At 56.1% G+C, this 230,098-nt stretch carries 198 protein-coding genes, 2 tRNA genes, 2 other RNA genes, 1 pseudogene and 1 riboswitch (2 of these 204 only partly in view); of the genes and pseudogenes, 124 read left to right on the forward strand and 79 right to left on the reverse strand.

Going from position 1 to position 230,098, the window contains the following annotated elements:
• The 3 genes from metF to PUV47_RS10215 form a co-directional block, all read left to right on the forward strand.
• Window positions 1-883 carry the 3' portion of a methylenetetrahydrofolate reductase [NAD(P)H] gene (gene metF, locus PUV47_RS10205; RefSeq protein WP_274218455.1) on the forward strand. 47 nt of this gene lie to the left of the window's left edge, so 883 of the gene's 930 nt are visible here — the last part of the coding sequence; its start codon lies beyond the left edge, outside the window; it ends in the stop codon at window positions 881-883.
• Window positions 884-913: 30 nt separating this feature from the next.
• Complete coding sequence (gene metH, locus PUV47_RS10210; RefSeq protein ID WP_274218456.1) at window positions 914-4,660, forward strand: methionine synthase; 3,747 nt, start codon at window positions 914-916, stop codon at window positions 4,658-4,660.
• A gap of 192 nt (window positions 4,661-4,852) precedes the next feature.
• Window positions 4,853-5,449 carry an FMN-dependent NADH-azoreductase gene (locus tag PUV47_RS10215; protein WP_274218457.1) on the forward strand — a complete coding sequence of 199 codons (597 nt, stop codon included), beginning with the start codon at window positions 4,853-4,855 and terminating at the stop codon, window positions 5,447-5,449.
• A gap of 598 nt (window positions 5,450-6,047) precedes the next feature.
• On the opposite strand, the gene PUV47_RS10220 is transcribed toward PUV47_RS10215, so the two are convergent.
• A complete protein-coding gene (locus PUV47_RS10220) occupies window positions 6,048-6,530 on the reverse strand; it encodes a BA14K family protein (protein WP_274218458.1) in 483 nt (160 codons plus the stop codon).
• A 258-nt stretch (window positions 6,531-6,788) separates the two neighbouring features.
• Between PUV47_RS10220 and PUV47_RS10225 the strand changes: the two genes are divergently transcribed.
• The gene (locus PUV47_RS10225; RefSeq protein ID WP_274218459.1) at window positions 6,789-7,544 is read left to right on the forward strand and encodes a HugZ family protein; all 756 of its coding nucleotides are present in this window, start codon (window positions 6,789-6,791) and stop codon (window positions 7,542-7,544) included.
• Window positions 7,545-7,565: 21 nt separating this feature from the next.
• Here the strand turns inward: PUV47_RS10225 and PUV47_RS10230 are convergent, their stop codons facing one another.
• Together PUV47_RS10230 and PUV47_RS10235 are read right to left on the reverse strand one after the other, a co-directional pair.
• Window positions 7,566-8,222: a glutathione S-transferase gene (locus tag PUV47_RS10230; protein WP_274218460.1), complete on the reverse strand. Its 657-nt coding sequence runs from the start codon at window positions 8,220-8,222 to the stop codon at window positions 7,566-7,568.
• Between the two features lie 31 nt (window positions 8,223-8,253).
• Window positions 8,254-8,835 (reverse strand): thioesterase family protein, encoded by a 582-nt coding sequence (locus PUV47_RS10235; RefSeq protein ID WP_274218461.1) that lies wholly within the window; start codon window positions 8,833-8,835, stop codon window positions 8,254-8,256.
• A gap of 279 nt (window positions 8,836-9,114) precedes the next feature.
• On the opposite strand from PUV47_RS10235, the gene PUV47_RS10240 reads away from it, so the two are divergent.
• Both PUV47_RS10240 and PUV47_RS10245 read left to right on the forward strand, forming a co-directional pair.
• The gene (locus PUV47_RS10240; RefSeq protein WP_274218462.1) at window positions 9,115-10,233 is read left to right on the forward strand and encodes an endonuclease/exonuclease/phosphatase; all 1,119 of its coding nucleotides are present in this window, start codon (window positions 9,115-9,117) and stop codon (window positions 10,231-10,233) included.
• A 161-nt stretch (window positions 10,234-10,394) separates the two neighbouring features.
• Window positions 10,395-11,372 (forward strand): calcium/sodium antiporter, encoded by a 978-nt coding sequence (locus PUV47_RS10245; RefSeq protein WP_274218463.1) that lies wholly within the window; start codon window positions 10,395-10,397, stop codon window positions 11,370-11,372.
• A gap of 304 nt (window positions 11,373-11,676) precedes the next feature.
• Here PUV47_RS10245 and PUV47_RS10250 read toward each other — a convergent pair whose 3' ends face one another.
• Window positions 11,677-15,276, reverse strand: coding sequence for a hydantoinase B/oxoprolinase family protein (locus PUV47_RS10250; protein WP_274218464.1), 3,600 nt, complete (start codon window positions 15,274-15,276; stop codon window positions 11,677-11,679).
• Between the two features lie 455 nt (window positions 15,277-15,731).
• Between PUV47_RS10250 and PUV47_RS10255 the strand changes: the two genes are divergently transcribed.
• The 4 genes from PUV47_RS10255 (at window position 15,732) to PUV47_RS10270 (ending at window position 19,213) form a co-directional block, all read left to right on the forward strand.
• A complete protein-coding gene (locus PUV47_RS10255; RefSeq protein ID WP_274218465.1) occupies window positions 15,732-16,730 on the forward strand; it encodes a TRAP transporter substrate-binding protein in 999 nt (332 codons plus the stop codon).
• 67 nt (window positions 16,731-16,797) lie between these two features.
• Window positions 16,798-17,355, forward strand: coding sequence for a TRAP transporter small permease (locus PUV47_RS10260; RefSeq protein WP_274218466.1), 558 nt, complete (start codon window positions 16,798-16,800; stop codon window positions 17,353-17,355).
• Window positions 17,355-18,659 (forward strand): TRAP transporter large permease, encoded by a 1,305-nt coding sequence (locus PUV47_RS10265; protein ID WP_274218467.1) that lies wholly within the window; start codon window positions 17,355-17,357, stop codon window positions 18,657-18,659. Before PUV47_RS10260 ends, PUV47_RS10265 begins: the two co-directional genes overlap by 1 nt.
• A gap of 17 nt (window positions 18,660-18,676) precedes the next feature.
• Window positions 18,677-19,213: a winged helix DNA-binding protein gene (locus PUV47_RS10270; RefSeq protein WP_274218468.1), complete on the forward strand. Its 537-nt coding sequence runs from the start codon at window positions 18,677-18,679 to the stop codon at window positions 19,211-19,213.
• A gap of 5 nt (window positions 19,214-19,218) precedes the next feature.
• On the opposite strand, the gene PUV47_RS10275 is transcribed toward PUV47_RS10270, so the two are convergent.
• A complete protein-coding gene (locus tag PUV47_RS10275) occupies window positions 19,219-21,315 on the reverse strand; it encodes a putative bifunctional diguanylate cyclase/phosphodiesterase (protein WP_274218469.1) in 2,097 nt (698 codons plus the stop codon).
• A 258-nt stretch (window positions 21,316-21,573) separates the two neighbouring features.
• Between PUV47_RS10275 and PUV47_RS10280 the strand changes: the two genes are divergently transcribed.
• The 3 genes from PUV47_RS10280 (at window position 21,574) to PUV47_RS10290 (ending at window position 23,787) form a co-directional block, all read left to right on the forward strand.
• Window positions 21,574-22,266, forward strand: coding sequence for a J domain-containing protein (locus tag PUV47_RS10280; RefSeq protein WP_274218470.1), 693 nt, complete (start codon window positions 21,574-21,576; stop codon window positions 22,264-22,266).
• A complete protein-coding gene (locus PUV47_RS10285) occupies window positions 22,263-23,018 on the forward strand; it encodes an N-acetylmuramoyl-L-alanine amidase (RefSeq protein ID WP_274218471.1) in 756 nt (251 codons plus the stop codon). Before PUV47_RS10280 ends, PUV47_RS10285 begins: the two co-directional genes overlap by 4 nt.
• Window positions 23,019-23,292: 274 nt before the next feature.
• Window positions 23,293-23,787, forward strand: coding sequence for a lytic transglycosylase domain-containing protein (locus PUV47_RS10290; RefSeq protein ID WP_274218472.1), 495 nt, complete (start codon window positions 23,293-23,295; stop codon window positions 23,785-23,787).
• Window positions 23,788-23,933: 146 nt separating this feature from the next.
• Here PUV47_RS10290 and PUV47_RS10295 read toward each other — a convergent pair whose 3' ends face one another.
• Window positions 23,934-24,551, reverse strand: a complete 618-nt coding sequence (locus tag PUV47_RS10295; RefSeq protein ID WP_274218473.1) for a pyridoxamine 5'-phosphate oxidase family protein — start codon at window positions 24,549-24,551, stop codon at window positions 23,934-23,936.
• A 364-nt stretch (window positions 24,552-24,915) separates the two neighbouring features.
• Between PUV47_RS10295 and PUV47_RS10300 the strand changes: the two genes are divergently transcribed.
• The 25 genes from PUV47_RS10300 (at window position 24,916) to PUV47_RS10420 (ending at window position 58,622) form a co-directional block, all read left to right on the forward strand.
• Window positions 24,916-26,355 (forward strand): PLP-dependent aminotransferase family protein, encoded by a 1,440-nt coding sequence (locus tag PUV47_RS10300; RefSeq protein WP_274218474.1) that lies wholly within the window; start codon window positions 24,916-24,918, stop codon window positions 26,353-26,355.
• 50 nt (window positions 26,356-26,405) lie between these two features.
• Window positions 26,406-26,798: RNase P RNA component class A (gene rnpB / locus PUV47_RS10305), an RNA gene on the forward strand.
• A 92-nt stretch (window positions 26,799-26,890) separates the two neighbouring features.
• On the forward strand, window positions 26,891-27,712 hold the full coding sequence (locus PUV47_RS10310) for a sugar phosphate isomerase/epimerase family protein (protein WP_274218475.1): 822 nt from the start codon (window positions 26,891-26,893) through the stop codon (window positions 27,710-27,712).
• A gap of 425 nt (window positions 27,713-28,137) precedes the next feature.
• Window positions 28,138-28,608 carry a division/cell wall cluster transcriptional repressor MraZ gene (locus tag PUV47_RS10315; protein ID WP_274218476.1) on the forward strand — a complete coding sequence of 157 codons (471 nt, stop codon included), beginning with the start codon at window positions 28,138-28,140 and terminating at the stop codon, window positions 28,606-28,608.
• Window positions 28,605-29,642 carry a 16S rRNA (cytosine(1402)-N(4))-methyltransferase RsmH gene (rsmH, locus tag PUV47_RS10320; RefSeq protein ID WP_274218477.1) on the forward strand — a complete coding sequence of 346 codons (1,038 nt, stop codon included), beginning with the start codon at window positions 28,605-28,607 and terminating at the stop codon, window positions 29,640-29,642. The genes PUV47_RS10315 and rsmH overlap by 4 nt, the downstream gene beginning before the upstream one ends.
• Before the next feature lie 4 nt (window positions 29,643-29,646).
• Window positions 29,647-30,000: a cell division protein FtsL gene (ftsL, locus tag PUV47_RS10325; RefSeq protein ID WP_274218478.1), complete on the forward strand. Its 354-nt coding sequence runs from the start codon at window positions 29,647-29,649 to the stop codon at window positions 29,998-30,000.
• Window positions 30,001-30,007: 7 nt separating this feature from the next.
• Complete coding sequence (locus PUV47_RS10330) at window positions 30,008-31,714, forward strand: peptidoglycan D,D-transpeptidase FtsI family protein (RefSeq protein WP_274218479.1); 1,707 nt, start codon at window positions 30,008-30,010, stop codon at window positions 31,712-31,714.
• 85 nt (window positions 31,715-31,799) lie between these two features.
• A complete protein-coding gene (locus PUV47_RS10335) occupies window positions 31,800-35,174 on the forward strand; it encodes a UDP-N-acetylmuramoylalanyl-D-glutamyl-2,6-diaminopimelate--D-alanyl-D-alanine ligase (protein ID WP_274218480.1) in 3,375 nt (1,124 codons plus the stop codon).
• A gap of 9 nt (window positions 35,175-35,183) precedes the next feature.
• Window positions 35,184-36,269, forward strand: a complete 1,086-nt coding sequence (gene mraY, locus PUV47_RS10340) for a phospho-N-acetylmuramoyl-pentapeptide-transferase (protein WP_274218481.1) — start codon at window positions 35,184-35,186, stop codon at window positions 36,267-36,269.
• Between the two features lie 11 nt (window positions 36,270-36,280).
• A complete protein-coding gene (gene murD / locus PUV47_RS10345; RefSeq protein ID WP_274218482.1) occupies window positions 36,281-37,687 on the forward strand; it encodes a UDP-N-acetylmuramoyl-L-alanine--D-glutamate ligase in 1,407 nt (468 codons plus the stop codon).
• Window positions 37,687-38,844 (forward strand): putative lipid II flippase FtsW, encoded by a 1,158-nt coding sequence (ftsW, locus tag PUV47_RS10350; RefSeq protein WP_274218483.1) that lies wholly within the window; start codon window positions 37,687-37,689, stop codon window positions 38,842-38,844. Before murD ends, ftsW begins: the two co-directional genes overlap by 1 nt.
• Before the next feature lie 27 nt (window positions 38,845-38,871).
• Window positions 38,872-39,996, forward strand: coding sequence for an undecaprenyldiphospho-muramoylpentapeptide beta-N-acetylglucosaminyltransferase (gene murG / locus PUV47_RS10355; RefSeq protein ID WP_274218484.1), 1,125 nt, complete (start codon window positions 38,872-38,874; stop codon window positions 39,994-39,996).
• Entirely contained in the window at window positions 39,993-41,414 is a 1,422-nt protein-coding gene (murC, locus tag PUV47_RS10360) for a UDP-N-acetylmuramate--L-alanine ligase (RefSeq protein WP_274218485.1), read from the forward strand. Before murG ends, murC begins: the two co-directional genes overlap by 4 nt.
• Entirely contained in the window at window positions 41,414-42,370 is a 957-nt protein-coding gene (gene murB, locus PUV47_RS10365) for a UDP-N-acetylmuramate dehydrogenase (protein ID WP_425313752.1), read from the forward strand. Before murC ends, murB begins: the two co-directional genes overlap by 1 nt.
• Before the next feature lie 40 nt (window positions 42,371-42,410).
• Complete coding sequence (locus PUV47_RS10370; protein ID WP_274218487.1) at window positions 42,411-43,334, forward strand: D-alanine--D-alanine ligase; 924 nt, start codon at window positions 42,411-42,413, stop codon at window positions 43,332-43,334.
• A 119-nt stretch (window positions 43,335-43,453) separates the two neighbouring features.
• On the forward strand, window positions 43,454-44,236 hold the full coding sequence (locus tag PUV47_RS10375) for a cell division protein FtsQ/DivIB (protein ID WP_274218488.1): 783 nt from the start codon (window positions 43,454-43,456) through the stop codon (window positions 44,234-44,236).
• The gene (gene ftsA, locus PUV47_RS10380) at window positions 44,233-45,555 is read left to right on the forward strand and encodes a cell division protein FtsA (RefSeq protein WP_274218489.1); all 1,323 of its coding nucleotides are present in this window, start codon (window positions 44,233-44,235) and stop codon (window positions 45,553-45,555) included. The genes PUV47_RS10375 and ftsA overlap by 4 nt, the downstream gene beginning before the upstream one ends.
• Window positions 45,556-45,660: 105 nt before the next feature.
• Window positions 45,661-47,397 carry a cell division protein FtsZ gene (gene ftsZ, locus PUV47_RS10385; protein ID WP_274218490.1) on the forward strand — a complete coding sequence of 579 codons (1,737 nt, stop codon included), beginning with the start codon at window positions 45,661-45,663 and terminating at the stop codon, window positions 47,395-47,397.
• 251 nt (window positions 47,398-47,648) lie between these two features.
• Window positions 47,649-48,605: a UDP-3-O-acyl-N-acetylglucosamine deacetylase gene (lpxC, locus tag PUV47_RS10390; RefSeq protein ID WP_413697812.1), complete on the forward strand. Its 957-nt coding sequence runs from the start codon at window positions 47,649-47,651 to the stop codon at window positions 48,603-48,605.
• A 156-nt stretch (window positions 48,606-48,761) separates the two neighbouring features.
• Window positions 48,762-49,628, forward strand: coding sequence for an outer membrane protein assembly factor BamD (locus PUV47_RS10395; protein WP_274218884.1), 867 nt, complete (start codon window positions 48,762-48,764; stop codon window positions 49,626-49,628).
• A gap of 32 nt (window positions 49,629-49,660) precedes the next feature.
• On the forward strand, window positions 49,661-51,331 hold the full coding sequence (recN, locus tag PUV47_RS10400) for a DNA repair protein RecN (protein ID WP_274218492.1): 1,671 nt from the start codon (window positions 49,661-49,663) through the stop codon (window positions 51,329-51,331).
• 169 nt (window positions 51,332-51,500) lie between these two features.
• Window positions 51,501-52,718: a glycosyltransferase family 87 protein gene (locus PUV47_RS10405; RefSeq protein ID WP_274218493.1), complete on the forward strand. Its 1,218-nt coding sequence runs from the start codon at window positions 51,501-51,503 to the stop codon at window positions 52,716-52,718.
• 105 nt (window positions 52,719-52,823) lie between these two features.
• Complete coding sequence (gene ligA / locus PUV47_RS10410) at window positions 52,824-55,004, forward strand: NAD-dependent DNA ligase LigA (RefSeq protein ID WP_274218494.1); 2,181 nt, start codon at window positions 52,824-52,826, stop codon at window positions 55,002-55,004.
• A gap of 173 nt (window positions 55,005-55,177) precedes the next feature.
• Window positions 55,178-57,613 (forward strand): ATP-dependent helicase, encoded by a 2,436-nt coding sequence (locus tag PUV47_RS10415; protein ID WP_274218495.1) that lies wholly within the window; start codon window positions 55,178-55,180, stop codon window positions 57,611-57,613.
• A 106-nt stretch (window positions 57,614-57,719) separates the two neighbouring features.
• Window positions 57,720-58,622 (forward strand): 50S ribosomal protein L11 methyltransferase, encoded by a 903-nt coding sequence (locus tag PUV47_RS10420; RefSeq protein WP_274218496.1) that lies wholly within the window; start codon window positions 57,720-57,722, stop codon window positions 58,620-58,622.
• Window positions 58,623-59,014: 392 nt separating this feature from the next.
• Here PUV47_RS10420 and PUV47_RS10425 read toward each other — a convergent pair whose 3' ends face one another.
• Window positions 59,015-59,194 carry a hypothetical protein gene (locus PUV47_RS10425; protein ID WP_274218497.1) on the reverse strand — a complete coding sequence of 60 codons (180 nt, stop codon included), beginning with the start codon at window positions 59,192-59,194 and terminating at the stop codon, window positions 59,015-59,017.
• A 302-nt stretch (window positions 59,195-59,496) separates the two neighbouring features.
• Here PUV47_RS10425 and PUV47_RS10430 point away from each other — a divergent pair, with 302 nt between their 5' ends.
• Together PUV47_RS10430 and PUV47_RS10435 are read left to right on the forward strand one after the other, a co-directional pair.
• The gene (locus tag PUV47_RS10430) at window positions 59,497-61,314 is read left to right on the forward strand and encodes an aminopeptidase P family protein (protein WP_274218498.1); all 1,818 of its coding nucleotides are present in this window, start codon (window positions 59,497-59,499) and stop codon (window positions 61,312-61,314) included.
• A gap of 83 nt (window positions 61,315-61,397) precedes the next feature.
• A complete protein-coding gene (locus PUV47_RS10435) occupies window positions 61,398-62,432 on the forward strand; it encodes a phytanoyl-CoA dioxygenase family protein (RefSeq protein ID WP_274218499.1) in 1,035 nt (344 codons plus the stop codon).
• 23 nt (window positions 62,433-62,455) lie between these two features.
• On the opposite strand, the gene PUV47_RS10440 is transcribed toward PUV47_RS10435, so the two are convergent.
• Both PUV47_RS10440 and PUV47_RS10445 read right to left on the reverse strand, forming a co-directional pair.
• Entirely contained in the window at window positions 62,456-62,770 is a 315-nt protein-coding gene (locus PUV47_RS10440) for an AzlD family protein (RefSeq protein ID WP_274218500.1), read from the reverse strand.
• The gene (locus tag PUV47_RS10445) at window positions 62,767-63,516 is read right to left on the reverse strand and encodes an AzlC family ABC transporter permease (RefSeq protein ID WP_274218501.1); all 750 of its coding nucleotides are present in this window, start codon (window positions 63,514-63,516) and stop codon (window positions 62,767-62,769) included. Before PUV47_RS10445 ends, PUV47_RS10440 begins: the two co-directional genes overlap by 4 nt.
• A 483-nt stretch (window positions 63,517-63,999) precedes the next feature.
• On the opposite strand from PUV47_RS10445, the gene PUV47_RS10450 reads away from it, so the two are divergent.
• From PUV47_RS10450 to PUV47_RS10460, 3 genes are all read left to right on the forward strand, one after another.
• Window positions 64,000-65,814, forward strand: a complete 1,815-nt coding sequence (locus tag PUV47_RS10450) for a chloride channel protein (protein ID WP_274218502.1) — start codon at window positions 64,000-64,002, stop codon at window positions 65,812-65,814.
• A 191-nt stretch (window positions 65,815-66,005) separates the two neighbouring features.
• Entirely contained in the window at window positions 66,006-67,424 is a 1,419-nt protein-coding gene (locus tag PUV47_RS10455) for an FAD-binding oxidoreductase (protein ID WP_274218503.1), read from the forward strand.
• A 163-nt stretch (window positions 67,425-67,587) separates the two neighbouring features.
• A complete protein-coding gene (locus PUV47_RS10460) occupies window positions 67,588-71,619 on the forward strand; it encodes an AsmA family protein (RefSeq protein WP_274218504.1) in 4,032 nt (1,343 codons plus the stop codon).
• Here PUV47_RS10460 and PUV47_RS10465 read toward each other — a convergent pair.
• The 4 genes from PUV47_RS10465 to ssrA form a co-directional block, all read right to left on the reverse strand.
• On the reverse strand, window positions 71,612-71,836 hold the full coding sequence (locus PUV47_RS10465; protein WP_274218505.1) for a ribbon-helix-helix domain-containing protein: 225 nt from the start codon (window positions 71,834-71,836) through the stop codon (window positions 71,612-71,614). The two genes, PUV47_RS10460 and PUV47_RS10465, sit on opposite strands and share 8 nt — an antisense overlap.
• A 3-nt stretch (window positions 71,837-71,839) precedes the next feature.
• Window positions 71,840-72,046 carry a DUF4169 family protein gene (locus PUV47_RS10470; RefSeq protein WP_274218506.1) on the reverse strand — a complete coding sequence of 69 codons (207 nt, stop codon included), beginning with the start codon at window positions 72,044-72,046 and terminating at the stop codon, window positions 71,840-71,842.
• A gap of 42 nt (window positions 72,047-72,088) precedes the next feature.
• Complete coding sequence (locus PUV47_RS10475) at window positions 72,089-72,688, reverse strand: SspB family protein (protein ID WP_274218507.1); 600 nt, start codon at window positions 72,686-72,688, stop codon at window positions 72,089-72,091.
• A 129-nt stretch (window positions 72,689-72,817) separates the two neighbouring features.
• Window positions 72,818-73,174: a transfer-messenger RNA gene (ssrA, locus tag PUV47_RS10480) on the reverse strand.
• A 153-nt stretch (window positions 73,175-73,327) separates the two neighbouring features.
• Here ssrA and PUV47_RS10485 point away from each other — a divergent pair.
• The 9 genes from PUV47_RS10485 (at window position 73,328) to PUV47_RS10525 (ending at window position 81,051) form a co-directional block, all read left to right on the forward strand.
• Window positions 73,328-74,122 (forward strand): thymidylate synthase, encoded by a 795-nt coding sequence (locus tag PUV47_RS10485; RefSeq protein WP_274218508.1) that lies wholly within the window; start codon window positions 73,328-73,330, stop codon window positions 74,120-74,122.
• A 31-nt stretch (window positions 74,123-74,153) separates the two neighbouring features.
• Window positions 74,154-74,978, forward strand: a complete 825-nt coding sequence (locus tag PUV47_RS10490; protein ID WP_274218509.1) for a 3-deoxy-manno-octulosonate cytidylyltransferase family protein — start codon at window positions 74,154-74,156, stop codon at window positions 74,976-74,978.
• Window positions 74,975-75,586: a histidine phosphatase family protein gene (locus PUV47_RS10495; RefSeq protein ID WP_274218510.1), complete on the forward strand. Its 612-nt coding sequence runs from the start codon at window positions 74,975-74,977 to the stop codon at window positions 75,584-75,586. The genes PUV47_RS10490 and PUV47_RS10495 overlap by 4 nt, the downstream gene beginning before the upstream one ends.
• Window positions 75,587-75,649: 63 nt before the next feature.
• Window positions 75,650-76,162, forward strand: coding sequence for a dihydrofolate reductase (locus PUV47_RS10500; RefSeq protein WP_274218511.1), 513 nt, complete (start codon window positions 75,650-75,652; stop codon window positions 76,160-76,162).
• 45 nt (window positions 76,163-76,207) lie between these two features.
• Window positions 76,208-76,690: a GNAT family N-acetyltransferase gene (locus PUV47_RS10505; protein WP_274218512.1), complete on the forward strand. Its 483-nt coding sequence runs from the start codon at window positions 76,208-76,210 to the stop codon at window positions 76,688-76,690.
• Window positions 76,691-77,133: 443 nt separating this feature from the next.
• Window positions 77,134-78,315 carry an FtsH protease activity modulator HflK gene (hflK, locus tag PUV47_RS10510; protein ID WP_274218513.1) on the forward strand — a complete coding sequence of 394 codons (1,182 nt, stop codon included), beginning with the start codon at window positions 77,134-77,136 and terminating at the stop codon, window positions 78,313-78,315.
• Complete coding sequence (gene hflC / locus PUV47_RS10515) at window positions 78,315-79,229, forward strand: protease modulator HflC (protein ID WP_274218514.1); 915 nt, start codon at window positions 78,315-78,317, stop codon at window positions 79,227-79,229. The genes hflK and hflC overlap by 1 nt, the downstream gene beginning before the upstream one ends.
• Window positions 79,226-79,417, forward strand: a complete 192-nt coding sequence (locus PUV47_RS10520; RefSeq protein WP_274218515.1) for a DUF2065 domain-containing protein — start codon at window positions 79,226-79,228, stop codon at window positions 79,415-79,417. The genes hflC and PUV47_RS10520 overlap by 4 nt, the downstream gene beginning before the upstream one ends.
• Window positions 79,418-79,569: 152 nt before the next feature.
• Window positions 79,570-81,051: a Do family serine endopeptidase gene (locus tag PUV47_RS10525; protein ID WP_274218516.1), complete on the forward strand. Its 1,482-nt coding sequence runs from the start codon at window positions 79,570-79,572 to the stop codon at window positions 81,049-81,051.
• A gap of 47 nt (window positions 81,052-81,098) precedes the next feature.
• Here PUV47_RS10525 and serB read toward each other — a convergent pair whose 3' ends face one another.
• Window positions 81,099-81,992, reverse strand: coding sequence for a phosphoserine phosphatase SerB (gene serB, locus PUV47_RS10530; protein WP_274218517.1), 894 nt, complete (start codon window positions 81,990-81,992; stop codon window positions 81,099-81,101).
• Between serB and miaA the strand changes: the two genes are divergently transcribed.
• Both miaA and PUV47_RS10540 read left to right on the forward strand, forming a co-directional pair.
• Window positions 81,970-82,959 (forward strand): tRNA (adenosine(37)-N6)-dimethylallyltransferase MiaA, encoded by a 990-nt coding sequence (miaA, locus tag PUV47_RS10535; RefSeq protein ID WP_274218518.1) that lies wholly within the window; start codon window positions 81,970-81,972, stop codon window positions 82,957-82,959. The two genes, serB and miaA, sit on opposite strands and share 23 nt — an antisense overlap.
• Window positions 82,960-83,399: 440 nt before the next feature.
• Entirely contained in the window at window positions 83,400-83,936 is a 537-nt protein-coding gene (locus PUV47_RS10540; RefSeq protein ID WP_274218519.1) for a GNAT family N-acetyltransferase, read from the forward strand.
• A 91-nt stretch (window positions 83,937-84,027) separates the two neighbouring features.
• Here PUV47_RS10540 and PUV47_RS10545 read toward each other — a convergent pair whose 3' ends face one another.
• The 3 genes from PUV47_RS10545 to PUV47_RS10555 form a co-directional block, all read right to left on the reverse strand.
• A complete protein-coding gene (locus PUV47_RS10545) occupies window positions 84,028-85,584 on the reverse strand; it encodes a 2-isopropylmalate synthase (RefSeq protein WP_274218520.1) in 1,557 nt (518 codons plus the stop codon).
• A 446-nt stretch (window positions 85,585-86,030) separates the two neighbouring features.
• The gene (locus PUV47_RS10550; RefSeq protein ID WP_274218521.1) at window positions 86,031-86,942 is read right to left on the reverse strand and encodes a PhzF family phenazine biosynthesis protein; all 912 of its coding nucleotides are present in this window, start codon (window positions 86,940-86,942) and stop codon (window positions 86,031-86,033) included.
• Between the two features lie 86 nt (window positions 86,943-87,028).
• Entirely contained in the window at window positions 87,029-88,192 is a 1,164-nt protein-coding gene (locus PUV47_RS10555; RefSeq protein WP_274218522.1) for a GNAT family N-acetyltransferase, read from the reverse strand.
• A 287-nt stretch (window positions 88,193-88,479) separates the two neighbouring features.
• On the opposite strand from PUV47_RS10555, the gene PUV47_RS10560 reads away from it, so the two are divergent.
• The gene (locus PUV47_RS10560) at window positions 88,480-89,946 is read left to right on the forward strand and encodes a tetratricopeptide repeat protein (RefSeq protein WP_274218523.1); all 1,467 of its coding nucleotides are present in this window, start codon (window positions 88,480-88,482) and stop codon (window positions 89,944-89,946) included.
• Between the two features lie 65 nt (window positions 89,947-90,011).
• Here PUV47_RS10560 and PUV47_RS10565 read toward each other — a convergent pair whose 3' ends face one another.
• From PUV47_RS10565 to PUV47_RS10580, 4 genes are all read right to left on the reverse strand, one after another.
• Complete coding sequence (locus PUV47_RS10565; protein ID WP_274218524.1) at window positions 90,012-92,000, reverse strand: alkyl/aryl-sulfatase; 1,989 nt, start codon at window positions 91,998-92,000, stop codon at window positions 90,012-90,014.
• 115 nt (window positions 92,001-92,115) lie between these two features.
• Window positions 92,116-92,541: a GNAT family N-acetyltransferase gene (locus PUV47_RS10570; RefSeq protein ID WP_274218525.1), complete on the reverse strand. Its 426-nt coding sequence runs from the start codon at window positions 92,539-92,541 to the stop codon at window positions 92,116-92,118.
• A 167-nt stretch (window positions 92,542-92,708) separates the two neighbouring features.
• Window positions 92,709-93,791, reverse strand: a complete 1,083-nt coding sequence (ilvC, locus tag PUV47_RS10575) for a ketol-acid reductoisomerase (protein WP_337994500.1) — start codon at window positions 93,789-93,791, stop codon at window positions 92,709-92,711.
• The gene (locus PUV47_RS10580; RefSeq protein ID WP_274218527.1) at window positions 93,772-94,413 is read right to left on the reverse strand and encodes a TetR/AcrR family transcriptional regulator; all 642 of its coding nucleotides are present in this window, start codon (window positions 94,411-94,413) and stop codon (window positions 93,772-93,774) included. The genes ilvC and PUV47_RS10580 overlap by 20 nt, the downstream gene beginning before the upstream one ends.
• A gap of 354 nt (window positions 94,414-94,767) precedes the next feature.
• Between PUV47_RS10580 and PUV47_RS10585 the strand changes: the two genes are divergently transcribed.
• Window positions 94,768-96,300 (forward strand): triacylglycerol lipase, encoded by a 1,533-nt coding sequence (locus PUV47_RS10585; protein WP_274218528.1) that lies wholly within the window; start codon window positions 94,768-94,770, stop codon window positions 96,298-96,300.
• 59 nt (window positions 96,301-96,359) lie between these two features.
• On the opposite strand, the gene PUV47_RS10590 is transcribed toward PUV47_RS10585, so the two are convergent.
• From PUV47_RS10590 to PUV47_RS10610, 5 genes are all read right to left on the reverse strand, one after another.
• Window positions 96,360-97,991 carry a BCCT family transporter gene (locus PUV47_RS10590; protein WP_274218529.1) on the reverse strand — a complete coding sequence of 544 codons (1,632 nt, stop codon included), beginning with the start codon at window positions 97,989-97,991 and terminating at the stop codon, window positions 96,360-96,362.
• A gap of 14 nt (window positions 97,992-98,005) precedes the next feature.
• Window positions 98,006-98,419: a universal stress protein gene (locus PUV47_RS10595; protein WP_274218530.1), complete on the reverse strand. Its 414-nt coding sequence runs from the start codon at window positions 98,417-98,419 to the stop codon at window positions 98,006-98,008.
• 250 nt (window positions 98,420-98,669) lie between these two features.
• On the reverse strand, window positions 98,670-99,422 hold the full coding sequence (locus PUV47_RS10600; RefSeq protein WP_274218531.1) for a pyridoxine 5'-phosphate synthase: 753 nt from the start codon (window positions 99,420-99,422) through the stop codon (window positions 98,670-98,672).
• A gap of 86 nt (window positions 99,423-99,508) precedes the next feature.
• The gene (gene ilvN / locus PUV47_RS10605) at window positions 99,509-100,096 is read right to left on the reverse strand and encodes an acetolactate synthase small subunit (RefSeq protein ID WP_274218532.1); all 588 of its coding nucleotides are present in this window, start codon (window positions 100,094-100,096) and stop codon (window positions 99,509-99,511) included.
• Window positions 100,097-100,114: 18 nt separating this feature from the next.
• The gene (locus tag PUV47_RS10610; protein WP_274218533.1) at window positions 100,115-101,884 is read right to left on the reverse strand and encodes an acetolactate synthase 3 large subunit; all 1,770 of its coding nucleotides are present in this window, start codon (window positions 101,882-101,884) and stop codon (window positions 100,115-100,117) included.
• A gap of 561 nt (window positions 101,885-102,445) precedes the next feature.
• Here PUV47_RS10610 and PUV47_RS10615 point away from each other — a divergent pair.
• The 11 genes from PUV47_RS10615 to PUV47_RS10665 all read left to right on the forward strand — a co-directional run bounded on the left by PUV47_RS10615 (window position 102,446) and on the right by PUV47_RS10665 (window position 108,075).
• Window positions 102,446-102,521 (forward strand) — tRNA-Lys (locus PUV47_RS10615).
• Between the two features lie 61 nt (window positions 102,522-102,582).
• Window positions 102,583-102,658 (forward strand) — tRNA-Lys (locus PUV47_RS10620).
• Window positions 102,659-103,264: 606 nt separating this feature from the next.
• Complete coding sequence (locus PUV47_RS10625; RefSeq protein ID WP_274218534.1) at window positions 103,265-103,780, forward strand: RNA polymerase sigma factor; 516 nt, start codon at window positions 103,265-103,267, stop codon at window positions 103,778-103,780.
• An 86-nt stretch (window positions 103,781-103,866) separates the two neighbouring features.
• Window positions 103,867-104,094 (forward strand): RebB family R body protein, encoded by a 228-nt coding sequence (locus PUV47_RS10630; protein WP_274218535.1) that lies wholly within the window; start codon window positions 103,867-103,869, stop codon window positions 104,092-104,094.
• Between the two features lie 28 nt (window positions 104,095-104,122).
• Complete coding sequence (locus tag PUV47_RS10635) at window positions 104,123-105,049, forward strand: hypothetical protein (protein ID WP_274218536.1); 927 nt, start codon at window positions 104,123-104,125, stop codon at window positions 105,047-105,049.
• 26 nt (window positions 105,050-105,075) lie between these two features.
• The gene (locus tag PUV47_RS10640) at window positions 105,076-105,273 is read left to right on the forward strand and encodes a hypothetical protein (RefSeq protein WP_274218537.1); all 198 of its coding nucleotides are present in this window, start codon (window positions 105,076-105,078) and stop codon (window positions 105,271-105,273) included.
• Between the two features lie 32 nt (window positions 105,274-105,305).
• Window positions 105,306-105,701 carry a hypothetical protein gene (locus PUV47_RS10645; protein ID WP_274218538.1) on the forward strand — a complete coding sequence of 132 codons (396 nt, stop codon included), beginning with the start codon at window positions 105,306-105,308 and terminating at the stop codon, window positions 105,699-105,701.
• Window positions 105,640-106,278 carry a hypothetical protein gene (locus PUV47_RS10650; protein ID WP_274218539.1) on the forward strand — a complete coding sequence of 213 codons (639 nt, stop codon included), beginning with the start codon at window positions 105,640-105,642 and terminating at the stop codon, window positions 106,276-106,278. The genes PUV47_RS10645 and PUV47_RS10650 overlap by 62 nt, the downstream gene beginning before the upstream one ends.
• Before the next feature lie 133 nt (window positions 106,279-106,411).
• Window positions 106,412-106,705 (forward strand): RebB family R body protein, encoded by a 294-nt coding sequence (locus PUV47_RS10655; protein WP_425313762.1) that lies wholly within the window; start codon window positions 106,412-106,414, stop codon window positions 106,703-106,705.
• Between the two features lie 118 nt (window positions 106,706-106,823).
• Complete coding sequence (locus tag PUV47_RS10660; RefSeq protein WP_274218541.1) at window positions 106,824-107,156, forward strand: RebB family R body protein; 333 nt, start codon at window positions 106,824-106,826, stop codon at window positions 107,154-107,156.
• A 133-nt stretch (window positions 107,157-107,289) separates the two neighbouring features.
• Complete coding sequence (locus PUV47_RS10665) at window positions 107,290-108,075, forward strand: rhodanese-related sulfurtransferase (protein WP_274218542.1); 786 nt, start codon at window positions 107,290-107,292, stop codon at window positions 108,073-108,075.
• A 40-nt stretch (window positions 108,076-108,115) separates the two neighbouring features.
• On the opposite strand, the gene PUV47_RS10670 is transcribed toward PUV47_RS10665, so the two are convergent.
• Together PUV47_RS10670 and PUV47_RS10675 are read right to left on the reverse strand one after the other, a co-directional pair.
• Window positions 108,116-108,991, reverse strand: coding sequence for an SMP-30/gluconolactonase/LRE family protein (locus PUV47_RS10670; protein WP_274218543.1), 876 nt, complete (start codon window positions 108,989-108,991; stop codon window positions 108,116-108,118).
• 124 nt (window positions 108,992-109,115) lie between these two features.
• A complete protein-coding gene (locus tag PUV47_RS10675) occupies window positions 109,116-109,580 on the reverse strand; it encodes an Lrp/AsnC family transcriptional regulator (RefSeq protein WP_274218544.1) in 465 nt (154 codons plus the stop codon).
• A 161-nt stretch (window positions 109,581-109,741) separates the two neighbouring features.
• Between PUV47_RS10675 and ald the strand changes: the two genes are divergently transcribed.
• Window positions 109,742-110,857, forward strand: coding sequence for an alanine dehydrogenase (gene ald, locus PUV47_RS10680; RefSeq protein ID WP_274218545.1), 1,116 nt, complete (start codon window positions 109,742-109,744; stop codon window positions 110,855-110,857).
• Between the two features lie 70 nt (window positions 110,858-110,927).
• Here ald and PUV47_RS10685 read toward each other — a convergent pair whose 3' ends face one another.
• The 5 genes from PUV47_RS10685 to zwf form a co-directional block, all read right to left on the reverse strand.
• A complete protein-coding gene (locus tag PUV47_RS10685; RefSeq protein WP_274218546.1) occupies window positions 110,928-111,191 on the reverse strand; it encodes a glycine zipper domain-containing protein in 264 nt (87 codons plus the stop codon).
• A gap of 189 nt (window positions 111,192-111,380) precedes the next feature.
• Window positions 111,381-111,650 (reverse strand): YMGG-like glycine zipper-containing protein, encoded by a 270-nt coding sequence (locus PUV47_RS10690; RefSeq protein ID WP_274218547.1) that lies wholly within the window; start codon window positions 111,648-111,650, stop codon window positions 111,381-111,383.
• A gap of 110 nt (window positions 111,651-111,760) precedes the next feature.
• Window positions 111,761-113,404, reverse strand: a complete 1,644-nt coding sequence (gene pgi, locus PUV47_RS10695; RefSeq protein ID WP_274218548.1) for a glucose-6-phosphate isomerase — start codon at window positions 113,402-113,404, stop codon at window positions 111,761-111,763.
• A 210-nt stretch (window positions 113,405-113,614) separates the two neighbouring features.
• Window positions 113,615-114,247 (reverse strand): bifunctional 4-hydroxy-2-oxoglutarate aldolase/2-dehydro-3-deoxy-phosphogluconate aldolase, encoded by a 633-nt coding sequence (eda, locus tag PUV47_RS10700; RefSeq protein ID WP_274218549.1) that lies wholly within the window; start codon window positions 114,245-114,247, stop codon window positions 113,615-113,617.
• Window positions 114,248-114,611: 364 nt separating this feature from the next.
• Entirely contained in the window at window positions 114,612-116,078 is a 1,467-nt protein-coding gene (zwf, locus tag PUV47_RS10705; RefSeq protein ID WP_274218550.1) for a glucose-6-phosphate dehydrogenase, read from the reverse strand.
• Between the two features lie 377 nt (window positions 116,079-116,455).
• On the opposite strand from zwf, the gene ade reads away from it, so the two are divergent.
• Window positions 116,456-118,168, forward strand: coding sequence for an adenine deaminase (gene ade / locus PUV47_RS10710; protein WP_274218551.1), 1,713 nt, complete (start codon window positions 116,456-116,458; stop codon window positions 118,166-118,168).
• Window positions 118,169-118,436: 268 nt separating this feature from the next.
• The gene (locus PUV47_RS10715) at window positions 118,437-120,098 is read left to right on the forward strand and encodes a long-chain-fatty-acid--CoA ligase (RefSeq protein WP_274218552.1); all 1,662 of its coding nucleotides are present in this window, start codon (window positions 118,437-118,439) and stop codon (window positions 120,096-120,098) included.
• A gap of 60 nt (window positions 120,099-120,158) precedes the next feature.
• Here the strand turns inward: PUV47_RS10715 and PUV47_RS10720 are convergent, their stop codons facing one another.
• Entirely contained in the window at window positions 120,159-121,133 is a 975-nt protein-coding gene (locus tag PUV47_RS10720; protein WP_274218553.1) for a DMT family transporter, read from the reverse strand.
• Between the two features lie 279 nt (window positions 121,134-121,412).
• Between PUV47_RS10720 and PUV47_RS10725 the strand changes: the two genes are divergently transcribed.
• Together PUV47_RS10725 and PUV47_RS10730 are read left to right on the forward strand one after the other, a co-directional pair.
• The gene (locus tag PUV47_RS10725; RefSeq protein ID WP_274218554.1) at window positions 121,413-123,716 is read left to right on the forward strand and encodes a xanthine dehydrogenase family protein molybdopterin-binding subunit; all 2,304 of its coding nucleotides are present in this window, start codon (window positions 121,413-121,415) and stop codon (window positions 123,714-123,716) included.
• 246 nt (window positions 123,717-123,962) lie between these two features.
• Window positions 123,963-124,991 (forward strand): DMT family transporter, encoded by a 1,029-nt coding sequence (locus PUV47_RS10730; protein ID WP_274218555.1) that lies wholly within the window; start codon window positions 123,963-123,965, stop codon window positions 124,989-124,991.
• Between the two features lie 31 nt (window positions 124,992-125,022).
• Here the strand turns inward: PUV47_RS10730 and PUV47_RS10735 are convergent, their stop codons facing one another.
• Complete coding sequence (locus tag PUV47_RS10735; protein WP_274218556.1) at window positions 125,023-125,259, reverse strand: Lrp/AsnC ligand binding domain-containing protein; 237 nt, start codon at window positions 125,257-125,259, stop codon at window positions 125,023-125,025.
• 172 nt (window positions 125,260-125,431) lie between these two features.
• Window positions 125,432-125,531: riboswitch (TPP riboswitch) on the forward strand.
• A 39-nt stretch (window positions 125,532-125,570) separates the two neighbouring features.
• On the opposite strand from PUV47_RS10735, the gene PUV47_RS10740 reads away from it, so the two are divergent.
• The 4 genes from PUV47_RS10740 to PUV47_RS10755 all read left to right on the forward strand — a co-directional run bounded on the left by PUV47_RS10740 (window position 125,571) and on the right by PUV47_RS10755 (window position 129,710).
• Window positions 125,571-126,326 carry a hydroxyethylthiazole kinase gene (locus PUV47_RS10740; protein ID WP_274218557.1) on the forward strand — a complete coding sequence of 252 codons (756 nt, stop codon included), beginning with the start codon at window positions 125,571-125,573 and terminating at the stop codon, window positions 126,324-126,326.
• A gap of 8 nt (window positions 126,327-126,334) precedes the next feature.
• A complete protein-coding gene (gene thiD, locus PUV47_RS10745; RefSeq protein WP_274218558.1) occupies window positions 126,335-127,132 on the forward strand; it encodes a bifunctional hydroxymethylpyrimidine kinase/phosphomethylpyrimidine kinase in 798 nt (265 codons plus the stop codon).
• 12 nt (window positions 127,133-127,144) lie between these two features.
• Window positions 127,145-128,257, forward strand: coding sequence for a TRAP transporter substrate-binding protein (locus tag PUV47_RS10750; RefSeq protein ID WP_274218559.1), 1,113 nt, complete (start codon window positions 127,145-127,147; stop codon window positions 128,255-128,257).
• Window positions 128,258-128,429: 172 nt separating this feature from the next.
• Complete coding sequence (locus PUV47_RS10755; protein ID WP_274218560.1) at window positions 128,430-129,710, forward strand: OmpP1/FadL family transporter; 1,281 nt, start codon at window positions 128,430-128,432, stop codon at window positions 129,708-129,710.
• Between the two features lie 72 nt (window positions 129,711-129,782).
• On the opposite strand, the gene PUV47_RS10760 is transcribed toward PUV47_RS10755, so the two are convergent.
• Window positions 129,783-130,562 (reverse strand): SDR family oxidoreductase, encoded by a 780-nt coding sequence (locus tag PUV47_RS10760; RefSeq protein ID WP_274218561.1) that lies wholly within the window; start codon window positions 130,560-130,562, stop codon window positions 129,783-129,785.
• 263 nt (window positions 130,563-130,825) lie between these two features.
• Here PUV47_RS10760 and PUV47_RS10765 point away from each other — a divergent pair, with 263 nt between their 5' ends.
• The 3 genes from PUV47_RS10765 to PUV47_RS10775 are packed head-to-tail and all read left to right on the forward strand — an operon-like array spanning window position 130,826 to window position 133,725.
• The gene (locus PUV47_RS10765) at window positions 130,826-131,632 is read left to right on the forward strand and encodes a UDP-2,3-diacylglucosamine diphosphatase (RefSeq protein WP_274218562.1); all 807 of its coding nucleotides are present in this window, start codon (window positions 130,826-130,828) and stop codon (window positions 131,630-131,632) included.
• A complete protein-coding gene (locus PUV47_RS10770; protein ID WP_274218563.1) occupies window positions 131,629-132,696 on the forward strand; it encodes a glycosyltransferase family 4 protein in 1,068 nt (355 codons plus the stop codon). Before PUV47_RS10765 ends, PUV47_RS10770 begins: the two co-directional genes overlap by 4 nt.
• A gap of 39 nt (window positions 132,697-132,735) precedes the next feature.
• Window positions 132,736-133,725, forward strand: coding sequence for a threonine ammonia-lyase (locus PUV47_RS10775; protein WP_274218564.1), 990 nt, complete (start codon window positions 132,736-132,738; stop codon window positions 133,723-133,725).
• A 19-nt stretch (window positions 133,726-133,744) separates the two neighbouring features.
• On the opposite strand, the gene PUV47_RS10780 is transcribed toward PUV47_RS10775, so the two are convergent.
• Window positions 133,745-134,809, reverse strand: coding sequence for a protein phosphatase CheZ (locus PUV47_RS10780; RefSeq protein WP_274218565.1), 1,065 nt, complete (start codon window positions 134,807-134,809; stop codon window positions 133,745-133,747).
• Window positions 134,810-135,006: 197 nt separating this feature from the next.
• On the opposite strand from PUV47_RS10780, the gene PUV47_RS10785 reads away from it, so the two are divergent.
• A complete protein-coding gene (locus PUV47_RS10785; protein WP_274218566.1) occupies window positions 135,007-136,206 on the forward strand; it encodes an MFS transporter in 1,200 nt (399 codons plus the stop codon).
• A gap of 26 nt (window positions 136,207-136,232) precedes the next feature.
• On the opposite strand, the gene dgcA is transcribed toward PUV47_RS10785, so the two are convergent.
• Complete coding sequence (gene dgcA / locus PUV47_RS10790) at window positions 136,233-137,216, reverse strand: N-acetyl-D-Glu racemase DgcA (RefSeq protein ID WP_274218567.1); 984 nt, start codon at window positions 137,214-137,216, stop codon at window positions 136,233-136,235.
• Window positions 137,213-138,226, reverse strand: coding sequence for an N-acetyltransferase DgcN (dgcN, locus tag PUV47_RS10795; RefSeq protein ID WP_274218568.1), 1,014 nt, complete (start codon window positions 138,224-138,226; stop codon window positions 137,213-137,215). Before dgcN ends, dgcA begins: the two co-directional genes overlap by 4 nt.
• Window positions 138,227-138,337: 111 nt before the next feature.
• Between dgcN and PUV47_RS10800 the strand changes: the two genes are divergently transcribed.
• From PUV47_RS10800 to PUV47_RS10815, 4 genes are all read left to right on the forward strand, one after another.
• Window positions 138,338-139,486: an ABC transporter permease gene (locus PUV47_RS10800; protein WP_274218569.1), complete on the forward strand. Its 1,149-nt coding sequence runs from the start codon at window positions 138,338-138,340 to the stop codon at window positions 139,484-139,486.
• Between the two features lie 19 nt (window positions 139,487-139,505).
• Window positions 139,506-140,318, forward strand: coding sequence for an ABC transporter ATP-binding protein (locus PUV47_RS10805; protein ID WP_274218570.1), 813 nt, complete (start codon window positions 139,506-139,508; stop codon window positions 140,316-140,318).
• A gap of 9 nt (window positions 140,319-140,327) precedes the next feature.
• The gene (locus PUV47_RS10810) at window positions 140,328-141,977 is read left to right on the forward strand and encodes an MlaD family protein (protein WP_274218571.1); all 1,650 of its coding nucleotides are present in this window, start codon (window positions 140,328-140,330) and stop codon (window positions 141,975-141,977) included.
• A gap of 81 nt (window positions 141,978-142,058) precedes the next feature.
• Window positions 142,059-142,652 carry an ABC-type transport auxiliary lipoprotein family protein gene (locus tag PUV47_RS10815; protein WP_274218572.1) on the forward strand — a complete coding sequence of 198 codons (594 nt, stop codon included), beginning with the start codon at window positions 142,059-142,061 and terminating at the stop codon, window positions 142,650-142,652.
• A gap of 203 nt (window positions 142,653-142,855) precedes the next feature.
• On the opposite strand, the gene PUV47_RS10820 is transcribed toward PUV47_RS10815, so the two are convergent.
• Window positions 142,856-149,557 carry a hypothetical protein gene (locus PUV47_RS10820; RefSeq protein WP_274218573.1) on the reverse strand — a complete coding sequence of 2,234 codons (6,702 nt, stop codon included), beginning with the start codon at window positions 149,555-149,557 and terminating at the stop codon, window positions 142,856-142,858.
• An 874-nt stretch (window positions 149,558-150,431) separates the two neighbouring features.
• Between PUV47_RS10820 and PUV47_RS10825 the strand changes: the two genes are divergently transcribed.
• Both PUV47_RS10825 and PUV47_RS10830 read left to right on the forward strand, forming a co-directional pair.
• Entirely contained in the window at window positions 150,432-150,755 is a 324-nt protein-coding gene (locus tag PUV47_RS10825) for an Hpt domain-containing protein (RefSeq protein ID WP_274218574.1), read from the forward strand.
• Window positions 150,756-150,888: 133 nt separating this feature from the next.
• Window positions 150,889-151,209, forward strand: coding sequence for a 2Fe-2S iron-sulfur cluster-binding protein (locus tag PUV47_RS10830; protein ID WP_274218576.1), 321 nt, complete (start codon window positions 150,889-150,891; stop codon window positions 151,207-151,209).
• Between the two features lie 66 nt (window positions 151,210-151,275).
• Here the strand turns inward: PUV47_RS10830 and PUV47_RS10835 are convergent, their stop codons facing one another.
• Complete coding sequence (locus PUV47_RS10835) at window positions 151,276-152,499, reverse strand: MFS transporter (RefSeq protein WP_274218577.1); 1,224 nt, start codon at window positions 152,497-152,499, stop codon at window positions 151,276-151,278.
• 101 nt (window positions 152,500-152,600) lie between these two features.
• Between PUV47_RS10835 and PUV47_RS10840 the strand changes: the two genes are divergently transcribed.
• Window positions 152,601-153,386: an AraC family transcriptional regulator gene (locus PUV47_RS10840; protein ID WP_274218578.1), complete on the forward strand. Its 786-nt coding sequence runs from the start codon at window positions 152,601-152,603 to the stop codon at window positions 153,384-153,386.
• Here the strand turns inward: PUV47_RS10840 and PUV47_RS10845 are convergent, their stop codons facing one another.
• From PUV47_RS10845 to PUV47_RS10865, 5 genes are all read right to left on the reverse strand, one after another.
• Window positions 153,387-154,973 carry a DUF3011 domain-containing protein gene (locus tag PUV47_RS10845; protein ID WP_274218579.1) on the reverse strand — a complete coding sequence of 529 codons (1,587 nt, stop codon included), beginning with the start codon at window positions 154,971-154,973 and terminating at the stop codon, window positions 153,387-153,389.
• Window positions 154,974-155,094: 121 nt separating this feature from the next.
• On the reverse strand, window positions 155,095-156,270 hold the full coding sequence (locus tag PUV47_RS10850; RefSeq protein ID WP_274218580.1) for a vWA domain-containing protein: 1,176 nt from the start codon (window positions 156,268-156,270) through the stop codon (window positions 155,095-155,097).
• Between the two features lie 84 nt (window positions 156,271-156,354).
• Window positions 156,355-157,410 carry a YcjF family protein gene (locus PUV47_RS10855; RefSeq protein WP_274218581.1) on the reverse strand — a complete coding sequence of 352 codons (1,056 nt, stop codon included), beginning with the start codon at window positions 157,408-157,410 and terminating at the stop codon, window positions 156,355-156,357.
• Window positions 157,407-158,891: a YcjX family protein gene (locus PUV47_RS10860; protein WP_425313753.1), complete on the reverse strand. Its 1,485-nt coding sequence runs from the start codon at window positions 158,889-158,891 to the stop codon at window positions 157,407-157,409. The genes PUV47_RS10855 and PUV47_RS10860 overlap by 4 nt, the downstream gene beginning before the upstream one ends.
• 60 nt (window positions 158,892-158,951) lie before the next feature.
• Window positions 158,952-159,479, reverse strand: coding sequence for a SixA phosphatase family protein (locus PUV47_RS10865; protein WP_274218583.1), 528 nt, complete (start codon window positions 159,477-159,479; stop codon window positions 158,952-158,954).
• A gap of 285 nt (window positions 159,480-159,764) precedes the next feature.
• On the opposite strand from PUV47_RS10865, the gene PUV47_RS10870 reads away from it, so the two are divergent.
• The gene (locus PUV47_RS10870; protein WP_274218584.1) at window positions 159,765-161,069 is read left to right on the forward strand and encodes an NAD(P)/FAD-dependent oxidoreductase; all 1,305 of its coding nucleotides are present in this window, start codon (window positions 159,765-159,767) and stop codon (window positions 161,067-161,069) included.
• Here the strand turns inward: PUV47_RS10870 and PUV47_RS10875 are convergent.
• Entirely contained in the window at window positions 161,066-161,653 is a 588-nt protein-coding gene (locus PUV47_RS10875) for a hypothetical protein (RefSeq protein ID WP_274218585.1), read from the reverse strand. The two genes, PUV47_RS10870 and PUV47_RS10875, sit on opposite strands and share 4 nt — an antisense overlap.
• Window positions 161,654-161,659: 6 nt before the next feature.
• Window positions 161,660-162,499: an AAA family ATPase gene (locus PUV47_RS10880; protein WP_274218586.1), complete on the reverse strand. Its 840-nt coding sequence runs from the start codon at window positions 162,497-162,499 to the stop codon at window positions 161,660-161,662.
• A gap of 305 nt (window positions 162,500-162,804) precedes the next feature.
• On the opposite strand from PUV47_RS10880, the gene PUV47_RS10885 reads away from it, so the two are divergent.
• Genes PUV47_RS10885 through PUV47_RS10895 form a run of 3 tightly spaced genes read left to right on the forward strand, consistent with a single transcriptional unit; the run spans window position 162,805 to window position 167,936 of the window.
• Window positions 162,805-164,475, forward strand: a complete 1,671-nt coding sequence (locus tag PUV47_RS10885; protein WP_274218587.1) for a flagellar hook protein FlgE — start codon at window positions 162,805-162,807, stop codon at window positions 164,473-164,475.
• A 58-nt stretch (window positions 164,476-164,533) separates the two neighbouring features.
• Window positions 164,534-166,399 carry a flagellar hook-associated protein FlgK gene (gene flgK / locus PUV47_RS10890; protein WP_274218588.1) on the forward strand — a complete coding sequence of 622 codons (1,866 nt, stop codon included), beginning with the start codon at window positions 164,534-164,536 and terminating at the stop codon, window positions 166,397-166,399.
• A 1-nt stretch (window position 166,400) separates the two neighbouring features.
• Window positions 166,401-167,936: a hypothetical protein gene (locus PUV47_RS10895; protein WP_274218589.1), complete on the forward strand. Its 1,536-nt coding sequence runs from the start codon at window positions 166,401-166,403 to the stop codon at window positions 167,934-167,936.
• Between the two features lie 101 nt (window positions 167,937-168,037).
• Here the strand turns inward: PUV47_RS10895 and flaF are convergent, their stop codons facing one another.
• Both flaF and flbT read right to left on the reverse strand, forming a co-directional pair.
• A complete protein-coding gene (gene flaF / locus PUV47_RS10900) occupies window positions 168,038-168,427 on the reverse strand; it encodes a flagellar biosynthesis regulator FlaF (protein WP_274218590.1) in 390 nt (129 codons plus the stop codon).
• A complete protein-coding gene (gene flbT / locus PUV47_RS10905) occupies window positions 168,393-168,803 on the reverse strand; it encodes a flagellar biosynthesis repressor FlbT (RefSeq protein WP_274218591.1) in 411 nt (136 codons plus the stop codon). Before flbT ends, flaF begins: the two co-directional genes overlap by 35 nt.
• Window positions 168,804-169,159: 356 nt before the next feature.
• Between flbT and PUV47_RS10910 the strand changes: the two genes are divergently transcribed.
• Window positions 169,160-170,323 carry a flagellin gene (locus PUV47_RS10910; RefSeq protein WP_274218592.1) on the forward strand — a complete coding sequence of 388 codons (1,164 nt, stop codon included), beginning with the start codon at window positions 169,160-169,162 and terminating at the stop codon, window positions 170,321-170,323.
• Window positions 170,324-170,676: 353 nt separating this feature from the next.
• Window positions 170,677-171,840: a flagellin gene (locus tag PUV47_RS10915; protein ID WP_274218593.1), complete on the forward strand. Its 1,164-nt coding sequence runs from the start codon at window positions 170,677-170,679 to the stop codon at window positions 171,838-171,840.
• Window positions 171,841-171,968: 128 nt separating this feature from the next.
• Here PUV47_RS10915 and PUV47_RS10920 read toward each other — a convergent pair whose 3' ends face one another.
• From PUV47_RS10920 to PUV47_RS10935, 4 genes are all read right to left on the reverse strand, one after another.
• Window positions 171,969-172,517 (reverse strand): hypothetical protein, encoded by a 549-nt coding sequence (locus PUV47_RS10920; protein ID WP_274218594.1) that lies wholly within the window; start codon window positions 172,515-172,517, stop codon window positions 171,969-171,971.
• Window positions 172,518-172,647: 130 nt separating this feature from the next.
• Window positions 172,648-173,136 carry a hypothetical protein gene (locus PUV47_RS10925; protein ID WP_274218595.1) on the reverse strand — a complete coding sequence of 163 codons (489 nt, stop codon included), beginning with the start codon at window positions 173,134-173,136 and terminating at the stop codon, window positions 172,648-172,650.
• Entirely contained in the window at window positions 173,137-173,439 is a 303-nt protein-coding gene (locus PUV47_RS10930; RefSeq protein WP_274218596.1) for a rod-binding protein, read from the reverse strand.
• Window positions 173,439-174,533 (reverse strand): flagellar basal body P-ring protein FlgI, encoded by a 1,095-nt coding sequence (locus tag PUV47_RS10935; protein WP_274218597.1) that lies wholly within the window; start codon window positions 174,531-174,533, stop codon window positions 173,439-173,441. The genes PUV47_RS10930 and PUV47_RS10935 overlap by 1 nt, the downstream gene beginning before the upstream one ends.
• Window positions 174,534-174,791: 258 nt before the next feature.
• On the opposite strand from PUV47_RS10935, the gene PUV47_RS10940 reads away from it, so the two are divergent.
• The gene (locus PUV47_RS10940; protein ID WP_274218598.1) at window positions 174,792-175,229 is read left to right on the forward strand and encodes a flagellar assembly protein FliX; all 438 of its coding nucleotides are present in this window, start codon (window positions 174,792-174,794) and stop codon (window positions 175,227-175,229) included.
• Between the two features lie 161 nt (window positions 175,230-175,390).
• The gene (gene dksA / locus PUV47_RS10945) at window positions 175,391-175,807 is read left to right on the forward strand and encodes an RNA polymerase-binding protein DksA (RefSeq protein WP_274218599.1); all 417 of its coding nucleotides are present in this window, start codon (window positions 175,391-175,393) and stop codon (window positions 175,805-175,807) included.
• A 226-nt stretch (window positions 175,808-176,033) separates the two neighbouring features.
• Here dksA and flgH read toward each other — a convergent pair whose 3' ends face one another.
• The 4 genes from flgH to flgF are packed head-to-tail and all read right to left on the reverse strand — an operon-like array spanning window position 176,034 to window position 179,294.
• Entirely contained in the window at window positions 176,034-176,777 is a 744-nt protein-coding gene (gene flgH / locus PUV47_RS10950; protein WP_274218600.1) for a flagellar basal body L-ring protein FlgH, read from the reverse strand.
• The gene (gene flgA, locus PUV47_RS10955) at window positions 176,774-177,742 is read right to left on the reverse strand and encodes a flagellar basal body P-ring formation chaperone FlgA (RefSeq protein ID WP_274218601.1); all 969 of its coding nucleotides are present in this window, start codon (window positions 177,740-177,742) and stop codon (window positions 176,774-176,776) included. Before flgA ends, flgH begins: the two co-directional genes overlap by 4 nt.
• Window positions 177,743-177,753: 11 nt before the next feature.
• A complete protein-coding gene (gene flgG / locus PUV47_RS10960; RefSeq protein ID WP_274218602.1) occupies window positions 177,754-178,536 on the reverse strand; it encodes a flagellar basal-body rod protein FlgG in 783 nt (260 codons plus the stop codon).
• A gap of 23 nt (window positions 178,537-178,559) precedes the next feature.
• Complete coding sequence (gene flgF / locus PUV47_RS10965; RefSeq protein WP_274218603.1) at window positions 178,560-179,294, reverse strand: flagellar basal-body rod protein FlgF; 735 nt, start codon at window positions 179,292-179,294, stop codon at window positions 178,560-178,562.
• 289 nt (window positions 179,295-179,583) lie between these two features.
• Here flgF and PUV47_RS10970 point away from each other — a divergent pair, with 289 nt between their 5' ends.
• The 5 genes from PUV47_RS10970 to PUV47_RS10990 are packed head-to-tail and all read left to right on the forward strand — an operon-like array spanning window position 179,584 to window position 187,014.
• Window positions 179,584-180,081 carry a flagellar basal body-associated FliL family protein gene (locus PUV47_RS10970; protein ID WP_274218604.1) on the forward strand — a complete coding sequence of 166 codons (498 nt, stop codon included), beginning with the start codon at window positions 179,584-179,586 and terminating at the stop codon, window positions 180,079-180,081.
• 12 nt (window positions 180,082-180,093) lie between these two features.
• Window positions 180,094-181,329, forward strand: a complete 1,236-nt coding sequence (gene fliM / locus PUV47_RS10975) for a flagellar motor switch protein FliM (protein ID WP_274218605.1) — start codon at window positions 180,094-180,096, stop codon at window positions 181,327-181,329.
• A gap of 14 nt (window positions 181,330-181,343) precedes the next feature.
• Window positions 181,344-181,931, forward strand: a complete 588-nt coding sequence (locus tag PUV47_RS10980) for a DUF6468 domain-containing protein (RefSeq protein ID WP_274218606.1) — start codon at window positions 181,344-181,346, stop codon at window positions 181,929-181,931.
• A 5-nt stretch (window positions 181,932-181,936) separates the two neighbouring features.
• Window positions 181,937-182,584, forward strand: a complete 648-nt coding sequence (locus PUV47_RS10985; RefSeq protein WP_274218607.1) for a MotE family protein — start codon at window positions 181,937-181,939, stop codon at window positions 182,582-182,584.
• Between the two features lie 47 nt (window positions 182,585-182,631).
• Window positions 182,632-187,014, forward strand: coding sequence for a hypothetical protein (locus PUV47_RS10990; RefSeq protein WP_274218608.1), 4,383 nt, complete (start codon window positions 182,632-182,634; stop codon window positions 187,012-187,014).
• A gap of 93 nt (window positions 187,015-187,107) precedes the next feature.
• On the opposite strand, the gene fliP is transcribed toward PUV47_RS10990, so the two are convergent.
• On the reverse strand, window positions 187,108-187,845 hold the full coding sequence (fliP, locus tag PUV47_RS10995; protein ID WP_413697813.1) for a flagellar type III secretion system pore protein FliP: 738 nt from the start codon (window positions 187,843-187,845) through the stop codon (window positions 187,108-187,110).
• Between the two features lie 19 nt (window positions 187,846-187,864).
• Window positions 187,865-189,529: a flagellar biosynthetic protein FliO gene (locus tag PUV47_RS11000; RefSeq protein ID WP_274218609.1), complete on the reverse strand. Its 1,665-nt coding sequence runs from the start codon at window positions 189,527-189,529 to the stop codon at window positions 187,865-187,867.
• Between the two features lie 393 nt (window positions 189,530-189,922).
• Here PUV47_RS11000 and flgB point away from each other — a divergent pair, with 393 nt between their 5' ends.
• The 8 genes from flgB to PUV47_RS11040 all read left to right on the forward strand — a co-directional run bounded on the left by flgB (window position 189,923) and on the right by PUV47_RS11040 (window position 196,914).
• Complete coding sequence (gene flgB / locus PUV47_RS11005) at window positions 189,923-190,324, forward strand: flagellar basal body rod protein FlgB (protein ID WP_274218610.1); 402 nt, start codon at window positions 189,923-189,925, stop codon at window positions 190,322-190,324.
• Between the two features lie 50 nt (window positions 190,325-190,374).
• Entirely contained in the window at window positions 190,375-190,785 is a 411-nt protein-coding gene (gene flgC, locus PUV47_RS11010) for a flagellar basal body rod protein FlgC (RefSeq protein ID WP_274218611.1), read from the forward strand.
• Between the two features lie 33 nt (window positions 190,786-190,818).
• Window positions 190,819-191,133, forward strand: coding sequence for a flagellar hook-basal body complex protein FliE (locus tag PUV47_RS11015; protein WP_274218612.1), 315 nt, complete (start codon window positions 190,819-190,821; stop codon window positions 191,131-191,133).
• An 18-nt stretch (window positions 191,134-191,151) separates the two neighbouring features.
• Window positions 191,152-191,418 (forward strand): flagellar biosynthesis protein FliQ, encoded by a 267-nt coding sequence (gene fliQ / locus PUV47_RS11020; protein WP_274218613.1) that lies wholly within the window; start codon window positions 191,152-191,154, stop codon window positions 191,416-191,418.
• Between the two features lie 22 nt (window positions 191,419-191,440).
• Window positions 191,441-192,214 carry a flagellar biosynthetic protein FliR gene (fliR, locus tag PUV47_RS11025; protein ID WP_274218614.1) on the forward strand — a complete coding sequence of 258 codons (774 nt, stop codon included), beginning with the start codon at window positions 191,441-191,443 and terminating at the stop codon, window positions 192,212-192,214.
• Window positions 192,215-192,222: 8 nt separating this feature from the next.
• Window positions 192,223-193,299, forward strand: a complete 1,077-nt coding sequence (flhB, locus tag PUV47_RS11030) for a flagellar biosynthesis protein FlhB (RefSeq protein ID WP_274218615.1) — start codon at window positions 192,223-192,225, stop codon at window positions 193,297-193,299.
• 94 nt (window positions 193,300-193,393) lie between these two features.
• Complete coding sequence (gene cckA / locus PUV47_RS11035; protein ID WP_274218616.1) at window positions 193,394-195,937, forward strand: cell cycle histidine kinase CckA; 2,544 nt, start codon at window positions 193,394-193,396, stop codon at window positions 195,935-195,937.
• An 89-nt stretch (window positions 195,938-196,026) separates the two neighbouring features.
• Complete coding sequence (locus PUV47_RS11040) at window positions 196,027-196,914, forward strand: ORF6N domain-containing protein (protein WP_274218617.1); 888 nt, start codon at window positions 196,027-196,029, stop codon at window positions 196,912-196,914.
• An 87-nt stretch (window positions 196,915-197,001) separates the two neighbouring features.
• On the opposite strand, the gene PUV47_RS11045 is transcribed toward PUV47_RS11040, so the two are convergent.
• The 3 genes from PUV47_RS11045 to PUV47_RS11055 all read right to left on the reverse strand — a co-directional run bounded on the left by PUV47_RS11045 (window position 197,002) and on the right by PUV47_RS11055 (window position 199,608).
• A complete protein-coding gene (locus PUV47_RS11045) occupies window positions 197,002-197,472 on the reverse strand; it encodes a hypothetical protein (protein WP_274218618.1) in 471 nt (156 codons plus the stop codon).
• A 255-nt stretch (window positions 197,473-197,727) separates the two neighbouring features.
• Complete coding sequence (locus PUV47_RS11050) at window positions 197,728-198,654, reverse strand: pseudouridine-5'-phosphate glycosidase (protein ID WP_274218619.1); 927 nt, start codon at window positions 198,652-198,654, stop codon at window positions 197,728-197,730.
• Between the two features lie 33 nt (window positions 198,655-198,687).
• Complete coding sequence (locus PUV47_RS11055; protein WP_274218620.1) at window positions 198,688-199,608, reverse strand: carbohydrate kinase family protein; 921 nt, start codon at window positions 199,606-199,608, stop codon at window positions 198,688-198,690.
• 262 nt (window positions 199,609-199,870) lie between these two features.
• Between PUV47_RS11055 and recA the strand changes: the two genes are divergently transcribed.
• The 4 genes and pseudogenes from recA (at window position 199,871) to PUV47_RS19895 (ending at window position 205,271) form a co-directional block, all read left to right on the forward strand.
• Complete coding sequence (gene recA / locus PUV47_RS11060; RefSeq protein ID WP_274218621.1) at window positions 199,871-200,938, forward strand: recombinase RecA; 1,068 nt, start codon at window positions 199,871-199,873, stop codon at window positions 200,936-200,938.
• Window positions 200,939-201,322: 384 nt separating this feature from the next.
• On the forward strand, window positions 201,323-203,980 hold the full coding sequence (gene alaS, locus PUV47_RS11065) for an alanine--tRNA ligase (protein ID WP_274218622.1): 2,658 nt from the start codon (window positions 201,323-201,325) through the stop codon (window positions 203,978-203,980).
• A gap of 241 nt (window positions 203,981-204,221) precedes the next feature.
• Window positions 204,222-204,776 (forward strand): annotated as a pseudogene (locus PUV47_RS19890) (ion transporter); the annotation flags it as partial.
• 111 nt (window positions 204,777-204,887) lie between these two features.
• Window positions 204,888-205,271 (forward strand): cyclic nucleotide-binding domain-containing protein, encoded by a 384-nt coding sequence (locus PUV47_RS19895; RefSeq protein ID WP_425313763.1) that lies wholly within the window; start codon window positions 204,888-204,890, stop codon window positions 205,269-205,271.
• Window positions 205,272-205,287: 16 nt separating this feature from the next.
• Here the strand turns inward: PUV47_RS19895 and PUV47_RS11075 are convergent, their stop codons facing one another.
• From PUV47_RS11075 to PUV47_RS11085, 3 genes are all read right to left on the reverse strand, one after another.
• On the reverse strand, window positions 205,288-206,262 hold the full coding sequence (locus tag PUV47_RS11075; protein ID WP_274218624.1) for a glycerophosphodiester phosphodiesterase family protein: 975 nt from the start codon (window positions 206,260-206,262) through the stop codon (window positions 205,288-205,290).
• A gap of 161 nt (window positions 206,263-206,423) precedes the next feature.
• Window positions 206,424-207,641: an NADP-dependent isocitrate dehydrogenase gene (locus PUV47_RS11080; RefSeq protein WP_274218625.1), complete on the reverse strand. Its 1,218-nt coding sequence runs from the start codon at window positions 207,639-207,641 to the stop codon at window positions 206,424-206,426.
• 313 nt (window positions 207,642-207,954) lie between these two features.
• The gene (locus tag PUV47_RS11085; RefSeq protein WP_274218626.1) at window positions 207,955-208,542 is read right to left on the reverse strand and encodes an HdeD family acid-resistance protein; all 588 of its coding nucleotides are present in this window, start codon (window positions 208,540-208,542) and stop codon (window positions 207,955-207,957) included.
• Window positions 208,543-208,808: 266 nt separating this feature from the next.
• Between PUV47_RS11085 and PUV47_RS11090 the strand changes: the two genes are divergently transcribed.
• The 3 genes from PUV47_RS11090 (at window position 208,809) to PUV47_RS11100 (ending at window position 212,022) form a co-directional block, all read left to right on the forward strand.
• Entirely contained in the window at window positions 208,809-209,582 is a 774-nt protein-coding gene (locus PUV47_RS11090) for an RNA methyltransferase (RefSeq protein WP_274218627.1), read from the forward strand.
• On the forward strand, window positions 209,575-210,378 hold the full coding sequence (gene murI / locus PUV47_RS11095) for a glutamate racemase (protein WP_274218628.1): 804 nt from the start codon (window positions 209,575-209,577) through the stop codon (window positions 210,376-210,378). Before PUV47_RS11090 ends, murI begins: the two co-directional genes overlap by 8 nt.
• 195 nt (window positions 210,379-210,573) lie before the next feature.
• Window positions 210,574-212,022: an alanine/glycine:cation symporter family protein gene (locus PUV47_RS11100; protein WP_425313755.1), complete on the forward strand. Its 1,449-nt coding sequence runs from the start codon at window positions 210,574-210,576 to the stop codon at window positions 212,020-212,022.
• 47 nt (window positions 212,023-212,069) lie between these two features.
• Here PUV47_RS11100 and PUV47_RS11105 read toward each other — a convergent pair whose 3' ends face one another.
• Window positions 212,070-212,708: a lysoplasmalogenase family protein gene (locus tag PUV47_RS11105; protein WP_274218630.1), complete on the reverse strand. Its 639-nt coding sequence runs from the start codon at window positions 212,706-212,708 to the stop codon at window positions 212,070-212,072.
• 197 nt (window positions 212,709-212,905) lie between these two features.
• Between PUV47_RS11105 and PUV47_RS11110 the strand changes: the two genes are divergently transcribed.
• The 4 genes from PUV47_RS11110 (at window position 212,906) to PUV47_RS11125 (ending at window position 216,612) form a co-directional block, all read left to right on the forward strand.
• On the forward strand, window positions 212,906-213,688 hold the full coding sequence (locus PUV47_RS11110) for an FkbM family methyltransferase (protein ID WP_274218631.1): 783 nt from the start codon (window positions 212,906-212,908) through the stop codon (window positions 213,686-213,688).
• A 300-nt stretch (window positions 213,689-213,988) separates the two neighbouring features.
• Window positions 213,989-214,606 carry a 30S ribosomal protein S4 gene (gene rpsD / locus PUV47_RS11115; RefSeq protein ID WP_274218632.1) on the forward strand — a complete coding sequence of 206 codons (618 nt, stop codon included), beginning with the start codon at window positions 213,989-213,991 and terminating at the stop codon, window positions 214,604-214,606.
• A 176-nt stretch (window positions 214,607-214,782) separates the two neighbouring features.
• Window positions 214,783-215,757, forward strand: a complete 975-nt coding sequence (ttcA, locus tag PUV47_RS11120; protein WP_274218633.1) for a tRNA 2-thiocytidine(32) synthetase TtcA — start codon at window positions 214,783-214,785, stop codon at window positions 215,755-215,757.
• 126 nt (window positions 215,758-215,883) lie between these two features.
• Window positions 215,884-216,612 carry a pentapeptide repeat-containing protein gene (locus PUV47_RS11125; protein ID WP_274218634.1) on the forward strand — a complete coding sequence of 243 codons (729 nt, stop codon included), beginning with the start codon at window positions 215,884-215,886 and terminating at the stop codon, window positions 216,610-216,612.
• 21 nt (window positions 216,613-216,633) lie between these two features.
• Here the strand turns inward: PUV47_RS11125 and PUV47_RS11130 are convergent, their stop codons facing one another.
• From PUV47_RS11130 to PUV47_RS11150, 5 genes are all read right to left on the reverse strand, one after another.
• A complete protein-coding gene (locus tag PUV47_RS11130; RefSeq protein ID WP_274218635.1) occupies window positions 216,634-216,912 on the reverse strand; it encodes a hypothetical protein in 279 nt (92 codons plus the stop codon).
• Window positions 216,913-217,104: 192 nt separating this feature from the next.
• Window positions 217,105-217,440: a Grx4 family monothiol glutaredoxin gene (gene grxD, locus PUV47_RS11135; RefSeq protein WP_274218636.1), complete on the reverse strand. Its 336-nt coding sequence runs from the start codon at window positions 217,438-217,440 to the stop codon at window positions 217,105-217,107.
• Between the two features lie 126 nt (window positions 217,441-217,566).
• The gene (locus tag PUV47_RS11140) at window positions 217,567-217,800 is read right to left on the reverse strand and encodes a BolA family protein (protein WP_274218637.1); all 234 of its coding nucleotides are present in this window, start codon (window positions 217,798-217,800) and stop codon (window positions 217,567-217,569) included.
• Window positions 217,801-217,879: 79 nt separating this feature from the next.
• On the reverse strand, window positions 217,880-220,081 hold the full coding sequence (gene purL / locus PUV47_RS11145) for a phosphoribosylformylglycinamidine synthase subunit PurL (protein ID WP_425313756.1): 2,202 nt from the start codon (window positions 220,079-220,081) through the stop codon (window positions 217,880-217,882).
• Window positions 220,082-220,590: 509 nt separating this feature from the next.
• Window positions 220,591-221,130: a peroxiredoxin-like family protein gene (locus tag PUV47_RS11150; protein WP_274218639.1), complete on the reverse strand. Its 540-nt coding sequence runs from the start codon at window positions 221,128-221,130 to the stop codon at window positions 220,591-220,593.
• A 102-nt stretch (window positions 221,131-221,232) separates the two neighbouring features.
• On the opposite strand from PUV47_RS11150, the gene PUV47_RS11155 reads away from it, so the two are divergent.
• Window positions 221,233-222,039: a helix-turn-helix domain-containing protein gene (locus tag PUV47_RS11155; protein WP_274218640.1), complete on the forward strand. Its 807-nt coding sequence runs from the start codon at window positions 221,233-221,235 to the stop codon at window positions 222,037-222,039.
• Between the two features lie 41 nt (window positions 222,040-222,080).
• The gene (chrA, locus tag PUV47_RS11160; protein ID WP_274218641.1) at window positions 222,081-223,319 is read left to right on the forward strand and encodes a chromate efflux transporter; all 1,239 of its coding nucleotides are present in this window, start codon (window positions 222,081-222,083) and stop codon (window positions 223,317-223,319) included.
• A 72-nt stretch (window positions 223,320-223,391) separates the two neighbouring features.
• Here the strand turns inward: chrA and purQ are convergent, their stop codons facing one another.
• From purQ to purC, 4 genes are all read right to left on the reverse strand, one after another.
• The gene (purQ, locus tag PUV47_RS11165) at window positions 223,392-224,066 is read right to left on the reverse strand and encodes a phosphoribosylformylglycinamidine synthase subunit PurQ (protein WP_274218642.1); all 675 of its coding nucleotides are present in this window, start codon (window positions 224,064-224,066) and stop codon (window positions 223,392-223,394) included.
• Between the two features lie 26 nt (window positions 224,067-224,092).
• Window positions 224,093-224,221: a phosphoribosylformylglycinamidine synthase-associated small membrane protein gene (locus tag PUV47_RS11170; protein WP_274218643.1), complete on the reverse strand. Its 129-nt coding sequence runs from the start codon at window positions 224,219-224,221 to the stop codon at window positions 224,093-224,095.
• A gap of 15 nt (window positions 224,222-224,236) precedes the next feature.
• On the reverse strand, window positions 224,237-224,476 hold the full coding sequence (gene purS, locus PUV47_RS11175; RefSeq protein WP_274218644.1) for a phosphoribosylformylglycinamidine synthase subunit PurS: 240 nt from the start codon (window positions 224,474-224,476) through the stop codon (window positions 224,237-224,239).
• Window positions 224,477-224,653: 177 nt separating this feature from the next.
• Window positions 224,654-225,418, reverse strand: a complete 765-nt coding sequence (gene purC, locus PUV47_RS11180; RefSeq protein WP_274218645.1) for a phosphoribosylaminoimidazolesuccinocarboxamide synthase — start codon at window positions 225,416-225,418, stop codon at window positions 224,654-224,656.
• A 344-nt stretch (window positions 225,419-225,762) separates the two neighbouring features.
• Here purC and PUV47_RS11185 point away from each other — a divergent pair, with 344 nt between their 5' ends.
• Together PUV47_RS11185 and PUV47_RS11190 are read left to right on the forward strand one after the other, a co-directional pair.
• Window positions 225,763-226,086, forward strand: a complete 324-nt coding sequence (locus PUV47_RS11185; protein ID WP_274218646.1) for a DUF1476 domain-containing protein — start codon at window positions 225,763-225,765, stop codon at window positions 226,084-226,086.
• 124 nt (window positions 226,087-226,210) lie between these two features.
• The gene (locus tag PUV47_RS11190; protein ID WP_274218647.1) at window positions 226,211-227,014 is read left to right on the forward strand and encodes an HpcH/HpaI aldolase family protein; all 804 of its coding nucleotides are present in this window, start codon (window positions 226,211-226,213) and stop codon (window positions 227,012-227,014) included.
• 108 nt (window positions 227,015-227,122) lie between these two features.
• Here PUV47_RS11190 and rpe read toward each other — a convergent pair whose 3' ends face one another.
• The 3 genes from rpe to PUV47_RS11205 all read right to left on the reverse strand — a co-directional run bounded on the left by rpe (window position 227,123) and on the right by PUV47_RS11205 (window position 229,444).
• Entirely contained in the window at window positions 227,123-227,800 is a 678-nt protein-coding gene (rpe, locus tag PUV47_RS11195) for a ribulose-phosphate 3-epimerase (protein ID WP_274218648.1), read from the reverse strand.
• 58 nt (window positions 227,801-227,858) lie between these two features.
• Window positions 227,859-228,845 carry a sodium:proton symporter gene (locus PUV47_RS11200; RefSeq protein ID WP_274218649.1) on the reverse strand — a complete coding sequence of 329 codons (987 nt, stop codon included), beginning with the start codon at window positions 228,843-228,845 and terminating at the stop codon, window positions 227,859-227,861.
• 119 nt (window positions 228,846-228,964) lie between these two features.
• Entirely contained in the window at window positions 228,965-229,444 is a 480-nt protein-coding gene (locus tag PUV47_RS11205) for an Lrp/AsnC family transcriptional regulator (RefSeq protein WP_274218650.1), read from the reverse strand.
• Window positions 229,445-229,611: 167 nt separating this feature from the next.
• Here PUV47_RS11205 and PUV47_RS11210 point away from each other — a divergent pair, with 167 nt between their 5' ends.
• Window positions 229,612-230,098, forward strand: the beginning of a protein-coding gene (locus PUV47_RS11210) for an indolepyruvate ferredoxin oxidoreductase family protein (RefSeq protein WP_274218651.1). 2,999 nt of this gene lie beyond the right edge of the window; only the first 487 of its 3,486 coding nucleotides appear in the window; it begins with the start codon at window positions 229,612-229,614; the stop codon falls past the right edge of the window.

The following is a 230,098-nucleotide window of genomic DNA, read 5'->3' on the forward strand; positions in this document are numbered from 1 at the left end:
AGATATCGCCGTATCCTTTGAGTTTTTTCCGCCTAAATCGGAAAAGATGGAGCAGACTCTCTGGAACTCCATTGAGCGTCTTGCCCCTTTGCAGCCTGACTTTGTCTCGGTGACCTATGGTGCTGGCGGCTCTACCCGTGAGCGCACGCACTCCACTGTTGAGCGGCTTGTGCAAGAGACCAACCTGAAACCGGCAGCGCACCTGACTTGCGTGGACGCCACCAAGGCAGACGTGGATGAGGTCATCCGCGCCTATTGGGATGCGGGTGTGCGCCACATCGTGGCCTTGCGCGGGGACCCGGCAGCAGGTGTGGGTGAGAAGTATGTGCCCCATCCTGAAGGGTATCAGAACACGGCTGATCTGGTCGCCAGCATCAAGCGCATCGGTGATTTTGAAGTCTCGGTTTCGGCTTATCCGGAACGACATCCGGAAAGTCCCAGCTGGGAGGTGGAGATGGATGTCTTGAAAGCCAAAGTGGATGCGGGTGCCACGCGCGCCATGACCCAATTCTTCTTCAACAACGACGATTACCTTCGGTATGTAGACCGTGTGCGTGCAGCAGGTATCGACATTCCAATCGTGCCGGGCATTGTGCCGGTGACGAGCTTCAAGGGTATTTCCGGCTTTGCATCCAAGACAGGTGCGTCTGTTCCGCAATGGCTGGCCCGCCGCTTTGAGGGCTTGGATGATGATCCCAAGACCCGAGAGCTGGTGGCGGCGGCTGTAGCTGCCGAGCAGGTGCTTGATTTGGTCGATCATGGTGTTAGTGAGTTCCACTTCTACACCATGAACAAGGCAGATCTTGTCTACGCCATTTGCCATATGCTGGGTTTGCGTGATGCAACCCAATCGTCCCAATCTACTGCGTTTGCCGCGGCCTGATATTACGAAGAAACCAGAAAAGCAGATAGAATGAGCATTTCCGCCAGTCCCAAAAAATCCGATGTGTTCAAGACACTGAGTGACGCTGCCAAAGAACGTATTCTGGTTCTTGATGGCGCGATGGGAACCATGATTCAGGCCTTGAAGCTGGATGAAGACGGCTATCGCGGGGAACGGTTCAAGCAGTGGCACATGCCGCTGCAGGGGAACAACGACATGTTGGTCCTCACCCAGCCGGATGCCATCCGCAAGATTCACTTCCAGTACCTGGAAGCTGGTGCGGACATTGTTGAAACCAACACGTTTTCCTCCACCAGCATCGCGCAGGCCGACTACGGCATGGAAGAGTTCGTTTATGAACTCAACAAAGAAGGGGCGCGGCTTGCAAAAGAAGCTTGCGAGCAGATGCTGGCCATTGACCCTTCTCGCCCGCGCTTCGTCGCAGGCGGCCTTGGTCCGACCAACCGGACGGCCTCGATCTCGCCAGACGTGAACAACCCTGGTTTTCGTGGGGTGACCTTCGATGAGCTGCGTATTGCCTATGCGGAGGCGGTGCGCGGCCTGATGGATGGCGGCTGCGATCTCATTCTTGTCGAGACGATCTTCGACACATTGAACGCCAAGGCGGCGCTGTTTGCCATCGATGAGGTCTTTGAAGAGAAGGGCGTGGCGCTGCCTGTGATGGTGTCCGGAACAATCACCGACCTTTCCGGACGTACACTCTCTGGTCAGACCCCGGAAGCATTCTGGAACTCCATTCGTCACGCCCGTCCGTTTACCGTGGGCTTGAACTGTGCGCTGGGCGCCAAGGAGATGCGCGCTCACGTGAGTGAAATCTCCCGTGTTGCGGACACTCTGGTGTGCGCCTACCCGAACGCGGGCCTGCCGAACGAGTTTGGCGAGTATGATGAAAGCCCGGAATACATGGCGAGCTTGCTCAAGGAGTGGGCTGAATCCGGCTTGATCAACGTGGTGGGGGGGTGCTGCGGGACCACACCTGCGCACATCAATGCGGTGTATGAGGCGGTGAAGGACATTGCCCCGCGCACAGTGCCGGAAGTTGATCGCTTGATGCGCCTCTCGGGCCTCGAGCCCTTCACGCTGACCAAGGAAGTGAACTTCGTCAACGTAGGTGAGCGCACCAACGTGACCGGTTCAGCCCGGTTCCGCAAGCTCATCAAGAATGGGGATTACGCGACCGCTTTGGATGTTGCGCGCAGCCAGGTGGAAAACGGCGCGCAGATCATCGACATCAATATGGATGAAGGCCTGCTCGATAGTGAGGAGGCGATGGTTACCTTCCTCAACCTGCTGGCGGCGGAACCGGATATCGCCCGCGTGCCGATCATGATCGACAGCTCCAAGTGGACCGTGATTGAGGCGGGCTTGAAATGTGTTCAGGGCAAGCCGGTGGTGAACTCCATCTCCCTCAAAGAGGGGGAAGAAGCCTTCCTTGAACATGCCCAGTTGGTCCGGCGTTACGGTGCGGCTGTGGTGATCATGGCCTTTGATGAGACCGGGCAGGCCGATACCTTTGAGCGAAAGATCGAGATTTGTAAGCGCAGCTATGACACGCTCGTAGAGAAGCTGGACTTCCCGCCGGAAGACATCATCTTTGACCCGAACATCTTTGCGGTTGCCACAGGTATTGAGGAGCACAACAACTACGGCAACGACTTTATCAACGCGACCAAATGGATCTCTGAGAACCTGCCGCACGCGCACATCTCTGGCGGCGTGTCCAACCTGTCTTTCTCGTTCCGCGGCAATGAGCCTGTCCGTGAGGCCATGCACTCCGTGTTCCTGTACCACGCCATTCAGGTTGGTATGGACATGGGCATTGTGAACGCTGGTCAGCTGGCTGTTTACGACAACCTGCCGGGGCAGCTGCGTGAACTCTGCGAAGATGTGGTGTTGAACCGCCGCGACGATTCCACGGATCGCCTGCTGGAAGTGGCCGACACGTTCAAAGGCAGTGGCGGCAAGAAGCGCGAAGTCGACCTGACTTGGCGTGAAGGCCCCGTGGAAAAGCGGCTCGAGCACTCGTTGGTTCACGGCATCACCGATTACATTGTCGAAGACACCGAGGAAGCGCGGTTGAATGCCAAGCGCCCACTGCACGTGATTGAAGGTCCGTTGATGGACGGCATGAACGTTGTGGGTGATCTGTTCGGCGCGGGCAAGATGTTCCTGCCGCAGGTGGTGAAATCCGCCCGTGTGATGAAGGCCGCTGTTGCCCATCTTATGCCGTTCCTTGAAGAGGAAAAGCGGCTGCTTGGCCTCGATGAGAAATCGGCCAATGGCAAAATTCTCATGGCAACTGTGAAGGGCGATGTGCATGACATCGGCAAAAATATCGTCGGTGTGGTGCTGCAGTGTAACAACTTCGAAGTGATCGACCTAGGTGTGATGGTGCCGACCTCAAAGATCATCGAGAAGGCCAAGGAGCATAAGGTGGACATTATCGGTTTGTCCGGCCTGATCACGCCTTCCTTGGATGAGATGTGCCATGTGGCCAGCGAAATGGAGCGTGAAGGCCTTGATATGCCGTTGCTTATTGGCGGCGCGACCACGTCGCGTGTTCATACGGCGGTGAAGATCCATCCAAATTACAATCGCGGTCAGGCGATCTATGTGACTGATGCAGGCCGTGCCGTTGGTGTGGCCTCGCGCCTGATGGCAGAGGGACAGCGGGATCCATATTACACGGAGATCCGCGAAGAGTATGAGAAGATCGCCGATGGACATGCGCGCTCGCGGAACCAGAAGGCGCGCACCACGCTGGCTGAAGCTCAGGCAAACGCCTACAAGCCGACTTTTGAAAACCACCGTCCGGTGAAGCCGTCGTTCCTTGGCACCAAGACCATCGAGAACTTCCCACTGGAAGAACTGGTCCCGTACATCGACTGGACGCCATTCTTCATGACATGGGAGATCAAGGGCACCTATCCCTCGGTCTTGACTGATGATCGATACGGTCCGGCGGCCCAGGCGCTCTACAACGATGCTCAGGAGATGCTCAAGGAGATCGTGGAGAAAAAGCTGTTGCAGGCCAATGGTGTGGTAGGTTTTTGGCCGTGCAGCCGTGAGGGTGACGATATCATCGTCTATGAAGACGAGAGCCGCGAGAAGGAGCTGTCACGCTTCTTCACCATCCGCCAGCAGATGTCTCGGACCAGCTCCGACCGCAAGAATTTGGCGCTTGCCGACTTCATCGCGCCGGCCGAGCTGGGTATCGACGATTATATTGGCGGGTTTGCGGTGACCTCTGGCCACGGCGAAGAAAAGCTGGCCGAGTATTACGCCTCACAAGGGGACGACTACAACAAGATCCTCAGCCAAGCGCTGGCGGACCGCCTTGCCGAAGCTTTCGCCGAGAAGATGCACCAGATGGTGCGGACCGAGTTCTGGGGCTACGCTCCTGATGAGGCGCTGAGCAATGAAGAGCTGATTGGCGAGAAGTATGATGGCATTCGTCCTGCGCCGGGCTATCCTGCTCAACCAGACCACACCGAGAAGGAGACGCTGTTCAAGCTGCTCGATGCCACGAACCAAACCGGGATCACGCTGACTGAGAGCTTTGCCATGTGGCCGGGCTCTGCGGTGTCGGGCCTCTATTTTTCCCATCCGGAGAGCCATTATTTTGGTGTTGGCAAGATCGAAGAGGATCAGGTAGTCGACTATGCGCGGCGCAAAGGCTGGGATCTGGAAACCGCCGAGCGCTGGCTTGCGCCGATCCTGAACTACATTCCAGCACGGCGAGAAGCCGCAGAATAGCGCCGTTTTTGGCCTCATATTCAACAGCATCAAGAGGGTGGTCCTGCGGGGCCGCCCTCTTTGTTTGTCTAGCAACTTTTACTCAGTTGCTGAATGCACTGTTCACAATAACTGCTCTAATCATTCTGAAATTTGTGCGTATGTTAACTCTCGAAACGAACAAGGGACGCCTTGGACAGGCGAGAGAAAACAATGGCTGACACACTGAAAATCCTCTCTGTAGAGTCTTCTGCACAGACTGCTGGTTCTGTTACTCGCAAGCTTTCCAAGCAGTTGATCGAAACTCTTTCCGGGAAAAATGGCGGTGCTGAAGTAGTGGTGCGTGACTTGAACCAACCACTCGAGTTCATCGACGAAACATGGGTAGGGGCGAACTACACGGCTCCCGAGCAGCGCTCTGAAGAGCAAAAGGCCCGTTTGGCGCTTTCCGACAAGCTGGTAGCTGAGTTGCAGGCTGCTGATGTGATTGTCATCGGCTCCCCAATCTACAACTTCTCGGTTCCTGCCACGCTCAAGGCATGGATCGATCTGGTTGCCCGCGCTGGCGTGACCTTCCGCTACACAGAAGCTGGCCCAGAAGGCCTCTTGAAAGGCAAGAAGGCATACGTTCTGGTCGCCTCTGGTGGTGTGCCATTGGGCTCTGGCTTTGATTACAACAGCCCTTACATCCGCCAGTTCCTTGGCTTCATCGGCATCACAGATGTTGAGTTCATTGCGGCGGACGGTCTGATGACCAAGGGTGATGAGGCTGTCTCTGCGGCTGAAGCAGCTATCAAGGCTGTTGCCTAAGCCGCTCTGGCACAAAGCAAACAAAAAAAGGCGGTCCCAAGTGGGCCGCCTTTTTTGTTTCAAACGAGTGCCTCAGGCTATGAAGCCTTGAGCATTTACAAGGGCTTTACTCGATCACACAATTCCCAGGATGATGGCTCCCAGAAACAGGAAAGTGAGAGAAATAGCGGCGATGTTGATGCTCTGACTGACGCTCACGTTTTTGCCTCCCATCGGCTGTTTGTCCGTGAACTCTATGTGACAATGCGGAGAGGGCAAAGCAAAAATATTACAGGTGAGACTAAAAAAGCAGAAAACTGTGCCGTAGCCCGACGAAACAAACCGGTGAGATTGGATTGTTTTAATTCTAAACAGCGGTGCGAAATCGCCATTAATCAAAAGGTTAGTGGGCTTTCGTCTAGCTCGATTTCTCAAGGTTGACCGAAGAATGCGGCAGGGTGTCGCAATTTTGCAAATTTGAAAGCGCTCCCTGAATTATCTCAGGGGAATTTTTACGTTTTGTGAAGAATCGGGGATACGGGACTGCAGGTTTATTGAATGCAAAAAGGCCCCGCCGGGGGAGTGCGGGGCAAGTTTGCAGAAGGTCAGGAACTGAAGCTTACTGGCAGAAGCGGGTTGCCCCTGAGTAAGCTGTAAAGGTACCGGTGCTGGGGTTGAAGCTGCGGTACTTGGATGCGCAATAGGAATACCATTCGGAAGTCCAAGGCTGCGGGCGATAAGTGTGCACCGGTGCGCGGTATACTGGCTGTGGTGGATGATATGCCGGCGGAGGTGCAACATGGCGGGGCTGGTTGGCGGCCCCTGCGATGATTGCGCCTGCGGCCAGACCAATCACGCCAATGGCCAGTGCTTCACCGCCGCTAATGCCCTTGCGCTTGTGATGGTGGTGGTGATGGTGCACGTGCTTGCGGCCATGATGGCGACCGTAGTGACGGCCGTGGTGACGACCACCAACCTTGATGATTTCTTCCTGATAGGTGCTCTTGTAAACGGTACGCTGATACTGCCCTGCTTGAGCTATAGTTGGTACCATCAGGCTGCCTGCCAATACGATGGAAAGGATGCGACCTGCGATTTTCATTGGGCTCTCCGTTCAAACCGAACTCGTTTCTGTTGAGACCCAATTAATCAAAGTGCCGCTTAACCATCCCTGAGAGGGGCGTTCATATTCCATTCATGTTTGATGTGAGGTCTAAAGACAAATTATTTCAATGGGTTAATTCAGATGTATTGCTGATCTTTTTTGTTAATGCGGTCAGAATCATGAAGATTGGCTTGCTGCTTTATATATGAGTATTGTATTCGGGTTTATCTGCTGGGGACGGGGAGTCAAAGCGCCATGACGAAAAAGACTGAGGTAATCCGCGAGACCGATGATGAAGCCCGGCGGTTGGCGCAAACGCTGGTGCGCACTGCCCGGTTTGGTGCGCTTTCCTTGTTGGACAAGGCCTCTGGTGCTCCGGGGATAAGTCGCGTTGGCGTCTGCGCAGATGTAGGCGGTGCGCCTTACATTCTGACCTCCACCTTGTCCGCTCACACGCAGAACCTTTCTGCCAATCCGGTGGGGGCATTACTGCTTGGCGAACCGGGCAAGGGCGATCCATTGGCCCATCCGCGCATCAGTGTGTCCGGGAGCTTTGCCCAAGTGGATCGTGGCAGCGAGCTGCATCATTTGCTGCGGGCGCGCTACCTTTTGCGGCACCCCAAAGCCGAGCTGTATGTGGACTTCGCTGATTTTGCATTCTTTTGCATGAAAGTCGAAGGTTCTGCGCTGAATGGTGGTTTTGGAAAGGCGTATGAGCTGGGTGCGGAGGATCTTCTGGAGGACACCACCATCCTGGAGGGTTTTGGCGAGCAGGATGCCGCTGCAACCCGCCACATGAACGAGGACCATCGGGATGCGGTGGGTCTTTATGCCACTCGGCTCTGCGGGCAGGCGGAAGGGCCATGGCGACTTGCCGGCATCGACCCTTCCGGCATGGATCTGGCGCTTGGCGAGCGTGTGGTCCGATATTGGTTTGATGAGCCGCTTTCAGCTGATGAGGTAAAATCAACCCTGATCACGCTGGTGCAAAAGGCGCGGGCCACAGAGTGAGCGCGGCCCGGCATCCGGTCCTCAACCGGCGGGGAAGTAGGTGATCGGGTCCTCAGGCTTCCATGGCTTCCACTTGGTGCCGAAGACCTGTGCAAATTCCGGGGTGCCCATGCGATCTTCCAGCCACTGTTGCACCCGCTTGGGGGCGGAGATGGTGAACCGCTCCTTGTCAGCGTTGCAGAACTGGCGCACGAACGGGAACAAGGCTTGATCGGCCAGCGCTGGTCTGCCGCCAAACAGGTAGCTGCTTGCTTCCAGCCGCTGTTCCAGCTTGCCAAGCTCCTGAATGGCAGCGGCATAATGAGTGTCTGGATCTGCGCCTTCATAGCGGGTTGCATATTTGTAGCGGTCCAGGTGGTGCTTGAACGGGCCGTCCATCTCCACAATCAGGGCCAGCATTTCGTCCAGCGCCCCTTCCTCCGGCGTCAACCAGCCCTGCGGGTCGTTGCGGCGCAGCGCCCACAGCATGATGTCGAGGCTTTCCTCGATCACCGTGCCGTCTGCCAGTTGTATGACGGGTACAGTTCCTTTTGGCGAAATCTCCAACATGTGGGCAGGTTTGTCCCGCAGAACGATTTCGCGCAGCTGGCAGGTGGTGTTGCTGGCAACCAGCGCCAAACGGGCGCGCATGGCATAAGGGCAGCGGCGGAAAGAATAAAGAAGGGGCTCGCTCGGCATCACTCAGATTGGCTTTTGGATGCGGCGCTGATTACGCCGCTTTCATGGGTTCGGTGGCTTCCTGTCTGTCATAGGTACGTAATTCACCTTCCGCATTCAAGAAGGCTTCAATGTGGGGCTGCAAGCTTGGGGATTGTTCGTTCATGCCGATTTCCTCCATGAGCTGCGCCATGGGCACAAACTTGCGGGCGTCGCGGTCGTAAAGACCGACGCGCACCAAAGCACTAGCCGCCAGAATGCCTTTCTTGGGGCCGCTGCGGAACCGAAACCGCTGCTCGATGACGCTGGTTTCCTCATTCCAGTACACGATGCGGCTTTCCAGCGTGAATGGCTCGAACAGCCGGATTTCCTTGCGAAACCTGATCTTGGCCCCTGAGACCACTGGCATCCACTTGTGACGCATGACCGCTTTCCAAAGGCCGGTACGCACCATGAGGTCGAGGCGGCCCAGATCCATGAAGGTGAGGTACTGGCCGTTGTTGAGATGCACATTGGTGTCGATGTCTGACAGGTGAACGCGGTAGTTCAGGGTGGAAAGGTCCGTGCCGGACTTCAACCGCGGACGAAACGGCGTGAGGAGGAAGAAGAGGACGAGGCGAAACCAGAGGCGCATGGCGATACTTTATTTTTCAAAGTTCTAGGGAGGATTGATCCGCATTTGTGGCATGCACACACCGCTTTCACAAGCGGCCTCTTGGTCTGAGTTTCTGCCGAGTGTGGTGGCAGGCTGGTTGTGCCGCGCCGTTGCGCCCTGCCAGACAAAGGCCTGGGTTGTTGCGCTTTGAGCTGCGCGTGCCGCCCGCCGAGCTCCCTGAAATTTTGAGGGCAGGGATGTCAGGGAAGCGTCATTTGCTGGTCCTAGTGTAAGGCTAGATGGCAGATGGGGGGAGTGATGCAAAGCTTCAAACTGACCAGCTGGAACATTGAGAATGCCGACAAGTTGTTAGACGCGGTTGTTTCCGAAGACGAAAGTGTCAAGCGAAAAGCCTTGGTGCGGCTTGACGCGATCCGCGAAGAGATCGCGGAAATTGATGCGGATGTGCTGCAAATCTGCGAGGGGCCAAATGGCGAAGCGCGGGCACACGCGTTTTTTGACAAGGTGGCGCCGGACTATACGCTGGTGGTGCGGGGAACAGAAGATGCCAACGCCTACGGCATGAAGGGGGCTGAAGGCCCCTTTGGGCGGCAGTGGATCTGGTTCCTGATCAAGCAGGGCACGCCCATCTCCGGCCGTTTGCTGCATATTGATGCTTGGCAACAAATGACTGAGGCCAACTCTGGCGGTGCGCATAAAGAGGGCAAATGGGCCATCTCCTATCCGCGTCTTGTAGAGGATGAACTGCACTTCGACGTTGAGAACCAGCACAGCTACTGGCGCCACCCACAGGTGCTGCTCTTGGAGGTTGATGGTCACTTTTGCGAGGTGATCGGTCTGCACCTGAAGAGCAAGCACACCGGCACGGCCATTGAAGGGGATGTGAATGACGCCGCCTTCTTTGAAGATCGCCCCAAGCTGGTAGCAGAGCTGATCAAGGACCGCACCAAGATCTCCACCGAGTGCGCTGATGTACGCCACTACATTGAGCAGCGTTTTGAGGCGGATGCGAGTGCCCCCATCATCATTACCGGGGACCTGAACGATGGACCGGGCAAGGAGCGGATCGAGCAGCGCTTCATGTATCACGACCTGTTGGGCGCCCTGCAGGGCGATGTGTTTTTCGCCCGGCGTTTCTTGAACCATGCCTTGTTCGATGTGGAAGAGGACGAGCGCTGGTCAGTCCATTTTCAAGACAAGCTCGACCCTGGTCGGAACCCACATATCTTGCTGGACCACATTCTCTTCACGCAGAGCTTTACCGGCAATCCGAGGGTGGTGCCCTTCGCCTTCAAGGCCAAGCGTGGGGGCGGCAAGGTGGAGCACGAGGTCCATCACCGGGTGACCGGACAGCGGCCCAAATATGCCATGACAAGCGACCATCGCCCGATCTCCATGGTGTTTGAACGCCGATAGCGGTGCTTTTTGTGCCTGCGCCCGATGTGCTTCGGGCGTTCCGTAAATTTTTTAGATGGCACAATTATTCGGTGATCTCTTGTAAGCGCCTGAGTCCTTCCCCATGTTCGCTGCGGTCTTAACATCAAGCGCAAGAGGCGCTTTTAAAAAGTCTTCGCAAAATGGTTATTCTACAACTGGTCGGGGGGCTGGTGCTGCTGCTTGTGGGCGGTGAAGCACTGGTGCGCGGCAGTGTGGCTGTGGCCACCCGCCTTGGCGTTTCAAAACTCTTCATTGGCCTGACGCTTGTGGGCTTTGGCACCTCCATGCCGGAACTGGTCGCCAGCCTTCAGGGCGCGTTTGCCGGCTACCCCGGTGTTGCTGTTGGCAACATCGTGGGCAGCAACATCACCAATGTGCTGCTCATTTTGGGCACGTCTGCGCTCATCATGCCCATGGTGGTCAACAGGGAAGCGTTCCGCCGCGACGGGGCTGTTCTGGCGTTTGCCAGTCTTGTCTTGCTGGCTGTTGTGCTGAGTGGCTCCTTGTCTCGCCTTGCGGGTTTGGTGCTTGTTGGTCTGTTGCTGGCCTATACGATCTGCAGTTTCTGGGTGGAGCGGCGGGCGAAAACAGCCGCCAGCGCGGTGCATGAAGCTGAGGCGGACGAGCTGTCCGAGCCGCAGCTTTCTGTTGGCTGGGGCGCGGTTCTTTTCTTCGCTGGCGTAGGCGGCATTGTCTTTGGGGCGGATATGCTGGTCTCCTCCAGTGTGGATGTGGCAAAGCGCATTGGTGTTTCGGATGCGGTGATCGGCCTGACGTTGGTCGCCATTGGCACCTCCTTGCCGGAACTGGTGACATCGATTGTTGCGGCTGTGCGCGGACACGGCGATGTCGCCTTTGGCAACGTGATTGGCAGCAACATTTTCAATATCTTTGGCATTGGCGGGGTTACGGCGCTGGTCGTTCCAATTCCTGTGCCTGCAGAGATTGCCGGGCTCGATATCTGGGTGATGGTGGGCACCGTTGGGCTCATGGCGGTGGCCTGCATAACCGGGTGGCGGGTGAGCCGCCGGGAAGGTCTGTTCTTCCTTGCCTGTTACGGGGGCTACTTGGCGTTGCAATTGACGCCGGGCCTGCGTGCGGCTTTGGGCCTCGCCTGATAGTGTAGGGGGCGGCGGCCGGAGGGTCATGATTGGAGTATGCCTCCGCTTTCACCTAGCGAACCGATGGAGGTCATCCCGCACTTGATGCGGGATCCGGATGGGCTGTTCGTTCGGTCGCAAGGGATAATGGCTCTGGGCTCGCAATTGCTCGTGCTTTTTGCGCTGGATCCCGGATCTGCGTTTCGCTGTGCGCTCTACTTGTCCGGGATGACGGCATAGAGGATGATGGCAGAGAGGATGATGGTGGAGGGGAATGCCCGGAGTGTCTCCGGGCATTCATGTCCTGTCGAGCCGATGGTTGCTAGGCCTTGCCCCAGCCGCCGCTGGTTGGGGTGATGACCGTGACGGCTTCGCCTGCTTCCAGCACTGTTTGGTCACAGCCCTTCAGCGTTTCGACGGTGCCGTTCAGGCGGCGGACTTGTGTGCTGCCAATCTGACCATTCTCGCCGCCTTCCATGCCTTTCGGCTCGATCGTGCGGTGCGAGGAGAGGATGGCGCAGTCCATCTTGTCCAGGAAGCGGATGGTGCGTTTGGTGCCATCGCCTGCATGCCACTTGCCCTTGCCGCCGGACCCTTTGCGGATGTGGAAGTCTTCCAGCAGCACCGGATAGCGGAACTCCAGAACTTCCGGATCCGTCAGGCGGGAGTTGGTCATGTGGACATGAACACCATCCGTACCGTTGAAGCCGGGACCTGCCGGGGAGCCTGAACACAGGGTCTCATAGTACTGATAGGTCTCGTTGCCGAAGGTTAGGTTGTTCATGGAGCCTTGGGAGTTGGCCATGGCGCCAAGAGCGGCAAACAGCGCGTTGGTCACGTGCTGGGAGGTCTCCACGTTGCCTGCGACAACGGCAGCGGGATAAACCGGCCGCAGCATGCAGCCTTCCGGCAGGATGATTTTGATGGGGCGCAGGCACCCTGCGTTCATGGGGATGTGACCTTCCACCATGACGCGGAAGCAATAAAGCACGGCGGCGCGGGTCACCGGTTCGGGCGCGTTGAAGTTGTTCTCCTTCATGGCGCTGGTGCCGGTAAAGTCGACGGTGGCTTGACGCTTTTCCTTGTCGACGGTGATCTTGACCTTGATGATTGCGCCCTGATCGGTCGGGTACTCGTAGGCGCTGTCTGACAGGGCCTCGATGACGCGGCGCACGCTTTCTTCGGCGTTGTCCTGAACGTGGCCCATATAGGCCTGAACGGTTTCAAGACCGAAGTGGGTGGTCATCTTGCGCAGCTCTTGAACGCCCTTCTCGTTGGCGGCGATCTGTGCCTTCAGGTCCGCCACGTTCTGGTGCACGTTGCGCACCGGATAAGGGTGTTCGGTCAAGAGCTTAACGAGCGCGTCTTCCCGGAACGTGCCTTGATCGACCAGCTTGAAGTTGTCGATGAGGACGCCCTCTTCATCCACCTTGGTGGCAAGCGGGGTCATGGAGCCGGGGGCGGAGCCGCCCACATCAGCATGGTGACCACGGGAGGCAGCCCAGAACAGAATCTCCTTGCCTTTCTCATCAAAGACTGGGGAGACCACGGTGATGTCCGGCAAGTGGGTGCCGCCATTATAGGGCGCGTTGAGGGCGAACACGTCACCCGGTTTGATCTGGCCGTTGTTGAGCTTGATCACGGCCTCGACTGAGCGGTCCATGGAGCCAAGGTGTACGGGCATGTGCGGGGCGTTGGCCACAAGCGCGCCGTTTTGGTCGAAGACGGCGCAGGAGAAATCCAGTCGCTCCTTGATGTTGACGGAGTAAGCGGTGTTTTGCAGGGTCACGCCCATCTGCTCGGCGATGGACATGAAGAGGTTGTTGAACACCTCCAGCATGACCGGATCGGCGGTGGTGCCGATGGCTTCCGCCTGGCGCAGCGGAACAACGCGGGTGAGGATGATGTGATCCTTGGCGTTGATGGCAGCTTGCCAGCCCGGCTCCACCACCACAGTGGCGTGGGGTTCCATGATCAGCGCCGGTCCGGAAATGGTCATGCCGGGCAGGAGAGCGTCGCGTTTGTAAACATTGGCCGCCTGCCAATCGCCATCGGAGAAGAAGCGGGTTGCCTCTGAAGGTTCAGGAGAGTTGGAGGCAAGGGTGAGGTCCGGTTCGGTGAGGCCCGCGCCGCCGCCGACGGCCTCTACTTCCAGTGCCTCAACGACGATGCCCTTGTTCTCATAGGCAAAGCCGAACTGCTTTTTGTGCGCTTCGGTGAACTCGGCAATCATGCCATCGCGGTCGCCATCCAGCATGGCTACAGGCAAGGGGGTGTCGGTGCCATCGTAGCGCAGGTGGACACGTGGCAGCAGGGTGATTGCATCGGCGGCAACGCCTTGTCCTTCCACCTCGGCGCGCGCGTCTGCGGCAAGGTCGTCTTTGAGCGCGGTGAGAGCGGCAAGCTGGTCGGTTTCAAGGGGCTTGACGACCGCCTTCTGACGGGTGGCACGAATGTCGGCAAGGCCCATGCCGTAAGCGGACAGAATGCCGGAAAGGGGGTGAACGATCACCGTCTTCATGCCAAGGCTGTCGGCGACAAGGCAGGCGGCCTGACCGCCCGCGCCGCCAAAGCAGGTGAGGGCGTACTCGGTGACGTCATAGCCACGCTGAACGGAGATCTTCTTGATGGCGTTGGCCATGTTCTCAACGGCGATCTTCTGGAAGCCTTCGGCTACCTGTTCGGCTGAAAGGCCATTGTCGATCTCCTCGGCAAGGGCGGCAAAGGCGGCGCGAACCGCGTCTTCATCGAGCGCTTCGTTCTGATCGGGACCGAAGATCTTCGGGAAATAGGAGGCCTTGAGCTTGCCGGTCATGACGTTGGCGTCGGTGACGGTCAGCGGGCCGCCGCGTCGGTAGCACTTGGGGCCGGGGTTGGCACCAGCCGAATCCGGGCCGACCTGAAAGCGTCCATCCTTGTAGTGAAGAATGGAACCGCCGCCTGCGGCCACCGTGTGGATCATCATCATGGGCGCGCGCATGCGCACACCGGCCACTTCGGTTTCAAAGGCGCGTTCGTATTCCCCGTCGAAGTGGGAGACGTCGGTGGACGTTCCGCCCATGTCAAAGCCGATGACCTTTTCAAAGCCCGCCATTCGGGAGGTTTCCACCGCGCCTACAACACCGCCAGCCGGGCCGGAGAGAATGGCGTCCTTGCCCTGAAACAAGGAAGCGTCGGTGAGCCCGCCGGAGGACTGCATGAACATGAGGCGGCAGTCCGAGTTTTGGATGTCCAGCTCGCCTGCGACCTGCTCCACATAGCGGCGCAGAATTGGCGAGAGATAAGCGTCCACCACGGTGGTGTCGCCGCGGCCCACCAGTTTCATCAGCGGGGAGACTTCGTGCGAAACGGAGATTTGCGGAAAGCCGACCTTCCTGGCGATTTCAGCAAACTGCTTCTCGTGCTCGGGGAATGCATAGGAATGCATGAGAACGATGGCGATGGAACGAATGCCGTCGTCGAACGCGGCGCGCAGGTCTTTTTCGACCGCGGCAAGGTCTGGCGCAACTTCAACGGTGCCATCGGCGCGCACACGCTCTGCTGCCTCGATCACCTGATCGTAGAGGAGTTCCGGCTTGATGATTTCCTTGGCGAAAATGTCCGGGCGGGCCTGATAGCCGATTTCCAACGCATCGCGGAAACCTTGGGAGATGAGCAGCAGCGTGCGGTCGCCTTTGCGCTCAAGCAGCGCGTTGGTGGCAACCGTGGTGCCCATTTTCACGGTTGCAATGTTTTCTGAAGGAATGCGCTCGTTCTTGCCGATGCCCATGAGGTCGCGAATGCCCTGAATGGCGGCGTCCTTGTAGGCCTCCGGATTTTCAGAGAGGACCTTGTGGGCCTGTAGTGTGCCGTCGGGCTTGCGCGCAACGATATCGGTAAAGGTGCCGCCACGGTCTATCCAGAAATCCCATTTGGCTGTCATGATCATCCCTCTGTCTATTTGGCTGCCGCGTTGAGCGGGCGGGTATGTATTTTCCGCAATGCTGACATTTTATCGATAAATTGTCGATGACTTTTTCGCGTTTTTTTGCGATCTGGCGAATTTCCGGCCTCAGGCCCTGTTGATTAGATGTGCTCGAAAATGACCAGAATGGAAGGATTTTTCTGATTCTTGGCAATTATCAGTATGACTGGTGCATTTGGTTTTGCAAAAGTTTCAAACAGGGGGTGGCGCCGGGAACTGGTATATCTAACAGTAGCTTGGCGGCTCATTTTAGCAGGCTAATCAATATTGATATTGATAATTTGTCGATAAATTGTTGCCGTATGTGTTTTTCCGGTCTACGCTGATCCGTAATTGCACTTGCATGAGAAGCCTGAAGACTGGTCCACAGGTGCAATGATTGGGGAAAATGCCGCTTCCAAGAGGAGAACATCATGCCGCACACCCGCTCGATCACCAAGGCTGGATTCCATCTGGCCGCTGTTGCTGCACTCGGCCTTATGGGGCTGACTTCGGCTTCCGCGCAAACCAAATGGGAAATGCCGACGCCGTATGGAGACAGCAACTTCCACACGCAGAACATTGCGGCGTTTGCAGATGAGGTTGCCGCAAAGACCGATGGGTCTTTGACGATCCAGATCCATTCTGCCGGGTCATTGTTCAAACATCCGGAAATCAAGAATGCCGTGCGAAAGGGGCTGGCCCCGATCGGTGAGGTGCTGGTTTCGCGTCTCTCCAACGAAGATGCCGTGTTTGGCGTGGATTCCGTCCCGTTCCTCGCGCCCTCCTATGATCAGGCGTGGGAGCTCTATCAGGCCTCCCGCTCTGCCATGGAAGAAAAGCTGGAAGAGCAGGGGCTTCAGCTGCTGTTTTCCGTGCCGTGGCCCCCGCAAGGCATCTTTGCCAAAACCGAGATCAGTGAGGGTGCTGACCTCAAAGGCCTGAAGTTCCGTGCCTACAATGCGGCGACCGAACGCATGGCGCAGCTGGCGGGTGCTGTACCAACTCAGGTGGAAGTGCCGGACATTCCAACCGCTTTCTCAACTGGCCGCGTTGAGGCGATGATCACATCCCCATCAACGGGTGCCAACTCGAAGGCCTGGGACTTCCTGAGCCACTATCACGATACGCAGGCCTGGTTGCCGAAGAACATGGTGATCGTAAGCCAGCGCGCGTTTGACCGTCTGAGCGAAGCAGAACAGGTTGCGGTGCTGGAAGCGGCTGCGGCAGCAGAACAGCGCGGCTGGGAAGCCTCCAAGCAGGAAACAGCAGCCAAGACCGCAATCTTGCAGGATAACGGCATCACCGTTGTTGCGCCAAGTGAACAGCTCCTTAGTGATCTGGCCGTGATTGGAGAAACCATGACGGCTGAGTGGAAAGAGCAAGCCGGAGATGCCGGCGCGGCCATTCTGGACGCCTACAAAAATCAATAGGAAATGGCGCACCGAGCTTTTGGTTCGGTGCTTCCTTCTTCAGCATCTTGTCCGCTAGGGGGAACCGATGCGAAAGGCATTAAACGCGCTTTATCAGGCGTCAACGATCCTTGCTGCCTGCTGTTTGGTGGGGATTGCAACACTTGTCGTTCTTCAGGTCGGCGGACGGCTGATTGATGGAGGACGGTCGCTCATCGGGCTTGAGCCTCTTGGGTTGCTGGTGCCCTCTCTGGCCGAAATCGCAGGCTTCATGTTGGTGGGCGCATCGTTTCTGGCGCTTGCGGGCACACTGCGCCGCGGCGACCACATTCGGGTGTCGATCTTGATTCAGGCGGTGCCAGCGAAAGTCGGGCGGTTTCTCGATGTGTGGGCACTGCTCGTTGGGTTTTGCCTTGCAACCTATTTTGCATGGCATGCAGGGCTGCTGGCCTATGACAGCTATGTCTATGACGAGGTGTCGTTCGGCATCATTCCCATTCCACTGGTTTATCCGCAAGCCGTGATGACATTTGGCATCGGCGTTCTTGCCATCGCGTTTCTGGATGATCTGGTGACCATGCTTTCCGGTGATGCGCCGAGCTTTGAGGCTGGCCATGCTGACGACATTGTAGAGGGGACGGAGTAATGGATCTTTCGTTCGTCGCGCTCTTTCTTGGCCTTGGTATGCTGGCCGCCCTTGCAACCGGGGTTTGGGTTGCTGCCTCCCTGTTTGGCGTTGCTTTGGTCACCATGATGGTACTCGTTTCTGTACCGGCAGGCACCGTGATGGCGACCACCGTGTGGGGGGCTGCCAATTCATGGGATCTGACCGCGCTGCCCATGTTCATCTGGATGGGGGAGATCCTGTTCCGGTCGCGGTTGTCTGAGGACATGTTTGCCGGGCTGTCGCCGTGGATGCGCAATCTTCCGGGGCGGCTGTTGCACGTCAACATTCTTGGGTGCGGTATCTTTGCCGCTGTATCTGGTTCTTCAGCTGCCACAACGGCGACCATCGGACGGATGTCTCTGCCGGAGCTGAGAGAGCGCGGCTATGATGAGCGCATTGCCATTGGGACGCTTGCCGGATCCGGAACGCTTGGCTTGCTGATCCCGCCCTCCATTATCCTGATCGTGTATGGGGCGGCGACGGAGCAGTCCATCGCCCGCCTGTTCATGGCCGGGGTGTTGCCTGGTGCCATGCTCTGCCTCTTGTTTATGGGATATGTGGCTTTCTGGGCCTTCATGAACCGGGACAAGATGCCTGAAAAAGAGGAGCCGGTGCCGCTTGGCGCGCGCCTGATGGCAACGCGCCGCCTGCTTCCGGTGGTTGGGCTGATCGTCGGTGTGATCGGTTCCATTTATGCTGGCCTTGCTTCGCCGACCGAAGCTGCGGCAATCGGGGTGGTCTTGTCTCTGCTCCTGTCTTGGGCGTCTGGCACATTGAACCGGGAGAGCTTCACCAAAGCCTTGCTTGGAGCTACCCGCACTTCGTGCATGATTGCCTTCATTTTGGCGGGAGCGGCGTTCCTGACCGTGGCCATGGGTTACACCGGCATTCCTCGGGAGCTGGCGGGCTGGATCGGCGGCATGGAGCTGTCACCTTATGTGCTGCTGATTGCGCTCACTCTGTTCTTCGTTGTGCTTGGATGTTTTCTTGACGGGATTTCCGTTGTGGTTCTGACCACTTCCGTGATCCTGCCCATGGTTGAAAACGCCGGGTTGGACCTGATCTGGTTTGGCATCTACCTGGTGCTAGTGGTGGAAATGAGCCAGATTACACCGCCAGTGGGCTTTAATCTGTTCGTGCTTCAGGGCATGACGGGGCACAACATTTTCAAAGTTGCGCGGATGGCCCTGCCGTTCTTCATGCTGATGATTCTGGCAGTCTTCCTGATTGTTGCGTTTCCCGGGCTGGCACTTTGGCTGCCGGAAACCATGCTAAGCAACTGATGCAGAGGACCTGAACAATGACCGACACGCCTCGGAACCCGCTGGATAAATCTGTCGGCCCAGTCGTGTCGGCTGCCCATCTGGCCTCTGGCGAGATGCCCGCTCTCTCCGAGATCGAGTTTGCCGTGACCATGATGGTGCATGCCTATCAGCGTTGGATGGTGCGTTGTATGGCGGCCGCTGGTGTCGAGGGAATGTCGGCTCTGGATGTATTAATTCTGCATAGTGTTAATCACCGGGGGCGTTCAAAGTCCATGGCCGATCTTTGCCTGGTGCTGAACATTGAAGACACGCACACTGTCGCGTACGCCCTGAAAAAGCTGCAAAAGGCCGGCCTCATTGCCACCGGAAAGCGCGGCAAGGAAAAGACGGCGACCATCACCGAAAAAGGTGAGGAGATTTGCCAGCATTATAAGGAGCTGCGTGAAGCGTTGCTCATCAAGCCGATGAAAGAGCTGGGGCTGGATGAGGCGGAGTTGTCGCGTCTGGCAGCGACCTTGCGCTCTGTTTCCGGGCACTATGATCAGGCGGCGCGCTCTGCAACCGCCATGTAGGTTTTCTAGGAACTGACCGGATGCTCGTGGCTTGAGAACGCGTTGTCCATGCGTCCCTCGCTGACGTTTTGAAGGCACTTGACGGCTGCGTATGGATTTTCCGGATCAATGACCCTGGGCTTGCCAAACAGGAACCCTTGAACCAGATCGCACCCGGCGGCCCGAAGGATCTTGCGCTGGGTGTCGTTCTCCACGCCCTCGGCGGTAATCAGCACATCAAGAGAGCGGCCCAAGCCAATGATGGAGGCGACGATGGCGTCTGTGTGGGCATCCTGACCGAGGTTGGTAATGAAGCTGCGGTCGATCTTGATCTTGTTGAACGGAAACTTGGATAGATAGCTCAGGGATGAATAGCCGGTGCCAAAGTCATCCATGGCGATGGAAACGCCCATGTCGCTGATCCGTTTCAAGGATGCGACCACGTTTGAAGTGTCCTTCATGAGAAGGCTTTCCGTGATTTCGATTTCCAAACGCCTTGGGGGCAGACCGGCATCGCGCAGTGCGCTCTCGATCTTGTTTTCAATTTCGCCCGTGCGGAACTGGGAGGGAGAGAAGTTGACGGCCACCTTGAGGCTGGAATCGACCCAGCTGGCGGCGTCCTTGCACGCCTTGCGCAAGATGTATTCCCCCAACTCCTCGATGAGGCCGGTTTCTTCTGCCAGCGGGATAAAGACATCTGGGGAGATCCAGCCCCGATCCTCATGTTGCCAGCGCAGCAGAGCCTCAAAGCCCTTCAGCTTCTTGTCGGAGAGGCTGACCTGCGCCTGATACTGAACCGAGAAGTTGTCGCAGGCCAGAGCCTTGCGCATCTCTGCTTCGAGCGCCTTACGGTACTGAAGCTCCTCATCCATGCTGGGGTGATACCAGGTATAGCCGTTACGCCCACCGGTCTTGGTGCGGTACAGGGCAAGGTCAGCACAATGAAGCAGCCGTGAACTGCGCCATGCCGCGTCGGAAGACTTGGCAATGCCCATGGAAAGCGAGATTTCCAAGTTCTTGCCGTCTACGTGGCAGGGTGCCTTCACGGCGGATACAAGGCGTTCAGTCAGCACTTCCACTTGCTTTTGGGAGGGGACTTCCTCGAGAAGGACTGCAAACTCATCGCCGGAAATACGGGCGACCAGATGATCATCAAACACAAGGCGGAGGCGGTCTGCGATCACCTGAAGGAACAGGTCTCCGGCGGCGTGGCCGTGGGTGTCGTTGATCTCTTTGAACTTGTCCACGTCGACAGCTATCACATAGACTTCGGCAAGCGTGACGTTGGACTTGCGCAGGGCCTTGGTCAGCTCTTCATTAAATACGGCGCGGTTTGGCAGGTGCGTCAGCGGATCGTTGTGGGCCAGAAAGCGAATGGTCTTGGTGGTTTGCCAGCGCTCTTTCAAAGAACGCCACAGGAAGGCGACGGCGGAAACGGCGAAAATCAGAACGATCAGGAAACCGCAGGCAGTTGCCGCGGCTACGGCCCGCACCACGGTTCGGTGGGTCACGGTGGGCTCTGCTTTCAAGACAAAACTGTAAAGCACATCGTCGTTATGGCTGTAGGGCACAATCGCAGTGAACTCTGGTGTGCCGAACGTAAAAACCTCGAAGTTTCCAGCGAAGCTGATGAGGCCGGTGTCCTGCGCAGCGTGCCATGCCTGCTTGAGCGCGTCGTCTTTCAAAAGCTCAATGGCAGATTTCTGCGGCATTTGTGCCGGGAAGACCGACAGGACTTCGCCCTGATTGCTGACGCCGAGCAGCCAATGCACGGGGAACACCGAGGAAAGCTCGTCCGCCAGCAGCGGGGCCGTGGTGGCGTCCATTACGTGGTCATTGTTCAGCAAGCGCTCATGCCAGGACATTGTCTGGTCTTGGGTGCCCCGCAAACCGATTCCGGAAACCTCCTGTTGAGGTTGTATCATGACATTTCGGGGCAGGATCAGTTCTTCGTTCTCTTCGATCTTGGTAATCAGGCGGTCGACGTTTTCTTGCGCCTCGGACCGGAAGGAGAAGTAAAGTACCGTTTTGTTAACTATAAAAAAGGCCGCTGCGAGAACTAGAAAGCCAATAAGAATGCAAAGAACATAATTGATGCGCTTGAATTGCGGCGACGCTTCCAAGAGAGACTCCATTTACGCGAGAGTCGAGGGTGGTTAACCCAGCCCTTTTCTATAGGTCTTCCCTTATAATTTCCCAATTATGAATAAATGGTAGTAATTGACATTGTGTCTATTCACATTTTCTGAAAATGCTAGTGTGTTCAGTGCAAATGCTGGCGGGTGCCCGTGAAGGCTGTCTCCTGTAATTCTCAGGGGAAATGATGTCGAGGTGAGAGAGGGCGCCTCGAAACCGCAATTAAGATAGCTTAAGGTTCTTTTATGGATATCTGGAGCCGCCTATCGGCCATTGTGGTCGCCCTGCAGGAAAGCAGTGCTCAACTTGCTGAGCGCTTGCAGCAACTCATCAAGAACACGGGTGAGGCGCGCAGGTCCGTTGCCTTTACTGCGGCCATGATTGCGCTTTCGGCCAAGATGGCCAAGGCTGACGGCGTGGTGACCACGGATGAGATCCTCGCATTTTATGAACTCTTCGAAATTCCCGAAGGAGAAGAGCGGAACGTGGCCCGGCTGTTCTCGCTGGCGCAGCAGGACGTGGCTGGCTACGACCTTTATGCGGAAAAGCTGTATCAGCTGCTCGCCGATGATCCGCAAACCTGTGTGGATGTGCTGGACGGCCTGTTTTACATTGCCAAGGCTGATGGTGTGATCCACGAGGCGGAACTGAGCTATCTGGAAAAAGTAGCTTCCATCTTCCGTTTGGAGCCGGTGAGTTTCAGCCGCATCAAGGCACGGCATATGCGCGGTCACTATGACCCTTACATGGTGCTGGGTGTAGATCCGGAAATCAGCGACCTTGATCTGCAGAAGGTTTATCGGCAGGAAGTGCGTGAGACCCATCCTGACCGGTTGATCGGGCGGGGCGTTCCAGAAGAATTTGTTCGTATCGCCAATGAGCGGCTTGCGGCCCTGAATGCGGCCTATGCGCAGGTACGAGCGGAAAGAGGCCTATGAGCGTGAAACCTGAGTGCGGTGTGCCCGCACAGCTGAAACCTTCTCCCAATCACAATGAACGTGCAATGCCGGTGGACATGCTGGTGCTGCACTACACCGGGATGCCCGACCATGACGAGGCGCTGGCCCGGCTTTGTGATCCGCGTAGTGAGGTTTCCGCTCACTATGTGGTGATGGAAGACGGCAGCATCTATCAGTGTGTGCCAGAGGGCCGCCGGGCATGGCATGCCGGGAAGGCCTGGTGGAAGGGGGAGACTGACATCAACTCCTGCAGCATTGGCATCGAGATTGCCAATGTCGGCCATGATGGTGGTCTGCCGGAGTATCCGGAAGCGCAGATCGAGGCGGTCATTGCACTCTGCAAGGACATCCTGAGCCGTCACGACATTCCTCCGGCGCGGGTGCTGGGGCATTCAGATGTGGCGCCAGACCGAAAGATGGATCCGGGCGAGAAGTTCCCTTGGGAACGCCTTTACAATGAGGGCATCGGGCATTTTGTAGCTGAGAAAATGCAGCCGCAGAGTTCCGGCTTCTTCCAGCGGGGGGATGAAGGTGCGCCCATTGAAGCGATCCAGGCTCTTCTCGGACTTTATGGCTATCATATCCGCCAGTCCGGCGTGTTTGACCAAAAGACCTATCAGGCTGTGGTCGCGTTCCAGAGGCACTTCCGTCCGAGCAGTGTTGATGGGGTTGCAGACCCGGAAACCATCGCGTTGCTGCATAGCCTCCTAAGGGGTTTGCCTAGTCTTTAATGCGGGGCGCTTACCCAGGGTTACGTGAGCGTTATGTGAAATAGGCCCCTTGCCAAGGTTAATATGACGTAAGGTAAGGTGCTTATGGTTTCACAGTTTCAGCCAAATTGAGGCGGGGTTGCCGCCTCTTTGCCTCATATTCCACAAATGCGGGCTAATTTGTCACTTAAGTGACATAAAACTTGAAATAGTTTGTGAATTCCCGTGCCCGATTTTGGTCCCATCCGGCAATCATAACCGCCCTCGCTCAAAACAACTTTGCCAGGACAGACAAATGAAACTTATGAAACGCGCTCGGGCCGCGGTACTTCCTCTTTGTGCGATTGCAATTCTTGCGGGTAATCCTGTTGGTTATCTTGAAGGGGATTTTGCGGCCTCCGCCAAGTCTGAAGAAAAGAAGATTGAGACGCTGATCAAGGAAACTGCGAAGAAGCATGGTGTGCCGCATGAGCTGGCCCGTGCTGTGGTTCAGGTCGAAAGCAGCTTCAATCCAAGCGCACGTGGTGCTGCTGGTGAAGTCGGTCTGATGCAGATCAAACCTTCTACAGCACGCGGTCTGGGCTACCGCGGCTCCACGAAGGCGCTCTACAATCCAGAAACAAACCTGGAGTGGGGCATGAAGTATCTCGCAGGTGCGCACAAAAAGGCCGGGGGCGACCTTTGTGGCACGATCCTTCGATACAACGCTGGTCATTATGCGAAGCGCATGAACAAGACCAGCGCACGCTACTGCCAGAAGGTTCAGAACATTCTGGGTAAGGAGAGCTGATATCTGATTGCTGCTGTTGGTGGGCTGGGGCTTCAGAAAAGTTCAGTGAATTGCTGACCGCTTGATGTGGTCAGTGTGCCTGCAAGGACAGAGAACGGACGGTCAGTTCTCACTGTGCGCTGACCGTCCCTATCTTTGACGTGGTGTTACACAAACTTCTGCCGCGCCTTCAGGGTTGAGGCAGTGACGGGAACACCCTCCTTCACGGTTCCATCAGTTACGGGAAGTCCAAGTGCGGTCGTGACAGGAATGATGCCTGCCCAGTTCGGCAGGGCGTAGTCTTCCGGTTCATCTATCGGCGGCCCTTGACGCATCTTTGCAGCGGCATGCTCGGTATCGAATGCCCACACTCCGGTTGCCTTGAGTTCCTTTGGGGTCAGGGGGCGGAGTTCATCCCACCGATCGGGTAGGATATGGTTGGTAATAGCTCGAAGGGCAGCAAGCTTTTCTTCGGTGTCTGTGACGGGATGGGCGGTTCCGTGCAACACAACACTGCGGTAGTTGAAGCTGTTGTGAAATGCGGAACGTGCGCACACGATGCCATCGACGTGGGTGACCGTCAGGCTGACTGGCGCGCCCTCATCAACGCCTTTGACAATTCGTGCTGCTTTGGCACCGTGAATAAACAGCCGACGATCCATTCTTCCAAAAGCCATGGGAATAACCATGGGCCTCCCATCATCAATGAACCCAACATGAGCAACCAGCGCGGTATCAAGGATGCTTGCGATGGTTTCCCAGTCATAGTCAGCTCGCGTCGACACTCTTACCTTGGCGTAGGAGGGTCTGCGGTGCTTTTCAGTTTTGTGTGACGTACGCTCTTTGTGAAGAGGTGCGTCTATTTGCGTATTTGTCATCTGGTCCTCGGTTTTGAGCAGACTGTCGGCAACGAATAGGACCAGTATCGCTCGGGTAACTGGATCTAAAAAAGATCCAATTCTTTAAATAATTTAGATCCAGTTACTCGGGCACCCCTGCTCGGACCTCTGTAAATGAAGGTCAGCCCGCCACTTTTTCCCGATATCTCTTGAAAACACGCCATGTGAATAATGAGGTGTGTTCGTCGGCGTGATGGCTCTGCTAAACCTGATAACTGGTTTGTTGTTTTTTCAAGTTTTGGGTGCCGGTTTGTTTCCGTTCGAAATTGAGTTGGAACGTGATGGTTCTGTTTCTCTGACCAGTCAGATCTATCGCGTGATCCGCGAAAACATTGCTCGTGGCATCATTGCGGAAGGAGAAAAGCTCCCCAGTTCCCGGCGATTGTCGGCGACCCTTGATGTTTCCCGAAACACCGTGAATACGGCCTATGAGCTGTTGCGTGCCGAAGGCATGATTGATGTGCGCACAGGTGCGGCGCCAGTTGTGAATGGTGTGCAGGCACTTGGACGTGGAGAGGGTGTGCCCATGGCCGCGCCCAGTCGGCATCTTTCAAAACGTGGGGCGGTGCTGGCTACAAACCATCGTTTCAAGTCTTTGTATGGCGAGCGCGGTTCAACCATGCAGCCGGGAGAGCCTTCGCGCACGCTGTTTCCTTCAGAACTTTGGGCGCGGTGTCTGCGCCGTGCAGCGCGGCGGGTTTCAGGGGGCGCACTGGGTTATGAGCATCTTGTTGGATTGCCCGAGTTGCAACGGGTATTGGCCCGGTATCTGTCACAGGAGCGTGGAGTGCGCGCCAAGCCGCACCAAATCCTGATCCTACCGACGGTGCAATCTGCCTTGATGCTGATGACGCAAGCCTTTACCGATCCGGGAGATCAGGCGCTGATTGAGGAGCCGGGCTATCTGGGCGCGCGATCTGCGTTTCTGGGAGCGGGCCTGAAGCTGATGCCTTTCCAGCCCAACGATAGTCTTGATGAAGGGGCACTGGATGCCGCGCGGCTGATTTATGTCACCCCATCTCACCAGTATCCGCTTGGAACGCGCATGGATATGACCCGGCGACTGGAGCTGCTGGCGTTTGCGCGCAAGACCGGTGCGATCATTCTGGAAGATGATTACGACAGTGAGTTTTTGTTTGAAGGGCGTCCTCTGGCAGCCTTGCAGGGCTTGGGAGCTGATGGTGAGGTTGCCTACATGGGAACGGTGGCCAAGTCCATGCTGCCCGCGATCCGGCTGGCCTATCTTGTGGTGCCGGAGGTGCATGTGGAGGCCCTGAGCGTGTCACAACGGGCGCTGGGCGCGCTTGCCAATGTCCATGTGCAGGCGGCTCTGGCGGATTTCATCGATGATGGCCACTACAGGGCGCATCTGAAGAAGATCCGGGTTCACTATCAGCGCAGTGGCGCGCTTCTCTCGCAGCAGATAGGGGCCCGGTTCGGGAATAAAGTAAGTGTTTCAACTCCGACCGGCGGCTTGCAGATGCCTCTGTTCTTCAATGAAGATGTGAATGATGTTGTGGTGGCATCCCATATGAATGCCAAGGGCTTTGGCGTGGTGCCGCTTTCCATTGCCTATCTGGGAACGCCGCAGGCTGGGCTCGTGATTGGCTTTTCTGAAGCCACGCCCGCGATGATCGATCGGTTCTGCGACGTGCTTCAGGAAGGTTTAAGTGTTGAGGCGGACAGATAAGGCGTTTCAAGGACTTGACCTTTTGGGGTGAGCAGTCTAGTCCCGGCGCACCAGTCGGCCGGACGGCCGCTCCCGCAAGTGCCGAAAGGCCGCGGGGGAGGAAAGTCCGGGCTCCATGGAGAAACGGTGCCGGATAACGTCCGGCGAGGGCGACCTCAGGGAAAGTGCCACAGAAAGCAAACCGCCTTCACATGTGGGGGTAAGGGTGAAAGGGTGGGGTAAGAGCCCACCGCGCGTCTGGCAACAGAGGCGGCATGGTAAACCCCACCGGGAGCAAAACCGAATAGGGGCGGCGCGGAGGCCTTGGCTTCCAGTCTTTCTCCAGACCTGATCGCCCGGGTTGGTTGCTTGAGGCGTCCAGTAATGGGCGTCCCAGATGAATGGCCGTCACGTGCGGGCTTGCCCGTGCCATACAAAACCCGGCTTACAGGCCGACTGGTATTCCTTTTTGCATCGCGCTGTTACTTCCTTGACATCTGCATGAACTAGCAAGCACGTAATTATACGCGTTTAAGCTGAGTCATAGGAGTGGGGAATGGGTGGCTATCTTCCCATCGTCGGAGCGGCGATGAGTATTGCGGAATTTGATGAGCATCGGGAATGGATGCTGGAAAAGCAGCGCCCGCTGGAGCTGCAGGATTTCGTGCCCGGTGATGTGCTGAATGGCAACTGGGAGCATCTTGCGGATGAAGTGCTGGCCAAGCTTGAGGGCTTTGACGGTCCCTTAGGAATTCACGGGCCGTTCTGGAATCTCGACATTTCAGCCGCTGACCCGGACATTCGCAAGGTGGTGCAAAAGCGTCTCGACCAAGGGCTTGAAGTGTGCCGCAAGATCAAGGCCACTCACATGGTGGTGCATAGCCCCTACACGAACTGGGACCATCACAACCTGGATCAGTACGATCAAGGCCATGCTTTCAAGCTAGAGTGCATTCACGAGAACCTGCGCGCGGCTGTCGCCAAGGCCGAAGACATCGGATGCACCTTGATGATTGAAAACATCGAGGATGTGGATCCGAATGTGCGCGTTGATCTGGTCAAGTCTTTCAACAGTGACGCTGTTGCCGTGTCGCTGGATACGGGCCACGCCTACTATGCGCATGGTTCTACCGGTGCGCCGCCGGTTGACTACTACGTGAAGGCTGCGGGGGCGCTGCTCAAGCATGTTCACCTGCAAGATGCGGACGGGTATGCCGACCGTCACTGGGCCATGGGCGAGGGCACGTTGAAGTGGGAGCCGCTGTTCCGAGCTTTCCAGAAATACACCAATCATCCGCGGTTGATCATCGAGTTGGCCAACAACAAGGAGCTGCCCAAAGCGGCGCAGTATCTGCTTGATCAGAGACTCGCTCAGTAGTCGTCTGGTCACGCATTCCCAAAGTTCCCCAAAAGGGGCAGGAAAAGGTCGCTGAAAGTTCAGCGGCCTTTTTTATTGGGGACCCTCGGGAAAATGCCCCACACAGCTAAATGACAGTGTTTCCGGCAGGTCTTGGAAGGTGCTTTCTCATTCAATTTTAAGGATTTTTAAGGTTATTCCGCGTTAACCATAGGAGTTGACCGTGGACCATTTTGTGCGGGTTTCGGTGGCGTGAGAACCCAGTTCGTGCGTTGACGTCCCGTGCTGTCCCATGCTATCCCAAAGTGTCCCGGAAATGACCAGATTGTGGCTTCTGGTCCCGGACCGAGAAGGTGGCTCGGATGGCAGGTGGCTGATCCACGGTTTTTGAAGAGTTAAGCGGCAATTGATCGGGTGGAATTCCCGGTCCTGAGGCAAGGGGAAAAATGTCAGGGTTCGTCTCGCACTTCACCAATCGGGTGGATGCCAAGGGTCGTGTATCGATCCCTGCACCCTTCCGTGCGGCCTTGGCGAAGGACGGCTTTGAAGGTCTTTATTGCTTCCCATCTCCGTTCCAGAGCGCTGTAGACGCGGGCGGAAACGGTCTGGTTGCCGAAATTCAGAAGAAACTTGAGGGCTTTTCCACCTTGTCGTTGGAATATGATGCGCTGTCGACCGCGCTTTACGGTGCCAGTGAAACGTTGAAAGTGGACCGGGATGGCCGATTTGTGCTGTCCGACATGGTGCGCCATCACGCTGGCATTGAGGATGAAGTGACCTTTGTGGGTCAGGGCTTCAAGTTCCAGATCTGGGAGCCCTCGAAATTCCGCAAGCATCGCGAAGAGGCAATGAAGCGGGCGCTGGCGGTATTGGCAGGCGGCGGTGGTTCCGCTGCCTCACTGGAAGGGGCGGTATGATGGCGGGTCGCGACGAAAACGAAGAAGTCGCTGGCGGACTGACCCGTCACATCCCCGTCCTTCTGGATCGGGTCATGGAAGCCATGCAGCCGCAGCCGGGTGAAGTCATCATTGATGGCACCTTTGGCGCGGGCGGGTATTCCCGCCGTTTTCTTGAGGCGGGGGCGACTGTTATTGGCGTGGACCGGGACCCGGATGCCATTGCTGGTGCAGCGCCGTTGCAGCAGCTTTTTCCCGATACGTTGAAAATGGTTCATGGCCAGTTTGTTGACCTGGATGAACACGCGCACGGCCTTGGCTATGACAAGGTGGACGGCGTGGTGATGGACCTTGGTGTTTCTTCCATGCAGCTGGACCAGGCCGAACGGGGGTTTTCCTTCCGTAATGACGGCCCGCTGGACATGCGTATGGAACAGGATGGCCCGAGCGCTGCAGACGTGGTGAACACGCTGGAGCACAAGGACCTGACCCGGATTATCGGCCTTTTGGGCGAAGAAAAACGCGCGTCTTCCGTTTCTCATGCCATTTGTCGGGCGCGGGACGAGAAGCCATTCGAGACCACGCTTGAACTTGCCAAGGTGGTGGAGAAGGTGGTGGGCCGGAACCCGAAGAAGCCGGGCATTCATCCGGCGACGCGGACGTTTCAGGCTCTGCGCATTTATGTAAATGGCGAGCTGCATCAGGCAGCTGGCGCGCTTGCATCTGCGGAACGCATTCTCAAACCGGGCGGACGCCTGGTGGTGGTGACGTTCCATAGCCTTGAAGACCGCATTGTGAAGCGTTTTCTGCAGGACCGTACCAAGGTGCGTGGTGGTGGTTCCCGCCACATGCCGGAAATGGACGTTCCGCCAGCGACATTCGAATTCATCGTCAAGGGCAATCAAGACGCGAGCGCCGACGAGGTGGCGGCAAACCCTCGTGCGCGCTCAGCGCGCTTGCGGGCCGGTCGTCGATTGGATGCGCCGGCTCGCGAGCTTGATATTCATGAGGCCGGTGTGCCGCGCCTTGCTGCATTTAGAGGACTAGGGGGCTGATACGATGTTGAAGATCGTTAATCTGTTGTTTCTGATCCTCGTGGTTATCGGGGCAGCAGCTGTTTACGACATGAAAATGTCGACCGAACACCTGACGGAAAAGGTGGCAGAGCTGCAGCGACAGATCGAGAAGGAAAAAGAAGATATTCGCTGGTACAAGGCCCAATGGAGTGCCCTGAACCAGCCGTCTCGTCTTCAGGGCGTGGTAGACCGCTACAACGCCTATCTGGAGCTGGAACCGCTGGGCGCGAGCCAGATTACCACCGTTGAGGCGCTGCCGGTCAAGCCGGTCCAGCTGCAGCCTGTTTCCGGCGATCCGATGGGTGGCTACGCCAGTCGCCTTCCTGCAGTACAGTAGGGGGTGAATGGTGGCCGGGCACTCCAACTCTTTCCTGAAAGCACCTGCCAAGCCGCGCACGGGGGGCGTTGCCTCGACCGTGCGTGAGCCTGCGCGTTCGCGCGTTTACATCGCAATGGTGGCCTTCTTCTGCGTTTTTGCTGCCATTGGCGGGCGTCTTGTAACGCTGGCCATGCAGCAAGCCGAGCAGGGGTCATCTTACATTGCGGCGGAAAAGCCGAGTGCGGCACGCCCGGACATACTGGACCGCAACGGTGAAATTCTGGCAACGGACATCAAGAGCGCATCTCTTTACGCGGAACCGCGCAAGATCCCGGATCCCGATGAGGTGTTTGAAGGGCTGATCTCGGTTTTGCCAGAGCTGAACACGCCGCGCATTGCACAGCGGCTGCGCGGTGACGCTGCCTTCATCTGGCTCAAGCGCGAAATCACCAACGAACAACGTGACCGTATTCATAGCCTCGGCCTTCCCGGTGTCGGTTTCCGTGAAGAGACGCTTCGCTTCTATCCGGGCGGCAACACCGTAAGCCACGTTCTGGGAACGGTGAACGTGGATGGCCGCGGCATATCCGGCATCGAGAAGTACATAGATCAGGCCTGGTTGAACGATCTGCGTGAACTGGGCTTTACCAGCGAAGAAGGGCTGGAGCCGGTTCGGCTGTCAATTGACCTGCGGGCGCAATATGCGGTGCGCGATGAGTTGAAGCGCGCCATGGAGCACCACAAGGCCAAGGCTGCCATCGGTATCGTGCTGCAGGCTGACACCGGTGAGGTGGTTGCCATGTCGTCTCTGCCGGACTTTGACCCCAATGATCGCAGTGAAGCCCTTCGTCCAGACCGGTTGAACCGGGCCACGGCAGGGGTGTTTGAGATGGGCTCCGTGTTCAAGGGCATCACGGTGGCAATGGCCCTGGAAAGCGGTAAAGTATCCATCGACGACAGCTTTGATGCACGCAAGCCGATCCGCGCCGGTGGGCGAACCATCAACGACTTCCATGGCAAGCGCCGCATTCTGTCTGTGCCGGAAGTGTTCATCTATTCATCAAACATCGGCACAGCCAAGATGATGCTGGAGGCCGGCATTGATGAGCAGAAGCAGTTCCTCAAGAAATTGGGTCTGACCGAGCGTCCCGGTGGAGAGCTGCCGGAAAGAGCCATGCCTCTTATGCCGCCTCGCTGGAATGAACTGGCTGCCATGACAATCTCTTATGGTCACGGCATCTCGGTGACCCCGCTTCAGACTGCTGTGGCGATGGCCACAATGGTGAACGGCGGCAAGCTGATTGAGCCGACCTTCCTGCCGCGGACGGAGGAAGAGGCAGCCAAGGTGGCACAACAGACCATCTCGCCGCAGACCAGTGATGCCGTGCGCTATCTGAACCGCCTCAACGTGTTGCAGGGCTCTGGTCGCCGCGCGGCGGTTCCCGGTTATGATGTAGGCGGCAAGACCGGCACGGCGCAAAAAGTAGTGAACGGCAAATATGTTGAAGGCCTCTACCTGAACTCGTTCTTGGCGGCGTTTCCGATGTCGGACCCGAAATATGTGGTTCTGATGATGCTGGATGAGCCGCAGAAGGTTGATGGTCAGCCTTATGCAACCGCAGGCTGGAACATTGTGCCAACCACAGGCGCAGTGATCCGCCGTATCGCGCCGATGCTTGGGGTGAAGCCTAATTTCGCCGGAGATGATGAAACCATCCCGGTAAAATACTAGGATCTTTTGGAAAAACGCGTGGTCGGCAGCCTGTTAAAACCGCCTACGCCATATTGACGACTCATAGTCCGGTGATATCGACGTCATGTTGCTCGAAAACTTAACATATACAGCCGAATTGCCCGAAAATGCAGGCGCACTTGACGTCCAAGGTCTCACTGCGGACAGCCGCGGAATTGGGCCGGGCTTCCTGTTTGCCGCCCTTTCCGGTGCCAAGACCGATGGTCTGTCATTTGCCGCGCAAGCTGCTGAAAAAGGCGCGATTGCGATCCTTGTCGATGCTGACCGGGTTGAGGAGGCGCGAAAGCTCGTGCCTGCTGAGGTTGCCGTGCTTGGCGCGCCTGACGCGCGGCACGAGCTGGCGCTTATGGCTGCGGCGTTTTCTGGTGCTCAGCCAGACACCATGGTTGCGGTGACGGGCACCAGCGGCAAGACATCCGTTTCCGAGTTCGTTCGTCAGATTTTTGCGTTCGCGGGCAACAAGTCTGCAAGCCTCGGTACGCTGGGCGTGGTTACCTCTGACGGACAGAGCTATGGCGGGTTGACCACACCGGACCCGGTTAAACTGCATGAGGGCCTTGCCCAGCTTGCCAAGGATGGCGTGACCCATGCGGCCATGGAGGCGTCCAGTCATGGTCTGGACCAGCACCGTCTTGATGGCGTGTGGTTGGTCTCTGCTGGTTTTACCAATCTGGGCCGCGACCACATGGATTACCACCCAACGGTGGAGGACTACCTGCACGCCAAGCTGCGGCTGTTCCGCGAAGTGCTGCCGGACGGCGCTGCCGTGGTGGTGGACCCTGAGGCGCCATTCGGTGACCGGGTTGTGGCCGTTGCAGAAGAACGCGGCCTGCCACTGTTTACCGTCGGTGCCAATGGTGAGGGCCTGAAGCTGGTTTCCGACAAGCCTGAGGGCTTCGGGCAGCTTCTGGAGCTGCAGTGCGACGGCGAGACCTATTCTGTCATGCTGCCGCTTGCCGGTGAGTTTCAGGTTTCCAACGCGCTGGTCGCTGCAGGTCTTGCCATAACGGCGGGGGTAGAGCCACGCGTTGCCATTGAGGCACTGGCGACCTTGAAGGGTGCGCCGGGCCGTATCGAGCATGTTGGCACGAAGGCCAATGGCGGTTTGGTTTTCGTAGACTATGCCCACAAGCCGGATGCGTTGGAGAACGTGCTGGCGGCGCTGCGCCCCTTCACCAAGGGCCGGTTGATCAGCGTGTTTGGATGCGGTGGCGATCGCGATAAAGGAAAGCGGCCTTTGATGGGCGAGATTTCCGGTCGTCTGGCGGACATCTCCATCGTTACCGATGACAACCCGCGGACCGAAGACCCGCAACAAATCCGAAACGAAATACTGGATGCCTGCCCAACCGCGCTCGAAATCGGTGATCGTGCTGAAGCCATCCGTCGCGGTATCGAGTTGTTGGGCGAGGGAGACATTCTCTGCGTGGCTGGCAAAGGCCATGAGACGGGCCAGATTGTTGGGGCTGATGTCCTGCCGTTTTCTGACCATGACGCCATTCGTGATGCACTTGCAGAACTGGACGCCGTTGAGGGTGACGTTGAAAGTGTGCCGGACGCGTTTGAAGAACTCGATCTGGCCGATCTGGTGAGCAAGTCGCTGGAAGACGATGCCTCGGAGAAGGATGAACCGTCCTCAGAGGTTTCTGGTGCTGAAGCTGAAATTGCTGCCGATGCTGCCTCTGAAGAACCAGCGTCAACGCCTGCTTCCGAGGAAGCAGATGAGTTGTTCGAGGCCGAGGCTGAAGAGGTAAGTCCCCCACAGCCCGCAGAAAGCGAAGAGCGAAGCGCTCCTGCGCCTGCCGAAGTTGCAGCACCTGTAGAAGAAACGGCTCATGCGGAAAAGGTTGCTCTGGCACAGTCTGCACCTGAAGCGGAAACGCCAGTTGTTGAAACGCGTGCCGAGGAACAGCCGAAGATTGAAGAGGCTGTTGTGGTGGCGGCGGTTTCTGAAGCGGTGAAGGAAACAGTCGAGGCCGAGCCAGCAACTGCGGAAGAAGACGAAGAGCCTCTTGATCCGAACGCGCCACTGTGGACCCGCGAAGACTTTGCGAATGCCATGAAAGGCGATGTGCGCGGCTCCCTGCCCGAAGCCATTAACGGCATTTCAATTGATACCCGCAGCCTTGAAGCGGGAGATGCCTTCTTTGCGCTGAAGGGCCCGAATTTTGACGGCCACCAGTTTGTCAGCGCAGCGTTGGAAGCCGGTGCTGCTGTTGCTGTTGTTGAACGTGCGCAGCTTTCAGACCTGCCGGAAGATGGCCGGTATGTGGTGGTTGAGGATGTGCTTGAGGCCCTGCAAGACTTGGGTATCGCCGCACGTGCCCGCACCAGAGCGCGCATCATTGCGGTAACCGGGTCCGTTGGCAAGACCAGCACCAAGGAAGCGCTCAAGCTGGCGCTCTCCCGGTCTGGCCGGGCCCATGCTTCTGCGGCGTCCTACAACAACCATTGGGGTGTGCCGCTGACACTGGCGCGCATGCACGCAGCCACCGAATTCGGCGTATTCGAGATCGGTATGAACCACGCTGGTGAGATTACGCCGCTGGTGAAGATGGTCCGCCCACATGTGGTTATGATTACCACTGTTGAAGCCGTGCATCTTGAGTTCTTTGAGAGCGTTGAGGGCATTGCTCGCGCCAAGGCCGAGATTTTTGACGGCCTTGAACCCGGCGGTACGGCCATTCTGAACCGTGATAACCGCCAGTATGACCTGTTGCGCTACCTGGCCAGCATTGCGGGCGTGAAGAACATCGTGACCTTTGGCCAGCGCAAAGGCGCTCAGGCTGTTGCTGAGAAGGTTGTGCCACGTGCCGACTGCACGACGCTGACAGCCAACATTCTTGGCAACTCCATCACCTACAAAGTGGGATCTCCGGGCGCTCATCACATCAACAACTCACTCGGTGTTCTGGCAGGGGTAGCTTGCCTTGGTGCCGATCTGGCGCTTGCGGGACTGGCGCTTGGCGAAATGCGGCCGCCGAAAGGTCGGGGCGAGCAGACCGTTCTCAACGTGGGCGGCAAGTTCGCCTACCTGATTGACGAGAGCTACAATGCCAACCCGGCCAGTATGAAAGCGGCGCTTGATTTGCTTGGCGGACTGCCGATCGAGGGACGGGGAAGGCGCATCGCTGTTGTGGGCGACATGCTTGAACTTGGCCCGGATTCTGAAAAGTTCCACGCACAGATTGCAGGCGAGGTCGAACGCGCTGGGGTTGATCTGGTTTATTGTGTGGGCAGCGAGATGAAGTCCCTTTGGGACACCTTGCCGACAGATAAACGAGTTGCTTATTCAAAAGATTCAAGAGGCATGGTGGACCGGGTTCTCTCCGATATCTCGCCGTGCGACATCATCATGATCAAAGGCTCGCTGGGTACGCGTATGGGGCTGATCGTTGATGCTGTGAAATCACGATATGCTGAGCCAGCGGAAGGCTGAGGACAATAAATGCTGTATTTTCTAGGGGAGCTGGCTGACCAGTTCTCCGCTTTCAACGTATTCCGGTATATCACCTTCAGAACGGGCGGCGCCATCATGACCGCCCTTCTGTTTGTCTTCCTGTTTGGCCCCAAGATCATTTCGGCGCTGCGTGTGCGTCAGGGCAAGGGCCAGCCAATCCGCGAAGACGGGCCGCAAAGCCACCTTCTGACGAAGAAGGGAACACCAACCATGGGCGGCCTGATGATCATGTCTGGCATGATCGTGGCGACGCTGCTCTGGGCGAACCTGGCCAACCCTTACACCTGGATCGTGCTGGGTGTGACGGTGGGCTTTGGTCTGATCGGCTTTTACGACGACTATCAGAAAGTCAGCCAGTCTTCTCACAAGGGGTTCAGTGGCAAGGCGCGTCTTGGTCTTGAGTTCCTGATTGCAGGTCTTGCAGCCTTTGCCGTGACACTGCTGGATACGCAGCCGTTTTCGACCTCCATTGGCTTCCCATTCTTCAAGGAGCTGACCATCAATCTGGGGATCTTCTTCATTCCTTTTGCAGCCTTTGTGATTGTGGGCGCAGGGAATGCCGTGAACCTGACAGATGGCCTTGATGGTCTGGCGATCGTGCCAGTGATGATCGCTGCCGCATCCTTTGCACTGATTGCCTATCTGACCGGTAACGCCGTGTTCTCAAACTACCTTCAGATCCACCATGTTGCCGGTACCGGTGAGCTTGCCGTGTTGTGTGGGGCTGTGATCGGAGCAGGGCTGGGGTTCTTGTGGTTCAACGCACCGCCTGCCGCGATCTTCATGGGGGATACCGGTTCTCTGGCTCTTGGCGGTATGCTGGGCGCTATTGCGGTTGCGGCAAAGCACGAGATCGTGCTGGCCATCATTGGCGGCTTGTTCGTTCTTGAAGCCGTCTCCGTCATCGTGCAGGTGGCCTCATTCAAGCTGACCGGCAAGCGTGTGTTCCGCATGGCGCCGATCCATCACCACTTTGAACACCTTGGTTGGACCGAGTCTCAGGTTGTAATCCGCTTCTGGATCATTGCCGTGGTTCTGGCCCTGATCGGGCTTGCAACCCTCAAGCTGCGCTAAGGAGCTGGCTCATGATCCCAATCACCACCCTTCGCGGACGACATGTTGCTCTTTTCGGTCTTGGCGGCTCTGGTATGACCACCGCCAAGGCGCTGATGGCGGGCGGTGTGCGCGTGGACGCATGGGATGACAACGAGAGCCGTGTTGAGGCCGCGCTGGACGATGGCATTGACTGTCTTGACCTTCGTGATGCGGATTTTGAACGGTATGCGGCGCTTGTTTTGGCGCCGGGCGTGCCGTTGACGCATCCTGAGCCGCATTGGACGGTCAAAATGGCAGAAGCCGCAGGCGTTGAAGTGATTGGGGACGTTGAGCTGTTCATGCGAGAACGCGAGGCCGTCTGTCCGGAAGCAGCCTTCGTTGCGATCACGGGAACCAACGGCAAGTCAACGACAACGGCGCTGACAGCGCACATCCTAAAACAGGGCGGAATGGACGTGCAAATGGGCGGCAACATCGGCCGTCCTATTCTGGATCTAGATCCGCTGACTGAAGACCGCGTTTATGTGATCGAGTGTTCCAGCTATCAGATCGATCTGGCACCAAGCCTTGCGCCAGATGTGGGTGTGATGCTGAACCTCTCGCCTGACCACCTTGACCGCCATGGATCGATCGAGAATTACGCCTCGATCAAGGAGCGGCTGGTCCGCGCCAGTCGTCTTGCTGTTGTGGGTGTTGATGATGACACCAGCAGCGCGATGGCAGATCGGTTGGAGGCGGCTGAGGTGCAGGTAGAGCGTATCTCCTGCAAGGGCGCTATCTCCAAGGGCGATGGCATCTTTGCTGATGGCCCGCAGCTTTTTGAAAGCTTTGATGGGGAACAGACGGAGCTTCTAAGCATTCAAGGCCACATGAGCCTTCGGGGTGCTCACAACGCTCAGAACACCGCTGCTGCTTCTGCTGTTGCTCTTGCTCTGGGGCTGTCACCTGAAGAACTGGCGGAAGGCATCGCTTCTTTCCCTGGCCTGGAGCACCGGCTACAGCCGGTGGCGACCGCAGGCCATGTTGTTTTTGTCAATGACAGCAAGGGGACGAACGCAGAAGCCACCGCTCATGCACTGGCCAGTTTTGACCGGATTTACTGGATAGCCGGGGGACGAGCGAAGACTGGCGGCATCACTTCGCTGGAAAGTTACTTTCCTCGGATTGCAAAAGCCTATTTGATCGGCGAAGCTAGTCAGGACTTTGCACAGACACTTTCGGGCAAGGCCCAAGTGGAAGAATGCGGTGACCTTGAAACCGCCGTTGCTGCAGCAGCAAAGGATGCAGCGACCAGTGATGCTGATGAGTGTGTAGTTCTTCTCTCACCAGCCTGTGCGTCTTTTGATCAGTTCCCGAGTTTTGAAGTGCGTGGACAGCGTTTTGCTGAACTGGCCGCCGTTGCGGCTGCCAACCTGACCGAGCCGGGGGGACACTGATGGTATCAAGAACCGATCGAAGCCCGTTTGCTGAATGGCTTTGGACAATCGACCGTTACCTGCTCGCTGGCATCCTCATTCTGATGGGTGCAGGCGTTGTACTGTCTTTTGCTGCAAGCCCCCCAGTAGCTGAACGTATCGGTCTTGATCCATACCACTTCGTGACCCGTCAGGCGATTTTCCTGGCTCCAAGCGTCATGCTGCTGCTCGCCGTATCAGCCCTGAACCAGCGCATGGTTCGCCGTGTGGCTCTTCTGGTGCTTGCAGGTTCGATTGTGCTGCTCATTGCAACGCTTTTCACCGGCACGGAAATCAAGGGCGCGCGGCGCTGGGTAAGCCTCTTTGGGTTCTCCATTCAGCCCGCCGAATTCGTAAAGCCGTCACTGGTGATCGTGATGGCGTTCCTGTTGTCGGAAGCACGAAAGCGGCCGGAAATTCCCGGTGGGCTGTTCTCCTTGATGCTTTATGCCATCGTTGTCGCTCTGCTTGTCGCCCAACCTGACTTTGGCCAGACCATGCTGATTACCATGGTGCTGTTTGCGCTGTTCTTCCTCAACGGCCTGTCGTGGTTTGCGATCTTGCCGCTGGGTGCCGTTGGTGTGGGCGGCATGGTGGCCGGTTATGTGTACCTGCCTCACGTGCGCGGGCGCGTTGAGCGCTTCCTCAATCCCGATTCCGGCGACACGTTCCAGATCGACAGAGCCATTGACTCCTTCCTTGCGGGGGGCTGGTTCGGGCGCGGCGTGGGTGAGGGCACCGTGAAACGCATTCTGCCTGATAGTCACACGGACTTCATCTTTGCTGTTGTGGCCGAGGAATATGGCGTGCTGCTTTGCCTGTTTCTTGTTTGCGTGTTTGCCTTTGTGGTGTTGCGCGGCCTTTCGGTTGCTTCCAAGGATCAAGATCCTTTTGGCCGCCTCGCAACATCGGGGCTTATCGTCCTGTTTGGTCTGCAAAGCTGTATCAACATGGCGGTTAACCTTAACCTGATGCCTGCAAAAGGCATGACCCTTCCATTTATTTCCTATGGCGGTTCCTCGCTTGTGGCGCTGGCACTGTCCATGGGTTTCGTTCTTGCTTTGACACGTCGCAGACTTCGCCCAACCCGGACGCCGGGTGTGACCGTGACGCGGGTTCCCGCTTCGTCGCTGGTCTAGGGCTTCAAGGGTCTGCTGGAGTACACTATGAAACCAACGATCATGCTCACAGCCGGAGGCACAGGCGGGCATCTGTTTCCAGCGCAAGCGCTGGCAGGTGAGTTGACCCGTCGTGGCTATCGGGTTGAGCTGATGACCGATGAGCGGGCTGACAAGTACGGCAGTGCCTTTCCTGCAGATGAAGTTCATCTGATTGAAAGCGACACGCTGCGTGGCCGCAATCCAATCAAGCTGTTCAAGACCGCCCTGAAATTGGGGCTTGGTACCTTGCAGGCGCGCAAGATCATCAAACGGAAGAACCCGCTGGCCATGGTCGGCTTTGGTGGCTACCCAACGTTTCCGCCGATGTTTGCCGCCAGTTTGGCTGGGGTTCCGACCATCTTGCATGAGGCGAATGCGGTGATGGGGCGTGCCAACCGCCTGCTGGCCAAACGGGCCACCAAGGTTGCCACAAGTCTGCCGATGAAAGCCCTGCCACAGGAGTTGGCAGGCAAGGCTGTCATGACCGGCAACCCGCTGCGCGATAACGTGATCGCGGTCACGGGTGTGCCCTACATGGCACCGGAAGCTGGTGGTCCGTTCCACCTTCTTGTGTTTGGTGGCAGTCAGGGCGCTCGGTTTTTCTCCCAAGTCTTGCCAGAGGCGCTGAGGCTTTTGGGTCCTGATGAGCGCGCGCGTTTTGCCATTGTACAGCAATGCCGCGCTGAGGACTTGGCAAGCGTTGAAGAGGCTTATCGTTCCTTGGGCATTGCTGCCCAGCTTGAGACGTTCTTTCAGGATCTGCCGCAGCGCATGGCGGATGCACATCTGGTGGTTTCGCGCTCCGGTGCTAGCACGTTGTGTGAGCTGGCTGCGATTGGACGCCCGTCCATCCTTGTTCCTTATCCGGGTGCGCTGGATAACGATCAGGGTAACAACGCAAAGCTGCTGGAAGTCGCCGGTGCGGCGTGGCCAGTGCGCCAGTCTGAACTCAGCGCGGAGCGTCTTGCGCAGATGCTGCGTGATCTAATGGCACATCCCGAGAAGCTGCAGGCAGCTGCCGAAGCTGCCAAGAGCGAAGGCCGTCCTGATGCGGTGCAGCGCCTTGCAGATCTCGTTGAACAGGTTTCCAGAGGGGCAGAAGCTCCCGTAGGTGAAGAGGTGACATCATGAAGATGCCCGTCGATATCGGTCCGGTCCACTTTGTAGGCATTGGCGGCATTGGGATGAGCGGCATTGCAGAAGTGCTCCATACGCTGGGCTACACCGTGCAGGGCTCAGACATGTCCGAAAATGCTAACGTGCAGCGCTTGCGCGAAAAGGGCATTGCAGTTCATGTGGGTCATTCCGCCGAGAACCTGGATGGGGCGGAAGTGCTGGTGATCTCGTCGGCGATCAAGAAAGACAACGTGGAACTGGTTGCAGCGCGTGAGCGCTCCCTGCCTGTTGTGCGCCGCGCGGAAATGCTGGCTGAGCTTATGCGTTTCAAGCAGGCGGTCGCCATTGGCGGCACGCACGGCAAGACGACGACCACCTCCATGGTGGCTGCGCTGCTGGATGCCGGTGGTAAAGACCCGACCGTGATCAACGGCGGCATCATCAATGCCTATGGCACCAATGCGCGTATGGGCGAAGGTGACTGGATGGTGGTGGAAGCGGATGAGTCCGACGGCACCTTCATCAAGCTGCCTGCCGATATCGCGGTTGTGACCAACATTGATCCAGAGCATCTGGACCACTATGGCGACTTTGACGGCGTCCGCGCTGCCTTCCGCCAGTTCGTGGAGAACGTACCCTTCTATGGCTTTGCAGTGATGTGTCTGGACCATCCAGAAGTTCAGGCGCTGGTTGGCCAGATTGAAGACCGCAAGATCATCACCTACGGCACCACCCCTCAGGCAGACGTGCGGTTCAAGGATGTGCGTATGCAAGGCGGCAAGTCCATCTTCACTGTGGTGATTGATGACCGCCGTGGGGGCGAGCCGCAGGAGCTGGTCGATCTGGTGCTGCCAATGCCGGGCTTGCACAACGTGTCCAACGCGACAGCCGCGATTGCGCTTGCCATGCAGCTTGGCATCACCGGCGATGAAGTGCGCACCGGCCTTGCTTCGTTTGGCGGGGTAAAGCGACGCTTCACACACACCGGTTCCTGGAACGGCGTTGAGATCTTTGACGATTATGGTCATCACCCGGTCGAGATCAAGGCCGTGCTGCATGCAGCGCGCGAGTCGACTGACGGCAAGGTGGTCGCTGTTATGCAGCCGCACCGCTACTCCCGTCTTGAAAGTCTGTTCGATGACTTCTGCGCCTGCTTCAACGACGCCGATACCGTGATCATTGCGCCGGTGTTTGCTGCAGGAGAACAGCCAATTGAAGGGTTCGATCAGGCAAGTTTGGTGTCTGGCCTTAAAGCGGGCGGGCATCGTTCCGTCTACGCATTGGAAGGGCCGGAGAAACTCGCCGAGGTGGTTGCTCAAGTCGCAGAGGACGGAGACTACGTGCTGTGTCTTGGTGCAGGCAACATCACTCAATGGGCTTACAAGCTACCGGAAGAACTGAAAGCACTCGGGACAGGTGAGGGGGACGCGTGATGGAAAGCGAAATTCTCTCCCGTATGGGTGATGCCGTGGAAGAGATCCGCGGCCGCATGGTGCCCAACCAGCCGCTCTCTGCGGTGACATGGTTTCGGGTTGGCGGGCCTGCGGAACTTCTGTTCCAGCCTGCCGATGAGCTGGACCTGTCCGTGTTCATGAAAGCGTTGCCGGACGATGTGCCGGTAACCGTCATTGGTCTTGGCTCCAACCTTCTGGTGCGGGATGGCGGCTTGAAGGGTGTTGTCATTCGCCTCCCGATGAAGAGCTTTGGCCAAGTGGAGTATCTTGGCAATCATCAGTTCAAGGTGGGTGCCAGTGTACCGGACAAGAAACTGGCGGAAGAAGCGGCCAAGACCGGCACCGGTGGGTTTGCGTTCTATACAGGTATTCCGGGCGGCGTGGGCGGAGCTCTGCGCATGAATGCAGGCGCGCATGGCGTTGAGACAAATGAACGAGTCGTTAACGTTAACGCAGTACAAAGAGATGGTGAGATCCTAACGCTGACCAACGAGGACATGGGGTATGCCTACCGTCATTCCTCTGCAGCAACGGACCTGATCTTCACCAGTGCCGTCATGCAGGGCGTTGCGCAACCGGAAGCGGAAATCCGCAAGGAAATGGCGGATGTTGTCGAGCACCGTGAGAAGGCGCAGCCCATTCGTGAGAAGACTGGTGGTTCCACGTTCAAGAACCCGCCAAACCACAGCGCGTGGCGCGTGGTGGATGATGCAGGCTGCCGAGGCCTGCAGATTGGCGGCGCACAAATGTCGCAATTGCATTGCAACTTCATGTTGAATGTAGGCGAAGCCACTGCTCATGACCTTGAACTGCTTGGGGAAACAGTTCGGGCGAAAGCACTTGAGAAGACCGGTATTCGCCTTGAATGGGAAATCAAACGACTGGGGGATTTCATCGAGGGGCAGGAAATCGCGCCGTTTTTGGGCAACGACTAACGGACAGGCGCAATAGACAAAGCAAGGACGCAAGAAACAGATGTCGAAGCATGTTGCCGTATTGATGGGTGGATGGGCCTCAGAGCGCCCTGTTTCCTTGAACTCGGGCGCCGAGTGCGCGGATGCCCTGGAAGCTGCAGGATACAAGGTGAGCCGTGTGGACGTTCAGCGCGATATTGTTGAAGTCCTGAAGGCGCTGAAGCCGGACGTTGCCTTCAATGCATTGCACGGCCCCTTCGGTGAAGATGGCTGCATTCAGGGTGTTCTGGAGCTGCTTGAGATCCCGTATACCCATTCTGGCGTCATGTCTTCTGCTCTTGCCATGAACAAGGTGAAGGCCAAGGCCGTGATGAAGGCTGCCGGCATTCCCGTTGCCGAGCACAAGGTGATCCACCGCCGTGAAGCGGCAAAGGCGCATGCCTTGACCCCGCCTTATGTGATCAAGCCCATTAACGAGGGTTCTAGCTTCGGCGTTCTCATTGTTAAGGAAGATCAGGAGCACCCGCCGCAGGAGTTGACGCGTGATGACTGGCCATATCCGGATGTGATCATGGCCGAACGATTTGTTTCGGGACGGGAAATCACCTGCGCGGTGATGGGAGATGTGGCTCTGGGCGTATTGGAAATTGTGCCAATGGGGCACACTTTTTATGATTATGATGCAAAATACGTCCCTGGTGGTTCACAACACATACTTCCCGCAAAAATTTTACCTCCTGTTTACCAAGAAATACAAAAACTGAGTTTGAAAGCGCATCAGGCGCTCGGGTGTCGAGGTGTATCCAGAGCGGATTTCCGTCTGGACGATGGACCGGACGGAACCGGAGAGCTGGTGTGCCTGGAAGTTAACACTCAACCGGGCATGACGCCGACGTCGCTGGTTCCAGAAATCGCAGCCCATGCGGGCCATGATTTCAAAGAGTTGGTTAGTTGGATCGTGGAGGACGCAAGTTGCAGCAGATAACTGCAAAAATTAATGCATGGCGCAGGCCGTTTGCGAACGGGGGCTTCGGCTCGCCGCGTCGTGGCGTGTCGCGTCTGCACCAACGGCCCGCTTGGAGCGTCGTTGGGTTTTTTGCTGTTATGCCTCGCTGGGCGCCCACCGCATGCGCGATGGGTTTTCTGGCGGCCTCTGCCACCTACGGCATCGTTCTGGGGGGGCACGGTCAGTCAGTTGCTGAAAACGTTACTTCTGCAACTGGTTTTGCCATTGAAACCATTGAGATGGATGGTCTGCAGCGGGTGGCTGAATTCCAGATTCTGGAAGCGCTTGAGCTGCGGGAACATCCATCGCTGATGATGTTTGATGCGGATGGTGCCCGCGAGCGGATCGACGAGATCGCGTGGGTGGAAAATGCGAGTATTCAGAAGCTCTATCCGGGCACGCTGAAAGTCACCATTGAAGAGCAGGTGCCTTACGCCCTGTGGCAGCGTGGTGATGTGATTTCAGTGATTACCGAAGCGGGCGATGTGATCACCGATGAAGTGGATGGCCGCTATGCCAACCTGTTGCGCGTTGTAAACCATGGGGCACAGCGCCGCGCCGGTGAGATCAAGAAGGAACTGGACCGGATCCCGGAACTGCGCGCCCGGGTGCGTGCTGCGAGCCTCATCTCCGAGCGCCGCTGGGATCTGAACCTTGAAAATGGGATTGTTGTTCGTCTGCCGGAAGTTGGCATTGCCGAAGCACTTGACGATCTGGTTCGTCTTGATGCCGAAGGCGGCATTCTGAGCAGAGATATCGTAGCCGTAGACATGCGGCTGGAAGATAGGGTGGTAGTTCGCTTGTCCGATGAAGCAGCGTTGCGGCGTAAGACCGCGATCAAGGCGCGTCCGCGCCGCGGTGTAGGGGGAGCAGACACATGAGCACCAGCAAAAAGGTGATCTATCTCCCTCGTAAACGGCCTTTGCCATCCCGGCGTGCGGCTGTTGTTTCTGTTTTGGATGTTGGGTCTTCCAAGATCTGCTGCCTGATTGCAAAGCTGACGCCGAACGAAGACGGCGAGCTGCTGCCGGGCCGCACCCACAGCATTGAGCTGCTGGGCTACGGGCATCAGCGTTCCCGTGGCATCAAGTCCGGCGTTGTTGTGGATCTGGATCAGGCCGAACAGGCCATTCGCAAGGCGGTGGATTCCGCAGAGCGCATGGCTGGGGTGATGGTTGAATCTCTGCTGGCAACCGTGACCTGCGGCCGCCTGCAGAGCGAGATCTTCTCGGCCAGTGTTCCGCTTTCCTCCGAGAGCGTGAGCGAGTCCGACATTCAGCGTGTTCTGACCGCAGGTTCAACGCATACAGCAACGGATGGCCGTGCAGTGATGCACGCCTTGCCGATTTCCTACGGCCTTGATGGCAACCGCGGCATCCGTGACCCGCGCGGCATGATGGGCCGCAAGCTGGGTGTGGACATGCAGGTTGTCACGGCTGAAGTACCGCCGGTGCGAAACCTGGAGCTTTGCATTAACCGGGGCCACCTGCACGTGGAGAACTTGGTTGCGACGCCTTACGCGTCCGGCCTGTCGACCCTGGTGGGTGATGAAACTGAATTGGGTGTTGCTTGCATCGACATGGGCGGCGGCACCACAACCATCTCCATCTTCGTGGATGGTCAAATGGTGCATCTGGATGCGATTGCGGTAGGCGGCAACCATGTGACCATGGATATTGCCCGCGCTCTGTCCACCCGGATGCAGGACGCAGAACGGATTAAGACGCTACACGGTTCTGCGCTGCCAAGTGCAGTGGATGACCGTGATTTCATCAGCGTGCCGCCAGTGGATCAGGAAGGGGACCTTCCAACACAGATTCCACGGGCCATGTTGACACGTGTGATCCGTCCACGCGTCGAAGAAATTCTTGAGCTTATTCAGGAGCGCCTTGTTGCGTCCGGCTTTGCTGGCCGCGTTGGCAAGCGCGTTGTCCTGACCGGCGGTGCCAGCCAGTTGACTGGCCTGTCTGAAACAGCTCGCCGAATTCTGGGTCGCAATGTGCGGCTCGGTCGCCCGCTTGGCATCGCGAACATGCCAGACGTGGCTAAAGGTCCAGCGTTCAGCGCGGCATGCGGACTGCTTGTCTATCCGCAGGTTGCGCAGATCGAACAATTCGAACCGCGAGCGCAACGCGGTAAGTGGCTTGGTACGGGCAACTACTTCGCCCGTGTCGGGCAATGGATACGAGAAAGTTTTTGATCCCCTGAGGATCAGTCAACAGTTTCGCCTGATTGGCGGACGCACGAGAGGAAGAGCGATATGCCCGCGGGGCAGCGGACATATCTTTAGGGTCGCGAGGAACTTATGACTATCAACCTGCAAATGCCTGATATTCAGGAATTGAAGCCACGGATTACAGTTTTCGGTGTTGGTGGTGGCGGCGGAAACGCTGTCAACAACATGGTCACCAGCGGTCTTCAGGGCTGTGACTTTGTTGTTGCCAACACGGATGCTCAGGCCCTTGCACTGTGCAAGGCTGAACGTGTGATCCAGATGGGTGTTGCCGTAACCGAAGGTCTGGGCGCTGGTTCCCAGCCGGAAGTTGGCTGTGCCGCAGCAGAAGAAGTGATCGACGAAATCAACGATCATCTCTCCGGCTCTCACATGGTGTTCATCACTGCCGGTATGGGCGGTGGCACCGGTACTGGCGCTGCGCCAGTGATCGCGCGCGCTGCTCGCGAACAGGGCATCCTGACCGTTGGTGTTGTGACCAAGCCGTTCCAGTTCGAAGGCGCGCGCCGTATGCGCATTGCCGACTCTGGTATTGAAGAGCTGCAGCGCAACGTTGATACGCTCATCGTTATTCCGAACCAGAATCTCTTCCGCATTGCGAACGCACAGACTACCTTTGCTGATGCTTTTGCCATGGCCGACCAGGTTCTTTACTCCGGCGTGGCCAATGTCACCGACCTGATGGTGAAGGAAGGTCTCATCAACCTCGACTTTGCTGATGTTCGCTCCATCATGCGCGGCATGGGCAAGGCAATGATGGGTACCGGTGAAGCTTCTGGCGACAACCGCGCCATTCAGGCTGCTGAAGCTGCGATTGCAAACCCGCTTCTGGATGAAACATCCATGAAGGGCGCACGCGGCCTGCTTATCTCCATCAACGGTGGCAACGATCTTACCCTGTTTGAAGTTGATGAAGCTGCAACCCGTATCCGCGAAGAAGTGGATCCAGACGCAAACATCATCCTCGGCGCTACCTTCGACGAGGAGCTGGAAGGCCGCATTCGCGTTTCTGTTGTTGCTACCGGCATCGACCAGGACGCGCGTGACGATGTTTCTCCTGCCGAAGTGCGCATGGCTGAGCTGACCGAGCGTCTTCAGTCCGTAAGCTCTTCAAACGAGAACTCCGCACCAAAGGCATACGCGGCACCTGTTGCTCCTGCACAGGCGGCAGCACCACGTCCTCAGCACGTTGAAAAGCCAGCACCAGTTGCTGCTTCCAGCGATCCTGAGGTCGAAATTGCACCTTACCAGCCGAGCGCTTACGATCATTCTGCTGCAATCGAGCAGGTTGAAGAAGAAGCTCCGGCACCTGTTGTTGACACAACGCCAGCACCAGCACCTTACATTCCGCCAGCAGCTGAGCAGGTACAGCCAACTGCACGTATGCCACGTGTAGAAGACTTCCCGCCAATCGCTCAGCGTGAAATTCGCGCACGTGCTCCTCAGCAGCCTGCAGCACCACAGCAAGCAGCGCCTGCACCAGCCCCTGCAGCACCAGCGGCTCAGGATCATGCCGAGCAGCACATGCATGAAGATGAGGAGCGTCGCCCAATGGGCCTGCTTCGTCGTCTTGCTGGCGGTCTGGGCCGTCGTGAAGACGAAGGCTATCATGAGCCAGCTATGGAAGAAGGTCACGTACCTGCCGCGCCTCAGGAAGCGCCAATGGCACCAGCACCTGCACGCGCACCAGCATCTCACGGTGCTGCTGGTCACCTCGATCAGGCCGGCCGTTCTGCCCCGCAGAATCGTCCGTCCGTAGACGACGATCAGCTTGAAATCCCAGCATTTTTGCGCCGCCAGGCGAACTAATGTGAACAACTCGCGCCTCTCGGCAGCAACTCAGATTTTTCTGGGTTGCTGCAGCGCGCTATCCTATTGTTTTATTAGTATAAATCACTAGTTTTTCAGAGCGTTACAAAGCGTAATAAAGCTTTATTTTATTCCTCCCTTAAATGTCGCTAATGTCCAGCTCAACCGGTGGGGCGGTTCGGAATTTTTTGGCTTGAGTCTCATAACAAACGACCAAGCCCAATCAGATAAGGCTGGAATTTGCGATGACCATGCGTGTCGAAAAACAGACAACGCTCTCTGATAGCGTAACGCTGAACGGTATCGGCGTTCATTCAGGTGGACCTGCCTCAATCACTTTGCATCCTGCAGACGCTAATACTGGTATCTTGTTTCAGCGCACAACGCCGGAAGGTGATGTCGAGATTGCCGCATCGTGGCAGTCCGTTTCCGCCACCGCGCTGTGTACTGTTTTGGGCGATCCTGCCCATGGTGGTGTCTCTACCGTAGAACATTTGATGGCTGCATTCCGTGGTTTGGGCGTGGACAATGTGATCGTTGAGATCGACGGTCCTGAAATGCCAATCATGGACGGCAGTGCTGCTGCATTCGTTGAAGCGATTGATGCCACCGGGCTTGTCACGCTGAATGCGGGACGTCGTTATATCCGTATCAAAAAGCCTGTACGCGTCGTGCAGGGGGATCAGTGGTGTGAGCTGCGTCCTTATGACGGCCAGCGTTTCAACATCACCATCGACTTCGACAGCGCTTTGATCGGCGTTCAGAAACTGGATCTGGAGCTGACCCCTGAGGTTTTCCGCAAGGAAATCTCTCGTGCACGCACCTTCGGTTCTGTTCAGGACGTTGAGAAGCTCTGGAAGCTTGGCTTTGCCATGGGCTCTTCCCTTGAGAACTCAGTTGCCCTTGATGGTGATCGTGTTCTGAACCCGGAAGGTACCCGTTGGCCGGACGAGTTCGTGCGTCACAAGGCGCTGGATGCTGTGGGTGACCTCGCTCTTGCAGGTTTGCAGTTCATCGGTGAATACCGCTCCTACAAGGGTGGGCACCGCATGAACCACAACATTCTCGTTGAGCTCTTCAAGAACCCGGATGCATTTGAAATCGTTGAGGGTGATGAAGTCGCAAGCCGTTCACGCGTAGCGGAAAAAGGCCACGCAGAACTGATCGGTGGGCTGCAGGCCGCAGCTTTTGGCCCTGAAGTTTCCTGAGAATCCTGTCATTATTCAAAGGTTATGCCCCACATCCGTCACAAATTAGCGGCAAATGGCACGCGTAGTGGTGACGAGGTCGGTACATTCAGTTAGAAGCGTCTGACGGGGTGGGGTGTGCCCGATTCCTGAAGTGACATAAGGAGCTTGGAAACATTGCTGCATTGGGGTGATGCTCAGGGGAATAGTGCTCGCAAGGGCTTGGGCAAGACAGTTCGGTTTCTCTCACTGGCGATTGCGCTAGCAGTTGCTGGATGTGCCTCTCAGGAAAAAGTAGACGAATACGCATTCGGCGACACGCCTGCTGAACTCATGTTCAACCAGGGCCTTGCCCTGCGCGCTGAGGGCAAGCTTAAAGACGCTGAGAAGAAGTTCAGTGAACTGGATCGCGTCTATCCGTATTCAGAGTATGCACGCAAGGCGCTGATCAACATTGCTTATCTGAACTTCACGATGAGCAAGTATCCAGAAGCCATTGCGGCCGCAGACCGTTTCGTAACCCTTTATCCTGGTAATGAAGATGCAGCCTATGCGCTCTTCCTGATCGGCGAATCCTATTATCGCCAGATCCCGGATGTGGGCCGTGATCAGCGTTCCACTCAGCGCGCCTTGAAGGCGTTTGATGAAGTGGTCCAGCGCTTCCCGGATTCAGAATATGCCAATCAGGCACGCCAACGCATTCGCGTGGCACATGACCAGCTTGCTGGTAAGGAAATGGAAGTCGGCCGCTACTATCTGCAGCGCCGTCAGTACCTTGCCTCCATCAATCGCTTCAAGGTTGTCGTGCTGAACTACCAGACGACGCGCCACGTTGAAGAGGCGCTGTTCCGCCTGGTGGAAAGCTACTATGCGCTTGGTGTTGTCAAAGAGGCGCAGACAGCTGCAGCCGTGCTTGGTCACAACTTCCCTGAGAGCCAGTGGTACCGTGATGCGTACTCTCTGCTGCAAAAGGGTGGGTACGAACCAAACGAGAACGAAAGCAGCTGGATTTCACGGGCGTTTGGGGATATCAAATTGCTTTGATCGCTCCGTTCTCAGCATGCTGATAGGGCCTTATGCTTTCGACGCTGTCTATTCGGGATATCGTTCTCATTGATAAGCTCGACCTGCAGTTCTCTGCAGGTATGAGCGTTCTTACCGGTGAGACTGGTGCCGGTAAATCCATCCTGCTTGATTCCCTTTCTCTGGCCCTTGGTGGGCGCGGGGACGCTGGTCTTGTGCGCCACGGCCAGAAACAGGGACAGGTGACAGCGGCATTTGATGTGCCCATGAACCATCCGGTACGCCGCCTTCTTCAAGAAAACGATCTGGAACACGATGCAGATATCATACTGCGCCGTGTTCAGTCACAGGACGGGCGCACTCGCGCCTTTGTCAATGACGCGCCTGTGAGCGCGGGCCTGATGCGCCAGATTGGGGCGCTCATGGTCGAAGTGCACGGCCAGCATGACGACCGGGCCTTGGTCGATCCGGAAAGCCACCGCATGTTGCTTGACAGCTTTGGCGGGCTTGAGGACGCCACCGCAGCGGTGCGCGAGGCTTCACGTGATGTGCGCAAAGCTGAAAAGACGCTCAAGGATCATATCGCGCGCATCGAAGAAGCTCGTAAAGAAGCCGACTATCTGCGTGACAGCGTTGATGAACTGAGCGCCCTTGACCCACAAGAGGGGGAGGAGGAAGCGCTGGCTCTGCGTCGTCAGGACATGATGCAGGTGGAGAAGATTGCCGGCGACCTGCAGGAAGCCTTCGACACGCTAGATGGCCCTGCTTCTCCCATTCCTGAACTGGCCAGTCTGCTGCGCCGTCTGGAGCGCAAGGTAGATCAGGCCCCAGCCTATCTGACCAGCGTTGTCGAAGCGCTCGGGACCGCTTTGGACCATCTGGAAGATGGCCGCAGTGGTCTGGAGGGGGCGCTTCGGGATACAAACTTTGATCGCGGTGAGCTGGAACAGACCGAAGAGCGTCTGTTTGCACTGCGTGCTGCCTCCCGAAAGTACGCGCGCCCGGTTGATGATCTTGCTGCCCTGCGGGATCAGATGGCCGCGGACCTTGCTGATCTGGATGCTGGTGAAGAGAAACTTCATGCGCTTGAAAAGGCAGTAGCCGAGGCGCGAGCCACCTATGATGCATTGGCGCGCAGTCTCTCTGAAAAGCGCAGCAATGCGGCCCGCGCACTGGAAGAAGCGGTGCATGCTGAACTGCCATCCTTGAAGCTGGAGCGCGCGCGTTTCATCATTCAACAGGACACCGATCCTGAGAACCGAGGCAGCGAGGGTATCGATACCATCGAGTTTTGGGCGCAGACCAACCCTGGCACCCGACCGGGGCCCATGTTCAAGGTTGCGTCAGGTGGTGAGCTTTCTCGCTTCCTGCTGGCGCTCAAGGTATCGCTTGCGGACAAGGGATCAGCACCGACGCTGGTGTTCGATGAAATTGACACGGGTGTGGGTGGTGCGGTGGCAGAGGCCATTGGTGTGCGTTTGGCACGCCTTGCCGAGAACGTGCAGGTGCTTACCGTCACTCATGCGCCGCAGGTCGCCGCTCGCGCCGAAGGCCACTTCCTCATCGAAAAGGGCGAGGTGGATGAAGAGCGCGTTGCGACCCGCGTGACACGGATTGCCGAAAAAGACCGGCGCGAAGAAGTGGCGCGTATGTTGGCAGGTTCCACGATCACCGAGGAAGCCCGCATGGCGGCTGATCGACTGCTTCACGGAACGCTGGTGTAAGCGTTCCGCCTTGCTTTGTTGGCTTGAAAACAGAAGGCCTAGTCCCTGTCTGGTCCATTGCTTGACCCCGTGAATGGGGTGGGTGAAAATTAGCAAAGGCTAGCATTTTCAATAATTTAACGCTGTTTTGGCACAGTAGGGGCATCGAGTATGTCACCGGAGTTGCCTGATGAATGCGTTTCCTCGTCTGAAGGCTTATTTTCACATAGCCGTCGCCCTGATTGTTATTGGCTATCCCATGTACCTGTGGGCTCTTTGGGACCCGATGGACTATGGCTTCAGTGCCATGCGTTTGGGGGGAGATTTCTTCGCCTTCTACGAGGCGGCTCTGCTATCGCTGCGGGGCTATGTGATGTTGGTGATGGATTTTCCTGAGTTCCGCCTCACCGCGCTTGAATATGCACCGGGCAGTCATCCGTTTTATGAGTGGGTAATGTCTCCCGGCCTGTTGCTGTTTCTCCTGCCGTTTGCGGTGGTTCCTTTCACGTTTTCCTACATACTGTTTTTTCTTGCCGGAATTGGAGCGTTGGTGACGGCTTGCAAAGAGCGCTACCGCTCGTTTGATACGCTAGATTTCGTTTGCCTAGCCCCGGCATCCCTGCTTTGCGTGCTTTACGGTCAGCCGGTCATTTTCGTGGCCGCGCTGTTGTGTGCCGGTCTGCGCCACCTGCCTTTGTCGCCGGTTTATGCCGGACTGCTGTTGGGTGTTACCGTCATCGAGCCATTTGTCTTTGGTTTTTCCCTGTTGGCGCTGGCTGCATCGCGCAACATGATGGCCTTGAGCGCCGCCATTTGCAGTGCTGCGGGCGTGGTGTTCTTGTCTACCGTGCTGTTTGGTGCCGAAAGCTGGAGCCTTTATTGGCAAACTGCGTTTTCAACCCAGTTCTCAGCGTTGTTGCAGGCGGATAATGCGGTCATTTCCATGGCTGTCTCGGTCACTGGATCGCTGATCGCCATGGCGCTCAACAAGGAGAGCGTGGTTCTGGTCCAATCGCTTGTTACCGTTCTGGCGGCATGTGTTGTGGTGTGGCTGTTCTGGCGTGAGCGCGACCGTGAGGCACGGGATCTGGTGTTTGTGATCTGCATCGTGCTTGCCAATCCCTTCACATATGTATGGGATTTGGCGCTGGTGACGCCGCTGCTTTATTTCTACGCCGTCCGGCATGAGGTTTTTGCACCCTCTGACTACGACAGTCCGGTATTCGAGCCGATCGCGCTCACCGCACTTTATCTGCTGCCGTTTGCTGCCATCGCGCTCACATCTCATCTGGTGCCCATTGCACCGCTGGTGCTGGTAGTTGCCGTGTTTTTCGTGATCCCGCGCCTTGTGGCACCAGTGGAGGAGGCCGGGCAGCGTTCTGGGCACGATGCCGGACTGACAGCCTGAAGGCCCTCAAAAGACTGGGATGGGTGCGGTGTTTAGGTTGCCGGGTGGTGTGTGCTGTGCCAAATGATAGGGACAGAATTCAGTCAGTTTCAGGAAGCACGTCCCGTGTCCGCATCCGAAAGCGCCCAATCTCTCATTGAGAAACCCGTTGATGACCTGTCCCGCGAAGAAGCCGTTCTTGAGCTGGAGCGGCTTGCCGGTGAGCTGAAGACCCATGATGAGGCCTATCACACCAACGATGCGCCGATCATCAGCGATGCCGAGTATGATGCGCTGAAGCGGCGCAATGAGGCCCTTGAGCAGCGTTTCCCGGACTTGGTGCGTGAGGACAGCGCGTCAAATCGCGTGGGCGGTGAGCTGGCGGAAGGTTTCGGCAAAATCACCCACAGCGTGCCGATGCTGTCACTGGATAACGCTTTCAGTGATGACGATCTGCGAGAGTTCTTGGGGCGTGTGCGCCGCTTCTTGCGCTACGATCCGCTCATGGGCGATCTGGCGGTGACCGCAGAACCCAAGATTGATGGGCTGTCGTTGGCGCTGCGCTATGAAAACGGCAAGTTGGTGCATGCGGCAACGCGCGGCGATGGCACGACCGGTGAAAATGTCACCGCCAATGCACGAACCATTGCCGACATTCCTCAGACCTTGCCTGCGGGTGTGCCTGAAATCGTGGAAGTGCGCGGTGAAGTGTACATGGCGCATGCGGATTTCGAGGCGCTCAACGCACGCATGCAGGCAAATGGCGGCAAGGTGTTTGCAAACCCGCGTAATGCCGCCGCCGGGTCACTGCGTCAGCTCAATGCAGAGATCACCAAGTCCAGGCCTTTGAAGTTCTTCGCTTATGCGTGGGGGGAGATCAGCGATCTGCCTGCCAACACCCAAATGGGAATGGTTGAGACCTTTCAAACATGGGGGTTCAAGATCAACTCGCTCATGAAGCGCTGCGTAAGTGCTGAGGAGCTGTTGGAGGTCTATCACCGCATTGAAGAAGATCGGGCGAGCCTTGGCTATGACATCGATGGCGTCGTCTACAAGGTGGACGATCTGGAACTGCAGCGCCGGCTTGGGTTCATTTCGCGCTCGCCGCGGTGGGCGATTGCGCACAAGTTTCCGGCGGAAAAGGCCTTCACCATCCTGCGTGAGATCGAAATCCAAGTGGGACGTACCGGTGCGCTGACACCGGTTGCCAAGCTGGAGCCGGTCACGGTTGGCGGGGTGGTTGTCTCCAATGCCACGCTCCACAACGAGGACTACATCAAGGGCATTGGCCCCAAGGGCGAAGCACTGCGCGGGGGCAAGGATATTCGCGTTGGAGATACGGTGGTAATCCAGCGCGCCGGTGATGTCATTCCGCAGGTGCTGGATGTGGACCTCAATCGCCGTCCGGAAGACAGCACGCCTTTCGTGTTTCCGGACCATTGCCCCGCTTGCGGGTCCAACGCCGACCGCGAGGTGAACCCGAAAACTGGGCGTCCGGATGCGGTGCGCCGGTGTTCCGGGGGGCTCATTTGCCCGGCCCAGGCGGTTGAAAAGCTGAAGCATTTCGTCTCCCGCAATGCCTTTGACATTGAGGGTCTGGGCGCTAAGCAGGTAGAGATGTTTTTCGAGTTCGACATGGACAAGGGCGGCGTGCGCACGCCCTCCGACATCTTCACCTTGCGCGAGCGCGACAGCAGCTCCTTGACCAAACTGCGCAGCCGCGAAGGCTGGGGTGCCGTTTCGGCTCGCAAGCTGTTTGATGCCATTGATACGCGGCGGTTCATTGATTTGAACCGCTTCATCTACGCTCTTGGCATTCGTCATGTGGGCGAGGGTAATGCAAAGCTGCTGGCGCGTGCCTATGGCTCTTGGGGGGCGTTTTATGAAGCGATGAAGGCGGCAGGAGACTCCACTTCGGAAGCCTACCGTGATCTCAACGACATTGATGGCATTGGTGCCACCGTTGCGGAGGCTCTTTCGCAGTTCTTTGGCGAGGAGCACAACATTGCCGAGCTGGACCGGCTGCTGGAGCAGGTGACCCCCAAAGACGTTGTGGTAGAAGATACTTCCGGCTCTCCAGTTGCTGGAAAGACACTGGTGTTCACCGGCAGTCTGGAGCGCCTCAGCCGAGATGAGGCCAAGTCTCAGGCCGAAGCTCTGGGCGCAAAAGTTTCCGGCTCTGTCTCCAAGAAGACCGACATGGTGATTGCAGGTCCGGGGGCCGGGTCCAAGCTGAAGAAAGCACAGGAGCTGGGTATTGAGGTCATTTCAGAAGATGACTGGTTCAAACTCACTGGGGCTGACTAGGCTTTTTGCCGTGTGTTGAAGGGCTGACCCGCGATAAGTCACTGGATGCATGACAATGCTCTGGAGAGTCCACAGGCAGTGATCTCCAGAGATGGATTATGTTGCTACAATGTTCTAGTTATCTGAGTTAGGAATCTTTTAACCCGCTACTCGAACCTTTGCGAAAGAGACCCATGTCAAATTCCTCCAACTGGCCGGTGCCCGATGACTCTGGTGATGTGACCCCGGCGGGATCTCATCAACCACGAGCTGGCGGCATTGCTGCGCGCGCCATGGCAGCGCGGCAACCGGCACAGGCGGCGACCTATCTGGAGGGGTTGAACTCTGAGCAGCGCCGCGCTGTTGAAACCATGGATGGTCCGGTGCTGGTGCTGGCCGGTGCAGGCACGGGCAAGACCCGCGTTCTGACAACGCGTATTGCTCATATTCTGGCAACGGGGCGGGCAACGCCTGCGCAGATACTGGCGGTGACGTTCACCAACAAGGCAGCGCGGGAGATGAAGGACCGCATTGGCCGCTATGTGGGTGACAACGTGGAAGGCATGGCCTGGCTTGGCACGTTCCACGCCATCTGCGTGAAGATCCTGCGTCGTCATGCAGAACTTGTGGGTCTGAAGTCGTCATTCTCGATTTTGGATACGGACGACCAGTTGCGGCTGATCAAGCAGATCATTCAGGCCGAAGGCTTGGACGACAAGCGTTGGACTGCCAAGACCTTCGCCGGCATGATGGACAGCTGGAAGAACCGCGGTCTCACACCGGCGCAGGTGCCCGTTGGCGAAGCGCAGAGCTTTGGCAATGGCAAGGGGCGTCACCTTTATGAGACCTATCAGGAACGTCTGTCGATCCTGAATGCTTGTGACTTTGGCGATCTGCTGCTCCACTGCATCACAATCTTCCGCGATCATCCGGATGTGCTGAAGAGCTTCCAGAACCGCTTCCGCTACATGATGGTGGACGAGTATCAAGACACCAACATTGCGCAGTACCTGTGGCTCCGTTTGCTGGCGCAGGGCAATCACAACGTCTGCTGTGTGGGCGACGATGACCAGTCCATTTATGGCTGGCGCGGCGCTGAAGTGGACAACATCCTGCGTTTCGAGCATGACTTTCCCGGTGCGGCGGTGATCCGGCTGGAGCGGAACTATCGCTCCACCAGCCACATTCTGGCGGCGGCTTCCCATCTGATCGCGCATAACAAGGGGCGTTTGGGCAAGACCCTGTTCACCGATGCCATGGACCCTGAGGCGGAACTGGTCTCGGTTGCGTCAGCCTGGGATTCTCAGGAGGAAGCGCGCGCCATTGGCGACGAGATCGAGACGTTGCAGACCAAGGGGCATCTTCTCAACGAGATGGCGATCCTTGTGCGTGCGTCCTTCCAGATGCGCGAATTTGAAGATCGTTTCATCACTCTGGGCCTCAACTACCGCGTCATTGGCGGTCCGCGCTTTTATGAGCGCATGGAAATCCGCGATGCGCTGGCCTACTTCCGCTGTGTGATGCAGCCAACCGACGATCTCGCGTTCGAGCGTATTGTGAACACGCCCAAGCGCGGTCTGGGTGAAGCGTCCCTGAAGCTGGTTCATGAGTATGCCCGTGCAGAACGCATTCCGCTGATGCAAGCCGCATCCGAACTGATCCATACGGAGGAGCTGCGTCCAAAGGCGCGCAAGTCCCTTGCGGATCTTCTGGCGCAGTTTGATGGCTGGCGGCTGCAGCTGGACAGCATGAGCCATACGGAGCTTGCGGAAGTTATTCTGGATGAGAGCGGTTACACGGCCATGTGGCGCGCCGACCGTTCTGCGGAAGCGCCGGGACGTCTGGACAACCTGAAAGAACTCATCCGCTCCATGGAAGAGTTTGAGAGCATGGCAGGCTTCCTAGAGCATATCTCTCTGGTCATGGACCGAGAGGGTGAGAACGAGGAAGATGCGGTGTCCATCATGACGCTGCATTCCGCCAAAGGGCTTGAGTTCGACACCGTGTTCCTTCCGGGCTGGGAGGAGGGCGTGTTCCCCAACCAGCGGGCGCTTGACGAAACCGGGCAGGCGGGTCTTGAGGAAGAGCGGCGTCTGGCCTATGTGGGCGTCACGCGTGGGCGGCAGCGGGTCAAGATCTGGTTTGCTTCCAATCGCCGCATTCATGGCTCCTGGCAGTCTTCCATTCCGTCCCGGTTCCTTGATGAACTGCCCCACGACAATGTTGAGGTTGTTGAGCAAGGCTCGACCTATGGCGGCTACGGCGCAGGTGGTGCGGGCGGCGGTTATGGCGCAAGCCGGTTTGATAACCACGATCCTTTTAAGAACACCTACTCCACGCCGGGGTGGCAGCGGGCCAAGCAAGCGCGTGCAGCAGGCACAGGTCTTGGCCGCACGCATGGCGGCACACAAACCCGCAGACAACAGCGCGCAGGCCCAAAGACCATTGAAGGAGAGCTTGTCGCCAAGTCTGTCAGTGACGGGGCTTCCGAGTTCTCAATTGGCGAGCGCATCTTCCATCTGAAGTTCGGCTATGGCCACATTTCCGCGGTTGAAGGTAACAAACTGACCGTCGATTTTGAGAAGGCAGGGCGCAAGAAGGTGCTGGACGGCTTTGTCGAGCGGACCTGAGCGCTGATCTGCTGGCCAAAACGCATGAAGCTGTGTGAGCGGACTGGCCTTTCTGCGCTGGTCCGTTTATAGCCATTTCCAACAGAACAAGTGATAGGAACGAAGAATGGCAACGATCCGTGTGCGCATTCCGCGCCCTGAGGCGGAGGCGAAGGCCCTTTCTGAGAAACTGGAATTTCTTTTTGAGGACGAGGGCTTTCCGGTCGCCGTTTTTGAAAGCTCCAGCGATGGCAGAACGTGGACAGCTGAGGTGCTGGTACTCGACAGCACAGTTGAAGACGCCACCGCCTTGACCAAGGCGCAGATCGTGCCGCTGCTGCCAGAAGGCAAACTGCCGGAAGACGCTGAAGTGGTGGAACTGCCAGAGATCAACTGGGTGGCAAAGTCACTTGAAGGCCTGAAGCCAGTACGGGCAGGGCGCTTCGTGGTGCACGGCTCTCATGACAAGGATGCGGTTTCCACACACGATATCGGGCTGGAGATTGAAGCGGCGCTGGCGTTTGGTACAGGCCATCATGGCACGACAGCTGGGTGTCTGTTGGAGCTTCAGCGCTTGTTGAAGCGTCGCCGCTACGAACGCATGCTGGATCTGGGAACAGGCACAGGCGTGTTGGCCATCGGCCTTGCAAAGCTTACCAATCAGGAAGTGCTTGCCACTGATATCGATCCGATTGCCACCAAAACCGCTCTGGAAAATGCCAAGTTGAATGGCGTTGCACCTTTGGTGAAAGGCTTCACTGCGGCTGGCGTGGATGATCGCCGCTTTGCTGAGTACGGGCCTTTTGATCTGGCTGTTGCGAACATTCTCGCCAAGCCACTTGTTCAGATGTCGGCGAAGTTCGCTCGCAACATGGCTGATCAGTCGACCTTGGTGCTATCCGGCCTGCGCGTTGAAGATGGGCCGCGTATCATCTCTGCTTACAGCCAGCAGGGCTTCCGCCTTGACCGCCGCGGTGAAATCGACGGATGGCTCACGCTGACACTCGTGCGCGGCAACTGGGCTCCATAAAAAGGCGCGACCAGTTTTCCAAGTTGTTGAAGGCGGGCTTCAGGCTCGCCTTTTTTGTTATGCGCAAGTACCGTTTTCGGGAGAATTTAGACAATAAAAAACCCCTGCTTCCTGGGAGGAAGAGTTCGGATGGGAGGAGCCGAACCCATGGAAGCAGGGGTTTGATAAGCACCGGATGCGTTGGGAGGAGCGTCATCCGGTTATTTAATATCGAATGAGTGGGAGGAATCATTCGATATTGGTGCCTGGCAAGTGGGAGGACTTGCTTCAGCGTCCGACGAACGTATGGGAGGAGTTACGTTCGACGGGAAGATCGTCGTGCCTTTCGGCAAATTTTCTTGTTTTGCTGAGGTTTCGCTCAGCTGCAGCGAAGATTCGCTGCCCTATCAGGCTTACTTGTCGCCAGCTGGCTGGTACTGGTTCTGAAGTGCGATGTACACTTCTGCCATTTCCTTGGCCTGCTGTTCGCGAGCTTTCATCATGCGTTCTACGAAACGACGGAAGAAAGATGGCTTGTCTTCACGATCATAGGCGCCCAACTCAAACTGTCCGGTGGTGACAAAAACTACCATTTGGGGCTCCTTAATATCTCTCTCGTACGTGCTTGCTGCGTTGCAGCGTTCGTTTCTTACAGCCTCTATATGGCCTATGGACGCCTCCGGAAAAAGTGTTAGTTTCGCATGTCGGTTATGCATTTGGTGCATGTCAAGCTGAAATATGTCAGCTAGGTGTCACAGAAATGCATGAAATGTTGCATTGCAATAAGCGCATGGGAGATATGCGTAATACTAATGGCTTTGGGGTTTCTATCTATAGTGTCGACGGCCAACAGAAATAAGTTGAAGGCACTTGGGGGCGGGGATAGCTTGGCGCAATGTTCCAGAATTTCGACACAGTCAATGACAAAACCCGCGGACCAGCGCGTCTTGCTGCTCTGCGTGGTGAGCTGGCCTCACAAGGCTTGGATGGGTTTCTGATTCCACGGGAGGATGCGCATCAGGGCGAGTATGTTCCTGCATCTGACTGCCGGCTGGAATGGTTGACCGGTTTTTCCGGTTCGGCCGGTGTAGCCGCGGTTGTGGGCGACAGTGCGGCAATCTTTGTCGACGGTCGTTACACCATTCAGGTGCGCGAGCAGGTGGATCTCGACGTCTTCAAGTACCGGCATCTGCATGAACAGCCGTTGGTGGAGTGGCTCTCAGGTGTGCTGAAGCCCGGCATGAAGCTGGGCTACGATCCCATGCTGCATACGGTGGCGCAGGTGCGCAAGCTCACCGATGCCTGCCATGAAGCGGGTGCGCATCTGGTTGCTGTTCAGGACAATCCGGTTGATGTGGTGTGGCAGGATCGGCCTGCAGCGCCTTTGGGCGCAGTCAATCTTCATCCGCTTGAATATGCCGGCGAGCCAGCAGCGGACAAGATTTCGCGAATTGGCAAGCTGATTTCCGACAAGAAGGCCGAGGCTGCGGTTCTCACTCAGCCAGATTCCATCGCATGGCTCTTCAACATTCGCGGTTCAGATGTGGAGCACACCCCGCTGCCGCTGTCTTTCGCGGTTGTGCCTGCTGAGGGCAAGCCGGAACTCTTCATCGATGGCCGCAAGCTCTCCAACCAAGTGCGCGATGCTCTCTCTGAGCTTACTGAGATTTCGGAGCCTTCTGCGTTGATTCCAGCACTGGAAGTGCTCGGCGCGGCAAGAAAATCCGTTTTGGTGGACTGCTCCTTGGCCGGGCAGGCGCTCTACGACGCCATTGTCAGCAAGGGTGGCAGTGTTGTTGAGGGGGGCGAACCTGTCCTGCTTCCGAAGGCCATCAAGAACCTTGCGGAAATCGAGGGCGCACGCAATGCGCACATTCGCGATGGTGTTGCCTATGCCAAGTTCCTGAGCTGGTTTGAAAAGACCGCCCCGCTTGGTGAGCTGACGGAAGTGTCCGCGGCGCAGAAGCTGGAAGAATTCCGCCGTGAAACCGGGCTTTTGAAGGACATTTCCTTCGACACCATTTCCGGAGTGGGTGAGCACGGTGCGATTTGTCACTACCGGGTCAGCTATGACAGCAATCTGCCGATCAAGCTGAACTCCATCTATCTGATTGATTCCGGCGCTCAGTACGAAGACGGAACAACAGACATCACCCGCACGCTCGCCGTTGGTGCGGTGACTGAAGAGCAGTGCCGCAACTTCACTCTTGTGCTGAAGTCTCACATTGCTTTGGCAACGGCAAGGTTCCCTGTTGGTACCTGCGGCGCTCAGCTTGATACGTTGGCGCGCATTGAGCTGTGGAAGGCGGGGCTGGATTTTGATCATGGCACCGGCCACGGCGTGGGCTCTTATCTGGGCGTACACGAAGGCCCAGCACGGATCGCCAAGAATAACAATCAGGTGAAGCTGGAGCCAGGTATGATCCTCTCCAACGAGCCGGGTTACTACAAGGACGGCGAGTATGGCATCCGCATCGAAAATCTAGAGCTGGTTACACCGGCACAGGATATCGATGGCGGGGATCGACCCATGCTTGGCTTCCAGTCTCTGACCCTTGCGCCGATTGATCTTCGGCTTGTTGATCAGTCCTTGCTGACCAAGGCCGAGCTTCAGTGGCTCAACGCCTACCACCAGCGCGTGTTCGACACGCTGAACCCGCTGTTGGATGCAGAAACCAGCGCTTGGCTGAAGGAAGCTACCCGTCAGATTTGACGGGACAGAGCCTCCAAGATTTACGGTCTTTTTACGAGCACACTTTTCACTTAGCCTACCTATGATTGGTGGGAGGTGTGCTCGTGAAGGCCCTTGATCTATTCCGATATCCGCTGTGGCTGGCAGACCTTCTGGCTGGCGGAAAGTCTTTCAAAAACAATGGTATCATCGGCAGTGAGTGGCTCAATCAACGGGGGCTGCATGTCAAGCGCATGGCCTTTGCCGAGCGTATGGCGGACCTGCGCCGAGCGCGACTCAACCGCTTTCTGGATGCAGAGGATCGGGAGTTTTTCGCCACAAACGGATACGTGCTGAAACACAATGCGCTGCCAACACTGACCTTCAAGCGCCTTTTGGAAGAGCTGGAGACAACCACTTTCAGGGCTTGGGAGATGAAGCAGGGTGGTACGGTCACCCGCTTCACACCGCTTCCTCCCAAAGTGCTTGCGGGCCTTCCTGCTTTGAGTGACGCTGTGAACCTGCCTGCTTTTCAGGGTGGCTTACGCTACTGCGCCAGTGTTGACGGAGACCCCATCGTGTTCATGCACACGGTGTTGACCGATCCAGCGGACGACAAACGGGATCCCCAGACCTTCTTTCATTCCGACACATTCCAGCCCACGGCCAAGGCTTGGCTGTTCTTAAAGGACGTGGAGCCGGAGGACGGGCCGTTCAATTACGTGCCGGGATCGCATCGCCTTACACGGGCGCGGCGGGACTGGGAGTTTCGTCAGAGCCTAAGCGCTGCCAAACACAAGAATGGGCATCATGCGGCCGGATCTTTCCGCATCACTGAGGCCGACCTTGAGGAGATGGGGCTGCCTGCCCCCATAGCGATGAACGTTCCGGCCAACACGCTGGTGGTTGCTGACACGCACGGGTTTCATGCCCGTGGCCGCAGTTCCCGTCCGGCGCTCAGGCTTGGGCTCTATGGCTCTTTGCGCAAGTCGGCCTTCATGCCCTTTAGCCCGCCGGACCCTTTGTTGCTTCCGGGCCTTCGCGGGCGTCAGGCGGAATTCTATGTCGCTCTGCAGAGCATGAGCGCCAAGATGAAGGGCAAGAAGCCTGCCTTGATCGATGTGGGGGAACTCAAGGTCACGGCCCCCGCCGTTCGGTGAGGGTGGGCGGCGCTTGGGGTGTGCTAGATAACTTGGCGGAGGAAGGCGACACAGATCACGCCAACGCAGATGGAAGGCAGAAGCGGCGCACGCATGGCCACGACAGCTGTAAGAGCAGCGGAGATGGTTTCGGCGGGCCCAGTCATGAACGCAACAGGTGCTATGATGGACATGAAGATGGCCGGAGGTACGGCTTTTAGCGCTTCTTCCATGCGTCCGCTCAAGGTGACATAGCGCAGAACGTAGACACCGGCGATGCGGGTTACGTAGGTCGACAGTCCCATCAGGAAGATGGTCCAGAGGGACATCACGTCGGTTGCAAACAGCTCCTCCATCATGATAGGCCCTCTGGTGTCCTGCGATTTTCCACGTTGTCAGGCCGGGCCAGCAAGGCTGCGGTGGCCATTCCTGCCGCCGCGCCAGCCATGATGTACCATGCGCCGGGGATGGTGGCGTGTACCAGAGCCGCGGTGAGGCCGCTTGCGGCAAGAACCGCGCCGGTGTGGATGCCGTTCCAGAAGCTCATCACGAGACAGATGAACAGGGCTGTAAACGCAAAGTCGAGGCCGATAGAGGCCGGGTCGGTGAATGCGGAGCCCAAGAACGCGCCCACAAAACTGCTGAGCACCCACATGAGATAGAACGGCACCACCAGTCCCATGTAGAAGGAAAAGGTGAGACCGTGTTTGAGGGCGCGCTTTTCGGAAAGGGCCCAAACTTCGTCCGCGAGAAAGAAAAACGCCACGAAGCGCTGGGGGGCACTGAATTGGGCCGTGTTCGGAGTGAGTGACGTACTCATGAGCACATGGCGCAAGTTGACGAGAAGAGTCGACAAAGCGATGGTCAGCCAAGGGAGCGGCTCTGCCCACATGTCCAGCGCCACAAACTGAGAGCCGCCAGCAAACACCAGTGCGCTTTGCAGCATGATCTCGAAAGGCGACAGGCCTTTCTGCGCTGCCAAGGTGCCAAACAGCACGCCAATGGGACCGGCCACCAGCAGCAGCGGGGCGATGGTCTTCATACCTGCAAGGTAGTCGTCACGGGCTGGGCTTGACGGCTTGGCAATGGCGGTAGTGTCAGTCATTGGAACTGGCTCGATTTATCTCTCTCGGCTATTCCCTTAACTGAAAGAACGGGTGGTTCAAAGGCGTGAACCTATTCTTTTTTCAGATGGTTTTATGATAAAATGTGATTGCTTCCGCATTGTTTCTGCAGAAACTACTCGGCGTGAAATGATATTTCACTGATACCTTTACGTGACACACATTTGCCGCTGCTTTTTTGAAGCAAAGCAAACACTAAACAATCTGTGAATGCTTGCCGGTTGCTTGGCCTTGAGGCAGTGGACCAAGCACGTAAGTACGTAGATGTCCTGCAGTCAATGTACTGTAGGTAATAAAAATACCGATATTTCCCCTTGATTTTCTTTGGTGATGGGTTCAGGACAACCTTGTCAAGCCAAGTTCGGAGCGCGTTCATTTGCCTTACGCTTTCATGCGTTCAAGGCCTGCCTTGCGTTGTCTGCTCCGCCCTAAAACCGAACAAGAAAAGCGGATTAAGGGACAAAATGTCTACAAGTCCAATAACAGAAGCTTCAGCACCAACCACAAGCAAAGCGCAGGAGCCGGAGGAGACGCGTGTCATCTCGCTTCCTGGTCTTTGCGTCTTTGCCGTGGCAATTGGTGTGGTTGCCGCAGCAGGAGCTGTGATCTTTCGCTTTCTCATCGCGGTTGTTCATAACTTCTTCTTCTACGGCAAGTTCTCATTTGCATTTGATGCCAACCATGTGGGCGAGCCCAGCCCTTGGGGCGCAGGCATCATTCTGGCCCCTGTCATTGGTGGCCTGATCGTTGTTTATCTGGTGCGCACCTTTGCGCCGGAAGCCAAGGGGCACGGCGTCCCGGAGGTCATGTACGCGATCTATCACAAGAGGGGTAACGTGCGTGGCATCGTGGCCGTTGTGAAGTCTCTGGCTTCTGCAATCTCCATTGGTAGTGGCGCGTCCGTGGGCCGCGAAGGCCCCATTATTCAGATTGGTGCTGCCTTCGGCTCCTCTCTGGCCCGTGCATTCAATCTGGTGCGCTGGCAAAAAATCACGTTGCTTGCAGCAGGTGCTGGCGCGGGGATTGCGGCTACTTTCAACACGCCGTTCGGCGGCGTGCTGTTTGCAGTTGAAATTCTCTTGCCGGAGTTCAGCAACCGGACCTTCCTGCCAGTGGTGGTGGCGACGGCAACCGCGACCTACGTCATGCACGTGGTGCTTGGCGTTGAAACCGCCTTTTTCGTGCCAACAGCAACCGACATTCAGCATGGCGCCATCGCCATTGAACAGCTCGCCGGTTTTGCGATCCTCGGTTTCCTCGCTGGTTTTGTCAGCTGGGCGTTTATTCGTGTTCTGGAAAAATGTGAGGACTGGTTCCCAAAGCTTCCAGGCAATGAGTACACGCAGAACATCATCGGCATGTTGCTGGTGGGCTCCATGTCCTACGCCTTTTTTGTCACAACCGGAGCTTATCACACGGCCGGTGTGGGCTATGCGGCCATTCAGGATATCCTGAACGACAATCCGCAGACCTTCGTGCTCTTGGGGTGTCTGCTGGTTGGCAAACTGCTGGCAACATCCATCAGCCTTGGGTCCGGTGCCTCGGGTGGTGTGTTTGCCCCCTCGCTGTTCTTGGGTGCGTGTACCGGTGGTCTGGTGGGGCTTGCCGGACAGCATCTGTTTCCGGGCTCCGAGTTCAGCATTGCCGAGTTCGGCCTTGTGGGCATGGGCGCGGTTGTTGGCGGTGCCACGGGCGGCGCCATGACTGCCATCATGATGATTTTCGAGATGACCCGCGATTACAACGTGATGGTGCCACTGGTTCTGGCGGTTGCGCTTGCAGTCGGGGTGCGCCGTTGGCTGATTACGGCAAACATCTACACCATCAAGCTGCGTAACCGTGGACGCCCGATTCCCACAAACCGGTTCACGAACATGTACCTTGTCCAGCAGGCCCATGACCTGATGAGCCCGAACTTCCTGCTGTTGGACAGTTCGGTGAGGGTGTGTGATGCCATCGCCCTGATGGATGCGAAGGATGTTGATCACGTTGTGGTGGTCACAGGCAAGCGCATTGACGGCTATCTGAAGTACGACGCGCTTCAGCACCGGGGCAGCGAGGCGGCCAATCTCGAGCTTTGCGATGTGGTCAGCCGGGACTATCTGGTTGCACCCGAAACGTCCATCATGAACACGGTGATCTCACGCATGAACAAGCACAATCGCCGCTATGGCATTGTGGTGCAGAACACCAAGGGCATTCCTCGGCCAGAGGACGTTGTCGGTGTGATTGACCGGACGGAGATTGCAGAAGCGGTGATTGCAAACCACTACGCTTGAGCAGACCTCATCTCGGTTGCAAACTTCAGGGGCTGCGCTGGTATTCAGCGTGGCCTTTTTTTGTTCGTTGATGCTCCTCATTTCCAAATTCTGCTGTTAAACAAGGAAGCTAAGCAATAATGCGCGGTGCGCGCTGTAAGGTCCTGCTGGGAGGTGGGCGGTTCGCACCTGAAGCTTCTTGGGAGGATATCATGACACTGGCATCGCTGCAGGTCCCGGTTGAACGCAACACAGACGGCATTGAAGCCGTGCTGCCACAGCTCAAGGAGCAGTTTGGCACCCGCTATCAGTCGTCGCATTCCATGCGCGAACAGCATGGGCATACCACCACCTGGTTGCCAAACCAGTTGCCGGATGCAGTGATCTTTGCCCATTCCACGGAGGAAGTGTCGGCAATTGTGAAGCTGTGTGCCGCGCACCGGGTGCCGATCATTCCCTTTGGTACCGGGTCCTCTCTGGAGGGGCATGTGAATGCGCCCGGTGGTGGCATCAGCATTGACCTTTCGCAGATGAACCAGGTTGTGGCGGTGCATCAGGAGGATCTTGATTGCGTTGTTCAGGCAGGTGTCACGCGCAAGCAGCTTAATGAATTCATTCGCGATACAGGCCTGTTCTTCCCCATCGATCCGGGGGCAGATGCCAGCCTCGGCGGCATGGCGGCAACCCGCGCCTCTGGCACCAACGCGGTGCGTTATGGCACCATGAAGGACATGGTGCTTGGTCTGACGGTGGTCATGCCAGATGGCACAATCGTCAAAACCGGCGGCCGCGCCAAGAAGTCCTCTGCCGGGTATGACCTGACCCGCTTGATGGTGGGTTCAGAAGGGACTTTGGGCATCATCACGGAGCTGACATTGCGCCTGTTTGGTGTGCCGGAGGCTGTGTCTGCTGCGATTTGCCATTACCCAGATGTGGAATCGGCCTGCAACACGGTAATCAGCGCGATCCAATGCGGCATTCCAGTCGCCCGCATCGAGTTGCTCGACACGCTGCAAGTAAAGGCCGTCAATGGCTACTCCAAGCTCTCGTTGAAGGAAGCGCCAACACTGCTGGTGGAGTTTCACGGCTCTGAGGAGGGCGTGAAGGAGCAGGTCGAGCTTTTTGGTTCGATCTCCGAAGAGTTTGGTGGGGGAGATTTTGAATGGGCGACGCGCCCGGAAGACCGCAGCAAGCTGTGGGCCGCCCGCCACGATGCCTATTGGGCAGGCCTTTCCTTGCGCCCGGGGGCACGGGGTCTTTCAACGGATGTGTGTGTTCCCATTTCGAAGCTGGCCGAGTGCGTGACTGCCACACAAGAGGACATTGAGGCCTGCGGGTTTACCGCGCCAATCGTCGGCCATGTGGGGGACGGGAACTTCCACGTTCTGGTACTGGCTGATGACCAAAACCCAGAGGAAATCGCCAATGTTGAAGCCTTCATTGAACGGTTGAACTACCGCGCCATCGACATGGGCGGCACCTGCACCGGAGAGCATGGTGTGGGACAAGGCAAGATGAAATACCTCGCTTATGAGCACGGTGCTGGCGTTGATGTGATGGGCAGCATCAAGCGCGCGCTTGATCCGCTCAACATCATGAACCCGGGGAAAATCGTGGCGATTGAGCCATAACCTAAACGTGATGGGGGAGAGGCGGCCAATTTCGGAGCCTCCCCCATTGCCAAGCCCCGTTGCCGGATGCACCATACTGCTGTAATCCACTCGTAATGCTTAGGATTTGGGCGGTCATCGCAAATGCCCGCGCTGATGTGTTGCGAAGCTAAGGAGCTGTACGTTGAACTCGGCCTTTATCACGATCGGCACAGCCTTAATCATTGCGCTCGTTGCTGCTCTGGTCGCGCCCATGTTTATTGACTGGTCGGCCTATCGCACGACTTTCGAAAGATATGGCGAGACCATCTTGGGCCATAACGTAGCGGTTTTGGGTGACGCAGACGTGAGTTTGCTCCCAACGCCGTCCATTGCCTTCACCGACGTTCGGGTGGGTGAGGTGGAAGATCCGCTGCTGGTGATCTCCCGCTTCTCGGGCAAGATCGAGCTGCCCGCGCTGTTGCGCGGTGAGATCCGTGTCCTGGACATGAAGCTTGAGGAGCCAAATTTGCGCGTTGCTCTCGACGAGCAGGGCAAGCTGGATCTGCTCAACGCAACGCCGCATGATTCTGTCATGGAGTTCATGGAACCGAGTTCCGTTGTGTTTGACAGCATCGAGATCGTAAACGGCTCCATCAGCCTTGTTGATGCCCGGTCCGGTGAAAGCTTCAGCGGTGTGAATGGCAACTTTCTTGCCAGCGCGCGCAGTCTGGAAGGTCCGTTCAAGCTGGACGGCGCAATCACGCTGGAAGGTGTGCCTTACACGGTCCGCATTGGAACCGGTCGCCGCGATGCAAGCAAGCACACCCGCGTAAAAGCCCAGATTTCCCCTGCGTCCTTTCCGGCACAGTTCACGCTTGATGGCGAGGTCTGGCAGGAAGACGGGCGTCCGTTTTATGCAGGTACCGCGCTTGCACGCTCCATCCTGCCTGAAGACAGCGAGCGGATGGAATGGCTGTTTGAGGGGGACTATCAGTTCGACCCCAGCGCCTTGATCATTCCCGCCTACACATTGCGGCTTGGCCCTGAGGATCGCCCGGTCACGGCAGAGGGCGCGGCACGGTTCGACTACGCTGGCGATGGTGCCTTGGATGCCAGCGCGCGGTTCAAACAAATCGACCTGGATCGCTTGTTCGGCGGCGGCCCGCAAGAGCCCGTTTCTGTGGCCAGCTTCCCGGCCCAACTGACCAGTTTTCTGGAAGACCTGCCTCTGGCGGCCACCAGCACCACATTGAAGGCCGAAATGCCGAGCGTGGTCATGGGCGGAAGCGTTCTCACCGATGTGCGGGCGGAGGTCTCTTCCGGCCCCACGGGATGGGGCGTGAAGCAGCTTTCCGCGCGTCTGCCGGGGCGTAGCTCGCTGAGGTCCTCCGGCTACCTGGAGCTGCGCACCGCGCGTGAATATCGTGGTCAGGTGGAAATTGACTCCCTGCAACCGCAAAAGCTTGCCAGTTGGTGGCATGGGACGCCAGAGGTTGCGACCGCGCGGGTAGAGCCATTTGACCTTCGCAGTGATGTTGCTGTGGGGCCGGGACTGTTTTCCATGACGGATCTGCGCCTTGATGTGGATGGCGCTCAGACGGTGGGCACAGTCTCCTACAAGTGGCCCTCGGGACAGCCTGCCGAGCTGGTCGTGGACATTGACAGTGATCGACTGGATCTGGATCAGCTTGAGACGTTTGCGGCGGCGTTGAGCGGCGGGCAGGTGCGCAGTACCGGCCTGAACATGTCCCTGCGCCTTTATGCCGATGAGTTTGTTTCCAAGGGCGTAAAAGCCAAAAGCATGATCCTGCGGGCAGGTCTTGAGGACGACACCTTGGCAATAGACGAGCTGAAAATTCGCGATTTTGCCGGAGCCTATGTGGATGCAAGCGGCCGGGTTGAGCGGGTTTCTACAACGCCTTCAGGCTCCATTGACGGCACCCTGCGGGCGACATCCCTAATCGGGGCTGTCTCTGCCCTTGAGCGCATTGCACCGGAAAACAGGTTCGTTCAGCAACTGAAAAAGGCGGCTCCCGCACTGGCTCCGGTTTCCCTGACCAGCAAGCTGGAAGCTTCGGCTGTTGACGGGCAAACGCAGATTTCTGCCAGCCTTTATGGTGATGTTGGCGTCAGCGAGTTTGACTTCAACGGCACCTTTGCGGGCCGAATGGATGAAATCAACAGCGGTGATGTGAGGGCTGAGCTGTTTCTGGGCGGGGCGGATGGGGTCACCTTGTTACGCCAGCTGGGCATCGAGGCGCTTCCGCTTGATAACGTTCAGCAGGCCAGTGTTCAGCTGGCCATGGAAGGTGTGCCTCGCAGCAAGATGGACTTCGTGTTCACCGGTCAGTTGGGGGATGCTGAGCTCAAGAGCGAGGGAACCTTCAACGTGAAGCCAGATGGCTCACCACACTGGGAAGCCAGCAGCACGTTGCGTACCGCAGACATCAGCCCAACGGCCTTGGTTCTGGGCTATTTGCTGCCAAACCCGGACAGTGCCTTGCCTGTCGATGTGGAGGCCACCTTGTCCGGTGAGGGGCGCAAGTTTGAAATGACTTCGCTTTCCGGTGTTGTGGCTGATGCCAACTTTCAGGGAACCTTGAGCGGGGAGCTTTCGCAGAACTCCGGCCTCAAGGCCAGTGGCGCGTTGGCGGCGTCCTCCGTTGATTTGCGGGGCCTGTCTGAGTTGGTTCTTGGGTCTGGCGCTTGGACGGCGGACCTTGAAAGCCGAGAGAGTGTTTGGCCATCCTCAGCGCTGGGCGCTTCTCTTCTGAGCGGCATTGATCTGACGCTGGACCTGCGCAGCGACCGCGCCCATTTCAGCGAGGAAATGGTAGTGGACGCGGCTTCAGGCCAGCTGCGTTTGCGTGATGATCTGCTCGCTATCGATCACGGCGTTGGCCGCTATGCGGGCGGCAGCCTGACTGGTGCCCTGCAGTTGACGCGAGTAGGGGATCAGGCCTCTCTTGAGGGGCGTTTCCGCCTTGATGATGCGGTGTTGGAAGAGCTGATCTGGGCCCGTGATGGCCGGGCGGTCGCGACCGGTACAGTGCAGGCCATTGCAGAGTTTGAAGGGCTGGGGCGCACGGTATCGGGTTTGGTTTCCGGTCTTGCGGGCGGGGGTACCTTTACCATCAAGTCCGGTGAGATCCGCGGTTTGAACCCGGATGCCTTTGACCTTGTGATCGAGGCGGCGGATAGGGGCCTTGAGCTGGACGAGACCAAGGTTCGGGATGTGTTTGCAAGCCATCTGGATCTTGGCAGTATTCAGTTCGATCAGATCGATGGCACGCTCGCATTGTCTTCAGGCCGATTGCGGGCGCGCAACATCAGCGTGGATACTGCCGCTGCGACCATGTTTGGCTCGGCGCAGATCGACTTGCAAAAGTGGCAGGCGGACGGGGATGTTTCCATCAAGGTAGCCGGTGACCAGTATGAGGTCAGTGGTGCTGATCCGCAGGTGGCAATTGTGTTTGAAGGTGACGTTGCCTCTCCATCCCGTCGCATCGATGTGACGCCGTTCCTGTCCTATCTCAACATTCGCGCCATTGAGCAAAACGTGCTGCGGATCGAGAAGGAGCAGGAGGCGATTGCCGAGCAGGAGCGGATGCTGCGTGAGCTGAAGCGCCAGCAGGAAGAAGCCGAGGTCCGCAAGCGTCAGGAAGCCGAGCAGGCGGCGCAACGCGCGGCGGAGGAAGAGGCACGCCGCGCTGCTGAACGGGAAGCACGCCGCGCCGCGCAGGAACAGGCTGCTCGAGAGCGCGCCTACCGGGAGCGGTTGGAGCGCCAACGGCAGGAACGTGAGCAGGCTGAGCGCGAGCAAAGGGAGCGGGAAGATCGTATTCGTCGCCTCCTTCAGGAAAACAGCGCGCCAGCGCCATCCTCACCCAGTGCGCAAGACCGCACAAATCAGCAGGGAGCGGACGCGGATTTTCTGAGCACCGTTCGCTCTGCCCTGTCACGAGGCCAGTCTGATGCGCAAGACGGCGGTGTGAACAGCAATCAGGGTCTGCCAGCGCTTGCGCCGCCGAAGTTTATTGGCGGTGTCAACGAAGCGGCGGTCCCCGGTTCTGGCGTAACTGAGGGGCAAATTCTCGTGGCTCCGGGCAGCGACTTCTCCGTAGACGGGGCGGGTACCACGTTTGATGCCAGTGTACCGCCGCCGCAGCCAAAGCGGGATAATCTCCCGCGTTTTCGTGAGCTGCCGGGCGGGCGTCTGATCGAGATCAACTAGCGGTTTTCAGAGCTTTGTAGTGGCGCAGCACAGCCAGCCTGACACAGCTGGACAGCCCCGCGTCGGGATCGCGTGTGTCGTCGATTTCTGCCACAACGGCGGCGATCGATTTACCGCTGAGCGAGGCGAGTTCCTCAAGCCCTTCCCAGAAGTCTTCTTCAAGCGCAATGCTTGTGCGGTGCCCATGCAAGGTGATTGAGCGCTTGATCAAAGCCAAGGCTCACTCCTGATCTTCGTGTTTGTGGGAGGTGGGCTCGCGTTCAGCACCTTCAACAGCCTTGCGAAGGCGCGTGGCTTCGAACTGTGTGGCAGTCTTCTCAGCCTTGCTGCGGCCAAAGAGCCGGCGATTTTCTTCTGCCTGCTTTTCCTTGGCCGCGCGTTTCTGGTGCTTGCGCGCTTGTCTCAGATTAACGATGTCTGCGCTCATGGTGCCTTACATCCCAAATCTTAGAGGAGCGCGCTGGCGCAATCAGGTCTTCTTGCGAAACGCATCCAGCGATACGACGGTGTTTCCTGCTTCTGCAGGTTTGTCGTCCTTGTCCGCCTCTGAGTTCCCTACTTCCGCAGTGTCCTGATCCTGCTCGGCCTCTGGCTGAGTATACTTGCTGGAGTTTTCAAGGCGCTCAGCGCGCTCCAACTCGTTGTGCAGTTCTTCAACAGCGGCCAGATCTGCCTCGGCAATGCGGAATTCCTCAGGCAGTTCCTCAGCGGTCTTGCCGGGTTCGAACTCAAGCGCGAACTGGACAGACGGGTCAAAGAAGCCCTTGATTGCAGCGAACGGCACATACAGGCGCTCAGGCACGCCGCCAAATGACAGACCAACCTCGAACGCATGTTCTGTTACCTGAAGGTCCCAGAACTGATGTTGAAGGACAATGGTCATTTCCTTCGGGTAGCGTTCTTTGAGCCGCGTGGAAATCTTCACGCCAGGTGCCGTGGTCTCAAAGGCGATGTAGAAATGGTGCTCGCCGGGCAAACCTGCGCGATTCACTTCTGTCAGGATCTTGCGCACCGCGCCCCGAAGTGCGTCCTGAATGATTATGTCGTAGCGGATCAAGTCTTCTGCCATGTGTGGCACCGCTTACCCTTTGCGTTCTTATTCGGCCCAACTATAACGTAGAGGCAAAGAAAAGGCCTGTGGTTTTTTCCGCCCCGCGCTCATTTGCGCTGGATGTAACACACAGGCTCCAAAAATCCCAGTGGAGGCTTCTGTTGCCAGGTGCCCCCGAACCCCGCCTAGAGAGCTAAACCCCCAGGACTTAGCGGACTACCGGTACTGCATTACGCAGCAACAGCGTTGTCCATAGCGTAGTTGTCGTTTGCAACTATCAATATGGCCCGATATCGGTGGTACCATGCCGAGCAAAAGCACAGCCTTTACGCCCTCGTCGATCCTATTTCGCCCCCGCCGAAACCCGCAGATCGTCTGCGGGTTTGGGTGGAGGCGCCGGGTACCGCCCCCGGGTCCGATAGGTTTATTGCGCTGACCATTTATTGCCGTAGCCAGTAAACTGGCATGCGGAATATAGGAGCTAAGTGGGCTAAATGGAAGGGGAACCCTCAAGGATATGTCAAGCTGTTGACAATCGATGGGAATCGGCGCGCCTTCCTTTATAGTCTGGCAAAAGACAATTGGCGGGCCTGTGCGGTTTATAAAGCAGAGGCACAACCTGCCGACAAAAGGCCGCAGAAAGAAAGGGACGACCACGTGCAGCAATATCTGGATCTGATGCAAAGAATTCTGGCGGAGGGCGTCGACAAGGGGGACCGTACGGGCACTGGCACGCGGTCCATCTTCGGTCACCAGATGCGGTTTGACCTTTCCGAAGGCTTTCCGGTGGTCACAACCAAGAAGCTGCACCTGAAGTCCATTATCCATGAGCTGCTCTGGTTCCTGGCCGGCGACACCAACATCAAGTACCTCAAGGAAAACGGGGTGCGGATCTGGGATGAGTGGGCGGACGAAAACGGCGACCTTGGGCCGGTATATGGCTACCAGTGGCGCTCGTGGCCTGCGCCGGATGGGCGCTCCATTGACCAGATCAGCAACCTTGTGGAGCAGATCAAGACCAACCCTGACAGCCGTCGCCATATTGTTTCAGCGTGGAACCCAGCGCTGGTGGACGACATGGCGCTGCCTCCGTGCCACGCCATGTTCCAGTTTTACGTGGCGGAGGGCAAGTTGTCCTGCCAGCTCTATCAGCGCTCTGCCGACGTGTTTCTGGGTGTGCCGTTCAACATCGCGTCCTATGCGCTCTTGACCATGATGATGGCGCAGGTCTGCGATCTGGAGCCGGGCGACTTTGTGCATTCGTTCGGGGATGCCCATCTTTACTCCAATCATTTCGAGCAGGCCCAGCTGCAGCTTTCCCGCGAGCCGCGCCCCTTGCCGAAAATGATCATCAACCCGGAAGTGAAGGACTTGTTTGCCTTCAAGTACGAGGACTTCAAGCTTGAGGGCTATGACCCTCATCCGCATATCAAGGCAGCGGTTGCTGTTTGATCCTTGATCGCTCGCAAAGGTAGATAGTTACATGAAAGCCCTCATTACCGTTCCGGCGCGTATTGGCTCCACCCGGTTTCCGAAAAAGCCGCTCCACCTGATCAATGGCAAGAGCCTTTTGGAGCGTGTTGTGCAGATTGCTGCTGTTGCTGCCAAGCAGACCGGCGCCCAGTATGTGGTTGCCGTTGACCATGAAGAGGTTGCACGGCACTGTGATGATATTGGCGCGCCTTGGGTGATGACGGATCCCGAATTGCCATCCGGTACAGACCGCGCTTTGGCTGCCGCGACCGCCCATGGAGGTGACTGGGACTTCGTTTTGAACCTTCAGGGCGATGCACCGTTCACCCCGCCAGAGCATGTGGCGCTTTTGATTGAAGCGGCCAAGGTCAAGGCAGAGGCGGAGCTTTTCACGCCCGTCATTCGTCTGGATTGGGAGGCGCTCGATCAGCTGCGCGAACACAAGAAGGACCACCCGTTCTCTGGTACCACCTGCCTCAGAAATGATGAGGGCCGGGCCTTTTGGTTCTCAAAGAACATCCTTCCCGCCATTCGGGGAGAGGAAAAGCTTCGTGCTGCAGATGGTTTTTCACCTGTGTTCCGCCATATCGGGCTTTATGGCTATCGCATTGATGCGCTTAGAAAGTTCTGCGCAGCTCCCGTGGGCACCTATGAAAAGTTAGAGGGCCTTGAGCAGTTGCGGTTCTTGGAAAACGACATGCACGTTCATGCCGCTGAAGTTGCTGTACCCAAGCTCTCCATGTCTGGTGTGGATACGCCAGCTGATGCGGAGCTTGCAGAAAAGCTGATCGCACAACACGGTGATCCCTACGCCGAACTGGAGGCCCGTCTATGACCCGTATTTATGTGACCCGTCATGGCAATACCTTTGACAAGGGCGATGTGATTACCCGCGTTGGGGGGCGTACAGATTTGCCCCTGAGTACCTCAGGCCTGGCGCAGGCCGAGGCGCTGCGCGATCATTTCGAGCAGGGTGGCATCAAGTTTGACCGGGCGTTTTGTTCTCCGCTGAAACGCACCAAGAAAACTGCCGAAATCGCGCTTGCGAGCCAGTCTGCTGAGGTGGAGCTGAAAGTGCTGCCGTTTCTGGTGGAGATTGACTACGGGCCAGATGAGAACAAGCCTGAAGAAGAGGTCGTTGCGCGCATCGGCGAAGCGGCCTTGAAGGCGTGGGAGGAGGAAGCGATCCCCCCGCAGGGCTGGCACGTTGAGCCCACGGCAGTCATCGGCCGCTGGGAAGAGTTTTTTGCCAACGCGAACAAGAAATACAAGGACGAAACCATTCTGCTGGTCACCAGCAATGGTATTGCCCGGTTTGCATTGAGCGCCGTTGATGGTGGTAAAGGAGATCACGCGCTCAAGCTGAAGACCGGTGCCTATGGCATTCTGGATGTGGCAGAAGACGGCAAGGTTACTGTTGTGTCGTGGAACGTGCGTCCATGATGTGACCTCAAACCCGCAGCCAGGTAAGAGCCGCAACAACAATAACGAGGAGGAGGTGTGCTCATGACCGCAATTGCCATGATATCTGCTGTTGCCGAAAATGGTGTTATCGGCGCGGATAATGATATGCCTTGGTCGATTTCGACTGACCTGAAGTTCTTTCGCAAGACCACCATGGGAAAGCCCGTGATCATGGGCCGACGGACTTTGCTTTCCATTGGCAAGCCGCTTCCGGGCCGAACCAACATCGTCGTTACCCGCGACGAAGGTTTTGCTAATGAAGGCGTCACCATTGCCCGCTCCGTGGACGAAGCCATCGATCTCGGCCTTCAGGTGGCACGCGAAAAGAGCCTTGATGAAATCATGATTATTGGGGGTGGCCAGATCTATCTGGCAGCTATGCCGCAAGCAACGCGTCTTTACATAACCCGCGTTCATGCCAAGCCGGAGGGGGATACCCACTTTCCAGAGATTGCCGAGGATATGTGGGCGCTTAAAGAGCGGACGCCGTTTGAACGCGGTGAAAAAGATACCGCAAGCACCTCTCTTGAAATCTACGAGCGCCGCGCGTCCTGACGCGGTGCCACTTCCTCCGTTTTTTCTCGCGAAACCGGGCTTCTCATGTCTTCAAAATCAGAGTTTGCCGAAATTGATCTGAATTGGGCGCATTTTGACGCCTTGTCTGCAAGGGACGTTTACGACGCCCTCAAACTGCGGTGCCTTGTCTTCATCGTGGAGCAAGAGTGCCACTATCCAGATATCGATGGTGAGGACCTTGCTGCCGTCCACCTGTTGGCACGGCGCAAAAGCGACGGCAAGTTGGTTGCCTATCTTCGGGTCTTTGAACCAACCCAAGTTGCGTCCTACTGGAAAATTGGCCGTGTTGTGGTCGATCCCTCGGCTCGGGGAAGTGGGCTTGCACGTCAGATCATGAGTTCTGCAATGGCTTACTGCAAAGATCACGGCGCAGGAAGCGAGATACACTTGCAGGCGCAAGTTTATCTGAGCGCTTTCTATGAGAGTTTTGGGTTTAAACCTGTGAGTTCTGAGTATCTCGAGGACGGTATTCCACATATCGATATGAAAAAATCATCGCTTGGTTAATTAACACAAGGCTGGGCCGTGGTTAGACCGACGCGCTGATAAACGCGCTCTCGAAAGATCATGAAAATACAACGGAACTTGGGGCCTTCGCACTTGTCTGGAGCTGCATTTGCACCTATCTGACAACATAAATGGAAGGCGCGATTGGGCACATCTTCCGATTGCTACCTTCTTTCAAGCTTTTTTGAGGAAAATGAGCGCACGGACCTGCTGTTTTTGCTTTGGGGAGACACATGAAAGTGTCGCTATCACGCCCCAAAATACAATTACAACCATAGCGAATGGTGAGACTATCAAAAAGACTATAAGGTGGTCTTAGAGGCGTGTGGTTTCATTGAAAGGGCGGCGTAAGTCCCCTATAAATCAATGAAAGTCATAGCAAGCGCAGCACATTAGGTTAATCGGCCGGATCTCCGGCTAAGTATGTACAAAAGGAACTCTAAATGCCTTGGAGCAATCAAACTGGCGGAGGCTGGAAGGGCGGCGGTAACAACGGCGGCCCATGGGGTAATTCCGGCGGCGGCGGTGGCGGCGGCGGCCCTTGGGGCGGCGGTCCACAGCGCGGCGGCGGCGGTGGGGGTGGAAATCCACCTGATTTCGAGGAAATCCTCAAGCGCGGCCAGGATCACCTGAAAAACGTCCTGCCAGGCAATGGCGGTGGCATGGGCTTCAAGGGCATTTTGCTGGCCATCATTGCTGCGCTGGTTATCTGGTTGGCGACCGGCATTTACCGCGTAAACACTGGCGAAGTGGGTGTTGAGCTCGTTTTTGGTCAGGTGGTTGGTCAAACCGCGCCAGGCTTGAACTATAACTGGCCATATCCAGTTGGCGAAGTTTACAAGCCGGATGTTCTGCGCGTTCGCGAAACCACGGTGGGTATGGAAGAGCTGGTGCGCGGCACCACGATCTCCAACCGTGACGTCGCTGAGGAAAGCTTGATGCTGACTGGCGATGAAAACATCGTCGATGTCGACTTCAAGATCCAGTGGGTCATCCAGAATACGCCGACGGGTGTATCTGACTTCCTGTTCAACATTCAGGACCCAGAAGCTACCGTGAAAGCAGTTGCTGAATCTGCAATGCGTGAAGTTGTTGGTAGTTCCCGTATTGACTCGATCCTTACCGAAAACCGCGCCCCTATTCAGCAGGGCGTGCAGGACTTGATGCAAGCCACCCTAGACAACTACGGGGCTGGTATTCAGGTTCGTGACGTTCAGATGCAGAAGGTCGACCCTCCTGCGCAGGTAATTGAGGCTTTCCGTGACGTTCAGGCTGCGCGCGCCGATCAGGAGCGTATCCAGAACGAGGCGCAGGCCTACGCAAACCGCATTGTTCCAGAAGCACGTGGTGAAGCGGCTCGTATTACTGAAGCTGCTCAAGCTTACCGTGATCAGACCATCGCTCAGGCAGAAGGTCAGGCACAGCGGTTTACCAAGGTTTACGAAGAGTACACCAAGGCACCAGACGTGACCCGTCAGCGTCTCTATCTGGAGACCATGGAAGAGGTCCTGAGCAAGAACCAGAAGATCATAATCGATGGTGAAGGTTCTTCAAGCGGTGTGTTGCCATACTTGCCGCTGGATCAGTTGAACCGTCGTACTGGCGCAACCGGAGGTAATAACTAATGAAAAGCGGTATTCTTGGTATCGTAATAGCCGTTGTCGCGCTGGTCCTCTATTGGTCCGTGTACATCGTGAATCCAGCCCAGCAGGCTCTGGTTCTGCAGTTTGGTGAGGTTCGCGGTCAGGCGACTGAACCAGGTCTCAAGTTCAAATGGCCATGGGAAAACGTTGTTTACATCGATAAGCGTATTCTTGACCTGAACATGCCGGTTCTTGAAGCGATTGCTTCTGACAAGAAGCGTCTTCTGGTCGATGCGTTTGCGCGCTATCGCATCAGTGATCCGATCAAGTTCTACCAGTCGGTGAATAACGTGGAAGAAGGTTCCCGTCGTCTGGCGACATTCCTTCAGTCTTCACTGCGTCAGGAACTCGCGAAAGCAAGCTTGAACCAGATCGTTCGCGATGAGCGTGCCGAACTGATGGAAAAGACCCGTCAGGACGTGGACCTTCGCGCGGATAACATCGGTATCGATGTGGTGGATGTGAAGATCCGTCGCGCGGATCTGCCGGAAGCCAACTCTCAGGCAATCTTCCGCCGTATGCAGACGGAACGTGAGCGTGAAGCGACCGAAATCCGTGCGCAGGGTGAAGAGCAGGCACGCCGTATTCGCTCCCGCGCGGATCGCGATGCGACCGTCATCGTGGCGAACGCACAGCGTGATGCTGACATCGTGCGTGGTGATGGTGATGCGCGCCGGAACGAGATCTTTGCTCAAGCCTACAACAAGGATCGTGACTTCTTCGAGTTTTATCGTTCCATGCAGGCTTACAGATCCTCCATGAACGGTGGCAACACCTCCTTGGTGCTGTCTCCAGACTCAGAGTTCTTCCGGTTCTTCCAGAACTCTAGCGGTTCCGCATCGGCTCCGGCAACGTCCGCTGCAGCGACAGCCACAGGTACGGCTTCCGCACAATGAGTGATCTGATTGTGGCGTTGGGTCTGGTTCTGGTGATCGAAGGGATCGTCTATGCTCTGGCCCCAACCCACATGAAGGACATCTTCCTGAAGATGCAGGAAGTTCCTGAGCAAACACTGAGGATTGGAGGGCTGGTTGCGATCGCTATCGGATTTGTTGTTGTCTGGTTTGTCCGTTCCGGCGGATAGGGAGCAACTCAAGCCTTTGGGATTGGGCTGGCACTACTGGAAATTTTCATAAAAGTGATCACTTGCCCGCGCTTTGTTAACCAAGGCGCGGGCAAATTGCATTTCAGAGCGTGTAAATTAGAATGCACTGGTGCAGTTTGAGGAGTAGGCCGATGGCCCGTGTGTTTCGCCGGAGCAGTCCGGGACGATTTTTCAAAGCCCTAACCGTTGCAGCCGCACTGACCGTGGCCATGGTGACCGCGCCGGTGTCCCATGCACAGGGACCGGCCTCGGTTGCAGATCTGGCTGAAAACCTGGCAGATGCGGTGGTCAACATCTCGACCGCGCAGAATGTGAGTGGTCAACGGGCATTGCCATTGCCGCAGGTTCCGGAAGGCTCGCCCTTTCAGGAGTTTTTCGAAGAGTTTTTCAATAACCAGCAGCCAGACGCTGACCGGCCGCGCCGGGTGCAGTCTCTTGGGTCAGGTTTTGTCATTGACGGCATTGAAGGCATCATCGTTACCAACAATCACGTGATTGAAGGGGCTGACGAGATTACCGTCAACTTCAATGATGGCACGAAGCTCAGCGCTGAACTGATCGGTACAGACGAAAAGACGGATCTGGCTGTTCTGAAAGTGACGCCGCACAAGGAGCTTGATGCGGTCAACTTTGGCAGCTCTGATAATCTTCGCGTCGGCGACTGGGTGATGGCGATTGGCAACCCTTTCGGCCTTGGCGGTACGGTGACCGTAGGCATCGTTTCCGCGCGCAATCGTGACATAAACGCCGGCCCTTATGACAATTTCATTCAAACCGACGCAAGTATCAACAGAGGCAACTCAGGTGGTCCGCTGTTCAACATGGATGGTCAGGTTGTCGGCATAAACACGGCAATATTCTCCCCTTCAGGCGGTTCTATCGGCATTGGATTTGCCATTCCAGCGGACACGGCTACACGCGTTATTGGCCAGCTCAGAGAGTTTGGTGAGACACGTCGCGGTTGGCTTGGCGTCCGTATTCAGGAAGTAACTGATGAAATTGCTGAGGGCTTGGGCATGGACCGGGCGCGTGGCGCGTTGGTCGCTGGCGTGACTGAAGACGGACCTGCGAACCTATCTGGTATCGAGCCCGGTGATGTTATCCTCTCTTTCAATGGCCGTCTGGTTCCCGAAATGCGGGACCTGCCGCGCATGGTGGCAAACACGACTATTGGAGCCACCGTGCCAGTGATCATTCTGCGCCGCGGCGAAGAAGTTGCAATGGATGTTACCCTTGGCAAACTGGAGGAAATGGCCAGCATCGCCCAAGCAGAGGCAGTTGAGGATGGCGATGAGGTGCCGCAAGACAAGGCTGTGGTTCTTGGATTGACACTTGCCACCATTAATGAAGAGCTGCGGGAGCAGTTCACATTGAGTGCGGAGGTAAAGGGCGTTGTGGTCGTGAACGTGGAAGCGGGCAGCGCTGCAGAGGACAAGCGGATTCGTCCAGGCGATGTGCTGGTCGAGGTGGCGCAAGAGCCTGTGAACAGCCCGGCCGATGTTCAGGCCGAAGTGCAGAAACTGCGCGATGAAGATCGGCGATCAGCCTTGCTGTTATTATCGAACGGGGCGGGTGAACTTCGCTTTGTGGCGGTACGTATCGACGCCAACTAGTTCCCCACAAACCTTGTGAAAAAGCCGCCAAGTGGGCGGCTTTTTTGCTAGTCGGTTACAAACTCTTCCGCGTTGTAACCCTGAATGTAGAGCAGGGCGGTCAAGTCCGAGTGGTCTATGCGCATGTCAGCTTGTGCAGCTACTGCGGGCTTTGCATAGAATGCCGCGCCGATGCCAGCGCGCTCCAGCATGGCGAGGTCGTTGGCACCATCGCCTACCGCGATCACATCATCGGGCTCGATCTTCTTCTCGCTTAGCAGCTCGTTCAGGCGGTCCAGCTTGGCCTGCTTGCCGAGGATTGGCATTTGCACTGTGCCGGTGAGCTTTCCGGCTTCTTCAAGAAGGGTGTTGGCGCGGTTTTCGTCAAAGCCAATCTTCTCGGCGATCTTGGAGGTAAAGACTGTGAACCCCCCGGAAACGAGGGCGGCATACCCAAGGTTTGCTTTCATGGTCTGGACCAACGTCCGTCCCCCGGGCGTCAAGGTAATGCGCTCGGCTATGACCTTTTCCACGACGGAGCTGTCGAGCCCTTTGAGCAGGGCAACGCGTTCCTGCAGGGCGGGTTCAAACTCGATTTCTCCCCGCATGGCACGTTCCGTAATGGCGGCGATCGTGTCCTTAAGGCCCAGCTCCGCAGCCAGTTCGTCAATGCACTCTTGACCGATCATGGTTGAATCCATGTCAGCAATAAGCAGGCGCTTTCGTCGGTTGGTCGCAGGCTGAACGAACAAATCCACCGGCGTTTCACCAAGGGCTGAGCGCAGCGTATCTGTTGCCTCTGAGACCGAAAGGGCTTGCGTTGTGAAGATATCCGCTGCAATACCCGGGTTGAGCCATTCATGACGCGTCTCGCCCGGCACAAGGGCGGCGAGTTTTTCAATCAGCGCGTCATCTACTGCAGGATTTGCTGGACTGGATATGAGCGTAACAACAAAGGACATAAGCAGCTCTCAAAATTTGGGGACCGACGGGAAACAGGAAAAGCCCGTAGCAGTGTTGATAGCGGGCCCCACCGCCAGCGGCAAGACGGCATTGTCCATTGACCTCGCAAAAGAACTCAACGGTTTGATCGTAAATGCAGATTCCATGCAGATTTACCGAGATCTGGAGATCTTGAGCGCGCGCCCGTCGCGGGAAGAAGTGGCGGAAGCGCCGCATCATCTGTTCGGATATGTTCCTCTTGATGAGCCTTATAGCGTTATGCGCTGGCATGAGGATTTTAAAAAGGTCTTCAATGCAGCACGGGTAGAAAACCGTCCAGTGATCGTGGTGGGCGGCACTGGATTGTACTTCAAGGCATTGACTGAAGGCTTCTCTCTTATGCCCGATATCCCTGAAGACATTCGGGGAAAGTGGCGGGCTTTAGGCGAGGCGAGTGATGGCGCCGCCCTTCATGGCATCCTCCAAGAGAGGGACAGTGTGATGGCGGAGCGTTTGCGTCCTTCTGATCGCCAGCGTGTTGTGCGTGCGCTAGAGGTGCTGGAAGGAACGGGGAAGTCGCTAAGCTATTGGCAGCAAAGCAGGTCTGAGCCTTTGGTTCCTACGGGGCGGGCCATCTGTGTGGTGCTGGATCCTGATCGTGCCGCTCTGCATGAGCGCATTCATCGCCGGTTTGACATGATGGTCGAACAAGGCGCGATTGGGGAGGCCACCACAATTGCCGAAATGCAGTTGGATCCGGGGCTGACCAGTTTGAGAGCCATTGGCTTGTCGCAGTTGGCAGCAGCGTCTGAGGGGGGGCTGTCTCTTGAGGAGGCTATTGAAAAAGCCAAAACCGAAACAAGGCGATACGCTAAGCGTCAGACCACCTTCTTTCGCGGGCAGCTCAGCGGTTGGGAAAGGCTTGATCCGTTAGATGAGAACGCGGTGCGCGCGTTCCGAAACAGGACGGTTTCGGCATTTTCTTGACCGGAGAATGTGGCGATTGGGGCAGGGTTTAGAGAGTCAAGAAAAAAACTTTACGATTACTGTCAAAATTAGCGAATATTCTTGGTGACAGACGCGAATAAGTTGAGTAAATAATGCCCTCTCTTCTGAGGGTTATGTGGCCTAACCCGTTGATATTGCAGTATATTGTAAGCTTTTGAGCTAAGAGTTACAGATGCGGCGGAGCTGAAGCTCCAGATATTGGGCTGGCGTTGTTTAAGAACTGCGCCGGCCCAATTCGTTTGAGCCTGCCACACCACCTTACCTTAAAGTAATCATAGTCTCGGCCATATTTCATCGCATTCGGAAAGTACCTCTTACGCCGTCGCCGGGGCACCTTCTGCATCCCCCCAACGCCTCGGTGATGCACCAGTAGAGACTGCCACAGAAGCGGTCCAACTGAAGCCAAAGGAGGCATGCACATGGTGAGTATGAACAGTCTCGAAACCAAACGGTTGAGAGCTCGGACCTTCGCCAAGCAGGATCTAACTGAACTTCAGGAATTACATCGAGATCCGGAAGTTAACCGGTATCTCTTCCCTAAAGGACCATGGGACAGCGAAACTTGTAGGGTGAAGCTGTCTGAGTTCATGAATCAGCAGAAGAAATACGGTTTCGGCATCTGGCGCCTTGAGACACATGGCGGGCAGTTTGTCGGTTGGGCAGGTTTTGCGCTCTTCGAAGAAACCGCAGAAGTGGAGCTTCAATACGCCTTCAGACAGCCCCTGTGGGGCATTGGGCTTGGCACCGAGGTGACACAGGCTCTGACAGAATGGTTTTTTGAAAACACCTATTTTACGCATCTCATTGCCCGGGTGCACCCGGACAACCTTCCGGTCAAGCTCGTCTTGATGCGCGAAGGCCTTCACTTCCGCGAGACGCGGACAGTGGCGGGAGAGCCGCAAGAAATCTATCAGGTCCTTAGCCCGGCCTGCCAGAGATTGGCGCTGTCAGCTTAACCCCCGCCTGACAGTCGAAAAAATAAAACCCCGCCGTTGGTTTGGCGGGGTTTCGTGTTTTAGCAGACTCGGAATGGTCCTTGGTTGTTGACTAGCTGGCAATGGCATCGTCGACATTGACAATGCGCTGTGAGCGGATGGCCAGTTTGTTGAGGGCCGATACATAGGCACGGGCTGAGGCAACCAGTGTGTCGGTATCTGCGCCCTTGCCAGTTGCGATCTTTCCGCTGTCCTCAAGGCGCACTGACACCTCTGCCTGCGCGTCGGTGCCTTCAGTCACTGCATTTACCTGATAGAGCTGCAGAGTGGCCTCGTGCGGCCAGATCGCCTTGATGGCGTTGAAGGTGGCATCTACAGGGCCATCACCCGTTGCTTCGCGGGTTTCATGGCGTCCGTCGATGTCCATGGTCAAAATGGCCTTCTGTGGGCCTCCTGTGCCTGCAATGACCGTCAGCGCAATCACCTTCACGGTCTCGCCCTGAATGGTGATTTCATCCTCGACCAACGCTTCAATGTCTTCGTCGTAGACGTTCTTCTTGCGGTCAGCCAGCTCCTTGAAGCGGCGGAACGCCTCCTGGAAGGCATTGTCGCCCAAGTCATAGCCCAGTTCCACCAGCTTGTCCTTAAAGGCATGGCGGCCAGAGTGTTTGCCCATCACCAGCGAGGTTGCGCGAACACCCACGTCTTCAGGACGCATGATTTCGTAGGTCTCTGCGTTCTTCAGCATGCCGTCCTGATGAATGCCGCTTTCGTGCGCAAAGGCGTTCTTGCCAACGATGGCTTTGTTGTACTGAACCGGGAAGGAGGAGACAGCGGAGACCAGCTTGGAAGCGCGGGTCAGATAGACAGGGTCTACCTTGCTGGCATATGGCAGAATGTCGTTTCGAGTACGCACTGCCATGACGATTTCTTCCAGCGCCGCATTGCCTGCACGTTCACCCAGTCCGTTGATCGTACACTCGATCTGACGGGCACCGCCCGCAACACCGGCCAGCGAGTTGGCAACAGCCAGTCCCAAATCGTTGTGACAATGAACGGAGAAGACGGCTTTGTCTGAGTTCGGCACGTTGGCACGGATCTGTTCGAACATCTCCCGATATTCTTGCGGTACGGCGTAGCCCACGGTGTCTGGCAAGTTGATGGTGGTGGCACCTGCCGCAATTGCAGCTTCCACGCAGCGGCTCAGATACTCGATCGGAGTGCGTGTTGCATCCATTGCTGACCATTCCACGTCATCAATCAGGTTGCGAGCCTGCGCGACGGTGCGTTGAATGATCTCCAGCACTTCGTCTTCAGTTTTGTTCATCTGATGCTGCAAATGAATCGGCGACGTGGAGACGAAGGTGTGAATGCGGCCGCGTTCGGCATTGCGAACGGCCTCACCAGCTCGATCGATATCGGCGGAGATAGCCCGCGCCAGACCCGCAATCACAGCGTTTTTGGAGCGTCTTGCAATTTCCGATACGGCTTCAAAGTCGCCGTTGGACGCAATCGGGAACCCTGCTTCGATGATGTCGACACCCATGGTGTCCAGCAGTTCGGCGACCTGCAGCTTCTCTTCCAAGGTCATGGAAGCGCCCGGCGACTGCTCGCCATCACGCAGGGTTGTATCGAAAATTACTACTTGGTCGTTGGATGCAGCTGACATTCCGTGTGTCCTTCCCTCAGCCCCTATAAGGGTGCCCTCTGGTGGTCCTGCCTGTTTTGATTGAGTTTTGCGCGTCAGGGGACCGAAAAAATGATCTTCTTGTGGTGACATGTTCCCCTAAGTGCCCGCCCAGATACGGGGCTGCCGACGCTCAGGGGCATCTAAGTAGAAGAAGATCCATAGCTAGAAGGCCGGCGCGGAGGTTCGCGTCGTTGGTAGCAATCAGATTGTCGCGTGTTGCGATCATCTCTGGTCGTGTGCCTTCTAATTTGGTTGCGCCTTGGCGGCGCAGGTCATTACTGCCTGATTGTCTTGCCAGCTTGGTGACAACACTTAAAACAGTGGTAGCTGATCCTGCGCCCTGTGACAAGATGAAGCTTTGATGGCTTTAAAGTGAGTTTTGCTCAAGAGAACTCCCAACCAAGCTCATGGGTTGTGTTTTTTACCTAAAAGAACAGCTCACCCCGCCCGGTCAGAACCGCTTGTCCGCCAATACGTTGCGCTCTGATTTGCCCGTTCTCCACGTCGATCTCCAGGTCAATGTGAGAGGGGCGGTTCATGAAGAAACCCTGCTCGACTGTGAGTTGGAGGGTGCCATCCAACGGCTCATCGAAAGCCTGAATAACGCCGCCAAAAGCTGCGACAGCCGATCCGGTTGCCGCATCTTCCCAAACCGATGTGTCGTTGATGAACATACGCGCTTGAAAGGAAGAATCAGCTCCTTGCGTTTCGCGGCAGTAGACGTAAATCGCATTGTGGTCTGGGGAGCCGAAGGCGTCTTTCCAGAGTGCCCTGTTCGGCTTAACGGTGCTCAGCACAGCCAGATCGCGCACCGGAACGAATGCATAGTGAACACCTGCGCTCATGGTGGAGGGGCGATGGTTTTCAAATCCGATTTCGGTTGTATCTATGCCAAGGCAGCTGGCGATCAGATCTGTCTCGCCAATCGGTAAGGAAGGGGCCGGGAGCTTGGGCACATCGAACTCTGCAAAGCCAGCAGCGCCCTGTTTAAGCACGACGCCGCAGCGCAAGAGCCCGATTTCTTCTTCCAATACCACGACGGCATCCTGCTCCGGGGCGTCGGTGCCAAACCGTTCTGTCGCCAACAGAACAGCGGTTCCAACGGTCGGGTGGCCAGCAAACGGCAGTTCACCGAAGGGTGTGAAAATGCGCAGCTTGGCCGAGTGGGCGGGATTGGCCGGTGGCAGCACGAACACTGTTTCGGAGAGATTGAACTCCTTGGCAATGGCCTGCATCTGCTGATCACCAAGGTCCTCGCTGTCCAGAACAACGGCCAACTGGTTTCCCTGCAAAGGCGTGTTCGTGAAGACGTCCAGAAGTGCGTAGCGACGTTTCATGGAAATTTTCTCCAAGGACTCAAAGGTTTCGCTCAAGGCTCGGCTAACAGGTTAAGCAGGACACGGACCTTTTTGCCAGTGCTGATTTAGTTGGAACCGTTAGAAAGCAACTTGGCAACGATGCTGACTGCGTAGGGAGGGATATTATGCGGGGCAAGGTCTGCCATTGATCGCACGATGATGACATCGTCCAGCTCTGGAAACTCAAGGGCTTTATTGTGTGCAAGGATTGCCGAGCGCATCTCTTGGGCAGACATGGGAACGAAGTATTCCTGGGCGACACACACACGTGGTCCGTCTTCGATCAGAAACAGACGGCCTGCTTCTGCGCGGTCTGGATGTATGCCGGTTTCCTCCAGCATCTCACGCCGGATGGAACCGAGCACATCAATCGTGCCATCGGTCTTGATGTCTTGTTCATCCAAGTTGCCACCGGGAAAGTAGACCTGACCACCTGTGGAGGTGTGCGACGCCATTTGGCCAAGTATCACGGTGCCATCTGCGGCGCGCAGGGTGGCGCACCCAAACATGTTCTTCACGTTGATGTCCGGATACCCCCAATCACGCCACGCCATGAAACTGGCATACTGGCAGCGGGAGAAAACTGCAGAGAGGACACCGTTCTCCGCCTTGAGATTCACAGCCTTGAGAACCGTACCGTTCCACGATTTGGGCTTTGCGGCGACAAGTTTCTGCCAGTGCGCGGCGATCTCCGCTTCATGGGCTGCTTCAAAGCCCCATGGCTTGTCATTGAGCTTTAGATCAAGAGCTTCAAGCGCCACTACCTGCGGCGTCACTGACCGCTCCATGAAGTGAAGCTCGCCGCCGTTTTTGAAGGCACTTTGGGCCGTGCGCGTGGTGAGGAAACCGCGGGCGGCGTAAAACCCGACTGCGTTGGGGTCTGACTTCAGTTTGATTGTTTTGGCGCGTGCCATTTTGGCGTCTTCAAGGATCACCTCAAAAAGCCATGAGCCGATACCCTGTCGCTTCAATTCCGGTTCCACGAAGAGGTGATCCAGAGTGTAGTCACCATTTTCTTCCAGTTTCCCGGTTGCAAAACCAAGGATCTGTTCGCCTCTTTTGGCGATGAACGCCCTGCCATCCGCGGTGTCTTCTATGCCGATGGCCCAGTTCGCGCGGAAAAGCGCCATGTCTTCAGTCTCATAGCCCCACGATGCTTTCGAGCGATGCATGAGCGCTGTGAGGCGATCGGTGTCTGCAGCGGTGGCTCTTTGAATATGGGGATGCATGAGACCTCAGCGTCCGATAGAATTTCTCGACATGGCTTTGACTATAATTAACGCATGGACCAGATATTAAGTGGCAGCGTTCGTCGTCCCCTGAAAAGAGCTGTGGTGAACAATATAAGGCACCTAAAACGGTCACATTTGCCCGAAAAGGAGAGGCCTTCAAGAATTACAGGGACGCAGTTTTCATGTTGGCTAACCGTGCTTCGCTAGATTGCTCAATGAGTTGGCCGCATGTTACGGTAATGTTCGATACTCCGGCAGCTACGGCTGGTTAGGCACTAGAGCCCATGCGTTTGGCTTTGAAACTCGTATCTGCAGTTTTGTTTCCCACGGCGGTGATTGCGGCTAAAGCCTCAGCTTCCGAGGCGGATGTTCCTTTGGCTGAGCCCAAGGCTTTCGAGCAGCCCGCCCCAGCGGAGTTGGGTGTAAGGCTTCAGATGTTGGGCCAAGAGCTGCAGGAAAAGACCGGGATTGCGCTGTCAGAGAACGCGCGGATCTTTCGCCTGCAAAGCGAAGCGGAGGCTGGCAATGCGGAAGCGGTGTTCCAGTTGGGGCTTGCCTATGAGACAGGACGAGGTGTCGATCAGGACTACATCAAGGCCTATGCGCTCTACAAGCAGGCGCGGGATATGGGCATTACCGCAGCACTGACCAATCTCGCAGGCATTTTGAAATCCGGCCCAGCCTCCATGCAGGATCTGGAACTGGCTCATGAGCTGTTTCAAGAGGCGGCAAACCTTGGTGACTATTGGGCGCAGAACAATCTTGGCCTGATGTACCTTAACGGCGAGGGCGTGGAGAAAAATCCGGAGTTGGCCCTTCGCTGGATCACCGAAGCGCACAATGCGGGCCTTGCTCAGGCAACGGCCAACCTTGCGGGGTTTTATCGGCAGGGGCTTGGCACAAAGCCAGACCACGAGAAAGCCCGGTTTCTTTATGAGGAAGCGGCGCGGCGCGGCGCTGCAGAAGCGCATTTGCCCCTTGGTGAGATGTATGAGTTCGGTGAGGGCGGGCCTGCTGACCTGCAACAAGCCATTCAGCACTACCAGATGGCGGCGGATGCAGGGGATGCGCTGGGCTTGCACTATGTGGGCACGCTCTATGAAGAAGGAGCGGGCCTGCCGCAAAACCTGAACATGGCTGCCCGCTACTACCGCCGTGCAGCGGATCGCGGTTTGGCGCAGTCACAGTATACCCTCGGACGGCTTTACCTTAATGGCGCCGGTGTTGACCAAGACCCTGAGGAGGCAATCAAACTCTATCAGGCGGCGGCTGATCAAGGATTCGGTCAAGCGCTTAATGATCTGGGTGTGCTTTATGAGACCGGCCAGTTCGTGCCGCAAGACACGGCACGGGCGATTGCCTACTATGAGGCTGCGAGCGAGACCTTTCCGTTCGCACTGACCAATCTCGGCCTTGCTTACATCAGCGGTGCAGGGGTGAAGCAGGATGTTGACCGGGCGCTGAGGTATTTCGAGCAAGCTGCGGAGCGCGGTGAGCCGCAAGGCGAGGTGTTTCTTGGGAAGATCTACCTAGAAGGGTTCGCCGTTCAGCAAGATGGCGAGAAGGCAATCTCCTACCTCAAGTCGGCGGCTTTGAAGGGCGATCCCGAAGCGTTTCATCTGCTTGCCTGGTGCTATGAGACCGGTACCTTCCTCAACAAAGACCTAGAAAAGGCCCTGGAGCTGTACAAGCTGGCAGCGGATGCGGGTTTCCCGGCCGCCTTTGAGGCCGTTGAGCGCTTGAGCCAGTAGACCATGGCGTGGGGCCGTTTGAGCAGCTCGTCATTATGCGTTCCTTGCCCTCTGTCCCATCGCTATCAACCCGCCTTGTCCAAGGGCACTGGTGTAACCATGGGGAACCAGAAGTCGAAAGTGTCCAGCATGTCGAGCAGGGCTTTCAATGGGGCGGGGTCGCCCTGAATTTGGAGGGTTCCGTCTTCAATTGCCTTCTCGAATGTGGTTTCACCCAGAAGGACGTTGTTCAGGTCGCTTCGGTTCAGGGTGATCGTGGCTGCAGCATCTGGTGCGTGGTGGCCTTCGATGTGATTGAGAGTGGCATTCTGTAGCTCCAGCACGTAAGTCTGGTTGGTGTCTGCAAAGACCCAGTTGAGCTTGAACTCCTTGGCTCCGGCCTTCTTGTAGTTCAGCCGCATGGCCACATAGTCGAACAACAGGTCCAGATCCATGGCGCGGACGGTATCCGGGCTGGCGGTGGTGGGTGCCGGGAGTTCTTTCACGCCGTTTCGCAGTTCCTGTGCTCCGGTAAGGTAAAAATTGCGCCAAGGTCCGGATTCAGCCTGATAGCCCATTTGCTCCAGCGCGTCTGCCTGAAGGTTCTTGGCTTCTTGATTGTCTGGTTCTGCGAAGACCAGGTGGTTCACGACCTCCGCCACCCAGCGATAGTCACCCTCCTCATAGCTTTCGCGGGCTTTTTGGAGCAGGGCATCTGGCCCTCCCATGAACTCCACATAGCGCTTTGCCGCGTCTCTTTCGGTGTGTTTGTGCAAGCTGGCCGGGTTGCCATCAAACCAGCCCAGATAGTGCACGTATGTGGATTTTATGTTGTGATTGCTGGTGCCGTAGTATCCGCGCGCGGACCAGTTGTTCCTCAGTCCGCTAGGCATCTCGATCATCTCTGCGATCTCGGTCTTGTGGAACCCGTGATTCAAGAGGCGGAGCGGTTGATCGTTGATGAAGCGGTACAAATTGCGTTGTCCGCGCAGGTGCTCCAGCACGCGATCATTCCCTTTGAGGGACCAGTGGTGCGGGGCAAACAGCACCTCAACCCGGTTGCCGTACTCATAAATGGTTTCATTGATGTACTTTGACCAAGCGAGAGGATCGCGGATCTTCGCACCGCGCAGGGAATAGGTGTTGTGCAGTGTATGGACAGCATCTTCTGCAGTGCAAAGCGCCCTGAGTTGGGAAATGTAGAAGAACATTTCTGAGGGCGCTTCCGAGTTTGGTGCCATAAGAAAACGGAGGGTCAGGCCATCAATCTGTCTGGTTTCACCTGTCTTGGTGATGACATCAGTCGGCGGAATAAGCGTTATGGTGCCGGTGGAGGTGGTCGGACCAAGGCCTGCGCCCACTTGACCCTGCGGGCCATACGGCAAGAGGTTTCCATACATGTAACTGGCACGGCGGCTCATGGCATTTCCCGCCATGACGTTTTCGGCGATGGCGTGCTCCAGGAAACCTTCCGGGGCGTAGATCTTCACGGTGCCATTGGTCACGTCCGCTTGGTCGACAACGCCGCGCACCCCGCCATAGTGGTCCACGTGGCTGTGGGTGTAGATGACAGCGATCACCGGTTTGCGTGGCCGGTGTTCATAGTAGAAATCCAGGGCATATCTGGCCGTCTCCTGCGAAATCAGCGGATCGACGACGATAATGCCGGTGTCTCCTTCAATGAAAGTGATGTTGGAAAGGTCTGCAGCGCGGACCTGATAGATGCGGTTTGAGACTTGGAAAAGGCCGCTGATTGTAACCAGTTGAGATTGTCGCCACAGACTTGGATTCACGGTGTCCGGTGCGACCGACCCTTGCATGATGAAATCAAATTTTCGGAGGTCGTATACCACCTCTCCATTCGCGTTCTTCACTACGCCATTGTTCGGTAGTGGCGCTATGAAGCCTTCCCTTGCCTCCGAAAAACTTCTCGTATCGTTGAACGGCAGTGTCTGAAGCAGGCGTTCATAGTTCTCACGGGTTTCTGGGGAAGGTGCGTTTGGCTGCGCGAGTGCAGCAGAGACGGAGAGTGGCAGCGCCAAGCAGAGCAACAGGGCGAGAGAAAAACGGCGCATGGGGTTTGAGCCTCCATTTGTTTTTCTCGAAAGCTAGACGGCGGGGGGGAAGAGTCAATCAAGAGCTTAGTTGAACTGGCGAGTGCAGTTAATGAAAGCATAGCCGCAGACCAGGTTATCTTTCCTCATAGGCCTGTGGGGTCTTCAGGTCGAGCCGACGTTCAGGATCTGCGATGTCTTTGAAACCGAACTGACGATAGAGACCGTGGGCGTCGTCAGTGATGAGGGAGAGGCGCCTCAGATCCTTAAGGTCGGGGTGCGAAACGACGGCTTCAATCAGCTTTTTCGAAATACCCTGGCCCCGATGCGCTGGCAGCACGAAGACATCTGCCAGATAACCAAAGGTGGCGTAGTCGGTGATCACACGAGCAAACCCTACTTGTTCGCTGCCAGATGCATAGGCTCCGAAACACAGGGAGTTTTCAATGGATCTGGCTACAATTGCCTTTGGTATGCCTTTGGCCCAGTAGGAAACCTCGGAGAGGAAGTGGTGAATGCAATAAAGGTCCAGACGGGACTTGTCCGAAGAGATCTCATACATGGATGGCTGCTCAGGGCTTGGTTGGCGAGATTTTTAACTTGTAGACGGTGAGCCTTGCTCAGTTCCATGGCAAGCTCAAGTGTTCAGATTGCCTGCAAGGGGCACTGAACCAAAAACAGCCCGGCAAAAGCCGAGCTGTTTCTGAAACTGAGAGTTTGTTGCAAAGATTAGTTCTTGGCTTTGTCCACCAGCTTGCCAGCAGAGATCCAAGGCATCATTTCGCGGAGCTTGGCACCAACTTCTTCAATTGGGTGCTCGTCGTTCAGGCGGCGGGTTGCCTTGAACTTGGCAGCGCCTGCCTTGTATTCCTGAATCCACTGAGAGGTGAAGGTGCCGTTCTGGATTTCTTCAAGAACGCGCTTCATCTCAGCCTTGGTTTCTGACGTGATGATGCGTGGACCGGTCTGATACTCACCCCACTCTGCAGTGTTGGAGATGGAGTAGTTCATGTTGGCGATGCCGCCTTCATAGATCAGGTCAACGATCAGCTTCACTTCATGCAGACACTCGAAATAGGCCATTTCTGGCGCGTAACCTGCTTCGGTAAGGGTCTCAAAGCCCGCACGGATCAGTTCGACCAGACCGCCGCACAGAACTGCCTGCTCACCGAACAGGTCGGTTTCACACTCTTCACGGAAGGTGGTTTCGATGATGCCTGAGCGGCCGCCACCAACGCCTGAGGCGTAGGCCAGACCGAGATCCTTGGCGTTGCCAGTCGCGTCCTGATGAACAGCGATGAGGCACGGCACACCGCCGCCCTTGACGTATTCGCCGCGTACCGTGTGGCCTGGACCCTTTGGTGCAACCATCAGAACGTCAACGGAGGACTTTGGCTCAATCAGACCGAAGTGAACATTCAGGCCGTGGGCGAAGGCAATCGCTGCGCCATCGCGGATGTTGCCCGCAATTTCTTCCTTGTAGATGTCGGCCTGCAGCTCATCTGGGGTCGCCATCATCATCAAGTCGGCTTCTTTTGCAGCCTCTGCAACGGTCTTGCAGGTGAAGCCGTCTGCTTCAGCCTTCAGGCGCGTGGTAGAGCCTTCGCGCAGAGCGATCACGATGCCCTGTACGCCGCTGTCCTTGAGGTTCATGGCGTGAGCACGGCCCTGAGAACCGTAGCCAATGATGGCAACTTTTTTGGCTTTGAGCAGGTTGATGTCTGCATCACGATCGTAATAGACGCGCATGGTTTTCCCCTTCTGGTTGGCAAGGCCGTTTCTGGCCTGCCGTTTATTCGGTTGAAGCTGCATAGAGCTTCATGAAGTCGTCTACAGCCTGCTTTCCGGCTGCGGCGTAGTCTTGTTCTGCTTTCTTGAGCTGGTCGCCCAGAAGCAGACGAACATGTAAATCCTTCAGCACAAGGCCGTAGAGCACATCGTAGGCACTGCCAGCATCGCTCTGTTTCAGGTAGCCTTGCGCCATGGCTTCTTTAAGGAGGAGGGTGGTCTGGGCACCGATGCGTCCTCGCCCTCTCTTGAGCAGCAGTTGGCCAAGCGTGGCATCTCCGCGGCTGGCTTGCCCAATGGCCAGACGATTGAGCGCCAATGAGACGTCGCTCGAAATCACCTGAAGCAAGTTTTCTGCGAACTGATAGAGCTCGCGAGTGAGTGTTTCCCGCGAAAACGGGCCGTTAAGAGCCTCCGGGGCGCGCACTTTGCTGGCTTGGCGCGCCACAATGGCTGTGAGCAATCCGTCCCGATCACCGAACCACTTGTAAAGGCTCTCCTTCGAACAACCTGCAGCGCGGGCAATGGCGGCGGTTGTCAGGGCCTTCTCACCACCTTCTACAAGCAGCTGCAAGGCACAATCCAGCACGGCCTTTTGGCGATCGGTAAACGCCTCTGGGGTCAGATTTGTATCCTGATCACTCAAAATTTCAGGTCCAGACTGTGTTGGTTCACGGGGGTGTTGACCTTGAAGCACCGAGATATGGACCAGCCAAATCGCTTTGCTCAAAATCAGTACCGTACGGTACGGTTCTTGGTATATACCCGCACCCGTTGGTGGTCAAGCGGAAACTTCATGAGGAGGTTCATCATGGTGGCCGGATCAGTGGCAGCTCCAGCAGTGTTTGAAATTTTCTCAAATCGGTTAGCGTGCTGATTTGATGGGAAATTGGTATTAATTTCAATGCACTAGGAAATCTCGGGTAAGTTGGATTTTGGTTCTATTGCCGTATGTGTGTTGAGCAATTCATGGTCTTTTCGCCAACATTTTGGAGGGACTATGTCAATTTTTGAATACAAGGGCCAGGACGCGACGGCACTGGTTGGAGATGCATTGGATCTCATGAGCTATAGCTATCATGGACTCTCGGATGCACTGGGTGTTGCCTATCAGCAAACCGGGTTCTCGCTGGCGACTGCGTGGAAGGCGCTGTTCTTGGAAGGCGAAGATGCTGGTCTCCTGACAGGAGAGAGCGAGCAAGCAGCACGAGACAAGATCGAGAGCAAGGGGTGGACGGTTCTGACCCCTGAGGCGCTTGGCTTTGATGGTGCGACGATTGACCGGAATGGCACGTTTCAGGGAGAGACGTTCAAGTTCAAGAATGCGCAGGCGGACGTTCTGGCCAAGTACGATGACGCAGGCAATGTCATTCAGGTTGGCCTGGCGTTTCGCGGGACAACGGGGACCATCGACAATATTGTGACGGATACGATTGGGGATGTGATCGATTACCTCGAGTTCCTCAAGAGTGAGCCGCATTATGTCGAAGAGGCTTTTGGTGGCCTGCTTGCCTCGCTGAAGAACTTTATGGAAGCCAATGGTCTGGAAGCTGAGGATCTTGTTGTAACAGGACATTCGCTCGGCGGCGGTGCTGTCACCAACATGGCCGAGCAGAGCGACGGGTTTCTTGATGGTTTCTTTGTTGGAGCCAATTATCTCGGCTTTGCCTCCCACTATGCGCCGGAAGATGGCAGTTCAGTGCTTGATAGCGGCGCGGAGATTTTCAGCATTGATTTAGAAAACGATCCTGTCCCCTCCGTGATTTCTGAGAGGGGCGTCGATATCACTGGCAATGATACGGACTACGAATATGACACCAGCAACATTGTGCTTTTCAACGATCTTTACGACACGCCGCTGTATTGGGATGGCGGAAACATCTTGAACCTCACCACGTGGTCTGCGCATCTGCCGTTCGCCTACGAGACGGTCGTGGAGGCTTTGCAGGCTTCTCAGTTCAGCGGAGAGATGGATCGCGACAGCCTCGTGATCATCTCTGGCCTCTCGGAGCGGCGGAAAGGAGACACGTGGGTTGAGGACATCAGTATTCCATTGGACACCACGGGGCACTATGGCGATAGCGCCTACATTCTCGGGTCGGCGACAGATGATCTTCTTAGAGGAAACAGATCGGACGATACTCTGGAAGGTTTTTCGGGTGACGACTTCCTGAGAGGTGAGGGTGGCAATGACCGCTTGCTGGGCGGCGATGGGAACGACCGGCTGGAAGGCGGGAACGGCGATGACGTTCTGTTTGATGGCGCGGGCACGGATGTGCTGATCGGCGGCAATGGCGCCGATACCTTCGTTTTCGCAAAGGATGGTGCAACGGATGTGATTGAGTTCTTCAATGCGTCTGAGGACGTCATTGATCTCAGCGATGCAGGGATCACCTCTCTATCCGAGGTGGAGCTTATCCAGGGGTCTCTTTGGGATGCAGTCACCATTCGTTATGGGGACGAGGAAATCAAGGTGTCTGGAACCTTGCTGATGGCGTCGCAGTTCAGCGATGGCAACTTCCTGTTTGCATAATAGCTCAAGCCTTCTCAACGGAACCTGCGGCGCGGATGCGCCGCAGGTGTGCGCCGGTTCTACTTGGGCTCGTTCATGAGGCCCTTCAACAGGGCAAAGCAGGCCAACAAGAGCAGGATTGCGAAGGGGAAGCCCGTTGAGACGGCCATGGCTTGAAGCGCCCCAAGGCCCCCACCCAACAGCAGCGTAATGGCTACCAAACCTTCAAATATGCACCAGAATACCCGCTGGGAGACGGGGGCATTTACCTTGCCGCCTGCTGTAATGGTGTCGATGACCAGCGAGCCCGAGTCCGAAGAGGTCACGAAGAACACGATCACCAGCACGATGCCGATGAAAGATGTGATCTGAACTAGCGGCAGCTCAGCAAGCATGGTGAACAGCTTGAGTTCCAGTGGTGCGTCCTTAACTGCGAGATAGCCGTCATTCAGGATCTGAGAAAGGGCTGTGCCGCCAAATGCTGTCATCCATAGCACGCAGACCGTGGATGGGATGAGGAGCACGCAGACCACAAACTCTCGAACCGTGCGCCCCCGGCTGACACGCGCAATGAACATGCCGACGAAAGGTGACCAGCTAATCCACCAAGCCCAGTAGAACGCAGTCCAGCCTTGGCGGAAATTGTCATCCTCTCGGCCAAAGGGGTTGGAAAGGCTCGGTAGATACTCGATGTATGCGGCCAAGTTCTTGAAGAACCCTGTCGCAAGTACCAGTGTCGGCCCGACGAAGATGACGAAGAACATGAGCAACGCTGCAAGCAACATGTTCATCTCGGAAAGGCGCTTCACGCCGCCATCAAGGCCGGCCAGGACCGAGATCAAAGCAACGGCTGTGATCGCAACGATCAAGGTGATCTTCGAGGTGTCTGTTACCGGAATGCCAAACAGGAACTCCAGTCCCGCGTTGGCTTGTTCTGCGCCAAAGCCCAACGAGGTTGCAAGTCCGAACAAAGTGGCGAAAACCGCAAGTATATCAATAATATGCCCCGGCCAACCCCATACGCGTTCTCCCAGTAGTGGGTAGAAAATGGACCGCATGGTTAGCGGAAGCCCCTTGTTGAAGCTGAAAATTGCCAGAGACAAAGCAACGATCGCGTAGATCGCCCAAGGATGAAGGCCCCAGTGAAAAATGGTGGCCGCCATTCCAAGGCGGATCGCTTCCTCGTTTGTGACTGCAGCGCCCAGAGGGGCCCAATCTGTTCGCACATCACCTTCAACAACGGTGCCACCGATGGAGGACGCGTAGTGCGATATGGGCTCTGATACACCAAAGAACATCAACCCAATACCCATGCCGGCTGCAAACAGCATGGCAAACCAACCGGTGTAACTGTAGTCAGGGGTTGCCTCTTTCCCTCCGATACGGACATTGCCGAGAGGCGTGATGACCAAGGCAAAACATAAAATGACGAATACGTTGGCGGCGCTCAGAAAGAACCAATCAAATGTGGAGGTCAGGTAAGTTCGCAGGTCATTGAAAAGGGGCTCCACGCTTGTTCTGAGCGTCAGTGTGATCACAACAAAGGTGGCAATGGTCATGCCGGAGATCAGGAAGACAGGGTTGTGAACATCCAAGCCCAGTGGGCCGACCTGTGCGGTAATGTTGTCCTGACCAACCTCGTATTCCGTATCGATGATGTCTGCGGCACCTTCCGGTTCCGGAATTGCCAGCTCTTCGGGTTGTTCTGACATAGCTTGCCTCCGGATTATCTGATGACCATGACCGAGATGTTGGCTCTGGATGCGACGGTGCCGCCATGGGATGCCCAAAACCGGTCTGCGAAGGTTGGGACATGGGATGAGATGACAATCAGGTCAGCGCCCAATTTCACTGAGGCCTCCACCAATGTTTCGTTGAGGTCTGTCGCGGGGTCGTGGCTTGCGAAAGTTCTTGCCTCTGTTTCGATCCCATGCAGGTCCGCTTGCTTGGCGGCGAACGCCTCCAGTTTGTGCTGAAACTCTGCGGGGTTGTGGGCCACAGCTGTGGGTGTGGCTTCTGTCACGCCAACGTAGAGAACCTTCGCGTTGTAGGTCTTTGCCAGCTTTCCTGAAACATCGAGTGCTTTATCAAGAATTTCTTGATGTGCAAGGTCAACAGGAACCATAATTTTTTCGAACATGATACCTCCCGAGATCCAATTTATTTCAAAAAACAAGCGTAGTACTTAGAAGAGTAATCTGTCACTCTCTGAAATTATAGCACGTATCTAGGGAATGTGATCCGTTACGAGTATATTATTATAAAATAATTTGCAGTTGGAGGCCATTACATCAATGAATCTATAAAGTTATCTCTGCGTCAGAAAATGAAAAAGCCGAGGCTGGGCCTCGGCTCTTACTGCAATCTTGCTTTGTGATGATTTGTTATAATCAATCAATTTCCTTCAGGGCGCGCCGGAAGCGGTTGACGCTCTCTTTGAAGCCGTAGATCAGGGAATCTGCAACAAAGCCATGGCCAATAGACATCTCGGTGATGTAGGGCGCGCGGGTAATGAGGGCAGGGATGTTGTCAACGGTAAGGTCATGGCCAGCGTTGACATCAAGGCCCAGATCGCGGGCTGCTTCTGCCGTTGCAATCACCTTGTCGAGTTCAGCTTCTGCCGCCACCTTGTCGCCGTAACAGGCACCATAAGGGCCCGTGTAAATTTCAATGCGCTCGGTGCCGACTTCCTTGGCAAGAGCCGGTTGGGATGGATCGGGGTCCACAAACAAAGAGGTGCGAACGCCCCAGCTCTTGGCCTTGGAGATCACGTCCTTCAACAGCTCAGCGTTTGCCTCAAAATCCCAGCCATGGTCTGAGGTGGTCTGGGTAGGGTCATCAGGAACATAAAGAACCTGCGCGGGGCGGTTCTTTTCCACCAGCTCCAGGAACTCAGCGGATGGATAGCCTTCCAGGCACAGCTCTGCACTGGGGAAACTGGTGCGGATCAACTGAGTGATGTTTTCAACGTCTGTCTTACGGATGTGACGTTCGTCCGGGCGTGGATGAACGGTGATGCCCTTTGCGCCAGAAGTCAGCGCAATCCTTGCCATGTCTGTTACGCTTGGCCATGGAACATCGCGGCGGTTGCGCAGCACCGCCACAGCATTGACATTTACGGAAAGGCGGCTCGGAGTGCTCATTGGATTACCTGTTGTTTTTTAGACAAAAAAGGCGACCGAGACGGACCGCGGTCGCCGAATCTGTTTTCCGGTGCAGGATCCTAATTCTAATAGGCCTGACTAGATAGTCCTTCTGGTCCTCTATTTAGGGCTGCAACGCCAGTCCGGGAAACTTCTACTAGGCCAAGTGGTCGCATGATGTCGATGAACTGTTCAATCTTGCTGCTCCGGCCTGTGATCTCAAAAACGAAGTGCTCGGTGGTGGCATCAATCACCGTCGCTTTGAAGGCTTCACTAAGGCGCAGGGCCTCCAGCCGCTTTTCACCAGAGCCAGTCACTTTCACGAGCGCGAGTTCTCGTTCCAGAGGCTTATCCTGTTTGAAGCGACGTGCTGCAACTGTCAGGTCTCGCACACGGTGAACGGGAACAAGCCGGTCAAGTTGATGGCGTATTTGCTCGATGATCTGCGGTGTACCTGTTGTCACGATGGTAACGCGAGACAGGTGACGTTCGTGCTCGGTTTCTGACACGCTGAGCGAGTCGATATTGTAGCCACGACCGGAAAACAGGCCAATGACACGGGCGAGTACGCCCGGTTCGTTGTCCACGATAACGGACAGAGTATGGGTTTCCTGTGTGTCGCTGACTTCAGCTAGGAAGTAGGCCGATAGGGCGTCTGGATTTTGTGCGTTCATGGTTCTCTCCCCCATCCCTCACACGAGGGCCTTTCCTTCTTTGCCGATGGCATTGGCGACCGCTTCATCCGTTGCTTCATCAGGAAGCAGCATCTCGTTGTGTGCCTTGCCTGATGGTATCATCGGGAAGCAGTTTGCCAGTTGAGCGACGCAGCAATCAAACAAGACAGGGCCTGGCGTTGCAATCATTTCTGCAATGGCATCATCAAGTTCATCCGGTTTGGTGACGCGGAAGCCCTTGCCGCCGTACGCCTCTGCTAGCTTGACGAAGTCTGGCAGGCTGTCGGTGTAGGAGTGTGAAAGACGGTTGCCGTGGAGCAGCTGCTGCCACTGGCGCACCATGCCCATGTAGCTGTTGTTCAGGATAAAGGTCTTTGGCGACAAGCCATGCTGAACTGCTGTCGACATTTCTTGAATGTTCATCAGGATGGAGGCGTCGCCAGCAACGTTGATACAGGTCGCGTTCGGGTGCGCCACCTGGGCACCAATGGCAGCAGGGAGGCCGTAGCCCATGGTTCCAAAGCCGCCTGAGGTAAGCCAGCGGTTTGGCTCCTCAAAGTCGATGAACTGAGCCGCCCACATCTGGTGCTGACCCACTTCCGTTGAGATGTATACGTCCTTGCCCTTGATTGCCTCGTTCAGGCGCTGCAAGGCGTATTGCGGCATGATCACCTCTTCGCTTGGGCGATAGGCCAGCGAATTGCGCGCGCGCCACTTGTCGATCTGTTGCTTCCAGATCTTTACCTCGCTGCGCGGGGTGAAGCTGGATGAGCGCCAGATGCGCACCATGTCTTCCAGAACGTGTGCCACATCACCGACAATGGGAATATCAACGTGAACGATTTTGTTGATGGAAGACGGATCAACGTCGATATGGACTTTCTTGGAGTTCGGTGAAAACGCATCAAGGCGCCCGGTGATACGGTCATCAAAGCGGGCACCGATGCAGATCATGACGTCACAGCCGTGCATGGCCATGTTGGCTTCGTAGGTGCCGTGCATGCCCAGCATGCCAAGCCACTCGGGGCCTGAGGCGGGATATGCACCCAACCCCATCAAGGTGGATGTTACAGGAAAGCCGGTCAATTTAACAAACTCGCGCAGCAGCTGGCTTGCTGCCGGGCCAGAGTTGATGACGCCGCCGCCCGTATAGAGGACAGGGCGCTGGGCTGTCGCCAGCAACTCGACTGCCGCTCGGATTGCGGTCATGTCGCCTTTTGTTGGCGGGTTGTAGCTTTTGTGCTGAACGTGGATGGACTTGGGGCCTTCGTATGTGCCGGTGGCAAACTGAACATCCTTTGGAATGTCAACCACAACCGGGCCAGGACGACCGGTTGTGGCGACATAAAAGGCTTCATGAATGATGCGAGGCAGATCCTCGATCTTCTTTACCAGCCAGTTGTGTTTGGTACAGGGGCGGGTGATGCCGACGGTGTCGCATTCTTGAAAGGCGTCGGAGCCAACCAGATTGGTTGGAACCTGACCGGTGATGCAGACAAGGGGGATGGAATCGAGCATTGCATCGGTGAGGGCGGTGACCATGTTGGTGGCACCAGGCCCCGAGGTCACCAGCGCGACGCCTGGTTTGCCAGTGCTTCGCGCATATCCTTCTGCTGCATGTCCGGCGCCCTGCTCATGCCGTACAAGGATATGTGCAATGTCGTCTTGTTGAATGAGTTCGTCGTAGATCGGAAGCACAGCGCCGCCCGGATAACCGAAAACGTGCTTAACTTCCTGATCCCGCAAGGCTTGGAGAACCATCTCCGCGCCAGTCATCTCCCGTTCCATTGCCTTCGTCCTTGTCTGCGCCCTCTTTGGGGTGTTCCCGACTGGGTCTTGATTTAGCCAATAAAAAAGGAGCCCTTAAGGCTCCTGCGCGCGTCTAACCGTTCCGAGTGACCTAACTCACTCCGGCGACGCGCTTTCCCACCACGATAAGAAGAATAGATGCGAGCTTCATTTTTATTGAAGGCCGGAGCCTATCTCCTCAATCTGATAGTGGTCGGGCGTCACCCGTTACAATGCGTAGGTGAACACTACTGTGTGGTTCTAAAAAACGTCAAGCTTTTTTATCGAAAATTGCGCCGAGGGTGGGGCTATGTTTTCTGAGATTTCGTCACTGTTATTTGAGGCCAGCTAAACATGGCTCAAAGCCTAGGGTTGCTTTGGAGTTCTTGGGCGATGGTCATATGTTCCGCTTGAGGTATATCTGCCAGCTGCGTCTCGTTAAAATGCTTAGTTATCATAGTGTTGAGGCCAGTTCCCCACAGACGTTTGAAACTTTTATGAAAGAAGGGTTGCGCTTTCAAATTAGCACCGATATATACCCGCCATCGCTTCGGCGCTGTTGGGTGTATAGCTCAGTTGGTAGAGCAGCTGACTCTTAATCAGCCGGTCCTGGGTTCGAATCCCCGTGCACCCACCATCACTTCTTCCCTGAAGTGTTTTGCGTCGATAGCCCTTTCGGATACACTGCCGAGAACAGTGGGTGTATAGCTCAGTTGGTAGAGCAGCTGACTCTTAATCAGCCGGTCCTGGGTTCGAATCCCCGTGCACCCACCACTTTCTTCCCCGAAAATATGTAGAACATGATCAGCGTCGAGCATTTGGTGTTTTGACCTCGTATCGTCCTGTAAAGGCCTTTGAGCTGGATACTCGCCATGACTGGTGTCAGGGCGACGGAGCTGGCATTTGGTGTGGAGGCGTTCACATCAGGGCGCATTTCGCGTTTTTTAGACTCATTATTTTGCCCTTTGGGCTCCTTTAATTGTTAAGGGGCGCTCAAGTTGGTTGTAGTGCCGCTCGACCTTCATCTCTAAGTTGTTCACATTTATTAATGCAACCTAAGATTGTCTTTGCGTGGTTATGGATCTGGCCGTTGCCGGTCTAATTGCTTGCTCTGCAACCGAAATTTCTTCCTAACATTCGCAGAATGCCTTTAGGTTGTATATTGTCTTTTTATACAACCTATCAGAATTGGGTGTTTACCTGAAGTCTTTCGCAGTTAATTCTGTAATTTGCTAAAGTATAAATTTTGAAATCTGAAGTATAAATCATGATTTCACGAATTAAGACATGCCTCGTCTAAGTTTATATCTTTCAGAATGGGGTGTTTTTATGTCTTTATATTCCAAAAAATCGTCTCTGCCGATAGAAGAGGGCAGGGGAATGGACTATTTGTGGGCATGTTGGGTGGATTGTAAGCCTCTTCTCAAAGGTCGTGCCCTGAGGTTGACCAACGGAGATCATGATGCCGCAGAAGAGTTGTTGTCAGCAACGATTTTAAAAGCTGCGAACCACTTCAGCGGCAGGCCAGTAGAGCTGCGTGACCCGAAAGCCTTCTTCATGTTCGCTCTGAAGAACGAGTTCATCAGCCAGTATCGAAAGAAGCGCCACGAGTTCAAGCATCGCGATACCGAGTTGGATGTTCATGAGGACCGGGTTGCTCAGGGAGATTGGGAGGCGCGTGGCCAGGAAAAGGAGCTGGTGACGCGCGAAGAGCTTACCCGTTTGCAAGGTGCTCTTACAGACCTGCCGCCAATCTATCGGGAGATTTTCTCGATGAAGTTTGTAGAGGAGCGGTCGTATCCCGAAATCTCAGAGGTCTTGGAGATCTCACAAGCTCTAGCTCGAAAACGGGTTCAGTTTTTGCGGCAGAAGTTGAGGGTCATTGTCGCGGATTAAACCGGAAGACGTGGGCGCGGCTTCACAGGCCTGTGAGGACCGCGTCCAACTGAATGGTTAACAATTCCAACAGCGAGGAACAACAGATGGCAGATGAAACCGTAAACCCGCAAATAACCGATGCGGTGACGCAGACCAATGTGAAGGTCGTAGCAGAGTCGCCATCTCAGGCGATTGCAAGTCTTTATCAGGTGGTTAGCCATGCCACTGGTTTGTCTGTACAGAACGCGACGCACAGTCAGCAGGCAATGAATCAGATAACTGCGGCGGTCATCTCCAAGGGTGTTCAGCTGATCATGGACATCAAAGGTTGACACAGCAACCTGAGGGTGGGGCGCAAGGATGCAGAGCGCAGAGCGGAGTCTGGGGCATAACTCTTTCCTCAACGCGGCGGAAAGGCGAAAGCAACTCATTGCCGGGTTGATGAACAATGATGCAGGTGGGCATTCCATGCAGAACGGGGCTGGCGATGCTGGTGCTGAAAAGCCCAGTGCTGAAGATCTGATTTCCGAGATAGAAGAGCGCGCAAAGACCAACGGAATCTACTTGCCGGATGGTTTCTTGAGAAATCCTGAGGCAGTGCGTTTGGGTTCCGAAAGTCGTGCCAACGCAAATGGCGTAAATGGTGCATCTGCCTTGAACGGTGGCGGCAGTCACAAATCTCCTAGGCTCGCGTCTAATTCAGCAGTACCGGAGAGCTTACAGGTTAATGGCGCTGACAACGAGCCATCTGACGAAACTACTCCGAAGAGTAATGATGATGAAGCTTCGAGCTCACCTGCGCAGGCTGGAGGTCAAGGCGGTGGTGGAGGCGATGGAGGCAATGGAGGTGACGGCGACGGTTCATCACCGAAAGATGCGAAGGAAGACCCTATGCCAGGCAATGCGCTAACGACGACTTCAGCGCCGGACACATCCAAGCTCAACCAGCAGGTCGTTCAGGCCGTTCAGTTCACAAACTATGAGAACGCAAACTATCTGCCGGAGATGATTTCGGCTCCTGCTGAGGTGATGGCGACGCAGACCGCAGGCCATGCAACGCAGAATGCAGAAAGCTACATGAACGGCATCATGCAGATTGCCGTAGCCGCCCAGGCCGTTGTTGCCGCCAAGATTGCCGAGAACCCGGCAGAAGCTTCAGTGGATGCTGAAGCTTTGACCCAGCTGCAAGCCATGGTGACTGCCGCGATCACTGCGTTTGGCGATGCGAGCACCACTGCTGGAACCGCAGCCAAGACAATCATTACGGATACCAAGGTGAGTAGCTAAAGCCCGGTTGGATGGAGTGGACAGTCATGGCGGACCAAACAAGTCAGGAAAACGCAACGCAAGGTGCGCCAGGCCAAACGCCACCTTCAGGCAGTACTGCCGAGAACAAGCTGTTTTCAGATGCGTTCATGACGGCCCTCAAGGCGGGCGTTCAGCTTTCAAAAAAGGAGCAGCTTCTCTTGTTCGTGATGCTGCAATACCTGCGCAAGCAGAGAGGCAACTAGCGCTGTCCTGCCAACTCAATTGGAGAAAGCCCATGGAGAGAGACATCAACTACATCCGAGAGGAGTTGGACGAGGTGACGCTGACGCACCTGCGCCGCTGGATTGTTCTTCTTGAGGAGGCGCAAGGCAAGGAGCGCCCCTGTGAAATCCAGCACAACTCCCTGCCGGGATACCTAGCCTATCTCAACAGTGCCCGAAATGCGCTCTGCCGTGCCGAGGTTCTCGCCGGCTCCACGTTTGAGGAGACAGCAAGTGTCCGTGTGGAAGTGGATGAACGCGTCATGGATGAAGAGTTGATCACTGAAGAGGGTGAGATCGACGTCCATGAAGAGATTGTGGAAGAGTTTATCGAAAAGGAGAGGGTCTATGAGCGGTCAGGACGATCCCGCGAGTGCGGTCGGGCAAGGGGAGAGCGCGGCCGGAGCTGATAACTCATCAGCCCAGCAGGCAAGTCAAACGCAACCCAACGAAGCGCCCGTGGATCAGGTTGCTGCGGCCCAGAAGCAGGTAGAACAGGCGCTACAGAATTTTCAGGCGCTCAAGCAGTCAATTCCCAATCTGAAGCAGGTCGTCGCTGAGATGAAGCAGCAGCAGGTGGATGTTGAGCAGGCAAGCCAACACATCAGTTCAAGCGCCCAGGCGGTCATGCAAGAGGTAGATAGTGCGGTGAAGCAGATGAATGCGACCGTGCAGGGCGAGGTAAACTCTATGCTTCACGGATTGCCGCAGGAGCCAAGTGCTCAGCCGGCCTCATCGCCGCAGGAGCAAAGCAGCTCAGCCTCTACGCCGCCACCTCAGACAAAGCAAGCGCAAGCTCAACCTGCTGCGACTGCGCAAGCCACCCAGACGATGGCAACCCAGCACCCGCAAACAGCGATTGCAAGTCAGGTGGCTGATGCGATGCGGCAGATTATCCGAAATGAGGTGCAGCAGGCTGTCTCGGAACAGATCGCCCCTCTGGCGGCAGAGATCAGTAAAATTGTCTCAAGCTCTCGGTCTCGTTAAGTATTAGAGGTGTTTTCAGGGTCTGAATTTGGTTTCACAAGAAAAAGAAAATTGCGTCTTAGTAGCTGTACACAATTTGTACTGAATTCTCACAGGAGACAGATTTATGGCAGATCCAACTACTGTAAGCCCAATGGTTACAGATGCAGTAACACAGTCGAACGTGAAGGTTATTGCAGAAGCGCCAGCAATGGCCATGGGCAGTATCTTTCAGACCATGTCGCACTCAACCGGCATCTTGTTTGAGAATGCGGTGTCGGCTGCACAGCAGCAGACCACTCTGTCTCAAGCCGCGTCTAACCAGGGTGTCATGCAGATCTACTCAATGGACACCATGGCGGGTGCCGGTGCCACTGAGAAGGTGGCACAGAGCGGTGAAGCTGACAACCTGACCACGCTGCTGACCGTACTGCAGTCTTTTACCTAATACCTGACATTCGGGCTTTAGAGCTCATCTATCTGGCCTCGGCAATCAGTCTCTAGTTGTGTTTCAATGCCGTAACTGCCGGGCGCCACCCTTGATTATCACTGAGGAGACCTAAGAAATGGCAGATCCAACAACCGTGAACCCGATGATCACCGACGCTGTGACACAGTCCAACGTCAAGGTGGTCGGTGAGGCCCCGGCAATGGCCATGGGCAGCTTGTTCCAGAGCATGGCACACTCAACCGGTATCCTGTTTGAGAACGCTGTATCTGCTGCACAGCAGCAGAACACCCTTTCTCAAGCTGCAACCAACCAGGGTGTTATGCAGATCTATTCCATGGATACCATGGCTGGTGCAGGCGCAACCGAGAAAGTGGCTCAAAGCGGTACCGCAGACAATCTGACAACCATGCTGACCGTTCTGCAGGCACTGGGCAACACTGGCCGATAAGCTTGCATCATGAGAACCTAGAAAGTGCTGTCATTGTCGGCAGCACTTTTCTTTTGGTCGGAGCTCTTCACATCTGGGTGTTTTTCGGTATATAGCGCGCTAGTCATTAACCCGAATAATTCAAAAGCTCTGCATGCCCCAAGTTCTTGTTGTCGCCCTCTATAAATTTGTTCCCTTTGAAGACTTCGAAAGTCACAGGGAGCCCCTTCTGGAGTTCTGCAAAGCACGCGATATTCGCGGCAGCTTGCTGATTGCTAAAGAGGGCATGAACGGAACTGTGGCAGGCGAGGAGAAACACGTTCGGGACCTTTTGGACCATATAAAAAGCGATCCCCGCTTTGCCGATTTGACGCACAAAGAGTCTTGGGCTGAGCGTATTCCTTTCCGCCGTATGAAGGTCCGCTTGAAGAAAGAGATCGTCAATATGGGCCTCCCGACGATCGATCCACGGCAAACGGTGGGCACCTATGTGAAACCGGAGGATTGGAACGCGCTGATCAGTGATCCGGATGTTGTCGTTATTGATACCCGGAATGATTACGAAGTGGCGATGGGTACATTCGAGCGTGCCATTGATCCGGAAACGGAAACCTTCAAAGAGTTTCCGGATTGGGTCAAAGAACATGGTGAACTGAAGCAAGCCAAGAAAGTAGCGATGTTCTGCACCGGCGGTATACGCTGCGAAAAGGCGACAGCCCTCATGCTGGAAGAGGGGTATGACGAGGTTTACCACTTGGAAGGTGGCATTCTGAACTATCTGGAAAAAGTGCCTGAGGAACAGAGCCTCTGGAAGGGAGAGTGTTTTGTATTCGATGACCGCGTATCAGTTGATCATGCCTTGAAGCCAGTTTGGGGCAAGAACGTGCCAGAAAAGACGCGAAAGATCCTTGCTGACTACATGATCAACGACGACGATTGAAGGCAAAGCTCTCCCGAGAGTCCTCGAGAGAGCTTTTGAATTATCCGAAACGGTGGCTTGGAACACCCTTTGCCCCCGGGGTCATTACAAAGACGCTGCCGGAGAGTGGGTATTTGGTCATGAGTTCCGGATCGCTGTGCGGTTTGAGCGTTGTGACCACCAGATGATCCAGATCGGGGCCCGCAAAGCAGGGCATTGTCGGGCGTGGCGCTGGCATTCCGATGGACATGATCAGGTTCCCGCTCGGTGAAAAGCAGTTGACGTTGCCCGCGGAAACACCGGCACTCCAGTAATTTCCGTCGGCATCGATGGTCCCTCCATCCGGGCGTCCCAGCGTGTTGTCCAATTGGAGATACTGTGTGCGGTTGCTCAAGGCTCCCGTTGTCGGGTCAAAATCATAACGATCAACGCGGCCTGTGCTTGAGTCTGAATGGAACATCTGACTTCCATCTGGGGACCACGCCAGACCATTGGAAACATGGATCTCCTCGGCAATCTTGCTAACGGTTCCGTCAGGCGCCACGCGGTAGAGTGTTGCAATTGGCTTGCGCGGCGAACGGTCATCCATTGTTCCAACCCAGAACGCACCATCAGGGCCAACTTTGCCGTCGTTCAGTCGGGTGCGGTCGTCGTTGGCTTCGATTTGGACGAGTACTTCTCGCGCACCGGTTTCCTTGTCGAACAAAAGGATTTCGTCGTGATGGGCCACAATCAGGCCTCCATCCTTGCACAGGCCAAAAGAGCCAACTGTCTTTTCGAAGACCCAGCTGCGTAGCGCCTGTGTTTCCCAGTCAAAAGCCCAAATCGCATGGCCGAGAATGTCGCAGAATAGCAGTGTGTTGGTGTGATCGTCCCAAACCGCGCCTTCGGCAAGGTCAAAACGGGGTGGGGTAAGACTTGTAATGGGGTCGACCAAGGTTATGTGCTCCTGACGGCGTTGGATTGGAGAAGCCTTTATACGGCGTTACCCTTTTGCGGTCGAGGCGAAGGACGCCATCGAGGCTGAATTGGCCGTATCCTTGACGCTTTTTCCTTGTTTTTCAAAGCGAAATAGGAAAAGCTGTACCTTGCTTGATGGACCGAATGGCAAACGACGACCGCATCTTGGCCACGCCCGGTAGACGTGTGAGGTGCTGGCGGTGTATACGCTCGAAGTCAGCGGGATCTTCGGCTGCAATCCGCAGTAGATAGTCCGCATCACCGCCCATCAAGTGGCACTCAATGATCTCTGGAGAGGCTGCGACGGACCGCTCGAAGGCCTGCAGCGCATCCTCTGACTGGGAGGCCAGTGAGATCTCGACGAAGACGCTCATACTGCGGCCAATCTTCTCCGGATTGAGGATGGCCACGTAACGATCAATGATACCCGCGGCTTCGAGTGCCCGAACCCGTCGCAGGCAGGCGGACGCCGATAGGCTCACCTTTGATGCCAGATCCGAGTTGGGTATCCGTCCATCTGCCTGAAGATGTTTCAGGATTTGCAGATCGATTTTATCGATTTTCACTTTTTGCGATGCTTTCGAATTATGTTCGAAGAATCCTCTATTCATTGCAATAATGACGCGATTTATTTGTGATGTCAGTAGATATTTGCAAGCACCTTCGCCTGATACATCTCTACTTTTTCGTGGAACCACATATTTCATCGCCGCATAGGGAGACAAAAATGCGTGTAGGTGTGCCCAAGGAGATCAAGAACCACGAGTATCGTGTTGGGTTGACCCCAGACAATGTCCGCGAGGTGGTCGCGCACGGTCACTCTGTCCTCATGGAAACAGGCGCGGGACTTGGCATCAGTGCTGCTGACGAGGAGTATATTGCTGCTGGTGCCGAGATTGCAGCTACTGCGAAGGATGTCTTTGATAACTCCGAAATGATCGTGAAGGTCAAAGAACCGCAAGCGGTTGAACGCGCCATGTTGCGTCCAGATCACATCCTCTTTACCTACCTGCATTTGGCTCCCGACCCAGAACAAACCGCTGACCTTGTGAAGTCAGGTGCTGTTTGCATTGCTTACGAAACCGTACGCGACACACATGGCCGTCTCCCTCTTCTGGCACCAATGTCTCAGGTTGCAGGTCGTTTGGCTGTGCAGGCCGGTGCGGCAGCCCTTCAGAAGGCCAATGGTGGCCTGGGCGTGTTGCTTGGCGGTGTTCCGGGTGTGGCTCCTGCCAAGGTCGTGGTGATTGGTGGCGGCGTGGTTGGCGCACACTCCATTGCAATGGCGTTGGGCCTTGGGGCGGATGTGACGGTTCTGGACAGAGACGTAAATGTATTGAGCGCGCTTTCCGCACAGTTCGGACCGGCGCTGAAGACTGTCTTCTCCACTCGTGCAAGCCTCGAACAGAACGTACTGGCGGCGGACTTGGTGATTGGTGCGGTATTGGTTGCTGGTGCGGCTGCGCCAAAGCTGGTAACCGCCGAACACGTTAAGAAGATGAAGGCGGGGTCTGTTCTCGTTGATGTGGCGATCGATCAGGGCGGCTGCTTTGAAACCTCTCACGCGACGACCCACGCGGATCCGACCTACATTGTCGATGATGTGGTTCACTATTGCGTGGCGAACATGCCGGGCGCAGTTCCGCGCACTTCCACTGAGGCGCTCAACAACGCAACGCTGCCATATGTTCTAGGCCTTGCTGACCTGGGCTATGAGAAGGCTCTGAAAACCATTCCGGGTTTCTTGCCGGGTCTCAATGTCTACAAGGGCAAGGTCACGGTTGAGGAAGTTGCCGAAAATCTTGGCTACGAGTACGTTGCCCCCGACGTTGCCCTCGGCTAGAGAATAACGACATTGGGCAGCAGCGGCACAGGTGTCGCTGCTGTGCACTTTCGGCAAATGCGCAAGTTGCCTAGCAGTTGTAGTAGTAGGCGTTGCCATTTCTATCGTAGCCGACACACCGTCTCGGTGTTGTTGCAGCGCCAATGATACTGCCTGCCAAACCGCCAATAACGGCGCCTCCGACTGCTGAACCAACATCACCTGTTGCGGCACCAATTGCTGCACCGGTTGCGGCACCCAAGCCGCCACCCACCAAGGCTCTGTCAGTTCTGTTGTATTCACTACAAGCCGAGAGGCCCGCGCACAGGGCCAGCACTAGAGCGAGTTTCTTCATTGTTGTTCTCCTTCGCCCACCCCGCAGGGATGTGATATTACCCTAGCGTCACTTTTGGGTTTCGTAAATTGCGAAGGTCGCCCGGAAGTTGATGATGGTTAAGCGAAGGCTTTTGTTTTCTTAGAGATCAAACAAAAAGGCCCCGTGGATACGAGGCCTTTTCAAAAATTGAAGGTTTAGCTGGGCCTGTTATGGGCAGGCGACTGCATATGGGCGTCCATTCTGATCGTATGCCGTGCAATTCTTTGGAGCGGTCTGGTTGCCGATGATGCCGCCAGCGACGCCACCAATAGCTGCACCAGTCAGAGTTGAGCCCGTGCTGCCACCGGCTACCGCGCCAACAGCTGCACCGGTTGCAGCGCCAATACCAGCACCTGCCAGTGTGCGGTCACCCTGACTGGATGTATTGCAGCCCGCCAGAGCGAGCAAAGCCACGCTTACAAGAACGATTTTCTTCATGTCAAATTCTCCTCAAGCTGCCAGTGCCAGTCACTTCTATGTTCGGAAGGAATACCCGCAGCAAAACTCTACCTAGATTTCATATAAGCAGGATCGTGTTAAAAGTGTGGTCACTTTTGAGGTTTGCTTAGACTATGAACAAAACCGAGCAAACCAAGGGTAGATCCGTCTTTATCTGCTGCCTCTACGGGCTTTTCTATCATTGGTAGAAGCTGAGTAGCAAGTTCCTTGCCCAACTCAACGCCCCACTGGTCGAACGAGTTGATGTTCCAAATGACGCCTTCAACGAAGACACGATGCTCGTAAAGCGCGATCAGGCGACCAAATGCGAAGGGGGTAAGCTGGTCATATAGAATGGTGGTGGATGGGCGGTTGCCCGGGAATACCTTCTGTGGTGCAAGCTTTTCGATCTGCTCGGCCGTTGCACCGGTCGCCTTCATCTTCTCCTGTACAGCTTCGAGAGAGCGTCCACGGAGCAAGGCTTCACTTTGGGCGAGGCAATTTGCCAAGAGCAGGTTGTGGTGGTTCTGAAGTTCCGGCTCATGGCTGTTGACTGCCGCGATGAACTCGCACGGGATGGTGCTCGTGCCTTGGTGAATGAGCTGATAGAACGCGTGCTGGCCGTTTGTGCCCGGTTCACCCCAGACGATCGGGCCGGTCTGCGTTGCGACTGCGGTGCCGTCCTTGGTCACCTGCTTGCCATTGGATTCCATATCCAGCTGCTGCAAATAGGCGGGGAAGCGAGACAGGCGTTGATCGTATGGCAAGATTGCGCGAGTGGCATATCCCAAGCCGTTGCGATGCCATATGCCGATGAGCCCCATAAGCACGGGCAGGTTGTTTTCCAGCGGGGCGGTGCGGAAGTGTTCGTCCATCGCATGGGCACCGGCCAGGAACTCGCCAAATGCGTCTGGACCAATTGCAATCATGAGCGGCAGGCCAATGGCAGACCAGATGGAGTAGCGGCCGCCGACCCAGTCCCAGAAGCCAAACACGCGTTCTTCATCAATACCAAAGGCGCTCACTTTGTCGAGCGCCGTTGATACGGCTGCAAACTGATGAGCCACCGCTTCTTCGCCGCAGGCTTCCACCAGCCATTTACGCGCGGTTGCAGCGTTCGTCATGGTTTCAATGGTGGTAAAGGTCTTGCTGGCAACGATGACTAGCGTGGTTGCAGGGTCCAGTACCTTCAAAGTGTCATGAATGTGGGCACCGTCAACATTGGAAACGAAATGGGTGCGCGGACCATCGTGGTAAGGGGCCAACGCCAGTGTTGCCATCACCGGGCCCAGGTCTGAGCCGCCAATGCCGATGTTGACGATATCGGTGAACGGGTTTCCGTTGGCGGCGGAAATTTCGCCAGAGCGTATTCCTTCTGCGAACTCACCCATGCGGACCAGAACGTCGGATACATCTGGCATAACATCCTTGCCATCCACCATGATCTGTCGATCCGACTGGTTACGCAAAGCAGTATGCAGAACGGCCCGGTTTTCCGTGGTGTTGATCTTTTCACCTGAGAACATGGCGTCGCGCACGCCTTCTAGATTGGCAGCGCGGGCGAGTTCGAGAAGCAGCTCAAGCGTTTCCTCAGTCATTTTGACTTTGGAGAAGTCGATCAGCAGATCCTCAGAGTTTCTGGAGAACTTGTCGAAACGGGTCGCGTCCTTCTCGAACAGGTCCGTTAGCGCTGTTGTTTCAAGAGCTTTTGCATGCTCGGAAATCTTGGTCCAGGTGTTTGCAAGTGCGGACATTTTGCATCTCCAGTGGTGCCATTTGGTTGGGCCTGGTCGCCTCTTTTGTGAGGCTGGTGCTGGCATCGGTCTTGGGATCCGATGAAGAGTGAACCGTTTGAGCGGTCCAAGTCAATTAGCTGAGGCGTGCCAATAGTTCGGCACTCCTCGGGTCGTGTTGGTACCTAAGGGCAATAGCCCCTTCATCGGAGGGGCTATTGCCGCGGTTGCTTAAAGGCTAGCGGCTTCGCGTGCGCGGGTTTCAATACCGTCCCAGTCTTCGGCTTCAATGGAGGCTGCATCAGCAATCCAAGAACCGCCTACACAAAGAATGTTTGGCAGCTTGAGGAAGTCTGGTGCCGTAGCCAGTCCAATGCCGCCGGTCGGGCAGAACTTCGCCTGTGGCAGCGGAGAGGACATGCTCTTGAGGAAAGGTGCGCCGCCAGCAGGAACGGCAGGGAAGAACTTAAGACGCTGGTAGCCAGCTTCCAGAAGGGTCATCACTTCCGAAACGGTGGAAACGCCGGGCAACAGCGGAACGTCAAAGTTGCTGGCGGCGTCGAGCAAATTCTTGGTGAAGCCAGGGGAGACGACAAATGTGGAGCCAGCTTTTACAGCGGCTTCATACTGCGCATGCTCCAGCACAGTTCCTGCGCCGACCATCGCACCTTCAACTTCTTCTGCAACGGCCTTGATGCAGTCAAGCGCATTTGGTGTGCGGAGTGTAATTTCGATGCTCGGCAGACCACCCTTTACCAAAGCGCGTGCCATTCCGACGGCCTTTTTTGGATCGTTCACAACCAGCACAGGGATTACTGGGGCAGCTGTCATCACTGCTTCTACGCGCTCGATGTTCTGAGACATATCTTTTTCTCCATTAGGCTGAATGCGGGGTCCAACCTTGATTGCAACTTGGATTTGACGTCCTGAGAGGTCTGGCGGTGCCGGGACAAAAGTGGCGCATCAAAGCTGCCGATGCAAAAAAGAAGTGGGGCTTCTCATGCTCGGCGCACCGTTGGCAGGGTTGAGGAACCACTACTTGGGTGCGGATTTGCGCCCTGTAAAAGATGGAGAGGCGCACTCCATCATTTCATTCCGTCAGAGCCAGGGTCTCTTCAATCGATTTAAATCATTCAACCGCAGACGTATAGTTCTGAGAGATACCTATATATACGGGTGCCTTTAGGGCATATGGCCGGGCCGCGCGTACGCGTGCCCAGCCATGTTTTCAGTCTTCATGCCATGTGCGGCCATCGCGCTCGATCAGCGCGATAGATGCGGAGGGACCCCATGTGCCCGAAGTGTAGCCCTTGAGGGCTTCCTTGTCGTTTGACCAATGCTCGAGGATCGGATCAATCCACTTCCATGCAGCCTCTACTTCATCGCGGCGCATGAACAGTGTTTGATTGCCTCGGATCATGTCAAAGATCAGGCGCTCATAGGCGTCCACATTTCGAACCTTGAACGCTTCGGCAAACGTCATGTCCAATGGCACCTTGCGAAGACGCATGCCACCAGGTCCAGGATCCTTGATCATCAGCTGCATCTTCACGCCCTCATCAGGCTGCAGGCGAATGATGAGCTGGTTTGCAGAGATGGTGCCGGCTTCCTCCAGGAAAATGGAGTGCGGCAGGTCCTTGAACTGAATGACAATTTCAGACAGTCGTGAGGCCAAGCGTTTTCCGGTGCGCATATAGAACGGCACACCCGCCCAACGCCAGTTTGCGATTTCCACCTTTGCGGCAACGAAGGTTTCCGTTTGAGAATCCGGGCTGCCGACCTCTTCCAGATAACCTTGGACTGCTCCTCCGGCAGAAGCGCCAGGCCGATATTGACCGCGCACTGTGTTACGCCGCACGCGCTCCTCATCCATCGGGACAAGCGCTTTGAGCACCTTCAGCTTTTCATCTCGAACGCTGTCAGCAGCCATGGACTCGGGAGGTTCCATTGCCACCAGACACAGCAGTTGGAGGAGGTGGTTCTGCACCATGTCGCGCAACGCGCCAGCGGTGTCGTAGTAGCCCGCACGTTTTTCAACGCCCAGCGTTTCCGCGACAGTGATCTGAACATGGTCGATATGTGCGGAGTTCCAGAGCGGTTCGAACATGACGTTGGCAAAGCGCAGCGCCATGAGATTCTGAACCGTTTCCTTGCCCAAGTAGTGGTCGATACGAAAGATCTGATGTTCCTTGAACACAGACCCAACAGTTTCGTTCACAGCATGGGCGGATTCGCCATCGCGACCAATTGGCTTTTCAATGGTAACGCGGGTTTCATCCGTGACCAGATTGTGCTCACCAATGGCTGAGCAGATCGGTCCAAACAGGGAGGGGGCTACGGAAAGGTAGAATGCGCGGTCTATATTCTCGCGGCCTTTGAGTGTTTCCTCAAGACTTTCCCATCCTGTGTTTTCTTCAACGTTGACGCTCACATATGTGATGCGCTTCAAAAAGCGCTCCATGGACATGTTGCACAGGTTCGAAACTTGTGCGGCCACGGACTTATGAGCCCAGTCACGATAGTCTTCCGCTGACAAATCCCGGCGCGAAACGGCAATAATGCGGGAGTCGTCATGTAGTTGCCCATCCAACTCACGGTAATACAGGGCTGGCAGCAGTTTGCGGTGCGCCAAATCCCCGGTCCCACCAAAGACGATGAGATCAAAGGGCGCAAGCTGCGTCATGCGAACTGGCATCGGCAAACCTCTTTCATTTCATTCTCGGAATCGCGGGCTTCTTGCGAGCCTGTTCATTTCCAGATGGCGAAGGAGCGCCTCTCCTTCGGCCGTTGTGCCCGTTCTAACCCTTGGTGTTAGGAGCTTCGGGTTCTTGTTAGGCGAGATTGAGCAAAATGCAAGCCTAAATGACCATTGACAGGTGACAGGCGATTGAATTCGTTTGCGTTCCGCTGCGCGTTCTGTTCACCCAATTGGCGGCTCTGTTGAAACGAATGGTTTAAGTAATCCTGCGAATGCGTTTAGACTGAAGAAACAGATTTGGAACACCCCCATTTTGCTTGCGCTGCCGCTGCATTTGGGAAACTGCAGAACTCCCCACGAATGACGAGGCCAAAATGAACAGCACTTCTCCCGATACTGTTGACCTGACGTCCCGAATTGCCTCAGGCAAAGGCGCGCAAGCTGCGGATCTGGTCTTAAAAAACATTGGGCTTTTTAGCGTGATCGATGGCAGCGTTACCAACACGGATATCGCAATCACCGATGGTATTATTGTGGGGACGCACGATACCTATGAGGGACGACAGGAGATCGACTGCACCGGCAAGATCGCCGTGCCGGGTTTTATCGATACGCATCTGCACATAGAATCGTCGTTGGTCACACCCTTGGAGTTTGACCGGTGCGTACTACCCCATGGCGTGACGACCGTAATCTGTGATCCGCATGAGATTGCAAATGTACATGGTGCCAAAGGCATTCAGTTTTTCCTCGATAGTGCCTTGAAGAGTATCATGGACATTCGCGTCAACTTGCCGTCGTGTGTGCCCGCAACAGCTTTTGAGACGTCCGGTGCTCAGCTCGAAATCGAAGATCTGTTGCCTTTCAAGGATCACCCAAAGGTTATTGGCCTTGCGGAATTCATGAATTTTCCGGGTGTGTTGAATGCAGATGAAAAGGCATTGGCCAAATTGGACGCCTTTCAGAGCGGCCATATCGATGGTCATGCTCCTTTGGTTACCGGCAAGGCTTTGAATGGTTACCTTTCTGCAGGCATTCGCACGGACCATGAGGCAACAAGCGCACAAGAAGCACGGGAGAAATTGTCCAAGGGAATGACCATACTCATTCGTGAGGGGTCAGTTTCCAAGGATCTCGATGCACTGGCGCCTGTGCTTGGTCCAGATACCTCCAGCTTCATGTGCCTTTGCACCGATGACCGCAATCCCCTCGATATTGCAGAGGAGGGACATCTGGACAGCATGATCCGCCGATTGATTGCACACGGCATACCAGCAAAAGATGTATATCGCGCAGCGAGTTGGTCTGCCGCCATGACTTTCGGACTGAAAGATCGCGGTTTGCTTGCGCCGGGTTGGAGAGCGGATATCGTCTTGCTCGATGATCTCGAGGGGTGCGATGTGGCGACCGTTATTGCTGGTGGGCACGTTGTAAGCGACGCGGTTTTTGCAGCGCGCGAAAGTGTTTCCTTCGGCCACCTGAAAAACAGCGTTCACGCTCCAGAAACCTCGCCATCAAGTTTTGAAGTCGAATGGAAGTCTGACTTGCCTGTCATTGGCGTGAAGGCAGGCTTGATCTTGACCGAGCATGTGCGCGCAGAGTTGCCGAGCGTGGATGGCAAAGCCGTTTGCGACCTCTCTCAAGACATTGTGAAGGTGGCGGTGGTGGAACGCCATGGCAAGAACGGCAACATCGGTTGTGGTTTTGTGTCCGGGTTCGGGCTTCAGCGCGGGGCAATCGCATCTTCAGTTGGTCACGACAGCCACAACATCTGTGTTGTTGGCGTGGATGAGGCAGACATGGCAGTGGCGGTAAACCGCCTGAGGGACATACAGGGTGGTTTTGCTGTGGTCGACGATGGCAAAGTGGTTGCCGAGTTAGCGTTGCCGATTGCGGGCTTGATGAGCGATCAGCCGTTCGAAGACGTGCGTCATGCACTTGAGCACTTGCGGGAGAGGGCGTTCGCTTTGGGCTGCACCCTGCCAGAGCCGTTCCTCCAAGTCGCATTTCTGCCTCTTCCCGTTATCCCGCATCTGAAGATAACGGATTTCGGTATTTTCGATGTGGACCGGTTTGCTCTCGCTTAACCCTAAAACCTCAACGTTTGACCAAGGACATGCGTTCGCACCTTGAAACCTGCGCTGATAATGGAAAAATAGTAAAACTACGACCAAGGCTGAGTTGACGTTTTCGTAAACGTCGCTCAGTCTTTGATCGTGTGTTTTTTACTTGGGAGCGCCCGCCGGTGGTAGTGGAGGCTGTCTGAATGGCAGATGCCGCCATGGCGATAATGACGACGCGGTGATAGGCCCGTCGCGACGTGCGCTCTCTGTCACCTATAGGGGGGATCTCAGAATGACGAATGCCGCAGAGTGGGTTGCCAACTTTAAGCCACGTCCGTTAGGCGACTATTTCGATGACGCTTTGCGGCAATACCCCAACAAGCCTGCCACAGACTTCATGGGAAAGGGCCTGACCTATCGCCAACTGGGCGACGAGGTGGCCAAGGCCGCCGCAGGCCTTCAGCGCATGGGTTTCAAGAAAGGCGACAAGATTGGCATCTGCCTTCCCAATACGCCGTACTACACGATCTTCTATTATGCGATCTTGAAAATCGGTGCCACCGTTGTGAACTTCAATCCGCTCTATGTGGAGCGTGAGATTGCGTTCCAGGCGCGGGACGCTGGTATCAGCACAATGATTACGCTGGACCTTAAGGTTGTTTACGACCGTGTGGAAGCGGTGCGGAACGAAGGTGCGATATCCCGCATCATCGTGTGTCCAATGGCCGACCTGCTGCCGCAGCCAAAGAAGCTGCTCTTCACACTGCTGAAGGGTGGGGACCGCGCCAACATTCCTGCTGACGATGCGCATGTGTTCTACAAGTCTGTCACGGCGAACGACGGCAAGTTTACACCGGCTGAAATCGACCCCAATGAAGACATCGCAATTTTGCAGTATACCGGCGGCACAACCGGCGTACCGAAGGGCGCGATGCTAACCCACGCCAACCTGTCTGCAAACATGGAGCAGATGAGGGATCACTTTGTGGGGGCTCAGCCCGGTGAGGAAAGCAGCCTTTGTGTTATCCCCTTCTTCCATGTGTTCGCGATGACCGTTTCCCAAAACCTGTCGATCCTTATCGGCGCGGAGATGGTCATGATGCCGCGGTTCGAGATGAAGATGCTGCTTGATACCATTAAGCGGAAGAAGCCCACACTGTTTGCGGGCGTTCCGACGATCTACACGGCGATCAATAACTCCGAACTGACCAAGAACTACGATCTGTCTTCGATCCGTATCTGTATGTCGGGTGGTGCGCCGCTTCCGGTTGAAGTCAAGCAGCAGTTTGAAAGTCTGACTGGTTGCGTTCTGGTGGAGGGCTACGGCCTGACAGAATCTTCGCCTGTTGCCTGTGGTAACCCAATCGACCGTCCGGGCAAGGCTGGTTCAATTGGTGTTCCGGTTGGCGGAACGCAGGTTCAGTTCCGTAGCCTTGATGATCCGAAGCAGGAAGTCCCAAAGGGCGAGCGCGGCGAGCTGTGTCTCATCGGTCCTCAGATCATGAAGGGCTACTGGAACCGTCCGGATGAAACAGAGAAGACACTGGAAGACGGCAAAGTCCTGCACACGGGTGATGTTGGTTACGAGGATGAAGACGGTTTCGTGTTCCTTGTAGACCGTATTAAGGACCTGATCCTCTGTTCCGGTTACAATGTTTATCCGCGTGTGATCGAGGAGGCCATGTACTTGCATCCAGCGGTGGCTGAGGTGATCGTAATTGCGATCCCTGACGACTATCGTGGGCAGGCGCCGAAGGCGTTTGTAAAGCTGAAGGACGGTCAAACAGCCACAGACGTGGAGCTGAAGACTTTCCTCAGAGATCACATCTCCAAGATCGAAATGCCCTCAGTCATTGAGTTCCGCGATGAACTGCCGAAAACACTGGTTGGCAAGCTCTCCAAGAAGGAACTGGTGGAAGAGGAAGCAAAGAAGCGCGAGATGGCAAACGCCTAGGCTTGTCGAGGGGGACGCTTGTAATTACAGGAGGGGAGCTTGCGGGCTCCCCTTTTTCGTTCAGGTTACCTTGTCGGCGACAGGTTGCTGGACGCGGCGCCCACGAACACTCTCGCGGTGCATGGTATAAAGCGAGGCGGAGATAATAATTGCTGCCCCAATATAGGTGGTCATTTCCGGCCAGACGCCGAAGAAGATAACGCTGATCACTGTGGCGTAGACGATGCGGGTATAGTCAAACGGTGCTATCACCGTCGCTTCACCTGCTCGAAGCGCACGAATGTTGCTCATCTGCGCGGCCCAGCTTACCGCGCCCAGAGCAGCAAGCAGCATGCATTCGGTAAGGTTTGGTGTCTGCCAGAAGTAGATACAGAAGGGCAACATGATGAGCCCAACGAGTACCGCCTGATAGGTGAGGATCGTGATCGGCTGGTCCACCTGTGAGACCTTGCGCACAATGATGGCTACAAGCGCGGCACAGGCCGAAGCGAGAACCGCCATGAGGCTGTAAATGTTGAGACCAGCTTCTCCGGTCGGTTGCACAATGATGAGAACACCAACGAACCCGATGATGGTTGCGGCCCAGCGGTGCACACCAACGATTTCTTTCAAAAGCACAATAGCAAACAGCGTCATGAAGAATGTGCGCGCAAAGCCGAGCACTGTGCTATCTGCCAAGGGCAGTTCAATCACGGCGCTAAAGCCGAAGAACATGGCGCAAGATGCCAAAATGGTTCTGGCACCGTGGAGGAGCGGAGCCTTGGTCTTCAAGGAGCCCGGTAGGCCGCTAAAAATCGCTGGCGCGGAGATTAAGGCCATGATGCCTTGGCGGATTGTCAGAACCTGTGTGACATGAAGGCGTTCGCCGAGCGCTTTGACGAGCGCAGCCATTATCGCAAACAGCAGGGTTGCAATAAGCGCCCAGAAGATGCCCTTCAAGTTTCCCGGTAATGCGTTCCAGCGATGATAAAGTCGTTTTTGAAGCGCGCTACTGGCGATGTTTGTGAACCCGTCCTGCGGGTTTTCGTCAAGCATTTGGGAACCTGGAGGCATTGAGTTGTGAAGTGCGCGAGGAGGGTTCAGGCGTGTCAGTTGGGCAGGCACATCGCTTCATACGCGCTTTGAGATCCTGATACCTAGCGGCTTTTTCAGTGCCGCGTCAAATGCCCATGGTGTTTGGAGCGGGTTACGCCTATGGGCTGTCTTGCTGTCGTCTGCGCTCTATGTCTAGCATGCGCGTGATTTCCGATGGGGAAGGTGGCCTTTCCTATCGCTGCCGTTTTGAGCGGACACAAACGTTGTGAGAGGCTTGCTATGAATACCATGATGACCCAGAAGTTCGGTATTGGTGCTCCCGTTCGCCGGAAAGAAGATGCATCCTTCCTGACAGGGAAGGGGCGCTACACGGACGATATCAAAGCTTCGGGTCAGGTGTTTGGCTTTATGCTGCGGTCTCCCGTCGCCTTTGCGCGCTTTAAGATCGAGGACATTGAAGAGGCGCTTGGGCTGGAAGGTGTGCATCTCATCCTGACGGCTGCAGATCTTGACGGTGTGAACCTCATGCCATGTGAAGCGGTGTTGAAGCAGATTGATGGCACCAAGCATCCTGTGCCGCGGCGAGAAGTCTTGTGTTCCTCAATGGTTCGCCATGTGGGGGATGCTATCGCCTTCATCGTGGCGGACACTGCAGAGATCGCGAAGACGGCGGCGGAGCTGATCCAGATTGACCATGAAGACCTGCCTCCAGCCATTGGCAGCAAAAGGGCCCTACTGGCGGATACACCCCTGGTTTGGCCTGAGTTCGGTACCAATTCCGCTTTCGTGATCGGTCAAGGTGATCAGGCGAAGGCAGAGGCTGCGTTTGAAGAGGCAGCGCACGTTACCTCGATCGAGGTGGTAAACAACCGTCTCGTGGCCAACTACATGGAAACAAGAAGTTGCATTGGGGAATATAGCCCTGAGGATGACAGCTATACTCTGACGACCGGTACGCAGGGCGTTCATGATATGCGGGACATCATCGCTGATAGTATCTTGCATATCGATCGCGCCAAGTTGCGGGTGATAACCCCGGATGTGGGAGGAGGTTTCGGAACCAAGATCTTCTGCTACCGAGAATACCCGTTGTGTCTGATTGCTTCCAGAAAGCTGGGAAGACCGGTCAAGTGGACCGGCGAGCGGACGGATCACTTCGTGACGGATTCCCATGGGCGGGACAACGTGAGTACAGCTGAACTTGCCCTCGATGAAGCCGGGCGCATTCTTGGCCTGAAAGTTCATGTAGTTGCGGATATGGGGGCCTATCTTCATCAGTTCGGCGCAGCAATCCCGCGTATTGGCACGTCGATGTCGCCAGGGCTCTACGACATTCCTGCGGTTTGGGCAAAGGTGACCGGCGTCTACACCAATACCGTGCCAACGGATGCTTACCGAGGTGCAGGCCGTCCCGAAGCCGCCTATCTGATCGAGCGCTTGGTTGACAAGGCGGCATCAGAGATCGGCATGGATCCGGTTTCCTTCCGCAAGCTGAACTTCATCAAACCGGAGCAGTTCCCGTACACCACGCAGCTGAAGCGCATGTACGACACGGGTGACTTCTCCGGGCACCTTTCCAAAGCGATGGAGGAGGCGCAGTGGGATACTTTTTCAGAGCGTGAGGCGGAGAGTTTGTCGCGCGGTATGTGGCGCGGGATTGGTGTCAGCTCCTACATCGAGGCCTGTGCTTTTCCAGGAGGAGAAGAGGCAACCGTTGAGCTGAACGAAGATGGTACGGTCACCCTGTTCATTGGCACGCAAACCAATGGACAGGGACATGCCACGGCTTACGGGCAGGTGGTTGCGCAGGAACTGGGTCTGACCCTTGAAGAAGTTGAACTGGTGCAAGGTGATACGGCACGCATTCGCAAAGGGGATGGGACTGGCGGTTCTCGGTCCATTCCACTTGGTCTGACATCAACTCTCTCGGCAACGAAAACCTTGGCCCGGCAGATCAAAGAGCTTGCCTCTGAAAAGCTGGAGGTGGGCCTGGAGGATCTTGAGTTGGCAGAGGGTGTTGTTCGGGTGGTTGGAACGGACCAGCGCCTCTCATTCTCTGAGGTTGCTGCACTTTCACCCGACAAACTTCGGGCGATTGATGAAGTGAAACAAGCGGAATGCACATACCCGAATGGCACACACATTTGCGAGCTGGAGATTGATCCGGAGACAGGCATAGTCCAGATCGAGAATTATGTGATCGTTGATGATTTTGGTGTTACCGTGAACCCGCTTCTCCTTCAGGGACAGGTTCATGGGGGTGCCGTTCAGGCGATCTCTCAGGCGCTGTGCGAGCGGACGGTCTATGATGATGATGGTCAGCTCCTGACAGCCTCGCTGCTGGACTATCAACTCGCAAGAGCTGCAGACATGCCGAGCTTTAACTTTCAGACACACAATGTGCCTTCCACAACAAATGCGCTGGGCATAAAGGGGGCAGGTGAGGCCGGCACCATCGGCGCGTGTGCGGCGGTCATGAACGCATTAAACTCAGCCTTGCAAAAGCATGGCGGGGTAGAGCAGATAGATATGCCCGCAACGCCAGAACGTGTGTGGATGGCAATTCAGAAAGCAAAAGCCTAGGCGCATTGAACAAGTCTTGGAATGAATAGGCCGGGCAGCCTGATTGCATGACTGATATGTCATAAACGCACTTGCTCTTGACAGCGAAGCAAGAGACTAACACCATCTGTGAAGGTGATGCTGCAACAGCATGTTGCGGGCGTGCCTTCCCGCCTTGCTTCCTCACAAGAAGCACTCTGTCTTTCCTTTTAAAATGCTTGGGTGACCAGCTGGCATTTCTTCGTCTTTTACTGGCCGATGGTTCCCATGCGCTTTTTAAAAACAGATCCCCACTTTCGCGCCCCAAAACCCAAGATGCCGCCAGACGCCCTGCCTCCAGCAACGGGTGAGGATGCCCGTCCTCTGATCGGCATTGCGTTCAAGGTCGCCTCTACCTTCAGCTTCTTCATCATGGTCAGTGCAATCAAGCTGGTTTCTGAAGATGTGCCTATCACTCAGGTGGTGTTTGCGCGCAACTTCTTTGGCATGATTCCTATCCTGATCATGATGATCGTGAATGGCCAATTGATCATTGCTGCAAAGACCAACAGGCCTGGTACCCACATTTCACGTGCTGTGATTGGGGTAACGGCGATGGTTTGCAATTTCTGGGCGTTGAGTTTGATCCCTCTGCCCGACGCAACCGCCATTGGCTTTGCTGCGCCGCTTATTGTTGTTGTGCTGGCTGCCTTGGTGTTGAAAGAAACGGTTCGCATCTTCCGTTGGAGCGCGGTGGCCGTAGGTTTTGTCGGAGTTATTATCACCGTGTTGCCGCATATGGGGCAGGGCTCGGGTGATACCTTCAGTCAGAACCTTGGCGTCCTACTGGCTTTCGGGGCGGCGTTTTTTGGCGCTGTAGCGATGATTACCGTTCGCAAGCTTTGTGAGACAGAACGCACGTCGACCATCGTGTTTTGGTTCACTATGGCTTCAACGGGGATGTCGTTCCTCACGCTGCCGTTGGGTTGGGTCTACCCTGATGTTGCCTGGGTCATGCCTTCCTGGCTGGATATGCTGTTTCTCGTCGGTGTAGGCGTGTTTGGCGGCATTGGGCAGTTGCTGCTTACACAAAGCTATCGTTTTGCCGATGCCTCAACCGTGGCGCCTTTCGACTACATCAATATGGTCTGGGCGATCGTGTTCGGTTTTTTGATTTTCGCGGAAGTTCCAACACCGGAGGTGCTTGTCGGTTCAGCGATTGTGATCTCGGCAGGCATATTCGTCATTTACCGAGAACGGAAGTTGGGTTTCGAGCGCACCAGGCCGGGTCGCGCGTCCACTCCTTCCAAGTCCTGATGAAAAAGACCGGCCTGTGCCGGTCTCTTGCTTAGAATGCCTTGAAGGTGATGATTGTCTTGGTGTCTTGAATGCCTTCGAACTGATGGACCTTCTCGCTGACGAAGTGACCAATGTCCTCGCCATCTTCAATGTAAAACTTCACCATCAGGTCGAAGTCACCTGATGTGGAGTAAACCTCCGAAGCGATTTCTGCATCTGCGATTTCGTTGGCAACCCGGTAGGTCTCACCAAGCTTGCACTTAATCATCACGAAGAACGGTGTCATTCTGAAGTCCTCTTGCTCCCCACGTCGCGTTGTTCACGAGTCAGCGCACATCTGAGCGTGTTCCCTTTTGAAAGGCAAGCCATACCAGAGGCTTCGACCGAGTTCTGTGAGCAGCTTTCAGCACGTTTTCATTTTGCATTGTGTTCCTACGTTGTTTTTGTTAGGCCGATAAACAGTCTCATGGGGGTGCCGCGGTGGCTGAGAGGTCTTTGGACCAACTCCTTGAACCTGATCCGGCTTGTACCGGCGGAGGGAATTGGGATGACGATATTGCCTTGCCGCCTCAGGCCATTCTTTCGGAGGTGGACACGATGACTGACTTTCACTCAAAGAGCATTTGGGATGTTTATGTGCGCGTGCGCCAGCATGTGCCCAGAGTACATTGCTTGACGAATGTTGTGGCACAGGAGTTGACGGCCAACGTGCTGCTAGCAGCTGGCGCGATACCTTCCATGACCATTGCACGGGAAGAAGTGGAGACCTTTGCAGGGTCTGCCGATGCGCTTCTCGTCAATCTTGGGACGCTTGACGCGGGACGACGCGACAGCATGGCGGCCGCCACCGCTGTGGCAACAGAGAAGGGCATCCCCTGGGTGCTAGACCCTGTGAAGGTCGACCGATCTCCATTCCGTGCGGACTATGCGATGTCGCAGTTGGCTCAGGGGCCAAGCGTGCTCAAAGCCAACGAAGGTGAACTGGAGACCCTGAAGGCGGGCCTGACCTTGCCGTTGCAAACCGTGGTGCTTTGCACGGGGGCCGTTGATCGGATTTCCCGGCAGGGCACCCAACTGGGCCTTCGAAATGGGGCTGAGGTGATGACCCGCGTTACCGCAATGGGCTGCTCCATGGCGGCTCTTGTGGCCGCGTGCTGCGCCGTCGAGGAGGATCATTTGCTGGCAACCTTGAGTGCGGCCGCAGTCTTTGCTGTCGCCGGGGAGATTGCACACAAGGCCAGCACAGGGCCGGGAAGCTTCACTCCAGCGCTGCTTGATACCCTCTACACATTGGAGTGGGATCAGTTTGAGCAAGTGCTAAGATTAGAACAAGAACACACCGAAGAGATTTGAGGGGACCAATGACTGCAATCGCTTTGACTATTGCTGGATCGGATTCAGGCGGCGGCGCCGGTATTCAAGCGGATTTGAAGGCATTCTCCGCTCTCGGTGTCTATGGTGCCAGTGTTCTGACCGCCCTTACCGCACAAAATACCAAGGGTGTGACCGGTATTCATTCTGTGCCAGCAGACTTTGTCGGCGCGCAGCTGGATGCCGTTCTGTCGGATTTGGACGTGAAGGCAATCAAGATCGGTATGTTGTCGCAGCCGGACATCATCGCGGAGATTGCCCGCAAGCTTGATCAGTACGACTGCAAGAAGGTGGTGCTCGACCCTGTCATGGTTGCGACATCCGGTGACGTTCTGCTCCAACCGGAAGCGCGTACCAATTTGACAGAGCTTCTGTTTCCGCGTGCGAGCATCATCACACCCAATCTTCTGGAGGCTGCTTTCCTCTTGGGTGATGATCCGGCCCAAAATGCCGAGGATATTGAACGGCAGGCGGCGGCCCTTCTGAAAATGGGCGCGAAAACCGTGCTTCTGAAAGGTGGTCACGGTAACGATAATGAAGCCTCGGATTTGTTTTTTTCCGCAGAGCAGTCTAAATGGCTTCGAGCTCCACGTTTTGCCACCGAAAACACCCATGGCACTGGCTGCACCCTGTCTGCTGCAATTGCGGCGGAAATGGCCAAGGGAAAAGCGCTGAGCCCGGCTGTTGAAGCGGCGAAAGCCTACATCAGCGGTGCGATTGAGATGGCGGACACACTTGAAATTGGCGAAGGGCATGGCCCTGTGCACCACTTCTATAAGTTTTGGTAGAAGGTCCGAGAGATGACTGAAGAATACAACAAAAACGGTATGACGCGCCGCCAGACTTTCAGTCTGGTAGGAGCGGGGGCCGTAGCCGGAACGGCGCTGGCTGCGCCTGCATTGGCGCAAGAGCAAAACGCGGCGGTGATCGAGTGGAAGATGGTGACTTCATGGCCGAAGGGCCTGCCGGGGCCTGGTCTTTCTGCTCAGCGGGTATGTGACCGCATCAACACCATGAGCAATGGGCGTATGCGCGTCCGTTTGTATGCGGCGGGAGAGCTCGTGCCTGCCTTCGAAGTGTTCGATGCGGTTTCTGGTGGCGTGGCCCAAATGGGGCATTCTGCCTCCTTTTACTGGCAAGGCAAGATGCCAGCTTCCGTGTTTTTCACCACGGTGCCATTTGGCTTGACACCTGAAGAGCACAACACCTGGATCGAGTATGGTGGTGGTCAAGAATTGTGGGACCGCCTCTATGCTCCCTTTGGGGTGAAGCCATTCATGGCAGGGAATACAGCTGGAACCATGGCCGGCTGGTTCAAGAAACCGGTGACGTCACTTGAAGATCTGATGGGGTTGAAAATCCGCATTCAGGGATTGGGCGGCGAGATCATGCGCCGTTTGGGTGCAACGCCCGTGTCGATGGCATCCTCGGAGATCTATGCGGGTTTTGAGTCCGGCGTTGTCGATGCGGTTGAGTTCCTCGGTCCGTGGAGCGATGCGGCAATGGGCTTCCAGCAGGTTTCCAAGCACTACTATGGGCCGGGTTTCAACAAGCCGAATGGCACTGGTGAAGCCTTGATCTCGGCCGTCGCATTTGAAGGGCTTTCAGAGGATCTGCGCCTGATTGTGGAAGAGGCTTGCCGAAGCGAAAATGCTCAGGCGCTGGCAGAAGCAAACTGGATGAATGCGCAGGCGCTGGAAATGCTGAGTGCGGAAGAGGGTATCAAAACGGACCGGTTCCCGGAGGCCGTGGTGACCGCCATGCGGCAGCTTTCCGCTGAAGTTCTTGAAGAATACGCCTCAAAGGATGAATTGACTGCACAGATATTCGAAAGTTATCGCACGGCGATGGCAGTCGTATCTCCGTGGAGTGATTTGTCTTCAGCTGATTATTTGATGGCGCGTCGCAAATAGTTATCCAAGGTCTCACTGGTTTGGGACTGGTAACTACCTGCGAAATTGTTGCAAATTTGTCGAAAGTTCACGGCGGCCTCTGAAAGGGGCCGCCGTTGTCATGTCTTCCGTTGAGGTTTAACTCAATCACGCCAAACTCGGAAAAGTTACCTCGGGGCATGGGAGGGATGACGTGACCGGCGGCAATCGATATTTGGCAGCAACGTGCTTAACCGCGCTTCTGTTCACTTCGGGCGAAGCATTGGCGGGGGCGTTCGCTCTGCGCGAACAATCAGCTGCATTTCAGGGACTGTCCTTTGCGGGCTATGGCACGGCCTCCAACACAATCTCCACGATTTTCTGGAACCCGGCGACCGTCACCGCCCATGACGGGTTGAAGGCTGAGTCCGTAAATTCGTTCATTCTTCCAAACGGCGATGTTGATACAAACAGCGTGACCGTAGGCGGTATTCCACTTGGGCTTATTCCTGGCGCTGCAACCGGCGAAATCGGGGACGTTGGTGTAAATGCGTGGCTGCCAGGCTCATATGGGACCTACCAGTACAACGACCAGATTTATCTGGGGTTTGCGGTGAACGCGCCATACGGGCTGTCAACAAAGCCTAACATCATCTCCGCCGGACAGATTTATGCGCGTTCCTCAGAAGTACTCTCTGTCAATGCCACCCCTATGGTTGGGGTGAAGCTCAATGAAATGTTCTCTTTTGCCATCGGCCTCCAAGCGCAGTATTTTCAGGTCCGTCTGAAGTCCGCCAGCGGCATTTCCACCACGAGCAGCACGGTTGAGCTGCGCGGCGAGGACAATGTGGGCTTCGGTGGTACTGCCGGCCTCTTGATCACGCCTCTGCAAGGGACGCAGATCGGCATTGGTTACCGCTCTCCGATCCGGCATGATCTTGATGGTCAGCTGAAGGTGGGCGCATCCTCCCAGAACATCAATGCGGATTTGGTGTTGCCAGAGCAGGTCAACGTATCAATCCAGCAAGAAGTGACACCAGAGCTCCGGCTAATGGGAACCTTTGAGTGGACGAACTGGAGCCGCTTTGGGAACTTCAACGTTTTCAACCAGTCCGGGATCGTGCTGCCACAGGCTGCACTCGGGTTTCAGTACAGCGATGGGTATTTTCTCTCCTTCGGGGCGGAGTATGACTTTGATGAGCATGTAGACGGGCTCACAGTCCGTGCTGGCCTGGGCTATGAGTGGTCGCCAATCTCCGAGAAGGACCGCAGCATACGGCTTCCTGATACCAATCGCGTATGGGTCAGTGCCGGCGCGAGCTATGAGTACAACGAAAACCTCTCGTTTGACCTTGGCTACAGCCATCTCTTTGCCGAGAGCGACGACATCAACATCGGACCGGGTCACCCCGCCTACAATGGAGTGGTGATCTACCAAGGCGACGTAGAAGCTTCCGTTGATATCATTTCAGCGGCCTTCCGCTACAAGTTCTGAGCAGGGAAAGAGGCCATTTGTTAGGGGAGACGCTGGTCACTCCCCTAACTGATCCACGCTTGCACCTCGGCCTTAGAAGGCGCTTTGGTAGAGGCCCCCATCCAGCAGGATGTTTTGGCCCGTTATGTATCCGGCATGGACAGAGCAAAGGAACGCGCAGGTCTGCCCAAACTCTTCGGGGGTTCCAAACCGGCCTGCTGGAACTTCAAGTGCCTGAACTGCCTTGATCTCGTCGAGCGACTGGCCCGTTTTTTCTGCCTGTCGCGTGAAGCCTCCCTTCAAGCGGTCGGTGTCGAACTTGCCCGGCAAGACACTGTTAATGGTGACGTTATTATGGGCAACTTGGCGACAGACGCCCGCCAGAAAGGCAATGAGACCTGCTCGTGCGCCGGAGGACAAATCCAGACCGTCGATAGGGCGCTTGACCGACATGGAGGTGATGTTGATGATGCGTCCAAAGCGCCGCGCCGACATGCCGTCCACGACCTCTTGGATCAACTCGACTGGCGTGATCATGTTCTGAATGACGCCATTGACCATCTTGTCCCGGTCCAGCTCTCGGAAATCCATGCGCGGAGGGCCACCGTTGTTGTTGATGAGGATGTCCGGTTCCGGGCAGGCGGCGAGCACCTCTTTTTGACCTTCTGCGGTCGAGATGTCAGCAGCGACCGCTGTAACGGCGATTCCATAGGTCTTTTGCAGTTCTACTGAGACGACATTCAGGCGGTCTTCGTCGCGGCCGTTGATCACCAGATCACACCCTGCCTCAGCCAAGGCCTTGGCTGTGCCCAGTCCCAAACCTTTGCTTGAAGCGCACACGATTGCCTTGCGCCCTTTGATCCCTAAATCCATCGGTTGTCTCTCCTTCATGGAACCCGATTGTGACGGTAGGCGTTAAACTTTCATTAGGAAAGCTTAATTTGTGACAGATAACACTGTCAAAAATTTAGCTGGCATGGCAGGCTATTCACAGATTGACGTTTCGGAAATGTGGCGTCCGGCCCCGAAATCTGGCGGTTGTTTGTAGCTGGCAAAATGAGCAGTCTTAACCTGTCATAATTGGTTCTTATGAATCGTCTTAAAGTCCCGGAGATTTCGTTCCTGGAGGCAGAGTGGTGAGCACAGAACCTCAGAACAAGAAGTTCAGATCTTTATTCATATCTGACGTTCATCTTGGGACCCGAGGGTGCCAGGCGGACCTGCTTCTTGACTTTCTCAAGTATCATGACGCGGATACAATCTATCTCGTGGGCGATATTGTGGACGGGTGGCGCTTGCGTCGTTCATGGTATTGGCCGCAGTATCACAACGATGTGGTGCAGAAGATTCTGCGCAAGGGCCGCAAGGGTGCCCGCATCGTTTATGTTCCAGGCAATCACGATGAGTTCCTGCGTGATTTTCTGGGAACGCATTTTGGCGGCGTGGAAGTGATCGACCAGATCATTCACGAAACCGCGGATGGCAAGAAATATCTTGTAATCCATGGGGATCAGTTCGACGTGGTTGTACGCCATGCGAAGTGGCTCGCGTTCTTCGGTGACTGGGCGTACGTCACGGCGCTGAACATGAACACGATGCTCAACCTGGCTCGTCGCAAGCTAGGCTTGACCTACTGGTCGTTGTCGGCTTGGGCAAAGCTCAAGGTGAAGAACGCCGTGAACTTCATTGGTTCCTTTGAAGAAGCTCTGGTTGCGGAAGCTGAGCGTCAAGGTGTCGATGGGGTGATCTGCGGGCATATTCATCACGCCGCTGACCACATCAAGTTTGGTGTCCACTACATCAATACCGGCGATTGGGTGGAAAGTTGCACGGCAGTTGCCGAGAACCATGACGGATCATTTGAGGTTATTCGATGGGCCGATCAGCAACGCAATACCGAGGACGCAGCTCAGCCAGTAGCCGGAGAGCAGGTTGCCGCATGAGCTCAATCCTCATCGTGACAGACGCATGGCGCCCGCAAATTAACGGTGTCGTGCGCTCTCTGGAGCGCCTAGCAGAGCAGCTGGTCGAAATGGGTCTGCGCGTGGAGTTCCTGACGCCGGAGAACTTCCGCTCGGTGCCCATGCCGTCCTACCCTGAAATCCGGCTTAGCCTTACACTGCCTTCGGAAGTGCGTCGCCATATTGAAGAGGCGGACTGCGATCACCTGCATATCGCGACCGAAGGTCCACTGGGCTTGATGGCGAGGTCGGTGGCGAAGCGAACCGGCAAGGTTTTCACCACCAGCTATCACACACGTTTTCCCGAATATTTGAATGCTCGTGTGCCGGTACCGGTCGATTGGACGTACGCTTGGCTGCGCCGGTTTCATAACAGTGGCCGGGGCTGCATGGTGGCCACGCAGACACTCGAAAGCGATCTAAAGACACGCGGGTTCACCAACCTCGTGCGTTGGTCTCGCGGAGTGGATCACACGGTTTTCCGTCCGCTTCAAAGCGATGTCCTTCAGGGCGTCGAAGGCCCGATTTTCATGAACGTTGGCCGTGTGGCCGTCGAGAAGAACATCGAAGCCTTTTTGAAGCTTGATCTGCCGGGCTCCAAAGTTGTTGTCGGCGGCGGCCCTCAGCTTGAAGAGCTGCGTTCGGCATATCCAGATGTGGTCTTTACAGGTCCCAAGGAAGGGGATGATCTGGTTGCGCTCTACAGTGCCGCAGATGTGTTCGTTTTCCCAAGCCTGACGGACACGTTCGGGAATGTGCTGTTGGAGGCTTTGGCCTGTGGTACGCCAGTTGCGGCTTACCCAGTCATGGGGCCTGTCGATGTGATTGGCGACTCCGGTGTGGGGGTTCTCGACAAGGATTTGAGAACTGCCTGTCTCGCAGCGCTCGAGATTTCAAGTGACGCGTGTCGGGAGTACGCTCTGAAGTATACGTGGCGGGCGAGCGCGGAACAGTTTTTGCGCAATGCTGAACTAGCACATGAAACCTCGCAGGGCTTTTTGCAAGCGGCCGCCAAGCCGCAACAACAGGTCTTTACGGCTCACTAAGCTATGATAAGGTCCCTCTGCTTATCGCAGGGGGCCTTCATGTCTATCGCCAGTTCAACTCCACTCAGATTTCAAGATATCTTGGAAGCTAGAACCCGCATTTCTAACCATGCGGTGCATACGCCATTGTTGCGCTCCAATGTTCTGGACGAGGTGACTGGCGGTCAAATTCTCATCAAGCCCGAATGCCTTCAAAGGACCGGCTCTTTCAAGTTCCGAGGTGCGTTCAACCGGTTGAGCATGATACCGGCTGAACAGCGGGGTGCTGGTGTTGTGGCTTGTTCTTCCGGAAACCACGCACAAGGTGTGGCCGCGGCTGCGAAGCTTCTGGGCATGCGGGCGACCATTGTGATGCCATCCGATGCGCCGGAGCTCAAACGGCGCCGTACGGCCGCGCTGGGGGCTGAGGTGGTGCTTTATGATCGTCTCCGTGAGGATCGCGACGCCATAGCACACGGTATTGCCTCTGAAACCGGCGGTACCTTCGTTCATCCATTCAATGATCCTGGTGTGATCGCCGGGCAAGGAACCGTAGGGCTGGAGCTTTCAGCGCAGGCGCGTGCAGCAGGTCTTGAGCTTGAAGGAATGGCCGTTTGTACCGGTGGCGGTGGCCTGACCAGTGGCATTGCGCTCGCCTTGGCAGAACTGGAGCCAGAGTGCGTGCTTCACACCTGCGAGCCGGAAGGTTTTGATGATTATGCGCGTTCGCTTGCGGCCAGTGCGATTGTCAACAATGAACAAGCTGGCGGCTCTGTTTGTGATGCGGTTCTTACACAGGCGCCCGGTGACGTCGGTTTTGAAATCTTGCGGAAGAGGCGTGTAGTGCCAGCCATCGTCACAGATGAGGAGGCGCTCAAGGCAGTTGCCTTTGCGTTTACCGAGCTGAAGCTGGTCGTGGAGCCAGGCGGCGCGGTGGCACTGGCTGCGGTGTTGTTCGGTAAAGTGCCAGTGAAAGATCGATGCGTTGGCGTTACGCTGTCTGGTGGGAACATTGACCCGGGCATGATGGCCCGAGCCCTATCGCTATAAGCGGGCGGGCTGCCTCCTGTCAGGAGAACAGCGCAAGCCTTTCTCCAGTTGAAAGGCGCTCCAGCGGGTCTGAGTTGCTCTTGCGCAAAGGTGCAGGCTCTTCAGCGCCTTTTTCGGCTTCGCTGTCGGCCTCGAACAGGTCCAGGTCTTCATCCAGTTGTGGCTCGCTCTGGGCGAGGGGAATGATGTTCGCGCCCTCGGAGGCGTTGTTGCCTTCCGTTTCCTGCTGCTCTTCAGCGGCAGCCTCTACGCCTGCGAAGATCTGTTCCTCTGCGGGAGCATCTTCAAGAGTTTCAGGCTCAACTTCAGCCGTCTCGGCTGGCTCCTGCGCTTCCTCATCTTCTTCAGGTGCGACGCTGCTAAATGTGTCGAAAAGCGCATCGACGTCAGACTGGTTTACGCCTTCGCCTTCCATCTGCGGCCCGTTCAGGAGGTGTGCATCCGGGCGCTTGTCCATTGACTTGACACCTTGATCAGTGTCGTCATCCTCTTCAAGTTCATAGCCCTCAACGCCCCAAATACTGATCATGCGATCCAACCGCTCTTCCAGATAGTGGAGCACTTGAACGACTTTTTGCGTTCGTTGGCCAGTCAGGTCCTGGAAGGAACAGGACATGAAGATTTCCGTCGCCTTCTCGTCGATGGCATCACACTGAGCCACATCCTGCGGGTTTTCGCGCAGCGACCAGGCTGCTTCCTGAATGGCCTCCGCAGCTTCCAGAATGGCTTGTGTGGCATTTTCCGTAGAGGAGACGATGGCATCGAGTTCATTGGATGCCGCCGTAAAGTGATCACCAGTGGTATTGTCGGTTTTGAGGCGCGCAATCTCTTTCTTTGTGCGAGCAATTGCCTCATTCATTTCGAAGAGGTTCAAGCGTACGCTGTCAAATTCGGAAGGGAACTGGCGAGAACGCATGTACTCTTCCAAATGCTGAACCGCCTTCAACAATCTCTGGGTTTCTGCTGCTTGGTTCCGCCGGAGGTATTCCGCCAGGAAGCTTCGACCTATGCCGTTTGCACTCAACGCATTTTCCAATGCGTCAAACACTTTCTCCGAGATCTGGGTTGGCTTCGACAGCGACATGAGATTTTTTCTCCCCAGCAACCTAGATTGCCCTGTATAAGTAACCGGTGAATGTACCTATGGCTAACAATTGGTTTACAAATCCTAAAATCTTATTAAGGAACCCGTGTTAGATCCCTTCTCCAAGTATCCCCTTGGGGATGACTTTCCGCTCGGTACGATCAAAGCCTTTAGCGCTCTTCTGTTTGGAGCAATTAATGACTGTGAATAATCAACAGCGCACCAAGCTGGGGCTTATTATTGGCATCAGCAGCTTGTTTGCAGCTTACTTCTTTGCGTTCGGGCTGTTCCTGCCTTATTTCCCCGTCTATCTGAAAGACTTGGCATTCACGCCGGTTCAAATTGCATTGATTGTTGCAATCCCAAACATAGTGCGGATCGTTGCAACGCCGGTCATGACCGGCATCTCAGATCGTGCGGGGCGACGCCGGTTATCCATCTCTATTTTTGCAATTGTCTGCGCGGTCGCATTCGGCGTCATAGCCAATGTGAACACCTATGCCTTGATGGTGGCTGTGGTTGTTGTCATGTCCATTTTCCTTGCGCCGCTGCAACCGCTTTCCGATGCCTATGCATATGAGGCCGTCAAGAGCAGGGGGCTGGACTATGGTGTGATGCGATCTTGGGGCAGTGCGGCCTTCATCGCGGCAACCATGTTCGGCGGCTGGTATCTGGGCCTGTTTGAGTCCGTCCAATTGGTCTACTTCATGGTAGTTGGTTTGGTTGTCATGGCTGTTTTGTCCTTGCAGCTGCCCGGTATGCCATCTGAACACAGGAAAGCGGCTCAGGGGGCGGCGGACGAAGGCCACGCGAAAGGCGAACTCCAGCGACTTGAGCTTCATATTGTCTTGTTCGCCGGGGGGCTGACCCTTGGCAGCATGGCGGGATTGTTCAGTTTCGGGTCGATCTTCTGGCTCAGCCATGGCATCAGCGATACCAATGTAGGTTTGCTGTGGTCCGCTGGTGTTCTGGCGGAAATTTCCGTGTTCTTGTTGGGGGGGCGTCTGCTTGGGCGCATCGGGCCTCTCGGTTTCATGCTGATTGGGGCCATAGGCGGAATACTCCGATGGATCGTCTTCCCCCATGCAGATACGTTTGGCAGCGCTTTGGTCGTGCAGCTGATGCATGGCGTCAACTTCGGCATGACCCATCTGGGAATGATGGCGTTTTTAGCGGAAGTGGTTTCTGGAAAGCGATTGGGGACGGCACAGGGCCTGTCTCAAACCTACATCGGTTTGTTTACCGGAGTTGCCGGTATTACCGCCGGGTGGATTTATGAGGTCAACCCGACCTATGCATTCTATGCCATGGCGGTTGTCGCCGCTGGCGGGAGTATTGTGCTTGGCTTGTTTTGGGCACGCCTTCGAAGGTTCAGCGGTGAAGTGCCTGCTGGCTGACAGTGCCAGCCAGCGCACTTCTTGGGTTAGCCCCAGAGGCTACGGTTGGGGGCATGCATGAGGCTGCCCTCAAATGGGATAGGATAGGCGCGGTCTTGTGCAAGCAGCAGCGGGCCGTCCAGATCGACGAAGTCTGCAGCTTGCGCCAAATAGAATGCTGGCGCCATCGCCAGACTTGAGCCGAGCATGCACCCCACCATGATCGTGAAGTCCAGCTCTTTGGCCTTTTCGATCACTTGAAGACCTTCCGTCAGGCCGCCGGTCTTGTCGAGCTTGATGTTGACCGCATTGTAGCGGTCCCGCAGTGCTTCAAGGTTGTCGGCTGTGTGAAAGCTCTCGTCGGCGCAAACCAAGACGGACGTCGTTATCTCGCGCAAAGCCTCATCATTGCCTGCGGCCATCGGTTGTTCAATAAGGGCAACGCCCGCGTTCTCACAGGCCCTCAGGTTCGCTTCCACGTTGTCGGCAGTCCATCCTTCATTGGCGTCTACGATCAGCTTGCTGTTTGGGGCTGCCGACCGAACGGCCTGAATGCGTTCCACATCACCTTCGCCAGCCAGCTTGACCTTGAGGAGTGGGCGGTCTGCTGCCTTCGCCGCATCCTCACGCATTTTCTCTGGTGTGCCGACTGAAATGGTAAAAGCTGTGGTGAGTGGTTGCGGTGCAGAAAAGCCAAGCAGCTCATGTACTGGCTTGTGGGCACGTTTTGCCTCCAGGTCCCAAAGGGCGCAGTCGAGGGCATTGCGAGCGGCGCCCGGCTTCATCCTGTCTTGCAGCTCGGCCCGTGTCAGGCCTTCCGCGATTGCAGGCGCCAGTGCCTTGATGTCCTCTGCTACACCGTCAAGGCTTTCGCCATAGCGAGCATAGGGCACGCACTCGCCAAAGCCCTGATGAATACCGTCCCAGATGTTGACTGTTATTACATGTGCGTGGGTGCGGCTGCCTCTTGCGATGGCAAAGCCGCCTTCAATTTTGAACGTATCTCTTTCGACGTTCACGACAGGTTTCATGGAGCACCAAATTCTTCAGAAAGTCGGAGGACGATTGGCTCAACGCCAAATCGGATAGGATCGGTTGCCGGCAGGTTATATTCGCGGCTCAATTTGGAAACGTACTCCTTCGCTTCTTTCTCGTCTAGCGCGGCAGTATTGACCGCGATGCCGATGCAGCGAATACCCGGGTTTGTGAGTTTGCCGAGGGTCATCGTTGCATCGATCACTTGTTGGATGGTTGGCAGTGGGCACTCCACACCACGCATCTTGGTGCGGGTTGGTTCGTGGCACACGACGAATGCATCCGGCTGTGAGCCATGAAGAAGGCCAAGTGTTACCCCTGCGAAGGAGGGGTGAAACAGGGAGCCTTGTCCCTCGATGACGTGCCAGTGGTTCTCTGGTGCATCCGGTGAGAGATACTCAGCAGCACCTGCAATAAAGTCGGCAACAACGGCATCAAGAGCAACGCCTCGGCCGGAAATGAAAACGCCGGTCTGACCCGTTGCGCTGAAGCTGGTGTCATAGCCGTGCGCCCGCATGCCTTGCTCCAGAGCGAGGGCTGTGTACTTCTTGCCCACCGAGCAATCTGTCCCCATGGCCAGAAGGCGCTTGCCTGTTCGCTTGGTGCCCTGGCCCGTTGGGAATGTCTGGTCGTTGAGACGTACATTGAAAAGCTTGCGCCCGGTGCGCTGGGCCGCTTCTTTGATGGCAGGCACGTCTTCCAGCCGCATGTGGAGGCCACTTGCAACATCAAGCCCTGCTTCCAAGGCGTGTATGATGCTCTCCACCCAGTGCTCAGGTAGGACCCCACCGGCATTCACGCAGCCAATAACAAAGGTTTTTGCCCCGCTTTTCACAGCATATTCAGGGGTAATATCAGGAAGGCCGCTGTCGGCTTTGCAACCTTCAAGTCGAACTTGGCCAAGGCACCAGTCTTTGCGCCAATCCACGATGCCAAGGCCCGTTTTGGCCGCTAAGTTATCCTGAACATCTCCAAAGAATAGGAGGTATGGGTGTGCTATTTCCATCTTAGTGTCTCTTATTGTCTCTGAAAGGTCCGTCTGATTGCTAGACGTGGTTGTTCCCAACACTGTATAGGGTGGGAACGACTATTGGAGCAAGGGGACTGGATTCGGCCCATGGATCTGCAGGTTCAGACAGATGCGCCACTTCTTGAGGTGGTGAGCGCGGGTGATGGACAGGCCGTCAAGGTCTCTGGCCGCTGGACCATTTTGACCGCAAACATCGCAGAGACCTTGATGCAGGGGCTGCCTGCCAAGTGCAGTCTGCGCCATGTGATCATCGACATGGGTAACGTAAAGCAACTCGATACAGCCGGGGCCTGGTTGCTGCATAGAATGCGCGCCGACCTTGAGTTTGCCGGTCGTTTTGTTGAGTTGCAAAACGTGGATTCTCGGTACTATGAGCTGTTTGCCGAGATCGAGAAGCACAACCCGCGGGTGCCGCCGACAAAGAGGCCTCGGCCATCTCTTGTCGCGCTGTTTGAGCGTACTGGCGAGCTTACTGTTGAGGTGTATCGTGATGCGCTCGCGATCTGCCACATTCTCGGCTCTCTGGCCATGGTGATTGCCTGGGCGGTTACAAGCCCACGCCGGATGCGTGCCATTTCCATCGCCGTGCAGTTTGACAAGTCCTGCATCGGTGCTGTGCCGATCGTAATGCTGATGAGCTTCCTGATAGGTGCTATTATCGCGCAGCAGGGTGGGTTCTATCTGAAGCAGTTTGGTGCCGACATCTTTGTGGTGGACTTGGCGGGCATTCTGGTTCTGCGTGAAATTGGCGTTATTCTCACCGCGATCATGGTTGCGGGTCGCTCTGGTTCGGCATTTACAGCCGAGTTGGGGTCAATGAAAATGCGCGAAGAGATCGATGCGCTTAATGTGATCGGTCTGCGGGTTACAGAAGTGCTTATTCTGCCCCGCCTGCTGGCGCTGATGCTGTCCTTGCCGGTGCTTGTGTTCCTGGCCAATATCGCTGCCTTGTTTGGCGCAGGTCTGGTATGTTGGTGGTACCTCGGCATTCCACCTGCGGCGTTCTTGACGCAGCTGCAGATCGCCATTGATGTCGAGACGCTTATGGTAGGCGTGGTAAAGGCGCCGTTCATGGCCTTGATCATTGGCTTGATCGCATGCGTAGAAGGCATGAAAGTGAGCGGCTCAGCCGAATCGTTAGGTCTGCACACCACAATGTCAGTGGTGAAAGCGATCTTCCTTGTGATTGTTGTTGATGGCGTATTTGCTATGTTCTTTGCTTCCATCGGAATTTGAGGAAAGGTAATCAATCCTCATGAACCAGAGCGGTGCTCAACCCATCCCATTCTCACGCTCGTCAAGCCCTGCGCTTGGGCGCGACGTGATCTTGAGTGCGCGCGGCGTGGTGGTCGGGTTTGGCACGAAGATGGTGCTGGAAAACCTTGATCTTGACGTTTATCGCGGTGAAGTACTTGGTTTCGTTGGTGGATCTGGGCAGGGTAAATCCGTTTTGATGCGCACCATTCTTGGGCTAACACCCATGAAGGATGGCAGTATCTCCGTTTTCGGTAAGGATTTGGGTGAAGCATCTGCTGAAGAACGCACGGCGATCGAGCGGCGCTGGGGTGTTCTTTTCCAGCAAGGCGCGCTGTTTTCATCCCTGACTGTTCGACAGAATGTTCAGTTTCCAATGCGTGAACATTTGAAACTGTCACAAAGACTTCAGGATGAACTGGCTCTCTTGAAGATCGAGATGGTGGGACTGCCGAGAGACGCTGCTGAAAAGTACCCCTCCGAATTGTCCGGGGGCATGATCAAGCGTGCGGCTTTGGCGCGTTCCCTTGCGCTCGATCCAGATCTCGTGTTTCTGGATGAGCCAACATCCGGTCTGGACCCGATTGGAGCTGCCGAGTTTGACCAGTTGATCTACAAGCTAAAGGAAACGCTTGGATTGACGGTCTACATGGTGACCCATGATCTGGACAGCTTGCACACGGTGTGCGATCGAATTGCCGTTTTGGCGGAGAGAAAGGTGCTTGTGACCGGCACTATTGACGACATGATGCATTATGACCACCCGTGGGTGAAAGAATACTTTCGGGGTGCCCGCGCCCTCAGAAGGGCGTAAGGAGGACCAATGGAAACCCGGGCCAACAATATTGCGATTGGTGCATTCGTACTGGCAGTGATTGCTGCCGTCTTCATTTTCATTTTCTGGCTCATGAGCGCCAGCGAGAGCGGCAACCGTCGTGATGTGAAGATTGTTTTTCCTGGTGCGGTCACTGGCTTGCCTACTGGTGGGCAGGTGTTGTTCAACGGCATCAAAATTGGTGATGTGGCAAATCTGACCTTTGATCCAAATGATCCAAAGCTTGTGGTGGCAACTGTGCGCGTGGATGCGAAGGCGCCACTGCGCAAGGACACCCAAGCCTCTCTGGGTTTTACAGGTCTGACGGGTGTGGCTTATGTGGATCTTCATGGTGGATCTCAGTCGGCACCGCCGTTGATTGATCCAGACAGCAACGCCGTGCCGGTGATCTATGCAAACCGTAGTCAGTTCGAGGACCTTCTTGAAGGGGCCAAGGACATACTGGAGAAGGCCGACACCACGCTTGGTTCCATTCAGCAGGTGGTGACCACCAGCTCTCCAGATATCGAAAAGACCATTCAAAACGTTGAGAAATTTACCACAGCTCTGGCCAACAACTCAGAAGGTGTAGACCAGTTCATGGCCGGTATGACTGACACGGCCAAGGCACTCACAGATCTGTCTGGCCGTATTGGCAATCTGGTTGATCGCGGCGAACAGCTGCTGGCACAGGTGCCGCCGGAGAAAATTGGCGAGATCGTCGGCGATGTTGAGCAGATTACAACTGAGCTGGCCAATTCTGCTCAGGACGTTAGCGGCGTTGTGGATGCTGCCAAGACCACAGCAGCAGAGCTTCAGCAATTTGCTGAGGGCTTGAATGGCAGCCTTGATCAGGTCGACAAGATCTTGCAGGCGGTGGAGCCTGACAAGGTCCAGAGCGTATTGACCGGCGCTTCGGATTTTGCTCGCGTGTTGAGTGATCGCAGCCAAGATATCGACCAGATGGTGGTTTCGGCCAATCACGTTCTGCAGGATGCAGAAACGGTTTCTGCGGAAATTGCAGCCCGTAAAGACGACATTGGCAAGATGGTTGACAACGCTTCAGGGGCGTTGGCCGAGGTTAACAGAGCTGCGGCTGAAGCTGGACGTGTGCTTGCAGCTGTCGACAGTGATCGAGTTTCAAACATAGTTGCATCCACGGACAAGGTGATTGGCAATTTTGCAGGCCAGGAAGCTCAGATCAATGAAGCTATCGGCTCGATCAATACCGCAGCGGGCAACGTCAATCAGATCACGGTAGATTTGCAAAAACGGGTCCCTGACGTTGACAAGATGATCAGCGAAGGAACCGAAATCGCCAGCAATCTGAATGCGGCCTCGGTTCGTGTGAACGGGATTTTGGACAAGGTTGATAGTATGGTGTCCGCGGATGGTCAGGGCTTCATTCAGGAAGCGACTGCTGCGGCTACATCGATCCGGATTGTAGCTGATGCATTTGCACAGCGTGCGGAGCCGATCTCCCAAAACCTTCTCAAGTTGACACAGCAAGGCTCTACCGACTTAAGTGCGACCGTGCGCCAGCTGAACGCCACGTTGCTGCAAATTCAGCGCGCAGTCGACAACTTTGACAAGAATCCTAACCGGGTAATCTTTGGTGGCTCTGAGACACCTGTCTACAATGGGGCAAGACGTCGTTAATACACTTTGAATTCGTGAGTTTCCTCGCATAATCACGGGTGTGTGGGCTTAAGGCGACTCTTTAATAGGGACTGATTTGGCGTGAATACTTCGAAACTAGTCAAAGGGATGGCGGTTGCTCTCATCGTGGGTGCGACGGCTGCGTGTGGCTCGACTGGCCCAAGCGCCCTTTACGACCTGACAGCCCCTCGTGAGTTCGGCAATTCTGCTCGTAGTTCGAACGTGCAGATTCTGGTTCCAACCCCCGTTGCACTGCAAGCTTTGGACACCAACTCAATTGCCGTTGCAGAGGCTGGCCGGATCTACTCCTACTATCCGCGAGTTGCATGGGCCGATTCACTGCCAAACGTCTTTCAAGCAAAGTTGATTGAGACACTTGAAAACACTGGCAAGTTTAGAGGTGTGTCGCAGCCGGGGCAGGGGCTACTGATCGACTATCAGCTGCAGACCACCGTGCGCGCATTCGAGGTCAACGTGGGTCAATCCGCGAGAGCCTATGTCGAAATTGCAGCGCGTCTGGTCAACGACAGAGATGGCCGGTCTGTACAGGCGCGAGTGTTTGCAGCCGAGGTGCCTACGGTTTCCGACAATACCGACCAATCTATTGATGCGCTCAATCAGGCCTCGGATCAGGTGTTGCGGGAGATTGCCGCCTGGGTTCTCAAGACGGTCTAGGGTTTCGCAGATCTACAACATTGTTTGGGGCGTGCTGCTGGTGGCGCGCCCTTTTTGTTTGCCTATGTGTTTATTCCCCATATGCGCTGTGAGGTACTGCAGGCGTGCTGAAGCTCGCTGACTGGGCCACATAGGGCCTCGAATGAAAAAAGGCCTCTGGAGAAGCTCCAGAGGCCTTTTTGATGGGTGTTAGTGCGGGCGGCTTATTCGAAGCGGCCACTCGCATGGGCCAACATTGTGTAGACCTTTCCGGTGTCGGAAGTCAGATAGGTCTGCCCCATGGTGTTGTCTGGATCATTACGAGACACCTGTGTCAGCAGCTGCTCGAAGTCCTGAATGTAGCGTTCAACTGCGGAGCGGAACTCAGGATCGCGCCCGTACTTCTGACGGATTTCATCAAAAGTCTGCTGTCCTTGCAGCGTGTAGAGGCGACGGGTGAACACATCCCGTTCGCCGCGCTTGTAACGCTCCCAAAGGTCCACAAACGTCTCGTGGTCCACTGCACGGGCGATATCCATGCTCAGAGAGTTCAAGGATTCAACCATGTGCTGAGGCGTGCGGCCCTGATTGCCTGCGCCCGAGTGCGGGGCGTTTGCAGGCAGGGCATCGTCGCTTGAGGCACGGCGCAGCAGGTCACTTACCCATCCCTTGCCAGCGTTGCCAAGATTGGCTGCCGGGCCACGGCTCGGCGCTGGAGGAGGGGTGGCCGGTGCAGGGCGCTTGGGCGCCTGCGGCCGTGGTGCCGGGCTTGCGACATCAGCGAGGGCTGGGCGTGCAGGCTCGGCCTGGTGAGCGACTGGGGCCGCGCTTTGGCCGGCTGCCGCCATGACTGGCGCGGAGACATCGAACTGTGAGGAGTGCTTAGAAACAATCTGTGAGAGTTCACCAAGAGCCTTCACTTGCTCGTTGACCACCTTACGCAGCGCGGCGGTTGAAGCCTCAGCTTCGTCTGGCAGCGCCAGTACACCTGCGTTCAGCTCATTGCGGGTTGCTTCCAGTTCGCGATGAACATCACGTGCGGTTTCGCGCATCCGCGTTGTTGCCTCGGAGAAGCGCTCGGAAGCTTCAGTCACCGTACGCTGCATTTCGCTCATGATCTCATCCTGAGCCATGCGAACGGCATCGCGTGCCTTCTGACCTTCCATGCCTGCGGTCATGCGCATGCTTTCGAACTGCTCTGTGACCGACTTGGTTGCCGCTTCAGCAGCTGCTTTAAGCATTGCAGCGACTTCGCGGGCCTTGTCGTCAGCAACCTCAAGCGTGTCGCCAAGAGTTGCTGTATAGCTGTTCATGAGAGCTTCGATGGCATCGGTCTTCTTCACGATGGTGTCGGAAAGTGTCTCGATGGCGAAACGACGCTCGTTGATGCGCTGGTCCGTATGGGTGTTGGTTTCTTCAAGATTCTGGACAGTCGCTGCCAGTGCACGGCTCTGATGTTCCATGCGGTTGGCCACGTTTGCGGCATCACCCAGAACTGTTGCGGTGGTTTCTTTGAGAAGAGCTACCTGGCTTTCAATCGTGCTGTTGGCTGCTTCTGTCTCAGATACAGCGCGGTCAATTGCGCTGCGGAACTCACCAGCTCGGCGGGCCAGATTGTTCTCGACTTCTGCGAGATTGTCGCCCGCAGTTGCCAGAACGTCACGCAGCATGCCGTTGGATGTATTCAGGCGGTTCAGGATGTCTGTGATGTCGGTTTCCAAACGATCCTTCGTGCCCTGAATGATGGTCATTGCACGGTTGCTGCGCTCTTCAACGGTGTTGCCAATGCTGTCGACCGCTTCCATCAGGCTACGGCTTGCAACCTCACCCTGACGGGTGAAGGTTTCAGCTGCTTCGAGGCTCTTGCTGGAGACTGTGTCCAGAAGGGCGTTGATGTCGCCTTGCATACGCTGGTTGGTGTTTTCCAGACGGGCTGCTGCAACGTTGCTGCGCTCGTCGATGCTGGTGATGATTTTCTCACCTGCATCAGAGAGAACGCGAGTTGCATCAAGGCCAGTGCGGGCAAACGCTTCAGTGGTCTCCATGCCCTTGGTGGTAACGGTGTCGAGCAGGGCGGTCATGTCGCTCTGCAGACGCTCGTTTGCACCTTCAAGACGCGAGGTCGCCGCAGAACTGCGTTCATCGATTGCAGTGACGATCTTGTCGCCTGCTTCCACCAGCGAGCGGGTCGCTTCCAGACCGTTGCGTGCAAAGTGATCGCTGACTTCACGGCCCTTGACTGTAACAGCCTCAAGAATTGCGCGCTGAACTTCTTCCACGCGGCCTGTGAGGTCTGCTGCCTTGGTTTCAATAGCGGAGATGAGGTGGCCGCCATCTTTGTCAATGAGCTGAGCGAACTCAGCAGATTTCTCGCCAAAGGCTTCGTTGAGTATGCCTGCCTTGGAAAGCAGCTCGTCAGCCACGGCATTGCCACGGGATGACAGCATGCCAGCTGCCTCTTCGATGACTGCGGTGACGCGTGCCCGAACCTCTTCGGTCTCACCGGAAAGGAGAGAGCGCACATCTTCGATGGCTGAGTTGAGGCGAGACTTGGCGTTGGCGCTTTCAATCGCGAGCTTGCTGGACAGGCTGCCGATTGTTTCTTCAAGTTCCTCACGGACCTTGTCGCTTTCGCCGGTGAGCTTGCCGGACATCTCTGCAAGAGATGCTGCATAAAGCGCACGTGCGTTCTCGCTTTCCACGGCCAGAGCGCGTGCGGCCTGTGTAACGGTCGTAAGTACCGCTTCACGAACCTTGTCGCTTTCGCCGGTCAAGCTGCCGCTGACTGTTGCCATTGCTTCGGTAACAGCCTTGGCGGCCAGTTCACCTTCGCTCTGCAAGCTGTTGCGTGCAGCGGCAACCGTATCCACGACGATCTCGTTGAGACGCTCGGCTTCACCCGAGAGCGTGCCGCTGAGCTTGGCCACACTTTCGGTGACGCTCTCTTCGGTACGCATGCGCTCGTCTGCGAGACGGGAGGCCGCTTGACCAACCACGTCGAGGATGATTTCGCGAACGCGACTGCTTTCCTCGCCCAGAGTGCTTGTCGCTTCGGTCATGGCGGAGGTGAGGGCGCTTGCCGCCTTCTCGCTTTCGCCAGTCAGAGCGGAAGAGATGGATTCCAGGCGCTCGTTGAGGATGGTTTCCAGCGCGTTTGCACGGGAGTCCAGTGTTTCCGCGACTTCAAAGACCTTTGAGCCAAGTGAAACGTTGATCTCTGCCACACGTTCGGACAGCGTATCGGTGAGTTCCTTGGACTGGCGGCTGAGAACGTTGCCAGCTTCTTCAAGACGCCCATCCAGAGCCGCTGTCATTTCACTCTGACCGTCTGCGAAGGCAGAAGCGATTTCACGGGTACGGGCAACGAGTGTGTCGGAGATCTGACGAGCGCGGGCGTCTAGAGCATGGTCAATGCGCTCTGTGCCGGTGGACATGGTGGTTGCCAGGTGATCTGCGCGTTCAGAGATGACGGTCGCAGCGGCGTCCACCTTGTCGCCCACCTTCACGTCGAAGGAGGCCAGGCTGTCGGTAATGGTGTTTTCGATCACGCTGGACCGTTCTGCCAGGATCTCGCCGATCTTCTCAGCACGCTGAGTGAGGGACTCGCCCACCTGCTCAACACGCTCAGTGAGGTTGACGGCGATGATGTCCGTACGGTCCTCAAGGATCTTGGAGATGGACTGGCTCTTCTCTTCCAGAGTGTTGGAGAGGAGTTCGGTGCCACTTTCAACGGCAGACGCCAGATTGGTCGTACGGCTTTCGATGGCTTCGGAGAGCGCATCTGCGCGGCTGTCGAAGGCCTGCTCGAAGGACGTTGTCCGATCCGCCAGTGTGGTATCCAGATGCTGGATACGCGTGTCGAAGGCGTGGCTGATGTTCTGGCTGCGCAGGTCAAGTGCTTGAACGAGGTCAGAACCCTGTTCCGTGACTACCTGCTCCAGCTCGACCAAGCGAGAGGACAGGCCGTCATTGAGTGCGCGACCTCGTACATCCAGAGTTTGGGTAATGCGGTCGCCGATCTCGGAGAGCTCGGTGGTGACGCGTTCCCCGCGAGAGCCAATGAGGCGCGCAAGTTCGGTGCCGGTATCTGCCAGCTTGAGCGCCAGTTCTTCGGTGCGCTGACCAAGGGCACCTGTAATCTGTGTACCCGCTTCTTCCATTGCCACGCGGAAGCTGTTGGTGTGGGTGTCGATGATTTCGACAACCTCACGCCCGCGCGTCGAAAGGCGTTCATCCAGTTCAGCACCATTTATCGTGATGCTTTCATGGATCTGGCCACTGATGGTGCTCAGGCGTTCTGCAAGCTCAGTGCCGCCCACGGTGATGGTTTCACCCAGAGTGTTTGCTGTTTCGTCCAGACGAGCAGCAATTTCGCCGCCGCGAAGGGACAGATCAACCACGATGGATTCACCGGTGCCACGAAGAATTTCGGAGACTTCCGAAGAGCGTGCGGAGAGGGTTTCAATAAAGTCAGAGCACTGAACGGCAATGGCACTATTGATTTCCTGCCCTCGGGTTGCGATGCCCTCTGCGGCCTGTTCACCGGTATTGCGCAGCGCTTCGTCCAGAGTGGTGACGCGCTCGCCGATGGTGCCCATCAGATCGTCTGTACGGGTGGTGATAGTGTCGATCAGGCGACCGCTCGTCAGAGACAGGTTCGCGTTGATCTCCTCGCCACGGGCCAGCATTTCCGCGCTCATCTTCTGGCTGGCGTCAACGAACTGCTCAGTTACACCAGAGATAGTGTACTCAAGCGTTTCGTTAAGCTGCGTATTTGCAGAAGTGAACTGGTCTGTCACCTGAGATACAGCGCTGTAGAGCGTATCGGTGAGCTGACCACCAACGGCAGACATGTTGTCGTTGAGAGACTGGGTTGTTGCTTCGAGCGTTGCATTGAGCTGCTCGTTTGCGGAACCAAACTGCTCCGTAACCTGAGAAACCGTGCCGAATAGAGTTTCTGTCAACTGGCCGGTCGCGGTGGTCAGGTTGTCGTTGAGAGACTGAGTGGTGTTTTCCAGTGTACTGTTCAGCTGTTCGCTGGCCGAGCCAAAGCGATCGGTCACCTGCTCCACGGTGGAGTAGATGCTGTCGGTCAACAGGCTGCTGGCAGAAGACAGGCTTTCCGTGAGGTTGTGGGTGCCGTTCTCCAGAGTGGTGTTGAGCTGGATATTGGCCGAGCTGATCTGCTCGGTGACACTGGAGGTCGTGGTGACCAAGGTCTGAGCCAGCTCGCCACTGGTGCTTGCCACACTCTCCTGGAACTCCTTGAGGCCATTGTTGAGCGTTGCGTTGAGCTCTTCGTTGGCTGCATTGAAGTTCTCGGTAACCTGAGAAGCGGTGGTAAACAGGGTTTCGTTGAGCTGGTAGCCGGCGCCAGTGAAGCGCTCAGTCACGTCGTTGACGGTATTTGCCAAGGACTGTGTCAGCTGGTTGCCCTGTTCTGCGATAGACGCGTTCATGATAGCGGTCTGATCGGTAATGGTCTGAGACAGGTCTGCACCGGCAGTTGCCAGTGTGCTGTTCAGAGCATCGCCCTTTTCGGCCAGAACGTCGCCAATTTCGGAGCCACGTGCGCTGAGGCCTTCCAGAATTTCCGTGCCAATGCCGGACAGAGACTGGTTGATCTCTTCAGAGCGTGCGCTGAGGGCACCGAGAAGGGTTTCAGAGGTGTCAGCAAGACGTGCGTTAAGCTCATCACCGCGAACGGTGAGGTTCTCAACAAAGCTGTTTGCTGTACCGGAGAAGGTCTCGTTGATTTCGGTGCCGCGCAGTTCCAGCGTCTCGGCCAGATCGGTACCGGTCTTGCTGAGTGTATCCACCAGATCAGTGCCGGTGGTTGTCAGGCGGTCAACATAGTCATCGCTGCGGGTTGTCAGCGACTGGACGAGATCGCTGCCAGCATTGGTAAAGTTATCAGTGACTTCATTGACGCGGGTTTCAATCTTCGAAGCCATTTGTTCGAGCGTTGCATCAAGCGCACCGGTGAGGCGTTCCCTTGCGCGATCAACAGAGGCGGCGAAATCCTCTGATGTGGACTGCAGCTGCGTCGACAGATTTTCGTGAGTGCCGGAAATGGTCTCGCGAACAAGCTCAGCGTTAGCCTGAATCGCTTGCCGCTGGCTGACCAGCTCATCAACCAGACGGCGGATCTTGAGCTCGTTGTCATTATAAGACTGCTCGAGCGTAGACACTTCCGTATGGATCATGACTTCGAGCTCGCTCGCACGAGCAATTGCGCGCTCGATGCCATCTCCCATGGCCGCAACTTCGCGGCGGATGGCTTGACCCACGTTGAGGATGCTTTCCTTGGCCACATCTTCCGGCTCAGCCAGTCGCAGGGCGACCTCTGTCATGCCATGCGCCACGTTGCGCATTTCCTGCGCGCGCCAGAACATGAGTGCCATGATCCAGAAGAACGCAATCGGAACGATGATTGCAATCACGGACAAGATAAGGGCAGGGCTTTCGGCAAAGGCTGCAAATGAGCCCAGTTCAGCAATCTCTTGCTCGAAGGCTGACCAGCTCATGGCGAGGCCAAGGCTTGCCCACACAACAGAGACGGCAAAAGCGAACCAGAATGGTGCAGCAGAAGGCTTGCGCTGAAGCGCAAACATCAGGCTGCCGATTGACTGCCTGTCATCATTGCTTGCTGCGGGAGGTCGGCCACCGCCGCGGCCTCTGCGTCGGGACGGCTTTTCTGAGCCTTCTTTATTGTCTGCATCAGTCAGCTTCTTTTCAGGAGCTGTTGCTGCTGCAGCTGCACTGCCGCCAGACAAAGCTGTTTCGGGCTGTTCCGCCGCGCCCTTCGCTTCATCTTCAAAGATTGCATCAGTGTCCTCAGGACTTCCAAAGTCCATTGAGAGCGCTTCTTCAACCGCTGACAGTGCCACTTCCGACGGAGCTTTCGCCTTCGGTGTGTTCGCCATGTTCGTTGCCTCGCGTCCGTACTCTTTACTTTGTGACCTTCTGCGTGAATGTTTCGCCTCTTCACGCAGCAGCCATGTGCGCAAGGATAAAGCCCGCACTACTACCCCGGTCTCCCAGAGTCTGTTCAAACTATTTCTAAAGAACTTCTTCCGGCCCTAAGTCCGTTAACTTTAACGGAACGGAAGATACAGTTCCCCCACCTTGCGCAGTCTTAAACCTAATGGCACAAACAAACCCTGCGTACAACAGATCTTAGGGGCCGTTGTGGATCCGATGGCATAAGTTGGCTTGCCGGTTTCTGCTCGCCTAGCTTAGCGCTTTCCCCTTTGGAAACCTTCTCTTAATTTTTAGGGCAGCGAACGGCTAAGGCTCCGTTGAGTCAAATAGTTAAAGCGCGAAGCTGATGCGCTATGCGAAGTGTCATCAGGAGGTCATCCAATCTCCCGTTAAGGTAGCGCTCGGGCGTCGCATCCAGAGCTCGCTAGAGCATTGGCAGACTCTTGTTTTTACAGCCCGAAGGCTCGGGTGGTAGCTAACGGTCATATCCTCATTTCGATGAACAAGGTTACAGTGTCAGGTTGTAAAAACAAAAACGCTGTTAACCTTTTACTACGTAAAAATACGCATTCGCAATCCAGTTGGCTTTCCCAAAATCATAAACAGATAAAACTTAGAACTTCACAGAAATCTTTTGTTAACCATAAATTTTTTTTGGGGTACTGGATTCAGGGGGAGCAATATTCCTGTGTGTTGACGTTAGCGGTAAGCTTCCCTCTGGCTTCCATGGCCACAATTTGATCATAAAAAAGAATCACTTCAGCGGACGCGTTCACCTTGTTGGGGGCGCCGCCCATTATTTTAAGAGGCATGACATTGACGGTTCAAAAAATGGATTGGAGCCACCTGGATCGGGTGACATTTGGGGACGCCAGCTTGCAAAAGCAGGTGCTCACGATGTTCTGCGATCAGGCACGGGACTTCATTGAACAATTGAGAGTAGTTAACGCGTCTGACGAGGCAGTTACCATCCTGCATACGCTGAAGGGGTCTTCTCGCGGCATTGGTGCCAATGATCTGGCAGATTTCGTTGAGGAAGAAGAAATGCGGTGCCTGGCAGGTGAAATGATCAGGCTGGACGATTTGTTCGCCGAGATCCGTGTTGTCTGTGAGATAATTGAAGGCAAGGCTGCGAGTTAAGCGGACCTTATCGGCTGTTTCTGCGCTCAATAATCCCTTTTAAGGCCGGACTTGTTCTTGAAGAAATGAGGGCGAGCCTGTATCTGAAAGAAAATGACGCGAATTGAGTCTGGCCTCGAAAGTTTAAAATCATATGCCAAAAATTACCTTTGTTAGCGCATCGGGCGAAAAACAAGAGGTGGAAGCCGCTTCTGGCGCCACTGTTATGGAAGTAGCGATCAAGAACATGGTTCCTGGGATTGATGCGGAGTGCGGCGGTGCCTGTGCTTGTGCGACCTGCCATGTCTACGTGGATCCGGAGTGGAATGACAAGACCGGTTCTCCAGAGCCGATGGAAGAAGACATGCTGGACTTTGCGCAGGATGTTCGAGATACCTCACGCCTGTCCTGTCAGATCCGGGTCTCCGATGAGCTGGATGGGCTTGTGGTTCATATCCCGGAAAATCAGGGCTAGTTCCCACACTCGGTGAAGCTTCTAATTCGAAAGGCCGGTTCCATGACCGGCCTTTTTCGTTGGTGGCTATTCGGCGGCGGAGGCGTTTGCAATTGATTTATCGGCAGCGCCCCAGATCAACTCATTGCCGGGCTCAGGATTGTTCGGCACCAGCCTTGCCAGAACGAGGCTGACGAATGCCATTCCAGCACCTGCCAGGAACACGGCCGCAGGTGAGTAAAGCCAGATCGCACCAAAGACCACGGGAATGAAGACCGCAGCGATGTGGTTGATGGTAAACGCCACGCCTGCAGTTGGCGCAATATCAGCAGGATCTGCGATCTTCTGAAAGTAGGTGCGCATGGCGATAGCAACTGCAAAGAACGCGTGATCGAGGATGTAGAGCGCCCCGGCCACATATGCATTTGTAACGAAGGCATAGGTGATGAAGACGCCGATCAGGCCGACATACTCAAAGGTGAGGGCATTTCGTTCGCCGAAGCGGCCGATCAGTGCGCCGATCTTGGGGGCAAGAAACACATTGATGAGGCCATTTACGAGAAACAGGCTGGCGACTTCATGTACATCGTAGCCAAAGCGCTCCACCATCAGGAAGCCAGCGAACACCGTAAAAATCTGTCGCCGAGCGCCGCCCATGAACGTGAGGGCGTAGTAAAGCCAATAGCGTTTGCGCAGAATGAGTTTCTTGTGCTGCATCACGCCAATTTCAATGCGCGGGAAGATCATGTAGGCACCGGCAGCAATGACGATGGTTGTGATGCCTGCGAGGCCGAACACAAAGGTGAATGACAGGTTGAATGAGTTCCACGTCAGAAGGATCAAGCCGTAGGCGGCAAGCTGTGCGGCAGCGGCGACCCCTATGATTTGGCCCATGAGCGCTGGTGCCTTGTCCTTGGGAAGCCACTGCAGAGATAGCGATTGCTGCATGGTCTCATAGTAGTGAAAGCCAAAGGACATGATCAGCGTCGTGATGTAGAAGCCGAGAACGCTTGGGAAGAAACCTGTAATTGCCACACCGACGCCAAGGGTTATCAGCGCGAGAATGGCGAAGGTTTGTTCGCGAAACAAAAACAGTGCAAACACGGCGGTGAAAGACAGAAAGCCTGGTATCTCGCGAATGGACTGCTGGATTCCAATTTCCTTGCCGGTAAAGCCAATGACATTTACCGCAAAGTTGTTCATCAGGTTCCACCAGGAGGCGAAGGCTAATTGCATGGCGGCGGCCATGATCATCAATAGGATCACCGGCGAACGCCAGCCAAACTTCGGGTCATGCAGGTCTTTAAACATCAAATCTCTCTCAGAACTGGGATACTAGCTATAACCTACTTGCTGAAGCGGTGCGTTAGCGCAATTATGACAAATAGTGTTGAGAGTTCGCCAAGGTGTTGATGGAAGTACATCGAGAGATATTCGAAGAGCCGGAAGAGGAAAGCGGCAGCCCCGTTATCGCTTATGCGGCAGACATGCTGCCATCCATGTCACGACCCATGCACAATCATGACCGTGGGCAGCTGTTACATATCTTTTCAGGCTCGTTATTGGTGCATCTGGAGGACCGCAGTTTCTTCGTGCCACCGGACCGGGCTGTTTGGGTGCCGCCTCGGATCTTTCATCGCACGACCAACACCAAGTTGGCTGAGTTCAGAACGTTATACATACGCGAAGACCTGTGTGCTCAGTTGCCGGATCGAACGGCGGTCATCTCGGTCACGCCGTTGTTCAAGCAGCTCATCATGGCTCTCATGAGCACACCGCGTGATTATGAGGAAGATAGCCCCGTAGGGCGCATCGCGCGTGTATTGGTGGATCAGATCGGCGCTCAGCCTGTCGCCCCGCTTGCGTTGCCGCTTCCGAAAGCCGAGCGGCTTCGGTCTCTATGCGAGCGCATTTCAAGCAACCCTAAGGAGATGCCTGTGCTTCAGGAGGCGGCGGACCTGTGTTTTCTCTCGCCTCGCACGTTTGAGCGTCGCTTCAAAGCGCAGACGGGCATGAGCTTTGGACGTTGGTGTCGGCAGGCCCGCCTGCTGAAGGCTGTGGAGCTCCTTTCAGATGGAGCTTCCGTGAGCGATGTTTCGTTTGAGCTGGGTTACGAGGGAACCAGTGCGTTTATCGCGGCGTTCAAGAAAGCCTTCACGGTTACCCCCGGCCAGTATCTCAATGGTGAGGTCGCCTGATCAGCTACCACACACCCGCAGGAATTGACGTACCTTGGCAGAACTGCCGCGCAGGCTCACATTGTAGGCATGCGCACCAGCAACGTTGACGGAAAAAACATTGTCGCGGATCAACTGCTGCCATAGCGGGTCGCTTGTCTTGAGCACCAGGCGCGGCAGAGGCTGACCTGCTTCATTGTTTCCCTTGTTGCCTGCTGCCGAGTAGTCTTCAGCACGTGTTTTGGTGGCCACAGTGATAAGGGCTTTTTCCTTGGCCTGCAGGCCAACAGGTGCAGCGTCAAAGATGATGCGTGCCTTCCCAGACCCCTTTTTGCATATGGCCATGAAGTCGCGAGTGTCTGTTTCCGCTACGCCATGAACCAACCAGGCCCGGTTGTTGTTTTCCTCAACGCGCCATTCCATGCGGCCATCATTACTGCGCAGGGCCGCAGGTTCGCTGGAGAACTGGCCTATAAATGGCAAGCTCTGAGCGGGAACTGACTGCTTGCGCTTGTCTTGATAGTCGAAATTAAAGGCTGTCTGTCCATCCGCACCCAGCAGGCAGGTAAATGTGAACGGTGTCCAGTTCGCGCCCTTCTGATAGAGGCCGCGGCCGCTCAAGCGTCCATCTCGCAGCTTGAGAACTGGTTCTTTGTTCAGCTCTGACTGAGTAAAGGAGCCCACGCCCAGGGCGACCTGTCGTTGGGTCTTGATGCCTTGGGTGGCGGACAATACGTTGAAAGCTTGCCTCTCACACGCGAGGCGCGCCTGCCGCACTGGGCCGGAGGCCACACGGGCGCGGTTGGGAGCTGGAATTGATGTGGTATCCTCACGCTTTGGCAAATAGTAGCATGCCTTTTGACGGTTGGGATTTGGATTGTCGAACTGCCGCACCGTACAGGCAATTTCTGAGTTTACCTGTCGCTGATTGAACTTGTTGCCCGCACCGAAGCGGACCAGTGTTGGGTAGGGCACCTTGCAGACTTGGTACTCTAGAGCACACCGCTTCCAGCCGTCTACTGCATCGGGGGCGCGGTCTGGCAAAGGTTGCACGAGCCCAGTGTCGCCGGCATGGTCTGACCAACGCTCATAGCTTGGCGAGTTGCTTGGTTGGCGGCCTACATAGAACAAGGCACGGCAGCCGCGATCGACCCATACGCCTTTGGCTTCAACACCCCATGTTGCCCCAGCACGGCAGGGACTGCCGCTGATCTGGCGAACAAGTGCAACATGATGACGGCGCGTTGGATGCAGCTTGCAAAGCCGCTTTCTGCCGTCAACGGATTCACACGTAAGCAGATCGCGCTGGTCAACTTCGCGAAATTGTTCGCGCACAGTGGCTGTAGAGGGGCGGTGGGTCGGGTCGCCGGTTGGGGAGGTGGACTGGTCGCCAATCACCTTGCGCGTCAAGCAGTCGGTAAAGCGCTTCGAATTGACTGGGCCGCCGGTTTCCTCCAAGCATTCATTGAAAATGAGCGCTGGAACCAATGCCTGATCCAGCAGCGCATTTTGTGCTTGGCTGGTTGTTGTACCTGCTAGACTTGCTGAGAAAGCGAATACGCTCAAAAGCACGCATTTGACAAAGCCGCGCTTGTTTGACGCTTGCATACGTGATCCCCCGATCCGTTGCCGCACATTGTGCGGTATGCCCGTTTAAATCGCCTCCTTTATAGTGAAGCGAGATGAACTGTGGCTGAACACATTCGCGTTGGGGGTGCAAGTTGGTGGATTAACGCGCGAGCTCTTTCATTGCGTTTTCCAAGCCTTCCAGCGTGAGCGGGTACATGCGATCTGACATCAACTGCTGAAGAAGCGTGATTGAGTTAGTGTATTTCCAATGGTGCTGGGGCACGGGGTTGAGCCATACCGCTTTCTGATAGAGGTCTGTCACACGGGACATCCACACCGCGCCGGCTTCCTCATTCCAGTGCTCCACCGATCCTCCAGCATAGGTGATCTCATAGGGCCCCATGGAGGCGTCGCCAACGAAAATAACCTTATAGTCGCTTGGATATTTGTGAAGAATATCCATCGTTGGAATGCGTTCGGTTTGGCGCCGTGAGTTGTTCTTCCAGACAAACTCATAGAGGCAGTTGTGGAAGTAAAAGTACTCCATCACCTTGAACTCGGTGCGGGCGGCGGAGAAAAGCTCCTCGCAGACCTTGATGTGGTCGTCCATCGAGCCGCCGATATCGAAAAACAGGAGCACCTTTACAGCGTTACGCCGTTCTGGGCGCATCTGAATGTCAAGGATGCCTTTGTGTGCTGTCGAGCGGATGGTGTTGTCCAGATCCAGTTCTTCAGCAGCCCCTTGGCGGGCAAACTTCCGCAGACGTTTCAGCGCCACCTTGATGTTGCGTGTGCCGAGTTCCACGCTGTCATCGAGATCCTTGAACTCGCGCCGGTCCCAAACCTTGACGGCGCGCCGGTGTCGGCTTTCATCCTGCCCGATCCGAATGCCTTCGGGGTTGTATCCGTACGCGCCAAAGGGCGATGTGCCCCCGGTGCCGATCCACTTGTTACCGCCTTGGTGGCGATCCTTTTGTTCCGCCAGACGTTGTTTCAAGGTTTCCATGAGCTTTTCAAAGCCGCCCATGGCCTCGATCATCGCCTTTTCCTCTTCGGTGAGGTGCTTTTCAGTCAGTTTCCTCAGCCACTCTTCTGGCAGATCAGTGATGGGCGTGTCGCTCATCAGGTCGAGACCTTTGAAGCGATGCGAGAACACCTGATCAAACTTGTCGAGGTTCGCCTCGTCCTTCACCAGCGTTGCGCGGGCCAGATAATAGAAATCTTCCACCCGGCGCTCAGCGAGATCCGCATCCAGCGCTTCCATGAGCGTCAGATATTCGCGCAGTGAGACTGGCAGGCCTGCTGCCTTCAGATCCTGAAAAAACTCGATAAACATGGGCGGAAGCTTAATCGTCAGCGTGGGCGGTGTCCACGCCGGTTTGAGCAGGTTGACCGAAAGAAGAAGTCTTTTGGGCCGTGGCTATTTAATGTCGGGTTTTGCTTTCTCTGAGCTGCGCATGATCTCCGAGATGAAGTCGGTCAGCGCCGGGCCTTTCGTTGCAATGAAGGGACTGGGTCGGCAGGTCTGAATGGCCGCAACGCCGATGCGCGAGGTGAGGTAGCCGTTCACAACCCCTTCGCCCAAACGCGCAGAAAGACGGGCAGCCAAGCCCTGACCGATAAACTGTTCTACAAAATGGTCGCCTGCGGCCATACCTCCTGTGACAGCCAGATGAGTTGCAACATGGCGGGTTAGCCGCATGAACCCAAGAACCCCGGGGCGTCCGCCATAAAGACGGGATATGCGAGAGACAACGCGCAGGTTTTCGTAGAACACGATGCCAATATCAATGATGGCCCGAGGGCTGATGGCTGTTACGACAGAAACGCGTTTCGCGCTCTCCATGACAATCTTGGTAGCGCGGGCATCAAGAGGCGCAAGCAGGTCTCTTTCCGCCAGCTTAACCAGATCGCGGCCGTCGATGATTTCTTGCATGTGGCCTTGCAAGGTTTTTCGGCCGTGTGCGGTCTCGGGTCGGTCGGCGTACAGCGACATGAGTTCATTCAGCGCACTTGTCGCGGCCTTGGCATTGTTGTTCTCAGCAGCGGCTTTGAGCTTGTCTTGAAGGTGGTCGATTTGAGAGAGGCGGCTTAGGCCGCGCCATTCTTTAATGATGAAGCCTACAAGGCCCAAACTTGCGAGTACCAAGAGCGCTACGCCGGTCCAGCCAAGCCATTCATAGCGCGCAAACAGATCGCGGATCAGGCTGTCGATCGCAAGGCCGATGCCCAAGGAAAGTAGGCCACCTGCACCAATGGTCAAAACGCGTCCCCAGCGGGATTTGGGCGGTTTCGGTTCTGGCGCTATTGCTTGGCGGTCGTCGAAGGTGTCATCTTGATCCGGCACGATCATGGCTTCGTGACGGAGCGGTTCCTCAACAATTGCATCTTCCAGCCGTACATTCTCTGCGTTCAGCTTGAATGCGGTTGGTGCGCGTCGGCGGCCTTTTCTCGTGTCCTGGGGATCCATGCTCATGCCAATTTGTCTCCAAGGAGGAATTCAAGGGCGCGATCTAGCCGAATGTGAGGCAGCGACAGAGTGATGCCTTCCGCCGTTTTTTCCAGCTTGGGAGGGCGGAACCGAATGAAGCGCAGACCTGCCTCGGTCTCGGCCGCTCCTTCCGTGAGCAAGTCTTCCGGATTGTCTGGCAGGTCGCCGGGGAAGACGGCCGCTTCTTCTTCACCATCAAAGCGGGTTTCCTCAATAAATTCGCCGGGAAGCGGTGTGCCCAGCAAGGCCGGTATGGTCTCGCCGTCGTGGTTGACACTGGCCTGACGGGTGGCTCGAACAGAAGCCAAAGCCAGCACATCTACATCTGCACCAGCAAATTCAGCGCGGGTAATGGCATCTTCCACGAGCTTCCTGAGCAGCCCCTGAAGTCGGTCATGGTCATCACTGTGCAGATGGTCGGCTTTGGTTGCGGCAAACAGGATCTTGTCGATGCGGCGAGAGAGGATAGAGAACAGCCAGCTTGCCTTGCCCGGCTTGAACGCGCCCAGAATTTGGCTAAGGGCCTTGTTCAAGTCCTCGACCGCGTCAGAACCGGCATTGATTGCTTGCAGGGTGTCAACCAGAACAATCTGCCGATCGAGCTTGGCAAAGTGGTTTTGGAAGAACGGCTTGATGACATGCTTCTTATAGGCATCGTAGCGCCGCTCCATCATGGCGTGAAGCGTGCCGGGCCGTGGCTTTGATCCATTGCCGGAAAGGTCCAGCGGGGCGAAGGTCAGAGCAGGGGACCCTGCCATATCGCCAGGCATGAGGAAGCGCCCAGGCGGCAACATGGAAAGGGCGTTTTCTTCCTCTCGGCAATTGGCTAGGTATACCTTGAAGGCTTCTGACAGGCTGCTGGCTTGCTGTTCTGCTGTTTCCTCAGCATTCTCTGGATCAATGGTGGCAAGAACATCAAGGAACGGGCCCGCGAGCTTGGGGTGTTTGCGTGCACGCTCAAGGGCGGCTGCGCTGAACTCACGGTAGCTCTGGTTCAAGAGGGGAAGATCGAGCAGCCATTCGCCGGGGTAGTCTACGATATCCAGATGCAGCTTTCCCCGCCCAAGCTTGCGCTGCAGGTAGGAAGCGGACTCGTACTCAATTGTCAGCCGGAGTTCTGACACCTGATAGGTGCTGTCGGGCCAGAGGCGCTTTTCAATCAGCGTGCGCACGTGGGTTTCGTAGTCAAACCGCGGTACCGCATCGTCTGGCTGAGGTTGCAGGTAGGCGCGCCCGATTCGTCCATCTGCTGCGGCTGGAAACAACGGCAGGCGGCCGCCCTTGATCAGGTTGTGAACCAGCGCTGAGATGAAAACTGTCTTGCCCGCGCGCGACAGCCCTGTCACGCCCAGTCGAACACTGGGTGTTACCATATCTCCCGCGCTGTCTGCCAAGCCTTCGAGCGCCGAGCGGGTATCACTTAGGAATGAGTTGAATGTGCTCAAATTAGATCTCCGGAGAACCATGTGGGGTGGTCCCCGGAGAAATGCAATCGCATAGACCTGTGGGATTGTCCAATGCAACGTCTAGGAAGATACAACTTCCAGATATCTTGGGCGGAAGAACGCTTGAAGTTCCCCGGTCCGTGGCATGATGGAGGACCACCGCGGTGCGTCAAAGTCAATCACGGCAAGGGCCCCGGTTGGGTATTTGGCCTCCAGCTGCTGGCGAAGGTCTATGTCACCACTGCCAATCAGCTCTAAAGCCGTATCCTGAATGGCGTTGTTGTGGCCGATGATCATGACGGTCGTTGCCGAGCCACCCATAGCCGTCAGTAGATCGACGTAATCGGCTTCACTTGTCTCATAAAGATCGCGCATGATTTGTATGCGCATTTCACAATTCATGTGTTGGAGCAGACAACTTAGCGTTTGCCGGGTGCGCAGCGCCGTTGAGCATAGCACCAACTGGGGGAACAGGGCGTTTTTAGCAATGTGCCTGCCAATCATCTCCCCAGCCTGCCAGCCGCGATCGTTCAGCGGACGATCGTGATCCGCAAGACTGATGTTGGACCAATCTGATTTTGCATGCCGCAGAAGCAGTAAGCGCACCATTTTCGTTCCTCCCACTCAAATTGTGCAATGCGGTTCTTTTTGGTTTTTGGGTTACGTTTATGCTGCAATGCAACATAAGTCTCTGATTTTCTTGGATTTTATCGTATAGGCCGCCTGCATATTTTCAAATAGCAATGTTCAATCAATTTTCGGGGAGTGCGTCCGCCCAACCGACATTGTCAAAAGCAGTTACACGAGATTTCCTCATGGATTTTTCTTGTTTCCCTGAAGCAAATGTGGCACGAACAGTTCAGTTGAATTCATCATATATTTCCGGTGTTTATTGTGCATTCAGAACACATTGGTTCCTTCTATTCAGCCCAGTTGGGTGATCGGAGAATTCATCCAGAGTTGGTGGGTGGGTTTCAAAGCCAGATCGGCATCGTAGGAGGAGGTCTTGCGGGCCTGACGGCTGGTATTGAACTTCTGAAACGCGGCCGCTCAGTCGTCCTGCTTGAAGCTGAGAGGATTGGATGGGGCGCTTCTGGTAGAAATGGAGGTTTTGTTTCTGCCGGTTTCGCCGAGGGAATGGATGCAATCGAAGCCGCAGTCGGCCTTGAGGATGCCAAAAAGCTCTACAAGCTGTCTCAGGAAGGCGTCTCTTATGTGCGCCGCACACTTGAGGGAGAGGGCGCGGCTACCCTGATCGAGGGGCACGGGTGGTTGAAGGTGCAGCGGCACAAAGGTGCGGATGCGCTCAAAAGGCGTCAGGAGAAGATGGCAACGCATTATGGGGTTGATCTGGACTTTTGGGAGACGGAGCAGCTCAAGAGCAAACTGAAAACTGTCCGTTATTTTCATGGCCTTCATAACCCGGAACCGTTCCACATGGACCCTCTTGCCTACGCGGAGGTGTTGCTAGAGAAGTTTCTGCGCCTTGGTGGGATCGTCCATGAAGAGACGCGCGTCCTTTCCTTGAAGCGAAACGGCGCAAGTTGGCGCATCAATACCGCCCATGGCTGTGTAAGTTGCGAGCATGTGGTGCTGGCGACCAGCGCGTATGGTGTCTTGAACCAGACTTACTACCCGGTGGATCGGACCATGCAGCCGGTCGCGACCTATGTGATCGCCAGTGAAGTTCTGGGTGAGCGGTTGCGAGATGCTGTCGATTTTGGCGGCTGTGTTGCGGATACACGCCGTGCCGGAGACTACTACCGTACGGTCGAGGGGGGAGAGCGGCTACTGTGGGGTGGGCGCATAACGACCCGACGCTCTGAACCAAAGCGACTGGCAGAGTTGCTTAAAGCTCAGATCTTGCAGATCTATCCGCAGCTTGGAGACTTTCGCGTGGACTTTGCCTGGTCCGGCCTCATGGGATACTCGCGGACCAAAATGCCATTGATTGGCGAGCTGAAGCCGGGCCTTTGGGCGGTGACCGCGTTCGGCGGCCATGGGCTCAGCACAACGGCCATGGGCGGCGAAGTTGTTGCCAAAGGTATTGCCGAGGGAGATGATACCTGGCGGCTTTTTAATGCGTTCGGGCCGGTTTGGGCGGGCGGTTCCATTGGCCGTCTGGCCGTGCAGGCGGAATACATCCGCTTGCAGGCGTTGGATCGGTTTGAGGAAGCTCGGTCGGGGCGGGCAGGTTAGCGTGCCGCGGCGCTTGAAGCTCGCTTCTGTTCAATATTGTGGGCCAGCCTCTGGAAGGCCCTAAGTGTGCGATCTGCTTCGGCAAGGAAGTTACGATCAGCTGCAAACCAGAGTGTGTAACCACTCTCTTCGCCCTGAAATGCCCAGAGGCTTTCCATGGTCGCTTCAGCACCTTCCAAGTCGGTCTGGAACGTCAGGCTGTTTTGCGGCCCGTCTACAAGAGTGAAGCCGCTGCCTTCGTATTCGTCCAGAAACGTCCGTTGAATGTCTACCAGACGGTAGGGCCTGTGCTGGCGAAAAACCGCCTCAACTCCTTGCTCGCCCAAGTATTTGCAGCCTGGTCCGGTATCAGCGATATCTGGTGTTACGCCGCTGCGATGGAGCCCGCCGACGGAGTCAGGGCACTCGAGGCCTGAGTAGTGCCGGAGGCCATCCAGTTGCTGTTTCCAGCCAGAAAGTACGGTGCTTGGCCGGTAGAGCAGGGCCTCAGCACTTGGGTCGGCAGCATTTGCCTTGTCCAAGGGGCTAAGGGCCGCGCCAAATACGAGGGCGGCTCCAATACAAGCTTTCAAACCCGAATGCATGGGGCGTCACTTGCCTCTGTTCAGAAATGCGAGACGCTCGAAGAGATGCACGTCCTGCTCGTTCTTCAGCAGCGCCCCATGGAGCGGAGGGATGATTTTACGTTGATCCGCTTCGTGAAGGGTTTCCGCATCGATGTCTTCGTTGAGCAGCAGCTTGATCCAGTCCAGGAGCTCGGAGGTTGATGGTTTCTTCTTCAGACCCGGCAGCTCGCGCATATTGTAAAAGGTGCTTAGTGCTTCTTTCAAAAGCCGATCTTTGATCTTGCCGAAGTGCACATCAACGATCTCAGCCATGGTTTCGGCATCTGGAAACTTGATGAAATGGAAGAAGCAGCGACGCAGGAAGGCGTCCGGCAGATCTTTCTCGTTGTTCGAGGTAATAATCACAATTGGGCGCTGCTTTGCGGTAACGGTTTCGCCGGTTTCATACACGTTGAACTCCATCCGATCGAGCTCCTGAAGCAGATCGTTTGGAAACTCGATATCGGCCTTGTCGACCTCGTCAATCAGCAGAACCGGGCGTGCATCCATCTCAAAGGCCTGCCAAAGTTTGCCTTTCTTGATGTAGTTTCGGATGTCTTTCACCCGTTCATCGCCAAGCTGACTGTCTCGAAGGCGGGAAACTGCGTCGTATTCGTAAAGGCCCTGCTGCGCTTTGGTGGTGGACTTCACGTGCCATTCCAGCAGCGGAGTTCCAAGGCTTTGAGCGATTTCGCGGGCCAGAACAGTTTTTCCGGTCCCCGGTTCGCCTTTGACCAAAAGAGGGCGTTCAAGCGCAATCGCTGCATTGACCGCTACGCGTAGGTCTTCTGTGGCGACGTAGTTTGAGGTGCCGTTAAACCGCATGAACAATCCTTTTCACTCACTGAGCACTAGCTCTGCCCGAATTCGCACGGAAGACTAATCTCTCCCAACATCATGGGCAATCCCTTCCAGCTTCGCCATTGGAGCTATGTTTCAATGAGTGGGCAAAACTTGCCGCACCTCGGGGCTTTTTTGCCGGGCGCAGGGTTAATTTGTGGCTTAACCCTTTGTTAATCATAGATAATGCGCTGAAAATAAAGAGGATTTTAATTATCGGTGTTTGGCATCCTATTTGCTCAAGTCTTGGCATCGGATTGCGCGGTGACGCGAAGAGAAATGGGAATGAAATGAGTATTTATGGAGCAATTAACTCCGCTACGACGGGCCTTGATGCCCAGTCGCAAGCGTTGGAGAATATCTCTGGTAACGTGGCGAACTCCTCGACCACGGGCTACAAGCGCCTAGACACGAGCTTTAGTGATCTTGTTTCCAGCACCGGTTCACGTCAGGCCGATCAGGTTGCAGGCACCGTTTATGCGACCTCTAGGGCTACAAATACTCAGCAAGGGGACGTGAGCAGTTATGACGTGGAAACCTACATGGCCATCAACGGCAGTGGGTACTTCGTGGTGACGGATGCTGACGGTCTCACCAATTTGAGCCCTAGCTATAAGTACACCCGCGCAGGAGACTTTGAGCTGGATGAGGACCGTTACCTCGTCAATGCTTCAGGGTATTATTTGCAAGGCTATCCGGTAAATACCACTACTGGCGCAGTGGCAGACAAGTTCGAGCCCATACGGATTTCTGATCAGCCAATGCCGGCGCAGCCTTCTGAGCAGATCGACTATCAGGCCAACCTCCCATCAACGCCGTCCACTGAGCGTTACAATCCAGATGTGCCGTCCTCAAAGTTTGTTGATCCATCTGTGTTTGCGACCACAGAGACCGATACTTCTATTTCTCTCGTAAACGGTACCGGTGATGTGCTTTCCGTTGACGACAATCTCGTCGATGTGGCTGCGTTCGATCTGAACGACGTTTTTGACATTACGGTTGATGGCTCAAGCAGCACCTTCACCATTGATGCCACCACCACCATCAAGGACTTCCTTGATAACCTGAACCAGTATAACGGTGTCTCCGCAGACATTGATGCCACCGGGCAGTTGACAATCTCAACCAGTGTTCCTTTGACCATTGGCGAGAATACGGGTGACCCGCTTGGTGGTACGCCGATCTCTGAGACCCCGACCTCGAATGTGGGCGGCGGTCCGGTAGATACCACTCAGGTGGCTGCGAAGAATAACAGCACATTCATCGATAGCACCATTTCTGGCGGCTCCGTGACCGTGTACGACACCAACGGTACGCCAATTAACGTTGAGATGCGCTGGTCGCTGGATAGCGAAGACAACTGGTCGCTGTTCTATAACTCCGCGCCAAGTGCAACAGGTGATGACACCGCCTGGTCCAAGGTCGGCAATGTGGCATTTGATGCCGCCGGCCGCATGGTTTCTCCAGCTGACGGCAACATGACCATTCCCGATCTCAACGTGAATGGCGTGTCAGCAGGCGACATCATTCTGGACTTCGGCACAAGCAACCTCACTCAGTATGATGACACGGTAGGTTTTGCGACGAGTGTTGACATTGAACAGGATGGTTATGCATCTGGTGAACTCGTCGGCATCTCCATCAACTCAGACGGTATGATCACGGGCAATTACTCCAACAGTAAGTCCCAAGATCTTTACCGCGTGCCGATTGCAACTTTCGCTGCTGAGCAGGAATTGCAGCGAATCGATGGCTCCGCATTTGCGGCAACACCGACGTCAGGTGAGCCGGACTTCAGAAATGGCGGGACAATTCGTGCAAAGGCTTTGGAGGCATCAAATGCCGATATTGCTAAGGAATTCTCTAAGTTGATCATCACTCAGCAGGCTTATTCGGCTAACTCTCGAGTGTTGTCTACAGCGAACACAATGCTTGACGCCGTTCTAAATATCGTGCGTTAACTGGTTGAATCTCATGGGCGGCTGAAACTCAGCCGTCCATCTGTTGGAGTTGGATGATATGAGCTTGACCTCTGCTTTGAATGCTGCCGCCTCAGGCCTGTCCCTGATTAATTCTCAGCTAAAGGTTACATCCACAAACATCGCTAACGCGAATACCGAGGGTTATACCACCAAGTCTCTACCCGGGACGCAAGGGGTGAATGAGACCTCCGGTAGCTCTTATGTGATGTCCACACAAGTCAAGCGGCAAGTTGATGAAACCCTTCGAAATGCCTATTGGTCCGAGCTCAGCGGTGGTGGTTTTGCAAAGACGCTTGCAACCTATACAGCCCGTCTGGACTCACTGTTCGGTTCGCTGGATGACAGCACCAGCCTGCCCAACCGTGTGACTGAGTTCACAGATGCATTGACCCAGCTGGCGGCCGATCCGTCATCCCAGTCTGTACAGGCGACTGTTGTCTCTGCGGCCGAAGGGTTAGCGTTCACGTTGAACAACACCTCAGAGCAGGTGCAGGGCATGCGCGCCGAAGCGGACTCCATGACCTACGATCAGGTCCAGTCCGTCAACGAGATCCTGAAGAGCATTGAGGCGCAGGAAACACGGATCATCGAAACGCGGGCGGAAGGTCAGTCTACCGCCGAGCTGGATGATCAGATGGACATGCTCTTGAAAGATCTGTCCAACTACATGGACGTTGAGGTGCACAAGGACTCCGATGGTGCCCTGCGCATTTCAACTCAGTCCGGCCACACGCTTTATGATGACGAGGCCTCACAGCTTTCCTTCGAGCGTACCGCGCATCTGACTGCTGGTGTTGAGGGCGGTCCGCTGTCTGTTGTGTCTCCCAATGGTTCCGAGATGAAGCTGTCCGCTGCCGACATGCAAGGGGGCTCCATTGGTGGCCTTCTGACGCTGCGCGATGAGGTTTTGCCGGAAGCGCAGACGCAGCTTGATGAGATTGCCCATTCCATGTCCTTGGCATTGTCCCGCAATGTCGATGGGGGAAACGCGGCCGATGATGGCGCGACCCCGCCTGTGGAGACAGGGTTTGCAGCTGATGTCAGTGGGTATGATCAGCCCGGCGATGTGATCGAGCTGAGTTTTACCACGGCAAGCGGGCTTACCCGCGATGTATCGTTTGTTGCGGTGAGCGATCCGTCGATGCTGCCACTTGACGGCAGTGCCACCGCTGGTGCCGACGATTTGGTGTTTGGAATTGATATCTCTGGCTCTGGTGCATCCATTGAAGACCAGATCTCAAACGCTTTGGGCCCCAAGTTTTCCGTTTCAGTTGATGCTGGTGGTGAGCTGACGGTCTTGACGGATACGGCGTCTACGGGCGTAACCATGACAGGCCTGACCTCGTACACGGCAAAAACCGATGTATCTGAGCCTGGATTGGCTGTGCCGGTGTTTACTGACGGCCGGGATGGGGGCAAGCCATACACTGGTGCCCTTGAGAACGGTGGTCAGAAGGCTGGCTATGCGCTGGCAATCAAGGTCAATCCTGCTGTTTCTGATGATCCGTCCATTCTTGGTGGGGAGGCCGGAGGCAGTGGCTCCAGTGCGCAGGATAGTACCCGTGCCGAGTACCTGATCGACCAGCTCAACACCACTCAGTTTACCTTCTCCTCGGAGACGGGCATTGGCGCCAGCCAGTCGCCTTTCCAAGGCTCCATTGCCGATTTCACCCGTCAGGTGATCTCCACGCAAGGTGCGCAAGCTGACACCGCTCAGCGCCGCCTTGATGTAACCGAGACGGCGGTTTCAACGGCAAAACTTGCCTATGAGCAGAGCTACAAGGTGGATGTGGACGAGCAGCTTGTGAACTTGCTTGAGCTGCAGAATGCCTATTCGGCAAATGCTCGCGTGCTGTCTGCGGTCAACAGCATGTTTGATGAATTGATGCAGGTGGTACGCTAACATGAGCATTTTCGGGGTTTCTTCAAACAGCACATTCCTCGCGGACTTGATCGTCAATCAAAAGCGCGAGTTTGAAACCAAGTCCACGCAGCTGGTCTCTGGCAAGGTTTCTCAGACCTATGGCGGTTTGGGCGAGCAGCGCCACCTGAACCTCTCTTTGAAGTCTGAGGTTGGACGTATCGAGGCCTATCAGACCAGCGGCGACATAGCCTCCATCCATCTGAAGACCTTGAACACGACCTTGGAGCGGATGGAGGAGCTGCGCCGCGAGGCCGTCTCAGCCATCGATCCGAACAGCTACGTGATGACCACTGACGGGCAAACGACCTCACAGGCGACGGCAGAAATTGCCATGCGCGAAGTGGTGTCGCTGCTGAACACTGATGTGAGTGGTTACTATCTCTACGGTGGCGGGGATGCCAAAGGCAGCCCTGTTGCTTCCTTTGATGAGATCATGGAAGGCGATGGCTCCAAGATGGGCCTGAAGCAGGTCATGGACGCCTTCTCGACAGCGCATCTTGGTCCAAGCGGGCAGGGGCGCCTTGATACGGCTGTCACCTCTGGTGGCGGTACGGCCACGATTACGCTTTCGGAGCTTTCCACTGGCGACTTTGGTTTCAAGATTGCTGGCGTGTCAGCCACAGGCGCGGCCATCTCAACAAACTATAGTGCCGCAGCGGGTGCGACGCCGGCAGATGCGTCTGCAACGCTGAATGCGCAGCCGCTAGAGGGTGATGCGGTCACCTTTGATCTAACGTTGCCTGATGGCACCTCAAAGAAAATCAGTCTGACGGCCACCAGCGAAGCTTCTGGCGAGCCGGGCACGTTCCAGATTGGTGCGGATGTCGATCAGACGGCTGCAAATCTGGATGCTGCGCTGAAGTCAGAACTCTCCGATACGGCCAACACCGATCTGAAGGCTGTCTCTGATCAGCAAGCCGGGGCGGAGTTCTTCGGTACCTATGATAGTGCTCGAGATCCTGCGGTTCCCTATTTGCCGGATGCGGCTGGTGAAGCCCTCGTAGATGGCTCCGCTCAGATTTTTGAATGGTACCAGGGGGATGTCCCAGAAGGCGATGCGCGGTCAGAAAAGTTCGCCTTGATCGACAACGGTCTCAAGGTTGAGTATGGCGCATCGGCGCAGGAGCGTGGTTTTGCAGAGCTTCTTCAGGGAATGGCCGTTTTTGTAGCTGCTGACTTTCAGCCGGGGACTTCCGGGTCTGATCCTGAAGCGGTTGCGCGCGAGTACTACAGCGCGCTTTCAGAGCGCACAGACTCTGACCTTTCCGTGCCGGACAACCGGCAGTCCGGGGTCCAGAGTGTGGCTGTAGAGATGAGCATTTCCTACAAGACCGTGGAGAACACCTCTGACCGACTGGACCAAAAGAAGCTGACCTACGAGCAGATGATTGGCGGCATCGAGAACGTTGACAAGGAGCAGACAGCGACCGAGCTTCTGCAGATCCAGACCAATCTGGAAACCAGCTACGCGGTAACGACCCGGCTCCTGAGCTTGTCTCTCTCCAACTACTTCTAGGTGCTCTTTCTGCCCAGTTGGCAGTAAAGACCTCACAAAAACAAAAAAGGGCCGGATTTTCCGGCCCTTACGCGTATCTGCAAATGCCAATCGGCTCTTGATCAGCGCTGCGCTGGTGGCTCAGTCTGGCCGCGCAAGCCTGCTGCAATGGCACGATTGATGTTGATCAGCGTATCAAGGCTGTCCTTGTTCGGTCTGGCAAGAATGTTCATTGTCTCGCGCATGATGAACACACCCAGATTGCCAATGTTGGTCTTGATCTCCGGCGGCAAAGGACTCTCTTCAGCTGTCGCATCCGTTGTAAAGATAGTCCATAGCTTCCGGTTGAAGATCAGCACTTCGTTGCGATCTTCTCGGGAGTAGTTATCCCAGTCATTCTTGAGCAGCGTCAGCCGTGCTGCCGCCTTCATAAGAAGTTCCGCTTCAAGCTCTCTCGGATCAGCGGTGTTCTTTGCGCTATTCTGGTAGGCTTGGGTTGCTTGCTGATACATGACCGATAAGGGTCCTTTCGTAGTCGATCAACTTACGGGCTTCCTTGAGGGCCTTATAATAATTACCCGCAATTATCGCTTTGCTGATGTCGGTCACATAAGGGACCGTACTTGGGGCTGCTTCAATGATCTGTCCGACGAGTTTGAAATACTCATCGCTAACAGACTCGGTCTTCTGTTCCAGATACATGATCTGGACGGCCAGATAGATACGCTTTGCTGGACTATCAGCGCTTTCGACGGTCTGAATGTCCTTTTCTCGGAGAATAGGTGCAGATCCTTCAATGAAGAAGCGCGCACGGTGTGTACCGTTGGTGATCATGGATTCACCAATAATCAGCTTTTCACCGGGCTTTAATTCGACCTTGAGCGCCACCACTATCTCCCTTTTTTCCGGAGTATGAGATTTAAAGGAAACCTAAGAGTTAACAGAAGTTAATTCGGCCAGTTTCTCTAGCGTTATCCTCAATTTCCTTGGTGAATACCGCGGCAATAACGTGCCTTGTGTGCAGCATATTCTCGCAGGAGCGGCAATGCATCCCCCTTCATTATCATTGGTCGAATATGTCACGCACACAGGTAGGGTGCATCAATTAAAAATACGCAACCTTAAGTATGCATATTCCGCAAAAAATTAACCTTTCATTAATAAATGCGGCGCAACCTCAAGTTATGTCTCCAGAATGGAGACTCGCCCAGAACGGGCAAACTTATCCTAGAAAGGGAAACACTATGTCTGATATTACGCTTACCGCAGCCGTACGCTCCAACCTGAGCACCCTTCAGTCTACGTCCAACCTGATTTCTCAGACCCAGGAACGCCTCTCCACTGGCTATAAGGTCAACTCAGCGCTGGACAATCCAAACTCGTTCTTCACTGCTGAAAGCCTGAACAACCGCGCTGGCGATCTTTCCAATCTGCAGGACGACATTGGTCAGGGTGTGTCTACGCTTGAAGCCGCTGATAAGGGTATTTCTGCAATTTCTGAGCTGGTTGATGCTGCAAAGGCGAAGGCCAACCAGGCACTGCAGACCGACGATGCAAAAGAGCGCGCGACCTACGAGAAGCAGTTCAACGAACTGCGGACGCAGATCACCGATCTTGCTAAGGACTCTGGCTACAAAGGCAAGAACCTTCTTGCTGGTACCGGCAACGATCTTGAAGTGAAGTTCAACGAAGATGGTTCTTCGAACCTGAACATTTCCGCAGTTGACTACACTGACCTCGAGAACGGTGACATGAAGATTTCCGGGCTTACAGAATCCGATAAGGGTTCTTCCGCTAGTCTGACTCTTACCGGCGCAACTGACGGCAGCACCACGCTTGAATCCCTCGCCGCGTTTGAAGCCACTGATACGCTTGAAATCGACGTAAATGGTACCAAGGCTACTCTGACGATCAGTTCCGAAACCACAGTGGACGACCTAGTCGGTTTCCTTGATGACAATCTGGACTCGACCGTCACCTACGATGGAACCACAGGTATTTCTGTTGAAGAGGGCTATGAGAACTTCAGCTTCACCTACACCAACAACGGTGGTGGCGGTGCTGATGGTGCCGGTGTTGCGGATAAGTCAGTTTCTGACGCGACATCTGGTAGCTTCCAGACCGATGCAGGTATCGAAGCTGCAATTGGTGAGTTGAACTCTGCCAACAGCACGCTGCGTGCACAGGCTTCTACCTTCGGTACGAACCTGTCCATCGTTGAGAACCGTCAGGACTTCACCTCTGAGATGATCAAGACCTTGGAAGTGGGCGCTGGTAAGCTGACCCTTGCTGACATGAACAAGGAAGGTGCGAACCTTTCTGCGCTTCAGACCCAGCAGCAGCTTGCAACCTCCACTCTGTCTCTGGCAGCTCAGGCAAGCCAGTCTGTTCTCCAGCTTATTCGATAAGCTTCGGACACAGGCCTTTTACATTCATGAAGAGCGCGCCCTTGTGGCGCGCTTTTTGTTTTTGGTGCGCCGCGTGATGATTCTCCTTTGGTGGGGTGATACCCCAATAAATTGCAACTAAAAATTAAAGCAATTCATGATCGCTGCAATAGGTGCGTTTAATTAATCTAAAAAGTGTATTCTATAAGACACTCAATCTTTGATTGTGCCGATGTGGGCTTTATCCGTCTCTTTGGCTGAGTCAATCTAATCAATTAACCTTTTGTTAAGATCTGCAATTCAGCTTCGTAGGTGCGTCTCAGAAAGAGGCGATGTCCAGAACGGACAGAACGTATCCTAGAAAGGGAATTGCAATGTCTGACGTTACTCTTACGGCCGCCGTACGCTCCAACCTGAGCACTCTGCAGTCTACATCCAACCTGATTTCTCAGACCCAGGAACGCCTCTCAACAGGCTTCAAGGTGAACTCAGCGCTGGATAACCCAAACTCCTTCTTCACTGCTGAAAGCCTGAACAACCGCGCTGGTGACCTGTCCAACCTGCAGGACGACATCGGTCAGGGTGTTTCCACGCTGGAAGCTGCTGACAACGGTATCAGTGCGATCTCGGATTTGATTGACGCTGCGAAGGCGAAAGCCAACCAGGCTCTGCAGACCGACAACGCAAATGAGCGCGCAACCTACGAGAAGCAGTTCAACGAACTGCGTACTCAGATTCAGGACATCGCTAAGGACTCCGGTTACAAAGGTAAGAACCTTCTTGCTGGTACCGGCAACGACCTTGAAGTAAAGTTCAACGAAGATGGTTCCTCCAAGCTGAACATTGGCGCTGTTGACTTTACAGATCTCACCAGCGGTGATCTGACAGTTGGTGAAGTGACCGAGTCCGTAAAGGGTTCTGCTGCTTCTCTGACTGTGACTGGTGCAACTGATGGCAGCACCACGCTTGCATCTCTCGGCGCATTTGAAGATACCGATACGCTCGCGATCGACGTTGATGGTACGACCTCTACGCTGACCATTGATGCCACAACCACCGTGGATGACCTAGTTGGTTTCCTTGATGACAACCTGGACTCTACCGTCACCTACGATGGAACTACAGGTATCTCCGTTGCGGCTGGCTATGAAAACTTCAGCTTCACCTACACCAACAACGGTGGTGGCGGTGCTGATGGTGCCGGTGTTGCGGATCAGTCCGTAGCTGATGCGACCGCTGGTACCTTCCAGTCTGACTCCAGCATCAACTCTGCAGTTGACGAACTGACTGCTGCTTCAAGCACGCTGCGTGCACAGGCTTCTACTTTCGGTACAAACCTGTCCATCGTTGAAAACCGTCAGGACTTCACTGCTGACCTGATCAAGACCCTTGAAGTGGGCGCTGGTAAGCTGACCCTTGCTGACATGAACAAGGAAGGTGCGAACCTTTCTGCGCTTCAGACCCAGCAGCAGCTTGCAACCTCCACTCTGTCGCTGGCAGCTCAGGCAAGCCAGTCTGTTCTCCAGCTTATCCGATAAGCTCGAGACGACATCTTCTGATAGAGAAAAAGCGCGCCTCAACGAGGTGCGCTTTTTTTTATGTTTCAATTCTTATGGCAAAAAGAAAACGGGCATTGAGCCCGTTTCTCTTGTTCGCTGGTCAGGTGTTAGGCTGCAGCCTGAATGGCAGTTCGGAGTGGGTCCGTCTGCTGTGGCGCTGCGCGCTGCGCATTCTGAGCGTCAACGGCTGCTTCTACAGAGGCCTCTTCCTGAACTTCAGGGGAGGTTTCTTCAGAAGAAGTGCCAAGTGAAGGCACTGTGGCCGCCTCAATCTCCGGTGCTTTTTCTTGTTCCTGAAGAGTAATCAGCTGATCAATGAAAGTACTGATCCTGCGGGCGGTCTCTGTTGGGATCTCAAAGATCACTTCGCCGCTTGGCTCTTGCTTCAGGGTGTACGTGAATTCACGAATCTCTTCGTCGTAGCCGCGTTCACGGACAAGGCGCTTTTCTACCTGCTCGGTTGCGCCCGAGCGGGAATCAGAAGCATAGCTCTTGTCAGTTGCGGTATCGGATTCTCCACCGGCTTCCGTAGCGGTTACAGTCAGTCCCGCGTCCAGTTCCGTCCCGACGGCATCCTGATCCGCACGCGGCGCCGTAGACGGAGCCGCAAGCGCGTACTGGAAGGCCGTTGGCCTTTGGTTAATTGCTTCGATCATTTGCAGCACTCCAGAAAATTACTTGGGGAAATAATACACTAAACTTGGGATAAAGCCAAGAATTATTGAAAGCTGCTTTTACTAAAGTTTTAACGAATTAGTAACCTTAAGTATATTTGGGAATACTGGTCTAAAGTGACTGATTAACTGACAAACCTTTAGCGGTTTTATTTGGTCGTGAAGCTGTCGCATTGGAGCCGTAGGTCTGCGGTTGCAGTTGGGAACCCACTGCTTTTGCTACGGTTTCAACAATCTGATCGCTCACAGAGCGTGCTGTGGCGACCACTGTGAGGTTCTGTTGCAGGAGAGGGCGCAGGCGTCCGTGACGTTCACGCATCTCCTGGATGGCTTCTGGGGCCAGGTTGCCGAGGGCGATGGCGTTGGCGCTAGCGGCACGAATCCCGCTCATGTAGCTCTCGATCGCGTCAGTCTTGCGGGGGGTCAGGTCGGGCAGCTGAGAGAGCTCGCCGCGCTTGAGCATCTGCGTTTCTTCGTCAATGACTTCCACAAGGGTGTTGAGGGCTTCGTCAAAGCGAGAGCAGAACTCCTCGGCCTGTTCGCGGGTCGTAATGGCTTTGGCGTCAAACATAAACGGTACTTTATCGTTGGTATCTGTCATTTAGATCTCTTGCAGCTCAAGCAGTTGCTTGGTGATGGAGTCGGCAAGTCCGATGCCGCCGTTTGCCGCCATGCTGGCTGCGTATTCATTGATCATCATGGATTTCCATGCATCGGCCCCCGGGCCGTTGCCAAACGTGCCGCCAGACTCTACGCCGTTGAACATGGTTTGCATGAGCTGGTTCAGATAGACGGCTTCGAAATCCTGCGCTTTCTTGCGGATTGCGTCTTCTTGTGTGGTGCCTGCCGGGGCGCTGCTGTAGGCGCCAGCCGGGTTTGCGGCGACGGTGTTGATCAAGCTCATTACAGCACCTCGATTTCTGCCTGAAGGGCGCCGGACGCTTTGATCGCCTGCAGGATTGAGATCAGGTCCCGAGGTCCGATGCCAAGCGCGTTCAGTCCGTCCACCAGCTCCTGCAGGGTGATGGTTTCGTCGACCAGGGCCAGTTGGCTCTGGTCCTCGGTCACTTGTAGGTCTGTGCGTGGCTGGACGGCCGTCTGGCCATTGGCAAATGGGTTTGGTTGAACCACTTCAGGGCTTTCCGAGATGGTGACTGTCAGGTTGCCCTGTGCCACTGCAACGGTAGAGACCTTTACCTGCTGGCCCATCACGATGATGCCGGAGCTTTCATCAATAACGATCTTTGCAGGCAGGTCTGGTTCCACCAGCAGCTGCTCTACGTCAGTCAGCAGGTCAACAATGTTGCCATTGAAGTTGCTGGGCAGCGTCAACTGCACGGTGCCCGGATCCAGCGGCTCTGCGGTTGGAAGGCCGATCAGTTCGTTCACGGCAATGGCAATGCGGCGGGCGGTGGTCAGGTCCGGGTTGCGCAGCGCAATGCGGACGGCGCGCATGGTTGCCAGTTTGAACTCTACCTCACGCTCCACGAGCGCGCCATTGGCGATGCGGCCAGCGGTTGGGACGCCGCGGGTAATCGAAGCGGCATCGCCTTGCGCCTGAAATCCCGCAATTGCGACCGGCCCCTGCGCGATTGCATAGGCCTCGCCATCCGCACCCATCAACGGGGTAACGAGCAGCGTGCCGCCTTGAAGGCTGCTTGAATCGCCAAGCGCGCTAACCGACACATCAATTCGGGTGCCCTGGGTCGCGAACGGAGGCAGGTTGGCGGTCACCATAACGGCAGCCACGTTGTCCGTGTTCAGATCAACTTCATTGGTGTTAACGCCCAGACGTTCCAGCATGGCCTGCAGGCTTTGCCGGGTGAAGGGGGCGTTGTTAAGGGAGTCGCCAGTGCCTTGGAGGCCGACCACGAGACCGTATCCGATCAGTTGGTTGTCTCGAATGCCTTCAAAATCCGCAATATCCTTGATGCGCGACGCGCCATGGGCAGGCGCAAGGGTCACGATCATGGCTAGGATCAACAGAATGCGTCGCATCGGGTCCGGTGCTCTTTCCAATTGGCTTTTGCTGGAGCATGCTGCTCCGGAAACGTCTCGGTCACTCATTAGCGAAAAGCGTGCCAAACTGAGATTAGCGGTTTTGCTCGGGAATCTGCGCCTTATGCCCATTGCAGGTGAATGGGGTGGATAACGATTGCCGGGTTCCAAAAAGTCAGGAGGCAAGAGTTGCCCAGTTGGCGTGTTCGCGTCACCTTAGGGCCAACTAATGAATCTGACTGGTGCATTTGAGAGGAAATGACTGTGCTCATTCGTACGACACCTGTCTCCGGCCTCTCTGCGACTGCCGGAGTTAAGAAAACAAAGAACGATCCTAAAAAGTCCTCCAATTCGTTTTCCGTCGAAAAAGGGGGCAGTGAGGCGCAGTCTGCGCAATCCTCAGCTCATTCCAGCGGCATTCACAATGTGGACGCGCTCTTGATGCTTCAGCAGGTCGATGACCCGATGACCGGGAAGCGAAAGGCGATGAAGCATGGTCTCGATCTGCTTGATGAACTGGATCTTTTGAAGATTGATTTGCTGCAGGGGCGTGTCTCGCCAGAGCGGCTTGAGAAAATTGTCTCCCAGCTGTCAAACCGTGTAAAAAGTGGCGATGCTGGTCTTGATCAAATAGTCGAAGATATTGAGCTGCGAGCAAGAATCGAGCTGGCTAAACTTGGTCGATTTCCAGAGTAATTCACTGCAAAATCAATAATGTACATGTGGATATCACGTTGGGGTACAGCCTAATCCTACGTACATTTAGGAGATTAGAACAATTCTCCGTTATCTGGCGTTGTCGTTTTCATTAGACGCCGCTATATTCCAGCCGCCCATACAGGTAGCCGGAGTTGCAAATGGCGGTTGATATCGCAGTTGACTATCGTCCCACCGAGGACGAGGAGTTCATGAACGAGCGCCAGGTCGAGTACTTCCGTCGGAAGTTGCTGGCTTGGAAGGATGACATCCTTAAGGAAAGTATGGAGACTCTCAACAATCTGCAGGAAGAAAGTCAGAACCATCCGGATTTGGCGGATCGGGCTTCCTCAGAAACGGATCGCTCCATCGAGCTTCGCGCACGTGATCGTCAGCGCAAGCTGATCTCAAAGATCGATGCCGCTTTGGCTCGTATTGAAGATGGGTCCTACGGGTATTGTGAAGAGACCGGAGAGCCGATCTCCGTTCGTCGCTTGGATGCTCGCCCAATCGCGACCCTATCCATTGAGGCGCAGGAAGCGCATGAACGCCGCGAGAAAATTTATCGCGACGACTGATAGATAATTACAGTTTGTACTTCGGCAGATGGCTGGGTGGGTCACAAAGATCTCAACCGCATCTGCCTTTTTCTTTGGCCTGCAGCTCCGCCAAAGAAATTCTCCTCCTGCGATATCTTGGGTGAGGGCTAGTGCCCTAAAAAAGAACGGGCACGGTGTGCTGGGGAGCAAAACACCGTACCCGTCGGCCGTTTTGGGCTGGGGAGCCTTACGGCGAAACTTATGGCTAGAACGGCAGGACGATATCCAGAACCTGACTGCCATAGCGTGGCTGTTGAACCGCGCTGATCTGTCCGCGGCCGCCGTATCCAATACGGGCCTCCGCGATCTTCTTTGAATCAATGGTGTTGTTGGACTGAATGTCCTGCGGGCGTGCCACGCCTGCCACGATCAGTTCACGAACTTCGTAGTTCACGCGCACTTCCTGTCGCCCTTCGATCACCAGATTGCCGTTTGGCAGAACTTGCGTAACGACGGCGGCAACGGTGGTCTTCAGCTCTTCCTTGCGGTCTATGGAGCCGGAGCCGTTGAAGTTTGCGCTGCTGTCAACCGAGGCGAGGGCTGAGGAGGTGGCGCTTGCAGGAAGGGCCAGCGTATCGATTGCTGTGCCCAGTGCGCCGCCTGCGCCCACATTCGAGGTGTCGCTTCTGGAATGCTGCGAGGAGTTGTCGAACTCCGCCTCATCTTCGATGGTCACGACCACGGTCACGATGTCGCCAACCCGTTTTGCGCGCTGATCCTGAAAGAAGGCACGGTTGCCTGAGCGCCACAGTGAATTGGCATTGTAGTGCTCCGGCTCAGGTGTTGGCATCGGCATCTGCACCGGGCGGTATCCCGGCGTCGTGCGCGGGTCCTGAATGGCGGTGAGCGGTGGTTCCTTGCCGACCTGAGACAGTCTGTCTGCGGCGGTGCAGCCTGCTGTCATGGCGGCAATCAGGGTAAGGGTTACGATCTTTGCGCCGGTCTTCATGGGCGGGCCTCATTCAGGCTCGCAACGGATTGGCCGAGGTTGGAAACGTGGGCGCGGCCAGAGCCGGTCACGGTGCCAAGGACAACCTTGTTGGAACGCATGTTCTTGATTTCGATAATGTCTCCCATTGCGCCATCTGCATTTGCGCGGCCAATGGTGGTGAGTTGCATGCCGGGGATGGCGTAGGTGACCATGATGTTCTCACCGCGCTTGACAAGAAGCGGGGCGGTAATGTCGTTCTCGGTCAGGATCGTACCTGCGCGCAGCGAGCGGCGGGCAGCCTGACCAACGGCTTGAGTTGCATCAAGGGCGGCGCGGCGGGCCATGCGCTGTGCGGGTACCCGTTCAATGCGCAGATCGTTGCTGCTGATGATGTCGCCCCGTTTTACACGGCGAGCCAGTGTGGTCACTTCCACCATAATGTTGGCCTGGCCATCCAGAGCGAACGTCTGGGCGCGGCCATCGCGCACCACTGAGAACGTGGCGCGGAACTGGCCGTTTGACTGGGCCCAGTTGAGGTGGGTCAACGAAATTGGGTTGGCAACGCCTGCATCGCCATGAATGCCCGCTGGCAGTGGGGTGTTCCACCGCAGCTCGATGTCGTTGTCATCTCCCAGAAGGCGATCGGCCATTTTGCCCTTCACCAGCTTGGAGATCATGGCACCTGTCATTTCAACGGAAGCGCGGTGCACTGTCACGACTTCAAGGCCATTTGTAGCGGCTTCCCAGAAGCCGGCGTCCTGGGCCTGACGCGCGATCAGTCTTGCTGGAACTTCACCGGTCTTGCCATGGTCAGGTGCCCTGAAGATTGCCGTTTGGGCGAACTCTCCAGCGTCCTCATAAAAGTCGCCGATTGTCACGATCGGGCCACTCACGATCACGTGGGAGCGCAGCACGGGCGCAGCCGCCGCGATGGTCGTCAGCCCCAAAAGAAGTGAGAAAGCAAGGATCAGACTGCGGGTCATGAAGTCAGCCTCTATCTCATGTTCGTGGTGGTTGAGTACATCTGATCTGCGGCCTGAACGATTTTGGAATTCATTTCGTAGGCGCGCTGAGCGGCGATAAGGTCGGAAAGCTCGCGAACGGCATCCACGTTGGAAGCTTCAAGGAAGCCCTGCTTGACGCCGCCCATGCCATCCGATTCCGGGGTTCCTGTCTGAGGGGCGCCGCTTGCTTCCGTTTCAAGGAACAGGTTGTCACCAATTGCTTCAAGGCCTGCCTTGTTGACGAAGCGCGCGAGTTCGATCTGCCCCAGCTCCACAACCTGACCCTGCTCACTCATGGCCTGAACGAGGCCCTGATTGTTGATCGTGATGTCGCGGGAGCCGTCCGGAATGGTGATGCCCGGCAGGACCGGGTGGCCATCATTGGTTACGAGCTGACCGGTTTGGGAGCGGGCGAAGGAGCCATCGCGGGTGTAGGCTGTGGTGCCATCTGGGCGTTCAATCTGGAAGAAGCCTTCGCCGCGAATGGCCAGGTCCAGCTCCTTGCCGGTGCTGTTGGCGGTGCCTTGAGACATGATGCGGCTGGTGGCAACGGTCTGTACGCCGGAGCCAATCTGTACGCCGTTTGGCACAATGGTGCCGGCATCGGAAGTCTGGGTGCCCATGCGGCGCTGGTTTTCGTAGAGAAGATCCTGGAAATCCGCGCGCTGGCGCTTGTAGCCGGTGGTGCGCATGTTGGCCACGTTGTTGGAGATCACCTCAACGTTGAGCTCCTGTGCCTTCATGCCTGTTGCTGCGATATAAAGTGCTTTCATGGGTGTCGTCCTTTACGTCGCGGCTACGATACGCGGCCGAGTTCGCGGATAGCGCGTTCTTGCAGGTCATCGCGCTGAGAAATGATGCGCGAGACTGATGCGTAGTTGCGGGTCACTTCGATCATGCGGGTAATCTCGACGACGCCCTCAATGTTGGACATCTCCAGAAAGCCCTGCTGCACCTCGATGTTCTCCATGGGAATCGGGTTCTCGCCGGCGTAGGTGTTCTGCCCGCGCAGCGTCAACTCCTGCGGGTTTTCGAAGTTCACCATGTTCAGGCGGCCGAGAATCCCTTGATTGTTGGAGAGGGTGCCGTCCTTGGCGATTGAAAGCGGGCCATCTTCGGAATTGATCTCAATTGGGCCGCCATCCACCAGTACAGGGTATCCTTGCTGCGTCTGAAGGATGCCATCCGGGCCAACGGCAAAATTTCCCGCCCGGGTATAAAGTTCCTCTGTCGGCCCCTGAACAACCAGAAAGCCGTCGCCTTGAATTGCAACGTCAAGTGGATTGCCCGTTTCGCGCAGAGCGCCCTGTGCGAAGTTGGTCGCGTCGCCGTAATCGTTTGTGTAAGACAGCGGTTGGTCTGGCCGCTGAAAGGCCGTCGCTTCTGCCTTTGGCATAAGGTATTCTTCAAAAAGCAGATTTTGCCCTTTGAAGCCTGCCGTATTGATGTTCGCCAGATTGTTTGCAATGACGTCCAATTGACGTCGCAAGCCAAGCTGACGCGACAACCCTATAAGTTGTGCGTTTTCCATGTTCGTGGTCCTTGCTCCCCAGCAAGCTAACCCGGCCGGGCTAGCGGTTAACCATATGCAGGGACCGTGCCAACTCACAATGCGGCCACAGACTCGCCGTTTTTCTGGGAATTGCGGGATTTCGTTAGATCCTTTCACATAGGGCCCAGCAATAATGAGCTACTAAAAAATGCCAGTGGGCAAAACTTGCCTAGATGGCTTTGTTAACCATCTGTTAACCATTTGGGCTGTTTAACCTATTGTTAAGACTTAAGTTAAAATCCCTCACTGTATTTGGGCGGGTCGAGAGATGACTGATGCACAGGCTCCTGAAACAGAAGAAACGCAGGAACCAGAGCGCAAATCTAAGAAAAAGCTGCTGATTGCAGTTTTTGGCGGTGTGGTTCTTCTTTCCGCACTGGGCGGTCTTGGTGTGTATATGGGGCTTCTCGATAGCCTGACGGACTCTGCCGATCCGAATGCGCCCAAGCAGGCGCAGCAGAAGTCTGTCGTGTTTTATGACCTGCCGGAAATGACGGTTAATCTTGCGACGGATGATCGCCGCACGTTTTTGAAGGTCCGAATTGCTCTCGAGGTCGAGAGTTATTCCGTGGTCAGCGATATCGAGCCGTACTTACCGCGGATCATGGATGCCTTCCAGATCTATCTGCGCGAGCTGCGTCCGGCTGATCTTGAAGGGTCAGCAGGGCTGTTTCGTCTCAAGGAACAGCTTCTGCGTCGCATTAATCTCGCCGTTTATCCTGCCAAGGTGGATGGCGTTCTGTTCAAAGAGATTTTGATTCAATAGGGGAGGCATTGCATGGCAGCAGGTTCCAATGCCGCACCGGGGTCCGCCGGGGGACAGGATTGGGATGCGTCCACCGCCACGGTGGATGAGGACATCTCTGATGATGATGAAGACCTTGCCGCTGCCTGGGGTGCTGCCCTCCAGGAGCAGGGCGCGGCGAATGCTGAGGATGTAGCGGCCCAATGGGCGGCCATGATCGAGGACAGCGAGCCGGAGCTGGATTCAGCAACGCGCGGGGCTGATCGTATCCTCAATCAGGAGGAAATCGACAACCTTCTCGGCTTCAGTCTCGACGAAACCATCACGGGCGACAACACGGGCATACGGGCGCTGATCAACTCGGCGATGGTGTCCTATGAACGTTTGCCCATGCTGGAAATCGTGTTTGACCGCCTGGTGCGTTTGACCACGACTTCCCTGCGCAACTTTACCTCGGACAACGTGGAAGTTTCGCTGGATTCCATCACTTCCGTTCGCTTCGGAGACTATCTCAATTCCATTCCGCTGCCTGCAATCCTTGGTGTATTCAAGGCAAGGGAGTGGGATGGCTTTGGTATGGTGACGGTGGAATCCTCGCTGATCTATTCCATTATTGACGTGCTGCTGGGCGGAGGTCGTGGCATGAGCCCCTTGCGCGTTGAGGGGCGCCCATACACGACTATTGAAACCAATCTTGTGCGCCGGATGATTGAGATCATCCTCGTGGATGCGGAGCAGGCGTTTGCGCCGCTCTCTCCGGTGCAACTGCCATTGGAGCGGCTGGAGACCAATCCGCGTTTTGCCGCAATCTCCAGACCAGCTAACGCTGCCATTCTTGTTGAGCTGCGCATCGACATGGAAGATCGCGGCGGCAAGGTCGAGATCATGTTGCCTTATGCAACGCTGGAGCCGATCCGTGATCTGCTGCTCCAGATGTTCATGGGCGAAAAGTTTGGCCGTGACCCTATCTGGGAAGGTCACTTGGCCTCTGAAGTCTTCAGCGCCGAGGTCAATGTGGATGCGGTGCTTTATGAAAACAGCATTCCCTTGCAGCGGGTGCTGAACTTGGAAGTTGGGCAAACATTGCTCTTCGATGTGGGTCCAAAGGATCCAGTTACTGTCAAATGCGGAGGGGTACCGCTGACACAGGGGGTAATGGGCCGCGTTGGCGACAACGTGTCCATTGAGATCGCAAGCAAACTGCGCCAACCAAAAATGACATTGGCAGCGTTTGAGCGGTCCATGCAGAACAAATCGGAAGGGATCTGAGGATGGCTATCGGGATGATCATTGAAATTGTAGTCGCTGTCCTGTTGGTGGTCACCATCGGCTATTGCTTCACGCTGAACCAGCGTTTGAAGCGCCTGCGTTCCGATGAGGCCTCCTTGCGTGCGACCATTTCAGAGCTGATCACCGCCACCGAGATTGCCGAGCGGGCCATCCTGGGTCTCAAGTCTACTGCGGGCAACGCGGACAAGACACTTGGTGAGCGTCTGGGGGAAGCGGAGGCGTTGTCACGCCGTCTTTCCAGCCAAATCGGCGTTGGTGCAGATGTTCTGGACCGTGTCGGGCAGGTGGCGGACGCCGCCGTCGCCGGTCAGCCAACCTCGAACGTGAACAGCTATGAGGCTGCTGCAGCGGCCGCAGAAGAAGTGGCCGCTCGCGTGGCTGCACATGCTGAGTACGCTCATGCCCAAATGCCTGCGCAGCCAGCCGCTCCGGCTCAAATGGCTCAGCCCGCTGTTCAGCAGCCAGCGCCTGCACAGCCCGCGCCGCAAGAGCCGCGCCACAGCCGGGTGAAGGACATCTTCAAGGCAGCGGAGGCTTCCACCTCGCGGCTGGAACAATTCCGTCGTAGAGCACAGGGGTGAATGGCGTGAGATTAAGACTGCTTCCGATCGTCGTTTTTGCCATCAGTTCCCTGCTTGTCCTCAAGCTGGTGGGCTTTTTTCTTGATGGCCGCTACGACTTGAGCACAGTGCGTATGGCCGGAGCGCAGCAGTCTGTTCTCGATCCTTCGAGCGTTGATACAACGCCACCTCCCGGTTTTGGTGAGCCGGGGGGCTCTGCTCTTGGTGGGTCCGTGTCAGAGCGTGCGGTTCTGTCCAGCCTTGGCGAACGCCGCAAGGAGCTGGAACAGCGCGAGGAAGAGCTTAACCTGCGTGAACAGATGCTTGCCGCTGCTGAAGCACGCGTTGAGAAGCGCATTGCCGAGCTGAAGCAAATTGAGGCCCGGATTGAAGCCAATGTCTCTGCACAGTCAGAGAAAGAAGCGCAGGAAATCAAGGATCTCATCAAGATCTACGAGAGTATGAAAGCCAAAAGCGCAGCTCGCATTTTTGATCGGTTGGAGATGGATGTCTTGCTGAAGGTTGTTGCAGAAATGCAGCCCCGGAAGATGGCTGACATTCTGTCCAACATGAGCCCGGAAGCAGCAGAGCGCTTGACTGTGGCCATTGCCGTCGGTCGTCAGTCTGCAGTTGAGACGCCTCAGGCGCTTTTGCCCAAGATTCAAGGCAACTAACGGGCATCGTAAGGGTGCGTTAACAAGCAAATTGCTAGAAATACGCAATGCTGTATCAGGGGAATCGGGCGGTGTTGACGGGTTCTGGACCCTACGTGAAAAAGAGCTTGTCGATAGGGCGTGGTGCGTTTGCAGCCCGCATCGGATTTCTGCGTCTTGTTGCGTCCCTTTGGGTTGTATTTTCAAGCTTGTTTCTCGTCTCGGCTGATGCATTTGCGCAAGGGGAGACGGCAACAATCACGGCCAGCGCCGAAGAGGGCTTTGGGCGCATTGTCATTACCTTTCCCGATCGGACCCTTCTGCCAGACTATGATGCACTGGTTACAGCTGGTGTTTTGCGCATTGCCTTTCCCAATGGCATCAATGCTGCTGTTGACGAAATCCCCGCAGAACTGAGTGATTACATTTCGGTTGCCCGCCGGGATCCTGATGGCGCAGCCCTGCGCTTTGCCCTCAAGCAGCCCGTGAATGTGAACAGCATGGAAGCGGGCGAAAAACTCTTTATCGATCTCTTGCCGCGGTCATGGCAGGGCCTTCCGCCCCCATTGCCAGAGGACGTGGTGGCGGATCTGGCCAAGCGGGCAGAAAAAGCTCTGCGCCGGTTGCGTGAGTTGGAGCGGGACCGCGAAGAGCAGATTGTTGAAGAGGCTCAGGTTGACCTGCGGGTTGGGGAGCATCCCACATTTACCCGCCTGGTGTTCGACTGGTCCGTTCCGTTTGACAGCGCTTTTGTGCGCCGTGCCGATCGGGTGGAAGTTCAGTTCGACCGGGAAGCCACCCTCGACCTTGCGCGTATGCTGATCAACCCGCCGCTCGGACTATATGGTGCGCGCTCTGAAATTCGTGATGCTGGCCTGTTTGTCGAGTTAGCCATCGATCCGGCGTCAGATGTGCGGGCGTTTCGCGAGGGCTCAAGCTACGTGGTGGACGTGACGCCAACTGAGCTTCAGGAGCGCGCTGAGAAGAACAGCCTGCTGCGAGACGTTGATGAGGTCTATGCCGACCCGATTTTGCAACAGAGCGAAGGGGAAGACCGGGTGGTCGCGTTGGGCGTTCGTCCGGAAGAGCGTCCGAGTTTGATGCCGGTTTCTCCTCAGCCGCAGCCTGTGCCTGAAACGGCCCCGACACCTACGCCTGCCGTTGCCCCTGCTGCTGGTCCGATGAACCTTACGCCGTCAGTGTTCCGGCCGCAGACCAATCCGGCAACGGTCCCAACACCAGTACCGGCACAGCAAACCGCCATGTCTGAAGCACTCGGGCAGGTGGATGACCCCATTGCCGCCGTTCTTGCGCAAGCGGATGAGGTGGCCATGGCCGCCAAGGCGTTTGGATTGAGTGAAGAGCCTCTCGTTTCCTTGAGCGCACCAGTACCTGAAGGGAGCGGCCCGACGCCGCAACGTCCTTTCATTGATGATGAGCCGCTGGAAGAAAAGCCGAACCATCCAAGCGCCAAGCCAGTGCGTGATCTGGAGCCTGTTGGTGAGCTAAATCCACCACCTGCTGGCGAGCTGACACCGAAGGGCAAGCCTTCTCCAGTGGCGGAGGAAAGCCCTTCCGAGGATGCCGTTACGGAACAGGTGGACCCTGCACCTGCAGAACCTGAAACTGCTCCTCTAAAGGAACAGGTTTCTCAGGAAACCGCCCCTGATCCCGGCACTGAACCTTCCTCGATTGCGGTGGAAGAATCTGAGGTGGCTGAGCCTGAAGCTGTTGAGCAAACCTCTGAGGCAGCGGAGGAAGCTGTTTCCCCGCCAGCTGCTCAAGAGGTTGAGCAGCGTTCTGACAGCGCTGAAGAGGTTGCACCTCCGGCACAAGGCACGGCTCAGGAGACCTCTGCGGTGAACCTACCAACTGCACCCGCATCAGAGGCGCAGCCAACAGAGGCGGAAACCGAAACAGCAAAGGCTCCGGCATCACCGCTGCCACGCATCATTCCGATCAATCAGGACACTCCGGCACCAAAGCGCGATGAGGCACCTGCAGTACCTAATGCAGAGGAAGTTCCAGCCTACGCACAGGAAGCAGCACCCCCGCTTGTCGCGGTAGAGGTGCGCCGTGTTGGAAACTCCGCTCAGGTTCACCTACCGTTTGGGTTTGAAGTTCCGGCAGCCATGTTCCGCCGTGGCCGTTTCCATTGGCTCATCTTCGACAGCAATGTGCCGATTGATGACAGAGCCCTGCGAGTAGCTCTTGATCCCTACATTCACGGCCTCTCTAACGAGGATCATGGGGATTATCAGGTCATTCGCATGCGGTTGAAGCGCTCCACACTGGCGAGCTTCAGTGCAGAAAAGGACCGCTGGGTCTTGTCTGTTGGTCCTTCTGTGACCGAACCAAGCGCGCCGCTGCAAGTCGAGCGGAATGTGCAAGGGGATGGCGAAGCGGTTCTGCGCGTTGCTGTTGGCCAAGGCGCAGCGCTTCACGAGATACGCGACCCGGATGTGGGCGATGTCATTTACGCCGTCACCGTGAAAGGACCAGCGCGGGGTCTGATCAAACCGCACCGATACACTCAGCTCCAGTTCCTGCAGTCGTTGCAGGGGGTTGCGGTTACGCTTTATGCAGATGGCGTGAATGTTGAGGTCAGCGGCGAGGATGTGTTGATCACCCGCGATGATGGCCTTGCGGTTTCCAGCGAGGATTTGTGGCGCGCGCTCGATCGGGACACGCCGATCAAAGACCCGACCCAGCCCGGCCTGATCGAGTTCTCTAATTTTACCAAGCCGGATGTTAATCGTTATCGAGGCCAGTTAAGGGACTTTGAGGCCGCAGTGGCCCTGGCAGATCCGGAAGCAGTAAAGGGACCGCGCCTCGATATGGCGCGGTTTTACCTTGCCTACGGCTTTGCAGAGGAAGCGCTGGGTCTTCTTGAGCTTTCAAAGGATCAAGACCCAACGGTTGCCACAGATGCTACATTCAACGTGATGATGGGCGCCGCGCAAATGATGGCGCACCGTCCGCGCGCAGCGAAGGAGTATCTTGAGTCCCCCGAGTTGACGCGCAGCCCGGATGCCGCTGTTTGGAAAACCCTTGCGGATGTGTCGCTTGAAGATTGGCCCAGTTCTCTTCTCAATCTGGAGACAGCCGGGGATGTGATCGACAGCTATCCGGAAAGCATCCAGATCGATTTCAATCTTGCGGCGGCACAGGCGCACGTGGAGCTTGAGGACTTTGGCAGCGCAGCCGCCTATCTTGCCCAGATCGAACCTTCGGCAACCAACCGAGAGCAATCGGCTCTTTATGACTTGCTGCGCGGGCGCATCGCGGATGCCTCAGGGCGTACTCAGGAGGCCATCGAGGCCTTTGAGTATGTGATGGAGAACTTCGAGGGGCCGGAAGCGGCAGAGGCGCAGTACCGCAACATCGCCCTAAAATACCGCGATGGCTATTTGGGAGAGCAGGAAGCGATCGACGAGCTTGCCAATCTGTCGACGATCTGGCGCGGGGATGAAACGGAGTTGCGCACTCTTGATCTTCTTGCGGTGCTACAGGCCAAAGAGGGCGCCTATCGCGATGCTTTTGCGGCCATGCATCAGGCCATCCTGTCCGATCCGGATTCAGAGATCACCCGCAATCTTCAAATGCAGATGGGGGATGTCTTCACCGACTTGTTCCTGCGTGAAGGCGCGGACAAGCTGGATGCCATTGAGGCGCTTGCCATCTTCTACGACTTCCGGGAGCTGCTGCCAGTTGGTCGGGAAGGGGATCAGATGGTGCGCTATATGGCAGACCGCATGATTGACCTTGACCTTTTGGATCAGGCCGCGCGCGTTTTGCGCCATCAGATCGATCATCGTCTCAAGGGCGCTGCCAAGGCTCAGATTGCCGCTGACCTCAGTGTTGTTTACCTGCTGGACCGCCAGCCAGAGCAGGCTTTGCGTGTTCTGTCCCAGACCCGTCAGGCGCAGCTTCCCGCCACGTTGCAACGCCAACGCAATCTGGTAGAAGCGCGGGCGCTGACTGAAAGCGGGCGTCCGGATCTTGCTCTGGAACTGGTGCGCAACATGAGCGGTGTAGATGTGGACCGCTTGCGCGCCGATACCTTGTGGGCTGCAGAGAGCTGGCAAAAGGCTGCTGAGCAGATTGAAAAGATGCATGCTGGCCGCTGGGCGGATGCATTCCCACTGGATGAGCAGGAGCAGACCGACATTCTGCGCGCAGCTATTGGCTACTCGCTGTCCTCAGACAGTTTGGGGCTGGATCGTTTGCGCCAGAAATACTCCGAGAAGATGAGCAGCAGTCCGAACGCCGCAGCCTTCGAAGTGGTGACGCGCCCGGTTGATGAGCGCGGCGTTGAGTTTCTGGATGTGTCGCGCTCCATTGCTGCGACGGACAGTCTGGACGCGTTTTTGGATGAGTACCGCCGCCAGTACCTGACGGCAGGGGCCCTCAGCCCATCCCTTTCTGAGAACGCGGGAAGCTCCCTCTAGATCATCACAAAACGACCAGCTCACTAAAAAGGCCCCGGATGTGAAGCATCGCGGGGCCTTTGTCGTCGTGAGGATGTCCTTTTTGAACCTGGGCTATCCGACCCCGAAACTTCGCACCAGGCTTCCTGCGATCAACTGCCACCCGTCAACAAGAACGAAGAAGATCAGCTTGAAAGGCAGAGAGATCACGACCGGCGGAAGCATCATCATACCCATGGACATGAGAAGAGACGCGATAACCAGATCGATGATCAGGAATGGCAAATAGAGCAGGAACCCGATCTCGAAGGCGCGCCTCAGCTCGGAAATCATGAAGGCAGGCACCAGTACACGCAGGCTGATCTCTTCTGGCGTTTCAGGGGCAGGCAGGTTCGCCAGGTCTTGGAACAGCGCCAGATCCGACTCGCGCACCTGATTGCGCATGAACACATGAAATGGCTCCGAGGAACGTTCAAACGCCTCGTCCATCTCAATTGTGCCATCCATCAGGGGCACGACACCAGCGTCGTAGGCCTGCTGAAACGTCGGTGCCATGATGAAGGCAGAGAGAAACAGAGCCAGCGCAATCATTACCGTGTTGGGCGGTGCAGTTTGCAGACCCAGTGCGGAGCGCAACAGCGACAGCACCACCACAATGCGGGTGAAGCTCGTCACCATCACCAGAATGCTTGGCGCAAGGGACAGGATGGTGAGCAGGGCAACGATTTGCACCGCACGCTCGGTCAGCGTGTTGTTGTCGCCCAGATCAATGGTCAGTGATTGCGCCAGTGCGCCATCGGCAAAGCCGAGGACCACCGCCAGCACGAACGCCAGCGCGGCGAAGCTTCTCAAAAGCACAGAATTTTACCCGTTAACCCGCTTTAGACTGCTTGGAACCGCCTTCCAACTCATCGAGCAGTTCGGCCATGTCATCGTCCAACGCCATGAAGCCTTTATCGGCTTTCTTCTGGTCTTTTGTGTCGCTTTCTTTGTCAGTGGCTGCTTCGGCTGCCTTTGTGTCTTCAGCAGGCTTCGCCTCTTCAGAAGGTTTGGCGTCAGCGGTCTTGTCCTCGGCCTTTTCGGAGCTTGGTTCGTCTTTCGCAGCGTCCCTCACTTCAGGCTTGGCTTCTTCCGCCTTGTTAGCTGCTTCTGGTTTTCCTTCGGTCTTGTGCGCCTGCGCGTTGGCCTCAGGGGCTTTGCTCTCGTCGGCCTTGGTCTCTGACGTCTTGACGTTGGCCGCCGCCTTGGTGTCCGCTGGTGCCTCTGCGTTGTCGGTTAGGCTGCCCAGCTCGGCTTCCAAGCCTTCTGCAACGGCGGCTGTGTCCGCTGGCGCTGGCACCGGTTTCGGCGTTGCCCGTGAGAAAGCGCGAATAGGTCCGTTGGTGGCAGGCTGGCTTGGTTTCTCGCCAGTGGCCGGCCCGTTGCCAAAAACTGTTTTTGCGCGTGCAGCTGGACCAGACAGCGGCGGCGTGATGGTGCCGACATAGGTCGAGCGGGACCGTTCTGCTGGCTTGTCAGTGTTCGCAGCGCCGCTGTCCTTGGGGGCAGGCGTGCGCGCGGCGTAAGGCATTGGGCGCTGAGCAGGGTGCGGGCGCGCCGCGGCGGGACGCACATGTGGCGCCGGTTTTGCCTCTACGGCTGTCGGGGCAGGTTGAGCTGGTGTTGTCTGCGCTTCCGGTGCCGCCTTCACTTCTGCAGGTTTTTCGGAGTCAGGAGCAACGGCAGGGGCGGGGGCAGGTGCAGTTTGCTCGGCAGGTTTGGAGGGCGCACCCGGTGCAGCCGGAGCCGCAGGGCGTGGGGTGGCCTGCGGGTTTGGCTGTTGAGGCGCGGCCGCTACTGGCGCAGCAGCAGGCGCTGTTGGTGTCGTGCGCGGCCGTTGTGCCGTGGCTGCTACATTTTGAACTGCGGCTTTTGCGGCGCCAAAAATGCGCTTGGGTGCCAGCTTGGCGACAGCGGACTCAGGGTCTGCGTGGTCAAGATGTGGCGGCTCATAGGGGGTGGTTGGTTTTTGTGGCTCAACGCGTTGCTGTCTTGCTTGCGGAGCGGGGGCAGTCTTGGCTTCAGAGGCTTGGCCCTGTACCTGCTGAACCTGCGGCGCTGCCCGAACGGGGCGCGGCTCTGCATCTTTCAGTTCGGTTGCTTCTGGCAGCGGTGTTTCATCATATCCGGGCACCTGTGCTGGCAGGTAGCCGTTTGGTGCGCGATGGCGCTCAGGCGCGGCCTTGGCATGTGGGGCAGCGCGAACGATTGCCTGTTCCACCACTATATCCGTGTTGCCACCCACCAAAATGAGGTGCTCCACGTTGTCGCGTCGTACCAACAGAAGGCGGCGACGGGTGTCTACGTCCGCTGCATCCATGATGGCAATGCGCGGCTGCCTGTTGCGCCCGCCTTTGTAGGTCGTGCGGGCAAATCTCTTCAAGAGGGGAACGATGATTGCGATCAACGCCAGCACGGCGATCAACGCAATCACAACAGAAAATAACAGAGCTGTTTCCGGCGGAAGATTAAACGAGCTCGCCAGCCATTCTTTCATGATTTCCCCACTTCTTCGGAGTAGATGCGTGCAACTTTGCCTTTACCTGCTTATTGGCTGTGCCACACTCCGAATCCCTAATACCAATGAATTAGTGCCCTACATATCTTAAGATGGTCGGCAGATGAACTCTGCAGGCCGCCGACACGCGGGATTCTGACGCTGGACTCACAGGTACCTCTCGGTTTTCCTGTTTGAAACCCGTATAGGCAAATTATTCCCGTTGCTCACACTGTTGCATTTTGCCAGTTGTGGGCTCCCCAGGACAATGGCCGTTTTCTGCGACTACCTATTATTAATTGGTTAATATTAACTTTTTGTTAACCAATTGATAGGCAATTTTTACCTAATGTATTGCTGAGGGTATTCGAGACTTAAGGGGCACGCGGTCTAATGGCCATGTTTGATCTGCCGGTGTTTCAAGCACTGCGCCAAAAAATGCAGTGGCATCAAACACGTCAGGGCGTCTTGGCAGAGAACATCGCCAATGCGGACACACCCGGCTACCAAAGTCAGGACCTGAAGGATTTTAAGTTCAGATCAATGGTGCAAAACACTGTTTCTCCTTCGAGTCCAGTGCAGACCGATGATCAGCATATGACCCTGTCCGCGAGCAGTGGCTCGCCCAAGGCGCAGGACATATCAAGTTTCGAGCGCACACCGGACGGCAACTCGGTGGTGCTTGAGGAGCAGATGATGAAGGTTGCCCAGAACCAGATGGATTATCAGATGGCAACCAGCCTCTATTCCCGTGGTTTGGGCATTTTGAAGACGGCCATCAAGCGGTCGGCATAAGCTGCTTTTAGGACCAACGCGCGGGGAATGGCGCGAGAAAAGGGCAAATCGTGGATTTTCTGAAGTCAATGTTCATTGCGGCGTCGGGCTTGAAAGCTCAGACCGGGCGCATGCGGATCATCGCGGAAAACGTGGCGAACGCAGACTCCACGGCGCGTACGCCCGAGGGTGATCCGTACCGCCGCAAGATCCCGACGTTTCAAGCCAAGCTCGACCGCGAGATGGGCGTGAAGGTGGTGGAGCTTGGCAAGGTTCAGGAAGACAAGTCGGACTTCGAAACCCGCTTTGAACCGAGCCATCCGGCGGCTGACGTCAATGGCTATGTGAAGTTGCCCAACGTGAACACGCTGGTTGAAAGCGTCGATATGCGCGAAGCGCAGCGCTCTTACGAGGCCAACCTCAACGTGGTGCGGTCCACCCGAACCATGTTGCAGCGAACCATCGACATCCTCCGCGGTTAATTCTTGAAGCTTTGAACAGATTGGTGACACCCAATGGCTAACCCAACCCTTGCAGCGAACGCCTATGCCAACATGGCAAAGCTCACCCAAAGTGGTGGGAACCCACAGGAAGTGGCGGGCGGTGCCAGCTCTCAGGACTTTTCCCAGCTCGTCAAAACAGCCGTGGAAGAAGTACGAGAAACCGGTCAGGTAACTGAAACGCAGTCCCTCAATCTGCTAGAAGGCAAGGCCAATGTGGTGGATGTGGTGACCGCGGTTGCAGAAACCGAACTGGCTCTTGAAACCATGGTTTCCGTTCGCGATCGCGTGATCTCCGCATATGAGTCCATCATGCGGATGCCGATCTAGTTGCTAAGGTAAGGCTCAATGACCGGCCCTGAAGTTCTTGATATTGCCAAGGATGGCATTTGGACGCTCATTCTTGTGAGCGCTCCCGTGATGCTGGTCGGTCTGGGTGTGGGTGTTGTCGTGGCCCTGTTCCAGGCGCTCACCCAAATTCAGGAAGCCACACTGGTTTTCGTACCGAAGATCCTCTCCATTTTTGTCGCGCTGTTGGTGGCCTTGCCGTTCATGGCCGCCACCATGGCCAGCTTTACCAATCAGATCGTCGAGATGATTGTGAATGGCGGCTAGCGCGTAAGGAGGGGCGTCGCCAATGACTGTAGAACTGGGCTTCATTACCAGCTACGTGGTGACGTTTCTGCTCGTGTTCGCGCGCCTTGGCAGCATGCTCATGCTCATGCCTGCGCTTGGGGAAGCATCCTTGCCCATGCAGTCGCGGCTGGGGTTGGCGCTTGCACTGACCTACATTCTGGCCCCCATTGGCCAGCCGCTTTATCCTGATACGGTCCTGTCTTCATTTCCCACGCTGATGGTCATGCTCATCAGTGAGATCATTATTGGGTTGTTCGTTGGCGCGTCGGTGCGCATTGTCACGTTCGCACTGCAGACGGCGGGCGCGATGATTGCCAACCAGATGGGGCTGGCCTTTGCCCTTGGCGGCGATCTGACAGCCTCGGGTATGCAGGGCGCTGTCATTGGCAACTTTCTGTCCATTCTGGGCACGGTGCTGATCTTTGCCACCAATCTGCATTATCTGGCCATTGCCGCCATGCATGATTCCTTCACGCTGTTTCCGCCGGGCACGTTCATTCCTGTTGGGGATGCCTCAGCCAATGGTGTGGCGTTGGTCTCGCAGATGTTTTCCATTGCGGTGCGCCTCAGCGCGCCATTCATGGTGCTGGGGCTTACGTTCTACTTCGGCATGGGCTTGCTCAACAAACTCATGCCTCAGCTGCAGATCTTCTTCATCGCCATGCCGGTGAACATCATGCTTGGCCTTTTCTTGATGCTTGGCGTGCTGGCCACCATGATGGGCTGGTATCTGACGCAAGTCGAAACGGCCTTCCAGCCGTTCATAATCCAGTAGGAGCATGAATGGCTGACGAAACGGATGACTCCGAGAAGACCGAGGACCCCTCCCAAAAACGCTTGACCGAAGCGCATGAGAAGGGGGACGTTCCCAAATCGCAAGAAGTCAACGGCTGGTTCGCCTTGCTGGGCACAGCCATGGTGGTGGCGTTCTTTGCCCAGCCAACGGCCGCCGGGATTGCCGATATCCTCAAGGGCTTTTTCGAGCACGCTGACAGCATTCCGGTTGATGGCGGTGGACTGTTGTTCTTGCTTCAAGACACAGGCCCCCACATTCTTGTGGTGCTGGCGCTGCCGCTCCTGGTGATGATGGTGCTGGCTGTGGTGGGCAACGTGGTCCAGCACAAACCGGTGTTCACAGCCGAATCCATCCAGCCCAAGCTCAACAAGGTGTCACCTCTGGCAGGGGCCAAGCGTCTGTTCTCCAAGGACAGTCTCATGAACTTTGCCAAGGGGCTGATGAAGATCGCAGTGGTTTCGACTCTGATCTATTTCATTGTCTGGCCGCAGAAGGATCAGCTGGAAACCGCCATTTTTCGCGGTGCAGGGCACATTCTTCAGGAAAGCAGGGACTTGTCGCTCCAGCTGGTGGGTGCAATCCTTGCTCTGATGACGGTGGTGGCAGGGCTGGACTTCGCTTGGCAGCGACAAAAATGGTTCAACAAGCAGAAGATGACCCAGCGCGAGGTCAAGGAGGAGTACAAGCAATCCGAGGGTGATCCGCAGATCAAGGCGAAGATCCGCCAGTTGCGTGCGCAGCGATCTCAGCAACGCATGATGGCGGAAGTGCCCAAGGCGACGGTTGTGGTGACCAACCCGACCCACTACGCGGTTGCACTTTTCTATGACGACGAGATGCAAGCGCCGAAATGTGTGGCTAAGGGCGTGGATGCACTGGCGCTTCGTATTCGTGAACTGGCAGAAGAAAGTAGTGTTCCGATCGTAGAGAATCCCCCTCTGGCGCGTGCGCTGCATGCCACGATGGAGATTAATGATATGATACCGGAGGAGCATTACGCAGCGGTTGCAAAGGTTATCGGTTATGTGATGCAGCTGCGTGAGAAGAAAAATTGGCGCTCGTAACTCTGGGACGTGCTTGAAACTTGGTGCATTGCGTTGAATCCTCAGGCGGAGTGCGAAACCGGGCTTAATTGGGGCTGCCCGTGGAGAGATTTTGATGAAAGAGACCGATACTCGGCCACCGGAACCTGTCATTGACCGCAGTGGTGGTGGAGGAAACATCGGATTGCTTATGTTGCTGGCGCTAGGTCTTGCTGCCGCAACAGCCGTGATCGCCGTGATGAGCCGCGAGCAGGCCGAGCCTTACATTCTCGGGCTCTTGGGCATTCTTGCGGTCGTCGGCGTTTTCTCTTTGTTTGCCAGTGCCATTGGCCTGTTGCGCTTTGCTTCCCGGCGGGATGGCAACCCGCTGGCAGAAGCCTTTCTGGATTCTCTCGAAGAGGGGGCGGTTCTGGTCGATCAGACCGGCCGTATCGTCTATGCCAACAAGGCCTACGCGGATCTGACCGGGGCTGTTAGTCCTGGTGACGTGCGCACGGTTGAGCGGGTGTTTTCAGCCGATCCGGAGGCCGCCGATGCAATTTTCCGCCTTTCCAAGGCTGTGCGCAATCACCGCCGCGCTCAGGAGGAAGTGCGCCTGCCTGCTGCCATTGGGCGCGTGGATGGCGGCTCGCGGTGGTATCGCATCAGTGTGCGGCCGCTGAACTACCACGACAAGGCGGGCCAGGCGACTGCAGGCCTCACCGTATGGCAGATCGCGGACATCTCCCGCGACCGAAAAGAGCAGGAGACATCGTTTCAGGAGTTGCAGCGTGTCATCAACTTCCTTGATCACGCTCCCTCCGGCTTCCTGTCCTGTGATTCCGCAGGCCGTATTGTGTATCTCAACGCCACGCTGGCCGACTGGCTGGGATATGACCTGACCCAGTTTGTGGCTGGCGGTCTGACGCTTTCCGATATTGTCCGCGGCGATGGTGCAGCCCTCGTTCGTGCCATCAGCGGGCAGGAAGGCGAGGTCAAGACCGAGACCTACGACATCGATCTGGTAACGCGCAACGGCAAGGGGCTTCCCGTTCGCCTCGTGCACCGGGTTCCGTTTGGCGCGGAGGGGCAGGCCGGCGACAGTCGCACGCTTGTACTCAACCGCTCGCCGGGTGAAGAAAACGCAGAAGCTCTTCGCGCAGCCGAGGTGCGTTTCTCGCGCTTCTTCAACAACACCCCGGTTGCCATTGCCTCCGTTGAAAAGAATGGCCGCATTCAGCGCACCAACGCGCCTTTCGTTCGCCTGTTCGGGCAAGAAGATGGGCTGAAGAGCGAGGCGCGCCTGACAGACTTTGTCGAGGAAGCGGGCCGGGCCGATCTGGAAGAGGCCTTGAAAAAGGCGGCGCAGGGTCAAGGCGAAATCGCGCCGGTGGATGTTGCTCTGTCTGAAGGGGCAGAGGCGGGGCGCTCGGCGACCTTCTACGTCTCCGCTGTTCTTGACAGTCAGGCTGAGGACGAGGCGGCCGTTGTCTACGTGCTTGAAACGACACAGCAGCGCGCCCTTGAAGCCCAGTTCGCTCAGAGCCAGAAGATGCAGGCCATTGGTCAGCTTGCAGGTGGTGTCGCGCATGACTTCAACAACGTTCTGACCGCCATCATAGGCTTCTCCGATTTGCTGCTGGCCAGCCACCGTCCAACGGACCCTGCGTTCCAGGACATCATGAACATCAAGCAGAACGCCAACCGTGCCGCAGGGCTTGTGCGCCAGTTGCTCGCGTTCTCCCGTCGTCAGACCCTGCGTCCGAAGGAGTTGGCGCTGACGGACGTACTGGCCGACCTCACCATCTTGCTGGACCGCCTTGTGGGCGAGAAGATCGAGCTGCACGTGGTTCATGGCCGCGACCTTTGGCCGGTGATGGCGGATGTGAACCAGCTGGAACAGGTGATCGTCAATCTGGTCGTGAACGCCCGTGACGCCATGCCGGGTGGCGGTGAGGTGACCATTCGCACCCGCAACGTGGATGAACCGACCTCAACCACCTATGAGAACACCCGCGGCATGCCGCCTGCGGAGTACGTGCTCATTGAGGTGGAAGACAACGGTCACGGCATGTCCAACGAGGTTCTGGGCAAGATTTTCGAGCCGTTCTTCTCCACCAAGGAAGTGGGCAAGGGCACCGGGCTGGGGCTTTCCACCGTCTACGGCATCGTCAAGCAGACCGGCGGCTTTGTATTTGCCACCAGTGAGGTTGATGCGGGCACAACATTCCGGATCTTCTTGCCGCGCCATGTGCCGGAGGAAAAGCCGGTTCAGGAAGTGGTCAAGGAAGAAAAGCAGGCCGTTGCCGATCTTACCGGCTCTGCCACCATTTTGCTGGTGGAGGACGAAGAAGCCGTTCGTGCCTTTGCGGCGCGTGCCCTGTCGTCCCGTGGCTATGAGGTCTATGAGGCAGGCTCTGGCACCGAAGCGCTTGAGGTCATGGAAGAGACCGAAGGGTCGGTTGATCTGGTGGTTTCCGACGTAGTGATGCCGGAAATGGACGGGCCGTCGCTGCTTATTGAGCTGCGCAAGACCCGCCCGGATCTGAAGATCATCTTTGTATCCGGCTACGCTGAAGATGCCTTCGAGAAGAACTTGCCGGCAGATGAGAAATTCACCTTCCTGCCAAAGCCGTTTACCTTGAAGCAGTTGGCAACCACCGTGAAGGACGTGTTGTAGAACGGGCCATCTGAACGTAGCTAAGCCCTGCCGTTCAGGGCAGGGTGTTTTGACATCACTGGGAATGATCTCAAACGAGGGGGGAATGTATGAGCACGGAAATTACTCAGGAAACCCCGGAGTTGGACGAAGAGCTTCTTGACGGACCGCGGGTGTTCAAGCTGCGCGGTCAGCATGTGATGCTCGCGGCCCATGTGGCGCGGGTGTTCGAGGTTGAAACTCGGCAGATCACTCAGAACATCAAGAATAACCTCGAGAAATTCCCGGAGGCCTATGCCTTTGAGGTCTCGCCGGAGGAGCTGGACGCCTTGAGATCACTGGGGGTGATCTCAAAACCGGGTCGGGGCGGCAGCCGCGCCTTGCCGTGGGTTGTCAGTCAGAAAGGGGCCATTCGCCTCTCCACCATCATGGACAGTCCAAAGGCCATTGAAGCGGCTGACGTTTTCATCGATGTCTTCACCGAGGTCCTGCGGCAGGTCTATGCGGGCAAGGACCAGTTGGAAATTTCCAAGCCATCACGTCTCAAGCCCAGTTCCGAGCTTCAAGAGCGGATCGAGAAGATCCGCACCCAGTTGTTTTCTGCAATCAATGACCTTCTGGAAACCAAGGTGGACAGCCAGAACAAGATCACCGTGAAGGATGAATTGGGTCAGGTGGCAGATGGCATTCGCAAACACTATCATGAGTGGCTCAAGTCCAAGCGCGTCAGCAACGACAAGATCGAGGCGGAGACACTTCTGCTGCTGGAAAAGGTTCAGGACTTGCGGGAACGGCGCGCCGCGCATCTGAGTGGTGCTGCGCTGTCGCGTGAAAGCCAGGCGCTTGAGAACATGAAGCAGAAGATCGCCATCATCAAGGATCTCATGGACCTTCACGACAAGCTGGAACCCAATGCGGTCGTGCAGATGGTCGGCGACTACAGCGCGCTCGCGCTCACCGATGCCACAGAGAAGATACTGGAAAAGCCAAAGGGCTGAGTTGGCCTTGTTCCGCACCAGATACGAAAACACCCGCGAAGGTCGAACCTTGGCGGGTGTTTTTGTTTCTTCATGGAAGCTGAGTGCCTAGATGCACTGTGAGGTGGCTTCCGCGTTCTGTTTCAGGCCGATCAGGCTCTGCATGGTGTTGTTGTCACCCGGCAGCTTGTAGGATTGCTCCAGTCCAGTGTGGGCGTTGTTCAGCAGCGCCACGTCCTGCACCACAAGTGTGTTGCACTGGCTGCCGGAGAAACGCACGCGCACGCGGATTACGCGATCGCCGTTGTCAGATGGTCCGAACTCCTGGTCCAGAACCGGATTGGCCTGACGCATCACGTTTTCAATGATCACCATGTTCGGGTCATCCTGCACCACCAGTGTGCCTTTCTGGGCAGCGCTGGTCTTCAGTGTCTGGCGAACCTGCTCCGGTGATGCCTTTACGGCAACGGACTGGGTGCCGGGCTCGGCACGAAGAATTGGCTGGTTGCTGCCTCGTGGGGCGCCTGACTGACAAGCCGCAAGCGCCAGCGTAAGCGCAACTAAAGCAACGATCCGCATTGTGTTGGTCCCGTAGGTTTCTGGTGCAAAGAGTTCAGAGCAACACCAGAGCATCATGCTGAAATGTGTCGGAATCATCCCCGTCAGAAGCCGCTGTGGAATCTGCGGAAACGCTCTCATGTCCCGATCATATACCCATCGGCAATACCGGGGTCAAATTCTTAGGAGAGCCTTCAGGGGAAGGGAAGGTCCAGCGCGGGGGCGGAGGGAAGGGTCACAGCAGCGCGCGCCGCTGTGACCGGAATGCATGAGGCGTTATGCCTTTGCTGCGTATTCAACTGCGATCTTGGAAGCCAGACGCGCGTTGTTCTTCACCAGCGCGATGTTGGTTGCCAAGCTGCGGCCGTCGGTCTGTTCGAACAGGTGCTGCAGCATGAACGGCGTCACTGCCTTGCCCTTGATGCCCTGCTTTTCAGCGTCTGCCAGAGCCAGCTTGATGAACTTGTTGATCTCTTCAGCTGGGATCTCGTCTTCAACAGGAACAGGGTTGGCGACCAGTTCACCACCGTGGGTGCCGAACGCTTCACGGGTAAGAAGAACCTTGGCGATGTCTTCCGGGGTGTCGAGGCGGTAAGGGGTGTCCAGATCGCTGGTGGAGGACCAGAATGCTGGCATCTTGTCACAGCCGTAACCGATCACGGCCACGCCTTTGGTTTCCAGCACTTCAAGGGTCTTTGGCAGGTCGAGCAGAGCCTTTGCGAAGGCTGAGACCACCAGTACAGGCGTGCGTGCCAGTTCTTCAAGGTCTGCGGAGATGTCGAAGTTTGTTTCCGCGCCGAAGTGAACGCCGCCAACGCCGCCGGTTGCGAACACGCGGATGCCCGCTGCGTGGGCGGCCATCATGGTTGCTGCAACGGTGGTGGAAGCGTTGCGGCCCATGGCAATGCCGGTGCACAGGTCAGCGCGGGAAGCTTTCATCACATCCTTTGCGTTTGCCAGCTCTTCCAGCTTCTCGTCGGAAAGACCAACATGCAGCTCGCCCTTGAGGACCGCGATGGTGGCTGGAACAGCGCCGTTTTCGCGGATGATCGCTTCAACTTCGCGTGCTGTTTCAATGTTTTGCGGGTAAGGCATGCCGTGCGTGATGATCGTTGATTCCAGAGCAACAACCGGCTTTCCCTCAGCCAGCGCCTGTGCCACTTCATCGCTGTGATGAATCTGGATCTTTGTGTTCTTGGTCATTTCCTCATTACCTTTTTATAGGAGCTGTTCGGCTCAGTGACTTTGAAGACGTTGTGCGATGGCTGAGAGGCTCAGGCTGTCCGGCGCGGCCCCTGTGGCTTCGACTGTGATGGCGGAAGCAGCCAGACCACTGTAGGCCGCTTGTTCGGCAGCAAGGCCCTGACTGTAGGCGCTCAAGAAACCCGCGATGAAGGCATCACCGGCTCCAGTCACGTCTTTGGGCTCTGCTGGGAGGGGAGTAATCACGCGTTCCTTGCCGTCCACGGACAAGATCAGCGGGCGGCTGCCATCTGTAATGGCAATGGTCTTGCACCCTTTGGCCGTCAGGGCTTGCGCCATGTCCACGGCCGGAGCATCCGCGTCCATGCCCAGAAGGGACGACGCCTCAAGCCTGTTGGTGAACAGGATGTCGAGCTTGTCGAGGATGGGCAGAAGCCGGGTTGCCTTGGCACTGGAGACGGTATCGACCGCCAGAATGCGGTCGCCCTTAGCGGCGGCAATTGCCTCCAGCATTTCGGTTTCCATGTTGGTCTCGGCCAGCCAGATGCCTGCCTGTTCAAGGGCTGGGGTCAGGCTTCCCGCGACCGGCTTTGGGATCAGCTGCGTGATCTCGCTGTCGGAAATGGCGGCATGAAGGCTTCCATCCGGCTGGTGCAGCGCGAGGTAGGACCCTGTGCGCTGGCCGTCCAGCACCTTTACAGTGCTCACGTCAATGCCAGTGGCGGACAGGTGTTTGCGCACCCACAGGCCGTCGGGGTCATTGCCCACACAGCCGATCAGAGCGGGGTTGCAGTCAAGCCGGGCGAGAGCGCGTGCGATGTTCGCAGCAACTCCGCCGGGTTTTCCAGAGATTTCTCCGGGAGTGGACGTGTCCGGGAGAATCGGGCGTCCGGCATGAGCAATACGGTCCACATGAATGGCGCCGATCACTGCGAGCTTCGTCGGTTGGGACATGGTATTAGTGACCATCGTATTATGTTGATTATCAAGGTCGTAACAGTGTCCAGAGGCCGTGACAACTGGTGTGATTCCTATGTCCAAAGGCTTCTTTTTTGCCTGCTCAGCGTTATCCAAAGAAGAACACTTGAAGAACGGATCCCTGATATTCCATTGGAGATCAGCGGGTTATGAGGACTTGCGTAATGAGAACAAAATGAGTACACCAATCATACCTTTTGAATCTGTCGGTCCGTCATGAAATAAGGAACGGGTACGCATGTCACAAACTTCACTCCGCCTTGTCGAGGGCACACAGATGGATAAGAATAAGGCGCTCGATGCAGCGCTGTCACAAATTGAGCGGGCCTTCGGTAAAGGTTCCATTATGCGCATGGGGCAGGGCCAGGCTGTTGAGGTGCAGGCCGTCTCTACCGGTTCCCTTAGCCTGGATATTGCACTGGGCATTGGCGGCCTTCCCAAGGGCCGCATTGTTGAAGTTTACGGACCGGAATCTTCAGGTAAGACCACTCTTGCGTTGCACACTGTTGCCGAGGCCCAGAAGCAGGGCGGCATTTGCGCCTTCGTGGATGCCGAGCACGCGCTGGACCCGATCTATGCCCGCAAGCTGGGCGTAAACATTGATGATCTTCTCATCTCTCAGCCAGATGCAGGCGAGCAAGCGCTTGAAATTGCAGATACTTTGGTGCGCTCCGGGGCGATCGACGTGCTTGTGATCGACTCCGTTGCAGCGTTGACACCGAAGGCGGAACTTGAAGGCGAGATGGGTGACAGCCTGCCGGGCCTTCAGGCGCGTTTGATGAGTCAGGCGCTGCGCAAGCTGACGGCCTCGATCTCCCGCTCCAACTGCATGGTGATCTTCATCAACCAGATCCGCATGAAGATCGGTGTGATGTTCGGTTCCCCGGAAACCACGACGGGCGGTAACGCGCTCAAGTTCTACGCCTCCGTGCGTTTGGATATTCGTCGCATTGGCGCCATCAAGGACCGCGATGAGATCGTTGGCAACCAGACCCGCGTGAAGGTGGTGAAGAACAAGCTTGCCCCTCCATTCAAGCAGGTTGAGTTCGACATCATTTATGGCGAGGGCATCTCCAAGACCGGTGAGCTTCTCGACCTTGGTGTGAAGGGCGGCATCGTCGAAAAGTCCGGCGCATGGTTCTCCTACAACAGCCAGCGTCTGGGGCAGGGCCGAGAGAACTCCAAGACCTTCCTCAAGGAGAATCCTGAGGTTGCTCAGGAGATCGAGTTGGCGGTCCGTCAGAATGCCGGCCTTATTGCCGAAGCGATTGACGATCCTGATATGGGCAAGGGCGACGACGAGTAAGTCGGCCAACGGCGCTTTCTCGCCACTCATGCATGTATTACCCAAAGCCGGTGGCCCGCAGGTCGCCGGCTTTGTTGTTTTGAAGTCGCGGCTGTTGCGAATCCCCGGCGGCTTTCTGGTGGTCCGGGCAAAATGCAGCAATAGCCCTTAGACAAACGGTGCAGGTGCGGCAGGTGCCTTGCTAAAACCGCTTAATTTCGGCTGTTTCTTGGCGGGAGAACCGGATGCAAAGGGCTTATTGCATGGACAGTTGCGCTGTGTGTAGATAAAACCGCAACAAAGCCATAAGCAGTTGTTGCAGCAACTGCGGCTCCTACTAATGCAATTCAAGGGCGGGCCTGCGTTTTGGTTCCGCAGCTGTGAGAAGAGACGGACATCTAATTCATGAGTGGTGTGAACGAAATTCGGTCGGCTTTCCTCGACTACTTCAAAAAGAATGGCCATGAGGTTGTGCAGTCGAGCCCGCTTGTTCCGCGCAACGACCCAACTCTCATGTTTGTGAACGCGGGTATGGTTCCGTTCAAGAACGTTTTCACGGGGCTTGAAAAGCGCGACTACGTGCGCGCCACGTCCTCACAGAAGTGCGTTCGCGCCGGCGGCAAGCATAATGATCTGGACAACGTTGGCTACACCGCACGCCATCACACCTTCTTTGAAATGCTCGGCAACTTCTCCTTTGGGGACTACTTCAAGGAACAGGCCATTGAGCATGCGTGGACATTGATCACCAAGGATTTTGGCCTGCCGAAGGATCGACTTCTGGTTACGGTCTATTCCGAAGATCAGGAGGCATTCGACCTTTGGAAGAAGATCGGCGGTCTGTCCGAGGACAAGATCATCCGCATTGCCACTTCAGACAATTTCTGGGCCATGGGTGACACCGGTCCGTGCGGCCCATGCTCCGAAATCTTCTATGATCATGGCGATCATATCTGGGGCGGCCCTCCAGGTTCTCCTGAGGAAGACGGCGATCGTTTCATCGAGATCTGGAACCTTGTGTTCATGCAGTATGAACAGCTGGCCTCAGAACGCATCGACCTGCCGCGTCCCTCCATTGACACCGGCATGGGTCTGGAGCGTATTGCAGCTGTTCTGCAAGGCGTTCACGACAACTACGACATCGACCTGTTCCGCGCGCTCATTGGCGCTTCTGAAAACCTTACCGGTGTTCAGGCGGAGGGCGAGCGTCAGGCCAGCCACCGCGTGATTGCTGACCACCTGCGTTCTACTGCATTCCTGATTGCGGATGGTGTGTTGCCTTCAAACGAAGGCCGCGGGTATGTTCTGCGCCGCATCATGCGCCGCGCCATGCGCCATGCAAACCTGCTCGGTGCGCGCGATCCGCTCATCTTCAAGATGGTGCCAACCTTGGTGCGCGAAATGGGTCAGGCCTATCCTGAGCTGGTGCGTGCCGAAAGCCTCATCACCGAAACCTTGCAGCTTGAAGAAAAGCGTTTCATCAAGACTCTGGAGCGCGGCCTTGGCCTTCTGGACGACGCCACCTCCTCCTTGGCTGAGGGCGAGCAGCTTGATGGCGAGACCGCCTTCAAACTCTATGACACCTACGGCTTCCCGCTGGATCTGACACAGGATGCGCTGCGCAACCGTAACATCTCCGTGGATACCGACGGCTTTGATCAGGCCATGGAACGCCAGCGTGCTGAAGCGCGCGCCGCGTGGTCCGGGTCCGGTGAAGCGGCCACGGACGCGGTTTGGTTCACCTTGAAGGAAAAGCTCGGTGCGACCGAGTTCCTTGGCTATGAAACCGAAAAGGCAGAAGGTGTTGCCACGGCGTTCGTCAAGGATGGGGAAGAGGTTGCCAGCCTGAAGGCTGGTGAAACCGGCATTGTGGTCTTGAACCAAACCCCGTTCTACGGCGAGTCTGGTGGTCAGGTCGGTGATACTGGCGTCATGATTGGCGAAGGCTTCAAGGCCACGGTTACCGACACCCAGAAGAAAGCCGATGGCCTGTTCATCCACCACGTCGAAGTGACGGAAGGTGCGGTCAAGGCTGGCGACGCACTGGAGCTGGAAGTTGACCATGCGCGCCGCACGGCGATCCGCTCCAATCACTCCGCAACGCACCTTGTTCATGAAGCTCTGCGCGAAGTTCTGGGCGATCACGTTGCCCAGAAGGGCTCTCTGGTTACGCCAGAACGCCTGCGTTTTGACTTCTCCCATCCCAAGCCCGTTGCGGATGAGGAACTGGTGACCATCGAGCGCCTTGCCAACGAGATCGTTCTGCAGAACACGCCAGTCGAAACCCGCCTGATGGAAGTGGACGAGGCCATTGAGGCCGGTGCCATGGCTCTGTTCGGTGAGAAGTACGGCGACGAAGTGCGTGTGGTGTCCATGGGGCTCGCAACCGAAGGCGACAACGCTGGCAAGACTTACTCCTTGGAACTGTGCGGTGGTACGCACGTCACCCGTACCGGTGACATTGGTCTTGTGACCTTGGTGACCGAAGGGGCCGTGGCAGCGGGCGTTCGCCGTATTGAAGCGCTTACAGGAACGGAAGCACGCAAGTATCTTGCCCAGCAGGATGCCTTGATGCGTCAGTCCGCTGGTCTTTTGAAAACCAGCCCGGCCGACGTACCGGCCCGCATTGAAGCGTTGCTGGATGAGCGCAAGAAGCTGGAGCGCGAACTGGCCGAAGCCAAGAAGAAGCTTGCCATGGGTGGCGGTGCTGGCGGCGACAACGGTGTGCGTGAAGCTGGCAGCTTCAAGTTGATGGCCCGCGTTGTGGAAGGCATGAACCCGAAGGACCTGAAGTCCGTGGCCGACGAGGGCAAGACCTCTTTGGGCTCTGGTGTTGTGACCATCATCAACGTGGCTGAGGACGGCAAGGCCGCAATCGTTGTGGGCGTCACCAGCGATCTCACTGACAAGTTGTCTGCTGTGGATCTGGTGCGCATTGGCTCCGAGGCTCTGGGTGGACGTGGCGGCGGTGGCCGTCCGGACATGGCTCAAGCTGGCGGCCCAGACGGCTCCAAGGCCGATGCTGCAGTTGAAGCGATTGAGACTGCATTGAAAAATGCATAGCGGCTCCACCGCTTAGGCAGTTGAGAAGGGAGGGGCCGCACCCCTCCCTTTTTTGTTTTTGAAAGCCTTTTTGGCTATAAGCCGAAAATCAATTCTCTTTACGGAAGGTCGGTTGATGGCCCGTCAGCTGAAAAAAGACGTCTACGATATCCTTGAAAAAGGTGCCACGACACATCCCGTTGCCAAGCACCTCAACAAGTTCATTGTGGCGTTGATCCTCTTGAACGTTGGCCTTGCCGTCATGGAGACCGAGCCGTGGTTCGGCAAAGGCTGGCCAACGTTGCTTATTGCGCTGGATATGGGCGCGGGTCTCATCTTTCTTGTCGAATACGTGCTGCGCCTCTGGGTCGCGGATCTGCATCCGCCGCTGCGCCGCTATCAGCCGTGGCGTGCGCGCCTGCAATATGCCATTCAGCCGCTGGCCATTATCGATCTGCTGGCAGTTCTGCCGTTCATCCTTGCGGTCTTAACCGACTATGTCACATGGAAAGCCTTTGTAATCCTGCGCTTGTTGCGCTTCATGAAGATCGCCCGTTACTCACCGGCCATGCGGTCGTTGGCCTCGGCGGTGGTTACCGAGCGCAAGGCGATCATGGCCAGTCTGGTGATCATTTTTGGCACCATCCTCATCGCCGCTACCACCATGTACCTGGTGGAGCACCAGGCCCAACCGGAAAAGCTGGGCACCATTCCAGATGCCATGTGGTGGGCGTTTGCTACCCTCACCACCGTTGGTTATGGCGATGTGGTGCCGATCACCTGGGCGGGAAAGGTGGTGGCGTCCATTGTGATGCTTACCGGGTATTGCCTGTTTGCGTTGCCGGTGGGCATCATCGGCACGGCCTTCGTGCGTGAAATCAACTCCCGCGATTTTGTCGTCAGCTGGTCCATGGTGGCAGAAGTGCCCATGTTTGAGGACCTGTCGGCCATCGAGATCAAGGAGGTGGCGCACCTGCTCAAATCACAGAGCGCCGTCGACAATGAGGAGATTGTTCGGCGCGGGGAGCGCGCAGATGCGCTTTACCTCATCACCTCCGGTGCTGTCGTTGCCATCACGCCAGATGGGCAAACGCGTCTGGAGCAGGGGCAGTATTTCGGCGAGATGGTGCCTCATGGTGATGCTGAGCGCACAGCCTCGGTCTACGCAACGGAGCCCTCTCAGTTTCTGGTGCTGCGTCTTGAAGATCTTCGGGATCTCATGCGCCGTACGCCGGAGCTTGCCACCAAGGTCGCCCACCGGGCATTTGAGGCAACCAAGTCGGGCATGCCTGCGGCGGGTCCAGACGCATGAGATCCCTTGGCCCCTCTCAGGGCCTGTCCGTTTGTGCAATCGGGCCGATCACTTCAATCTTGTTGGTCCAGATGTAGCCCTCAAAGTTCTGAAGGGGGCGGTAGGTGTCCTCGCTGTCCAGACCGTCGCTTGCCTGCGTGTCACCCACCGGGCCCATGGCAATCACCGTGGACCCTTGGGCCTTCAGGCGGGCGGCAAACCGGTGCGGCCAGCCCCACACCATCCATGTGTAGTCGCTGGGTACGCCAATCACCGTTTCCCGGCACTGGCTTGGTACATATCCTGACCAACCGAACAGGAAATAGTTCTTCAAGCACTGCTTGGTCTGCTGCTTTGTGAAGCTGTGAAGGTTTGGCACGCGTGCCAGAGTATAGTTCACTGGCACAGGGTGACCATAAACACCCCAGACTTGATCCAGCCGCTCTGGCTGTTGTTGAAGAAACGCCACAAAACGTTCGGCTTCCAGTGCCTGTTTGGATTTGTAGTTGATCAGGAATCTGGCCTCGGGCAGGGCGTCGAATACTTCCGTAAGTTCCGGCATCAAGCCAATGCCTGTACCGCGAAACGGGAAGCTCTGGCCTCCATCTGCGGTGTAGCCCCAACCGATATCGAGTGCCTTGAGATCGCTCATCGATTTGCTGCGGGTTTCGCCGCTGCCATTACTCCTGCACTCCGAAGTCCAGTCATGGAACACGGCCAGCTTGCCGTCGGTGGTGGGGTGAATGTCAATCTCCACCACATCCGCGCCCAGTTCCACCGCCTTCTTCATGGAGGCGATGGTGTTTTCCAGATAGCTGTGCGTGGGCGGGTCAATGCGCGTTGCCGTGCAGGTGTCGTTCGCCAGATTTTCTCTGTGATAGGTCAGGTGAACACCGCGGTGGGCGATCAGTTGCGCCTCGGCCGTGCTGCCGAGATCTGCAATCCACGATGCGTTTGTGAGGTACAGTGTTGCAGCAAGTCCCCCAAACGCTGCAAGGCCCCATCGCAGCATGACCGTTCTCCGCTTCTAAACTCATAAGTGGTGGCCGTTGATTGCTGCAGTTTTTGGTAGGAATGGGGTCGGTCTGTGGTGATTGCATGGCGGTTGCAGTCTACCAACAAAAAAGGGCGCCCGTTTCGGAGCGCCCTGATTTTCTCTTGAACCCTGAAGGCTTACTTCGCAGCCATGGCCTTCTGAAGGTTCTCGTCCACCTTGTCCAGGAAGCCAGTTGTGGTCAGCCACTTCTGATCCGGGCCAACCAGCAGCGCCAGGTCCTTGGTCATGTGGCCGCTTTCAACGGTCTCGATGCAGACGCGCTCCAGCGTTTCAGCGAAGTCCTTCAGCTCGGCGTTGTCGTCGAGCTTTGCGCGGTGCGCCAGACCACGGGTCCACGCAAAGATGGAAGCGATGGAGTTGGTGGAGGTTTCTTCACCCTTCTGGTGCTGACGGTAGTGGCGGGTCACGGTGCCGTGCGCCGCTTCCGCTTCCACGGTCTTGCCGTCCGGTGTCATCAGAACGGAGGTCATCAGGCCCAGAGAGCCGAAGCCCTGTGCAACGGTGTCGGACTGCACGTCGCCATCGTAGTTCTTACAGGCCCAGACGTAGCCACCGGACCACTTCATGGCTGCAGCAACCATGTCGTCGATCAGGCGGTGCTCGTACCAGATCTTTTCTGCTTCGAACTTTTCCTTGAACTCAGCTTCATAAACTTCCTGGAACAGGTCCTTGAAGCGGCCGTCATAGGCTTTCAGGATGGTGTTCTTGGTAGACAGGTAGCATGGCACCTTGCGGTTCAGGGCGTAGTTCATGGAGGCGCGGGCAAAGTCGCGGATGGAGTCATCCAGGTTGTACATTGCCATGGCAACGCCGGAGGATGGCGCATCGAAAACTTCGTGTTCGATCTCGGTGCCGTCTTCGCCCACGAACTTGACGGTCAGCTTGCCTTTGCCCGGGAATTTGAAGTCAGTCGCGCGGTACTGGTCACCGAATGCGTGACGGCCAACGATGATTGGCTGTGTCCAGCCTGGAACCAGACGCGGCACGTTGTTCATGATGATTGGCTCACGGAAGATCACGCCACCCAGGATGTTACGGATGGTGCCGTTTGGCGAGCGGTACATGCGCTTCAAGCCAAACTCTTCAACGCGGGCTTCATCTGGTGTGATGGTGGCGCACTTCACGCCAACGCCGTATTCCTTGATGGCGTTCGCCGCATCGACGGTAATCTGGTCATCGGTCGCATCGCGGGCCTCAATGCCGAGGTCATAGTACTTCAGATCGATGTCGAGATACGGATGGATCAGCTTGTCTTTGATGAACTGCCAGATGATGCGGGTCATCTCGTCGCCGTCGAGTTCGACGACCGGATTGGCAACTTTGATCTTCGCCATGGTGGTTTGACCTCGTGTTTTTGAACTGTAATGGATTGGCCTGAGCCCGAATTCGCTCCGTGTATACACGTGTGCGCAATCTGATGCCAGCTCGAAATCCATAGTTTGGACAGGTCGTGTATAGCACTATGGGAAAACACGGAATAGCGCTCTCAGGCGCTAACACCGCCGGAAAACTGCTCTAATCCTACGAAAATGCGCAATTTTGAGGTGTAAGTGGATCAACTGACCCTTGGTAATGCCAAAAACGGGTCATCGGGCAATTCTTCGTGAACTGCCCGATTCTGTTTCTAGATTGCATGCGTCATGCGTTTCAGGTCGCGCCTTGGGCGTTGGAAATCGCCCGTGCGGTCAGCGCAATGGCAATGTAGCTCCAGCCATTGAAGATAATGGAGATGCCCACGATCAGGCCAAGGGCCCATGCCGCGGAAAGCGGGAACTCAAAGAAGATGCACAGACCGGCGAGCAATGAGATGACACCCGCGGTCAGGATCCAGCCCCAGCCATCGTGCGGCTTCAGTTTCAGGGAAAACATGATTTGAGAGATGCCCTGAATGATGAAAACCGCTGCAAGAACGAGGGTGAGGGCAGCTGTGCCGAACGCCGGATTATAATAAACGGCCGCGCCACCGATAATGGCAATCACGCCGGTAATGAGCTGCCACAGGAAGCCGCTCCACTCTTTCACGGAGAAGGCGTGCCAAATCTGAATGGCACCGCCAATCACAAGCACCGCTGCGATTACCAAAGCCACGGCGATGGATGATGCCAGTGGCATGGCAATGACAACCATGCCGCCGATTACCAGAAGTACACCTAGAGCCAGAAAACGACCCCACTTGTCGACCACCATCTGCGTCATGCTGGAGGTGATCATTGGACCGCTTGCTTGTTGGGTCATTGCATTTCCCTCCTAAAAGGTTGTTGCGGCTTGCATCCTTCCCGCCGCACAAGGAACACCGCCAGCGGCGATGCCTCCGGGCGATATCGGAAGCTTACCCTAGGGTAATTTTATTAGCGATCCGATAATTTGTCAGCACCTGCAACTTATGGGGGAGGGGCGGTCTGTGTGGTGCCAGGGGCTGTTGTTTTGCGGCCCTGTGACTTTTTCCGCGGCGTCTTCGGCTTTTGCTGGAAATTGAAAGGGCGATCCGCTATCTGAGCGGCATGTCTGAGATGGAACAAACCCCAACACCTTCCCGCCCGCCGGTTGTCATCCTGTGCGAACCGCAGCTGGGCGAGAACATTGGCATGGTGGCCCGTGCCATGGCGAACTTTGGCCTGCATGATCTGCGCATTGTCAATCCGCGCGACGGCTGGCCAAGCGAAAAGGCGCGCTCTGCTGCAAGCCGTGCCGATCATGTGATTGATGCGGTTCAGGTCTTCGACCGGGTTGAAGACGCGGTTGCCGACATTCAGTTGCTGTTTGCCACCACCGCGCGCAACCGCGACATTCCCAAGCCTGTTGTTGGCCCGGACGAAGCTGCGGCCGAAGCGGTGGCGTTTGGTCAGAAGGAGCTTACCACCGGCTACATGTTTGGCCGCGAGCGCTGGGGCCTCAACAACGATGAGGTGGCGCTCTCCAACAAGATTGTCACCTTGCCGGTCGATCCCTCATACGCCTCGCTCAACATTGCTCAGGCGGTGTTGGTCTGTGCTTATGAGTGGCGCCGCACTGCAACGTCCGGCCAGCTGCCGTTCACGCTTGACGATTATGAAGGTGAGCCTGCGTCTCAGGAAGCCATTCAGCGTATGTTCGAGCACTTGGAAGGCGCGCTGGATGTGCGCGGTTTCTTCCGTCCGGTGGAAAAGAAGCCGGTGACGGTGCGCCGCCTGCGCAACATCTTCCAGAAGGCCGATCTGACGGACAATGAAGTGCGCATTCTGCGCGGTGTGATTGCCAGCTTCGAAAAGTATCCGGCCAAGTACGGTAATGAGTGAACGGCAGTCCTTCGTTGATCCGGTTACCATTGAACCCGGCCAGTGCGATGTTGTTGGTCGGATCATGGTTTTTGACAGTGGCATCGGTGGGCTCACCGTTGCCCGTCAGATCCAGCGCAACCGGCCCAATGAAGGCCTGCTTTATGTCGCGGATGACCTGGGCTTTCCCTATGGCGATTGGGAGGAGGGGGCTCTTGGCGATCACATTGAAGAAGTCGTCGCTCGGTTTGCTGCAAAGTGGCAGCCCTCAGCTCTTGTCATTGCCTGCAATACAGCCTCCACGCTGGTGCTGCCGCGGCTCAGAGCGCGGTTTTCGTTTCCGATTGTTGGCACGGTGCCAGCCATAAAGCCCGCTGCTGAAAAGACAGTTTCCGGCGTTGTCGCGGTCCTTGCCACGCCGGGAACGGTGCGCCGTGACTATACGCGAGACCTCATCTCGAAATACGCCAAGGGCGTTCATGTGGAACTTGTTGGCGCGACTCGTATTGCCCAGCTTGCGGAAGACAAAATGGCGGGCCGGGATGTGGATACTGCGCTCTTGCTGCAACAGATCTCGCCGTGCTTCGTGGAATATCAAGACAAACGCACAGATTGCGTTGTATTGGGTTGTACACACTACCCATTTCTCCTAGAGGAACTGGAGCAGATTGCTCCTTGGCCTGTGGCGTGGATTGATCCTTCGCCTGCGGTAGCACGTCAGCTTGACCGTGTTCTTGCACAAGGGGCAGGTGCTGAATGCACGACAACTCTTTACAGGTACACATCGGGTAAGGACTTTCCGTCTCTTACCTTCTGACCAGCTTCAGTTTTCGAAGCATGGGCATTTTCAGTTAATTCGCAGCTCTTTGCCGCCTTAACTGTTGCGTGACCAAGGAAAGTGACGCAGCGTGACTGTGTTCGTGTGGTCTGCTTTCTTGTTTTGCAGAAGGCGGCGAACCGTTTTGGCGCGTCAAGGTACACACATAAACAACAACCGGAAGGGAGATTGAGCTTGGTCACATCAGTAATCAATGCACTCAATACAGTATTCTGGGGTTACATTCTGATCTACGGTTTGCTGGCAGTAGGTATCTACTTCACAATCCGTCTGAATTTTCTCCAATTCATCCACTTCAGACAGTGCTTCTATGTCTTGTTTAAAGGCAAGAAGGAAGACCGCAGCGGCATCAGTCCGTTTCAGGCGCTTTGTACCAGTCTGGCTTCGCGTGTCGGCACCGGCAACATTGCGGGGGTGGCGGTGGCGCTCACCTCTGGCGGCCCCGGCGCGATCTTCTGGATGTGGATGGTGGCGCTGGTTGGCATGGCAACCGCCTATGCGGAAAGCACGCTGGCTCAGCTGTATAAGTATGTTGATGAAGATGGCCAGCTCCGTGGCGGGCCTGCACGCTATATGGCCGTTGGCCTGAAACAGCCTGTCATGGGACATGTGTTTGCAATCGTGCTCATCTTTTCTTTCGGGCTGGTTTTCAATGCGGTTCAGTCCAACTCCATAGCCGAGGCCATGGGAAGCGCGTTTTCCATTCCTCCTTATGTCTCTGGCATTCTTCTGGTTATCGGCGCAGCGCTCGTTATCTTTGGTGGCATACGCGGCATTTCACGATTTGCCGAGTTTGTGGTGCCTTTCATGGCGGGAGCTTATGTGCTGGTCACCTTGCTGGTGATCCTCATGAACATCACCGAGATTCCGCAGATGCTCTACAGCATCGTGGCGCACGCGTTCGGCTGGGAGCAGGCGGTGGGCGGTGTTGCCGGTGGGGTCATGGCGGCCATGCTCAATGGCATCAAGCGCGGCTTGTTTTCCAATGAGGCGGGTATGGGCTCTGCGCCCAACATTGCGGCCTCTGCCGTGCCAGACCCGCACCACCCGGCCAGTCAGGGCTTTGTGCAGGCTCTGGGCGTTTTCATAGATACCATCGTGATATGTACCGCAACTGCACTTTTGATCCTGCTCTCCGGCATCTACGAGTTCGACAGTGATGTCACCGGAACGGCGTTGACGCAGGCAGCAACCGTTGCGCACATTGGCCCGATCGGGGCGCAGTTTGTGGCGCTGGCCATTCTGTTCTTCTCCTTCACCACCATCGTTGCGAACTACTCCTATGCGGAAAATGCCATGGTGTATCTGGAGCATGGCTGGAAGCCGGGGATCACCATTCTCCGGATCATGGCGCTGGGCATGGTGTTTTGGGGCACTCAACAGACGGTGCAGACCGTGTTTGATGCGGCGGATGCGGCCATGGGCATGATGGCCACCATCAACCTTGTCGCCATCCTGTTGCTCTCGCCCAAGGTTGTGTTGCTGACCAAGGACTATCTGGCGCAGCTCAAGGCGGGGGAAGACCCGCACTTTGAAATCAGCGAGCACCCGGAACTGGGTGACGGGATTGAAGGCTCTGTCTGGACCGAAAAGCGTCCGCCATTCCCGCAGCCTGCTGAATAGCAGCCGAGGACAGACGAGGAGCGCATAAACTTAGGACCGTCGCCGTTTCAGGCGGCGGTCAGTGCCAGAAAGATCGAGATCTGGCCGCCGTAGTACAGCACCCACAATGCAACCGAGATCGGCACGGTCAGGCTCGGGCGATCCGGCAGCCGAAAGAGCTGCAGCGAGAGCAACAGATCCGAGGCGATAAAGGCGAGGGCACCGGCCATCACCAAGCCGCCCAGCTGTGTAGACAGCACGCCCATCCCCGTTATCAAGAGCACATAGACAGCTACAGGCAGCTTCAAGTCGTGGGTAAAGGGCAGAAGCCACCACACTGTTGACAGGGCCAGAAGGCCAAACACGCCGCCTGCAATGGCCAGCACGGTCATGTCAAACTGGGCGATCATCTGCCAGAACAGGATGATGTAGAGGACGTGGGCGAGGGCGAAGCTGCCCAGCCCCACGAGAAAGCGTTTGTCTCCGGGAGCTGCCAGTGCGGCATCGCCAAGGCTTGAGGCCGCCAGAGCCGCCACCAGAAGCCATGGTGCATCGGTGGCAGCCGCCAACACGCACACCACCGCAAGCGACAAGGTTTTCAAGAGCGTCTTGAGCGCAGAGGCATCGCGCCAGCTGAATGCGGCTCCGTAAATGGTGGCCGATAAAAGACTTGCGCCAATGATGGCCGGTCCCAATGCGGTGATCATGTCTTCCCCCCGATATGTCTCTCCCGTCATCTTCGTTAGGTGACGCTAGGAAAGAGGGCAAGTGCAACTCATGGGGGAGTTCCGGTTCGCCGCTACGGGCTGATCCTCCGCCGTTTCTGGCCCGCTTAATTCGGGGAGTTTCAAACACGGAGGTTGTGACGGAGACTCGCAGACGAAGAATCTTCGGGACATTGTAGATGACCTCCATACCCTATCTGGTCACGCGCTTAACGCGGGCTGCTGCTTACTTCCATATCAACCTGAGGCCAGTTGAACGCTTTTTGGGTTATCTGTTTGACCTGAAGGGTGGGTTTTTTGTGACCGAAGGGCTGCGCTTTGAAATCCCCAAGCAGTTCACCTCCTCGGCGTCCCGTGGTCGGTTCATGGTGGGCGCTCATGAGTGGAACGAACGCCGCTTGATCACGCGGTATCTTTCCAGTGACGCCCATGTGCTGGAGCTTGGTGGCGGGCTTGGCGTTGTCTCCTGCGTCATCAATCGCAGGCTGGCAGATCCGGCTCGTCATGTGGTTCTGGACGCTGATCCGCGGGCGGTGACAGCGCTCACCCAAAACAGAAACCTCAATGGCGCGCGGTTCTCCATTGTGCATGGGGTGATCAGCGCAAGGGAGCAGGAGACCGTGTATCTGGCCCCCACTATCGGGGGCAGCAGCCTGTGCCGTCGTCAGGGGCGCAAGACGGTCAAAGTGCCCGGCTATTCCATTGAAGAGCTGGAACGCCAGCATGATCTGTCGTTTGATTGCTTTATCGTCGACATTGAGGGCAGCGAGTTGCGCTGGGCGGAGGAGAACAAAGACGCGCTTCGGCAGGTTCAGCTTCTGGTGCTGGAAGTGCACCCCACCAAACTCTCGGAGGCGGAACTGGTGCGTTTAAGAAACCTGCTTCGGGAGTGCGGCCTGTTTCTCATCGACGAGCTTTACGAGGTCGAGGTCTGGCGGCGTCAGCCCCTTATCTCGGCATAGGGGGCAGCCTGTCACGCCGGTGCTGGTCGGTGCCGGATCTCTCCTGGTCTTTTAGGGGAGGCGGGGCGCGGAATTCTGCGCTTTTTTGCGGGGTAAGCCGTTGACTCTGGACGTCGTTTCCAATAGAACCCCGGTGATCTGGCGGTGCCACCTCGGTGCCGCCATGATTTTTTACGCACCCGTGGGGTCCGGCAGGCGCTTCTTGTCGAGACTTCTGTCAGCCTCTAAGCCTCTGGGCTCAAGGGGAAAAGGAGGGCGCGTTTCCTTTAATATGAATAATGCAACGCAAAGGAAACTGCGATGTCTAAGCGCCATAGCGCCAAGTACAAAATTGACCGCCGGTTGGGTGAAAACATCTGGGGTCGTCCTAAGTCTCCTGTAAACCGCCGTGAGTACGGTCCAGGTCAGCACGGTCAGCGCCGCAAGGGCAAGCTGTCTGACTTCGGCGTACAGCTGCGCGCAAAGCAGAAGCTCAAGGGCTACTACGGCAACATCTCTGAAAAGCAGTTCCACAAGGCATATGTGGAAGCGTCTCGCCTGAAGGGCGATACCTCCGAAAACCTGATCGGTCTGCTGGAGCGCCGTCTCGACGCTATCGTGTATCGCGCAAAGTTCGTCCCAACCGTTTTCGCAGCACGTCAGTTCATCAATCACGGTCACGTGAAGGTGAATGGTCGTCGCGTAAACGTTGGCTCTTACCTGTGTAAGCCAGGCGACGTTATCGAAGTTCGCGAAAAGTCCAAGCAGCTCGCAATCGTTCTGGAAGCAATCCAGTCCAACGAACGCGATGCGCCAGACTACGTAGACGTAGACACCAACAAGCTGACCGCGACCTTCAATCGCATCCCAGCGTTCTCTGACGTACCTTATCCGGTACAGATGGAACCAAACCTGGTTGTGGAATTCTATTCCCGCTAATAGCCAGTGGCAGTTTGTGTTTCTTGGCCGCCCGGTTTCGGGCGGCCTTTTTCTTTTTAAAGGCGCTGTATTGGCGCTTGAGTTTTGGCGGTCCAGCGGGCATCTTGCGCCCCGTTCAGTGCATGGAGCTGCAAGCTCCCAACCCACCTCCATCTAGCAAGGCATCACGAAGAGCCATGGACGATATCACGCAGCTTCCTCCCCTCGTTGAAACCACTGGTCCGGCCGTGGATGCGGATTGCCATCCGCTGTTCCGCGAGGTGCCCAGTTCGGTTGAGTTCAAGAAGCTGCGAAAGCGTCTGCTGCGCGAGACCCGGCAGGTCATGGATGACTACGCCATGATCTCCAAGGACGCGCGGGACAAGGCTCCCCGTTGGCTGGTGTGTCTTTCCGGGGGCAAGGACAGCTACACCCTGCTTGCGGTGTTGATGGACCTGAAGTGGCGCGGCCTTTTGCCCGTCGACCTTATTGCCTGCAACCTTGACCAGTCTCAGCCCGGTTTCCCGCCGCACATTCTGCCCGCGTTCTTTGAACGCTACCAGATCCCGCACATCATTGTGCGCGAGGACACTTATTCCATCGTCACCGACAAGATCCCGGAGAACCGCACCTACTGTTCGCTGTGTTCGCGTCTGCGCAGAGGCATTCTATACCGCATCGCGCGCGAGCAGGGCTGCGAGGCCATCGTTCTTGGTCACCACCGGGATGATGCGCTGGAAACGTTCTTCATGAACCTGTTCCACGGGGGGCGCATGGCCTCCATGCCGCCAAAGCTGGTAAACGATGAGGGCGACCTCATGGTGCTGCGCCCGCTGATGTATTCCTCGGAAGCGGACATCGAGAAGTTTTCCAAGGTCATGGAGTTCCCGATCATTCCTTGCAACCTGTGTGGCTCTCAGGACGGCTTGCAGCGCGTGGAAGTCAAGAAGATGCTGCAGCAGTGGGAAAAGGAAACGCCGGGCCGTCTGGGCATCATGGCGCGCGCTCTGGCCCATGTACGCCCGTCTCACCTGCATGATGCAAAGCTGTTTGACTTCGAAAATCTTCGTCCAGCTGAGGGGGCGTCGACCGCTCAGGCGGCAGAGGCGGAGGAGCCTTGCGCGGCCTCTCTTGCCATGACCGCCAATCTGTTCGATCTCGGACAGAAGTAGCTGCGGTCCAAATCTCCGTATTTTCTACAATAAGCTATTGATAGGTAAGCCAGATCTCTGTTCACAAGATCTGGCTTTTATCATATCTCACGTTGCGTGATTTTTCGGCGGCGTCATCTTAAGGGCATGACAGCACGAAGGCACGATTCGCGCGGGCATGGGCTCTGGACCGGCCGCAGGCGAGCACTCACACTCGCTCTGTGCATGGCTCTTGCTGCCTGCGAGAACGTCAAGCCAAGCGTGCAGGACTGGTTCCCCAGCTCGTCGGTGGATGAGGATCTGCCATGGGGCGAGATCGCGAACCGCAATCTGAACAACGTAAAATGGGCCGGGCGGCGTTTCGAAGGGCAGACCTTTGAGAACCTCAGCTTTGTTGGCGCAGATCTTACGGGCGTGAACTTCAATGGCACTGTCATTCGCAATGTGGACTTTTCCCTCACCACATTGAACCGGGCCTCTTTCCGCGGTGCCGAGCTGCGCAATGTCACGTTTTATGCCAGCGCCCTGCGCGGTGTGGATTTCACGGAAGCCGATCTTCAAACCGTTATTCTGGATGCAACGGATCTTCGGGGCAGTTGTTTTGACAAGGCGGAGCTGTGGGAAGTGCCCTTTGAAGGGGCCGTACTTTCTGGGGGGCATTATCCGGAGCAGCACCCGCCGAACATCTCACCGCGTTCCTTTTATGCGCTCGTGGAGCAGCTTCCGTGTCCGGGGGGCGGGGATGCTGCAGCGGCACTCTATGGTCAATACCAGCCGCCTGTGGAGGTCCAGCCCATTGACGGTCCCATGTACAAGCGCCGCTCCATCCGGTTGTCGCCGGGCGATGAAGCGCGGGCAACCCCGAGCAGCCGATGAAGAAGTTTGCAAAAAGACGGGTTAGTGGTCGGCTTCGTAGTAGGCTTTGCCGTGGAAGGTGCCCATGGGCTTGTCACGCATCAGGATCACGAGGTTTTCTTGTGCGGTTGTCTTGGCTTCGGTGGCCAAACCGCCATGAGATCGGCACACAGCCTCAGCGCTCATGGTGAAGTAGGGCGTGAACACAGTAAGGCGCGCGCATTCCACCTTCCGAAGCTGCGTCGGAGATGCGTTCAGGAATGAATATGCGCCCGCCACCAGAAACAGGGCGGATAAGACCAGGCTACTCAGCTTTTTCATGGTCTTGCCCCTCGTTACCAATCAGTTTTCGTTCAGGATGTGAGGTGTTGCCGACCTCACTACAAGGGCATCATAGCGATACTTGACTGTAGTGGGGCTGAACTTCGCGTTCATGTTGCATTCATCTCAAACGAAAATCGGCGAGCAAAGCCCGCCGATAAAGTCATTTCGCCAACGATGGTGTTCGGGCACTCAGGCTTCCTGAGTGGTCTCGATGCCTTTTTCGTTGAACATGGCTTTCAGCTCTTGAGACTGGAACATTTCGCGCACGATATCGCAGCCGCCAACAAACTCGCCCTTGACGTAGAGCTGAGGAATGGTTGGCCAGTCGGAAAATTCCTTGATGCCATTGCGCAGGGCATCATCTTCCAGAACGTTGTGGCCAACGTACTTTACGCCGACGTAGTCAAGGATCTGCACAACCTGACCTGAGAAGCCACACTGTGGAAAGGACGGGGTGCCTTTCATGAACAGCACAACGTCATTGGTGTCTACTTCGTTTTGGATCCAAGCCTTGATATCGCTCATACTTGTTCGTCCTCTTGTCTACCAGGGTCAAAGTCTGGTGACGGTCTTGTAGAAATTGATGATTGCCTAGGGCTTTTTACAGAGTTCGCCCGTGCATGTCACAGCTCGAAGGCTGTGTCCAGAAACTTATTCCGGAGCCGAGGTTTGCAAGGCGAGGGCATGCAGCTCTCCGCCCATACGGCCCTTTAGAGCCTTGAACACCATCTGGTGCTGCTGAACACGCGACTTCCCCCGAAATGCTTCAGAAACCACAACAGCTGCGTAGTGGTCACCGTCACCGGCCAGATCGCGAATTTCAACATGGGCGTCGGGCAGAGCCTCTTTGATCATGCTCTGAATTTCAGCCGCGTCCATTGCCATGCGATCGCCTCCTCTCCTGAAATGTGCGCTTCCAGTCGCGTCTGATCTGGAAGCGCGTTTGTCTGTTGTGTTCGCTGGATCAGGCGTGCGCCATGAACTCAGGGAACCATGCTTCATGAGCCTGTGACAGCTTACTGACGGATATGGTGGTCAGATTTGCAAAGTTCAAATCCGTGCCGCCCGTGGTTCCCAGTTCTTCCACCCCAATGCCCAGATCAATGGCGTCTTCCATGAAGGCAGCCAGCTCGGCGTTGGTGATGGTGACGACATACCGCCCCTGATCTTCACCAAACATCTTGGCATGAACATTTTCGAGGTCAAGCTTTACAGTTGCGCCCATCTTACCGGAAATGGCCATTTCAGCCAGAGCAACTGCCAGACCGCCCGAAGAAATGTCGTGAACGGCTGTGACGCGGCCCGATTCAATGCTGTTGCGAACGAAGGTGCCGTTGCGCTTTTCCTTTGCAAGATCAACAGGTGGCGGTGCGCCTTCTTCACGCCCCAGAACCTCAGCCATGTACTGGCTCTGTCCCAGGTGTGTGCCGTGACCGCCGATCAGGAGAATGGTTTCGCCTTCTGCAACAAAAGCACTGCCAACGCGCTTGGTCACGTCTTTCAGCAGGCCAACAGCGCCAATGGCTGGAGTTGGCAGGATGCCTTCGCCGTGTGTCTCGTTGTAAAGCGACACGTTGCCGGAAACGATCGGGGTTTCCAGCACCTCACAGGCCTCTCCAATGCCTTTCAGGCAGCCCACGAACTGGCCCATGATCTCCGGCTTTTCAGGGTTGCCGAAGTTCAGGTTATCAGTGGTTGCCAATGGCAGTGCACCAACAGCGGACAGGTTGCGGTAGGTCTCTGCAACGGCTTGCTTGCCCCCTTCAAACGGGTTGGCATAACAGTAGCGCGGGTTCACATCCACGGTGAACGCAAGCCCCTTGTTGGTGCCTTCCACGCGGATCACGCCTGCATCACCACCCGGTGTGGCCGCGGAGTTGCCCTGAATGAGGGTGTCATACTGCTCATAGACCCAGCGACGGGAAGAGCCGTTGGCGGAGCCGACCAGTTTGAGAAGCGCCTCTGTGTAGTCCGCAGGTGCTGCGATCTGGTCGGCCGGAATGGCGGCTGGTTCTGCCCACGGCAGCCAAGGACGGTCATATTCCGGGGCTTCGTCGCCCAGTTCCTTGATCGGCAGGTCAGCCATGACTTCGCCGTGGTGCTTGATCACAAAGCGGAGCGTATCGGTTGTGACACCCACAACCGCAAAGTCCAGACCCCATTTCTTGAAGATGGCTTGAGCAACATCTTCCTTGGATGGCTCCAGAACCATGAGCATGCGCTCCTGGCTTTCAGAGAGCATCATCTCATAGGCGCTCATGTTTTCTTCGCGCACTGGCACCTTGTTCAGGTCCAGCTCGATCCCGAGATTGCCCTTCGCGCCCATTTCAACGGCGGAACAGGTCAGCCCGGCTGCGCCCATGTCCTGAATGGCGATCACGGCGCCGGTCTTCATCAGTTCAAGGCAGGCTTCCAGAAGGCACTTTTCGGTGAACGGGTCACCCACCTGAACGGTTGGGCGCTTTTCCTCGATGGTGTCATCGAATTCGGCGGATGCCATGGTCGCACCGCCCACACCGTCGCGGCCGGTCTTTGCGCCAAGGTAAACGACCGGAAGGCCGACACCCTTTGCTTCAGACAGGAAGATCTTGTCTGCATCAGCAAGACCTGCAGCAAAGGCGTTCACGAGACAGTTGCCGTTGTAGCTCTTGTGGAATTCCACTTCACCGCCCACGGTCGGCACACCGAAAGAATTGCCGTAGCCGCCCACACCGGAAACCACACCGGAAACAAGGTGCTTGGTCCGTGGGTGGTCAGGCTCACCAAAACGCAGAGCGTTCATGGCCGCTACCGGACGGGCTCCCATGGTGAACACGTCACGCAAAATGCCGCCAACACCCGTTGCCGCCCCTTGATAAGGCTCGATGTAGGAGGGGTGGTTGTGGCTTTCCATCTTGAAGACAACGGTCTGGCCGTCGTCAATGTCCACAACACCAGCGTTTTCGCCCGGACCCTGAATCACACGGGGGCCCTTGGTTGGCAGCGTCTTGAGCCATTTCTTGGAGGACTTGTAGGAACAGTGCTCGTTCCACATGGCAGAGAAAATGCCAAGCTCTGTGAAAGTCGGCTCGCGGCCAATCAACTCCAGAATACGCTCGTATTCATCTGGTTTGAGGCCGTGGGCTGCGATGAGTTCGGGGGTGATCTTGACGGTGTTCTGGATCATCACTTTCTGACTGCTTGAAAGGGCGCGGGACGCCGGACCGAAGTTAGGTGTCTCCTAGCAGATTGGGCCGGGAAAGTGAAATCTACATCTGTGTTTTGTCGATGAAAAATCTGGCAGGTGCCGCAATTTTCAGCGAGATGGGGCAGGTGCACCGGTTGCGCATCGGGCCTCTTTCCATTTTCTGGTCCTTGATGGCAGCGCCGTCAAAACCGTCGCCGCAGGTGCGGTGGGGTGGAAGGTGGCGACACAGCCGCTGACTTCCTCAGCGTAACCAGCTTCACGGGTGAGGGGGATAACTGTTCCGGCAAGCGCGAAGGCGAATGGTGGTCCACATCCTGCATCTGGTGCCTTCAGCGCGGCGGCAATCCCATCTTCCGGTCACGGTCTGCGGGCCAATGCAAGAAATCCGTGTTTTGTTCAAATCCTTTCAAATTCTTTCAACCACCAACGCAAACTGCCGCGCCGCTTGGGGCGAGGCAGTTATTCCCTCTGTCAGGTGCGGTCTGGTGTCAGGCTACCGGGCCTGTGTATTCGCCGCGGGCCGGATAGTTTTTGGCCTTGACGAAATCCAGCGCGCCCAACAGGGGGTTGAAGTCAGGCCGCGCGAACGGCATGGTCTGCACGTTGCCGAAGTAGAGCGTGCCATCCGGCTTGATCAGAAACAGGCCGGGTTCGGAAAACTTGGCAGGCTCTTCAATGCCGATGGATGTGGTGCCGTGGCCCTCTGAAATGTAGAGGCCCCATTCCTTTGCCTTGGGCAGGGAAACGGAATGCCCGACACGCAAGTTATTCGCGCCAATCTTGGTAGCAAATTCTGCTGCGCGGCCTGCGTCATCTGAAGACAGCGCAAGAGTTGTTACCCCTTTTTCATTGAACTGCGGCGTCAGCGCTTCAAGCTCTTTCAGGTAGGTGGCGCAAATCGGGCAATGCAGGCCGCGATAGAAGACAACCATGGTTGCGAACTCAGGTGTCTCTGAGGCCAAATCAAAAGTGCCGCCGTCGACAAGCGGAACACTGAGGGAAGGGACAGGCTGGCGTGGAATGAGCATTTCGTTTCTCCAGAGTTTGAGTGTTGTCTTCTCGGTAGTTGTTGGTAGGATATCGAACTATAGATTATATTTTGTTCGTAAAAGGTGACTTGGAGTACGGAAATGGCCGAGCAGAGAAACCTTGATCGGTTGTGGGGCATTATCGAGAAGTTCCGTGTCAAGGCGGCCATCACCGCCAGCGGCGGCCAGGTCACTCCCATTGGAAACTTCTTCATTTATGACTGCCATCAGACCCAGCATCGCAAACTTGTGTTTCTGCCTCATGCGGACAGCGAAGCCTCTGGTGCGTTCGAGCTTTGCAAGGACCGCTCGTTGTTGGTGGCGGCCTCTGTGGTGATTGGTGGGCCGGGCTCCCTCATTTCCCAAGCGTTGCCAGCGCAAGTGCTTGTAAACCTGAGTGAAACACCAGACCTCGCATCGGTGGCAGATCTGTTGGTTGAGGAGGTCACTGTTCCGCGTTGTGGCGGTCCTGCCGTTTTCGGAAGGCTTTGCGAGGTGGTTGTCATCCGCTTGTTAAGGCATGCAATTAAGGCGGGTGTCGCGGACGTTGGATTGATCGCTGGACTTGGGCATCCCAAGCTGGCACAAGCCATTGTTGCAATGCATGAGGCACCGGAGAAAAGCTGGCGTCTTGAAACCCTTGCTGATGTGGCGGGCATGTCCCGTACCCAGTTTGCGACGGGGTTCAAGGAGGTGCTTGGCAAGACGCCGGGGGCCTATTTGACAGAATGGCGGTTGGCCGTGGCTCATCTTGAGCTGGAGGCGGGGCGTCCTTTGAAATCTGTTGCCGCACGTGTTGGGTTCGCCTCACCCGTAGCGCTCTCGCGTGCGTACCGCCGATACTATGGCGTTTCACCCCGTGAGACCAAGAATGAAGGCACGGCACTCGAGATCTCTCGGGTGGCTTAAAGCTTTTGAGCCAGTGGTTTAACAAGAGTTTTAGTGGTGAAATGACAAATGAAGTTAAAAGAGAGCCGCAGGAAGGCTCTCACGGAAAGACAGAGGGCACACCGGGTGAGGTCTTTTCGGCCTTTCTCAAGTTGGGGGTGACGTCTTTCGGCGGGCCTATTGCGCACCTTGGATACTTCCGCGACGAGCTGGTGCAGCGCCGTCAGTGGGTCTCCGAAGAGCGGTATGCTGACCTTGTGGCGCTGTGTCAGTTCTTGCCTGGTCCGGCCAGTTCTCAGGTCGGCTTCGCGCTGGGCTTGCTGCGTGCGGGGCCACTTGGCGCTTTGGCCGCCTTTACCGCGTTTACGCTTCCTTCCGCCTTAATCCTCATTGCTTTTGCCTATGGTGCAGATGCCTTTGGCGGTCCGGTCGGTCTTGGACTTATTCACGGTCTGAAGCTGGTGGCGGTTGCCGTCGTGGCGCAAGCAGTTTGGGGGATGGCGCAAAACTTATGCCCGGACAAGGAGCGCGCGGCCATTGCCGTGATCTCGGTTTTTGTGGTCACGTTTTTGGCAACTGCAGGCGGTCAGATTCTCGCCATCATCTTTGGTGTGGTAGCCGGTTTCGTGCTGTTGCGCGATCCCTCTGACAGCGGCGAAAGCCATATGCGGTTTCCGGTCAGCGTTACTGCGGCAGGCATCTCATTTGCCGTGTTCCTGCTTTTGCTGATTGGCGTACCGCTGGTGGCCGGTGGCTCCTCCGATACGGCGCTTAGTGTTTTTGACGGCTTCTACCGGGCCGGGGCCCTTGTTTTCGGCGGCGGGCATGTTGTTCTGCCTTTGCTTCAGACCGAGGTGGTCTCTACCGGTTGGCTGAGCAGCGAGAGTTTTCTGGCAGGTTATGGTGCCGCGCAAGCGATGCCGGGCCCGCTCTTTACCTTCGCATCCTACCTCGGGGCGGCCATGTCTGAGCCCATTGGCGGCCTTCTTGGGGCGCTGGTGGCAACACTGGCGGTGTTCCTTCCGGGCTTTTTATTGCTCATTGCAGCGCTGCCGTTCTGGAACACCATTGGTGCTCGTCCTGACGCGCGTGCTGCCATGCGCGGTGCCAACGCTGCGGTGGTCGGAATTTTGGGCGCAGCCCTCTACAACCCCGTCTGGACCAGCGCGGTGCTAAGCCCCGCCGACTTTGCAGTGGCTCTTGCTGGTTTCATCCTGTTGGTGCGATGGAAGTTGGCACCTTGGATTGTTGTTGTGCTTCTGGGGGGCGCCGGTATCGCCATGAAGCTGTTGCTCGGCTGATATTGCCGGTTCCTAGAAAAAACAAAAAGCCCGCTCACTGAGCGGGCTTTTCTGTATTTTTTTTCAGATAGATCAGGCTGCTGCCAAGTTCGCGAAAACGCTTTCGAACATGGCGCGGCCCTGCAGGCCGCCGTGCAGATCTTCGATGAGATTTTCCGGATGCGGCATCATGCCTAGAACGTTGCCCTTGGCATTGGTGATGCCGGCGATGTCGTTCAGGGAGCCGTTTGGATTTGTGCCGTCTGCATAGCGGAAGGCAACCTGACCATTGCCTTCGATCTGGGCCAGCGTTTCTGCGTCCGCAAAATAGTTGCCGTCGTGGTGGGCAACCGGGCAGCGCCATACTGCGCCTTTCTCCATCTTGGAGGTGAAGGCGGTATTGGTGTTTTCGGTCTTGAGCATCACTTCCTTGCACACGAAGTGCAGGGAGGCGTTGCGCATCAAGGCACCAGGCAGGAGGCCCGCTTCGGTGAGCATCTGGAACCCATTGCAAACGCCAAGAACGTGACGGCCCTTATCCGCAGCGTCCTTGACGGCTTGCATGATTGGCGAACGGGCAGCAATAGCGCCTGAACGCAAATAATCCCCGTAGGAGAACCCGCCGGGAAGGACCACGAGGTCCACATCCGGAAGTGCGGTTTCAGTGTGCCAGACGGTGGCGACAGGCTGTCCGGAGATTTTCTCCAGCGCCTTGATCATGTCGCGGTCCCGGTTGGAGCCGGGGAAGATGATGACTGCGGACTTCATAGGACCTTAGCTCAGCTTTCTATGAGTTACAGAAGGATTAAAACTGCGAGGAGGGAGAGCAGCATGGGTAGCAGGATGAACACAGCCGCCTTGATGGCCAGGAAGCGAACGATCTTCCGGGTATCATCTTGTTGCGCTTTGGATGTGTCCTGCATGCACTCAGCCTCAGACTAGAGCAGCTCGATGGCGTAGTTCTCGATCACCGTGTTGGCGAGAAGCTTTTCGCACATGGCTTCGATTTCTGCCTTTGCAGCTTCTGCATCGCGATCGGTCAATACGATGTCAAACACCTTGCCCTGACGGACACCTTCAACACCATCAAAACCGAGAGAGCCCAGAGAGCCTTCGATTGCTTTGCCCTGAGGGTCAAGAACGCCGTTCTTAAGGGTAACGGTCACGCGTGCTTTCATGGTTTTGTCTGGTCCTCTGAATTGGGTCGTGTCGCTGAGCGCCGCAGAAAAACAGCGCCAAATTGTCGAGGGTCTCTTACCCCGGACAAGCGTGCGATTAAAGGAAAAAATAAGGGGCGATCACATATGTCGCCCCGTTTTCTTCGCGTTCGCTGGTCAGTCTCAAGAGAGGCTGAACTACTTAACCAGCACAGGACCACCGCCCTGTGGACGGTCGTTCTCGATCAGGATGCCGAGACGGCGTGCGACTTCCTGATAGGCTTCAACCATGCCGCCCATATTCTGACGGAAGCGATCCTTGTCGAGCTTGTCATTGGTCTTGGTGTCCCACAAACGGCAGCTGTCTGGAGAGATTTCATCAGCCAGAACAATGCGCATCATGTCGCCTTCGATAAGGCGGCCAAGCTCGATCTTGAAGTCAACAAGGCGGATGCCGACACCCATGAACAGGCCCGACAGGAAGTCGTTGATGCGAATGCCCAGAGCCATCATGTCATCTAGCTCTTGAGGCGTTGCCCAGCCAAATGCCGTGATGTGCTCTTCAGAGACCAGCGGGTCACCCAGCTCATCGTTCTTGTAATAGAACTCGATGATGGAGCGCGGCAGCTGCGTGCCTTCTTCAACGCCAAGGCGCTTGCTCAACGAGCCAGCAGCCACGTTGCGGACAACGAGCTCGATCGGAATCACTTCCACTTCGCGAATGAGCTGCTCGCGCATGTTCAGGCGGCGCAGGAAGTGGGTCGGAATGCCGAGATTGTTCAGGTTGGTGAAGATGTACTCGGAAATCCGATTGTTCAGCACGCCCTTGCCGTCAATAACCTCATGCTTCTGGTTGTTGAAGGCCGTCGCATCGTCTTTGAAATGCTGGATCAGTGTACCTGGCTCAGGCCCTTCGTAAAGAATCTTGGCCTTGCCTTCGTAAATTCGCCTGCGGCGGTTCATTAGCGCGTACCACTAGTGTTCGAGAAACATCAATTGCAAGGCCCTTTGCCGCCAGCCTCCGCCGCACCGGCGTCCATGTTCATGGCCTGCTCGGCGGGGTATGGCTCTTAGCGGGCTCGGGACCCCGCTCGTGCGCGCGGAAGTTAACCGACTTTTGGACAAAGCACAAATGGCCATTTTCCAATAGGCGTGAGTGCCTCCAAATGCCGACAGTCTCTGACAAGATACGGTGAACTGCCATTTTGACGTGGGCGTGCCAATCGCCTAGAATTAAAGGGAAATCGGTGAGCTGAGAGTCGGCTCTCCGCACTTTGGGAGAAGTGCGGCACAGCGGGAGAAAACGTATGACGACCTTCGACAACCGCGAAAAAAGCTTTGAGCATGGGTTCGCAATCGGGTCTGAGCTGGCTTTCAAAGCGAGGGCGCGTCGCAACCAGATGATCGGCCTGTGGGCTGGAGAAAAGCTCGGTATGGACGCTGCAGCGGCTGATGCTTATGCCTCCGAGTTGGTGGCGCTGGACCTGAAACCAGAAGCTGATGACGTTGTTTTTGAGCGCATTGCTGAAGACTTTGCCAAGGCAGGTGTTGCCCAATCCCATCACCAGATTCGCCGGAACATGATGCAGATGCAGATTGAAGCGGAGCGGCAGGTAAGGGAGAGCGTTTAACGCACTTGAGCTGACGCAAACACGGGGTGAGGCCGTTCGATGTGACGGTCATGCATGTGCGTGTAATGCCTTGGCTTTACGCGCGTTGTTCTCGTGAATTGGCTTTTTGTCTTTGGGAGGAGACATGCAAACATGTGGTGAGAACCTTGCCTCAAGGCTGAGGCAGGGCGGTGTCGTTCACAGCGCCTGGAGCAACTTTGGGGTGCCTGTCGTCTGTGAAGCGTTTGTGCGCGCAGGCTTTTCCAGTGTTGTGGTTGATATGCAGCATGGCATGGCTCGCGGTAGCGAGGCGCGGGACTGCGTTTCGGCTATTGTTGCTGCAAAGGCTTCTGCGGCAGTTCGCGTGTGCGTTGGCAGCTTTCAGGATGCAAGCTGGATGCTGGATGTGGGCGCGGAGGCGGTGATTGCCCCCATGGTCAACAGTGCTGAAGATGCCAAGCGACTTGTTGAGTTTTGCAAGTACCCTCCCGTTGGCGCGCGAAGTTTCGGCGCATTCCGCGGTTGCATGCTGAACGATTGCGATATGGCAAGCTACCAGGAAACGGCCAATGAAGAGACGGTTGCCATGGCGATGATTGAGACACCGGAAGCAGTTGGCGCGTTGGATGACATCCTAGCCGTGGACGGTTTGGACGGTGTGTTTGTTGGGCCCGCGGACCTGTCTCTGACCCTCTCAAACGGTGGGGAAGTGGCACCCGAAGCCGATCATGCATTAAGCATGCAAAAGGAAATCGCTGAGAAGGCGGAGGCCGCTAGGAAGTTCGCCGGGATTTACTGCGTCAGTGAGAGGCATTTTCACGCGTCCGTGGCAAGTGGCTACCGGTTTTTGGCCTATGGTGCGGATGGCCAGATCTTCGGAGAGGCTGCCCGGCACGTGTCCAGTTTGTTGTCGTCACATCCAACTAAAGGTTCCAGCGACATCTACTAGGCGTCGTTCCATCACAGAATAGCTATTGAGATGTTGTCCGCTGAAAATGGAAAAGCCCGCAAGCTTCAATCTCGCGGGCTTTTGTCGTTTCAAATCAGGTGTGTGTGACTAGCGACGAGCTGCATCTCCGGCAGCACGGATGGCTGCAATGTTCTGGCGGTAGCTCTCAAGGGTGCTCCCTTTGAAGACGGCTGAGCCTGCTACCAGCGTGTCCGCACCTGCCTGTGTGATGAGAGGGGCGGTTTCGGGCGTGATGCCGCCATCAATCTCGATGCGGATCGGACGATCGCCAATCATCTGTTTGATGCGGCGCGTCTTTTCGATCATGGAAGGGATGAATTTCTGCCCGCCGAAGCCTGGGTTCACGGTCATCACGAGGATGAGATCCAGACGGTCGAGAACATACTCGAGGCTGCTTTCTGGGGTCGCCGGGTTGAGGGAAACGCCAGCTTTCTTGCCCTGGTCCTTGATGGCCTGCAAGGAGCGGTCCAGATGCTTGGAGGCTTCCGCATGAATGGTGATGTAGTCGGAGCCCGCCTTGGCAAAGGCTTCGATGTAAGGATCGACTGGTTCAATCATCAGGTGCGTGTCGAAGACCTTGTCGGTGTACGGACGAATGGCGGCAATAAAGTCCGGCCCGAAGGTGATGTTCGGGACAAAGTGGCCGTCCATCACGTCCAGATGGATCCAGTCGGCGCCAGCTTCTGCTACGTCGCGAACTTCCTGACCGAGCTTTGAAAAGTCCGAGGCCAGAACGGACGGTGCGATGACGAGTGGATTGCTCATCTCAAGGTCTCCAGAGCATGCTTGTTAGTCTTGTCATGGCGCTAGCACGAGGGCGTTGTCAACGCAAGTTGCCCACTGGCCGTAAACGACGCGCAAGAGGGGAAAGAAATAGGGGCATGAGGAAAATGGGGAGCTGGCCGAGGCTGAAGTAAAGCCATGCAAACTCTGGGATGCTGCCGCCAAGACTGGCAAGCATGAGGCCGAGATTTCGTGCTCCAACTGAATGAGCGATGACAAATGCATCGCTGCCTCCGCTGCGGAGGAACACAAGTGCGGTCACGCCCATTTGGAGCAAGGTCGCGCCAAAGGTGATGAGGGTGAAAACCAGAGGCACGGCGGGATCTGTAAGCAGCAGGTGAGCGACGCCATCCATGGCCGCTACTGCGAAGACAAACAGCACAATGCAATTGAGGCCATTGAGGTGGTTGGCGCTGGCGGCGATCCGTGCTGTACCAATCACCTTTCGGCAAAGTGCGGCCAAGGCAATGGCTGCCGCCAGCATGAAAAACATGTTCAGCGCGAATGCAAAGGGATCCACTTTCAGCGTTGCTGGCAGGATGAGTGCAGCAATCATAGCGGAGGAGAGCGGTGCGATCAGGAGTGTCACAACTGAGAGGGCAAGGCTGAATGCCCCATCCAGCCGAAGCATGTAAATGAAGGCGGGCGCGGACATGACCGGCGGGGCGGCCGTGGCAATGAATAGCGCTGTCATGGCGCCGGGGGCAAGGGCCTCAAGATCGATGGCTAGCGCGCCAGCAGCGCAGATCAGGGGCCATACGATCATCATCCAGACACCCGCTGCAATGAGCAGTTTGGGTCGGCGCAGACGGGCTTGGAGCGCGGTGGTGTCTACTCGCAAAAGGTTCAGAAAAATCAGGATGAAGATGGCCGTGGTCAGAAACGGTCTGAATGTGCTCGCAAGATGCGGCAGCAGGATGCCAAGCAGGAGCGAGATGGCAACCGTGTAGGTGCCGTAGTGGCCAAGCAGTGCCAAAGCCTTGAGCGGCAATTCGGCGAGCGCGCGCGGGCCAGAGAGGGATGTCACTGAGCGATCCTTACGCAGCGAAAAAATTCACCAATGGATAGTCTTTCCGACCAGAGGTGGCAAGAGAAGTGCGTCATCCAGGAGCCGTGCGAAACACGGCTCTAAAACTTTAGTTTAATTCAACTTTCGCGAAGTGGTAGCGAAACCGTCTCCTTGATGGTTGAAACCACGATGCGAGACTGCACGTCGCTCACAAGTGCATTGTCCAGCAACTTCAATCTGAGGAAGTCATCATAGGATTTGATATCGCTGGTGACCACTTTGATCAGATAGTCGACGGCACCCGTGATGCGTTCGCAGGTCACGACTTCCGGCCAGCGAGCTACCAGTTTGTCAAACTGTTCCATGTTCTCCCTGCTGGGGAGAGACAGTTTTACAAAGGAATAGGCCAGAAAATTGAGGCCGACGGCTTCCCTGTCCACCACTGCCGCGACCTGCTTGATGACGCCCGTTTCCTTTAGTTTCTTGATCCGACGCCAGCACGGTGTCTGGCTCATGCCTGCCTCCCGGGCAATATCGGCGATGGACATGGACGCGTCCCGTTGCAAGATTCTCAACACGCGAATGTCCGATAAATCTAGGAGAGAATTTTCGTTCATGTGCCCCTGTAGGAATTTTTATTTCGATTAGTTACGTAATATCAGGTATGTTAGCACAGAAATATCTAGAAAAAAGGATCATGCTAAGGGGGAGAACGTGAGCTTTTCGCAACCATGAGGAGGAGGGACAAGCCTCAGGTTGCGGTAGGGAGGAGGAGCCCCATACTATGAATGTTCATGTGCCTACCGTCCGTTTAGATGATAAGTATACCTCAACAAATGGTCGAGTTTATATTTCAGGCATTCAGGCTTTGGTACGCGTTGCGCTTGACCGCGCACGCCTTGATCATGCAGCGGGTTTGAATACTGGAGGTTTTATCTCCGGTTATCGTGGATCCCCAATTGCGGGGTATGACAGCGAACTGCAACGATCACAAAAGTTTCTTGATCCACTCAACATCCAGTTTCAGCCGGGAATCAACGAAGAACTGGGCGCAACTGCGGTCTGGGGTTCGCAGAAGGTGCGCCAGCACGGCAAGGGCGCGAATGTCGACGGCGTTTTCGGCATCTGGTACGGCAAGGCACCGGGCGTGGACCGAGCCGGGGACGTGCTGAAGCAGGCAAATGCCAGCGGTGTGGACCGCAACGGTGGTGTGTTGGCTCTGGCTGGGGATGACCATCTGGCGAAGTCGTCCATTCTTCCCGCGCAAAGTG

Origin of the sequence: Pseudovibrio exalbescens, assembly GCF_028737195.1 — a bacterium.
GTDB classification, from domain to species: Bacteria; Pseudomonadota; Alphaproteobacteria; order Rhizobiales; family Stappiaceae; genus Pseudovibrio; species Pseudovibrio zosterae.

What these genes read in the sequence shown, in the direction of transcription:
- metH (WP_274218456.1), top strand. Translation starts at nt 914, where the DNA reads ATGAGCATTTCCGCCAGTCCCAAAAAATCCGATGTGTTCAAGACACTG.
- PUV47_RS10215 (WP_274218457.1), top strand. Translation starts at nt 4,853, where the DNA reads ATGGCTGACACACTGAAAATCCTCTCTGTAGAGTCTTCTGCACAGACT.
- PUV47_RS10220 (WP_274218458.1), bottom strand. Translation starts at nt 6,530, where the DNA reads ATGAAAATCGCAGGTCGCATCCTTTCCATCGTATTGGCAGGCAGCCTG.
- PUV47_RS10225 (WP_274218459.1), top strand. Translation starts at nt 6,789, where the DNA reads ATGACGAAAAAGACTGAGGTAATCCGCGAGACCGATGATGAAGCCCGG.
- PUV47_RS10230 (WP_274218460.1), bottom strand. Translation starts at nt 8,222, where the DNA reads ATGCCGAGCGAGCCCCTTCTTTATTCTTTCCGCCGCTGCCCTTATGCC.
- PUV47_RS10235 (WP_274218461.1), bottom strand. Translation starts at nt 8,835, where the DNA reads ATGCGCCTCTGGTTTCGCCTCGTCCTCTTCTTCCTCCTCACGCCGTTT.
- PUV47_RS10240 (WP_274218462.1), top strand. Translation starts at nt 9,115, where the DNA reads ATGCAAAGCTTCAAACTGACCAGCTGGAACATTGAGAATGCCGACAAG.
- PUV47_RS10245 (WP_274218463.1), top strand. Translation starts at nt 10,395, where the DNA reads ATGGTTATTCTACAACTGGTCGGGGGGCTGGTGCTGCTGCTTGTGGGC.
- PUV47_RS10250 (WP_274218464.1), bottom strand. Translation starts at nt 15,276, where the DNA reads ATGACAGCCAAATGGGATTTCTGGATAGACCGTGGCGGCACCTTTACC.
- PUV47_RS10255 (WP_274218465.1), top strand. Translation starts at nt 15,732, where the DNA reads ATGCCGCACACCCGCTCGATCACCAAGGCTGGATTCCATCTGGCCGCT.
- PUV47_RS10260 (WP_274218466.1), top strand. Translation starts at nt 16,798, where the DNA reads ATGCGAAAGGCATTAAACGCGCTTTATCAGGCGTCAACGATCCTTGCT.
- PUV47_RS10265 (WP_274218467.1), top strand. Translation starts at nt 17,355, where the DNA reads ATGGATCTTTCGTTCGTCGCGCTCTTTCTTGGCCTTGGTATGCTGGCC.
- PUV47_RS10270 (WP_274218468.1), top strand. Translation starts at nt 18,677, where the DNA reads ATGACCGACACGCCTCGGAACCCGCTGGATAAATCTGTCGGCCCAGTC.
- PUV47_RS10280 (WP_274218470.1), top strand. Translation starts at nt 21,574, where the DNA reads ATGGATATCTGGAGCCGCCTATCGGCCATTGTGGTCGCCCTGCAGGAA.
- PUV47_RS10285 (WP_274218471.1), top strand. Translation starts at nt 22,263, where the DNA reads ATGAGCGTGAAACCTGAGTGCGGTGTGCCCGCACAGCTGAAACCTTCT.
- PUV47_RS10290 (WP_274218472.1), top strand. Translation starts at nt 23,293, where the DNA reads ATGAAACTTATGAAACGCGCTCGGGCCGCGGTACTTCCTCTTTGTGCG.
- PUV47_RS10310 (WP_274218475.1), top strand. Translation starts at nt 26,891, where the DNA reads ATGGGTGGCTATCTTCCCATCGTCGGAGCGGCGATGAGTATTGCGGAA.
- PUV47_RS10315 (WP_274218476.1), top strand. Translation starts at nt 28,138, where the DNA reads ATGTCAGGGTTCGTCTCGCACTTCACCAATCGGGTGGATGCCAAGGGT.
- rsmH (WP_274218477.1), top strand. Translation starts at nt 28,605, where the DNA reads ATGATGGCGGGTCGCGACGAAAACGAAGAAGTCGCTGGCGGACTGACC.
- ftsL (WP_274218478.1), top strand. Translation starts at nt 29,647, where the DNA reads ATGTTGAAGATCGTTAATCTGTTGTTTCTGATCCTCGTGGTTATCGGG.
- PUV47_RS10330 (WP_274218479.1), top strand. Translation starts at nt 30,008, where the DNA reads ATGGTGGCCGGGCACTCCAACTCTTTCCTGAAAGCACCTGCCAAGCCG.
- PUV47_RS10335 (WP_274218480.1), top strand. Translation starts at nt 31,800, where the DNA reads ATGTTGCTCGAAAACTTAACATATACAGCCGAATTGCCCGAAAATGCA.
- mraY (WP_274218481.1), top strand. Translation starts at nt 35,184, where the DNA reads ATGCTGTATTTTCTAGGGGAGCTGGCTGACCAGTTCTCCGCTTTCAAC.
- murD (WP_274218482.1), top strand. Translation starts at nt 36,281, where the DNA reads ATGATCCCAATCACCACCCTTCGCGGACGACATGTTGCTCTTTTCGGT.
- ftsW (WP_274218483.1), top strand. Translation starts at nt 37,687, where the DNA reads ATGGTATCAAGAACCGATCGAAGCCCGTTTGCTGAATGGCTTTGGACA.
- murG (WP_274218484.1), top strand. Translation starts at nt 38,872, where the DNA reads ATGAAACCAACGATCATGCTCACAGCCGGAGGCACAGGCGGGCATCTG.
- murC (WP_274218485.1), top strand. Translation starts at nt 39,993, where the DNA reads ATGAAGATGCCCGTCGATATCGGTCCGGTCCACTTTGTAGGCATTGGC.
- murB (WP_425313752.1), top strand. Translation starts at nt 41,414, where the DNA reads ATGGAAAGCGAAATTCTCTCCCGTATGGGTGATGCCGTGGAAGAGATC.
- PUV47_RS10370 (WP_274218487.1), top strand. Translation starts at nt 42,411, where the DNA reads ATGTCGAAGCATGTTGCCGTATTGATGGGTGGATGGGCCTCAGAGCGC.
- PUV47_RS10375 (WP_274218488.1), top strand. Translation starts at nt 43,454, where the DNA reads ATGCCTCGCTGGGCGCCCACCGCATGCGCGATGGGTTTTCTGGCGGCC.
- ftsA (WP_274218489.1), top strand. Translation starts at nt 44,233, where the DNA reads ATGAGCACCAGCAAAAAGGTGATCTATCTCCCTCGTAAACGGCCTTTG.
- ftsZ (WP_274218490.1), top strand. Translation starts at nt 45,661, where the DNA reads ATGACTATCAACCTGCAAATGCCTGATATTCAGGAATTGAAGCCACGG.
- lpxC (WP_413697812.1), top strand. Translation starts at nt 47,649, where the DNA reads ATGCGTGTCGAAAAACAGACAACGCTCTCTGATAGCGTAACGCTGAAC.
- recN (WP_274218492.1), top strand. Translation starts at nt 49,661, where the DNA reads ATGCTTTCGACGCTGTCTATTCGGGATATCGTTCTCATTGATAAGCTC.
- PUV47_RS10405 (WP_274218493.1), top strand. Translation starts at nt 51,501, where the DNA reads ATGAATGCGTTTCCTCGTCTGAAGGCTTATTTTCACATAGCCGTCGCC.
- PUV47_RS10415 (WP_274218495.1), top strand. Translation starts at nt 55,178, where the DNA reads ATGTCAAATTCCTCCAACTGGCCGGTGCCCGATGACTCTGGTGATGTG.
- PUV47_RS10420 (WP_274218496.1), top strand. Translation starts at nt 57,720, where the DNA reads ATGGCAACGATCCGTGTGCGCATTCCGCGCCCTGAGGCGGAGGCGAAG.
- PUV47_RS10425 (WP_274218497.1), bottom strand. Translation starts at nt 59,194, where the DNA reads ATGGTAGTTTTTGTCACCACCGGACAGTTTGAGTTGGGCGCCTATGAT.
- PUV47_RS10430 (WP_274218498.1), top strand. Translation starts at nt 59,497, where the DNA reads ATGTTCCAGAATTTCGACACAGTCAATGACAAAACCCGCGGACCAGCG.
- PUV47_RS10440 (WP_274218500.1), bottom strand. Translation starts at nt 62,770, where the DNA reads ATGATGGAGGAGCTGTTTGCAACCGACGTGATGTCCCTCTGGACCATC.
- PUV47_RS10445 (WP_274218501.1), bottom strand. Translation starts at nt 63,516, where the DNA reads ATGACTGACACTACCGCCATTGCCAAGCCGTCAAGCCCAGCCCGTGAC.
- PUV47_RS10450 (WP_274218502.1), top strand. Translation starts at nt 64,000, where the DNA reads ATGTCTACAAGTCCAATAACAGAAGCTTCAGCACCAACCACAAGCAAA.
- PUV47_RS10455 (WP_274218503.1), top strand. Translation starts at nt 66,006, where the DNA reads ATGACACTGGCATCGCTGCAGGTCCCGGTTGAACGCAACACAGACGGC.
- PUV47_RS10470 (WP_274218506.1), bottom strand. Translation starts at nt 72,046, where the DNA reads ATGAGCGCAGACATCGTTAATCTGAGACAAGCGCGCAAGCACCAGAAA.
- PUV47_RS10475 (WP_274218507.1), bottom strand. Translation starts at nt 72,688, where the DNA reads ATGGCAGAAGACTTGATCCGCTACGACATAATCATTCAGGACGCACTT.
- PUV47_RS10490 (WP_274218509.1), top strand. Translation starts at nt 74,154, where the DNA reads ATGAAAGCCCTCATTACCGTTCCGGCGCGTATTGGCTCCACCCGGTTT.
- PUV47_RS10495 (WP_274218510.1), top strand. Translation starts at nt 74,975, where the DNA reads ATGACCCGTATTTATGTGACCCGTCATGGCAATACCTTTGACAAGGGC.
- PUV47_RS10500 (WP_274218511.1), top strand. Translation starts at nt 75,650, where the DNA reads ATGACCGCAATTGCCATGATATCTGCTGTTGCCGAAAATGGTGTTATC.
- PUV47_RS10505 (WP_274218512.1), top strand. Translation starts at nt 76,208, where the DNA reads ATGTCTTCAAAATCAGAGTTTGCCGAAATTGATCTGAATTGGGCGCAT.
- hflK (WP_274218513.1), top strand. Translation starts at nt 77,134, where the DNA reads ATGCCTTGGAGCAATCAAACTGGCGGAGGCTGGAAGGGCGGCGGTAAC.
- hflC (WP_274218514.1), top strand. Translation starts at nt 78,315, where the DNA reads ATGAAAAGCGGTATTCTTGGTATCGTAATAGCCGTTGTCGCGCTGGTC.
- PUV47_RS10520 (WP_274218515.1), top strand. Translation starts at nt 79,226, where the DNA reads ATGAGTGATCTGATTGTGGCGTTGGGTCTGGTTCTGGTGATCGAAGGG.
- PUV47_RS10525 (WP_274218516.1), top strand. Translation starts at nt 79,570, where the DNA reads ATGGCCCGTGTGTTTCGCCGGAGCAGTCCGGGACGATTTTTCAAAGCC.
- miaA (WP_274218518.1), top strand. Translation starts at nt 81,970, where the DNA reads ATGAGCGTAACAACAAAGGACATAAGCAGCTCTCAAAATTTGGGGACC.
- serB (WP_274218517.1), bottom strand. Translation starts at nt 81,992, where the DNA reads ATGTCCTTTGTTGTTACGCTCATATCCAGTCCAGCAAATCCTGCAGTA.
- PUV47_RS10540 (WP_274218519.1), top strand. Translation starts at nt 83,400, where the DNA reads ATGGTGAGTATGAACAGTCTCGAAACCAAACGGTTGAGAGCTCGGACC.
- PUV47_RS10545 (WP_274218520.1), bottom strand. Translation starts at nt 85,584, where the DNA reads ATGTCAGCTGCATCCAACGACCAAGTAGTAATTTTCGATACAACCCTG.
- PUV47_RS10550 (WP_274218521.1), bottom strand. Translation starts at nt 86,942, where the DNA reads ATGAAACGTCGCTACGCACTTCTGGACGTCTTCACGAACACGCCTTTG.
- PUV47_RS10555 (WP_274218522.1), bottom strand. Translation starts at nt 88,192, where the DNA reads ATGCATCCCCATATTCAAAGAGCCACCGCTGCAGACACCGATCGCCTC.
- PUV47_RS10560 (WP_274218523.1), top strand. Translation starts at nt 88,480, where the DNA reads ATGCGTTTGGCTTTGAAACTCGTATCTGCAGTTTTGTTTCCCACGGCG.
- PUV47_RS10565 (WP_274218524.1), bottom strand. Translation starts at nt 92,000, where the DNA reads ATGCGCCGTTTTTCTCTCGCCCTGTTGCTCTGCTTGGCGCTGCCACTC.
- PUV47_RS10570 (WP_274218525.1), bottom strand. Translation starts at nt 92,541, where the DNA reads ATGTATGAGATCTCTTCGGACAAGTCCCGTCTGGACCTTTATTGCATT.
- ilvC (WP_337994500.1), bottom strand. Translation starts at nt 93,791, where the DNA reads ATGCAGCTTCAACCGAATAAACGGCAGGCCAGAAACGGCCTTGCCAAC.
- PUV47_RS10585 (WP_274218528.1), top strand. Translation starts at nt 94,768, where the DNA reads ATGTCAATTTTTGAATACAAGGGCCAGGACGCGACGGCACTGGTTGGA.
- PUV47_RS10590 (WP_274218529.1), bottom strand. Translation starts at nt 97,991, where the DNA reads ATGTCAGAACAACCCGAAGAGCTGGCAATTCCGGAACCGGAAGGTGCC.
- PUV47_RS10595 (WP_274218530.1), bottom strand. Translation starts at nt 98,419, where the DNA reads ATGTTCGAAAAAATTATGGTTCCTGTTGACCTTGCACATCAAGAAATT.
- PUV47_RS10600 (WP_274218531.1), bottom strand. Translation starts at nt 99,422, where the DNA reads ATGAGCACTCCGAGCCGCCTTTCCGTAAATGTCAATGCTGTGGCGGTG.
- ilvN (WP_274218532.1), bottom strand. Translation starts at nt 100,096, where the DNA reads ATGAACGCACAAAATCCAGACGCCCTATCGGCCTACTTCCTAGCTGAA.
- PUV47_RS10610 (WP_274218533.1), bottom strand. Translation starts at nt 101,884, where the DNA reads ATGGAACGGGAGATGACTGGCGCGGAGATGGTTCTCCAAGCCTTGCGG.
- PUV47_RS10625 (WP_274218534.1), top strand. Translation starts at nt 103,265, where the DNA reads ATGGACTATTTGTGGGCATGTTGGGTGGATTGTAAGCCTCTTCTCAAA.
- PUV47_RS10630 (WP_274218535.1), top strand. Translation starts at nt 103,867, where the DNA reads ATGGCAGATGAAACCGTAAACCCGCAAATAACCGATGCGGTGACGCAG.
- PUV47_RS10635 (WP_274218536.1), top strand. Translation starts at nt 104,123, where the DNA reads ATGCAGAGCGCAGAGCGGAGTCTGGGGCATAACTCTTTCCTCAACGCG.
- PUV47_RS10640 (WP_274218537.1), top strand. Translation starts at nt 105,076, where the DNA reads ATGGCGGACCAAACAAGTCAGGAAAACGCAACGCAAGGTGCGCCAGGC.
- PUV47_RS10645 (WP_274218538.1), top strand. Translation starts at nt 105,306, where the DNA reads ATGGAGAGAGACATCAACTACATCCGAGAGGAGTTGGACGAGGTGACG.
- PUV47_RS10650 (WP_274218539.1), top strand. Translation starts at nt 105,640, where the DNA reads ATGAGCGGTCAGGACGATCCCGCGAGTGCGGTCGGGCAAGGGGAGAGC.
- PUV47_RS10655 (WP_425313762.1), top strand. Translation starts at nt 106,412, where the DNA reads ATGGTTACAGATGCAGTAACACAGTCGAACGTGAAGGTTATTGCAGAA.
- PUV47_RS10660 (WP_274218541.1), top strand. Translation starts at nt 106,824, where the DNA reads ATGGCAGATCCAACAACCGTGAACCCGATGATCACCGACGCTGTGACA.
- PUV47_RS10665 (WP_274218542.1), top strand. Translation starts at nt 107,290, where the DNA reads ATGCCCCAAGTTCTTGTTGTCGCCCTCTATAAATTTGTTCCCTTTGAA.
- ald (WP_274218545.1), top strand. Translation starts at nt 109,742, where the DNA reads ATGCGTGTAGGTGTGCCCAAGGAGATCAAGAACCACGAGTATCGTGTT.
- PUV47_RS10685 (WP_274218546.1), bottom strand. Translation starts at nt 111,191, where the DNA reads ATGAAGAAACTCGCTCTAGTGCTGGCCCTGTGCGCGGGCCTCTCGGCT.
- PUV47_RS10690 (WP_274218547.1), bottom strand. Translation starts at nt 111,650, where the DNA reads ATGAAGAAAATCGTTCTTGTAAGCGTGGCTTTGCTCGCTCTGGCGGGC.
- pgi (WP_274218548.1), bottom strand. Translation starts at nt 113,404, where the DNA reads ATGTCCGCACTTGCAAACACCTGGACCAAGATTTCCGAGCATGCAAAA.
- eda (WP_274218549.1), bottom strand. Translation starts at nt 114,247, where the DNA reads ATGTCTCAGAACATCGAGCGCGTAGAAGCAGTGATGACAGCTGCCCCA.
- zwf (WP_274218550.1), bottom strand. Translation starts at nt 116,078, where the DNA reads ATGCCAGTTCGCATGACGCAGCTTGCGCCCTTTGATCTCATCGTCTTT.
- ade (WP_274218551.1), top strand. Translation starts at nt 116,456, where the DNA reads ATGAACAGCACTTCTCCCGATACTGTTGACCTGACGTCCCGAATTGCC.
- PUV47_RS10715 (WP_274218552.1), top strand. Translation starts at nt 118,437, where the DNA reads ATGACGAATGCCGCAGAGTGGGTTGCCAACTTTAAGCCACGTCCGTTA.
- PUV47_RS10720 (WP_274218553.1), bottom strand. Translation starts at nt 121,133, where the DNA reads ATGCTTGACGAAAACCCGCAGGACGGGTTCACAAACATCGCCAGTAGC.
- PUV47_RS10725 (WP_274218554.1), top strand. Translation starts at nt 121,413, where the DNA reads ATGAATACCATGATGACCCAGAAGTTCGGTATTGGTGCTCCCGTTCGC.
- PUV47_RS10730 (WP_274218555.1), top strand. Translation starts at nt 123,963, where the DNA reads ATGCGCTTTTTAAAAACAGATCCCCACTTTCGCGCCCCAAAACCCAAG.
- PUV47_RS10735 (WP_274218556.1), bottom strand. Translation starts at nt 125,259, where the DNA reads ATGACACCGTTCTTCGTGATGATTAAGTGCAAGCTTGGTGAGACCTAC.
- PUV47_RS10740 (WP_274218557.1), top strand. Translation starts at nt 125,571, where the DNA reads ATGACTGACTTTCACTCAAAGAGCATTTGGGATGTTTATGTGCGCGTG.
- thiD (WP_274218558.1), top strand. Translation starts at nt 126,335, where the DNA reads ATGACTGCAATCGCTTTGACTATTGCTGGATCGGATTCAGGCGGCGGC.
- PUV47_RS10750 (WP_274218559.1), top strand. Translation starts at nt 127,145, where the DNA reads ATGACTGAAGAATACAACAAAAACGGTATGACGCGCCGCCAGACTTTC.
- PUV47_RS10760 (WP_274218561.1), bottom strand. Translation starts at nt 130,562, where the DNA reads ATGGATTTAGGGATCAAAGGGCGCAAGGCAATCGTGTGCGCTTCAAGC.
- PUV47_RS10770 (WP_274218563.1), top strand. Translation starts at nt 131,629, where the DNA reads ATGAGCTCAATCCTCATCGTGACAGACGCATGGCGCCCGCAAATTAAC.
- PUV47_RS10775 (WP_274218564.1), top strand. Translation starts at nt 132,736, where the DNA reads ATGTCTATCGCCAGTTCAACTCCACTCAGATTTCAAGATATCTTGGAA.
- PUV47_RS10780 (WP_274218565.1), bottom strand. Translation starts at nt 134,809, where the DNA reads ATGTCGCTGTCGAAGCCAACCCAGATCTCGGAGAAAGTGTTTGACGCA.
- PUV47_RS10785 (WP_274218566.1), top strand. Translation starts at nt 135,007, where the DNA reads ATGACTGTGAATAATCAACAGCGCACCAAGCTGGGGCTTATTATTGGC.
- dgcA (WP_274218567.1), bottom strand. Translation starts at nt 137,216, where the DNA reads ATGAAACCTGTCGTGAACGTCGAAAGAGATACGTTCAAAATTGAAGGC.
- dgcN (WP_274218568.1), bottom strand. Translation starts at nt 138,226, where the DNA reads ATGGAAATAGCACACCCATACCTCCTATTCTTTGGAGATGTTCAGGAT.
- PUV47_RS10800 (WP_274218569.1), top strand. Translation starts at nt 138,338, where the DNA reads ATGGATCTGCAGGTTCAGACAGATGCGCCACTTCTTGAGGTGGTGAGC.
- PUV47_RS10805 (WP_274218570.1), top strand. Translation starts at nt 139,506, where the DNA reads ATGAACCAGAGCGGTGCTCAACCCATCCCATTCTCACGCTCGTCAAGC.
- PUV47_RS10810 (WP_274218571.1), top strand. Translation starts at nt 140,328, where the DNA reads ATGGAAACCCGGGCCAACAATATTGCGATTGGTGCATTCGTACTGGCA.
- PUV47_RS10820 (WP_274218573.1), bottom strand. Translation starts at nt 149,557, where the DNA reads ATGGCGAACACACCGAAGGCGAAAGCTCCGTCGGAAGTGGCACTGTCA.
- PUV47_RS10830 (WP_274218576.1), top strand. Translation starts at nt 150,889, where the DNA reads ATGCCAAAAATTACCTTTGTTAGCGCATCGGGCGAAAAACAAGAGGTG.
- PUV47_RS10835 (WP_274218577.1), bottom strand. Translation starts at nt 152,499, where the DNA reads ATGTTTAAAGACCTGCATGACCCGAAGTTTGGCTGGCGTTCGCCGGTG.
- PUV47_RS10840 (WP_274218578.1), top strand. Translation starts at nt 152,601, where the DNA reads ATGGAAGTACATCGAGAGATATTCGAAGAGCCGGAAGAGGAAAGCGGC.
- PUV47_RS10845 (WP_274218579.1), bottom strand. Translation starts at nt 154,973, where the DNA reads ATGCAAGCGTCAAACAAGCGCGGCTTTGTCAAATGCGTGCTTTTGAGC.
- PUV47_RS10850 (WP_274218580.1), bottom strand. Translation starts at nt 156,270, where the DNA reads ATGTTTATCGAGTTTTTTCAGGATCTGAAGGCAGCAGGCCTGCCAGTC.
- PUV47_RS10855 (WP_274218581.1), bottom strand. Translation starts at nt 157,410, where the DNA reads ATGAGCATGGATCCCCAGGACACGAGAAAAGGCCGCCGACGCGCACCA.
- PUV47_RS10860 (WP_425313753.1), bottom strand. Translation starts at nt 158,891, where the DNA reads ATGGTTCTCCGGAGATCTAATTTGAGCACATTCAACTCATTCCTAAGT.
- PUV47_RS10865 (WP_274218583.1), bottom strand. Translation starts at nt 159,479, where the DNA reads ATGGTGCGCTTACTGCTTCTGCGGCATGCAAAATCAGATTGGTCCAAC.
- PUV47_RS10875 (WP_274218585.1), bottom strand. Translation starts at nt 161,653, where the DNA reads ATGCATTCGGGTTTGAAAGCTTGTATTGGAGCCGCCCTCGTATTTGGC.
- PUV47_RS10880 (WP_274218586.1), bottom strand. Translation starts at nt 162,499, where the DNA reads ATGCGGTTTAACGGCACCTCAAACTACGTCGCCACAGAAGACCTACGC.
- PUV47_RS10885 (WP_274218587.1), top strand. Translation starts at nt 162,805, where the DNA reads ATGAGTATTTATGGAGCAATTAACTCCGCTACGACGGGCCTTGATGCC.
- flgK (WP_274218588.1), top strand. Translation starts at nt 164,534, where the DNA reads ATGAGCTTGACCTCTGCTTTGAATGCTGCCGCCTCAGGCCTGTCCCTG.
- PUV47_RS10895 (WP_274218589.1), top strand. Translation starts at nt 166,401, where the DNA reads ATGAGCATTTTCGGGGTTTCTTCAAACAGCACATTCCTCGCGGACTTG.
- flaF (WP_274218590.1), bottom strand. Translation starts at nt 168,427, where the DNA reads ATGTATCAGCAAGCAACCCAAGCCTACCAGAATAGCGCAAAGAACACC.
- PUV47_RS10910 (WP_274218592.1), top strand. Translation starts at nt 169,160, where the DNA reads ATGTCTGATATTACGCTTACCGCAGCCGTACGCTCCAACCTGAGCACC.
- PUV47_RS10915 (WP_274218593.1), top strand. Translation starts at nt 170,677, where the DNA reads ATGTCTGACGTTACTCTTACGGCCGCCGTACGCTCCAACCTGAGCACT.
- PUV47_RS10920 (WP_274218594.1), bottom strand. Translation starts at nt 172,517, where the DNA reads ATGATCGAAGCAATTAACCAAAGGCCAACGGCCTTCCAGTACGCGCTT.
- PUV47_RS10925 (WP_274218595.1), bottom strand. Translation starts at nt 173,136, where the DNA reads ATGACAGATACCAACGATAAAGTACCGTTTATGTTTGACGCCAAAGCC.
- PUV47_RS10930 (WP_274218596.1), bottom strand. Translation starts at nt 173,439, where the DNA reads ATGAGCTTGATCAACACCGTCGCCGCAAACCCGGCTGGCGCCTACAGC.
- PUV47_RS10935 (WP_274218597.1), bottom strand. Translation starts at nt 174,533, where the DNA reads ATGCGACGCATTCTGTTGATCCTAGCCATGATCGTGACCCTTGCGCCT.
- PUV47_RS10940 (WP_274218598.1), top strand. Translation starts at nt 174,792, where the DNA reads ATGACTGTGCTCATTCGTACGACACCTGTCTCCGGCCTCTCTGCGACT.
- dksA (WP_274218599.1), top strand. Translation starts at nt 175,391, where the DNA reads ATGGCGGTTGATATCGCAGTTGACTATCGTCCCACCGAGGACGAGGAG.
- flgH (WP_274218600.1), bottom strand. Translation starts at nt 176,777, where the DNA reads ATGAAGACCGGCGCAAAGATCGTAACCCTTACCCTGATTGCCGCCATG.
- flgA (WP_274218601.1), bottom strand. Translation starts at nt 177,742, where the DNA reads ATGACCCGCAGTCTGATCCTTGCTTTCTCACTTCTTTTGGGGCTGACG.
- flgG (WP_274218602.1), bottom strand. Translation starts at nt 178,536, where the DNA reads ATGAAAGCACTTTATATCGCAGCAACAGGCATGAAGGCACAGGAGCTC.
- flgF (WP_274218603.1), bottom strand. Translation starts at nt 179,294, where the DNA reads ATGGAAAACGCACAACTTATAGGGTTGTCGCGTCAGCTTGGCTTGCGA.
- PUV47_RS10970 (WP_274218604.1), top strand. Translation starts at nt 179,584, where the DNA reads ATGACTGATGCACAGGCTCCTGAAACAGAAGAAACGCAGGAACCAGAG.
- fliM (WP_274218605.1), top strand. Translation starts at nt 180,094, where the DNA reads ATGGCAGCAGGTTCCAATGCCGCACCGGGGTCCGCCGGGGGACAGGAT.
- PUV47_RS10980 (WP_274218606.1), top strand. Translation starts at nt 181,344, where the DNA reads ATGATCATTGAAATTGTAGTCGCTGTCCTGTTGGTGGTCACCATCGGC.
- PUV47_RS10990 (WP_274218608.1), top strand. Translation starts at nt 182,632, where the DNA reads ATGCTGTATCAGGGGAATCGGGCGGTGTTGACGGGTTCTGGACCCTAC.
- PUV47_RS11000 (WP_274218609.1), bottom strand. Translation starts at nt 189,529, where the DNA reads ATGAAAGAATGGCTGGCGAGCTCGTTTAATCTTCCGCCGGAAACAGCT.
- flgB (WP_274218610.1), top strand. Translation starts at nt 189,923, where the DNA reads ATGGCCATGTTTGATCTGCCGGTGTTTCAAGCACTGCGCCAAAAAATG.
- PUV47_RS11015 (WP_274218612.1), top strand. Translation starts at nt 190,819, where the DNA reads ATGGCTAACCCAACCCTTGCAGCGAACGCCTATGCCAACATGGCAAAG.
- fliQ (WP_274218613.1), top strand. Translation starts at nt 191,152, where the DNA reads ATGACCGGCCCTGAAGTTCTTGATATTGCCAAGGATGGCATTTGGACG.
- fliR (WP_274218614.1), top strand. Translation starts at nt 191,441, where the DNA reads ATGACTGTAGAACTGGGCTTCATTACCAGCTACGTGGTGACGTTTCTG.
- flhB (WP_274218615.1), top strand. Translation starts at nt 192,223, where the DNA reads ATGGCTGACGAAACGGATGACTCCGAGAAGACCGAGGACCCCTCCCAA.
- cckA (WP_274218616.1), top strand. Translation starts at nt 193,394, where the DNA reads ATGAAAGAGACCGATACTCGGCCACCGGAACCTGTCATTGACCGCAGT.
- PUV47_RS11040 (WP_274218617.1), top strand. Translation starts at nt 196,027, where the DNA reads ATGAGCACGGAAATTACTCAGGAAACCCCGGAGTTGGACGAAGAGCTT.
- PUV47_RS11045 (WP_274218618.1), bottom strand. Translation starts at nt 197,472, where the DNA reads ATGCGGATCGTTGCTTTAGTTGCGCTTACGCTGGCGCTTGCGGCTTGT.
- PUV47_RS11050 (WP_274218619.1), bottom strand. Translation starts at nt 198,654, where the DNA reads ATGACCAAGAACACAAAGATCCAGATTCATCACAGCGATGAAGTGGCA.
- PUV47_RS11055 (WP_274218620.1), bottom strand. Translation starts at nt 199,608, where the DNA reads ATGTCCCAACCGACGAAGCTCGCAGTGATCGGCGCCATTCATGTGGAC.
- recA (WP_274218621.1), top strand. Translation starts at nt 199,871, where the DNA reads ATGTCACAAACTTCACTCCGCCTTGTCGAGGGCACACAGATGGATAAG.
- alaS (WP_274218622.1), top strand. Translation starts at nt 201,323, where the DNA reads ATGAGTGGTGTGAACGAAATTCGGTCGGCTTTCCTCGACTACTTCAAA.
- PUV47_RS19895 (WP_425313763.1), top strand. Translation starts at nt 204,888, where the DNA reads ATGTTTGAGGACCTGTCGGCCATCGAGATCAAGGAGGTGGCGCACCTG.
- PUV47_RS11075 (WP_274218624.1), bottom strand. Translation starts at nt 206,262, where the DNA reads ATGCTGCGATGGGGCCTTGCAGCGTTTGGGGGACTTGCTGCAACACTG.
- PUV47_RS11080 (WP_274218625.1), bottom strand. Translation starts at nt 207,641, where the DNA reads ATGGCGAAGATCAAAGTTGCCAATCCGGTCGTCGAACTCGACGGCGAC.
- PUV47_RS11085 (WP_274218626.1), bottom strand. Translation starts at nt 208,542, where the DNA reads ATGACCCAACAAGCAAGCGGTCCAATGATCACCTCCAGCATGACGCAG.
- PUV47_RS11090 (WP_274218627.1), top strand. Translation starts at nt 208,809, where the DNA reads ATGTCTGAGATGGAACAAACCCCAACACCTTCCCGCCCGCCGGTTGTC.
- murI (WP_274218628.1), top strand. Translation starts at nt 209,575, where the DNA reads ATGAGTGAACGGCAGTCCTTCGTTGATCCGGTTACCATTGAACCCGGC.
- PUV47_RS11105 (WP_274218630.1), bottom strand. Translation starts at nt 212,708, where the DNA reads ATGATCACCGCATTGGGACCGGCCATCATTGGCGCAAGTCTTTTATCG.
- PUV47_RS11110 (WP_274218631.1), top strand. Translation starts at nt 212,906, where the DNA reads ATGACCTCCATACCCTATCTGGTCACGCGCTTAACGCGGGCTGCTGCT.
- rpsD (WP_274218632.1), top strand. Translation starts at nt 213,989, where the DNA reads ATGTCTAAGCGCCATAGCGCCAAGTACAAAATTGACCGCCGGTTGGGT.
- ttcA (WP_274218633.1), top strand. Translation starts at nt 214,783, where the DNA reads ATGGACGATATCACGCAGCTTCCTCCCCTCGTTGAAACCACTGGTCCG.
- PUV47_RS11125 (WP_274218634.1), top strand. Translation starts at nt 215,884, where the DNA reads ATGACAGCACGAAGGCACGATTCGCGCGGGCATGGGCTCTGGACCGGC.
- PUV47_RS11130 (WP_274218635.1), bottom strand. Translation starts at nt 216,912, where the DNA reads ATGAAAAAGCTGAGTAGCCTGGTCTTATCCGCCCTGTTTCTGGTGGCG.
- grxD (WP_274218636.1), bottom strand. Translation starts at nt 217,440, where the DNA reads ATGAGCGATATCAAGGCTTGGATCCAAAACGAAGTAGACACCAATGAC.
- PUV47_RS11140 (WP_274218637.1), bottom strand. Translation starts at nt 217,800, where the DNA reads ATGGCAATGGACGCGGCTGAAATTCAGAGCATGATCAAAGAGGCTCTG.
- purL (WP_425313756.1), bottom strand. Translation starts at nt 220,081, where the DNA reads ATGATCCAGAACACCGTCAAGATCACCCCCGAACTCATCGCAGCCCAC.
- PUV47_RS11150 (WP_274218639.1), bottom strand. Translation starts at nt 221,130, where the DNA reads ATGCTCATTCCACGCCAGCCTGTCCCTTCCCTCAGTGTTCCGCTTGTC.
- PUV47_RS11155 (WP_274218640.1), top strand. Translation starts at nt 221,233, where the DNA reads ATGGCCGAGCAGAGAAACCTTGATCGGTTGTGGGGCATTATCGAGAAG.
- chrA (WP_274218641.1), top strand. Translation starts at nt 222,081, where the DNA reads ATGACAAATGAAGTTAAAAGAGAGCCGCAGGAAGGCTCTCACGGAAAG.
- purQ (WP_274218642.1), bottom strand. Translation starts at nt 224,066, where the DNA reads ATGAAGTCCGCAGTCATCATCTTCCCCGGCTCCAACCGGGACCGCGAC.
- PUV47_RS11170 (WP_274218643.1), bottom strand. Translation starts at nt 224,221, where the DNA reads ATGCAGGACACATCCAAAGCGCAACAAGATGATACCCGGAAGATCGTT.
- purS (WP_274218644.1), bottom strand. Translation starts at nt 224,476, where the DNA reads ATGAAAGCACGCGTGACCGTTACCCTTAAGAACGGCGTTCTTGACCCT.
- purC (WP_274218645.1), bottom strand. Translation starts at nt 225,418, where the DNA reads ATGAACCGCCGCAGGCGAATTTACGAAGGCAAGGCCAAGATTCTTTAC.
- PUV47_RS11185 (WP_274218646.1), top strand. Translation starts at nt 225,763, where the DNA reads ATGACGACCTTCGACAACCGCGAAAAAAGCTTTGAGCATGGGTTCGCA.
- PUV47_RS11190 (WP_274218647.1), top strand. Translation starts at nt 226,211, where the DNA reads ATGCAAACATGTGGTGAGAACCTTGCCTCAAGGCTGAGGCAGGGCGGT.
- rpe (WP_274218648.1), bottom strand. Translation starts at nt 227,800, where the DNA reads ATGAGCAATCCACTCGTCATCGCACCGTCCGTTCTGGCCTCGGACTTT.
- PUV47_RS11205 (WP_274218650.1), bottom strand. Translation starts at nt 229,444, where the DNA reads ATGAACGAAAATTCTCTCCTAGATTTATCGGACATTCGCGTGTTGAGA.